The sequence below is a fragment of the Rhizobium sp. 01N424 genome, assembly GCF_056399485.1.
Window position 1 is genome coordinate 725,044 of record NZ_JBFTRK010000002.1, and the last position, 229,922, is coordinate 954,965.

Annotated in this window: 201 protein-coding genes, 1 tRNA gene and 4 pseudogenes (2 of these 206 only partly in view); 107 read left to right on the top strand and 99 right to left on the bottom strand. The window is 61.3% G+C overall.

What is annotated here, in order from left to right; all coding sequences use genetic code 11:
• The 4 genes in view from AC1DNK_RS09330 to AC1DNK_RS09345 are tightly spaced (each overlapping or abutting the next) and all read right to left on the bottom strand, a layout consistent with a single transcriptional unit that may run on beyond the window.
• Positions 1–398: the 5' portion of a chemotaxis protein CheW gene (locus tag AC1DNK_RS09330; RefSeq protein ID WP_112385490.1), read on the bottom strand. Its footprint begins 106 nt before the window's first position; 398 of the gene's 504 nt are visible here — the first part of the coding sequence; its start codon is at positions 396–398; its stop codon lies off the left edge, out of view.
• A complete protein-coding gene (locus AC1DNK_RS09335) occupies positions 395–2,452 on the bottom strand; it encodes a chemotaxis protein CheA (RefSeq protein ID WP_477940622.1) in 2,058 nt (685 codons plus the stop codon). Before AC1DNK_RS09335 ends, AC1DNK_RS09330 begins: the two co-directional genes overlap by 4 nt.
• The gene (locus AC1DNK_RS09340; protein ID WP_112385492.1) at positions 2,449–2,817 is read right to left on the bottom strand and encodes a response regulator; all 369 of its coding nucleotides are present in this window, start codon (positions 2,815–2,817) and stop codon (positions 2,449–2,451) included. Before AC1DNK_RS09340 ends, AC1DNK_RS09335 begins: the two co-directional genes overlap by 4 nt.
• Complete coding sequence (locus AC1DNK_RS09345; protein ID WP_442210093.1) at positions 2,814–3,143, bottom strand: STAS domain-containing protein; 330 nt, start codon at positions 3,141–3,143, stop codon at positions 2,814–2,816. Before AC1DNK_RS09345 ends, AC1DNK_RS09340 begins: the two co-directional genes overlap by 4 nt.
• A 342-nt stretch (positions 3,144–3,485) precedes the next feature.
• Here AC1DNK_RS09345 and AC1DNK_RS09350 point away from each other — a divergent pair, with 342 nt between their 5' ends.
• Positions 3,486–5,222, top strand: coding sequence for a chemotaxis protein (locus AC1DNK_RS09350; RefSeq protein WP_477940623.1), 1,737 nt, complete (start codon positions 3,486–3,488; stop codon positions 5,220–5,222).
• Positions 5,223–5,225: 3 nt separating this feature from the next.
• On the opposite strand, the gene AC1DNK_RS09355 is transcribed toward AC1DNK_RS09350, so the two are convergent.
• Together AC1DNK_RS09355 and AC1DNK_RS09360 are read right to left on the bottom strand one after the other, a co-directional pair.
• Positions 5,226–6,305 carry a tetratricopeptide repeat protein gene (locus AC1DNK_RS09355; RefSeq protein ID WP_477940624.1) on the bottom strand — a complete coding sequence of 360 codons (1,080 nt, stop codon included), beginning with the start codon at positions 6,303–6,305 and terminating at the stop codon, positions 5,226–5,228.
• Between the two features lie 10 nt (positions 6,306–6,315).
• Entirely contained in the window at positions 6,316–6,972 is a 657-nt protein-coding gene (locus AC1DNK_RS09360; RefSeq protein WP_477940625.1) for a thiamine phosphate synthase, read from the bottom strand.
• 107 nt (positions 6,973–7,079) lie between these two features.
• Between AC1DNK_RS09360 and AC1DNK_RS09365 the strand changes: the two genes are divergently transcribed.
• Positions 7,080–7,844, top strand: a complete 765-nt coding sequence (locus AC1DNK_RS09365; protein WP_310297598.1) for a sulfite exporter TauE/SafE family protein — start codon at positions 7,080–7,082, stop codon at positions 7,842–7,844.
• Here AC1DNK_RS09365 and AC1DNK_RS09370 read toward each other — a convergent pair.
• Positions 7,841–8,233 (bottom strand): GFA family protein, encoded by a 393-nt coding sequence (locus AC1DNK_RS09370; protein WP_477940626.1) that lies wholly within the window; start codon positions 8,231–8,233, stop codon positions 7,841–7,843. The genes AC1DNK_RS09365 and AC1DNK_RS09370 overlap by 4 nt on opposite strands.
• Positions 8,234–8,356: 123 nt before the next feature.
• Here AC1DNK_RS09370 and AC1DNK_RS09375 point away from each other — a divergent pair, with 123 nt between their 5' ends.
• Complete coding sequence (locus AC1DNK_RS09375; RefSeq protein ID WP_112385499.1) at positions 8,357–8,617, top strand: ArsR/SmtB family transcription factor; 261 nt, start codon at positions 8,357–8,359, stop codon at positions 8,615–8,617.
• A 159-nt stretch (positions 8,618–8,776) separates the two neighbouring features.
• Here the strand turns inward: AC1DNK_RS09375 and AC1DNK_RS09380 are convergent, their stop codons facing one another.
• Positions 8,777–8,950 carry a YdcH family protein gene (locus AC1DNK_RS09380; RefSeq protein WP_112385500.1) on the bottom strand — a complete coding sequence of 58 codons (174 nt, stop codon included), beginning with the start codon at positions 8,948–8,950 and terminating at the stop codon, positions 8,777–8,779.
• A 228-nt stretch (positions 8,951–9,178) separates the two neighbouring features.
• On the opposite strand from AC1DNK_RS09380, the gene AC1DNK_RS09385 reads away from it, so the two are divergent.
• The 7 genes from AC1DNK_RS09385 to ggt all read left to right on the top strand — a co-directional run bounded on the left by AC1DNK_RS09385 (position 9,179) and on the right by ggt (position 14,851).
• Complete coding sequence (locus tag AC1DNK_RS09385) at positions 9,179–9,382, top strand: YdcH family protein (protein ID WP_112385501.1); 204 nt, start codon at positions 9,179–9,181, stop codon at positions 9,380–9,382.
• A 19-nt stretch (positions 9,383–9,401) separates the two neighbouring features.
• On the top strand, positions 9,402–9,896 hold the full coding sequence (purE, locus tag AC1DNK_RS09390) for a 5-(carboxyamino)imidazole ribonucleotide mutase (protein WP_477940627.1): 495 nt from the start codon (positions 9,402–9,404) through the stop codon (positions 9,894–9,896).
• Positions 9,893–10,957, top strand: coding sequence for a 5-(carboxyamino)imidazole ribonucleotide synthase (locus tag AC1DNK_RS09395; RefSeq protein WP_477940628.1), 1,065 nt, complete (start codon positions 9,893–9,895; stop codon positions 10,955–10,957). Before purE ends, AC1DNK_RS09395 begins: the two co-directional genes overlap by 4 nt.
• Before the next feature lie 154 nt (positions 10,958–11,111).
• Complete coding sequence (ykgO, locus tag AC1DNK_RS09400) at positions 11,112–11,237, top strand: type B 50S ribosomal protein L36 (RefSeq protein WP_003566454.1); 126 nt, start codon at positions 11,112–11,114, stop codon at positions 11,235–11,237.
• 111 nt (positions 11,238–11,348) lie between these two features.
• Entirely contained in the window at positions 11,349–11,963 is a 615-nt protein-coding gene (locus AC1DNK_RS09405; protein ID WP_477940630.1) for a hypothetical protein, read from the top strand.
• Positions 11,964–12,028: 65 nt separating this feature from the next.
• Positions 12,029–13,042, top strand: a complete 1,014-nt coding sequence (locus tag AC1DNK_RS09410; RefSeq protein WP_477940632.1) for an alpha/beta fold hydrolase — start codon at positions 12,029–12,031, stop codon at positions 13,040–13,042.
• 66 nt (positions 13,043–13,108) lie between these two features.
• Complete coding sequence (ggt, locus tag AC1DNK_RS09415) at positions 13,109–14,851, top strand: gamma-glutamyltransferase (protein ID WP_477940633.1); 1,743 nt, start codon at positions 13,109–13,111, stop codon at positions 14,849–14,851.
• Here the strand turns inward: ggt and AC1DNK_RS09420 are convergent, their stop codons facing one another.
• On the bottom strand, positions 14,852–15,559 hold the full coding sequence (locus AC1DNK_RS09420; RefSeq protein WP_477940634.1) for a hypothetical protein: 708 nt from the start codon (positions 15,557–15,559) through the stop codon (positions 14,852–14,854).
• A 156-nt stretch (positions 15,560–15,715) separates the two neighbouring features.
• Between AC1DNK_RS09420 and AC1DNK_RS09425 the strand changes: the two genes are divergently transcribed.
• The 4 genes and pseudogenes from AC1DNK_RS09425 to AC1DNK_RS09440 all read left to right on the top strand — a co-directional run bounded on the left by AC1DNK_RS09425 (position 15,716) and on the right by AC1DNK_RS09440 (position 23,932).
• Entirely contained in the window at positions 15,716–16,777 is a 1,062-nt protein-coding gene (locus AC1DNK_RS09425) for a helix-turn-helix domain-containing protein (RefSeq protein ID WP_477940635.1), read from the top strand.
• Positions 16,778–16,849: 72 nt separating this feature from the next.
• Positions 16,850–17,824: a threonine ammonia-lyase gene (locus AC1DNK_RS09430; protein WP_477940637.1), complete on the top strand. Its 975-nt coding sequence runs from the start codon at positions 16,850–16,852 to the stop codon at positions 17,822–17,824.
• 45 nt (positions 17,825–17,869) lie between these two features.
• Positions 17,870–18,020, top strand: a pseudogene (locus AC1DNK_RS09435) (helix-turn-helix domain-containing protein); the annotation flags it as partial.
• A 449-nt stretch (positions 18,021–18,469) separates the two neighbouring features.
• Positions 18,470–23,932: a beta strand repeat-containing protein gene (locus tag AC1DNK_RS09440; protein WP_477940639.1), complete on the top strand. Its 5,463-nt coding sequence runs from the start codon at positions 18,470–18,472 to the stop codon at positions 23,930–23,932.
• 71 nt (positions 23,933–24,003) lie between these two features.
• Here the strand turns inward: AC1DNK_RS09440 and AC1DNK_RS09445 are convergent, their stop codons facing one another.
• Entirely contained in the window at positions 24,004–24,921 is a 918-nt protein-coding gene (locus AC1DNK_RS09445) for a LysR substrate-binding domain-containing protein (RefSeq protein WP_477940930.1), read from the bottom strand.
• A 104-nt stretch (positions 24,922–25,025) separates the two neighbouring features.
• On the opposite strand from AC1DNK_RS09445, the gene AC1DNK_RS09450 reads away from it, so the two are divergent.
• From AC1DNK_RS09450 to AC1DNK_RS09460, 3 genes are read left to right on the top strand one after another with little or no spacing between them, the layout of a single operon-like run.
• A complete protein-coding gene (locus AC1DNK_RS09450) occupies positions 25,026–25,445 on the top strand; it encodes a tautomerase family protein (protein ID WP_477940641.1) in 420 nt (139 codons plus the stop codon).
• Entirely contained in the window at positions 25,442–25,843 is a 402-nt protein-coding gene (locus AC1DNK_RS09455) for a cupin domain-containing protein (protein WP_477940642.1), read from the top strand. Before AC1DNK_RS09450 ends, AC1DNK_RS09455 begins: the two co-directional genes overlap by 4 nt.
• Entirely contained in the window at positions 25,840–26,394 is a 555-nt protein-coding gene (locus tag AC1DNK_RS09460) for a DUF4865 family protein (protein WP_477940644.1), read from the top strand. Before AC1DNK_RS09455 ends, AC1DNK_RS09460 begins: the two co-directional genes overlap by 4 nt.
• 70 nt (positions 26,395–26,464) lie before the next feature.
• Here the strand turns inward: AC1DNK_RS09460 and pyk are convergent, their stop codons facing one another.
• Positions 26,465–27,904, bottom strand: coding sequence for a pyruvate kinase (pyk, locus tag AC1DNK_RS09465; RefSeq protein ID WP_477940646.1), 1,440 nt, complete (start codon positions 27,902–27,904; stop codon positions 26,465–26,467).
• Positions 27,904–28,374, bottom strand: coding sequence for a DUF1036 domain-containing protein (locus tag AC1DNK_RS09470; RefSeq protein ID WP_112385515.1), 471 nt, complete (start codon positions 28,372–28,374; stop codon positions 27,904–27,906). The genes pyk and AC1DNK_RS09470 overlap by 1 nt, the downstream gene beginning before the upstream one ends.
• Positions 28,375–28,593: 219 nt before the next feature.
• Here AC1DNK_RS09470 and AC1DNK_RS09475 point away from each other — a divergent pair, with 219 nt between their 5' ends.
• From AC1DNK_RS09475 to AC1DNK_RS09485, 3 genes are all read left to right on the top strand, one after another.
• Positions 28,594–29,385: an N-formylglutamate amidohydrolase gene (locus AC1DNK_RS09475; RefSeq protein WP_477940932.1), complete on the top strand. Its 792-nt coding sequence runs from the start codon at positions 28,594–28,596 to the stop codon at positions 29,383–29,385.
• A gap of 10 nt (positions 29,386–29,395) precedes the next feature.
• Positions 29,396–29,701, top strand: a complete 306-nt coding sequence (locus tag AC1DNK_RS09480) for a DUF1244 domain-containing protein (RefSeq protein ID WP_477940648.1) — start codon at positions 29,396–29,398, stop codon at positions 29,699–29,701.
• Between the two features lie 91 nt (positions 29,702–29,792).
• Positions 29,793–30,056, top strand: coding sequence for a DUF2312 domain-containing protein (locus AC1DNK_RS09485; protein WP_007822869.1), 264 nt, complete (start codon positions 29,793–29,795; stop codon positions 30,054–30,056).
• A gap of 127 nt (positions 30,057–30,183) precedes the next feature.
• Here AC1DNK_RS09485 and AC1DNK_RS09490 read toward each other — a convergent pair whose 3' ends face one another.
• The 3 genes and pseudogenes from AC1DNK_RS09490 to AC1DNK_RS09500 all read right to left on the bottom strand — a co-directional run.
• Positions 30,184–32,037 carry a peptidoglycan L,D-endopeptidase MepK gene (locus AC1DNK_RS09490; protein ID WP_112385517.1) on the bottom strand — a complete coding sequence of 618 codons (1,854 nt, stop codon included), beginning with the start codon at positions 32,035–32,037 and terminating at the stop codon, positions 30,184–30,186.
• A 178-nt stretch (positions 32,038–32,215) separates the two neighbouring features.
• Positions 32,216–32,422: pseudogene (locus AC1DNK_RS09495) on the bottom strand (helix-turn-helix domain-containing protein); the annotation flags it as partial.
• Positions 32,423–32,505: 83 nt separating this feature from the next.
• A pseudogene (locus AC1DNK_RS09500) lies at positions 32,506–33,769 on the bottom strand (sigma-54-dependent transcriptional regulator); the annotation flags it as partial.
• 207 nt (positions 33,770–33,976) lie between these two features.
• Between AC1DNK_RS09500 and AC1DNK_RS09505 the strand changes: the two are divergent.
• The 3 genes from AC1DNK_RS09505 to AC1DNK_RS09515 all read left to right on the top strand — a co-directional run bounded on the left by AC1DNK_RS09505 (position 33,977) and on the right by AC1DNK_RS09515 (position 37,865).
• Complete coding sequence (locus tag AC1DNK_RS09505) at positions 33,977–35,830, top strand: M3 family oligoendopeptidase (protein WP_477940650.1); 1,854 nt, start codon at positions 33,977–33,979, stop codon at positions 35,828–35,830.
• 305 nt (positions 35,831–36,135) lie between these two features.
• On the top strand, positions 36,136–37,242 hold the full coding sequence (locus AC1DNK_RS09510) for an aminodeoxychorismate synthase component I (protein WP_477940933.1): 1,107 nt from the start codon (positions 36,136–36,138) through the stop codon (positions 37,240–37,242).
• A complete protein-coding gene (locus AC1DNK_RS09515) occupies positions 37,239–37,865 on the top strand; it encodes an aminotransferase class IV family protein (protein WP_477940651.1) in 627 nt (208 codons plus the stop codon). Before AC1DNK_RS09510 ends, AC1DNK_RS09515 begins: the two co-directional genes overlap by 4 nt.
• Here the strand turns inward: AC1DNK_RS09515 and AC1DNK_RS09520 are convergent.
• Positions 37,862–38,767 carry a GGDEF domain-containing protein gene (locus AC1DNK_RS09520; protein ID WP_477940653.1) on the bottom strand — a complete coding sequence of 302 codons (906 nt, stop codon included), beginning with the start codon at positions 38,765–38,767 and terminating at the stop codon, positions 37,862–37,864. The genes AC1DNK_RS09515 and AC1DNK_RS09520 overlap by 4 nt on opposite strands.
• A 130-nt stretch (positions 38,768–38,897) precedes the next feature.
• On the opposite strand from AC1DNK_RS09520, the gene AC1DNK_RS09525 reads away from it, so the two are divergent.
• Positions 38,898–39,182: a YciI family protein gene (locus tag AC1DNK_RS09525; RefSeq protein WP_477940654.1), complete on the top strand. Its 285-nt coding sequence runs from the start codon at positions 38,898–38,900 to the stop codon at positions 39,180–39,182.
• Here AC1DNK_RS09525 and AC1DNK_RS09530 read toward each other — a convergent pair whose 3' ends face one another.
• Together AC1DNK_RS09530 and AC1DNK_RS09535 are read right to left on the bottom strand one after the other, a co-directional pair.
• Positions 39,183–39,482: a type II toxin-antitoxin system RelE/ParE family toxin gene (locus AC1DNK_RS09530; RefSeq protein ID WP_477940655.1), complete on the bottom strand. Its 300-nt coding sequence runs from the start codon at positions 39,480–39,482 to the stop codon at positions 39,183–39,185. It abuts the gene before it with no gap.
• The gene (locus tag AC1DNK_RS09535) at positions 39,479–39,763 is read right to left on the bottom strand and encodes a CopG family ribbon-helix-helix protein (RefSeq protein ID WP_477940656.1); all 285 of its coding nucleotides are present in this window, start codon (positions 39,761–39,763) and stop codon (positions 39,479–39,481) included. The genes AC1DNK_RS09530 and AC1DNK_RS09535 overlap by 4 nt, the downstream gene beginning before the upstream one ends.
• Before the next feature lie 54 nt (positions 39,764–39,817).
• Between AC1DNK_RS09535 and AC1DNK_RS09540 the strand changes: the two genes are divergently transcribed.
• The 7 genes from AC1DNK_RS09540 to AC1DNK_RS09570 all read left to right on the top strand — a co-directional run bounded on the left by AC1DNK_RS09540 (position 39,818) and on the right by AC1DNK_RS09570 (position 47,667).
• Positions 39,818–40,723, top strand: coding sequence for a heme-dependent oxidative N-demethylase family protein (locus AC1DNK_RS09540; protein WP_477940658.1), 906 nt, complete (start codon positions 39,818–39,820; stop codon positions 40,721–40,723).
• A 136-nt stretch (positions 40,724–40,859) separates the two neighbouring features.
• Entirely contained in the window at positions 40,860–42,314 is a 1,455-nt protein-coding gene (locus AC1DNK_RS09545; RefSeq protein WP_477940659.1) for a homospermidine synthase, read from the top strand.
• Between the two features lie 167 nt (positions 42,315–42,481).
• Positions 42,482–42,850, top strand: a complete 369-nt coding sequence (gene omp10, locus AC1DNK_RS09550) for an outer membrane lipoprotein Omp10 (protein ID WP_112385525.1) — start codon at positions 42,482–42,484, stop codon at positions 42,848–42,850.
• A gap of 212 nt (positions 42,851–43,062) precedes the next feature.
• A complete protein-coding gene (locus AC1DNK_RS09555) occupies positions 43,063–44,934 on the top strand; it encodes a 5'-nucleotidase C-terminal domain-containing protein (RefSeq protein ID WP_477940660.1) in 1,872 nt (623 codons plus the stop codon).
• Between the two features lie 126 nt (positions 44,935–45,060).
• Entirely contained in the window at positions 45,061–46,095 is a 1,035-nt protein-coding gene (gene hemH, locus AC1DNK_RS09560; RefSeq protein WP_477940661.1) for a ferrochelatase, read from the top strand.
• Between the two features lie 102 nt (positions 46,096–46,197).
• Entirely contained in the window at positions 46,198–47,208 is a 1,011-nt protein-coding gene (locus AC1DNK_RS09565) for an SPFH domain-containing protein (RefSeq protein ID WP_477940663.1), read from the top strand.
• Between the two features lie 3 nt (positions 47,209–47,211).
• Entirely contained in the window at positions 47,212–47,667 is a 456-nt protein-coding gene (locus AC1DNK_RS09570) for an NfeD family protein (protein ID WP_112385529.1), read from the top strand.
• Here the strand turns inward: AC1DNK_RS09570 and AC1DNK_RS09575 are convergent, their stop codons facing one another.
• On the bottom strand, positions 47,668–48,663 hold the full coding sequence (locus tag AC1DNK_RS09575) for a KpsF/GutQ family sugar-phosphate isomerase (protein WP_112385530.1): 996 nt from the start codon (positions 48,661–48,663) through the stop codon (positions 47,668–47,670).
• A 145-nt stretch (positions 48,664–48,808) separates the two neighbouring features.
• On the opposite strand from AC1DNK_RS09575, the gene AC1DNK_RS09580 reads away from it, so the two are divergent.
• Positions 48,809–50,380 (top strand): outer membrane beta-barrel protein, encoded by a 1,572-nt coding sequence (locus AC1DNK_RS09580; protein ID WP_477940664.1) that lies wholly within the window; start codon positions 48,809–48,811, stop codon positions 50,378–50,380.
• Positions 50,381–50,383: 3 nt separating this feature from the next.
• Here AC1DNK_RS09580 and galU read toward each other — a convergent pair whose 3' ends face one another.
• Positions 50,384–51,271: a UTP--glucose-1-phosphate uridylyltransferase GalU gene (gene galU, locus AC1DNK_RS09585; protein ID WP_112385532.1), complete on the bottom strand. Its 888-nt coding sequence runs from the start codon at positions 51,269–51,271 to the stop codon at positions 50,384–50,386.
• Positions 51,272–51,471: 200 nt separating this feature from the next.
• Here galU and AC1DNK_RS09590 point away from each other — a divergent pair, with 200 nt between their 5' ends.
• Together AC1DNK_RS09590 and AC1DNK_RS09595 are read left to right on the top strand one after the other, a co-directional pair.
• Positions 51,472–52,695, top strand: coding sequence for a lytic murein transglycosylase (locus tag AC1DNK_RS09590; protein ID WP_112385533.1), 1,224 nt, complete (start codon positions 51,472–51,474; stop codon positions 52,693–52,695).
• Positions 52,696–52,776: 81 nt separating this feature from the next.
• Positions 52,777–53,979 (top strand): SGNH/GDSL hydrolase family protein, encoded by a 1,203-nt coding sequence (locus AC1DNK_RS09595; protein ID WP_477940665.1) that lies wholly within the window; start codon positions 52,777–52,779, stop codon positions 53,977–53,979.
• A 45-nt stretch (positions 53,980–54,024) separates the two neighbouring features.
• Here AC1DNK_RS09595 and AC1DNK_RS09600 read toward each other — a convergent pair whose 3' ends face one another.
• Positions 54,025–55,500 (bottom strand): glutamate synthase subunit beta, encoded by a 1,476-nt coding sequence (locus tag AC1DNK_RS09600; RefSeq protein WP_477940668.1) that lies wholly within the window; start codon positions 55,498–55,500, stop codon positions 54,025–54,027.
• Between the two features lie 199 nt (positions 55,501–55,699).
• Complete coding sequence (gene gltB, locus AC1DNK_RS09605; protein WP_310297118.1) at positions 55,700–60,424, bottom strand: glutamate synthase large subunit; 4,725 nt, start codon at positions 60,422–60,424, stop codon at positions 55,700–55,702.
• Positions 60,425–60,961: 537 nt separating this feature from the next.
• Here gltB and AC1DNK_RS09610 point away from each other — a divergent pair.
• Entirely contained in the window at positions 60,962–62,014 is a 1,053-nt protein-coding gene (locus AC1DNK_RS09610) for a threonine aldolase family protein (RefSeq protein WP_112518083.1), read from the top strand.
• 7 nt (positions 62,015–62,021) lie between these two features.
• Here the strand turns inward: AC1DNK_RS09610 and AC1DNK_RS09615 are convergent, their stop codons facing one another.
• Positions 62,022–62,150: a hypothetical protein gene (locus AC1DNK_RS09615; protein WP_310297113.1), complete on the bottom strand. Its 129-nt coding sequence runs from the start codon at positions 62,148–62,150 to the stop codon at positions 62,022–62,024.
• Positions 62,151–62,356: 206 nt separating this feature from the next.
• On the opposite strand from AC1DNK_RS09615, the gene AC1DNK_RS09620 reads away from it, so the two are divergent.
• On the top strand, positions 62,357–62,794 hold the full coding sequence (locus AC1DNK_RS09620; RefSeq protein WP_112385537.1) for a BA14K family protein: 438 nt from the start codon (positions 62,357–62,359) through the stop codon (positions 62,792–62,794).
• A gap of 41 nt (positions 62,795–62,835) precedes the next feature.
• Here AC1DNK_RS09620 and AC1DNK_RS09625 read toward each other — a convergent pair whose 3' ends face one another.
• Positions 62,836–63,693 (bottom strand): LysR family transcriptional regulator, encoded by an 858-nt coding sequence (locus AC1DNK_RS09625; protein ID WP_477940671.1) that lies wholly within the window; start codon positions 63,691–63,693, stop codon positions 62,836–62,838.
• Between the two features lie 92 nt (positions 63,694–63,785).
• On the opposite strand from AC1DNK_RS09625, the gene AC1DNK_RS09630 reads away from it, so the two are divergent.
• A complete protein-coding gene (locus tag AC1DNK_RS09630; protein WP_112385539.1) occupies positions 63,786–64,790 on the top strand; it encodes a bile acid:sodium symporter family protein in 1,005 nt (334 codons plus the stop codon).
• 82 nt (positions 64,791–64,872) lie between these two features.
• On the opposite strand, the gene AC1DNK_RS09635 is transcribed toward AC1DNK_RS09630, so the two are convergent.
• Positions 64,873–65,340, bottom strand: coding sequence for an Hsp20 family protein (locus AC1DNK_RS09635; protein ID WP_112385540.1), 468 nt, complete (start codon positions 65,338–65,340; stop codon positions 64,873–64,875).
• Positions 65,341–65,758: 418 nt separating this feature from the next.
• Between AC1DNK_RS09635 and AC1DNK_RS09640 the strand changes: the two genes are divergently transcribed.
• Positions 65,759–66,733, top strand: a complete 975-nt coding sequence (locus AC1DNK_RS09640; RefSeq protein ID WP_477940672.1) for an alpha/beta fold hydrolase — start codon at positions 65,759–65,761, stop codon at positions 66,731–66,733.
• A 3-nt stretch (positions 66,734–66,736) separates the two neighbouring features.
• Here AC1DNK_RS09640 and hisN read toward each other — a convergent pair whose 3' ends face one another.
• On the bottom strand, positions 66,737–67,510 hold the full coding sequence (gene hisN / locus AC1DNK_RS09645) for a histidinol-phosphatase (RefSeq protein WP_477940673.1): 774 nt from the start codon (positions 67,508–67,510) through the stop codon (positions 66,737–66,739).
• Between the two features lie 248 nt (positions 67,511–67,758).
• A complete protein-coding gene (locus tag AC1DNK_RS09650; RefSeq protein ID WP_112385543.1) occupies positions 67,759–68,640 on the bottom strand; it encodes an N-formylglutamate amidohydrolase in 882 nt (293 codons plus the stop codon).
• A 188-nt stretch (positions 68,641–68,828) separates the two neighbouring features.
• Between AC1DNK_RS09650 and cpdR1 the strand changes: the two genes are divergently transcribed.
• Complete coding sequence (gene cpdR1, locus AC1DNK_RS09655; RefSeq protein ID WP_003542883.1) at positions 68,829–69,191, top strand: response regulator CpdR1; 363 nt, start codon at positions 68,829–68,831, stop codon at positions 69,189–69,191.
• An 84-nt stretch (positions 69,192–69,275) separates the two neighbouring features.
• A tRNA-Val gene (locus tag AC1DNK_RS09660) sits at positions 69,276–69,350 on the top strand.
• A 590-nt stretch (positions 69,351–69,940) separates the two neighbouring features.
• On the opposite strand, the gene AC1DNK_RS09665 is transcribed toward AC1DNK_RS09660, so the two are convergent.
• The 3 genes from AC1DNK_RS09665 to AC1DNK_RS09675 form a co-directional block, all read right to left on the bottom strand.
• On the bottom strand, positions 69,941–76,228 hold the full coding sequence (locus AC1DNK_RS09665; RefSeq protein ID WP_477940675.1) for a beta strand repeat-containing protein: 6,288 nt from the start codon (positions 76,226–76,228) through the stop codon (positions 69,941–69,943).
• A 735-nt stretch (positions 76,229–76,963) separates the two neighbouring features.
• On the bottom strand, positions 76,964–77,101 hold the full coding sequence (locus AC1DNK_RS09670; RefSeq protein WP_199628999.1) for a hypothetical protein: 138 nt from the start codon (positions 77,099–77,101) through the stop codon (positions 76,964–76,966).
• A gap of 137 nt (positions 77,102–77,238) precedes the next feature.
• The gene (locus AC1DNK_RS09675; RefSeq protein WP_477940677.1) at positions 77,239–78,918 is read right to left on the bottom strand and encodes a sulfatase-like hydrolase/transferase; all 1,680 of its coding nucleotides are present in this window, start codon (positions 78,916–78,918) and stop codon (positions 77,239–77,241) included.
• A 264-nt stretch (positions 78,919–79,182) separates the two neighbouring features.
• On the opposite strand from AC1DNK_RS09675, the gene AC1DNK_RS09680 reads away from it, so the two are divergent.
• The gene (locus tag AC1DNK_RS09680) at positions 79,183–79,380 is read left to right on the top strand and encodes a CrpP-related protein (protein ID WP_112385546.1); all 198 of its coding nucleotides are present in this window, start codon (positions 79,183–79,185) and stop codon (positions 79,378–79,380) included.
• A gap of 178 nt (positions 79,381–79,558) precedes the next feature.
• The gene (locus AC1DNK_RS09685; RefSeq protein ID WP_112385547.1) at positions 79,559–80,086 is read left to right on the top strand and encodes a hypothetical protein; all 528 of its coding nucleotides are present in this window, start codon (positions 79,559–79,561) and stop codon (positions 80,084–80,086) included.
• 5 nt (positions 80,087–80,091) lie between these two features.
• Here the strand turns inward: AC1DNK_RS09685 and AC1DNK_RS09690 are convergent, their stop codons facing one another.
• The gene (locus AC1DNK_RS09690) at positions 80,092–80,781 is read right to left on the bottom strand and encodes a hypothetical protein (RefSeq protein ID WP_112516784.1); all 690 of its coding nucleotides are present in this window, start codon (positions 80,779–80,781) and stop codon (positions 80,092–80,094) included.
• Between the two features lie 167 nt (positions 80,782–80,948).
• Between AC1DNK_RS09690 and AC1DNK_RS09695 the strand changes: the two genes are divergently transcribed.
• Positions 80,949–81,506, top strand: a complete 558-nt coding sequence (locus AC1DNK_RS09695; RefSeq protein ID WP_112538027.1) for a fused DSP-PTPase phosphatase/NAD kinase-like protein — start codon at positions 80,949–80,951, stop codon at positions 81,504–81,506.
• Positions 81,507–81,566: 60 nt separating this feature from the next.
• Positions 81,567–82,073 carry an MgtC/SapB family protein gene (locus AC1DNK_RS09700; RefSeq protein WP_477940680.1) on the top strand — a complete coding sequence of 169 codons (507 nt, stop codon included), beginning with the start codon at positions 81,567–81,569 and terminating at the stop codon, positions 82,071–82,073.
• Positions 82,074–82,123: 50 nt separating this feature from the next.
• Here AC1DNK_RS09700 and AC1DNK_RS09705 read toward each other — a convergent pair whose 3' ends face one another.
• Positions 82,124–82,288, bottom strand: coding sequence for a hypothetical protein (locus tag AC1DNK_RS09705; protein ID WP_477940682.1), 165 nt, complete (start codon positions 82,286–82,288; stop codon positions 82,124–82,126).
• Between the two features lie 61 nt (positions 82,289–82,349).
• Positions 82,350–82,586 (bottom strand): hypothetical protein, encoded by a 237-nt coding sequence (locus tag AC1DNK_RS09710; RefSeq protein ID WP_310297013.1) that lies wholly within the window; start codon positions 82,584–82,586, stop codon positions 82,350–82,352.
• 399 nt (positions 82,587–82,985) lie between these two features.
• Between AC1DNK_RS09710 and AC1DNK_RS09715 the strand changes: the two genes are divergently transcribed.
• On the top strand, positions 82,986–84,083 hold the full coding sequence (locus AC1DNK_RS09715) for a DUF475 domain-containing protein (RefSeq protein WP_477940683.1): 1,098 nt from the start codon (positions 82,986–82,988) through the stop codon (positions 84,081–84,083).
• A gap of 101 nt (positions 84,084–84,184) precedes the next feature.
• On the opposite strand, the gene AC1DNK_RS09720 is transcribed toward AC1DNK_RS09715, so the two are convergent.
• The 6 genes from AC1DNK_RS09720 to AC1DNK_RS09745 form a co-directional block, all read right to left on the bottom strand.
• A complete protein-coding gene (locus AC1DNK_RS09720; RefSeq protein WP_310297006.1) occupies positions 84,185–84,352 on the bottom strand; it encodes a hypothetical protein in 168 nt (55 codons plus the stop codon).
• Between the two features lie 177 nt (positions 84,353–84,529).
• The gene (locus AC1DNK_RS09725; RefSeq protein ID WP_477940686.1) at positions 84,530–86,359 is read right to left on the bottom strand and encodes a methyl-accepting chemotaxis protein; all 1,830 of its coding nucleotides are present in this window, start codon (positions 86,357–86,359) and stop codon (positions 84,530–84,532) included.
• Positions 86,360–86,632: 273 nt separating this feature from the next.
• The gene (locus tag AC1DNK_RS09730) at positions 86,633–88,150 is read right to left on the bottom strand and encodes a tripartite tricarboxylate transporter permease (protein ID WP_477940688.1); all 1,518 of its coding nucleotides are present in this window, start codon (positions 88,148–88,150) and stop codon (positions 86,633–86,635) included.
• 12 nt (positions 88,151–88,162) lie between these two features.
• Entirely contained in the window at positions 88,163–88,654 is a 492-nt protein-coding gene (locus tag AC1DNK_RS09735) for a tripartite tricarboxylate transporter TctB family protein (RefSeq protein WP_112516788.1), read from the bottom strand.
• A complete protein-coding gene (locus tag AC1DNK_RS09740; RefSeq protein ID WP_477940690.1) occupies positions 88,651–89,595 on the bottom strand; it encodes a Bug family tripartite tricarboxylate transporter substrate binding protein in 945 nt (314 codons plus the stop codon). The genes AC1DNK_RS09735 and AC1DNK_RS09740 overlap by 4 nt, the downstream gene beginning before the upstream one ends.
• Positions 89,596–89,909: 314 nt before the next feature.
• Positions 89,910–91,838 carry a methyl-accepting chemotaxis protein gene (locus AC1DNK_RS09745; RefSeq protein WP_477940692.1) on the bottom strand — a complete coding sequence of 643 codons (1,929 nt, stop codon included), beginning with the start codon at positions 91,836–91,838 and terminating at the stop codon, positions 89,910–89,912.
• Between the two features lie 418 nt (positions 91,839–92,256).
• Between AC1DNK_RS09745 and AC1DNK_RS09750 the strand changes: the two genes are divergently transcribed.
• A complete protein-coding gene (locus AC1DNK_RS09750) occupies positions 92,257–93,288 on the top strand; it encodes an acetylxylan esterase (protein ID WP_477940694.1) in 1,032 nt (343 codons plus the stop codon).
• On the opposite strand, the gene AC1DNK_RS09755 is transcribed toward AC1DNK_RS09750, so the two are convergent.
• Positions 93,203–94,267 carry an ABC transporter substrate-binding protein gene (locus AC1DNK_RS09755; RefSeq protein WP_310296991.1) on the bottom strand — a complete coding sequence of 355 codons (1,065 nt, stop codon included), beginning with the start codon at positions 94,265–94,267 and terminating at the stop codon, positions 93,203–93,205. The two genes, AC1DNK_RS09750 and AC1DNK_RS09755, sit on opposite strands and share 86 nt — an antisense overlap.
• Before the next feature lie 134 nt (positions 94,268–94,401).
• Between AC1DNK_RS09755 and AC1DNK_RS09760 the strand changes: the two genes are divergently transcribed.
• From AC1DNK_RS09760 to AC1DNK_RS09825, 14 genes are all read left to right on the top strand, one after another.
• On the top strand, positions 94,402–96,267 hold the full coding sequence (locus AC1DNK_RS09760; protein WP_477940696.1) for an adenylate/guanylate cyclase domain-containing protein: 1,866 nt from the start codon (positions 94,402–94,404) through the stop codon (positions 96,265–96,267).
• A 70-nt stretch (positions 96,268–96,337) separates the two neighbouring features.
• On the top strand, positions 96,338–97,015 hold the full coding sequence (locus AC1DNK_RS09765) for a response regulator transcription factor (protein WP_112385560.1): 678 nt from the start codon (positions 96,338–96,340) through the stop codon (positions 97,013–97,015).
• Positions 97,012–98,394, top strand: a complete 1,383-nt coding sequence (locus AC1DNK_RS09770; RefSeq protein WP_477940698.1) for a sensor histidine kinase — start codon at positions 97,012–97,014, stop codon at positions 98,392–98,394. Before AC1DNK_RS09765 ends, AC1DNK_RS09770 begins: the two co-directional genes overlap by 4 nt.
• Positions 98,395–98,503: 109 nt before the next feature.
• Positions 98,504–101,827, top strand: a complete 3,324-nt coding sequence (locus AC1DNK_RS09775) for a transglutaminase family protein (RefSeq protein ID WP_477940700.1) — start codon at positions 98,504–98,506, stop codon at positions 101,825–101,827.
• 11 nt (positions 101,828–101,838) lie between these two features.
• A complete protein-coding gene (locus AC1DNK_RS09780) occupies positions 101,839–104,253 on the top strand; it encodes a circularly permuted type 2 ATP-grasp protein (RefSeq protein ID WP_477940702.1) in 2,415 nt (804 codons plus the stop codon).
• 4 nt (positions 104,254–104,257) lie between these two features.
• On the top strand, positions 104,258–105,139 hold the full coding sequence (locus AC1DNK_RS09785; RefSeq protein WP_310296978.1) for a transglutaminase family protein: 882 nt from the start codon (positions 104,258–104,260) through the stop codon (positions 105,137–105,139).
• 192 nt (positions 105,140–105,331) lie between these two features.
• On the top strand, positions 105,332–106,537 hold the full coding sequence (locus AC1DNK_RS09790) for a vWA domain-containing protein (RefSeq protein ID WP_477940704.1): 1,206 nt from the start codon (positions 105,332–105,334) through the stop codon (positions 106,535–106,537).
• Between the two features lie 274 nt (positions 106,538–106,811).
• Positions 106,812–109,274: a glycogen/starch/alpha-glucan phosphorylase gene (locus AC1DNK_RS09795; RefSeq protein ID WP_112385564.1), complete on the top strand. Its 2,463-nt coding sequence runs from the start codon at positions 106,812–106,814 to the stop codon at positions 109,272–109,274.
• A complete protein-coding gene (gene glgB / locus AC1DNK_RS09800; RefSeq protein ID WP_477940706.1) occupies positions 109,271–111,478 on the top strand; it encodes a 1,4-alpha-glucan branching protein GlgB in 2,208 nt (735 codons plus the stop codon). Before AC1DNK_RS09795 ends, glgB begins: the two co-directional genes overlap by 4 nt.
• A 22-nt stretch (positions 111,479–111,500) precedes the next feature.
• Positions 111,501–112,763 (top strand): glucose-1-phosphate adenylyltransferase, encoded by a 1,263-nt coding sequence (gene glgC, locus AC1DNK_RS09805; protein WP_112385566.1) that lies wholly within the window; start codon positions 111,501–111,503, stop codon positions 112,761–112,763.
• 4 nt (positions 112,764–112,767) lie between these two features.
• Positions 112,768–114,210, top strand: a complete 1,443-nt coding sequence (glgA, locus tag AC1DNK_RS09810) for a glycogen synthase GlgA (protein ID WP_477940708.1) — start codon at positions 112,768–112,770, stop codon at positions 114,208–114,210.
• A gap of 6 nt (positions 114,211–114,216) precedes the next feature.
• Positions 114,217–115,848 carry an alpha-D-glucose phosphate-specific phosphoglucomutase gene (locus tag AC1DNK_RS09815; protein ID WP_477940710.1) on the top strand — a complete coding sequence of 544 codons (1,632 nt, stop codon included), beginning with the start codon at positions 114,217–114,219 and terminating at the stop codon, positions 115,846–115,848.
• A 10-nt stretch (positions 115,849–115,858) separates the two neighbouring features.
• Positions 115,859–117,829, top strand: a complete 1,971-nt coding sequence (gene glgX, locus AC1DNK_RS09820) for a glycogen debranching protein GlgX (protein ID WP_477940712.1) — start codon at positions 115,859–115,861, stop codon at positions 117,827–117,829.
• 90 nt (positions 117,830–117,919) lie between these two features.
• A complete protein-coding gene (locus AC1DNK_RS09825; RefSeq protein WP_112385570.1) occupies positions 117,920–118,405 on the top strand; it encodes a MaoC family dehydratase in 486 nt (161 codons plus the stop codon).
• A gap of 14 nt (positions 118,406–118,419) precedes the next feature.
• On the opposite strand, the gene AC1DNK_RS09830 is transcribed toward AC1DNK_RS09825, so the two are convergent.
• From AC1DNK_RS09830 to AC1DNK_RS09855, 6 genes are read right to left on the bottom strand one after another with little or no spacing between them, the layout of a single operon-like run.
• The gene (locus AC1DNK_RS09830; RefSeq protein WP_477940714.1) at positions 118,420–118,818 is read right to left on the bottom strand and encodes a VOC family protein; all 399 of its coding nucleotides are present in this window, start codon (positions 118,816–118,818) and stop codon (positions 118,420–118,422) included.
• A 12-nt stretch (positions 118,819–118,830) separates the two neighbouring features.
• On the bottom strand, positions 118,831–119,379 hold the full coding sequence (locus AC1DNK_RS09835) for a sarcosine oxidase subunit gamma (protein ID WP_477940716.1): 549 nt from the start codon (positions 119,377–119,379) through the stop codon (positions 118,831–118,833).
• Complete coding sequence (locus AC1DNK_RS09840; RefSeq protein ID WP_477940718.1) at positions 119,372–122,365, bottom strand: sarcosine oxidase subunit alpha; 2,994 nt, start codon at positions 122,363–122,365, stop codon at positions 119,372–119,374. Before AC1DNK_RS09840 ends, AC1DNK_RS09835 begins: the two co-directional genes overlap by 8 nt.
• The gene (locus AC1DNK_RS09845; RefSeq protein WP_112385574.1) at positions 122,362–122,721 is read right to left on the bottom strand and encodes a sarcosine oxidase subunit delta; all 360 of its coding nucleotides are present in this window, start codon (positions 122,719–122,721) and stop codon (positions 122,362–122,364) included. The genes AC1DNK_RS09840 and AC1DNK_RS09845 overlap by 4 nt, the downstream gene beginning before the upstream one ends.
• A 12-nt stretch (positions 122,722–122,733) precedes the next feature.
• Entirely contained in the window at positions 122,734–123,135 is a 402-nt protein-coding gene (locus tag AC1DNK_RS09850; RefSeq protein ID WP_112385575.1) for a hypothetical protein, read from the bottom strand.
• On the bottom strand, positions 123,135–124,388 hold the full coding sequence (locus AC1DNK_RS09855) for a sarcosine oxidase subunit beta family protein (protein ID WP_477940720.1): 1,254 nt from the start codon (positions 124,386–124,388) through the stop codon (positions 123,135–123,137). Before AC1DNK_RS09855 ends, AC1DNK_RS09850 begins: the two co-directional genes overlap by 1 nt.
• Positions 124,389–124,632: 244 nt before the next feature.
• On the opposite strand from AC1DNK_RS09855, the gene AC1DNK_RS09860 reads away from it, so the two are divergent.
• Positions 124,633–125,718 (top strand): FecR family protein, encoded by a 1,086-nt coding sequence (locus AC1DNK_RS09860; RefSeq protein WP_477940722.1) that lies wholly within the window; start codon positions 124,633–124,635, stop codon positions 125,716–125,718.
• Here AC1DNK_RS09860 and AC1DNK_RS09865 read toward each other — a convergent pair.
• Positions 125,715–127,892, bottom strand: a complete 2,178-nt coding sequence (locus AC1DNK_RS09865; protein WP_477940934.1) for a CHASE2 domain-containing protein — start codon at positions 127,890–127,892, stop codon at positions 125,715–125,717. The genes AC1DNK_RS09860 and AC1DNK_RS09865 overlap by 4 nt on opposite strands.
• A gap of 278 nt (positions 127,893–128,170) precedes the next feature.
• Between AC1DNK_RS09865 and rpsU the strand changes: the two genes are divergently transcribed.
• The 5 genes from rpsU to AC1DNK_RS09890 all read left to right on the top strand — a co-directional run bounded on the left by rpsU (position 128,171) and on the right by AC1DNK_RS09890 (position 132,895).
• Positions 128,171–128,383, top strand: a complete 213-nt coding sequence (gene rpsU / locus AC1DNK_RS09870) for a 30S ribosomal protein S21 (RefSeq protein ID WP_003585885.1) — start codon at positions 128,171–128,173, stop codon at positions 128,381–128,383.
• 137 nt (positions 128,384–128,520) lie between these two features.
• Positions 128,521–129,393, top strand: a complete 873-nt coding sequence (locus AC1DNK_RS09875; RefSeq protein ID WP_112385578.1) for a tetratricopeptide repeat protein — start codon at positions 128,521–128,523, stop codon at positions 129,391–129,393.
• Positions 129,394–129,417: 24 nt separating this feature from the next.
• On the top strand, positions 129,418–130,482 hold the full coding sequence (locus AC1DNK_RS09880) for an NAD(P)/FAD-dependent oxidoreductase (RefSeq protein WP_477940724.1): 1,065 nt from the start codon (positions 129,418–129,420) through the stop codon (positions 130,480–130,482).
• A 209-nt stretch (positions 130,483–130,691) separates the two neighbouring features.
• The gene (locus AC1DNK_RS09885; RefSeq protein WP_477940726.1) at positions 130,692–132,350 is read left to right on the top strand and encodes a sensor histidine kinase; all 1,659 of its coding nucleotides are present in this window, start codon (positions 130,692–130,694) and stop codon (positions 132,348–132,350) included.
• A 62-nt stretch (positions 132,351–132,412) separates the two neighbouring features.
• Entirely contained in the window at positions 132,413–132,895 is a 483-nt protein-coding gene (locus AC1DNK_RS09890; protein ID WP_112516811.1) for a DUF992 domain-containing protein, read from the top strand.
• 117 nt (positions 132,896–133,012) lie between these two features.
• Here AC1DNK_RS09890 and AC1DNK_RS09895 read toward each other — a convergent pair whose 3' ends face one another.
• From AC1DNK_RS09895 to AC1DNK_RS09920, 6 genes are all read right to left on the bottom strand, one after another.
• On the bottom strand, positions 133,013–134,407 hold the full coding sequence (locus AC1DNK_RS09895) for an NAD(P)(+) transhydrogenase (Re/Si-specific) subunit beta (protein ID WP_477940728.1): 1,395 nt from the start codon (positions 134,405–134,407) through the stop codon (positions 133,013–133,015).
• Between the two features lie 10 nt (positions 134,408–134,417).
• On the bottom strand, positions 134,418–134,816 hold the full coding sequence (locus AC1DNK_RS09900; RefSeq protein ID WP_112385583.1) for a proton-translocating transhydrogenase family protein: 399 nt from the start codon (positions 134,814–134,816) through the stop codon (positions 134,418–134,420).
• On the bottom strand, positions 134,816–135,964 hold the full coding sequence (locus AC1DNK_RS09905; RefSeq protein ID WP_477940731.1) for a Re/Si-specific NAD(P)(+) transhydrogenase subunit alpha: 1,149 nt from the start codon (positions 135,962–135,964) through the stop codon (positions 134,816–134,818). The genes AC1DNK_RS09900 and AC1DNK_RS09905 overlap by 1 nt, the downstream gene beginning before the upstream one ends.
• A 96-nt stretch (positions 135,965–136,060) precedes the next feature.
• Positions 136,061–136,285, bottom strand: coding sequence for an aa3-type cytochrome c oxidase subunit IV (locus AC1DNK_RS09910; protein ID WP_112385585.1), 225 nt, complete (start codon positions 136,283–136,285; stop codon positions 136,061–136,063).
• Between the two features lie 178 nt (positions 136,286–136,463).
• The gene (locus AC1DNK_RS09915) at positions 136,464–137,216 is read right to left on the bottom strand and encodes an N-acyl amino acid synthase FeeM domain-containing protein (RefSeq protein ID WP_112385586.1); all 753 of its coding nucleotides are present in this window, start codon (positions 137,214–137,216) and stop codon (positions 136,464–136,466) included.
• Positions 137,217–137,359: 143 nt separating this feature from the next.
• Positions 137,360–139,657, bottom strand: a complete 2,298-nt coding sequence (locus AC1DNK_RS09920) for a putative bifunctional diguanylate cyclase/phosphodiesterase (RefSeq protein WP_477940733.1) — start codon at positions 139,655–139,657, stop codon at positions 137,360–137,362.
• Between the two features lie 321 nt (positions 139,658–139,978).
• On the opposite strand from AC1DNK_RS09920, the gene AC1DNK_RS09925 reads away from it, so the two are divergent.
• A complete protein-coding gene (locus tag AC1DNK_RS09925) occupies positions 139,979–140,518 on the top strand; it encodes a TRAP transporter small permease subunit (protein ID WP_477940734.1) in 540 nt (179 codons plus the stop codon).
• Between the two features lie 21 nt (positions 140,519–140,539).
• Positions 140,540–142,078, top strand: coding sequence for a TRAP transporter large permease (locus AC1DNK_RS09930; protein WP_477940736.1), 1,539 nt, complete (start codon positions 140,540–140,542; stop codon positions 142,076–142,078).
• 63 nt (positions 142,079–142,141) lie between these two features.
• On the opposite strand, the gene AC1DNK_RS09935 is transcribed toward AC1DNK_RS09930, so the two are convergent.
• Entirely contained in the window at positions 142,142–143,248 is a 1,107-nt protein-coding gene (locus AC1DNK_RS09935) for a TRAP transporter substrate-binding protein (RefSeq protein ID WP_477940738.1), read from the bottom strand.
• A 293-nt stretch (positions 143,249–143,541) separates the two neighbouring features.
• Here AC1DNK_RS09935 and AC1DNK_RS09940 point away from each other — a divergent pair, with 293 nt between their 5' ends.
• The gene (locus AC1DNK_RS09940; RefSeq protein WP_477940739.1) at positions 143,542–144,312 is read left to right on the top strand and encodes a gamma-glutamyl-gamma-aminobutyrate hydrolase family protein; all 771 of its coding nucleotides are present in this window, start codon (positions 143,542–143,544) and stop codon (positions 144,310–144,312) included.
• Here the strand turns inward: AC1DNK_RS09940 and AC1DNK_RS09945 are convergent.
• From AC1DNK_RS09945 to AC1DNK_RS09955, 3 genes are all read right to left on the bottom strand, one after another.
• Positions 144,309–145,271 (bottom strand): 2-hydroxyacid dehydrogenase, encoded by a 963-nt coding sequence (locus tag AC1DNK_RS09945; RefSeq protein ID WP_477940740.1) that lies wholly within the window; start codon positions 145,269–145,271, stop codon positions 144,309–144,311. The two genes, AC1DNK_RS09940 and AC1DNK_RS09945, sit on opposite strands and share 4 nt — an antisense overlap.
• 15 nt (positions 145,272–145,286) lie before the next feature.
• On the bottom strand, positions 145,287–146,309 hold the full coding sequence (locus AC1DNK_RS09950; RefSeq protein ID WP_112385593.1) for a LacI family DNA-binding transcriptional regulator: 1,023 nt from the start codon (positions 146,307–146,309) through the stop codon (positions 145,287–145,289).
• A 119-nt stretch (positions 146,310–146,428) separates the two neighbouring features.
• Positions 146,429–146,941, bottom strand: coding sequence for a MarR family winged helix-turn-helix transcriptional regulator (locus AC1DNK_RS09955; protein WP_310297528.1), 513 nt, complete (start codon positions 146,939–146,941; stop codon positions 146,429–146,431).
• A gap of 72 nt (positions 146,942–147,013) precedes the next feature.
• Here AC1DNK_RS09955 and AC1DNK_RS09960 point away from each other — a divergent pair, with 72 nt between their 5' ends.
• The 3 genes from AC1DNK_RS09960 to AC1DNK_RS09970 all read left to right on the top strand — a co-directional run bounded on the left by AC1DNK_RS09960 (position 147,014) and on the right by AC1DNK_RS09970 (position 150,037).
• A complete protein-coding gene (locus AC1DNK_RS09960) occupies positions 147,014–147,805 on the top strand; it encodes a creatininase family protein (RefSeq protein WP_477940741.1) in 792 nt (263 codons plus the stop codon).
• A gap of 127 nt (positions 147,806–147,932) precedes the next feature.
• A complete protein-coding gene (locus AC1DNK_RS09965) occupies positions 147,933–149,048 on the top strand; it encodes a CobW family GTP-binding protein (RefSeq protein WP_477940742.1) in 1,116 nt (371 codons plus the stop codon).
• Positions 149,048–150,037 (top strand): WD40 repeat domain-containing protein, encoded by a 990-nt coding sequence (locus AC1DNK_RS09970; protein ID WP_477940744.1) that lies wholly within the window; start codon positions 149,048–149,050, stop codon positions 150,035–150,037. The genes AC1DNK_RS09965 and AC1DNK_RS09970 overlap by 1 nt, the downstream gene beginning before the upstream one ends.
• Before the next feature lie 33 nt (positions 150,038–150,070).
• Here the strand turns inward: AC1DNK_RS09970 and AC1DNK_RS09975 are convergent.
• Positions 150,071–151,066, bottom strand: a pseudogene (locus tag AC1DNK_RS09975) (serine hydrolase domain-containing protein); the annotation flags it as partial.
• Positions 151,067–151,206: 140 nt separating this feature from the next.
• On the opposite strand from AC1DNK_RS09975, the gene AC1DNK_RS09980 reads away from it, so the two are divergent.
• Positions 151,207–152,163 (top strand): NAD-dependent epimerase/dehydratase family protein, encoded by a 957-nt coding sequence (locus AC1DNK_RS09980; protein WP_477940745.1) that lies wholly within the window; start codon positions 151,207–151,209, stop codon positions 152,161–152,163.
• 44 nt (positions 152,164–152,207) lie between these two features.
• Here the strand turns inward: AC1DNK_RS09980 and AC1DNK_RS09985 are convergent, their stop codons facing one another.
• Together AC1DNK_RS09985 and odc2 are read right to left on the bottom strand one after the other, a co-directional pair.
• Entirely contained in the window at positions 152,208–152,798 is a 591-nt protein-coding gene (locus AC1DNK_RS09985; protein ID WP_477940746.1) for a GNAT family N-acetyltransferase, read from the bottom strand.
• A gap of 88 nt (positions 152,799–152,886) precedes the next feature.
• Entirely contained in the window at positions 152,887–154,020 is a 1,134-nt protein-coding gene (odc2, locus tag AC1DNK_RS09990; RefSeq protein WP_112385599.1) for an ornithine/lysine decarboxylase, read from the bottom strand.
• A 552-nt stretch (positions 154,021–154,572) separates the two neighbouring features.
• On the opposite strand from odc2, the gene AC1DNK_RS09995 reads away from it, so the two are divergent.
• The 5 genes from AC1DNK_RS09995 (at position 154,573) to AC1DNK_RS10015 (ending at position 157,843) form a co-directional block, all read left to right on the top strand.
• Complete coding sequence (locus tag AC1DNK_RS09995) at positions 154,573–154,788, top strand: antitoxin MazE-like protein (protein ID WP_310296888.1); 216 nt, start codon at positions 154,573–154,575, stop codon at positions 154,786–154,788.
• On the top strand, positions 154,785–155,111 hold the full coding sequence (locus AC1DNK_RS10000; protein WP_477940748.1) for a type II toxin-antitoxin system PemK/MazF family toxin: 327 nt from the start codon (positions 154,785–154,787) through the stop codon (positions 155,109–155,111). Before AC1DNK_RS09995 ends, AC1DNK_RS10000 begins: the two co-directional genes overlap by 4 nt.
• A gap of 27 nt (positions 155,112–155,138) precedes the next feature.
• Positions 155,139–156,032: a LysR family transcriptional regulator gene (locus AC1DNK_RS10005; protein ID WP_112385600.1), complete on the top strand. Its 894-nt coding sequence runs from the start codon at positions 155,139–155,141 to the stop codon at positions 156,030–156,032.
• Positions 156,033–156,134: 102 nt separating this feature from the next.
• Positions 156,135–156,776, top strand: a complete 642-nt coding sequence (locus AC1DNK_RS10010; protein WP_477940750.1) for a DUF1007 family protein — start codon at positions 156,135–156,137, stop codon at positions 156,774–156,776.
• Positions 156,770–157,843, top strand: a complete 1,074-nt coding sequence (locus AC1DNK_RS10015) for a nickel/cobalt transporter (protein ID WP_477940752.1) — start codon at positions 156,770–156,772, stop codon at positions 157,841–157,843. Before AC1DNK_RS10010 ends, AC1DNK_RS10015 begins: the two co-directional genes overlap by 7 nt.
• A 3-nt stretch (positions 157,844–157,846) precedes the next feature.
• Here the strand turns inward: AC1DNK_RS10015 and AC1DNK_RS10020 are convergent, their stop codons facing one another.
• The 4 genes from AC1DNK_RS10020 to AC1DNK_RS10035 form a co-directional block, all read right to left on the bottom strand.
• A complete protein-coding gene (locus AC1DNK_RS10020; RefSeq protein WP_477940936.1) occupies positions 157,847–158,053 on the bottom strand; it encodes a hypothetical protein in 207 nt (68 codons plus the stop codon).
• A complete protein-coding gene (locus tag AC1DNK_RS10025) occupies positions 158,050–158,739 on the bottom strand; it encodes a GNAT family N-acetyltransferase (protein WP_477940754.1) in 690 nt (229 codons plus the stop codon). The genes AC1DNK_RS10020 and AC1DNK_RS10025 overlap by 4 nt, the downstream gene beginning before the upstream one ends.
• A 63-nt stretch (positions 158,740–158,802) precedes the next feature.
• Entirely contained in the window at positions 158,803–159,525 is a 723-nt protein-coding gene (locus AC1DNK_RS10030) for a tellurite resistance TerB family protein (protein ID WP_477940756.1), read from the bottom strand.
• Between the two features lie 104 nt (positions 159,526–159,629).
• On the bottom strand, positions 159,630–160,268 hold the full coding sequence (locus AC1DNK_RS10035; protein WP_477940758.1) for a 2-dehydro-3-deoxy-phosphogluconate aldolase: 639 nt from the start codon (positions 160,266–160,268) through the stop codon (positions 159,630–159,632).
• Between the two features lie 151 nt (positions 160,269–160,419).
• Here AC1DNK_RS10035 and AC1DNK_RS10040 point away from each other — a divergent pair, with 151 nt between their 5' ends.
• The 3 genes from AC1DNK_RS10040 to trhO all read left to right on the top strand — a co-directional run bounded on the left by AC1DNK_RS10040 (position 160,420) and on the right by trhO (position 162,786).
• Positions 160,420–160,908: a CYTH domain-containing protein gene (locus tag AC1DNK_RS10040; RefSeq protein ID WP_112385607.1), complete on the top strand. Its 489-nt coding sequence runs from the start codon at positions 160,420–160,422 to the stop codon at positions 160,906–160,908.
• The gene (locus AC1DNK_RS10045) at positions 160,886–161,794 is read left to right on the top strand and encodes a CHAD domain-containing protein (RefSeq protein ID WP_477940760.1); all 909 of its coding nucleotides are present in this window, start codon (positions 160,886–160,888) and stop codon (positions 161,792–161,794) included. Before AC1DNK_RS10040 ends, AC1DNK_RS10045 begins: the two co-directional genes overlap by 23 nt.
• 62 nt (positions 161,795–161,856) lie before the next feature.
• Entirely contained in the window at positions 161,857–162,786 is a 930-nt protein-coding gene (gene trhO, locus AC1DNK_RS10050) for an oxygen-dependent tRNA uridine(34) hydroxylase TrhO (RefSeq protein ID WP_477940762.1), read from the top strand.
• Here the strand turns inward: trhO and AC1DNK_RS10055 are convergent.
• From AC1DNK_RS10055 to AC1DNK_RS10065, 3 genes are all read right to left on the bottom strand, one after another.
• The gene (locus AC1DNK_RS10055; RefSeq protein WP_477940765.1) at positions 162,783–164,990 is read right to left on the bottom strand and encodes a bifunctional diguanylate cyclase/phosphodiesterase; all 2,208 of its coding nucleotides are present in this window, start codon (positions 164,988–164,990) and stop codon (positions 162,783–162,785) included. The two genes, trhO and AC1DNK_RS10055, sit on opposite strands and share 4 nt — an antisense overlap.
• 320 nt (positions 164,991–165,310) lie before the next feature.
• Positions 165,311–166,684 carry a GH1 family beta-glucosidase gene (locus tag AC1DNK_RS10060; RefSeq protein ID WP_477940767.1) on the bottom strand — a complete coding sequence of 458 codons (1,374 nt, stop codon included), beginning with the start codon at positions 166,682–166,684 and terminating at the stop codon, positions 165,311–165,313.
• A 164-nt stretch (positions 166,685–166,848) separates the two neighbouring features.
• Complete coding sequence (locus AC1DNK_RS10065) at positions 166,849–168,447, bottom strand: ABC-F family ATP-binding cassette domain-containing protein (protein ID WP_477940768.1); 1,599 nt, start codon at positions 168,445–168,447, stop codon at positions 166,849–166,851.
• Positions 168,448–168,686: 239 nt separating this feature from the next.
• Here AC1DNK_RS10065 and AC1DNK_RS10070 point away from each other — a divergent pair, with 239 nt between their 5' ends.
• A complete protein-coding gene (locus AC1DNK_RS10070) occupies positions 168,687–169,094 on the top strand; it encodes a DoxX family protein (RefSeq protein ID WP_477940770.1) in 408 nt (135 codons plus the stop codon).
• Between the two features lie 47 nt (positions 169,095–169,141).
• Here AC1DNK_RS10070 and AC1DNK_RS10075 read toward each other — a convergent pair whose 3' ends face one another.
• From AC1DNK_RS10075 to AC1DNK_RS10100, 6 genes are all read right to left on the bottom strand, one after another.
• Positions 169,142–169,507, bottom strand: a complete 366-nt coding sequence (locus tag AC1DNK_RS10075) for a hypothetical protein (protein ID WP_477940772.1) — start codon at positions 169,505–169,507, stop codon at positions 169,142–169,144.
• 113 nt (positions 169,508–169,620) lie between these two features.
• Positions 169,621–170,808 carry a Gfo/Idh/MocA family protein gene (locus AC1DNK_RS10080; protein WP_477940774.1) on the bottom strand — a complete coding sequence of 396 codons (1,188 nt, stop codon included), beginning with the start codon at positions 170,806–170,808 and terminating at the stop codon, positions 169,621–169,623.
• A 170-nt stretch (positions 170,809–170,978) separates the two neighbouring features.
• Positions 170,979–172,031 carry a sugar phosphate isomerase/epimerase family protein gene (locus AC1DNK_RS10085; protein WP_477940776.1) on the bottom strand — a complete coding sequence of 351 codons (1,053 nt, stop codon included), beginning with the start codon at positions 172,029–172,031 and terminating at the stop codon, positions 170,979–170,981.
• A gap of 250 nt (positions 172,032–172,281) precedes the next feature.
• Positions 172,282–173,229 (bottom strand): substrate-binding domain-containing protein, encoded by a 948-nt coding sequence (locus tag AC1DNK_RS10090; RefSeq protein ID WP_112385616.1) that lies wholly within the window; start codon positions 173,227–173,229, stop codon positions 172,282–172,284.
• An 86-nt stretch (positions 173,230–173,315) separates the two neighbouring features.
• On the bottom strand, positions 173,316–174,320 hold the full coding sequence (locus tag AC1DNK_RS10095; RefSeq protein WP_477940777.1) for an ABC transporter permease: 1,005 nt from the start codon (positions 174,318–174,320) through the stop codon (positions 173,316–173,318).
• 80 nt (positions 174,321–174,400) lie between these two features.
• Positions 174,401–175,924, bottom strand: coding sequence for a sugar ABC transporter ATP-binding protein (locus tag AC1DNK_RS10100; RefSeq protein WP_112516903.1), 1,524 nt, complete (start codon positions 175,922–175,924; stop codon positions 174,401–174,403).
• A 165-nt stretch (positions 175,925–176,089) separates the two neighbouring features.
• Between AC1DNK_RS10100 and AC1DNK_RS10105 the strand changes: the two genes are divergently transcribed.
• The 3 genes from AC1DNK_RS10105 to AC1DNK_RS10115 all read left to right on the top strand — a co-directional run bounded on the left by AC1DNK_RS10105 (position 176,090) and on the right by AC1DNK_RS10115 (position 179,837).
• Entirely contained in the window at positions 176,090–177,121 is a 1,032-nt protein-coding gene (locus AC1DNK_RS10105) for a LacI family DNA-binding transcriptional regulator (protein WP_112385619.1), read from the top strand.
• A 322-nt stretch (positions 177,122–177,443) separates the two neighbouring features.
• The gene (locus AC1DNK_RS10110; protein WP_112516835.1) at positions 177,444–179,450 is read left to right on the top strand and encodes a GAF domain-containing protein; all 2,007 of its coding nucleotides are present in this window, start codon (positions 177,444–177,446) and stop codon (positions 179,448–179,450) included.
• A 3-nt stretch (positions 179,451–179,453) separates the two neighbouring features.
• Positions 179,454–179,837 (top strand): response regulator, encoded by a 384-nt coding sequence (locus AC1DNK_RS10115; RefSeq protein WP_112516836.1) that lies wholly within the window; start codon positions 179,454–179,456, stop codon positions 179,835–179,837.
• Positions 179,838–179,912: 75 nt separating this feature from the next.
• Here the strand turns inward: AC1DNK_RS10115 and xylA are convergent, their stop codons facing one another.
• The 6 genes from xylA to AC1DNK_RS10145 form a co-directional block, all read right to left on the bottom strand.
• Positions 179,913–181,223 (bottom strand): xylose isomerase, encoded by a 1,311-nt coding sequence (xylA, locus tag AC1DNK_RS10120; protein WP_112516837.1) that lies wholly within the window; start codon positions 181,221–181,223, stop codon positions 179,913–179,915.
• 196 nt (positions 181,224–181,419) lie between these two features.
• The gene (xylB, locus tag AC1DNK_RS10125; protein ID WP_477940780.1) at positions 181,420–182,874 is read right to left on the bottom strand and encodes a xylulokinase; all 1,455 of its coding nucleotides are present in this window, start codon (positions 182,872–182,874) and stop codon (positions 181,420–181,422) included.
• 18 nt (positions 182,875–182,892) lie between these two features.
• Entirely contained in the window at positions 182,893–183,918 is a 1,026-nt protein-coding gene (locus AC1DNK_RS10130) for a LacI family DNA-binding transcriptional regulator (protein ID WP_477940781.1), read from the bottom strand.
• A gap of 100 nt (positions 183,919–184,018) precedes the next feature.
• On the bottom strand, positions 184,019–185,011 hold the full coding sequence (locus AC1DNK_RS10135; protein ID WP_477940783.1) for an alpha/beta fold hydrolase: 993 nt from the start codon (positions 185,009–185,011) through the stop codon (positions 184,019–184,021).
• Between the two features lie 91 nt (positions 185,012–185,102).
• Positions 185,103–186,692, bottom strand: coding sequence for a DHA2 family efflux MFS transporter permease subunit (locus AC1DNK_RS10140; protein WP_477940786.1), 1,590 nt, complete (start codon positions 186,690–186,692; stop codon positions 185,103–185,105).
• Positions 186,693–186,714: 22 nt separating this feature from the next.
• Positions 186,715–187,935 carry an HlyD family secretion protein gene (locus AC1DNK_RS10145; RefSeq protein WP_477940788.1) on the bottom strand — a complete coding sequence of 407 codons (1,221 nt, stop codon included), beginning with the start codon at positions 187,933–187,935 and terminating at the stop codon, positions 186,715–186,717.
• A 155-nt stretch (positions 187,936–188,090) separates the two neighbouring features.
• Between AC1DNK_RS10145 and AC1DNK_RS10150 the strand changes: the two genes are divergently transcribed.
• The gene (locus tag AC1DNK_RS10150) at positions 188,091–188,768 is read left to right on the top strand and encodes a TetR/AcrR family transcriptional regulator (protein WP_477940790.1); all 678 of its coding nucleotides are present in this window, start codon (positions 188,091–188,093) and stop codon (positions 188,766–188,768) included.
• Positions 188,769–188,926: 158 nt separating this feature from the next.
• Positions 188,927–189,676, top strand: a complete 750-nt coding sequence (locus AC1DNK_RS10155) for a TerC family protein (protein ID WP_112385628.1) — start codon at positions 188,927–188,929, stop codon at positions 189,674–189,676.
• 47 nt (positions 189,677–189,723) lie between these two features.
• Here AC1DNK_RS10155 and AC1DNK_RS10160 read toward each other — a convergent pair whose 3' ends face one another.
• Positions 189,724–190,647, bottom strand: coding sequence for a phytanoyl-CoA dioxygenase family protein (locus tag AC1DNK_RS10160; RefSeq protein ID WP_477940792.1), 924 nt, complete (start codon positions 190,645–190,647; stop codon positions 189,724–189,726).
• Positions 190,648–190,740: 93 nt separating this feature from the next.
• Here AC1DNK_RS10160 and AC1DNK_RS10165 point away from each other — a divergent pair, with 93 nt between their 5' ends.
• The gene (locus AC1DNK_RS10165) at positions 190,741–191,574 is read left to right on the top strand and encodes a helix-turn-helix domain-containing protein (RefSeq protein WP_477940794.1); all 834 of its coding nucleotides are present in this window, start codon (positions 190,741–190,743) and stop codon (positions 191,572–191,574) included.
• Here the strand turns inward: AC1DNK_RS10165 and AC1DNK_RS10170 are convergent, their stop codons facing one another.
• Positions 191,575–192,120 carry a glutathione peroxidase gene (locus tag AC1DNK_RS10170; protein WP_477940796.1) on the bottom strand — a complete coding sequence of 182 codons (546 nt, stop codon included), beginning with the start codon at positions 192,118–192,120 and terminating at the stop codon, positions 191,575–191,577. It abuts the gene before it with no gap.
• 134 nt (positions 192,121–192,254) lie between these two features.
• Between AC1DNK_RS10170 and AC1DNK_RS10175 the strand changes: the two genes are divergently transcribed.
• The 4 genes from AC1DNK_RS10175 to lysS all read left to right on the top strand — a co-directional run bounded on the left by AC1DNK_RS10175 (position 192,255) and on the right by lysS (position 198,036).
• Positions 192,255–193,010 (top strand): bestrophin-like domain, encoded by a 756-nt coding sequence (locus AC1DNK_RS10175; protein ID WP_162705920.1) that lies wholly within the window; start codon positions 192,255–192,257, stop codon positions 193,008–193,010.
• 91 nt (positions 193,011–193,101) lie between these two features.
• Entirely contained in the window at positions 193,102–194,871 is a 1,770-nt protein-coding gene (locus AC1DNK_RS10180) for an SLC13 family permease (protein ID WP_477940798.1), read from the top strand.
• 194 nt (positions 194,872–195,065) lie between these two features.
• Positions 195,066–196,523, top strand: coding sequence for a glutamate--tRNA ligase (gene gltX, locus AC1DNK_RS10185; RefSeq protein WP_112516845.1), 1,458 nt, complete (start codon positions 195,066–195,068; stop codon positions 196,521–196,523).
• A 16-nt stretch (positions 196,524–196,539) separates the two neighbouring features.
• Positions 196,540–198,036, top strand: coding sequence for a lysine--tRNA ligase (lysS, locus tag AC1DNK_RS10190; protein WP_112516846.1), 1,497 nt, complete (start codon positions 196,540–196,542; stop codon positions 198,034–198,036).
• 87 nt (positions 198,037–198,123) lie between these two features.
• Here lysS and AC1DNK_RS10195 read toward each other — a convergent pair whose 3' ends face one another.
• On the bottom strand, positions 198,124–198,873 hold the full coding sequence (locus AC1DNK_RS10195; protein ID WP_477940800.1) for a hypothetical protein: 750 nt from the start codon (positions 198,871–198,873) through the stop codon (positions 198,124–198,126).
• 179 nt (positions 198,874–199,052) lie between these two features.
• Between AC1DNK_RS10195 and AC1DNK_RS10200 the strand changes: the two genes are divergently transcribed.
• The 7 genes from AC1DNK_RS10200 (at position 199,053) to AC1DNK_RS10230 (ending at position 206,928) form a co-directional block, all read left to right on the top strand.
• The gene (locus AC1DNK_RS10200) at positions 199,053–199,964 is read left to right on the top strand and encodes a LysR family transcriptional regulator (RefSeq protein WP_112385636.1); all 912 of its coding nucleotides are present in this window, start codon (positions 199,053–199,055) and stop codon (positions 199,962–199,964) included.
• A gap of 121 nt (positions 199,965–200,085) precedes the next feature.
• On the top strand, positions 200,086–201,246 hold the full coding sequence (locus AC1DNK_RS10205; protein WP_112537075.1) for an ABC transporter substrate-binding protein: 1,161 nt from the start codon (positions 200,086–200,088) through the stop codon (positions 201,244–201,246).
• Between the two features lie 187 nt (positions 201,247–201,433).
• Complete coding sequence (locus AC1DNK_RS10210) at positions 201,434–202,417, top strand: ABC transporter ATP-binding protein (protein ID WP_477940802.1); 984 nt, start codon at positions 201,434–201,436, stop codon at positions 202,415–202,417.
• Positions 202,414–203,376, top strand: coding sequence for an ABC transporter permease (locus AC1DNK_RS10215; protein WP_112516850.1), 963 nt, complete (start codon positions 202,414–202,416; stop codon positions 203,374–203,376). Before AC1DNK_RS10210 ends, AC1DNK_RS10215 begins: the two co-directional genes overlap by 4 nt.
• Entirely contained in the window at positions 203,366–204,181 is an 816-nt protein-coding gene (locus AC1DNK_RS10220; protein ID WP_477940804.1) for an ABC transporter permease, read from the top strand. Before AC1DNK_RS10215 ends, AC1DNK_RS10220 begins: the two co-directional genes overlap by 11 nt.
• A gap of 48 nt (positions 204,182–204,229) precedes the next feature.
• Positions 204,230–205,657, top strand: coding sequence for a gamma-aminobutyraldehyde dehydrogenase (locus AC1DNK_RS10225; RefSeq protein WP_477940806.1), 1,428 nt, complete (start codon positions 204,230–204,232; stop codon positions 205,655–205,657).
• Between the two features lie 173 nt (positions 205,658–205,830).
• The gene (locus AC1DNK_RS10230; protein ID WP_477940807.1) at positions 205,831–206,928 is read left to right on the top strand and encodes a helix-turn-helix transcriptional regulator; all 1,098 of its coding nucleotides are present in this window, start codon (positions 205,831–205,833) and stop codon (positions 206,926–206,928) included.
• Here AC1DNK_RS10230 and AC1DNK_RS10235 read toward each other — a convergent pair.
• On the bottom strand, positions 206,925–207,557 hold the full coding sequence (locus AC1DNK_RS10235) for a YjbE family putative metal transport protein (RefSeq protein ID WP_310296816.1): 633 nt from the start codon (positions 207,555–207,557) through the stop codon (positions 206,925–206,927). The genes AC1DNK_RS10230 and AC1DNK_RS10235 overlap by 4 nt on opposite strands.
• A 275-nt stretch (positions 207,558–207,832) precedes the next feature.
• On the opposite strand from AC1DNK_RS10235, the gene AC1DNK_RS10240 reads away from it, so the two are divergent.
• Positions 207,833–208,006, top strand: coding sequence for a DUF1328 domain-containing protein (locus AC1DNK_RS10240; RefSeq protein ID WP_112385643.1), 174 nt, complete (start codon positions 207,833–207,835; stop codon positions 208,004–208,006).
• 18 nt (positions 208,007–208,024) lie between these two features.
• Here AC1DNK_RS10240 and AC1DNK_RS10245 read toward each other — a convergent pair whose 3' ends face one another.
• Positions 208,025–208,690: a DUF1345 domain-containing protein gene (locus AC1DNK_RS10245; protein WP_477940809.1), complete on the bottom strand. Its 666-nt coding sequence runs from the start codon at positions 208,688–208,690 to the stop codon at positions 208,025–208,027.
• Positions 208,691–208,783: 93 nt separating this feature from the next.
• Positions 208,784–209,749 carry a transaldolase gene (gene tal, locus AC1DNK_RS10250; protein ID WP_477940811.1) on the bottom strand — a complete coding sequence of 322 codons (966 nt, stop codon included), beginning with the start codon at positions 209,747–209,749 and terminating at the stop codon, positions 208,784–208,786.
• Between the two features lie 435 nt (positions 209,750–210,184).
• Here tal and AC1DNK_RS10255 point away from each other — a divergent pair, with 435 nt between their 5' ends.
• Positions 210,185–211,165, top strand: coding sequence for a sugar-binding transcriptional regulator (locus AC1DNK_RS10255; protein WP_477940812.1), 981 nt, complete (start codon positions 210,185–210,187; stop codon positions 211,163–211,165).
• Between the two features lie 10 nt (positions 211,166–211,175).
• On the opposite strand, the gene AC1DNK_RS10260 is transcribed toward AC1DNK_RS10255, so the two are convergent.
• Positions 211,176–212,048 carry a methylated-DNA--[protein]-cysteine S-methyltransferase gene (locus AC1DNK_RS10260; RefSeq protein ID WP_477940815.1) on the bottom strand — a complete coding sequence of 291 codons (873 nt, stop codon included), beginning with the start codon at positions 212,046–212,048 and terminating at the stop codon, positions 211,176–211,178.
• Positions 212,049–212,117: 69 nt separating this feature from the next.
• Positions 212,118–212,615 (bottom strand): DUF2244 domain-containing protein, encoded by a 498-nt coding sequence (locus AC1DNK_RS10265; RefSeq protein WP_112385729.1) that lies wholly within the window; start codon positions 212,613–212,615, stop codon positions 212,118–212,120.
• A 22-nt stretch (positions 212,616–212,637) separates the two neighbouring features.
• On the opposite strand from AC1DNK_RS10265, the gene nth reads away from it, so the two are divergent.
• Positions 212,638–213,417: an endonuclease III gene (gene nth, locus AC1DNK_RS10270; protein ID WP_477940816.1), complete on the top strand. Its 780-nt coding sequence runs from the start codon at positions 212,638–212,640 to the stop codon at positions 213,415–213,417.
• Here nth and AC1DNK_RS10275 read toward each other — a convergent pair.
• Entirely contained in the window at positions 213,382–213,954 is a 573-nt protein-coding gene (locus AC1DNK_RS10275) for a TetR/AcrR family transcriptional regulator (RefSeq protein ID WP_477940818.1), read from the bottom strand. The two genes, nth and AC1DNK_RS10275, sit on opposite strands and share 36 nt — an antisense overlap.
• Before the next feature lie 81 nt (positions 213,955–214,035).
• Here AC1DNK_RS10275 and AC1DNK_RS10280 point away from each other — a divergent pair, with 81 nt between their 5' ends.
• Complete coding sequence (locus AC1DNK_RS10280) at positions 214,036–214,461, top strand: VOC family protein (RefSeq protein ID WP_477940820.1); 426 nt, start codon at positions 214,036–214,038, stop codon at positions 214,459–214,461.
• Position 214,462: 1 nt separating this feature from the next.
• Here the strand turns inward: AC1DNK_RS10280 and AC1DNK_RS10285 are convergent, their stop codons facing one another.
• Positions 214,463–215,176 carry a sulfate transporter family protein gene (locus AC1DNK_RS10285; protein WP_310296801.1) on the bottom strand — a complete coding sequence of 238 codons (714 nt, stop codon included), beginning with the start codon at positions 215,174–215,176 and terminating at the stop codon, positions 214,463–214,465.
• A 235-nt stretch (positions 215,177–215,411) separates the two neighbouring features.
• Between AC1DNK_RS10285 and AC1DNK_RS10290 the strand changes: the two genes are divergently transcribed.
• On the top strand, positions 215,412–216,269 hold the full coding sequence (locus AC1DNK_RS10290; RefSeq protein ID WP_112385652.1) for a MurR/RpiR family transcriptional regulator: 858 nt from the start codon (positions 215,412–215,414) through the stop codon (positions 216,267–216,269).
• Here the strand turns inward: AC1DNK_RS10290 and AC1DNK_RS10295 are convergent.
• From AC1DNK_RS10295 to AC1DNK_RS10335, 9 genes are all read right to left on the bottom strand, one after another.
• The gene (locus AC1DNK_RS10295) at positions 216,266–217,852 is read right to left on the bottom strand and encodes an FGGY-family carbohydrate kinase (RefSeq protein WP_112516864.1); all 1,587 of its coding nucleotides are present in this window, start codon (positions 217,850–217,852) and stop codon (positions 216,266–216,268) included. The two genes, AC1DNK_RS10290 and AC1DNK_RS10295, sit on opposite strands and share 4 nt — an antisense overlap.
• The gene (locus AC1DNK_RS10300) at positions 217,852–218,541 is read right to left on the bottom strand and encodes an HAD family hydrolase (RefSeq protein WP_310296797.1); all 690 of its coding nucleotides are present in this window, start codon (positions 218,539–218,541) and stop codon (positions 217,852–217,854) included. The genes AC1DNK_RS10295 and AC1DNK_RS10300 overlap by 1 nt, the downstream gene beginning before the upstream one ends.
• Before the next feature lie 85 nt (positions 218,542–218,626).
• Positions 218,627–220,108 carry a mannitol dehydrogenase family protein gene (locus AC1DNK_RS10305; RefSeq protein WP_477940822.1) on the bottom strand — a complete coding sequence of 494 codons (1,482 nt, stop codon included), beginning with the start codon at positions 220,106–220,108 and terminating at the stop codon, positions 218,627–218,629.
• 102 nt (positions 220,109–220,210) lie between these two features.
• Entirely contained in the window at positions 220,211–221,209 is a 999-nt protein-coding gene (locus AC1DNK_RS10310) for an ABC transporter ATP-binding protein (protein ID WP_112516867.1), read from the bottom strand.
• Between the two features lie 18 nt (positions 221,210–221,227).
• Positions 221,228–222,058, bottom strand: coding sequence for a carbohydrate ABC transporter permease (locus AC1DNK_RS10315; RefSeq protein WP_112385657.1), 831 nt, complete (start codon positions 222,056–222,058; stop codon positions 221,228–221,230).
• A 1-nt stretch (position 222,059) separates the two neighbouring features.
• Positions 222,060–222,932 carry a carbohydrate ABC transporter permease gene (locus AC1DNK_RS10320; RefSeq protein WP_477940824.1) on the bottom strand — a complete coding sequence of 291 codons (873 nt, stop codon included), beginning with the start codon at positions 222,930–222,932 and terminating at the stop codon, positions 222,060–222,062.
• Positions 222,933–223,071: 139 nt separating this feature from the next.
• Positions 223,072–224,382: an ABC transporter substrate-binding protein gene (locus AC1DNK_RS10325; RefSeq protein WP_112385730.1), complete on the bottom strand. Its 1,311-nt coding sequence runs from the start codon at positions 224,380–224,382 to the stop codon at positions 223,072–223,074.
• A 145-nt stretch (positions 224,383–224,527) separates the two neighbouring features.
• Complete coding sequence (locus AC1DNK_RS10330) at positions 224,528–225,481, bottom strand: sugar-binding transcriptional regulator (protein WP_477940825.1); 954 nt, start codon at positions 225,479–225,481, stop codon at positions 224,528–224,530.
• Positions 225,482–225,623: 142 nt separating this feature from the next.
• Positions 225,624–226,283: an exopolysaccharide biosynthesis protein gene (locus AC1DNK_RS10335; RefSeq protein WP_477940827.1), complete on the bottom strand. Its 660-nt coding sequence runs from the start codon at positions 226,281–226,283 to the stop codon at positions 225,624–225,626.
• A 185-nt stretch (positions 226,284–226,468) separates the two neighbouring features.
• On the opposite strand from AC1DNK_RS10335, the gene AC1DNK_RS10340 reads away from it, so the two are divergent.
• The 3 genes from AC1DNK_RS10340 to AC1DNK_RS10350 are packed head-to-tail and all read left to right on the top strand — an operon-like array spanning position 226,469 to position 229,430.
• Positions 226,469–227,128, top strand: a complete 660-nt coding sequence (locus AC1DNK_RS10340) for a response regulator (protein WP_477940828.1) — start codon at positions 226,469–226,471, stop codon at positions 227,126–227,128.
• The gene (locus tag AC1DNK_RS10345) at positions 227,125–228,459 is read left to right on the top strand and encodes a sensor histidine kinase (RefSeq protein WP_477940830.1); all 1,335 of its coding nucleotides are present in this window, start codon (positions 227,125–227,127) and stop codon (positions 228,457–228,459) included. The genes AC1DNK_RS10340 and AC1DNK_RS10345 overlap by 4 nt, the downstream gene beginning before the upstream one ends.
• Before the next feature lie 59 nt (positions 228,460–228,518).
• Positions 228,519–229,430 (top strand): ROK family protein, encoded by a 912-nt coding sequence (locus AC1DNK_RS10350; RefSeq protein WP_477940832.1) that lies wholly within the window; start codon positions 228,519–228,521, stop codon positions 229,428–229,430.
• Between the two features lie 49 nt (positions 229,431–229,479).
• Here the strand turns inward: AC1DNK_RS10350 and AC1DNK_RS10355 are convergent, their stop codons facing one another.
• Positions 229,480–229,922, bottom strand: partial view of an efflux RND transporter permease subunit gene (locus AC1DNK_RS10355; RefSeq protein WP_477940834.1) — the final stretch only. The gene runs 2,701 nt beyond the window's last position; only the last 443 of its 3,144 coding nucleotides appear in the window; its start codon lies beyond the right edge, outside the window; it ends in the stop codon at positions 229,480–229,482.

Consider the following 229,922-nt stretch of genomic DNA (forward strand, 5'->3'; position numbering starts at 1 on the left):
GCGCGCCAGCGCATGCCGACACTCGGCGGTGGTTCGCTCGCCGTCTTTGCGAGCGTGGTGACTTCATTCACCTTGTCGGTCCTGAGGCCGACGAGCGTCTGCTCGCCGTGCAGGTCGATTTCAATAACGATGATGCGGCTGTCGATCGTCGCTTCGGTCGCTTCCATGCCGAAGGCGAGGCGCAGATCGGCAAGCGGGATGACCTTGCCGCGAAAATTGATGACGCTGGCCACGAAGGACTGAGCGCCGGGAACGGCGGTCTCGGGCAGCAGGTCGAGGATTTCCTGGACCATCACGGCTTCGAGCGCGAAGGTTTCGCCATTCATGTCGAATGTCAGAACTTCGACTTCGTCGGCATAGGACCAGAACTGATCCACTCTCTCGGCTACCGCACTCATCCTGCCACCCTCATCTGAGATTCCTGTTGCTGACCGGCGGCTACCAGATGGCCGACGTCGAGAATGAGGGCGACGCTGCCGTCGCCGAGAATGGTTGCGCCCGAGAAGGTCGCAACGTCGTCATGCAGCTTCGACATCGACTTGATGACCGTCTGGTGGTCGCCGATGATCTGATCGACAACGAGGCCGACACGCTCGGTGCCGGTCGAGATGACCACCACCTTCTGGTGAACGTCAGGCTTGGTGCCAGTGCGGAACAGATCGCGAAGCCGCAGGAACGGCACCAGGCTGTCGCGCAGCGAGATGAAGCTCCGCCCGCGCGAACGCAGGTCTTCTTCGAGCGAAAGCTCGAGGCATTCCTCGACCGCCGACAGCGGAATGACGTAGCGGCCGGAGCCGACACGAACGAGCAGACCGTCGATGATCGCCAGCGTCAGCGGAATGCGAAGTGACACATCCGAGCCTTCGCCCGGCTTGCTTTCGATATCGATGGCGCCGCGCAGCGCCTCGACCGTCTTCTTGACGACATCCATGCCGACGCCGCGGCCGGAAAGATTGGTGATCGCCGCGGCCGTCGAGAAGCCCGGCGCGAAGATCAGCTGCAGCAGTTCGGAATCCGACAGCGGCTGGCCCGGCGCAATCAGGCCTGACGACTCCGCCTTGGCACGGACCCGTTCCCGGTTAATGCCGCGGCCGTCGTCCTTGATGGAGATGATCACCTCGCCGCCGGACTGGCGGGCAGACAGTGTCACCGTGCCGGTTTCGCTCTTGCCGGCAGCAAGACGGTCGGCAGGCGTTTCCAGACCGTGATCGATGGAGTTGCGGACCAGATGCACCAGCGGATCGGCAAGGCGCTCGATGACGGTCTTGTCGACCTCGGTGCTCTCGCCTTCGGTGACCAGCTCGATCACCTTACCGGTTTCGCGGGCCAGATCGTGGACAAGGCGGCGGAAGCGCGAGAACAGCGTTGCGACCGGCACCATGCGCAGCACCATCATCGTGTCGCGCAACTCGCCCGACAGACGCTCGATTTCTTCCGAGACGGAGCGCAAGGCAATATCGGCACTGGAGCTGGCAAGCTGGCTGAGACGCGATTGGGCGATGACAAGCTCGCCAACGCGGTCCATCAGCTCGTCGAGACGTTCGGCCGGAACGCGGACGTTTTCCTGCGCCTTGGCCTGGCGGCTGTCGGCGGCAACAGCCGGCGCATCGCGCTTGGCCGGCACCGCTTCGACCGGCTTGAAGGCCGGAGCAGCAGCAGCCAGGGTCGCGGGTGCGGAAATGGCTGCAGGTGCAGGTTCGACGGCCTTCACGGGCTCGGCAGCAAGTGCCGGGGCGTCAACGATATCGACGACTTCGAGCTCCATGTCATCCATTACGAAGATGAAGACATCGTCGATCGACGAACGATCCTGCTCGCTCTTCAGCACCACTTCCCAAGAGACGTAGAGCTCGTTCGGGACCAGCTCGTTCAAGAGCGGGATAGCGGCGGTATTGGCGCGGACGGTGCACTCACCGAGTTCGCGCAGTTCGTCGAGCAGGCCGAGTGGATTGGTGCCGTTGGCCATCGCATTCGACGGCAGGCTGAAACGGATGCGCCAGTGATTAAGCTTCTTCTGCTGTGCTGGTGCGGCGGCGGCCGGAGCAGCGACGGCAGGCGCCGGCTCTTTCACAGCAGCAGAGCCGCCGACAGCTGCCTGCAGCAGGGCAAGCAGCTTCTGTCCGGTATCACCGTGATCGGCATCTGGCTGATCGACGAGGGCGCGCATGTGGTCCTGCGCTGCCAGTACCGCTGCCACCAGTTCGGCGGTCGCCGGTACTTCGCCCTTGCGGACCCGGTCGAAAGCCGTCTCGCAGTGATGCGTGAAGGCGGCGAGGGCCTCGAAGCCGAACATCGCGCCCGAACCCTTGAGCGTGTGCAGGCCGCGGAAGACGGCATCGACGAGACCCTTGTCGTCGAGCTGATGGGTGAGATCGAGAAGGCCCGCCTCGATTGCCTCCAGGCATTCGGCGGCTTCCATGCGGAAGACTGCGACCGGATCGAGCGTGCTCATCTGCCTAAGACCTTCTTGACGATCTTCACCAGGTTCTCAGGATCGAACGGCTTGGTCAGCCAGCCGGTCGCACCGGCGGCCTTGGCGCGCGCCTTCAGATCGGCGTCGGACTCGGTCGTCAGGAAGATGATCGGAACGCCAGCCTGGCTCGGCAGCTTCCGCAGCTCCTCGATCATCGTCAGGCCATCCATAACAGGCATGTTCAGATCGGTGACGATCAGATCGAACTGGGCGGTCTGCGCGGTGGCAAGACCCTCCGCACCGTTGACCGCCTCGGTCACGGCGTAGCCTGCATTGGTCAGCGTGACCTTGGTCGTCAGCCGGATGCTGGCGGAATCGTCGACTGTCAGGATGTTGGCGCTCATGCTGTAACCTCTTTATGCAACCAGAACTTCGCGTCCTCGGCGGTGAAGGCTTCGACGAAGCCGGCCCGTTCGAGAACCTTGAGAAGACGTTCGCCAACAGGCGAGGAGAGTGTCAGGGATTTGCCCAGCGCCTTTGCTTGCCGCCGTGCCGATTCAACCAGCTGCACGAAGCTCAGGTCGGCTTCGGCACCAGCCGGAATCTCAAATACAATCCGCTCATTACTATCGAGCGCCGAAATAATATTCGCACGCAGATCGGATACGTTTCTGATGCTCAGAACATCAGGAAATAATACAGAATCACGGAGTTGATTATCCATGTTCAAGTCAGCCCTCGCGGCATGAGAAATACTTGTATTCCTTTAAAGGACTCTCACGACAGGCTTAACGGGGAGTAAATTCTGGTTGTAACCGATCTGCAATTGGAGCGAGTCGGGACTCCCGAATTTTTACCTAAGATAAGTTGTAGTATGGCTTTCCCGCTCTTTAAAAAACAAAATGAAAACAGTCTGTTATTTTAATATTAGGGCTAAAGCGGACAAAGGGCGCTGGAATCTTTACGCAGCATTAATCACAACGTACGCGAGTCGGAACTGTTTACCCCTCATTTCCATCCTGCCCGTAAAGATAGCACCAGATTTCCAAAAGTTATAAGTAAAGGGAACAGGGTGAAACACGGGGCGGTATCGGCACAGCCGACAATCTTGACGGCGGGCACGGATGTAAGCCGGACGCTGGAAACGGCGCGCAGCCAGGTCGAAGAGCGCTTCCTCGAAGGCGGCACGGTGCTGCTTTCGGTGATGGATGTTCTCAACCGTTTGCTGAATTCCCTCGATAACATCACCAAGGCACTCGACAACAATGAGTCGAGCAATGCCGATGCCGATTTGCGCGCGACCGTCGAGAGCCTGACGGCCCTGCCGGTGACCGAACAGGCCCGCCAGAACGCCCTGACGGTCCTCGCCCAGACCGGCAGCGATCTGCACAAGCACATTGCGGAAATGCAGGAGACCATGCGCTACCTGCGGACCTTTGCGGTGACCGTGAAGATCACCGGTGCCGGCCTTCCCGAATTCGCCGGCTTCGCCCAGGAAATCCTCGAGCGCATCTATTCCGGTACCGAGGAAGTCAATCGCTTCGCCGGCCATCTCGACAGCCTGCAGAAGGAAGTCAAAGTGGCGCTGAGTTTTGGCGTCAATCTGTCGAAGAGCTATTCTGAAACCGTTCCTGCCGTGGCTTCGGCGCTCCGCCAGGATGCGCAGAAGATTGCCGGCCACCGCCAAAATCTTGGCGCCATCGCCCGCGACGTCGGCGCCATCGCACGCGGCGTCCAGTCCAAGGTCGCCTCGACGCTGTCGGCACTGCAGATCGGCGACATCACCCGTCAGCGCATCGAGCATGTGCAGAGCAGCTTTGCCCTGCTCGACGAGTTTCTGGAGGGCGACGGCAAATCGCTCGACGCCGACCAGCGCGAGCGTTTGCGCAACGTCATCAACCACCTGACCGCCGCACAGATGGCGGACATGTGCACCGACTTCCACCGCGACTCGCAGAATGTCGTGCAGACCATCAAGAGCTTCAGCCACGACACACACGAGATCATGAAGCTCCGCGACCAGATGGGCGGCGGCGGCGAAAACAACTTCATGCGCGCCCTGGAATCGAGCGTCTCGGCAGCGCACGAGATCGTCAAGCAGGTCGATGCGGCCACCCGACAGGCGGACCAGGTCAGCCAGTCGACGCTGGGCACTGCTGCCAAACTGTTGGAATCGATCGGCAACATCCGTTCGGTCAAGACCGATATCAATTACATGGCGCTGAACACCAACCTGCGCTGCAGCCGTCTCGGCGAAGAGGGCAAGTCGATCAACGTCGTCACCGCCGAGCTGCGCATCTTTGCCAGCAAGCTCGACGATTCAGCTGACTCCATCGTCAATGGCCTTCCGGCACTGGAAGCGGCCGCCGGCAACATGGCGCCCTCAACCGGCAATTCCGGCGGCCTCGCCGAGAACCTGACGGCCGCCGTCGGCAGCATCCGCTCTGCCGCCAACATGATGGAAGAAGAACTGAAGGTGCTGGCCGAGCACGGCCGCGAGGTCGCAAGCAAGATCACCCTGATGATCGGGAAGCTCGATTTCGAACACGATCTCGGCGACACGCTGGCTCGCTGCGCCACGGTTCTGGAAGATGCCGCCGGTCAGGAAATCGCCTCCATCGACGACATCGCCGAGGCTGTCGCGCCGCTCGATCGCAAGATCTTCAAGCTCTACACCATGGTCCAGGAGCGGCACGTCCACCGCCACATCATCCCGCAAATGGAAGACGAAGCCGCGCCCGCGCTGGTGGCAGCAGCGCCCGTAAGCGCGGGTGGTGACGAAGATCTCTTCGCCGATGCGCTGTTCTAGGAACTACGGCAGCCGGCGGAACTTGTTCGCCCGGTCGATCCCCGCCTTCTGCTGATCGTCCTCGATCCCGAGAAAGAAGTCCTCAAGCTCCGGGTCGGGCAATCCGGCCCGGCGCGACAACACGTACCATTTGGCAGCCTCGATCGGATCGGGCTTGGTGCCGAGCGCATAGATGTAGAGATGCGCCAGCTTGTTCTGCGCCACGACATTGCCGCGGTTGGCGGCAAGCTGCATCCATTCGAAGCCACGCACGAAATCGCGCGGACCGTTCTGGCCATTCACGAGCCAGACAGCCAGATCGACCTGGGCGGTATCGAAACCGGCACGCGCCGCGCGCGCCATCCATTCACGCGTCCGCCGGCGTTTTTCTTCCGGCAGGTCAGGCAAGGTCGAATAGAGTTCGGCAACGGCATATTGCGCGTCGGCGATCCCCTGCTCGGCTGACTTTTCATAGTAAGGCAGCGCCAGCTTCAGCCCCTCCTGTCCGGGATGATCGGATGTCAGGATCTGCGCCCAGTTGAATTGCGCCGAAGAATTGCCGGAATCAGCCGCCTTCTTCATGTAGTCGTCGGCTTTCACCTTGTCGCGCTGCACGATCTCGCCGGCCATCAGCATCAGCGCATATTTGAACATCGCTGCCGCATCGCCGCCCTCGGCCGCCTTGCTGTACCAGAAAGCCGAACTCTTCAGATCGCGGCGCACGCCAAGCCCGGCATATTGCATCTCAGCAACCAGCGTCTGTGCCGAGGGATCGCCAAGCTGCGCCCGCGGCAGCGCAAGCTGCATCGCCGTCAGATAATAGCCGCGCTGATAGGCGCCGTAGGCGTCATCGACGGGTCCGTGGTAATTCTTCTCAGGCGGCAGATCGGGCAGCTTCGCACCCATGCGATCCAGCACACCGAGCCCGGACGAGGGCCGAGTACCCTCTGCGGGGCGGCCCTTCTTCAGCGGCTCGGCATCGCCGCCGACTGGCCGTGTCACCACATTGTCGATCGTCTGCGCGGCAGCAACGTGGGGCAGCGCCACGGCGAGCGTGGCGGCAGCAAGGAAGAATCGGCGCATCTGAACGGCAAGGATCGGCATAAGCGCGACTTCAATCCTCAAACCGTGGCGCTTTTTCGTCAAGAAGTGCGTTGACCTGCGCAACGATCGCAGGCGCCTGAGCCGGATCGGCAAAGACCGCCAGACGGAGGGCGACGAATTCGGCGCCGGATTCGGCAACGACGAGCGCCGAGGCCGGATCCGTTCCGCCCATCACCATGCACGGGATCTCGATCATCGATGCCCACCATTCGCCGAGCGCAACGTTCTTCGGATGCGCCTCCGGCTTGATGTCGCCGTCGAGCTTGCCGAAGAAAATGTAGTCCGGGCGGGCCTCGCCGATCTCCAGCGCCGTATGTCTATCGGTCGCGTTGCCGCCGCCGACGATCAGCTTGTCGGCATATTTGTCGATCGCCTCGGCCAGTGCTGCAGCCGGCTCAGCCATATGCAGCCCGTCAGCCCTCGCCCGTCCGACGATACGGCTGTCGCCCGATATCAGCGCTGCAGCGCCGGCATCCTGGATAACCGGCACAAGTTTCTCGGCATGTTTCTGAAAGGCGCCGTCATCGAGACCGTATTGCGGAACGATCACCGAGGCGACATCGCCGCCCTTCAGCGCGTCGCCGACGATCTTCGTCCTCTCATCGGCATCGGCGATGTCGGGGGCGATCAGAACTAGGCGGCAGCGGTTTTCCGGGTCGGTGGTCATGACGTCTTTCCATTTTCCGCGGATTCCGCCAGCAGGCGGCAACTCCGCACTCGTTTTGTGTGAGTAATTCCGATAGACGGGGCTGGCAAGGGGAGGACTTGAAAAGCATGCTGCCGGAACTGTCATTCTTTTACGCGGCGGTGCCCGCGGTATTGCTCGTCGGGTTTGCGAAGGGCGGCATGGGAGATGCCCTCTCGCTGATCGGCGTGCCTTTTCTGGCACTGGTCGTTTCTCCGGTGGAGGCCGCCGCCATTCTGCTTCCGATCCTCGTTTTCATGGACATCATTTCGCTGATCATCTGGCGCCAGCATGGCGACTGGACGACGCTGAAGATCATGCTGCCTGGCGGCTTGCTGGGTATCGCGTTCGGCTGGGCAACATCGGCGCTCGTTCCTGCAGACGCACTGCGCATCCTTATCGGCCTCGTTATGGTGCTCTTTTGCCTGCGATACTTCTGGAACAATTTCGGCCCCGGTGCAGGCAAAGTCGTCCCGCCGCGCGGCCAGCGCCCGATCCTCGCCAGTGCCTGGGCCACGCTATCCGGATATGGCAGCTTCGTTGCTCATGCCGGCGGTGCGCCCTTCCAGATCTACGCCTTGCCGCTGAAATTGCCGCCGCGCGAATTCACCGGCACCAGCGTTCGTTTCTTCGCAATCCTCAACGCCGTGAAGCTGATCCCCTATTTCGCTCTTGGCCAGCTCGACACCAAGAACCTCGTCACCTCGATGACGCTGCTGCCCTTCGCGCCGCTGGCAACGATCGCCGGCGCCTGGTGCGTGCGCCGCATGAAGCCGGAAATCTTCTATCCGTTCATGTATGCGATGGCGCTGATCGCTGCCTTCCTGATCATCCGTGAGGGTCTCGGCTATTAATCTTCCGAGCGGCTTGCATTGTCGCGGTCGCGCTCGTAGCTGCGAACCCAGGGGAATTTCGGCAGCCATGCCTCGCGGCGGATCGTCCAGAGCTCATAGGCCGGCTTGAACTGGCTGGGTTCATCGAGCGAGCCGAGGTTCAGCTCGATCTCATCGCCGCTGCGGCCGAACACCGGCGAGCCGCAACGCGGGCAGAAGAAGCGCCCGGCATAACTCCCCGTCTCGCCTTGGACCTCGACCGCATCGGCAGGATAGATCGCCGAGGCATGAAACAGGGCGCCGTGATGCTTGCGGCAATCGAGACAGTGGCAAATGCCGACCCGGTATGGGGCACCCGTTGCGACAAAGCGGACGCTGCCGCAAAGGCAGCCGCCGGTGATGCGGTCCATCCTGATCCTCCTCAAAATGAAGCTGAGCAGATATCTAGGGCGGCAGACGGCAAAGGTGCAATTGCGCTTGCTGCACCGCACAATTCCCTTGCCGGAATGCGCCCTTTGCCGTAGCGTTCCGGCATGTCGAGCGCTGACCCTTTCGCCGCGATATCAGATCCGAACCGGCGGTTCCTGCTGGAAGAGCTGAGGCGCGCGCCGAAAACGGTCAACGAACTCGCAGAAGGCCTGCCGATCAGCCGTCCGGCGGTCTCGCAGCACCTCAAGGCGCTCTTGGACTCCAACCTCGTTTCCGTGACATCCGAAGGCACACGCCGTATCTACGCGGTCAACAACCGCGGCTTCGACAAGCTCAATCTCTGGCTGGATCAATTCTGGGCCTAGCGCCCGCCTTACATAAAAAATGCGCCAGTCCAACTCCGCACTGAATGGACTGGCGCATGATGTCTTGGGATCGGCTCTGTCTTGCTAAACCTTTTGAAAGATTATGTTTATGTCCTTATGGACCGCAATTGACCGAGCAATGATCTCTCAATTATTCGATTAGTGAACGGAAGATTTCAGACGTTGGATCTCGTCTTTGATACGCAGTTTCCTGCGCTTGCACTCCGCAATGTCTGCGTCTCTTTTGGAGGGAGCTGTCATCAGCGAATGTAACTCTTCCTCCAGAGCTACATGCTTCTTCTGTAGTGACTCAAGATGAGCTTGAACAGTCATTAGACCCTTCCTTCCTCTTGCCTTCCCCAGCCATCCATCGCTGGAGTTCTAGGCGTCAACCTTTCGACTGTGACATATTTTTGAAGGCTTGTCGAAGGCGAAAACATGGTGTGTCGATGGCAAATTCATGATCAACACTAACTTCCCGTTACCGCTATTTGGTGATAGGAGCTTGCGGAAATCATCGGCAGACCGGACAACGTCCGAAGACGATAATGGGGAATGTAAATGGCCGATCAGGAACAGGCGGAAGTCAGGCTCATCGCGGCTCGCCTGCGTCAGGAACACGAAGATTATGATGCCGCGATCAATGCCATGATTGCCACCGGCTGCGATGCTCTGCGCGTTCAGCGCATGAAGAAGAAGAAGCTTGTGATCAAGGACAAGCTGTCGAAGCTCGAGGATCAGATCATCCCGGATATCATCGCCTGAAGAGGACGTGCCGTTGACGATGACAGACAGACCACCCGTTGCCATCATCATGGGTAGCCAATCCGACTGGGAAACCATGAAGAACGCTGCCGACACGCTCGAGGCGCTCGAGATCCCCTACGAGGCGCGCATCATCTCCGCCCACCGCACGCCAGACCGGATGGTCAGTTTCGCCAAGGGTGCTCGCGACGAAGGTTTCAAGATCATCATCGCCGGCGCTGGCGGTGCGGCCCATCTTCCGGGCATGACGGCCGCCTTCACCCCGCTTCCGGTCTTCGGTGTACCGGTGCAATCCAAGACGATGTCCGGCCAGGACAGCCTGCTTTCGATCGTGCAGATGCCGGGCGGCATCCCGGTCGGCACGCTGGCGATCGGCAAAGCCGGCGCGATCAACGCCGCCCTGCTGGCCGCTGCCGTTCTTGCCCTTTCTGACGAAGACATTGCCGATCGCCTCGATGAATGGCGCGCACGCCAGAGCGGTGCGATCGCTGAATACCCCATGGACGACAGATGAACGCAAAGACAATCGGCATCATCGGTGGCGGCCAGCTGGGTCGCATGCTGGCAATGGCTGCCGCCCGCCTGAATTTCCGCACGGTCATTCTGGAGCCGCAGGCCGATTCCCCGGCAGCCCAGGTCGCCAACCACCAGATCACCGCCGCCTATGACGATCCGGCAGCGCTTGCCGAGCTCGCCAGCCTCTGCGACGTCGTCACCTATGAATTCGAGAATGTGCCCGTCGCCGCCGCCGAGACGCTGGCCGCAAGCGTCCCGGTCTATCCGCCGCCGAAGGCATTGGAAACCGCCCAGGATCGTCTGGTCGAAAAGCGCTTCATCAATGACTGCGGCATTCCGACGGCCAAGTTTCACGCGATCGACAGTCAGGCCGACCTTGAGGCGGCGCTGAAGGATTTCGGTGGCCAGGGGGTCCTGAAGACCCGGCGCCTCGGCTACGACGGCAAGGGCCAGAAAGTGTTCCGTTCGGCAGCCGACAGCGCCGAAGGCGCCTTTGCAGCGCTCGGTGGCGTGCCGCTGATTCTGGAAAGCTTCGTCGCCTTCGAGCGCGAAGTGTCGATCATCGCCGCCCGCGCGACTGATGGCACGGTCGTCGCCTTCGATCCGGCAGAGAATATCCACAGAAACGGCATTCTCCACACCTCGACGATCCCGGCCTCGATTTCCGATGCCACGGCAAAGGCTGCCCGCCAGGCCGCGGATGCAATCCTGACCTCTCTCGGCTATGTCGGCGTCATCGGTATCGAGTTCTTCGTGCTCGCCGACGGCAGCCTGATCGCCAACGAGATGGCGCCGCGCGTCCATAATTCCGGCCATTGGACAGAGGCCGCCTGCGTGGTTTCCCAGTTCGAGCAGCATATCCGGGCCGTCGGCGGGCTGCCGCTCGGCGATGCCGGCAGGCATTCGGATTGCGTGATGCAGAACCTCATCGGCGATGATATATTGACCGTTCCGGACTGGCTGAGGCGCAAGGATGCACTCGTCCATCTCTACGGCAAGACCGAGTCCCGCCCTGGCCGCAAGATGGGCCATGTGACGGTGCTGACGGCGAAAACCTAGGATTTTGCCGGATAAAAGGCCTTCATGTGGTTGACACAGGAATGCCATCGGGTTATCTGCCTGCCCAACCTAAAGGCGCGCCACGAGCGCGCTTTTGAATGTTTGAAGATACGGGCGAATGTGAAATTCCCCCCAGAGATCGCGGATCAGAAAAATGAAGATCAAGAATTCGCTCAAGTCGCTCAAGGCTCGTCACCGTGACAACCGTCTGGTTCGCCGCAAGGGCCGCATCTACATCATCAACAAGCTGAACCCGCGCTTCAAGGCTCGTCAGGGCTGATTGCGCGTTCCGGAAGCGATTGACGGCGTAGCCGCTTGATCGCTCATTTCCGGTGGGTCGCTTTGGTGATCACGTCAAATTTTCTTTGATCTTGTGTGATGGCGGGCTACATTGTCCGCCATGCGCTTTTTTGCTTTGCTCTTGGCGGCCGCGCCGCTCGCCACCGGTTTCCTTGCTCCTGCCTTCCCCGCCGAAAGCGCCGAGAAGGACGTCATCGTCGAGCAGCCGGATACCAACGCCTCCCCGAAGCAGAGGCTCGACAATCTCTACGCCCAGCTGAAACGCGAACGTGACCCCGAAAAGGCCAACGGCATCGCGCAGGAAATTCGCACGGAATGGAACGATTCCGGCAGCGCCACCGTAAACCTTCTGATGCAGTGGGCCGACAAGGCGATCGAGGACAAGCGCAGCGCCGCCGCCCTCGACTTTCTCGACCAGGCGATTGCCCTGAAGCCGACCTATGCCGAGAGCTGGAACCGTCGCGCCACGCTCAACTACGCCTCGGGCAACTATCGCAAGTCGATGTCGGACATCGAGCATGTGCTGGATCTCGATCCCCGTCACTTCGGCGCGCTATCAGGCATGGCAGCAATTCTGAACGACACCGGTAACGACCAGCTGACGCTGAAGGCATGGGAACGCTTCCTGGATGTCTTCCCGGCAAACCGCACGGCGCAGGAGCAGGTGAACACGCTCTCCGAAAAACTGGCGGGCAGCCGCACCTGATCTTGACGCCGGCCGCAACAGCCCAATTTTAGGAAACAGTCACAGAGTTCACCACCGGTCCGTCCATGCTTGCCGACGTTTCCGCCCTTCTTGCCCCTCTCGCCGCCGCGATCGGCTACAGCTCCTTCAAGGCCCGGCAGTTCGAGCAGGCTTTCCCCAATATCGGCGAGCTGACCGATATCGGCGGCTATCGCATGAACGCCCTGCATATCCCGCGTCCAGACACCGCCGACCTGCCGGCGATCGTCTTCATTCATGGCGCCAGCGGCAATCTGCTGGATCAGACCGGTGCCTTTCTGCGGCCTCTGCAGGGCCGCGCCGAAATGCTCTTCGTCGATCGCCCCGGACACGGCTACTCCGAGCGCGGTGGCCCCGAAAATGCCGTGCCGTCCGGCCAAGCGGCGGCCATCGCCCGGCTGATGGAAAAGCGCGGCATCGAGAAGGCGATCATCGTCGGCCATTCCTTCGGCGGCGCCATCGCCGCCGCCTTCGGCGTCCATCATCCGGAGAAGACGGCGGGGCTGCTCTTCCTTGCGCCGGCGACCCACCCGTGGCCGGGCGGCGTGGACTGGTACTATCACGCTGCAACCGCCCCGCTGTTCGGCTGGCTCTTCAATCACGCGCTCGTTGTGCCAATGGGATTGCGGCGGCTGGAACAGGGCACGATGAACGTCTTCCGGCCAAACGTCCGCCCGGCTGACTATATCGCCAGTACCGGCCCGTCACTGGTCCTGCGGCCCGGCACCTTCCACAACAACGCCACGGATTTCACCCGCCTGTTCGGCTATCTCAAGGCCGAGTCCCATCGCTACAGGGAGATCACCGCGCCGACCGTCATCATGACCGGTGACAGCGACGACATCGTCTGGGAACACCTGCACTCCCAAGGCCTCGCCCGCGATATCGCCGGCTCGGAACTGGTGACCATCCGGGGCGTCGGTCACAAGCCGGATTATCTGGCGACGGATGTGGCCATCGCCGCGTTGGAAAAGATTGCAGGCATGCCGCGCGATCTGCAGGCAGCCGCCCGTATCGCCGAAGAGCGGCTGACCGGCGATATCGTTGCGACCGCCAACTGAAAGCCTTGCACCCGGCGCAGGCCGAACCATATCACACCCCATAGTTTATTCTTTGGAGGGGATATCATGGATCGGCTGCAAGCCCGGACCGTCTCGCTTTTCACCGCTTTCGCCTTCGCGCTCGGCCCGGTCACCGTGCATGCCGCTTCGCCTGCCCCGGTAGAGGGCGAGCATGGCATGGTCGTCACGGCCCAGCATCTGGCGACCGATGTCGGCGTCGAGGTTCTGAAGAGCGGCGGTAATGCCGTGGATGCAGCTGTGGCCGTCGGTTATGCGCTCGCTGTCGTCTATCCCACCGCCGGCAATATCGGCGGCGGCGGCTTCATGACGATCCGCATGAAGGACGGCAAAAGCACCTTCCTGGACTTCCGCGAACGCGCACCGCTCGCCGCCACCAAAACCATGTATCTCGATGCCAAGGGCGATGTCGTTCCCCGCGCCAGCCTCGACGGCTATCTCGCGGTCGGCGTACCGGGATCGGTGATGGGCTTCGAGACCGCGCGCGAAAAATACGGCACCAAATCCCGTGCCGACCTGCTCGCTCCGGCGATCGCTTTCGCCAAGGACGGCTTCACCTTTGAGCAGGGAGATGCAGCCTCGCTTGCCGGCAGCGCAAAGCGCCTCGCCAAAGACGAGGCGGCTGCCAAGATCTTCCTGAAGCCCGATGGCAAGCCTTATGCAGAAGGCGATAAGTTGGTGCAGCCGGAACTCGGCGCCGTACTCCAGGCGATCTCCGAGAAAGGCCCCGACGCCTTCTACAAGGGCACCCCGGCAGACGCGATCGTCAAGGCCAGCCAGTCAAAGGGCGGCATCCTCGCCAAAGAAGATTTCGAGCAATATTCGGTCCGCGAACTGAAGCCGATCGAATGCAATTACCGCGGCTACGACATCATCTCCTCGCCCCCGCCCTCCTCCGGCGGCGTCATCATCTGCGAGATCCTCAACGTTCTCGAAGACTACCCGCTCTCCTATCTCGGCTACGGCTCGGCCGAGACGGTGCATGCGATGGTCGAGGCGATGCGCTACGCCTATGTCGATCGCAACGCTGCACTTGGCGATCCTGACTTCATCGACAATCCGGTTTCCAAGCTTCTCGACAAGGCTTATGCCACCGAGATCCGGGAGAAGATCGATCCCTACAAGGCCGGAAAATCAGCCGATCTGAAACCGCTCGGCGGCAAGGAAAGCACCGAGACGACCCACTATTCGATCATCGACGACGAAGGCAACGCCGTTGCGGTGACGTACACGCTGAACGGCTCCTTCGGCGCCGGTGTAGTGGCGCCGGGCACCGGCATCCTCTTGAACAACGAGATGGACGACTTCACCTCCAAGCCCGGTGTGGCGAACCTCTACGGCCTCGTCCAGGGCGAAGCCAACGCCATCGCCCCGAAGAAGACGCCGCTCTCCTCGATGAGCCCGACGATCATTACCAAGGACGGGAAGCCCTTCATGGTGATCGGCAGCCCGGGCGGCTCGCGGATCATCACCATCACGCTCGAAGCGATCCTCAATGTCATCGATTTCGGCATGGACATCAGCCAGGCGGTGAATGCCCCGCGCATCCATCACCAATGGCAGCCGGACAAGGTCTATCTCGAGCCCTATGCACTGTCGCCGGACACCGAAAAAGCGCTCGCCGCCATGGGCTACAGCTTCGACGGCGGCAACGACGCACCGCTCTGGGGCCAGGCCGCCGGCATCCTCGTCGGCGGCAAGAGCCTCGCCGATATCGAGAAAGGCGGCGGCTCGCGCTACTATGGCGCCATGGACAGCCGCGCTGCGGAAGGTTCGGCCAAGGGCTATTGATCAGCGGATCCGGGCGCGGACATAGTCGCCCCGGATCGTCACCTGCGGCTTTGCCCCCGGCACGCTCGGCGTCAGGGTATCGACCAACGACGCCTTGGCCATCACCGTGTAATCGACTGGTACATGCTCCCCAAAGCCAATATAGGCATCGAGCGACTGCGCCTCGATACCTATCGTTTCGTCCCGGGTGATCGAGGCATAGGTAAGGTTCGCCCGTACCGCGGTTCCTGCGATGTCGATCTCCGATGCGTGACCGTTGAGTGTGATATCCGCAGCCTTGCCCGATGTCCGAAACGCGGAAAAGTTTCCATCAAGCCTTGCCATGAAGGCATGCTGATCAATCGACACGGCCGCACCCGCAGGCACGTTGGCGGAAACTTCAGGCGTGCAATCGGCAATGTCGCTCCACGCCGAGACGCCGACATCGATCGTCATCGCCGTGCCGTCGATCCGCACCCGGCTTTCATCCTTGCAGGCATTGAAGAACCAGCTCGAGTACCAGGATGAGAACCAGCCGCTGCGGCGGCCGGATGTGACGGCTTCATAGGGCTTCCCGGCATCGGTGGTGATCCTGATCGAGCTGGAATCGCCCTGGATGACGATAGAGCGGACCTTGGTGATGTCGAAGATTTCGCCCGGCGTGTTCGAGCCACCCAATGCGGAAACGAGGCTCATGAAGAAAAGCGGTATGGAAAGGATGATGGTCATCGGTTGCTCCCTGTTTGACACCGGTCGATCCGGCGCAAGCAAAGGTGAGGTCCGACACGCTTTCTTGAGACCTTGATCGTGTTCCGGGTCGCCCGCAATTGCGATCAAGGCCAATCTCATGCTCATATTGACGAGATAAATGTCCGGACACTGCCGATGATTTTCGTGCCTCTGCCTTTCGTGGTCGCCCTGCTCCTCTCTATCCTCCTCATCCGGATGCTGAGGATGGAGGAATGGAGCGCGCCCGGACGGCGGCTGTTTCTGGCGCTGATCGCCGCCTATGCGGTGCAATCCGTCTTCATCGGCCTGCGCTGGGGCTACGACATGCTGGCGATCATGCCGCTGCAGGCCGTGCTCGCCGCCATCGTCGCACCGCTCTCCTTTGCAAGCTTCGCGGACCTGACGCTCGGCACGCCACGGCCGCTGAGCCGGCAATGGCCGCATCTTCTGCCGGCAGTCGGCGTTGCTCTGGCATTCGCCTTCTGGCGGGATGTCGTCGGCTTGAGCCTGATCCTGCTCTTCATCGGCTATGGTGTCGCGCTGCTCTGGATTTCGCGAAGCGGCGCCGATGCGCTTGTCGCCTCCCGCCTCGACGGGGCGTTCCTTTCCTATCGCTCGCTGGTCATTACGGCTGTCGCGCTGATCGGCTCCGGCCTGAGCGACGTCGTCATCAGCCTCGATCTCTACCGCACCGGCGGCGCCAACGCCGGGGCCATCGTTGCGCTCGGAAACGTCATCGTCCTCCTGATCCTCGGCGCCGCGGCCTCGATCGCCGGCGGCACGCAGCCGGAACAGGGGATCGACAGCGCGCCTCCATCGCCCGCTCTTCCAACGGAAGAGGACGGCGCCGTCGCCAGTCGTCTCGACAGCCTCATGGAGACCAAGCAGGTCTATCGCGATCCCGAGCTCAATCTGAACCGCATCGCCCGCAAGCTCGGCCTCCCCGCCCGCCGCGTCTCGGTGGCGGTCAACCGCATCCACGGCATGAGCGTCTCGCAATATGTCAACGAATTCCGCATCCGCTTCGCCTGCGATCAACTGGCGCATAACGATATGCCGGTCACCAGCGTGATGTTCGAGGCGGGCTTCATCAGCAAGTCGAACTTCAATCGCGAGTTCCTGCGCGTCACCAGCACCAGCCCCACGGAATACCGGCGCCGTGAGCGCGCGCCGCAACCCGCCAGGGAGACCGCACTACAGGCTTTCGTGTCACGGTGACAAGAACCGGCGTTCACAAGCGCAAAGCCGTCTTCTATTCATGGCGCAGCACATCAGCCGAAAGAGCATCCCATGGCATCCATTGAAATGATCGTCGCCGCCCGCGCCCGTCTGCGCGGACATATCAGGCGCACGCCTCTGCTCTCGTCACCCTTTCTCGACGAGATGGCCGGTCGCCGTGTCTTCGTGAAGGCCGAATGTCTGCAGCACACGGGCTCCTTCAAGTTCCGTGGCGGCTGGTCGGCGGTATCGGGACTGGAACCCGATATCCGCAAGCGCGGCGTCATCGCCTTCTCGTCCGGCAACCACGCGCAGGGCGTGGCGCTGGCCGCCAAGCTCCACGGCGTCCCCTCGGTCATCATCATGCCCGCGGACGCGCCGAAGCTGAAGATCGACAACACCCGCGCCTTCGGCGCCGAGGTGGTGCTCTACGATCGCGCCAAGGAAGACCGTGACGCCATCGGCGCCCGGCTCTCTGCCGATCGGCGCCTGACATTGATCAAGCCTTTCGACGAACCGCTCGTGATCGCCGGCCAGGGGACGACGGGTCTTGAGATCGCCGAACAAGCGGAAGAAGAAGGCATCAAGGAAGCCGAAGTTCTGGTGCCCTGCGGCGGCGGCGGACTGAGCTCCGGCATCGCGCTGGCGCTGGAAGCAAGCGCCCCGAGCTTTACCGTCCGCACCTGCGAGCCCGAAAACTTCGACGACTTCGCGCGCTCGCTGGCATCAGGTGAGATCAAGCGCAATGCGGCGCTGGCCGGCTCGATCTGCGATGCGATCATCACGCCTGAACCCGGCAAGATCACCTTCCCGATTTTGCAGCGGCTTGCCGGCGCAGGTATCGCGGTGACGGACGACGAGGCGCTGCGCGCCATGGCGCTCGCCTTCAAGCGGCTGAAGATCATCGTCGAGCCCGGCGGCGCGGTGGCACTTGCCGCGGCACTGTTCCACGGCAAGGCGCTGGAGAGCGATACCGTCATCACCGTCACTTCGGGCGGCAATGTCGATACCGACGTTTTCGCAATGGCGCTGGAGCGCTTCGGCTGACGCCGGGGCCTCAGACCTTATAGCGGGTGGCTGGTTTCGAGCAGAAACCTGCGGCTGGAAGCGGCAAGACTGTTGATGTGACAGGCACGCCACCCGATCGGTGCGTTCGCCCGCGAGACCGGCTTTTGCCGATGGCGAGCGGATACGCCGTGCCTTCCTGCGCGCATTCAGCCAGCCACCGCAGAACATCCGCCGGACGCACAGAGCGAACAGGTCCTCTAGACCTGCATTCATTACCGCACGCGCAAGCTGTCTATTTCGCGGCGTCGTTGATCGGGCGTTGTCTCTCCATCCTCACGCAAGCTTAGCACGACACATATCCTGACAAGACGGCGGCAGGTAGGGCTGTAATCGTTGGTTGTGGGGTAAGTCATTTTTCGGCCGACAACGGCTTCGGTTGTTTTAGGCCTGACGATTTGCGGCAGCAATGCCGCATGTCGTGTTGGGCAGGCGGCCGCTTTACGCGCGCCGCATCAATAATGCTTGTCCCGGCCATCGGCTCGCTTCCAGCGATGCCTGTCGAACCATTTGTTTCTGCGTCTTGTTCCGTTGCGTTTGTTGCAAACCGCCCGAAGGCGGTGCGTGCGAACCTTTGGACATCAGACGTGAGACGGTTACCGGCAACGCCAGTGCAAGGGCAACTAGATGACCTCGATCGCTTCCTTTACGACCGCCCAGATCAGAGCTCTCTCGACGAAGACGATCAAGGAGCTTTCGGCCGAGGATATCGGCTCGCTCTCTCCTGATCAGGTGAGGGTTCTCAGCAAGACGCAGATTTCTGCGCTCGAAGCGGAAGATATCAGACAGCTCGACTCAGCTCAGCTTGGTGCCATATCGACCGGTGCGATTGCCGGTCTGGGACCGGAGCTACTCGCAGCGATCGACGCCGCGAAACTTGCCGCGCTTGGCGGGGCTCAGATCGCCGCCTTGAGCACGACCCAGCTTGCTGTCCTCAACCCCGAGCAGATCGAGGATCTGACGCCCGATCAGATCAAGGGCCTGAGCGCATCCCAGATTGCTTCGCTCGGGGCGGAGGATATCGCCAGGTTTTCGGCAGAAGACGTCGGGGCGATCAGCCCCAAGGCCATCGGCGGCTTGCAGACCGAAGCAGTTTCCGCTCTCAGTGGCGAGCAGATCGCCGCGTTGAGCACCGATCAGATCAAGGCGCTGACGGCAAAGCAGATCGCCGGCTTGACGCCAGGCCAGATCGCGTCGTTCTCCGATAGCCAGATCGGCGCACTGTCGGCAGCCCAAGTCGGCACGCTGTCCAACACACAAATCGTCGGACTGACTGCCACACAGATCGCAAGCCTCAGCAACACGGCCATCACAGGTCTGAAGGCAACACAGATCGCCGCGATGAGCGATATCCAGCTTGAAGGCCTCAGTGTGGCCCAGGCAGCCGCACTGACCGCAACCCAGGTTGGCGCGCTGGGCGCCGATGACATCGCCAAATTCTCGCCCGACGAAATCGGAGCAATCAGCGCCAAGGCGTTTGCCGCGCTGAAGCCCGAAGCGATCGCGGCTCTCAGCGGCGAGCAGATTTCCAAATTGAGCGCCGATCAGATCAGAATGCTGACGGTAAAGCAGGTTGCCAGCATAACGCCGGACCATCTCGGTGCATTCTCCGACCTGCAGATCAAGGCACTGTCGGCCACCCAGACCGGCGCACTGACCAATGACCAGATCGGCGGCCTGACGGCAGCGCAGATCGGCCAGCTTAGCACTGGGGGCATCAGCGGTCTGAAGGCGGCGCAGATTGCCGTGATGCGGGCGGATCAGGTGGCCGGTTTGACGGCTGCGCAAGCAGGACTTCTCACAGCTTCCCAGGTTGCCGGCTTTAGCGCCACCAATGTCACCGGGCTGAGCGGAGACGCCATCGCAGCCATCAAATGGCCCAGTGGCCTTAGCAATGCGGCAATTGCGGCACTTGGTAACGATCAGATTGCCAAACTGAGCGCCAATCAGATCAAGTCGCTGACGGCGAAGCAGATCGCCAGCTTCACGCCGGATCAGATCGCCACTTTCTCAGGCGTGCAGATCAATGCATTGTCCGCAGCACAGGTTGGTGCGCTGACCAACGCGCAGATTGCCGGCCTTTCCGGCACACAGATCGGCCAGCTCAACACTGCGGCCACCCCGGGTCTGAAGCCGACACAGATCGCGGCCATGAGCGCGGATCAAGTGGCCGGCATGACTGCAGCGCAGATGGCGGCGATGAGCACCCTGCAGGTTGCCGGCTTCGGCGTCGAAAACATTTCGAAGATGAGCGCGGAGGCCTTTGCGGCGATCAATCCAAAGGCCATCGGCGGCTTGAAGAACGAGATCATCGCAGCACTGGGAAATGACCAGGTCGCCTCATTGAGCACGCTGCAGATCAGAGCGCTGACGGCAAAGCAGTTCGCCAGCCTGACACCTGCTCAGTTCGGCACCTTTTCCGACGTACAGATCAAGGCTCTGTCGATAACCCAGGCTGGTGCGCTGACCAACGATCAGATCAGCGGCCTTTCCGGTGCCCAGATCGGCCAGCTCAGCAACACGGCGCTGAGCGTTCTCAAGGCGAGCCAGATCGCTGCGATGACGGCCGAGCAGCTTGAGGGTCTAAGCGTTGCACAGGTTGCTGCCCTGACGGCAACGCAGGTCGGCGCATTGACGCCGGAGGATATCGCCACATTCTCGGACGACGAGATCGCGGCCATCAGCCCCAAGGCCATTGGCGCATTGCCGGCCAATACCATCGCTGCACTCACCGACACGCAGATCAGCATGCTGAGTGCGGATCAGATGAAAGCATTGACCGCCAAACAGATTGCAAGCTTCAGCCCTGCCCAGCTCGGAACGTTTTCCGAAACACAGATGAAAGCTTTGTCGGCAACGCAGACCGGTGCGCTGACCAACGCCCAGATCGGCGGATTTTCCGATATCCAGATCGGCCAGCTTAGCAATGCGGCCATATCCGGCCTCAAGGCAACGCAGATCGGCGCGATGACGGCTGACCAGCTTGCCGGTCTCACGGCAGCCCAGGCCGGGGCGCTGACGGCAGCGCAGACTGCCGGTCTTACGGCAACCAACGTCACCAAGCTGAGCGACGAAGCCATTGCCGCCCTCAACACCAAGGCAATCGGCGGCCTGAAGAGCGAGGCGATTGCAGCGCTCAGCAACGACCAGATCACGATGTTGAGCGCTACGCAGATCAAGGCGTTTACGGCATCTCAAATAGCCAGCTTCACCCCTGATCAGCTCAGAGGTTTCAGCGACGAGCAGATCAACGCGCTGTCTGGAGCTCAAGCCGCATCGCTTGGTACGGCCCAGATTGCTGCACTGACGCCTGCTCAGATCGGTGAACTCAGCAACGCGGCCATTGCCGGTTTGAAGGCGGCGCAGATCGCGGCGATGAGCGCCGACCAACTGTCCGGACTGACAGCAGCGCAGGCCGCTGTTCTTGCCGCTGCGCAGGTTGCCGGGGTGAACCCGGGCAATTCCACGAAACTGCCCGTCGATGTTGTCGCCGCCATCCCCCCTAAGGCGATTACGGGCATGAAGAACGAAACGATCGCTGCTCTGACCGACACCCAGATCGGCGAACTCAGCGCCGACCAGATCAAGGCATTCACCGTAGCGCAGATGGGTGGCTTCACTGCCGCTCAGCTCGGCAAGTTCACCGACGAGCAGGTTGGCGCGCTCTCAGCGGCTCAGGTCGGCGCGCTGACCAAGGAGCAGATCGCAGGTCTGTCCGCGGCGCAGATCGGCCAGCTCAGCAGCGCGGCCGTTGCAGGCCTTAAACCCACGCAGATTGCCGATATGACGGAAGCGCAGCGCGAAGGCCTGAGTGTCGCCCAAGCCGGCGCGCTGACGGCAGCTCAGATTGGTGCGCTCACCGCGGCCGACATAGCCAAGTTCTCCGACGAAGAGATTGCCGCGATCAATCCCAAGTCCATTTCCGGTCTGACCAACGCAGTGATCGCCGCTCTCACCCCAAGCCAGATCGGCAAGTTGAGTGCTGAACAGATCGCAGGCTTGCTGCCCAGCCAAGTTGCCAGCTTGACGGCAACGCAGCTCGGTAAGTTCACTGAAGAACAGATCGGCGCGATAACGGCGGCGCAGGCCGGTTCGCTGACCAATGACCAGATATCAGGTCTGTCCGGTGCGCAGATAGGACAGCTGAGCACTGCGGTTTTTGCCGGTTTGAAGGCCTCTCAGATTGCCGCAATGACGGCTGACCAGATTGCCGGGCTTACGGCCGCGCAGGCCGGTGCCTTGACCGCGGCACAAACGGCTGGCCTGACGGCAGCAAATATCGTCAAGCTTGGCGACGAGGCATTTGCCGCGATCAATCCCAAAGCCATCGCCGGCCTGACCAACGAGGCGATTGCCGCCTTGAGCGACAGCCAGATCGGAAAACTGAGCGCGGAACAGATCGCGTCGGTCACTGCACAGCAAACCCCGGGCTTCACCGCAGCACAGCTCGGCAAACTTACCGAGCAGCAGATAGGCGCACTATCCGCGGTTCAGGTCGGCGCACTGACCGGCACACAGATCAGCAGCCTTACTGCCGCTCAGATCGGTCAAATCAGCAATACCGCCTTTGCCGGCCTGACCGCTACGCAGATCGCGGCGATGACGCCAGATCAGGTAGCCACGATCACTGCGGACAAGAGCGCTTTGCTGACTGCGGCACAGGTCGCCGGCTTCAGCGCGCTCGCTGTCAGCAAGCTGAGCGACGATGCCTTCGCGGCCATCGGCGCCACCGCGATTGGCGGCCTCAAGCCGGAGGCCATCAGCGTCCTCAGCGACAGCCAGATCGCCAAGCTCGGCGCTGACAAGCTCAAGGCTTTGACCGCATCGCAGATGCCCGGTTTCACGCCGGCCCAGCTCAGCAAGTTCACGGACGAGCAGATGGGCGCGCTGTCGGCGGTGCAAACCGGGGCGTTGACCAACGATCAGATTGCGGCTCTCTCCGCTACCCAGATCGGCCAGCTGAACAACGCTGCGGTTGCCGGCCTGACGCCGGCGCAGATCGCCGCCATGTCGGATACGCAGCTTGAAGCGCTCAGCGTTGCCCAGGTCGGCGCAATGACGGCCGCTCAGGTGGCCGCCCTGAGCCCGCAAGACATTGCGAAATTCACTGCCGACGAAGTGGCGGCTATCAGCCCAGCGGCGATAGCCGGCCTGAAGAATGACGCGATCGCGGCCCTGAGTACCGAACAGATCGGCAAGCTCAGCAAGGAGCAGATCGCCGGCCTCCTTCCGGCGCAGATCCCGGGCCTCACGCCTGCACAGCTTGGCGGGCTCACCGACGACCAGGTCGGCGCCCTGTCGGCAACACAGGCTGGCGCACTGACCAACGGCCAGATCGCGGCGCTTTCTCCCGCGCAGATTGGCAAGATCAGCGCGACCGCCACCGTCGGCCTTAAGGCAAGCCAGATTACGGCCATGACGCCCGATCAGGTGGCAGGGTTGACCCCGGCTCAGATTGGCGTCCTCACCGCCCTGCAGGTGGCCGGATTGACTGTCGCAAACGCCTCCAAGCTGACGACCGACGCAATCGGCGCCATCAATGCCAGGGCGATGATCGGCCTGCGGAGCGACGTCATCGCTGCCCTCAGCGATAGCCAGCTCGGCAAGCTCGGCCCCGATCAGCTGAAGGGGCTGACGCCGCAGCAGATTCCGAGCTTCAGCCCGGCTCAGCTTGCCAAGTTCACAGACGCTCAGCTCGGCGCTCTGACTGCCGCCCAGCTAGGCGGGATGAGTGCCGTGCAGATCGGCAGTCTGACCGCCGCACAGATCGGCAAATTCAGCGACACGGCTGTCGTCGGTTTCACGCCAGCCCAGATCGCCGCGATGACGGCTGACCAGATTGAAGACTTCACACCGGCGCAGACGGCAAAGCTGAGTGCCGCACAGCTCGCCGCAATGGCGCCCGAGGATGTGGCGAAGTTCTCCGTCGAAGACATCGCCGCCATCGACACCGGGGCGATTTCCGGACTTTCCGTCGAGGACCTCAGGGGTCTCGACAAGAACCACGCCAACGCCTTCACAAGCCCTCAGGTCCTGGCCATGAACGACCAACAGGTTGCAGCCGTTGTGGCGGCCTATAGCGACTTCTAGAGCGGTCTCCGGTTCCTGGCCGCTCCCCATCAAGGATCGGGAGCGGCTATCAATTCAGCTGTGGCAGAAGCCTAACCGCCAGCAAGCCCCTTCACCGGTATCGCGTTGACCAACGCCTCGCGGACGGATTGCAGGACGAGGGAGGCAAGGCGCGCGGTTGCTGCATCCGCATCCGCTTCCGCGCGGTGCAGCACGAGCCCGAGCGATGGCAGCGACGGCAGTCCGGCGGCGCCGGGCGCAAGCGCTCCGACTTTTGACGGCAGACCGATCGGCGTGCGGATGGTGATCCCGAGGCCTGCCGCGGTCGCTGCCCACAGCCCGCCGAGGCTGGGACTGACGAAGGAAAGGCGCCAGGGGATGTTGGCGCGGTCGAGAGCATTGGTGGCCGCGGTCCGCAGCAGGCACGGAGCTTCAAGCGAGGCCAGCGGCAGCGGCTCCCCGCTTTCGGCGCTCCACGGTGATGGCCCCGAGGCCGGGCCGATCCACTGCATGGGAACTTCGCCGATCGTCTCGCAAGGCGCCGTCACCGTGCCGTTGCTCCAGGCGAGCGCCAGATCGAGCTTGCCAGTTGTCACCCGCTCGATCAGTTCGATATTGCGGACGACACGCGCTTCGATCCGGACCCTTGGGTGCGCCCGGGCAAAACGCCCGAGCACATCGGGCAGCACGGTCTCGCCGAAATCCTCCTGCAGCCCGAGCCGCACCCAGCCCTCCAGCTCGACGCTCTGGATTGCCGCGACCGCCTCATCGTTCAGTTCAAGCAGACGGCGGGCATAGGCAAGCATCGTCTCGCCCGCCTCTGTCAGCGCCAGACCACGCCCGGCCTTGCGGAAGATCGGTGTTCCCGCCTGCTCTTCGAGCTTCTTCAATTGCGCGCTGACGGCGGATGTCGAACGTCCCAGACGTTCGGAAGCCTTCGCGAAATTGCCGAGCTCCATGCCGGTCGCGAAGGTTCGAAGAACATCCAGATCGAAATTCGTCTTGCGCATCATCAATCCTATTTTTCAGGATCATATGTTCAGTATATTCTGATTTTATGGATCAATCTGTCGTGCGATGCTCCTCCTGTCAAGATTTCAAACAGGAGGCTCCCATGCCCTTCGTTCGCATCTCCCTTCTCAAAGGCAAATCGCCGGAATACCTGCGCGCCCTTTCGGACGGCATCCATCGCGCGCTCGTCGAGGCGTTCGACGTGCCACCTGCCGACCGTTTCCACGAAATCCAGCAGCATGAGCCGGGCGAACTGATCTTCGACCGCAACTATCTCGCCGGTCCACGCTCCGACGACTTCGTGCTCTTCGCAATCCGCGCCGGCCGGCCGCGGACGACGGAGATGCGCAAGGCCTTCTTCAAGCGCGCCGCCGAATTGCTGAGCGAGGCGCCGGGGCTTCGGAAGGAAGACATCATGATCACCATCGTCAGCTCTCAGCCCGACGAATGGTCCTTCGGCGACGGCTTGGCGCAGATGGCGGATGAAGGCTGGCGCGCCCGCGCCATGGGAGAGCCGTCATGAGCGGCAATCCTCTCACGATGACCATCCGCCGACCGGGAAACGTCACGCGCTCGCCCGATGGCGTGGCATCGGCACCCTTCTGGGTCGAGATGCTGCTCGAAGGCGAATCTCGCGGCGAGAACACGGCCATGCGGGCAACACTCGATCCCGGCACCGTCACCAACTGGCACACGCATCCGCGCGGTCAGCTGCTCTATGTCCTCTCCGGCATCGGCCGCGCCCAGCGCGACGGCGGCCCGGTGGAGGAACTCAGAACCGGCGACGCCGTCTGGTTCGCCCCACATGAGAAGCATTGGCATGGCGCGGCCGTCGGCAGCCCTTTCAGCTACATCAGCATCCAGGCGACCGACGGTGAACGCATCGTCGACTGGCTGGAGCCCGTGGAGGTATCCCGATGATCGCCATGCAATACAGCTTCACGCTACCCGCCGATTACGACATGGGCATCATCGACCGCCGCATCCGCGACCGTGGGCCGGGAACGGATGGCTTGCCGCATCTGGGTTTCAAAGCCTATCTCAGCGCCAGAAAGGGCGAGTTCGGCAGTGCGGAAAATCTCTATGCGCCCTTCTATCTCTGGAACGGACCCGAAGGCGCCAGCAATTTCATCACTGGGCCGGGCTTTGAGGCACTGACCCAGTCCTTCGGCCGCCCGAGTATCCGGCAGTGGATGGTCTGGCACGCAGCCACTGCGCCCGATCTCGGCAAGGCGCAGTTTGCTTCAAGCGAGGTGTTGCCTATCGAGCCGCACGCGGATCTTGCCGGATTGAAAGTGCAGGAAACGGAGCGTGCGTCGCGAGCAGGCAGCAGGCGCGATGTGCTGGCCGCAATCTCGGCCTTCGAAGCGACGACGTGGTCGCTCGTCCGCTTCACGCTTTATCGCGGCGCGCCGCTGATATCAGGTGATGGCCAGATCTACCGGGTCGGTCATATGTCCCTGCCCGCCTAAGCCGATCTGCCCAAAAGAAAAAACCCGCCGTGTTCGCGGCGGGTTTTGTATTCCTGGCAATCTTTGAGGATCAGATGCCGCTGCGGCCGTCTGAGCCGATATAGGCGATGCGGATCATGTTGGTCGCACCAGGCGTGCCGAGCGGAACGCCGGCCGAGATGATGATGCGGTCACCCGGCTTGCCGAAGCCTTCGTCGGCAACGATACGGCAGGCGCGGTTGACCATGTCGTCGAGGTCGGTCGCATCGTGGGTAACGACGCAGTGCAGGCCCCAGACGATCGCCAGACGGCGGGCCGTCTTGATGATCGGCGACAGCGCCAGGATCGGCACCTGCGGGCGCTCGCGCGAGGCGCGCAGACCCGTCGTGCCCGACGAGGTGTAACAGACGATCGCCGAGAGCTTCAGCGTTTCGGCAATCTGGCGGCCGGCGAGCGAGATCGCGTCGGCACCGGTTGCCTCGGGCTGAGCGCGCTGCGCGTAGATGATACCGGGGTAATGCGGCTCGCGCTCGATGGCGGTGGCGATCGAAGCCATGGTGGCTACGGCTTCGACCGGATAGTCACCCGATGCCGATTCAGCGGAGAGCATGACGGCGTCGGCGCCTTCGAATACGGCAGTCGCGACGTCGGAGACTTCAGCGCGGGTCGGGACCGGCGCGGTGATCATCGATTCCAGCATCTGGGTCGCGACGACGACGGGCTTGCCCGAACGGCGGCAGGCGCGGATCAGCTGCTTCTGGATACCGGGAACGGCTTCAAGTGGCATTTCGACGCCGAGGTCGCCACGGGCAACCATCAGCGCATCGGACAACTCGATGATTTCTTCGATGCGCTCGATCGCCTGCGGCTTCTCGATCTTCGACATGATGCCGACACGGCCCTTGGCAATCTTGCGTACTTCGGCGAGATCTTCCGGGCGCTGCACGAAGGAGAGCGCAACCCAGTCGACGTCATCGGTGGCGAGAACAGCATCCAGATCGACGCGGTCCTTGTCCGTCAGGACGCCGACGGTGAGCAACGTATCGGGAAGGCTGACGCCCTTGCGGTCGGAAATCTTGGTGCCCGAGACAACCGTGGTGACGATGCTCTTGCCGTCGCACTTTTCAGCGCGCAGCGCCAGCTTGCCGTCGTCGATCAGCAGGCGGTGGCCCGGCTGTACCGATTCCAGGATTTCCGGGTGCGGCAGGAACACGCGGGTGGCATCACCGGGCGCTTCGTTGTTGTCGAGCGTGAAGGTCTGGCCGGGCTTCAGATCGACCTTGGTATCGGCGAACTTGCCAACGCGAAGCTTCGGGCCCTGCAGGTCGGCGAGAATGCCGATCGGGCGGCCGGAGCGGGCTTCGACCGAGCGGATGCGCTGGATCAGCGAGCGCATCACGTCATGGCTCGCATGGCTCATGTTGATACGGAAGACATCGGCACCAGCCTGGTGCAGCTTTTCGATCATCGCTTCGTCGCTGGAGGCGGGGCCGAGCGTGGCGAGGATTTTTACTTTGCGGTTACGCTTCATCAATTCGGGCTTTCTTGCGTTCCGGGCGTATCGGAAAGTTGGACCATCCAGCTACCCTGGCGGCCCGTATCATATTCCTTGAACCCCATCTTCTGGTAGCCACGGGCATAGCAATCATTGACGCCCGTGATCTTGAACTCGTTCTCCGCTACGCACATCTGCACATCGCCCGTCCAACGGCCTCCCCGGGCGGCATCTTCGGCGTAGAGGTAGTAATATCGCGACTGCAGCTCTCCTTCGATCAGCGTCGCGCAGGTCGTTGCCGGGACCTGCCACCAGCCTTCGGTGATCCAGCCATCCTTGGCACGATAGCCGATGGCGACGCCGACCAGATTTTGGGTGCCATTGCAGACGCGGAAATCCGCGCGTGCCGCGTTTGCGGCGAAGAATGGCATCATGGCTGCGAATGCGAACAAAGCGAGGCGGGCAAGCGGCCCGGACCGGGTGAGGAAACTTGGTGCGGCTTGCATCAACACGGCTTCCGATTTGCTCCCACGGTTATTCGTTTTCCCGTGCCTTCTTGCGCCGCCATCCCGCGAATGTCAACGCGATGCTAATCGATTATATTCCTTTCATAACCTGCTTGTGACCGGCGAGTCACGGCTGTTGCCGTCTCATCCCGCTTGAACCTCCGGCACGTGCATGCGATCAGTGGCGCCTTGCCCGAAATGACGAATGGCCCTTCGCTGATGGAAGACTTCAAACCCTTCGAAATCCTACCCGGCAATCATGACAGCGGCATGGTGATCCTTGGCGATCACGCCATGAACCGACTGCCGGAAAGCTACGGCATGCTTGGCCTGCCGGAGACGGCCTTTGCCCGGCATATTGCTTACGACATCGGCATCGAGGGCCTGGTGCGCAGCCTCTCCGCCAGGCTCGGCGTTCCCGCCGTCCTCGGCGGTTTCTCGCGGCTGCTGATCGATCCGAACCGCGGTGAGGACGACCCGACGCTGATCATGAAGATCTCGGATGGCGCCATCATTCCGGGCAACCACCCGATCTCCTCCGCCGAATGGCAGAACCGTATCGAGCGCTTCCACCGACCCTATCACGATGCCTTGGCAGCAGAGATCGCCAAGGTGGCAAACGCCACCGGCAAGGCGCCGCTGGTCCTGTCGCTGCATTCCTATACGCCAGCCTGGAAGGGCGTTCCCCGCCCGTGGCACGCAGCCGTCCTCTGGGACAGCGACCATCGCGCCGTCGGCCCGCTGCTTGACATGCTGCGCGCCGATCCCGATCTCATTGTCGGCGACAACGAACCCTATGACGGCGCGTTGAAGGGCGACACCATGTACCGGCACTGCATGGTATCGGGCATTCCGCACGCCCTGCTCGAAGTCCGTCAGGACCTGATCGGCGACGAGGCCGGCATCGCCGATTGGGCGGCGCGGCTGGCACCGGTCTTCGAGGCGATGAATGCCGATCCGGCGCTGCACGAATACCAGGTGCACCCGTCGCGCACCGGCCCCTATGCATGAAGGAAGCGATATGACCGACCTGACGAAAGAACAGCAGACAGAGTTCGAGGCCGCCGCCTTCCGCAGGCTGGTGGCGCATCTACGCGATCGCACCGAGGTCCAGAACATCGACCTGATGAACCTTGCAGGCTTCTGCCGCAACTGCCTGTCGAACTGGTACCGGGAAGCGGCCGAGGAAAACGGCGTAGCCGTCACCAAGGATCAATCACGCGAGATCGTCTACGGCATGCCGTACGAGCAGTGGAAAACCCTTCACCAGAACGAGGCTTCGGAAGCACAGAAAGCCGCTTTCGACACGAACAACCCGCACAAATAAGCCGATGATGGCCGAAGGGGCTTGACCGCGGCGCCGCTTCACGGCAGTCAACGCCCACGAATTTCAATCCGCAAAAATCAGGAGAACACGGATGTCTGATGCTCACGGCGTCGCCCGCGATCAGCTTCGCGCTTTTGTCGAGCGTATCGAACGCCTGGAAGAAGAGAAGAAGACCATCGCCGACGACATCAAGGACGTCTACGGCGAAGCCAAGGGCATGGGCTTCGACACCAAGATCCTCAAGAAGGTCGTTGCGCTGCGCAAGAAGGACGAGCAGGAGCGCATGGAAGAAGATGCGATCCTCGACACCTACCTGCATGCGCTCGGCATGATCGAGTCGCCGCCGGAAGGTTGAGCCGCGACGGCATAGTTCAAAAGCCGCCAGGCCCCGCGCCTCGGCGGCTTTTTCTATGGCCTGGCGGGTCCACAAACAAAAAAGCCGCCGGATCGCTCCAGCGGCCTTTGTCAAACGATTGGACGTCTCAGTTCGTGTTGAACTTCTTCACTTCCATGAAGTTGACGGCCGTGCCGCTGAAACGGCCGGGATCGATGGAAGCGGTCTTGACGTTGAAGCCTTCTGCATAGACGGCGGTCGGCTGTGCGCGGAGCGTCTGGCTAACGAAGCGCGGCGCCTTGACCGGCTTGGTGACCATTTCGAGACGCGCATTGGTGAGCGCCCACTGCGAGATCATCTTTTGCGTCAGCTTGGGCTCGGTGCGAACCGAAGCGCGGCCTGCATCGGCGGCGGCAGCAACGGCCTTGGTCGGACGTCCACCCTTGGACGGCGTGACAGGCACGGCATCATCAACGCTGACCTGCTGCTGAGGCAGATCGAAGTTATCGCCGAAGCTTGCCGACTTTGTCGGTGCAAGTGCTGCAAGCTGCACCGGCGTCTTGGCGGCGACAGGCTTCGATCCGGGCATAGCGGCATTGATCGCCTGCTCGACCGTCGCCGGCGCGAGAGCAGCGACCTGCGGACCGGAAGCAGCGCTATCCTTGTCGAGCTGCTGTGCAACGGCAGGAGAAAGCTGTTCGGCTTCCGCTTCGTCGCCCGCAGCATCCGGATCAGCATCAGCAGCTGCAGCCAGAAGGTTTTCGGCAGCAACAGGACGATCAACAGGCGTCGGAACAGGAATGGACGGATCGACGGAAGCCACTTCCGCATCACCCGGCTCGCGGCGCTGACCAAGCAGTTCCGGAACAGGAACATGATAGGTGCTGAGATCGGCAAACTGCTGCGGCTGATCTTCCTGCGCGGTCGCGGCAGCAAGAGCCTGCTGAGCTGCATTGCCCGAATTGGCCGGAAGCATCGCATTGGCGACTTCGCCACCGCCCAGCTGACCGGCGAATGCCGGACGAACCTGCGGAACCGGCGCATTGACAGCGGCAACCTGAACTTCTTCCTGCACCGGCTCGGCCGCGGCAGCCGGAGCCTCAGGCTTGGTCGGCGTTGCCTTGGCAACAGCGACCGGAGCCGAATCGTCCGAGCTGTCCTCTTCTTCGTCCGCACCGCCACCGAACAACGCTGCAAACAGCGTCTTCGGCTTCTTCGTTTCAGAGAGACTGTCACCGCCGACCGCAGCAACCAGCGTGTCGGAATTCACGCGGCGCTTATAGTCAGCCAGAGCCTGCTGGTAGCCGGGAAGCGGCGTGCCGTCGGCAGGGATATGAAGCGTGTTGCCCTTCGGGAAGAGGCGGACGAGCTCATCGCGGCTCATGCGCGGCCAGGCACGAACGCCGCCCACATCCATATGCACGAAGGGCGAACCAGACTTGGGATAGAAGCCGACACCGCCGACCTGCATCTTCATGCCGATCGCACGCAGCGTCGCTAGCTTCACGTCAGGAATGAAGAAGTCCATCGCCTTGCCGAGCATATGCTGGCTCTTCTCGGCGACACCGGAATTGCGCGAACGCGACTTCAGCATCGCATTGGTGCCCGGCGAGCGGAAACCGCAGACGACGTTGATGTAATCTTTCGAGCCACTCTGGCGGTAGACTTCCCAGATCAGGTCGAACAGATGCGGATCCATCTTCGTCGGCTGGTTCTTGCGCCAGTCGCGAAGGAATCGATTCAGCTGCTCAAGACCCTTCGGGTCGAACTTGCCGTTGCGCTTGTAGGTGATGACGGCCTTTTCACCCGTATGGATGAAATAGAGCTTCAGGCTGCGTGTTTCGCCGGCCGCTTCGGAAGGCGTGCCGACGAATACAGGTGAGGATACCGCAAGCGCGAGGAGGGCGGCCATTGCCGTCCGGACCACCTTTCCGCCAACGTTGGCGCACAGCGTACGCCAGCTCAAGCGCGAAGGCTTGGTATGCTCATTCAGATCCGGCAAACTCAATCCCCGTCAGACTGCCAAATGTCCGGCTGTCCCAATGACTGTCAAATGCGGTGACACGATGGCAAAAATGCCACACACGATCAACCTTTTCTTTACATAGTCAACGATCGACTAACAAGTGGTTTATGAACAGTAACCGAACATGCTTGCGGGAATATTAACGGATTGTGGACTAAGCGGCGTCCTTCTGGGGATTATCGGGGTCGATGCCGTAGTCCTTCAGCTTTCGATACAGCGTCGAACGGCCGATCCCCAGTTTCCTCGCCACTTGACTCATCTGGCCCCGGTAGAATTTAAGGGCGAATCGGATCAACTCCTCTTCGACATCAGCAAGTTTCCTTACCTCGCCGGCCGGATTGACGCTCGCGATCGCGTTTTCGGCGCTATCCGCGTGACGATGCGCAGCATCGAGAGCCGAGGGCGGCGGAACGCTGTAGTCGGATGCCGCGAACTCCGCATCGTGATCGCGATGCGTGTTGTCGGCGACCAGCGCCAGGTGATCGATCACATCATATTCCGGCAGCTGCGCCGCAATCTGCGGGAAGTCCGACTCCGTCAGCTCAGAGCCTTCCGCCAGAACGACAGCACGGAAGATGGCGTTTTCCAGCTGCCGGATGTTGCCCGGCCAGTCGTAAGCCGTCAGCAGTGCCAGCGCACCGGAATTGACGGTCATGCGATGGCCGTTCTTCTGCTCCGATGAGAACCGGTCGGTGAAGACGCGTACCAGATGCGGAATGTCTTCCTTGCGCTTGCGCAGCGCCGGAATCGTGATCGGGAAGACGTTGAGGCGGTAATAGAGATCCTCGCGGAAGTGGCCGTTCTTGACCTCCTCGATCAGATCCTTGTTGGTCGCCGAAATCAGCCGGACATTGACCTTATGTGCGGTGCGGGCACCGACAGTCTCGATCTCGCCCTGCTGGACGGCGCGCAACAGCTTGACCTGAACCTCAAGCGGCAGATCGCCGATCTCATCGAGGAAGATCGTGCCGCCATCGGCCTCCATGAACTTGCCGGTATGGCGCTCGGTCGCACCGGTAAAGGCACCCTTCTCATGGCCGAACAGAATGCTCTCGACCAGATTATGCGGGATAGCACCACAGTTGACGGTCACGAACGGCTTGCCGGAACGGTCGCCGGCAGACTGGATCGCCCGGGCAACAAGCTCCTTGCCGACGCCGGACTCACCTTCGAGAACAACCGGGATATTCGACTGAGCGGCGCGCTGCGCCAGATCAATGACACGAAGCATTGCCGGGCTTGCCGAAACGATATCATCGAAACCAACGACGCCGGAGCGTGAACGGCGGCCGGAGCGGGCCTTCACTTCGCGCTGGTCGAGCTTCATCGCATTGGCGATCGAGGTGGCGATCCGCTCGGGCGAGACAGGCTTGACGACGAAATCGAAGGCGCCGGCGCGCATCGCCTGGACAACCGTTTCGATGCCGCCCTGCCCGGTCTGCACGATCACCGGGATCTGTGTGCCGAATTCGTGCACCGCTTCCAGGAATTCGAGACCGGTCATCTCCGGCATCATCAGATCGAGCACGATCACATTGAAGAGGCCAGCATCGCGCTTGACCATCTCCAGGCCAATGCGGCCGTTTTCTGCCTGATGGACGACGTGCCCGTGGCGCTCGATTGCGTTCTTCAACAGACGGCGCTGTACCGGGTCATCCTCGACCACGAGTATCTGCCCTGCCCCTTTGAGCTCATTGTAACCGGTCATTGTCGCCTCACTTCATGCGAAACCTAGGTTGCACTCTGCCTGAAAGGCTTGAACATCCAGTTTTGAGAAATAATTGCATTTTAACGATTGTGACGATGGCGAATCCGTATCGAACCGGGGCCTTTAACGCGCCAAAAGCCCCTTGATGCGGGACCTTCCGGCGCTTAGGTAGTCAGACCTGTTTGAATGAGGAAGAGGAGCTTCGCCATGAATCTTGCGCTCAACGCTGCCGGTCTTAATTTCTCGGCAACATCTGCCGGTGGCGCGGCCGACGCTGCCCTCGGCGACCTTCCGGTCTGGAAACTGCAGGACCTCTACCCTTCGGCAACCTCGACGGCCTTTACCAGTGACATGGAAAAGGCAGGCAAGAACGCGGTCGCCTTCGAGGAGAAATGGAAAGGCAAGCTTGCCGAAGCCGCCACCAAGACCGGCGCCGATGGCATCGGCCAGGCGCTGAAGGAATATGAAGCGCTCGACGACATCATTGGCCGTCTCGGCTCCTTTGCCGGCCTCACCTATTTCTCCGACACGACGAGCGCCGTTAACGGCAAGCTCTACGGCGACGTGCAGGCGCGCATCACCGAATTCTCAGGCCACCTCTTGTTTTTCGCACTGGAACTGAACCGCATCGACGACGCCGTCATGGATGCCTGCATGGAAAACGACCCGGCCGCCGGGCACTACCGCCCCTGGCTGGTCGACCTGCGCAAGGACAAGCCCTATCAGCTGGATGACAAGCTGGAGCAACTCTTCCTCGAGAAGTCGATGACATCGGCCGCCGCCTTCAACCGCCTGTTCGACGAGACGATGGCCGAGCTTCGCTATGAGATCGACGGTGAGAAGGTGTCGCTCGAAGTCGCGCTCAACATGCTGCAGGACCCCGACCCGGAAGCCCGCCACAAGGCGGCGATGGCGCTGGCCGAAACCTTCAAGGCCAACATCCGCGTCTTCACGCTGATCACCAATACGCTCGCCAAGGATAAGGATATCGCCGACCGCTGGCGCGGTTTCGAGGATATCGCCGACTCCAGGCACCTTGCCAACCGCGTCGAGCGCGAAGTGGTCGATGCTTTGGCCGCCGCCGTCAAGCAGGCCTATCCGCGGCTGTCGCACCGCTATTACAAGATGAAGGCGAAATGGCTCGGAATGGACCAGATGAATTTCTGGGACCGCAACGCGCCACTGCCGGAAACCTCGAACGCCGTCATTTCCTGGAACGAGGCGAAGGATACCGTTCTCTCCGCCTATGGCAATTTCGCCCCCGAGATGGCCGACATCGCCAGGCGCTTCTTCGACGAACAGTGGATCGACGCGCCGGTTCGCCCCGGCAAGGCGCCCGGCGCCTTCGCGCATCCGACGGTGCCGTCGGCCCATCCCTATGTGCTCGTCAACTATATGGGCAAGCCGCGCGACGTGATGACGCTCGCCCATGAGCTTGGCCATGGCGTGCATCAGGTTCTTGCCGGCGGACAGGGCGCGCTGATGTGCCAGACGCCGCTGACGCTGGCCGAGACCGCCTCCGTCTTCGGCGAGATGCTGACCTTCCGCGCCCTGCTCGACAAGACGGCGGACAAGCGCGAGCGCAAGGCGATGCTTGCCCAGAAGGTCGAGGACATGATCAACACGGTCGTGCGCCAGATCGCGTTCTACGAATTCGAGCGCAAGCTGCACACCGCCCGCAAGGCCGGCGAGCTGACCTCCGACGATATCGGCGAGCTCTGGCTGTCGGTCCAGTCCGAGAGCCTCGGACCGGCGATCAAGATTTCCGAGGGTTACGAGACCTACTGGACCTATATCCCGCACTTCATCCACTCGCCCTTCTACGTCTATGCCTACGCCTTCGGCGACTGCCTGGTGAATTCGCTCTATGCCGTCTACCAGAAGGCCGACAAGGGTTTTCAGGACAAGTATTTCGAGCTGCTGAAAGCCGGCGGCACCAAGCACCATTCCGAACTCCTGAAGCCCTTCGGCCTGGATGCCACCGATCCGTCGTTCTGGAGCAAGGGACTGTCGATGATCGAGGGGCTGATCGACGAACTGGAAGCTTTGGATAAGGGCTGAAGCGATAGGCCTCCTTCTCGCGGGGAGAAGGTCGACGAAGGGCGATCAGCGAGACGGCTTTCCGCATGTCAGGCGGGTTACGCCGTCCTTGCTGCCGTCCAAGAGAGAACGAATGACGCCAACCCACCCACTCCCTCATTCCTGTGCTCGTCACAGGAATCCAGCCACGGCTCGTCTGCGCCGTGAAGTGGCTCTTCCGCGCCCAAGGACTTGGGCGCACTGGATTCCTGTGACAAGCACAGGAATGAGGGAGGCGTAAATTGAGCCCATTCATCCTCTTCCGCGACGACACAACCGATCAGACGATGCTCTTCGCCGAGCCGTCCGAAACCATCATCGCGAACGACCGAGCCGAATTCTTCTCCGCCCTGCAGCGAATGCAGGACGCCAAGGCCGCCGGCAAATGGCTGGCGGGCTACATCTCCTATGAGGCCGGCTACCTCTTCGAAGACAAGCTCGCCCCCAAACTCCCCGCCAATCGCCAATCCCCTCTCCTCTGCTTCGGCGTCTTCGACGGCCCTGCGCCGGATGGCCACCCCCTGTCGCAACCAGTCCGCCGCCGCGACAACGAGGAATTCCTGACCGCCCCGAAAGCCGGGTGGAATTTCGAGACCTACAAGACCCGCTTCGACCGCCTCCACTGGCATCTGCGCCAGGGCGATTGCTACCAGGCAAATCTCACCATGCCGGTCGAGGCACGCTGGAGCGGCGATCCGCTCGCCGCCTTCTGGTCGCTGATCGAGCGCCAGCCGGTCAAATACGGCGCCTATGCCGATCTCGGCGGCCCGATCGTCCTGTCGCGCTCGCCGGAACTCTTCTTCCGCACCGACGAAAGCGGCTGGATCGAGACGCATCCGATGAAGGGCACCGCCCGGCGCGGGGCCGATGCGGCCGAGGATGAAGCCATCAAGGCCGCGATGCTGGCCGATGTGAAGACCCAGGCCGAGAACCGGATGATCGTCGATCTCCTGCGCAACGATATCTCGCGCATCACCGAAGTCGGAACGCTCGACGTACCAAAACTCTTCGACATCGAGAGCTACCCCACGGTGCACCAGATGGTGAGCCATGTGCAGGCGAAGCTCCTTCCCGATCTGGCGATCCGCGATATCTTCGCCGCCCTCTTCCCCTGCGGCTCGATCACCGGCGCCCCAAAACTCAGCGCCATGCAGATCCTCAACGATCTCGAAGACCAGCCGCGCGATGTCTATTGCGGCGCAATCGGCATGATTGCCCCTTCGGGTGCCATGCGCTTCTCCGTCGCCATCCGCACCGTCAGCCTCTTCGACGATGGCCGCGCCGTCTTCAATGTCGGCGGCGGGATTGTCTTCGATTCCACCGCCGAGGCCGAGTACGACGAGTGCCTGTTGAAGGCGCGCTTTGCGATCGGCGATCAGGAGATTTCCCGATGAGCGATTTCTCGCTGATCGAGACGATGCGCTGGGATTCGGAAGTGGGCTTCACCCGGCTGCGGCTGCATCTCGCCCGCCTCGAACGATCCGCCCGCCGCATCGGTTTTGCGGCGCCAAAGCATGCAATCGAGGAGCTCGAGCGGGCGGTTGCCAAGGCACAAGGACCGCTTCGGGTCCGTCTGACCCTAGATGGGGACGGCAGGATCGAGGTCACGAGCGCGCCCTTCGCGCCGCTTGCTTCAGGCACCATCTGGAAAGTGAAACTCGCCGCCCGGCGTCTCGATAGCAGCGACAAGCTGCTGCGCATCAAGACGACCCGCCGCGAGGTCTATGAGACGGCGCGGGCGGAATATGCAGCTGCTGATGCCGACGAAGTGCTGATGCTCAATGAGAAGGATGAGGTCTGCGAGGGTACCATTACCTCGGTCTTCCTCGATGACGGCTCCGGCATTCTGCGCACGCCGCCGATCTCCTGCGGATTGCTGGCAGGCGTCTTGCGCACCGAGCTGATCTGCCAGCGCAAGGCGCGCGTAGGCCGCATCGGTCTTGCCGATGTCGCCGCCGGCAAGCTCTACATGGGCAACTCGCTGCGCGGATTGATCCCCGCCATGCTCCTGCCTTAGGCGACGATCTTCAGCCGGTCGCGGCCGCTCTGCTTGGCAACATAGAGTGCCTCGTCCGCCCGCGCATAGATCTGCTGCACCGTATCGCCGATCCTGAGCTCTGCCAGCCCGGCCGAGCAGGTATAGGAAAATGCCGGCGAAGCCAGCAGCGGCCGCGCAACGCGGACACGGTCGAGCACCCGGTCGATGATCTTCTCGCCCTGTTCCAACGTCGTATCCGGCAGAACCAGCATGAACTCCTCGCCGCCGATCCGCCCGAAACTGTCGCGGCGGCGGACCATCGGCTGGACGCGGCGGGCGAAATCGATCAGCACCAGATCCCCCACCTGATGGCCGAAGCTGTCGTTGATCCGCTTGAAGAAATCGAGATCGATGATGCACATGCAGCCGCTGATCGACATGGCCGAACCCTGCCGCAGGATCATGTTCTCAAGCGCCGCCATCATGAAACGCCGGTTGGAAATGCCCGTCAGCTCGTCGGTCTGCGATACTTTCAGTGCGAAGTCGCGATCCTGCCGGAGATCGCGCTGGCTGGTCTTCATATGCGTGATGTCGCTGGCGATGCAGAGCATCCAGCCGTCGCGCTGAACCGTCTCCGTCATCCAGAACCATCGGCCATCGACGACATCGGTCTCGAAGGCGCGGAACGGCAGCTTGCCACGGCGCGATTGCGCCGAAATCAGCCAGGCCTCGAAATCGGCTGTCCGGATGATCGTACCGCGTCCGGCCTTGGTGTTGCGGCGCATGAGTTCGGCCCATGTGGGCGTTTCGTCCGGCTCAATGGCGAAGATGGAGCGAAAGGCGGCGTTCGCATATTGCAAACGGTCATCCTGATCGTAGAGACCGATCAGCACGGCACTTTCTTCCTGCAACTCCGCAAGCCGCTCCGATATCTGGGTCATCCGATGGTCCCGGGCGTGCTGTGGCGATGTGTGGCACATTGCGGCGAAAGTCTAAAAAGAAGATGGATGGACCAGTCCCATTTCGGTTATCAACAGCCTCATAACGGCACACAGCTTTCAGGATCGGAACATGTTCATTCTCTCCCTCACCTACGTGAAACCCAACGAGGAGGCCGACAAGCACATGGAGACGCACATGGCCTGGGTGAAGGAAGGCTATGCAAAAGGCTGGTTCCTCGCCTCCGGCCGCAAGGTCCCGCGCACCGGCGGCGTGATTTTCGCCACTGGCGACCGGTCCGAGATCGAAGCCTATGTCGCGGCCGATCCTTTCACGGCGCACGGTGTTGCGGAGTATGAGGTGACGGAAGTGGCATTGACGACGGTCAATGAGGGATTGGAAGCCTTGAAGGGATAGCTAGTCGCCCGGCTTCAGATCGGTACGCGGGGCCTGCCGTCTACCATCAAAAACTTCGATGATCTCGATGTCTTGGTCGGAAATCCGATAGATGATCGAATAGACCGACCCGGCAACAAGCAACCGCCGGACATCGTTCCTATGGGTGGCCAAGCCGAGTTCAGGCTGTTCACACAACAAGTTTGCCGACCGCAGAATCTTGTCCGCTACAGCTTTGGCAGCACCCGGATGATGCTCAGCAATGTAGTGGCGGATGGCCAGCAAATCGGCTCGTGCGAGCGCCGCCCATAGAAGCTTCATCGCCGGGCTTTGATAACGTCAATTTTGGGCGGCGATTTCTCTTCCGCACCACCCCACGATTCCAGCCATTCCGACATGGCGTCATGAGAAACAAACTGACCGTCATCTGCAGACCGAAGGGCTTCGTCGATCGCCGCAGCCTGCTCGTCTTGCCGCTGGAGGTAGTCGGCAAGTGCTTCGCGCGCGAGCGTCGACGCATCGCGTTTCGTCATGCGCGAAAGTTGATCGAGCTGACGCTTCATCGGGTCGGGCATATCAAAGGAGACAGTATTGCTTGCCAAGAAGCTTTCCTTTCACTCTTGCATCAAGCCTAGCAAACCGGCAGTTTCCTGACAATGAAACTTCCCGCTTACACACCCTATGATGGATCATCCAGGCCGTTCACCATCGGCCTGATGCCGCTCGATATCGCCAGGTGGATCGAGCCGGATGCGGATCTGGCACGCTATCTCCGGGAGAAGCGCAGCCTCATCGGCGCTCATCGCGAGGACGTGTTTGTCGCCGAAGACGCTACGCTGGCGGCACAGGAAGAATGTCTGGCGCTGCTTGCGGACTATCTCTGCTCTGCCCATCCCGATCTGTATGCCCGCCACGGCAGCGTCATCGAAACGGCGAGCACCAGAATTGATCTCGCCGACAGCACACTGCCGCCGCTGGTGAAAGCCGGCCTCCTTGTTGCCGATGATCTCGTCATCATGCGCCGCAAGGATGATGGCTGGCATTTGGTCGCAGGCCACGTCTCCTTCCCGTCTTCCTGGTCGCTGCAGGAAAAGTTCGGCCGTCCGATGCAGGCGATCCATGCGGATGTGCCCGGTTTCAGCGAAGGCACGCGCAACGCCGCGCTGATCACCCGCATCTTCGACAATCTGCAGGTCACCCAGCCAGTCGAGCGGATGAATTGGTCGGTCAACACGACTGGCGATCTCTTCCTGCCGCTCTCCAAGCACCGCCGCCCGCCTTCTGCCGACGATTTCACGCTGGCCGAGCGCTTCGCCCGCGTCGAGCGGCAGACGCTGCGCAAGCTTCCCGTCTCAGGCGATATCGTCTTCACCATCCGCGTCTATGTCGATCCGATTGCAGCGATCGAACATCACCCGCGGGCCGCGGAACTCGCCTCAAGCTTCGCGTCACAACTCGACGCGCTGGACGAACATCAGGCCGCCTACAAGGGATTGACGCTGCAGAAAGCTGACCTCGTGCAGAAGCTGCACAGCCTTGCACAGCAGCTGGCGCCCGCCTGATATTTGCTTTCCCGGACCAAACGCTCTTTATTGTGACGCCATTTTATGGTTAGAGCCGGTCACTTCGCTTATTTTCAGCGCATTTTGAAGAATTCTTGAGGCTGATTGCCTTCGCCGCCTTCCACAGGAGAAAAGAATGACGGAACAGACCCACCCGGTATATGCCGAAATTACCGGCCCGATCGTGATGATCGGCTTTGGCTCCATCGGCCGCGGCACGCTGCCGCTGATCGAGCGCCACTTCAAGTTCGACAAGAACCGGTTGGTTGTCATCGACCCGCGCGAAGAGCCGGGCGACATGGAAATCCTCAAGAAGCACGGCGTCCGTCACATCAAGGAATATGTGACGAAGGACAACTACAAGGACCTCCTGAAGCCGCTCTTGACCGAAGGCGAAGGCCAGGGCTTCTGCGTCAACCTCTCGGTTGACACCGGCTCGCTCGACCTGATGAAGCTCTGCCGCAAGCTTGACGTTCTCTACATCGACACCGTGGTCGAGCCGTGGCTCGGCTTCTATTTCGACAAGAGCATGAAGAACGCCGACCGCACCAACTACGCGCTGCGCGAAACCGTGCGCAAGGAAAAGGAAAAGAACCCGGGCGGCGCAACGGCCGTTTCCACCTGCGGTGCAAATCCGGGCATGGTTTCCTGGTTCGTCAAGCAGGCGCTGGTCAACCTCGCCAACGACACCGGCCTGAAGTTCGAAGAGCCGGATCAGCATGACCGCGAAGGCTGGGCCAAGCTGATGAAGAAGCTTGGCGTCAAGGGCGTCCACATTGCCGAGCGCGACACGCAGCTCACCAAGACCCCGAAGCCGCTCAACGTCTTCTGGAATACCTGGTCGGTCGAAGGCTTCATCTCCGAAGGCCTGCAGCCGGCGGAACTCGGCTGGGGCACCCACGAAAACTGGATGCCGAAGAACGCCAAGAAGCACAAGAAGGGCAACAAGGCAGCGATCTACCTGGAACAGCCGGGCGCCAACACCCGCGTTCGTTCCTGGTGCCCGACGCCTGGCCCGCAGTACGGCTTCCTCGTCACACACAACGAATCCATCTCGATCGCCGACTATTTCACGGTTCGCGACAAGGACGGCGAAGTGACCTTCCGCCCGACCTGCCACTACGCCTATCATCCGGCCAACGACGCCGTTCTCTCGCTGCATGAGATGTTCGGCAATGGCGGCACCGCGCAGCCTGTGCACCACGTCCTCGACGAGGACGAGCTGGTCGAAGGCATCGACGAGCTCGGCGTGCTGCTCTACGGCCACGAGAAGAACGCCTACTGGTTCGGCTCGCGCCTGTCGCTCGAAGAAACCCGTCGCATCGCGCCTTACCAGAACGCCACCGGCCTGCAGGTCACCTCGGCCGTTCTCGCGGGCATGGTCTATGCCCTCGAAAACCCGAAGGCCGGCATCGTCGAAGCCGACGAGATCGACTACAAGCGCTGCCTCGAAGTGCAGCTGCCTTACCTCGGCCCGGTCGAAGGACACTACACCGACTGGACCCCGCTCGATGGCCGCCCGGGCCTCTTCCCCGAGGACATCGACACCAAGGATCCGTGGCAGTTCAAGAACATCCTGGTTCGCTCGTAATCGCGAACCGGTGAAAACAGGATGCCCGCCGAAAGGCGGGCATTTTTGTAACGCCTGCTGTGTAATTTCGCTTGCAGCTTGCAGAAGGCTTGCCTTGGCGGCCGCCTCGCGCCATGTTTTTCCAGAACTTGCGGATATCGTCCGCCGCCAATCGCCGGAGAAGCTTTATGAAGTTGAGAAATATTGCCGCGCTCGCGGCTGCAGCAGCAGCGCTCGCAGCTTGTGTTTCCTCTGATCCCCGTCCCATGCCGGTTTCCACCCGTGCCGCGCCAACGGGCGTTGAAGGCGCATGGCGCGATCCGAACGGCATCGTCTCGACCTTCCAGGCTGGCACCTTCACTACCCGCACGACCGACAGCAACCAGCTGCTGGCATCCGGCACCTATGTGAACACCGGACCGTCTCTGGTGGAGATCAACATGACCTCGCTGGTGCGCAAGACCCAGTCCAAGGTCAACTGCGCACTGGTCAATCAGGGCCAGTTGAACTGCACCTCGGATGCCGGTGCGCAATTCACGCTGACGCGCAGCCTGTAACCACACTGCACCGATTACCGAGAATGAAAAGCTCCCCTTCGCGGGAGCTTTTTTGCTTACCGCCACTTGGAAAGCGCGGGCATTGGCCCAGCTTTTCGCTTGCGGTTGCGCAGGTGAGATGAAAACATCCGGCGCGCCGGGTAAAAACGGCTAAGAGGGATCGGCGGAACAGCCAGGGGTAAGCGCTGCCGCCGGAAAATCAGGAGAACAGGATGACGAAATCCTTTAGTTTCGGTCTGCTGACTGCGTCCATGCTGGCGCTCAGCACGGGCGCGGCTTTCGCCGACTATCAGCTCAATATTCTTCACATCAACGATTTCCATTCCCGCATTGAATCGATCAACAAGTTCGATTCCACCTGCTCTGCCGAGGAAGAAGGCAAGAAGGAATGCTTCGGCGGCGCCGCCCGCCTGAAGACCGCGATCGACCAGCGCCGCCAGGCCCTCTCCGGCCAAAACGTGCTGCTGCTCAACGCCGGCGACAATTTCCAGGGCTCCCTGTTCTACACCACCTACAAGGGTGCGGCTGAAGCCGAAGTGCTGAACGCCATGAAGTTCGATGTCATGACCGTCGGCAACCATGAATTCGACGACAGCGAAGACGGCCTGGCCACCTTCCTCGACAAGGTGCAGTTCCCGGTCATTTCGGCCAACGTCCTTGCCGGTGACGGCTCGAAGCTCGGCGACCGCATCAAGCCGTCGCTGGTTCTCGATGTCGGCGGCCAGAAGATCGGCATCGTCGGGGCTGTCACCAACGATACGGAAGAGCTGTCTTCACCCGGCCCGAAGGTGCTGATCGCCGACGACGTCGCCTCGATCACCGCAGCCGTTCAGGACCTGAAGGCGCAGGGCATCAACAAGATCATTGCGCTGACCCATGTCGGCTATCCGCGCGATCTCGCCTTCATCGCCAAGATCCCCGACGTCGACGTCGTTGTCGGCGGCCACTCGCACAGCCTGCTGTCGAACACCGATCCGAAGGCCGAAGGCCCCTATCCGACGCTGGTCGACAACCCGGGCGGCTACAAGGTTCCGGTCGTTCAGGCCGCCTCCTACAGCAAATATCTCGGCGATCTCGTCGTCGACTTCGATGACAGCGGCGTGGTCAAGAGTGCCAAGGGCGATCCGATCCTGATCGATTCCTCCTTTACGCCGGATCCGGCACTGACCGCCCGTATCGCCGAGCTCGCAAAGCCGATCGAAGACCTGCGCAAGAAGGTTATCGGCGCGTCGGAAGGTCCGATCGAGGGTGATCGCACCATCTGCCGCGTCCAGGAATGCTCGATGGGCAATCTCGTCGCCGATGCCATGCTCGACCGCACCAAGAGCCAGGGCGTCCAGATCGCCATCCAGAACGGCGGCGGTCTGCGTGCCTCGATCGATGGCGGCGAAGTCACCCAAGGCGAAGTCATCACCGTCCTGCCGTTCCAGAATACACTGGCAACCTTCCAGCTGACCGGTGCCGACGTCGTCAAGGCGCTCGAAAACGGTGTCAGCCAGATCGATCAGGGTGCCGGCCGCTTCGCGCAGGTTGCCGGTCTGAAATACAGCTTCGACGTTTCCAAGCCTGTCGGCAGCCGCGTCAGCGATGTGCAGGTCAAGGACGGCGATAATTTCGTCGCCATCGATCCTGCCAAGACCTACGGCGTTGCCACCAACAACTTCATGCGCGCTGGCGGCGACGGCTATTCGATCTTCGAGGCCGCTGGCAAGAATGCTTACGATTTCGGCCCCGATCTCGCCGATGTCACTGTCGGATACCTGACGGCGCACAACCCGTACAAGCCCTATACCGATGGGCGTGTAACGGCGATCGCCGCCGCTGGTGCCGCCGCACCGGCAGCGCCTGCTGCGGCCCCAGCGGCAGCAGCACCGGCCGCCGCTCCCGCTGCCGCACCGGCTGCGGCTGCTCCGGCAGCGGCAACGCCTGCCAGCCACGTCATTGCCGCTGGCGACACCCTCTGGGATCTCGCCAAGCAGTTCTACGGCAATGGCGAGCTCTGGAAGAATATCTCCGAAGCCAACGGCAGCCCGAACCCGCGCCGTCTTGTTGTCGGCGAGGAGCTGAAGCTTCCCGCGAAGTAAGACGATTTGTCCCGATCTCGAAAGCCGGTCCGGGGTTTCCCGGGCCGGCTTTTCTACTTATAGGGTTGAACCGATCGCATCCGGCTGCGTATGAGCCGGCGAAGACATGAGAGCGTTGGGGCCAGAATGACCGTTGAACTTTCGAACCGCCCGGCGGAACACCCGCCTGTGACCTTCGGCAAGGTGGGCGTGCTGCTCGTCAATCTCGGCACGCCGGATGGCACCGACTATTCCTCGATGCGCCGCTACCTTAAGGAATTCCTGACCGACAAGCGCGTTATCGAATGGTCGCCGTGGAAATGGTACCCGATCCTGTTCGGCATCGTGCTGAACACCCGCCCCGGCAAGGTCGGCAAGGCCTATGAGCTGATCTGGAACAAGGACAAGGACGAGAGCTATCTGCGCACCTACACGCGCAGCCAGTCCGACCTGATGGCTGAGCGCCTGAAGGACCTCCCCAATGTCGTCGTCGATTGGGCGATGCGCTACGGAAACCCGTCGATCGCCTCAAAGATCGACAGCCTGAAGGCCGCCGGATGCGACCGTATCGTGCTCTTCCCGCTCTATCCGCAATATGCCGCAGCAACCACGGCAACGGTCAACGACAAGGCGTTCCAGAAGCTGCTCACCATGCGCTGGCAACCGGCCCTGCGTACCATCCCTGATTATCACGACGACGAGACCTATATCGAGGCGCTCGCCAACTCGGTGACCAACCATCTGGCGACTCTAGACTGGGAGCCGGAGATGATCCTCGCCTCCTTCCACGGCATCCCGATGTCCTACTTCAAGCAGGGCGATCCCTATTACTGCCAATGCCAAAAGACAGGCCGGCTGCTCCGCGAGCGTCTCGGACTTTCGAAAGACAAGTTCATGGTCACCTTCCAGTCCCGCTTCGGGCCCGAGGAATGGCTGCAGCCCTATACCGACAAGACGGTCGAGAAGCTGGCGCAGGACGGCGTGAAGAAGATCGCGGTCCTCAACCCCGGCTTCGTGTCCGACTGTCTCGAAACGCTGGAAGAGATTGCCGAGCAGGCAGCCCACTCCTTCCATGAGAATGGTGGCGAGAAATTTGCGCATATTCCCTGCCTGAACGACAGCGAAGATGGCATGCGCGTGCTCGAAAAGATGGTACGGCGTGAGCTTCTCGGCTGGGTCTGACCCAGCCAGCGGCTTTTTGTTGCGGATCATTGCAAATAACGGGATAAGTCTCCACGTTTGATGTGTGCCGGATTTTCCGGCAACAACCGGTGGAGGAATTTCATGGTCCTGGGCGGCTTCGACATCGTCGTCATCGCACTCGTCATCTTCGTCATTCTGGTGCTCTTTGCGGGTATCAAGACGGTGCCGCAGGGCTATCGCTATACGATCGAGCGCTTCGGCCGCTATACGCGGACACTGGAGCCCGGCCTCAACCTGATCACCCCCTTCATCGAGCGCGTCGGCGCCAAGATGAATGTCATGGAACAGGTCCTGAACGTGCCGACCCAGGAGGTCATCACCAAGGACAATGCCTCGGTCTCCGCCGATGCCGTCTCCTTCTATCAGGTGCTGAACGCCGCGCAGGCCGCCTATCAGGTCTCCAACCTCGAAAACGCCATCCTCAACCTGACGATGACCAACATCCGTTCGGTGATGGGCTCGATGGATCTCGACGAGCTGCTTTCCAACCGCGACGCGATCAACGACCGCCTGCTGCGCGTCGTCGATGAGGCCGTGCACCCCTGGGGCATCAAGGTCACCCGTGTCGAGATCAAGGACATCCAGCCGCCCCGTGACCTTGTCGATGCCATGGCCCGCCAGATGAAGGCCGAGCGCGAGAAGCGCGCCCAGGTTCTTGAAGCCGAGGGCTCGCGAAACGCCCAGATCCTGCGCGCCGAAGGCGCCAAGCAGTCGGCGATCCTGCAGGCCGAGGGACAGCGTGAAGCCGCCTTCCGCAACGCCGAGGCGCGCGAACGCCTGGCCGAAGCCGAAGCCAAGGCAACCAAGATGGTGTCCGAAGCGATCGCCGCCGGCGACGTCCAGGCGATCAACTACTTCGTGGCGCAGAAATACACCGAAGCCCTGACGTCGATCGGCTCGGCCCCCAATTCCAAGGTGGTGCTGATGCCCATCGAGGCGTCCTCCATTCTCGGCTCGCTGAGCGGCATCGGCGCTATCGCCAAGGAAGTCTTCGGCGACGGCAGCACCCCGCCCGCGCCCCAGCCTCCCCGCCAGGTCACGCAGCGCAGCACGCCACCCGTAAACCCGTTCAACCAGAACCCGGAGCGCTGACGCATGCTGGCACGCATCGTTGCAGAGCTTGGCCCGTGGAGTTGGTGGGTGATCGGGCTGATCCTGCTGGCCGCCGAAATGATCGTGCCCGGCTTCTTCCTCGTTTGGATCGGCCTTGCGGCGCTCGCCGTCGGCGTCCTTTCGCTTCTCCTATGGGACGCAGGCTTCTGGGTCTGGGAAGTGCAACTGATCCTTTTCGCGGCCTTTGCCGTGGCGACAACTTTCGTTGGCCGCAAGCTGACGCTGCGGCACGACGCGACGGACGAGCCCTTCCTCAATCAGCGCGGCGCGAGCCTCGTCGGCCGCACGGCAACGCTGGCCGAGCCGATCCGCGAGGGACGCGGCCGCATTCGTCTCGACGATACTATATGGCAGGTCATGGGGCCCGACCTTCCGGTCGGCACCCGCGTCAAGGTCGTTGCCAGCAATGGCCGCGACCTGACGGTCGAGGCCGCCTGATCAGGCGACGCCGATCCGCAAGAGATCGTGGAAATGGATGAGCCCGACCGGGCGGTTGTCGTCATCGACGACGATCAGCGCGCCGATATGGTGCTTGTTGAGCAGCGCCAAGGCAGCAGTTGCCAGTACACTCGGCTTCACCACCTTCGGCGTCCGCGTCATGATGTCGTCGACAACAAGTTCCGCGAGGTTGCGCGTCAGATTGCGCGCCATGTCGCCTTCGGTCACGATGCCGCAAAGCCGGCCGTCCTGATCGAGAACGCCGACGCACCCAAAATGCTTGCGCGACAGAACCTGGATCGCATCCGGCACCGGCGTGCCCTGCGGCACCAGCGGCACGCGCTCGCCGGTATGCATGATGTCACCCACATGCGCCAGGCTGGCACCCAGTTTCCCGCCGGGATGAAACACATGGAAATCGCGCGCCGTGAACCCGCGCGCCTCAAGCAGCGCTACCGCCACTGCATCGCCGACTGCCAGCTGCATCAGTGTAGAGGTCGTCGGCGCGAGACCGTTCGGGCAGGCTTCCTCCTCGTTCGGAACGAGAAGCACCACATCCGAGGCCTTGGCGAGTGACGATTCCGCGCCGCAGGTGATCGAGATCAGCGGGATCGAAAACCGGCGAGTATAGGAAATGATGCTGCGAAGCTCGGCACTCTCGCCGCCCTTGGAGATCGCCAGAACCAGATCGTCCCTGGCAATCATGCCGAGATCGCCGTGATTGGCTTCGGCGGCGTGTACGAAGAAGGCAGGCGTCCCTGTCGAGGCAAATGTCGCGGCGAGCTTGGCGCCGATATGGCCGCTCTTGCCGACGCCCGTCACGATCACCCGGCCGCTGATGCCGCCGATCGTTTCGACCGCTTGGGAGAATGGGCCGGAAAGCCCGTTGTCGAGCGCGCGCTCGAGCGCCTCGAGACCGCGCCGTTCCGTCGTGATGGTCCGCTTCGCGGATTCCAGCACACTGTTCTCGGCCAGATTGACAGCTTTCCTCATCATGAGCCTGCGTTAGCGCTTTTCACTGTGGCTGTCCATTGCTGTCTCGGTCGAAACGACGGCCCGAAGGCACCAGTCTAAACGAATGATTAACTATGACGTTTTACTTTCAGGTAACGAGTTGAAGCATGCCACACGCGGATTCTGAATGGGCAAGGAACGTGATACGAGCAGTTTGACGCCGCTCCGTGCGACGCGCTTTGCCGTGTCTGCCGTTCTCCTGGCCGCCGCACTCCCGCAGACCGCGTTCGCCCAATCGGCGCAGAGCTACGGCAGCGGCACATCTGCCTACCCATCCTCCCAATATTCTTCCGCCGGCAACACCGGCGATCAGCAGACACAGGCGGCCGACCTGGATGGCGACGGTGTTCCGGATCCGGGCCAGCCCGGCGTGCCCTCCCCCGATGGCACCGGCACCCAGACCGGTGCCGCCCAGCAGAACGGCGCGTCATCCACCACGGCATCAGGCGATCAGCAGCCGAGCGACGAGACGACAGGCTCGATCCTCGACGAGGACATGCGCCGCCTCAATACCCGCGAACCGGCGATCGATGAACGCCGTCTGCCGCGCAAGGCCGACGATGCGTTGACCGAGAAGGATACCGACGGCATCCACGTCGGCACCTTCATCCTGCGCCCGTCGATTACGCAGTCGATCAATACCGAGACGACCAAGGAAAATGGCACCAAGGAAAGCCGCGGCTTCCTGCAAACCGATGGCAACGCGACACTCACCTCCGACTGGGCGCTGCATCAGCTGACCGTCACCAGCCAGGGCAGCTGGCAACAGAATATCAGTGGCGAAGGCGAAGAGCAGCCCTCCTTCCAGATCGACGGCGATCTGCGCCTCGATCTGCCGGAGGATACGGTCGCGCATCTGAAGGGCGGCTACCGCTTCTACCGTGAAGACACCGACGATCCGAACGCCATCTCCGATGCCAGCAAGCAGTCGAATGTTCAGGAATTCAGCACCGGTGCTTCAATCGAGCGCGACTTCGGCGTGCTGCGCGGCACCACCGAACTCGATGTCGTCAGGACCATCTATTCCGACGTGACGCTCGCCAACGGCACGGACGTTTCTCTCAGCGACCGCGACCAGACCGCTGGCACCTTCCGCGCCCGCATCGGCTACGAGCTCTCCCCGGCACTCATCCCCTTCATTGAGGGCACTGTCGGCAAGACCGCTTACGACGAGACCCGCGACAGCTCAGGCTACGCCCGCTCCGGCAACAGCTACGGCGCCAAGGCCGGCGTGCAGGTCGATCTCGGCGAGAAGCTCAGGGGCGAAGTCAGCGCCGGATACGAAACCGCAAGTTTCGACGACGACCGCCTGGCCTCGATCGATACGGCGACTGTCGACGCCAATATCCTCTGGTCGCCGCTGCGCGGTACCAATGTCAATTTCGACCTGCAGACCAGCATCCAGCCCTCCACGACGCCGGGGCTCAGCGGCTATGTCTCGCACGCCTTGACGACGACGATCACGCATCAGCTGCGCGATAACCTGCAGGCGACGGTTCTGGGTGGGGTGACGCTGCGCGACTATCCGTCGGGCGCAACCAGCGACGAGACCGTCTACACGACGAGCGCCGGCCTCATCTGGAATATCAACCGCTATCTCGATCTGACGAGCACTCTCGGCTACGAGCTGACGACGCGGGATGAAGGCACCGACTCGCAGCAATGGCGAGCCGGTGTCGGTTTGCGGCTGAAGAGATAAGTCTCAGAGACCCTTCAGCAGAGCCTTGAAGCCGTCCTCGACGGTCGGGCGGATATCCGCACGGTCGAGCGCGAAGGCGACGTTGGCGAGGATGAAGCCATCCTTGGCGCCGCAGTCATAGGTCGTTCCCTTGAAGTGATAGCCTGCGAAATCCTGCGACGTCAGAAGCTTCAGCATGCCGTCGGTCAGCTGGATTTCGTTGCCCGCGCCACGCTCCTGGGTTTCGAGAATCTTGAAGACCTCCGGCTGCAGGATGTAGCGGCCGTTGATGAAGAAGTTCGACGGTGCCGTGCCCTTGGCAGGCTTTTCGACCATGCCGGTGATGCGGAAGCCTTCACCGATCGCCTCACCGACACCGACGATGCCGTATTTGTGCGTCTGATCCGGCTCGCATTCTTCGACGGCGATGATGTTGCCGCCGCTCTGGGCATAGAGATCGATCATCCCCTTCATGCAGCCCTTGCCCTCGGCCTTCATGATCATGTCAGGGAGCAGCAGCGCGAACGGTTCGTCGCCAACGATCTCGCGGGCGCACCAGACGGCGTGGCCGAGGCCGAGCGGCTCCTGCTGGCGGGTGAAGCTGACGGTACCAGCCTTCGGCAGCTGGCCGGCCAGCAGCGTCATCTCGGCCTTCTTGCTGCGCTCGCGCAGCGTCTGCTCCAGCTCGAAATGGATATCGAAATAGTCTTCGATGATGTGCTTGTTGCGGCCGGTGACGAACACGAAATGCTCGATACCCGCTTCCAGCGCCTCGTCGACCACATACTGAATGATCGGTTTATCGACGACGGTCAGCATTTCCTTCGGAACGGCTTTGGTTGCTGGAAGGAACCGCGTTCCAAGACCTGCGACCGGGAATACCGCCTTACGAACCTTTTTCTGCTGCGTCACGTAGAACCTCCTGGGGGGCTTATCGCTTTGAACTCAAGCTATTTGGGGTGAATTAAGCTAAATTCGCTACTGTTTTACAAATGATGACGGGAAGACGTTGTCATGGTAAAGAATTTGTTGACTTCGTTCCGGTAGTCTCGGGTCCGGACGGAATGCCCCTCCGCCGCACTTGTAACAGAGATGACGGATACGGACTGCCGATGACCAAAAATCACAAATACTCCCTTCGTGGTCTTGCTCTCGCCCTCGTTGTGACCGCTTCCGCCGGATTGGCTCCGCATAACGCAGCCGCCGACCAGCGGTTCCAAAAGTGGATCGCGGACTTTTATCAAACTGCCGCGCAAAATGGCATCAGCAAGGCAACGTACCGCAAAGCCTTCGCGGGTGTGAGCGAACCTGACCCTACAGTCCTTGAAAAGGCGGCTTTTCAGCCGGAATTCACCACCAAGATTTGGGACTATGTGGATTCCCGGGTTAACCCCTACACAGTCGAGATCGGCCGCAAAATGGCCGCAAAGCACGCCTCGACCCTGAACGCCATCGAGCGCCATTTCGGCGTCGACAAGACGATCATTCTCGCCATCTGGTCGATGGAATCGAATTACGGCGCCGTGCTCGCCAAGGACGACCGCCTGCATTACGTGCCGCGCGCACTGGCAACGCTTGCCTATGCCGACGAGCGCCGGGCGAAATTTGCCCAGAAGCAGCTCATTGCCGCACTCAAGATCCTGCAGAACGGCGATATCTCCGCCGACGGCATGACCGGCTCCTGGGCCGGTGCCATGGGCCACACGCAGTTCATCCCGACCAGCTATCTGCTCTACGCCGTCGATGCCGATGGCAATGGCCATCGTGACATCTGGAACTCGGTTCCGGACGCATTGGCGACGTCGGCAAACCTGCTGGCCAAGAACGGCTGGGATACCGGCAAGACCTGGGGCTACGAAGTCCAGGTTCCCGCAAGTGCTGCCAAGCAGGCAGGCAAGACGCACACGCTGGCGCAATGGGCCGCAATGGGCCTGACCCGTCCGAACGGCAAGAGCTTCAAGGATGCTTCGACCAAGGCGCAGCTGAAAATGCCGGGCGGCCCAGGTGGCCCGGGTTTCCTGATGACCTCGAATTTCTTCACCATCAAGAAATACAATGCTTCCGACAGCTATGCTCTCGCCGTCGGTCTGCTTGCCGATGAGATTGCCGGCTATGGCGGCATGAAGCAGCGCTGGCCGCGGCCAGATGGTACGCTTGATGTGAAGGAAAAGTTCGAGCTCCAGACCCGTCTGAAGACCCTCGGCTATTACGACGGCGAAGTCGATGGCAATTTCGGCTCCGGCTCGAAAGCCGCCATTTCGGCAGTCCAACAGCGTCTCGGCATGCAGACGGATGGCGAGCCTTCGCTTCCTCTTCTGAACGCGCTGCGGCGCTAACAGGAAGAATCCGCGGCACAAATCGCGTTGTGAGTGGACGATTGCGCCCACTCCATGCGAAAATGGCGCGAGATGCGGGGCATGACCATGCGGAAGTCTGATCACAAGCGGAAACTCGGCGGACGAACGCTGCTGACGGCTGCGTTGGTGCTGTCGTTCGGTGTGACTGCGCCTGTCCATTTTGCCGACGCCCAGGAACGCTATCAGCGCCGCTCGATCCTCGATTTCTTCCTCGGCCGCCGCGCCGTCGAAGAGGAATATCCGCCAGCGCCCGATGTCCAGCGGCCCCGACCGCAGAAGAAGCGCACCGCGCCGCCCAAGGCGGCGGCTGCGCCGAAGGCCGTGGCGCCCGTGCCCGATGAGGACGTCGTTCAGAAGCAGGAAAATGCCCAGAAGATCCTGATCGTCGGCGACTTCCTGGCAAGCGGCCTCGGCGACGGCATGACTGAAGCCTTCAAGACCTCTCCCGGCGTCGTCATCGATGCCCGCGGCAATGTTTCGTCAGGCCTTGTCCGCGACGACTACTACGATTGGCCCGAACAGCTGCTGAAGATGATGGACGAGGTGAAACCCGCCATCGTCGTCGTGATGATCGGCGCCAACGACCGCCAGCAGATGGCGATCAACGGCACCAAGGAAAAATTCCGGACAGACGCATGGTATGCCGAATACCAGAAGCGTGTGCTGAATTTCGGCAAGGAAGTGACAAGCCGTAAGATCCCGCTACTTTGGGTCGGTCTCCCGGCCTTCGATTCGGATTCGATGACGGCGGATGCCGTGCAGATGAACCAGCTGTTCCGCAAGCAGATCGAAAGTGCCGGCGGCGAGTTCGTCGACATCTGGGACGGCTTCGTCAACGAGGGTGGCGAGTTCATCGTCACCGGTTCGGATATCAACGGCCAGCAGGTCCGCCTGCGCACCTCCGATGGCATCAACCTGACGCAGGCCGGACGCCGCAAGGTTGCCTTCTATGTCGAGAAGCCGGCCCGCCGCATTCTCGGCACCCAGGCAAGCCCGGACCTGGTGCGTCTCGATACCAGCAACCTGCCGAGCCTCGGCCTGCCGGAACCCAACGCGCCGCACACGCAGCCGATCAGCCTCTCCGATCCCAATCTCGACGGCGGATCCGAACTGCTCGGCGCCAAGGCACCGCCGGTATCGCTGACGAAATCGCCACGCGACATTCTGGTGCAGGACGGCATGGTCGAACAGGCGCCCGCCGGCCGGGTCGATGACTACAGGCTTCCCACTGCCAAAGAACCGAAGCAGGTTTCCGCAAAATAAAAAGGGCCGCAAAAGCGGCCCTGGTCTTTCAGATCAGTCTTCCAATCAGCGCGGCAGAACCGTCGAGCCCATCAGCGCTTCGTCGATCGCGCGCGCGGCCTGACGGCCCTCGCGGATCGCCCAGACAACCAGGGACTGACCGCGGCGAACGTCGCCAGCGGTCCAGAACTTGTCGACCGAGGTCTTGTAGTCCTTGTCGTTGGCAACGACATTGGTCGAGCCGCGGCGGTCGGTGTTCAGCGTCAGCTTGCCGTCGAGTTCCTTGAGCACGCTGTCGGTGAACGGGCCGCGGAAGCCGATGGCGATGAAGGCCAGATCGGCCTTGATCACAAACTCCGTGCCGGGAACCGGCTTGCGGCGCTCATCGACTTCGCAGCACTTCACACCAGTCAGCACGCCGTCTTCGCCGACGAATTCTAGCGTTGCGACCTGGAATTCGCGGACAGCGCCTTCAGCCTGCGACGACGAGGTCCGCATCTTCGTGGCCCAGAACGGCCAGACGGCGAGCTTGTCTTCCTTTTCCGGCGGCTGCGGGCGAATGTCGAGCTGGGTCACCTTGACGGCACCCTGGCGGAACGCCGTGCCGACGCAGTCCGACGCAGTATCGCCACCACCGACGACGACGACATGCTTGGCACCGGCAAGGATCGGATCCGCCTGCCAGCCGACGCTATCGATATTCTCGCGGCCGACGCGCTTGTTCTGCTGGACGAGATAAGGCATGGCGTCATGAACGCCTGCGAAATCCGTGCCCGGAATACCAGCCTCGCGAGGGGTTTCCGAACCGCCACAATAAAGCACGGCGTCATGATCGGCGAGCAGCTGCTCGACCGTCACATCCACGCCGACATTGACGCCGCAATGGAAGGTCACGCCCTCGCCCTTCATCTGCTCGACGCGGCGGTCGATGAAGTTCTTCTCCATCTTGAAATCAGGGATGCCGTAGCGCAGCAGGCCGCCAGCCTTGCTCTCGCGCTCGTAGAGATGAACTTCATGACCGGCGCGCCCAAGCTGCTGCGCAGCCGCCATGCCGGCCGGACCCGAACCGATGATCGCAACCTTCTTGCCGGTGTGAACGGTCGCAGGCTGCGGGCGGATGAAACCGAGCTCATAAGCCTTGTCGGCAATCGCCTGCTCGACCGTCTTGATCGCAACAGGTGCGTCCTCAAGGTTCAGCGTGCAGGCCTCCTCGCAGGGCGCGGGGCAGACGCGGCCGGTGAACTCCGGGAAGTTGTTGGTGGAATGCAGGTTCTGGATCGCTGCTTCCCAGTTGTTGTTGTAGACGAGGTCGTTCCAGTCCGGGATCTGGTTGTGAACCGGGCAGCCGGTCGGGCCATGACAATAGGGGATGCCACAGTCCATGCAGCGGGCTGCCTGCTTCTGCACTTCCGGGTCAGACATCGGGATGGTGAATTCGCGGAAATGCCGGATACGATCCGACGCCGGCTGATACTTCGCAACCTGCCGGTCGATTTCCAGAAAGCCTGTAACCTTACCCATATTTTCGTCCCTTACCCTCATGACCGCCTCGCCTGCGGCCAGTTGTCCATCATCAGCCTCAGCTCTGGAGGCAGGTTGCTTCTTTCGACCGTCATCAGCACATATCCCCTGAGATCCATCCGCACGGACCAGCAGCAGCATGCTGCACCAATCGGCACGAGTCATTTGAAGATAGTCCGGTCATCCGCCACGCAATCGGCGCGGCGGACTTCTTTGCAAATTATTCCGCAGCGATACCCATCCGGGCGCGCTCCATTTCCTCAAGCGCACGGCGGTACTCGACCGGCATGACCTTGCGGAATTTCGGGCGGTAGTCGGCCCAGCCGTCCAAGATCTGCTTCGCGCGGGTGGAGCCCGTGTAGTGCAGATGGTTGGAGATCAGCTGATAGAGGCGCTCCTCGTCGTGACGCGTCATGTCGCCGGAGACGTCGACACGTCCCTTGTGTGCCAGATCGCCGCCGTGATGATGCAGCTTCTCCATCATGTCGTCCTCTTCCGGAACCGGCTCGAGTTCGACCATCGCCATATTGCAGCGCTTGGCGAAATCGCCGATCTCGTCGAGAACGTAAGCCACGCCACCGGACATGCCGGCCGCGAAGTTGCGGCCCGTTGCGCCGAGCACGACGACAACGCCGCCGGTCATGTATTCGCAGCCGTGGTCGCCCACGCCTTCGACGATGGCGATCGCACCCGAGTTACGGACAGCAAAGCGCTCGCCCGCGACACCGCGGAAGTAGCATTCACCCTCGGTCGCGCCGTAGAGAACGGTGTTGCCGACGATGATCGAATCTTCCGCGACGATCTTCGAATTTTCCGGCGGACGAACGATGATCTTGCCGCCCGACAGGCCCTTGCCGACATAGTCGTTGCCGTCGCCGATCAGGTTGAAGGTGATGCCGCGGGCCAAGAACGCGCCGAACGACTGTCCGGCCGTGCCGCGAAGCGTCACGTTGATCGTGTCTTCCTTCAGGCCGCGATGGTTATAGCGCTTCGCGACTTCGCCAGACAGCATCGCGCCTGCCGAACGGTCGACGTTCTTGATATCGACTTCGAAGGCAACCGGGGTCTTTGAGGAGAGAGCCGGCTCCGCCTGCTCGATCAGCTTGCGGTCTAGGATATCGTCGATCGGATGCTTCTGGCGGGTGGTCCAGTAAGTCTCTTCCTTGGCGGCCTCGACCTTGTGGAAGATGCGGCTGAAATCGAGACCCTTGGCCTTCCAGTGCGCCAGCATCTCGTCCTTCTCCAGCAGCTCCGAAGCGCCGACGATATCGTCGAGCTTGGTGAAGCCGAGCGAGGCCAGGATTTCGCGCACTTCGTTGGCGACGAAGAAGAAGTAGTTGATGACGTGCTCCGGCGTGCCCTTGAAGCGCTTGCGCAGAACCGGGTCCTGCGTCGCAACGCCAACCGGACAGGTGTTCAAATGGCACTTGCGCATCATGATGCAGCCGGCGGCGATCAGCGGCGCGGTCGCAAAGCCGAACTCGTCGGCACCGAGAAGCGCACCGATGATGACGTCGCGGCCGGTCTTCAGACCGCCATCGACCTGCAGGGCGATACGCGAGCGCAGACCGTTCAGCACCAGCGTCTGCTGGGTTTCGGCAAGGCCGATTTCCCAGGGGGAACCCGCATGCTTCAGCGAGGTCAGCGGCGATGCGCCAGTGCCGCCATCAAAGCCCGACACCGTGATGTGGTCGGCACGCGCCTTGGCAACACCGGCAGCAACCGTGCCGACGCCGACTTCCGAGACCAGCTTGACCGAGACATCCGACGTCGGGTTGACGTTCTTCAGGTCGTAGATCAGCTGTGCCAGATCTTCGATCGAATAGATGTCATGATGCGGCGGCGGCGAAATCAGGCCGACGCCCGGGGTCGAGTGACGGGTCTTGGCGACGGTCGCATCGACCTTGTGGCCGGGCAGCTGACCGCCTTCGCCGGGCTTGGCGCCCTGCGCGACCTTGATCTGCAGCATGTCGGCATTGACGAGATATTCGGTGGTCACACCGAAGCGTCCCGAGGCGATCTGCTTGATGGCCGAGCGTTCCGGGTTCGACGAACCGTCGGGCAGCGGCATGTAGCGGTCGCTCTCTTCGCCGCCCTCGCCGGTGTTCGACTTGCCGCCGATCTTGTTCATGGCGATCGCCAGCGTTGTATGCGCCTCGCGGCTGATCGAGCCGAAGGACATGGCGCCCGTCGAGAAGCGCTTGACGATATCGATCGCAGGCTCGACCTCATCAACGGAAACCGGCGTGCGGCCCAGCTGTTCGGCGCTCTTGATGTTGAAGAGGCCCCGGATCGTGTTCATGCGCAGCGCAGACGTGTTCACCATTTCGGCGAATTCGCGGTAGCGATCCTCGGCATTGCCGCGAACGGCATGCTGAAGCGTGGCAACGGCATCCGGCGTCCAGGCATGGCTTTCGCCACGCATGCGGTAGGCATATTCGCCGCCGATATCCAGCGTCGTCGCCAGCAGCGGATCCTTGCCGAAAGCCGAAGTATGACGGGCAACGGTCTCTTCGGCGATGGCCGAGAGATCGACACCTTCGATCATCGTTGCCGTGCCGAAGAAATACTTATCGACCAGTTCCTGCTGCAGACCGATCGCATCGAAGATCTGGCCGCCGCAATAGGACTGATAGGTCGAGATGCCCATCTTCGACATGACCTTCAGGATGCCCTTACCGACAGCCTTGATATAGCGATAGACGACTTCCGAGGCATCGACTTCCTTTGGGAACTCGCCCTTGGCATGCATGTCGAGCAGCGTATCGAAAGCGAGATACGGATTGATCGCTTCGGCACCGTAGCCGGCGAGCAGGCAGAAATGGTGCACTTCGCGCGGCTCGCCGGTCTCGACGACAATGCCGACAGAGGTGCGCAGGCCCTTGCGGATCAGGTGATGGTGAACGGCAGCGGTCGCCAGCAGCGCCGGGATGGCGATGCGGTCGGGGCCGAGCTGACGGTCCGACAGCACGATGATGTTGTAACCGCCCTTGACGGCCGCTTCGGCACGCTCGCAGAGGCGGTCGAGCATCTCCGGCATGCCTTCGGCGCCACGCTCGACATCATAGGTGAAGTCGAGCGTCTTGGTGTCGAAGCGGTCTTCCGTGTGGCCGATCGAGCGGATCTTCTCGAGATCGCCGTTGGTCAGGATAGGCTGGCGCACTTCCAGACGCTTGGCATTCGCCATGCCCGTATGGTCGAGCAGGTTCGGACGCGGGCCGATGAACGACACGAGGCTCATGACCAGCTCTTCGCGGATCGGATCGATCGGCGGGTTGGTGACCTGCGCGAAGTTCTGCTTGAAATAGGTGTAGAGCAGCTTCGACTTTTCCGACATCGCCGAGATCGGCGTATCGGTGCCCATCGATCCCACGGCTTCCTGGCCCGTCGTCGCCATCGGCGACATCAGGATCTTGGTGTCTTCGGTCGTGTAGCCGAAGGCCTGCTGGCGGTTCAGCAGCGAGACGTCGCGGCGCAGCGCACGCGGCTCCACCGGCTTCAGATCTTCGAGGATGAGCTGCGTACGGTCGAGCCAGCTGCGATAGGGATGCTTGGTGGCGAGCTCGGACTTCACTTCCTCGTCGGAAACGATCCGGCCCTTTTCCATGTCGATCAGCAGCATCTTGCCGGGCTGCAGACGCCACTTCTGAACGATGTCCTCTTCCGGAACCGGCAGCGTGCCGGCTTCCGAAGCGAGGATGATACGGTCGTCGTTGGTGACGAGATAGCGCGCCGGACGCAAGCCGTTGCGGTCGAGCGTCGCGCCGATCTGCTTGCCATCGGTAAAGGCAACGGCAGCCGGGCCATCCCATGGCTCCATCAGTGCGGCATGGTATTCGTAGAATGCCTTGCGTTCGGCAGCCATCGACTGGTTTCCAGCCCAGGCTTCCGGGATCAGCATCATCACGGCATGCGCCATGGAATAACCGCCGCGCACCAGGAACTCGAGCGCGTTATCAAAACAGGCCGTATCCGACTGCCCCTCGTAAGAGATAGGCCAAAGCTTGGAGATATCGTCGCCGAACAGCGGCGAGGACACCGAGGCCTGACGCGCCGCCATCCAGTTGACGTTGGAACGCAGCGTGTTGATTTCGCCGTTATGGGCAACCATGCGGTACGGATGCGCCAGCTTCCAGGACGGGAAGGTGTTGGTCGAGAAGCGCTGATGCACGAGGGCGACGGCGCTTTCAAAGCGCGGGTCCGCCAGATCCTTGTAGTAGGCACCGACCTGATAAGCCAGGAACATGCCCTTGTAGACAATCGTCGCCGACGACAGCGAGACGGGATAGAAATTGCTCTCCTCGCCATCGAACTCGTCATAGATGCGGTTGGAGATCACCTTGCGGAGCGTGAATAGGCGGCGCTCGAACTCGTCGTTCGTCGCGGCATCTTCACCGGCGCCGATGAAGATCTGAACGTGGTGCGGCTCGGTGGCGGCGATCTCGGGCGCCTTGGACAGCGACGAGTTATCAACGGGCACGTCACGGAAGCCGATCAGGACCTGGCCTTCCTCGGTGATGACATCCTTGATCACCTTCTTGAAATGCTCGATCTGCGCTTCGTCGCGCGGCATGAAGATGTGACCGACGCCGTATTCGCCAGCCTTCGGCAGGGTGATGCCCTGCTTCGCCATCTCCTCACGGAAGAAGCGATCAGGAATCTGCACGAGAATGCCCGCGCCATCACCCATCAGCGGATCGGCGCCGACAGCACCGCGGTGCGTCAGGTTTTCGAGAATGAAGAGACCGTCCTTGACGATCTGATGCGACTTCTGACCCTTCATATGCGCAACGAAGCCGACGCCACAGGCGTCATGCTCGTTGCGGGGATCGTAGAGGCCCTGCTTTTTCGGCAGCCCGGAGGCGAATTTGCGCGTTTTGGCCGTCGCGCGCGCATTGGCCGCAGCACTCTGGTCAAAACTCGTGGATGGCGTCTTCTTCGTCATCGTCTTCGCTCCTGTCAAAGCCCGCGGGGGTCGGCGGGCGGCTTTTCGTCATGCACCGTTCCCGATCTTAGGTCCGGCGCGTGACAGCGCTGTTGCATTGTGAAGATCGGCCGCATGCGTCCGCCAGAAGCGATCCGCCGCGCTCCGCGCCTGTCAGCCGCCTCCGCGCAACCTCAAAGGTCTTGCGCTGGTGCGGACTATAACGTGAAAGCCTGCAAAGGTCAGGACTTTCGGCACCTCTCCGGCCATGAAGGCCAAAATAGGACAACAACCCTGTCCTAATTCACAAGTTCTATGCCAGAATGACGGAGCTCCCGCAAGAGTGATAAATTAAAAAAACATCAAGTTTCGACCAAAAATTACCCGAAACAACAATTTTGCGACATAAAATTACGCTCTTTTGCATTATTTTGTATATTGATTGCGGAAATCAGATTTCGTGATGTGTCTGATGGCTGCCGCTTGATCGGCCGCGGCAATGGCGTAATGTCCCTGCCGAACTTTACCCCTCCCCAAACTACCAAGTGCGGTCACATCATGTTTTTTGCTTCCGACAACTGGGCCGGTGCCCACGAGGCCATTGCCAAACGTCTTCTTTCAGCCTCCACCGGCTTTGCCGCCGCCTATGGCAACAGCGATCTCGACAAGAAGGTCGCAGCCCGCTTCTCCGAGGTCTTCGAGCGCGACGTCGCCGTCTTCTTCGTGGCAACAGGCACCGCCGCCAACTCGCTCTCGCTTGCCAGCGTGCAACGGCCGGGCGGCGTGACCTTCTGCCACTCCGAGGCCCACGTGATCGAAGACGAATGCGGCGCACCGGAATTCTTCGCCGATTCTGCCCGCCTGATCCCCGTCAGCGGCGAGGCTGGAAAGATCGACCCGGCCAAACTCTCGGCGAAGATCGCCAGCTTCCCGGAAGATGCCGTGCATCACGGCCGCGCCTCCGCCATTACCATCACTCAGGCGACAGAGATCGGCACCGTCTACTCGCTGCCTGAAATTGGCGAGATCTCGTCGATCGCCAGGAAGCGCGGCCTCCCGCTTCATATGGATGGCGCCCGTTTTGCCAATGCGCTTGTCGCGCTCGGTGCAACACCGGCCGAAATGACCTGGAAGCGCGGCGTCGATATTCTCTCGTTCGGCGGCACCAAGAACGGCTGCTGGTGTGCGGAAGCGATCGTCTTCTTCAATCCGGAGCAGGCCAAGGATATTCCCTTCATCCGCAAGCGCGCCGCGCAGCTCTTCTCCAAATCGCGTTTCATCGCCGCACAGTTCGACGCCTATTTCGAGGAAGAGCTCTGGCTTGGCCTTGCACGCCATTCGAACGGCATGGCCGACCAGCTGCGCTCCGGCATCGGCGCCAGCAATTCCGCCCGCCTTGCCTGGCCGACGGCATCCAACGAAGTCTTTGCCGTGATCACCAAGGCCGCAGCAAAGACCGCCGAAAGCCGCGGCGCAAAATTCTATGAGTGGCCCATTCCGGTCGCCACCCCGGAACTCGTTGGCGACAATGAAACGCTGATCCGTCTGGTGACCAGCTTTGCGACGACGGAAGCCGATGTCGACGGCTTCCTGAAATGCCTGGCGGCATAAGGCGGCATCAATTCTGATGTCCGAAGACGGCGGATTGGGGTGCACCCTGATCCGCCTTTTCTGCTTCGTGGCCGATCACCACGATCATCATCACGCAGGCAACCAGCCCGGATACGAATATTGCTCCATAAACCATCGGTCCGTTCTCCCTTGCCCCGAACGACGACCTTTAAGGATTGCTAAACTATCGGCCGAAATCTGACCAAACGCCTAAGCGACACGGTTGAGAGCGGCTTAAAGCGGCAAGCAGCCCGTTAACGTTTGCGTGAAAGCCTGCACAAATGTGTGGTCTCGCGGAACTTTCGGGCCGCCTTTCGATTTTACAGGCGAAAGGTGAAAATCATGAAAAAACTCGCAATCCTAGTCATTTCTCTCGCCACCGCCTTCACCGGCATTGCGCCAGCGCAGGCCTTCCCCGTGGTCAACATCGAGAAGCCGCAGCTGGCATCCGATATCCAGCAGGTGCGCAGCCCCAGAATTGTCCGCCACCGCAACTGGAACAACCACCATTGGAACAATGGCCGCTACCACTCGAACTATAACCGCCGCTACTATCGCGATGGCTACTACCATCGCCATAACAACAATGCCGGCGCGATTATCGGCGGACTTGCAGCCGGTGCGATCATCGGCGGCGCATTGAGCGCTGCGTCGCAGCCGCGCTACTATGGCGGCAACTCGCATACCCGCTGGTGCGCCGACCGCTACCGTTCGTACCGGGCTTCGGACAACACGTTCCAGCCCTATAATGGCCCCCGCCAGCAGTGCGTAGGCCCATAACCGGAACAACAGAAACCCCGCCAATCCGGCGGGGTTTCTCTTTAGCTGCTTGACCGCAAGCTGCGCACCTTGCCGAGGATGTCTTCGGAAAGCGCCGAGACCAGAGCCCGATCGGCGCCCTTGCGTGGAACGAGCACGAATTCCACATCCTCGAGCACCGGCAGCCGACCAGGCGAAATTTCCTTCAATCCTGACGGTGCCATGCTGCGCGGTTGCACCAGCACCCCCATTCCGGCACGCGCCGCCGCCGTAAGGCCGCTGAGGCTCCCGCAGGTGCAGACGATCCGCCACGCCACCTGCGTTCGCCCCAATGCTTCCAGCGCGATGCTGCGGGTGACGCTTGGCGCCGGAAAGGCGATCAGCGGCAGCGGGTTCTGCGCCATGATATGCTCGGGATCACGCGCCAGCCACACCAGAGGCTCGCGGTAAACCAGCTTGCCGCGCGCATCCCCCAGCCGGCGCTTCGCAAGCACGAGGTCGATCTCGCCATTGTCCTGCATCTCATAGAGCGCACCAGAAAGAGCAACAGTGAGCTCCAGATCGACCGACGGATGCGAGCGGACGAAATCTTCCAGCACCCCCGGGAGCTGACTGGTGACGAAATCCTCCGAAACGCCGAGCCGCAACTTGCCGCGCAGACTGTTGCCGCGAAACAGAGACTGCACTTGCCCCTCGATCGAAAGCATGGCCCGGGCATGCGACAGCAGCGCCTCACCGTCTCCAGTCAGCACCACCTTATGCGTATCCCGCGCCAGCAATTTCCGGCCGACCGACGTTTCAAGCCGCTGAATATGCTGGCTGACCGTCGATTGCCCAAGCCCCAGACGCTCGGCAGCCAGAGTGAAACTGCCCATCTGTTCGACGGCGACGAAACTGCGCAACTGGGTAAGATCGAGCATTCTAATCTCAATTCATGATAACTGTTATTCCTTGCATCCTGAATCATAATGGATGACAAAACAATGAACTTAGAATTGCCCGGGACCAGATCATGCGCCGCTTCCTGCCAGATACTTTCACGATCCTCCTCGTCTGCACCGTTATCCTCGCGTCGCTGTTTCCGGCGGACGGAGCGTTTGCCGGTTACTTCAGCATTGCCACGGATTTGGCGATCGCCCTGCTGTTCTTCCTGCACGGCGCGCGTCTTTCCCGCGACGTGGTGATCGCCGGCGTGCTGCACTGGCGTCTGCATCTGGCGATTCTGCTGACCACCTTCGCGCTGTTCCCGCTGCTTGGCGTAGCCATCGGCTTCATCCCCGATACGATCCTGCCGCAGCCGCTCTATCTCGGCATTCTCTTCCTCTGCGTGCTGCCTTCGACGGTTCAGTCCTCAATCGCCTTCACCTCGATGGCCGGCGGCAATGTTCCGGCAGCGATCTGCTCGGCATCGGCATCGAACATCTTCGGTATGTTCCTGACGCCGCTGCTCGTCGGCTTGCTGTTCTCTGTCGGCGGCCATGGCGGCTTTTCTTGGGATGCGCTCGAGCAGATCATGCTGCAGCTGCTGCTGCCCTTCGTGCTTGGCCAGGTATTGCAGCCGTGGATTGGTGACTGGATCCGCTCGAAAAAGAAGATCCTGATGCCTGTCGATCGCGGATCGATCCTGATGGTCGTCTACGTGGCCTTCAGCAAGGCCGTCGTCGAGGGTCTCTGGCATACATTCTCGATCGGCGATATCGCCGTGGTCATCGTCCTCGACATGCTACTGCTGGCGCTGGTGCTTGCCATCACCATGTACGGAAGCCGGGCGCTTGGCTTCAACAAGGCCGACGAGATCACCATCACCTTCTGTGGTTCGAAGAAGAGCTTGGCGAGCGGCGTGCCGATGGCCAACGTCATCTTCGCCGGCCAGTCGATCGGCGCCATCGTGCTGCCGCTGATGCTGTTCCACCAGATCCAGCTGATGGCTTGCGCCGTCATCGCCCAGAAATACGCGGCTGCCGCCGCAAAGCGGGCCAGCGCCAAGGAGCTTGAGGAAGCGGCAAGTCCGGCTTGACCGGTGAGCCCGGCACGCAATCAACAAAAAAGCGGCGCCCCACCGGAGCGCCGCTTTTCTTTTCAGTCCTGGGAGGGATTGATCAGTTGGTGACCTGAGCCTCGATGGCCTTGGGCGCGTTGACCGCCTCGGCGGCAATCGCAATCTTCCGGGGCTTCATGGCTTCAGGAATGCTGCGCAGAAGGTCGATGTGCAGCAGGCCGTTCTTCAGCGAAGCGGCAGTGACCTCGACGTGATCGGCAAGCTGGAAGCGGCGCTCGAAAGTGCGCTTGGCGATGCCGCGATAGAGGAATTCGCTGCCGTCGGCAGCATCTTCGCTCTTTTCGCCCTTGACGGTCAGGGCGTGCGCCTGAGCCTCGATCGAGATTTCGGTTTCATCGAAACCGGCAACCGCCATCGTGATGCGGTAGGTGTTCTCACCGGTGCGCTCGATATTGTAGGGCGGATACGTCTGGCCCTGATCGGGCTGAGCAAGGCTGTCGAGCATCGTGAAAAGACGATCGAAACCGACGGTGGAACGGTAGAGGGGAGAGAAATCGACGTGACGCATGGTGTCCTCCTTGGGAAGCGACGAGTTGCGAAAAACATGTCCCCGAAACCCCGTATTCGGCAGCTTCGGAGCGGTTGGGCAGGCCCTTCCGGCGCCTGCAGAATTCAGATGGTGATCGATTTTCCGGAGTTCAAGTGCCGCCGATCAGACCGGTGAACCACGCATGAACGCCCGGTTCGGTATCGGTTCAGCCGCCCTGTCCTAGAAATCAAACCGTCGGGTAATCAAACTGGCCCGATGGCTGAAGTGCATCGTCCCTTCTTCTTCAGTCCGACTATGGACCGGCGCCGGGCATCCCTCTCGCCCCGCCGGTCTCTTTTTCCTGCAGGGTTGGCTGCCGGACGATCTTTAAGAGTTGATTTCAGCCTCGCGTGCATTATCCCCTACAATGGACGTTCATCGAGCAGCGGCAAATCCCATGGACCAGGTTCTCATCTCGACCCCAGACAATCCGGCCCCAGAGAACCGGACCGAGGGCTATTTCGAAACCTTTGACGGGCAGCAGCTGCGTTATGCGGTGTTTCGCTCCAACGCCTCCGTCGCCAAGGGCACGGTCGTGCTGCTGCAGGGCCGCAACGAATATATCGAGAAATATTTCGAGACGATCCGCGATCTGACTGCGAAGGGCCTCTGGGTGGCGACCTTCGACCTGCGCGGCCAGGGCGGCTCGCCGCGCCTCGTCAAGAAGCGCCAGCACGGCCATGTCCGGCGGTTTTCGGATTACGAGCGCGATCTGGACATCTTCCTCGAGAAGATCGTGCTGCCGGACACCCGCCTGCCCTTCTACATTCTGGCGCATTCCACGGGAGCGCTGATCGCGCTTTCCGCCGCACCGTATCTGTCGACGCGCATCGAGCGTATGGTTCTGTCGGCACCGTTCATCGGTCTGATCGGCCAGGCTGCATCGGCCTCGACTATCCGTAGGCTGGCTTCCGCTGCCTGCAGCGTCGGCTTGGGCACCATGGCGCTGAGCGCCAAACTGCGCGAGCCCGAGTTCCGCGACAATCCGCTGACCTCAGACGAGGTTCGCTTCGAGCGCAACGCCGCAATGATGCGAAATCACCCCGAACTGACGCTCGGCCCGCCGACTGCCCGCTGGCTGGTCGAATCCTTCAAGACGATCGACAAGGTGATGACGCCGAACCACCTGTTCTCCATCACCATTCCGACCGTCGTCATCGCCCCCACGCGTGACGGCGTCGTGCCCTATATCGCCCAGGAGCGCCTGTCGCGCTATTTCCGCGCCGGTCAGCTGGTGCCGGTCAACGGCGCCCGTCACGAGATCTTCCAGGAGCGCGATGTCTATCGCGCAGCCGCCCTTGCCGCCTTCCACGCCTTCATCCCCGGCAGCGATGCCGAGGCGATACAGGAAGTCGAAGCGATCGGCACCTGACGCCTAGCGCTGCAGGATGGCGATCGCCTGTTGGTAGACAGCCCGGCTGCCGGCGGCGATAATCGAGCCGCCGTTTTCCGGCCGCCCGCCGTCCCAGGTCGTCATGATACCGCCCGCCTTCTCGACGACGGGAATGATGCCGCCGACGTCGTAGGGCTTCAGGCTGTTTTCGATCACGAGATCGATATGCCCGGCCGCAAGCAGCGCATAGGCGTAGCAATCGCAGCCATAGCGGAACAACCGCACCTGGCTTTCGATCTCCCGGTACTTGTCCATATCGCTGCCGGTGAAGAGATGCGGCGAGGTGGTAAACAGGATGGCGTTGGAAAGCGCATCGCAATCGCGCACCTTGAGCTGCCGGTCGCCTTCCGGCCCGGTGTAGAACGAACCGCTCTGGTCGGCGAAATAGCGCTCTCCGGTGAACGGCTGCTCGATCATGCCCATGATGGCTTGGCCATTTTGCTGCAGGCCGATCAGCGTGCCCCAGACGGGTACGCCCGATATGAAGGCCCGCGTGCCATCGATCGGATCGATGACCCAGACATATTCCCGGTCGAGACCGACGCTGCCGTGCTCCTCGCCCAGGATGCCGTGTTCGGGATAATGCGCCTCGATCAGCTTGCGGATCGCAGCTTCCGCCGCCTGGTCGCCCTCGGTGACCGGGTCGAACCCGCTGGCGAGTTTGTTGGTGACATCAAGGCCGGAGCGGAAGCGCGGAAGCGTTTCGGCCTTGGCCGCTTCGGCCAGACGATTGAAGAACGAGCGGTCGGGGAGCATTGGCGGATCCGTTTCTGGCCTCGGGATTGGCGCTTTTCATAGCGAAACTGCGTTAAAATGCAAACACTTCAGGCAATCGATCTTTATCTGCCTAATTATTTTGCACTGCAATATTTTGCTTGACGATTGTGCAGCGCAATAGTAGCTTCTTCTTACAGTCTTCTGACTGTAAATACCCTCCTTGGGTGTTTCCTCCCTAGACTTAGCCGCGCTGCAGAGCGCGGTTTTTTTTGAGTATTGCCAGGGAGTTATTCAGCCGCTAGCGCCGTATCGTCAGCAAAACGCTGCACGTAATCCGCCATCTGCCGCATGAAGCTCGTCACTGCATTGGCGATCACAGGGAAATCAGCCCGCTTTTCCAGCGTGACCTCATCGACGTAGATCGAGCGGTTGACCTCGATCTGCAGCGCATGCAAACCCCTCGACGGGCGCCCATAATGCTCAGTGATGAAGCCGCCGGCATAGGGCTTGTTGCGAATGGCCGTGAAGCCCATCTCTTCGAAGATGCTGATTGCGGTTCGCGATAGTTCGGCGGAGGCCGACGTTCCGTAGCGGTCGCCGATGATGAAATCCGGCCGTTGGTTGCTGCCTGCAACCCGCACATTTCCAGGCATCGAGTGGCAATCGATCAACACCCCGAAGCCGAACTGCACATGGGTACGGGCAATCAGCCGCCGCAGTGCGGCGTGATAGGGCTTGTAGACGCTCTCGACGCGATCAAGCCCTTCCTGGACCGGAATCCGCCGCGCATAGATTTCCATATTCTCGGCGACGATGCGCGGGATGGTTCCGAGACCGCCTGCGACGCGCAGCGAATTGATGTTCGCATAGGACGGCAGAAGCCCGTCGAACATTCGCGGATCGAGTTCATAGGGTTCACGGTTAACGTCGAGATAGGCCCGCGGGAAGTTTGCGAGCAGCAGCGGCGCACCGAGCAGGCTCGCCGCCGAGAACAGTTCATCGACGTAGTGATCCTCCGAGCGGCGGATCGAAATGCCCTGAAGACGCGACTGGGCGATAAATTCCGGTGGATAAATGCGGCCGCTATGGGGGGAATTGTAAACGAAGGGAATGGTCTGCGACACGGGCTCACGTATCTCAAAAAGCTCGTATTCGCGGATTTCAGGCACCTTCTACCCTCTTAACCATGTCGTTCGAGGCTTGCTTGCCCCATGTTGCCAGTTGCCCGGCCGCAAGTCCATACTATGTACAGGGGATGACAGCCACGGGTGGTCACTTCACCGGTTGTTTACCGGGGAAGGACTAGTGTATTGGCTGGAGCCTCCCATAAAAATTCATCTCACCAGCGGTCTGGATAATGACTCAGAAGATACTGCTTGCAGAAGACGACAACGACATGCGCCGCTTCCTCGTGAAGGCGCTCGAAAAGGCAGGCTACAAGGTTCTGTCCTACGACAACGGCGCAAGCGCCTATGACCGGCTCCGCGAAGAGCCCTTTTCGCTTCTGCTGACCGACATCGTCATGCCTGAAATGGACGGCATCGAACTCGCGCGCCGCGCGACCGAACTCGATCCGGACCTCAAGGTCATGTTCATCACCGGTTTTGCTGCCGTGGCACTGAACCCTGATTCGAAGGCACCGAAGGATGCAAAGGTCCTTTCCAAGCCTTTCCACCTCCGCGATCTCGTCGACGAAGTGAACAAAATGCTTGCCGCATAAGGCTTGCAGGCGTCAGGTCACAAAACTTCAAAAAAGCCTATTGACGGCCCCAAAGGTTTTGTGATCTATGCGCCGCCATCGGATGGGCGTGTAGCTCAGCGGGAGAGCACTACGTTGACATCGTAGGGGTCACAGGTTCAATCCCTGTCACGCCCACCATCCGATCCTCTTGATTTATTAGAGGATTTTCACCAAGCCGCTGATTGGTGATTTTAGCCTCCCTCAAAGCCGGCTAAGTTTTCTCACAAAATCTCCCACGCCGCTGCTTTCTGCAGGACTGCCATTTCCCGCGTCTGCCGCGAGCGACCGCAGGGGAAACTGCGGTATGGTTCTCAGTCGAATTAAGAAGCATGCCCTGAAATACGCCATGGCGATCGCTGCTATTTGCTCGACCCAATCTTTGACGCAAGCGAAAGCCTCTAGAGAACCTTCACGACGCGCTCGCTGATGCAGCCAGGGCGCAACAGCACAAGACTGTTATCTCTCGCCCAAGGCCTTCTCTGGGCATTTTATGGCCGTTGAAAAATCGGAATGACCGGGCCCAGCCGGCGGCACACTTCCTGCACATAAAACAGCCGACGCGAATCGGACGGCAATGATGATTCGCGGCATGGTCTCGGAGCGAACTGGCGGCAGCTTGTTGCCCTGCGCGAGGTTGGAGGCCGGAAAATGAAAAGGGCCCGCAAAGCTGCGGGCCCGATTGCGTTAAGCCGGTGAAGCGTGGCCGTCAGGCCACTCTCCCTTGCGTCTTAGGCTGCGTTGTAGGCGGCCACGACGGCTGCCAGCTGATCGTCGTTCATTGCCTGGATCTGCGGAGTGGTGAAGGCGTTGGCGTGATCCTTGTCCAAAGCCGTGATGTCGTCCGCAGACAGTCCCTTGATCGCGCTGACGTCGATTGCGGCGATCTCGTCGACCGAGAACTTCGCGACCCCTTCCGGCGCCATGGCACCGATCTGTGCAGCGTTCAGCTTGGCGGTCTGCGACAGCGTGATCCCTTCGATCTGAGCGGTGCTCATCGAGGTGATCTGCGTCGCCTTGAGACCGGTGATCGCCGTGTCGCTGAGCTTGCCGATCTGAGCCGCGGAGAGACCCGCGATCTGATCGTTGCTCAGTGCGCCGACCTGGGCAGCGGAGAGTGCACCGAGCTGGTCGTCGGTGAACTTGCCGAGCTGAGCAGCCTTGAAGCCGGCGATCTGCTGTGTCGTGATCGACTTGATCTGATCAGCGCTCAGCTTGCCGATCTGGCTGTCGCTGAGAACACCGATCGCGTCGGTCTTCAGACCACCGATCGACTTGGTGCCGATCGCGGCAACCGCGTCGTCCGTCAGTTTGGTGACGTTCGTGGCGCTGAAGCCAGCGACCTGCAGAGCAGTCAGGAGACCTGCCTGGCCTGTAGTGATGCCGGCAACCTGATCGGCGCTCATCGCCGTGATCTGGCTTGCCTTCAGACCCGCTACAGCCGCGTTGCTGAGCTTGCCGATCTGACCGGCAGAGAGACCGCCAATCTGGTCGTTGGTCAGAGCACCAACCTGAGCGGCGGAAAGTGCGCCGATCTGGTCGTCACTGAACTTGCCGAGCTGAGCAGCCGTGAAGCTGGCAACCTGCGTCGACAGCAGACCGGAGATCTGGTCCGCGCTGAGCTTGCCGATCTGGCTATCGCTGAGAGCGGCAATGGCATCGGCCTTCAGACCGTTGATCGACTTCGCCGTGATCGCCCCGATGTCGTCATCGGAGAACTTCTTGATGTCGTCAGCGCTCAGGGCACCGACCTGGGCTGCAGTCAGCACAGCGGCCTGGGACGTGCTGACGCCTTCGAGCTGTACGTCGGTCATGCCGCTGATCTGGGTTGCCTTCAGACCACCCACTGCAGCGTTGCTGAGCTTGCCGATCTGGGCAGCCGAGAGACCGGCGATCTGCGTGTCGGAGAGTGCGCCGACCTGAGCAGCCGTCAGAGCACCCATCTGATCGTCGGTGAACTTGCCGAGCTGGCCAGCCGTGAAGCCGGCGATCTGCTGCGTTGTCACAGCCTTGATCTGATCGGCGCTGAGCTTGCCGATCTGGCTGTCGCTGAGAACAGCGATCGCTTCGTTCTTCAGGCCAGGGATCGCCTTGGCGGTCAGGCCGGCCACTGCGTTGTCGGTCAGCTTCGTCACGTTCGTGGCGCTGAAGCCACCAACCTGCGCAGCTGTCAGCAGAGCACTCTGGTCAGCGGTGATGCCGGCAACCTGATCGGCGCTCATCGCCGTGATCTGCGTGGCCTTGAGACCGGTGACTGCCGTGTTGCTGATCTTGCCGATCTGACCGGCCGAGAGGCCACCGATCTGCGTATCGGTCAGCGCGCCGACCTGAGTTGCGGAGAGCGCACTGATCTGGTCGTCGGTGAACTTGCCGAGCTGGGTGGCAGTGAAGCCGCTGACCTGCTTCGGCGTCATCGCCTTGAGCTGGTCGGTGCTGAGCTTGCCGACCTGGCTTTCGCTGAGGACAGCGATCGCGTCGTTCGTCAGGCTCGGGATTGCCTTGGCGGTCAGGCCCGCAACCGCATCATCGGTCAGCTTCGTAACGTTCGTGGCAGTGAAGCCAGCAACCTGCGCACCGGTCAGAAGAGCGCTCTGGCCTGCGGTGATGCCGGCAACCTGATCTGCCGTCATCGCCGTGATCTGGCTTGCCTTGAGGCCGGTGACGGCCGTGTTGCTGAGCTTGCCGATCTGACCGGCGGAAAGACCGCCGATTTGGTCGTTGGTCAGTGCACCAACCTGAGCGGCGGAGAGTGCGCCGATCTGGTCGTCGGTGAACTTGCCAAGCTGAGCAGCCGTGAAGCTCGCAACCTGCGTCGACAGCAGACCGGAGATCTGGCCGGTCGTCAGCTTGCCGATCTGGCTTTCGGTAAGGGCAGCGATTGCCTCGTTCTTCAGGCCGTTGATCGACTTTACGCCAATCGCTCCGATTTCGTCGTCGGAGAACTTCTTGATGTCATCGGCACTCAGAGCGCCGACCTGGGCTGCCGTCAGTGCGCCAGCCTGAGCAACGCTCAGACCTTCAAGCTGCGTGTCAGACATACCGCTGATCTGCGTTGCCTTCAGACCGCCCACTGCAGCGTTGCTGAGCTTGCCAATCTGAGCGGCCGAGAGACCGACGATCTGCGTGTCGGAGAGAGAGCCGACCTGGGCTGCCGTCAGAGCACCCATCTGATCGTCGGTGAACTTGCCAAGCTGGCCAGCCGTGAAGGCGGTAACCTGCTTCGGCGTCATCACCTTGATCTGGTCGGCGCTGAGCTTGCCGATCTGGCTGTCGCTGAGGACTGCGATCGCTTCGTTGGTAAGACCACCAATCGCCTTGGCGGATATCCCGGCAACCGCGTCGTCGGTCAGCTTCGTCACGTTCGTGGCGCTGAAGCCTGCGACCTGGGCAGTGTTCAGCAGAGCGCTCTGACCTGCGGTGATACCGGCAACCTGATCTGCCGTCATCGCCGTGATCTGGCTTGCCTTCAGACCAGCGACAGCAGCGTTGCTGAGCTTGCCGATCTGACCGGCAGTCAGGCCACCGATCTGGTCGTTGGTGAGCGAGCCGACCTGGGCTGCCGACAATGCACCGATCTGATCATCGGTGAATTTGGCAAGCTGGCCAGACGTGAAGGCAGTGATCTGCTTGGTCGTGACCTGCTTGAGCTGGTCCGTGCTGAGCTTGCCGACCTGGCTTTCGCTGAGGACGGCGATGGCTTCATTCTTCAGGCCAGGGACCGCCTTGGCGGTCAGGCCAGCAACCGCGTCGTCGGTCAGCTTGGTGATGTTCGTGGCGCTGAAGCCTGCAACCTGTGCAGCCGTCAGCAGAGCGCTCTGGCCTGCGGTGATGCCGGCAACCTGATCGGCAGTCATCGCCGTGATCTGCGTAGCCTTGAGGCCAGCAACAGCAGCATTGCTGAGCTTGCCGATCTGACCGGCAGTCAGGCCACCGATCTGGTCGTTGGTGAGTGCGCCGACCTGGGCAGCCGACAATGCGCCGATCTGATCATCGGTGAACTTTGCAAGCTGGCCAGATGTGAAGGCGGTGATCTGCTTGGTCGTGACCTGCTTGAGCTGGTCGGCGCTGAGCTTGCCGACCTGACTTTCGCTGAGGACAGCGATCGCTTCGTTCTTCAGGCCAGGAACCGCCTTGGTGCTGAGACCCGCAACTGCATCGTCCGTCAGCTTGGTGATGTTCGTGGCGCTGAAGCCCGCGGCCTGCACAACTGTCAACAGAGCGCTCTGGCCTGCAGTGATGCCGGCAACCTGATCGGCGGTCATCGCCGTGATCTGGCTTGCCTTCAGACCAGCGACAGCAGCATTGCTGAGCTTGCCGATCTGACCGGCGGTCAGGCCACCGATCTGGTCGTTGGTGAGCGAGCCGACCTGGGCAGCCGACAATGCGCCAATCTGATCATCGGTGAATTTGGCAAGCTGGCCAGACGCGAAGGCAGTGATCTGCTTGGTGGTGACCTGCTTGAGCTGGTCCGTGCTGAGCTTGCCAACCTGGCTTTCGGTGAGAGCGGCAATTGCCTCATTGCTCAGACCGGGGATCGCCTTCGGGCTGAGGGCAGCGATTTCGTCGTCGGAGAACTTCTTGATGTCATCGGCACTCAGAGCACCGACCTGGGCCGCCGTCAGTGCGCCAGCCTGAGCAACGCTCAGACCTTCGAGCTGCATGTCGCTCATGCCGCTGATCTGCGATGCCTTCAGACCACCGACAGCAGCGTTGCTGAGCTTGCCGATCTGAGCAGCCGAGAGACCGACAATCTGCGTGTCGGAGAGAGAGCCGACCTGGGCTGCCGTCAGAGCACCCATCTGATCGTCGGTGAACTTGCCAAGCTGGCCAGCCGTGAAGGCGGTAACCTGCTTCGGCGTCATTACCTTGATCTGGTCGGCGCTGAGCTTGCCGATCTGGCTTTCGCTGAGAACAGCGATCGCTTCGTTCTTCAGGCTCGGGAGAGCCTTCGTTGTCAGGCCAGCAACCGCGTCGTCGGTCAGCTTGGTGATGTTCGTGGCGCTGAAGCCAGCAACCTGCGCAGCCGTCAGCAGAGCGCTCTGGCCTGCGGTGATGCCGGCAACCTGATCTGCAGTCATCGCCGTGATCTGCGTAGCCTTGAGGCCAGCGACAGCAGCATTGCTGAGCTTGCCGATCTGACCGGCAGTCAGGCCGCCGATCTGGTCGTTGGTGAGTGCGCCGACCTGGGCAGCCGACAATGCGCCGATCTGATCATCGGTGAACTTTGCAAGCTGGCCAGACGTGAAGGCAGTGATCTGCTTGGTGGTAACCTGCTTGAGCTGGTCGGTGCTGAGCTTGCCGACCTGGCTTTCGGTGAGAGCCGCAATTGCTTCGTTCTTCAGGCCAGGGATTGCCTTGGGGCTGAGGGCAGCAATTTCGTCGTCGGAGAACTTCTTAATGTCATCGGCACTGAGAGCACCGACCTGGGCCGCCGTCAGTGCGCCAGCCTGAGCAACGCTCAGACCTTCGAGCTGCGTGTCAGACATGCCGCTGATCTGCGTTGCCTTCAGACCGCCGACAGCAGCATTGCTGAGCTTGCCGATCTGAGCAGCCGAAAGACCGGTGATCTGCGCGTCAGAGAGAGAGCCGACCTGGGCTGCCGTCAGCGCACCCATCTGATCGTCGGTGAACTTGCCGAGCTGGCCAGACGTGAAGGCAGTAACCTGCTTCGGCGTCATCACCTTGATCTGGTCGACGCTGAGCTTGCCGATCTGGCTGTCGCTGAGAACAGCGATCGCTTCGTTCTTCAGGCTCGGGAGAGCCTTCGTGGTCAGGCCAGCAACCGCATCGTCGGTCAGCTTGGTGATGTTCGTGGCGCTGAAGCCTGCAACCTGCGCAGCCGTCAGCAGAGCGCTCTGGCCTGCGGTGATACCGGCAACCTGGTCTGCAGTCATCGCCGTGATCTGCGTGGCCTTGAGGCCAGCGACAGCAGCATTGCTGAGCTTGCCGATCTGACCGGCAGTCAGACCACCGATCTGGTCGTTGGTGAGCGCGCCGACCTGGGCAGCCGACAATGCGCCGATCTGATCATCGGTGAACTTGGCAAGCTGGCCAGACGTGAAGGCAGTGATCTGCTTAGTGGTGACCTGCTTGAGCTGGTCGGTGCTGAGCTTGCCGACCTGGCTTTCGCTGAGGACGGCGATGGCTTCATTCTTCAGGCCAGGGACCGCCTTGGCGGCCAAACCAGCAACTGCATCGTCGGTCAGCTTGGTGATGTTCGTGGCGCTGAAGCCCGCAACCTGCGCGGCGCTCAGCAGAGCGCTCTGGCCTGCCGTGATGCCGGCAACCTGATCGGCGGTCATCGCCGTGATCTGCGTAGCCTTGAGACCGGCGACAGCAGCGTTGCTGAGCTTGCCAATCTGACCGGCAGTCAGGCCACCGATCTGGTCGTTGGAGAGTGCGCCGACTTGGGCTGCCGACAATGCGCCGATCTGATCATCGGTGAATTTGGCAAGCTGGCCAGACGTGAAGGCGGTGATCTGCTTGGTCGTGACCTGCTTGAGCTGGTCGGCGCTGAGCTTGCCGATCTGGTCATCGCTGAGCACGGCGATGGCTTCGTTCTTCAGGCCGCCGATTGCCTTTGCGCCGATGGCGCCGACTTCGTCAGCCGAAAACTTTTTGATGTCGTCAGCGCTGATCGAGCCGATCTGCGTCGCGTTCAGGCCCTTGATCTGGTCGGCTGTAAGGCCTTCGATCTGATCCGGGGTAAGAGCAGCAATCTGCGTGGCGCTGAACGCCGCGATCTGGGCGTTTCCGAGAGCACCGATCTTCGTGGCATCGAGTGCAGCAAGCAGTTCCGGCTTCAGGCCTGCGATAGCGGTCGTCGAAATCGCGCCGAGCTGTGTGGAATCGAGCGCTTCGATATCTTCGGCCTCAAGGGCAGATATCTGGTCTTTGTTGAAAATCTTGAGCTGATCTGCGGAAAGCGTTGCGACATCCTCAGCCGAGAACGCCTTGATGGTCTTTGCAGACAGAGCTTTGATCTGGGTATTAGAAAGAGAGGAAACGATCGAGGTCATGAAATTGCCCTTGCACTGGCGTTAGCGGTGACGGTGTCTTTCGTCTCGCATCCCGGTAGCAAAAGCTGGCGCGCTCCAAGCCATAGCCGGAGGGTTCGCGCCGTGCACACTGCATGGCCGAGACGCATAGACAAAATATTTCGGAAGACATCGCTCGAGGGAGCTAATGTTTAGGACAAGGCATCATGCGCACGGCGCTTAAAGCAACCGTTTCCTAAACCTCGACATTCGACAGGACCAAACCCGAACATCGTTGAGCCTAGACGAAGGGATTCGTCATTGACCGAGGGAAGAATTATGCTGGAAGCACTAATTATAAGTTAATGTACCATTATTGCCGTTAAGTTATGTGTCGTTTCGAGATACAAGAAAGCGGAAAATCACCCTTTATTCACGGCGCGGTCCCAGAACAGACAGATCGCTGCCGGCAGCAGCTACGAATCAAACCCAGGCAAGACCTTATTCTGCGTGGATTGCTGATGATCTCGGAGAAAAACGCACCGCGCTTACCCGCGAAGCAGCAAATGACTTGAATAACAGCCATTTCAACTATCCGCGGAAGTCTATCGCGCTGTTTGTGAAGGCGCGCCCAAGACGCGTTTGCAGTGCCGCCAGCGACACTGAAAAATTGTGCCCGATGCCAGCACAATAAAAACCCACCCCGCAGGGCAGCGTATCATTTACGCCACCACCCTGCATAAAGGCTTGCCCCCAAGCCTGCCCTTTACGCCCAACTCACTTCGTAAGCGATGCGTCTTCGGTTATCGTCGTTGCTGCGGTTTGCAGGTACGGGGTCTCAGGAATGGATGCGATGAAGAACATCGTAAACGCATAGACTGAGAACAGCGTCAGAGCCGCGGTCAATCGAATCATGCACTATCTCCTTATTCACAAGGAGGAGTGTGCGCCACTCTGTGCTTTTCCCAAACAGTTTTCTGAACGGCAGATGAACAAAAACTTGTTATGGGCAATTTTAACGATATTTTTACAACATTAGAGATGAAGAAAACTCACCGCAAAACCAGCATTCCGGCATTCGCCCGCATGCTGAGATGGGCATCGACAAGGCTTCTTTCCGGGCAGGTGTGATACCGCCCGCCACACGTCTTACGCAGCGATTGCAGGTCCCGGATCAATGGTGACGACGGCAATTGCGCTGCTTCTGCAAGCGCTGATGACAAAAAGCCGATATCGAGCGGCCGCGCGAACGGCGTCATGTCGACAGGCGTGCCGAAGCCATGAATGCTGACGAAGGTGCGGTAGGCGATCGAGCGGAAGTCGGAGAGCATGGGCTCACCCGCAAGTGATTCTTCGACGAACGGGCGGGTCGCTTCGGATTGGTGATCGCCATATTCCATCACCACAGTGCCGCGGCTGCCCGGGGAGACGCGCAGGCTATCGATGAACGATGCGACTTCCTTGCGGGCGGCAATGACGCGCCGAACATATTCGTTCGCCTTGGCATCGTCGGAATACTTCGCCTCGGCGACCAGGGAAGACGGCACGATCGGCTTGTCGTAGGGACCATGCGTCATCATCGTCTGAATCGCGATCAGCAGCGGCCGGTCGTCCTTCGCGCGCTCCTCGGCGATGATCTTCCGGGCAAAATCGAAATACGGCCGGTCATCCTCCGCTTCGGCTTTGGTGCCGATCGCCTTCATGTCATAAATATCCTGGAAGCCGATCGACGTCAGGAAGGGTCCTTCGTTGACGAAGTTGTATTCCATCGGCATGACGGTCACGGTGCGGTAGCCGCATTTGGCGAGCGTCTCCGGAAAGCTGCCCTTGATCTTGCCGGCCATCAGCTGCGTCACATAGGATGACTGCCAGCCGAAATCCGTCGCCGACAGCCCGGTCATCACAGCAAAGTTGGTAACCCAGGTGCCGCCGCCATAGGTCTCGACATAAAGCGGACGAACAACGCCGTCCTGCGAGCGAAACGACGCCAGCGTTTCTGCCGGGGCGTTGATTTGCGGAAAGTTCGCGAGGTCCGTCTGGCTTTCGCTGAGCACCAGAACGACGTCGGGGCGCTTCGTGCCGCAATCCACAGAGGCATCCATCGCCCGCGTCTCAGCTGCTTCCACGTGATTGGAAAGCTCAATCCTGCCGAATGGATAGCGGATGTCAGCGAGCGAGATGAAGAAGGACGATGCGTTGTAGCCGGAAATATAGGGCAGGTAGGCCGGCTGATCGGCAACGGCAGGCGGGAAGGTCAGATAGGTCAAGGGCAGAACCCCCGCCAGACCAGCCGCGCGCCACCTGACGTTCAGCCGCAGAGGACTGTCGAAAGCAAAGATCAGGACAAGGCATACGATGACCGCGAGAAGGATGCAGATCGCCGAGATCAGAATGCCGGTGTAGTTTGACGCGAGGAAACTCACCGCGGATTTGTCGGCGCCGGTGAAGATCAGATCATAGTAGTGAAGCGCAAAACCTTTGAGGTCGTATTTGACCAGCGAAGCCAGCGCGATCAGCACAACCACCGAACCCGCCGCATAGAGCGAGAATGCATATCGCCGCGAGACCAGAAACAGCGCCGCAGCAATGACGAGCGTGATCGAGAACGTGTAAGGCATGAAGCGCCAGCGCGTGTCGAGATAGCGGACCAATGCGAAGAAGAGCGCCGCCGCAATCAGCAGGCAAACCGGGTGCAGGATAAACCGGATGGCTTTCGCAAATGTACCGCGCATCGAAACCCCTCATATAAGCACCGTCGGATTTATAATTGCGGTACGCGCGTGTATCCATTCGATTGTCGCGTTAGGGTTAAATTCGGGAATGAAATAGCTGCCAGAAGTAGCACTGATCCGCTCGCGCGTGCGCATTTCGCGTCAAGAGACCGTCCTGATTAATCCTGTGAATAATGGGGATGACGCTGGCATTTCTGGACATTAGCAAATGGAAATGTTTCCTTAACCCTGTCGGCTGAGGGGCCGGCGGTTGAGGGCGCGCATATGGAAATCGAAGAGCTGCTGAACATGCAGGAGCGTGGCATTCGTGACCGCATCCTGGGCTACAGGCTGAGCGACAACCCTATGTCACACCCGGAATTCATGCCCATTTGGGACGCTGCGGCCCTTGAAGTCTGGTATGCGCGTTATGAGGCGTGGCGTTTCGGCTGGTCGATGGAAGACGCCAACCGGCGGCACTGAGAAGATAAAGAGGGCGGCTGCCGCCAAGGCGCCCCCGCTTCCTGGAACGGGCCGCGATCCCCTGTAGCGGCCCGTTTCACTTTTTTGCGGCGCTTCAGGGTTGCGCACGGCAAAATTCCGACACACAACCATGCCAGTCACAAAGTCTGACCAGCAGCATGACAGGACCCCTGAACTCATGAGACGACTGATTATTGCCGCAGCAGCACTGTCTGCAGCGACCCTTTCTTCTTCAGCCTATGCCCAAACCCAGAATTTCCCGAGCGCCGGTGTGACGACCCTTGCCGGACGATGCTCCAAGCTCGTCGTCGGCAAGCTCGATGTGTCCAAACCCTGCAAGAACGAGCTGGCCGCGGTGGCGCTGCCAAATGGCGATGTCACCTTCATCTTCACGGCGCAGGGCAAGATGCTGGGCTTCCAGGGCGACGGCAAGGCGATCAAGCCGGCCTCCAACGGAAATGCGCGGATCCCCTTGACCATGGTGACAACGGGCGTCGGCCAGAAGATGACGGGTGAGGTCAAGGTTGCAGGCAGCTGCACATTCGGCAATCCCTACGGCGGCAAGCCGGTTGCCATCGAATGCACGGCCGAGAGCAAGGACAGCACCTTCGCTGCAACCTTCCAGACCAATGGCAAGACGCCCGTGCAGCCGGCACCTGCCGCGGCACCCGCAACGCCGCAGCCGAAGCCCGCCAAGCAGAAGTGATCAGATCAGGCGCACCAGGCGCCGTTTGCGCCTGGCTTGCGCGCCAGCCCCTCGGTGGTCAGCTGGGCGCCGAAGGAACGTCCGTCCCGTGAGATGACCCTTGGAGCGCCGCCATTGGCGCCCTTGCCGGCCGCGTTCATGGCGAACGGCCCAGCGTTCAAAAGCTTGAAAAGCCGCGATTTGGCAGCAAAGCCGAGGCGCCGCTCGTTTTCGCAGCGCGCCGCCGAAACATCCGGAAGAACGGCATCGGCAACGACGATCTTCTCGCCCTTGTACCAGAAGACGCCGCCGTCGCCGACGCAATTGACGTGTTCGCCCTGCCCGCAATAGCCGAAGGTGGCGCTGCCGCTCAGCACGTCTGCGGGCGATGCCTTGACCGGCTGGGCCGCCGGCACGGGAATGGCCGCCGGTGGCAAGGGACGCTGCGGCTGCACCGTCGTCATCGCCATCTGTTTCGGCTCCGGCTTCGCGGCAGGCGCCTTCGGCGCATCCGGGCGGATCGCCGCCGTGATCATCGAAGCGTCAGGAGCCTTTGCCAGCATCGGCTTGACGCTCTTCCAATTGTCGTACGTGGCAATACCGCCGACGGCGAGAAGACCGATCACCGCCCATGGCATGATGCCGCCGCCGCGGCTCGCGCCCCTGCCCCGTCCCGAAGGTTTGCGGCTGCGGCCGCGCGTCGCTGTCTTCGCCATAGATCCGAATCCCGTGAGGCCCGGATTATTGGACGGCAATCCTTTCCGAAAGGTTGGCGCCGGGAGCCCGTGGCTTCCACTGCACATTTTTTCCGGATAGGGTGGCGCCCGTCACATCGAGCCCCCATTTGGGTGGTTGGACGGACGCCAGATCGATCGGTGTAAGTATGCGTTATTTTCGTTTTATCGCTTGGCCAGCTTCTGTGGCACTCGGATTGGCAGCCCTGATCGGCGCCCATGCGGCGCTCGGACAGGCAACCGGCAATTTTCACGAGGTCATTGCAGGTGAGCTTTACCGGTCGGCACAGCCAAGCGGCGAAGACATCCAGGCATACGCGTCGCGCTATCACATCCGTACGATCCTCAATCTTCGCAACGAAAAGCGCACCGGCTGGTACCGCGATGAATCGGCAGCCGCCGCAGACCGCGGCATCACGCTGATCGATTTTCCGATGTCGTCATCCAAAGAACTACCGATCGAGGAGGCGCAAAAGCTCGCCAAGATCATGGCAGATGCGCCCAAGCCGCTTCTCATTCACTGCGAACACGGCGCCAACCGCACAGGCCTTGCCTCAGCGATCTATGTCGGCGCGGTCAAGAAGATGAGCGAATCTGCCGCTGAGTTCCAGCTCAGCCCCTACTACGGAAACTTCGCCATCAAGGGCCTCAGCCGCTACGCGATGTACAGCTCCTGGGACAAATACGAAGAAACGATCGGCTTCTGACGCGAACAAAGCGGCGGCGGTTGCGTTAGTCAGCGAATTCACCGCTGGAGAACCGCTTCCATGGACCTCGTCCTCGCCGATATGTTTCCGGAATCCCGCATCCACTACCCCGTCATCTTCGCCCGCCTTTTCGGTGCTTTCATCCTCGGCGGCCTGATCGGCTTCGAACGCGAAGCCCGCGATCATCCGGCAGGCTTTCGCACGCATATTCTCGTCAGCCTTGCGGCCGCGCTCTTCGCGATCATCTCGATCGAGGCTGTGCACATGCCTGGCTTTACCGATGATCCGCAGGTTCGCATCGACCCGTTGCGCGTCATCGAGGCGGTCACGGCAGGTGTTGCCTTCCTGGCTGCCGGGATGATCGTCTTCTCCCGGGGCCGGGTCAAAGGCCTGACGACGGGTGCCGGCATGTGGCTTTCGGGCGGAATCGGCCTTGCGACGGGTTTCGGCTATTGGCCGATCGCGGTCTTTGCGACGGTTGCCGCCGTCTGCGTGCTCTACGCCTTCGGGAAGATCGAAAAGAAACTTGGAAGTGATCAGGGTTCAAAGAGCAACGGCGAGCAATAAGAAACGCAAAAACGCCCGGCAATACCGGGCGTCTGATCGTCTTCTATGAATTATCGCGCGTTTACGGATTCGGAACGCGAGGGTTTCGACCCTGCAAATGCTGCGTTCCAGCTCTTGGATTCACGCTTGCCGTCCTTCTCCGAGGCTGTCCGGACTGCCTGCCATTCTTCTTCGTGCTTGAGCGAAATGTCCTGCGGCACAAGATTTGTCTTCATTCGTGTCTCACCTGTCGTTCTTGAAAACTGTTCGCGAAGTCGCAAATTCCGGTAGCCCGGCCTATTTGTCTTTCGCCTTTGCGGCGTCGGCTGCGATCTCAGGACCGCCGCGCGACAGATCGCTGCCGCTCATATGGGCGGGCACATGAACGTCGTGCCTCGGGGACTGCGGCAGCGTCAGATCGACCTGATGCGGCGGCAGCACCTGCGCCTTTTGCATCCGGTTGGGCTTCGCCCGCTTCATGCGGTCGGCAGCCTCGGTTCGCTTGTCGGGGGAGTGGGTCGAAGTCTGCATCATCGGCCTCCTTTTTGATCGCGCCCGCGATCATCCTGATCGCTCAACCTCATCCAAACGGGCGAGCCTGGGGATGGTTCCAAAGAAAGTCAGGCTGCAATCATCCGGCCCCTCTTGACTGCCTGCACAAGTTGATTACCTAAGCGTTTGTCCGTCGTCGCAGAGATGTGCGTGGTTGCCCCCCATGCGGAAACATCGGCGACGGATAAACACTGGTGCCGGGCCCCTCTGGCGAGAGTTTTTACGGCGCTCTCGTGATGTCGGTACCGCCTGCAAAGAGCCGGCGGATTTTCAATCGATGAAAAAGCTCCCCATGCCTTTCGCGCATGCCCGTTCTGGCATGCCGCGTTCTTCCACCACACCCACGTTCAAAAACGATGTCCGCGCCAAAGAGGTGCGGCCATGAACCAGTCTCCCAGTCAAACTTCGACCCTCGGATATTTCCGCTGGTCCTTCATCGTCACTGCCATCGGCCTGGCACTCGGCGCCATTCTCGGCTGGCAATCGACGGGCACGATCGGCGGTATGGCGACCGTCTTCTTCATCTGCGCGGTGCTTGCCGTGCTGGAGATTTCGCTTTCTTTCGACAACGCCATCGTCAATGCCAACAAGCTGAAAGAGATGACGCCGGTCTGGCAGCACCGCTTCCTGACCTGGGGCATCATCATCGCCGTCTTCGGCATGCGCATCGTCTTCCCGCTGGCAATCGTCGTCATCGCAGCCGGTATCGGCCCGATCGACGCGATCATCCTCGCGGCTCGCGAACCGGCCGAATATGCCCGCATCATGAATGACGCCCACCTGCCGATCGCAGCCTTCGGCGGCACCTTCCTGATGATGGTCGGCCTCTCCTACTTCTTCAACAATGAGAAGGACGTGCACTGGCTCGGCTCACTGGAGCGGATGATGTCGCGCGGCGCGGCGATCAAGGGCATCGAGATCGCCGTCGTTCTCCTGCTCATCCTGCTCTTCTCGTCGCTTCTGGAAGGCGAGGAAGCCACCACCTTCGTCTATAGCGCCATCTACGGCCTCGTGACGTTCCTGGCTGTCGAAGTCATCGGCGGCCTGCTGGATGCCTCGCAGCGGGCGATGAGCGAGGCGGCACGCGGCGGCCTCGGCGCCTTCATCTATCTGGAAGTGCTGGATGCAAGCTTCTCGTTCGACGGCGTCATCGGCGCTTTCGCGTTGACGCAGAACCTTTTCATTATCGCGATCGGCCTCGGCATCGGCGCCATGTATGTGCGCTCGATGACGATCATGCTCGTCGAAAAGGGAACGCTAACGGAATACCGCTATCTGGAACACGGCGCGTTCTACGCGATCCTGATCCTGGCGGTGATCATGTACGTGCAGACGCTATATCACATCCCTGAGGTCATTACCGGCCTTGGCGGCGCCACGCTGATCGGCATCTCGCTCTGGTCCTCGATCCGCCATAACCGGCGCGAGGCCTTGGAGGCACCGGCCCACAGCCATGGCGCGGAACGCGTCGAGGCCTAGTAAACAGGACTGCGGCGGGGCAAGCCGCAGTCATCAAGACAAAAATAAAGCCCGCGACCAACCGGTTGCGGGCTATTTTCATGCGTTGGTTTCAGCGGCTGTTAGCGGCGGATGTGATCGAACACATCGGCATCGATACCGAGCACCTTCAGGTGGCGGCCCTGCGGACGGCGGCCTGCATCGACTGCGGCGCTGACTGCATTTGCGGCACCGATAACGGCGAAGGCACGGCCGAGGAAACCTTCACGAATGGACTTCACGTAAGACATTGTCTTTCTCGCTTTAGCTTCATTATTGACTGCTTACATATGATGCAGCGCAGCATCTACCACAAGTCGCGGAAATTCAGCGCTGCCATGCAAAAATGCCTGAACAGAGGGCAAAACGCAAAAGCCCGGCCTTGTGAGGCCGGGCTCGCTTCATCTTTAAGCTGTCTTATGAGCGCGTCAGGCGGCGCGGGCGCGCCCAGGCATATAGCCTTGCTGGACGCCTGATTGCCCAAGCTTGAAGCGGGCGATCAGATCGCGAAGGCGGCCGCTTTCATGCGCCAGCGTGGCACCGGCCGCACTCGTTTCCTCGACCATCGCTGCATTCTGCTGCGTGACCTGATCCATCTGGTTGACCGCGGTATTCACTTCCGTGAGGCCGAGCGACTGCTCGCGGGTCGATGTCGCGATCGCTTCCATGTGCTGGTTAATGGTGACGACATAGTCACCGATCGCCGTCAGCGCATTGCCCGTTTCGCGAACCAGACGTACACCTGCTTCGACTTCGCCGGTCGACGCGCTGATCAGCGCCTTGATCTCGCGCGCGGCCTGCGCCGAGCGCTGCGCCAGTTCACGCACTTCCTGCGCGACAACCGCAAAGCCCTTGCCGGCCTCGCCTGCACGCGCCGCTTCGACACCAGCGTTCAGGGCCAGAAGGTTGGTCTGGAAGGCGATATCGTCGATGACGCCGATGATGTTGGAGATCTGGCTCGAAGACTGTTCGATCCGCTCCATCGCATGGACCGCATCCGACACAACGGCGCCGGACTTGGACGCGCTCTGATTTGCCTGAACCGCAACCGCCCTCGCCTCATCCACACGCTTGGACGAATTGGCAACGTTGGTGGTGATCTCGTCGAGAGCCGCCGCCGTCTCTTCGAGCGACGAAGCCTGACGCTCCGTGCGCTGAGACAGGTCATTGGCGCTCTGACTGATCTCGCGGCTGCCGCTGTCGATCGACGAGGCGCTGGAGGATACGGAACGCAGCACATCGGCAAGCTGCGTGATCGAGGTGTTGAAGTCCTGACGAAGAGCTTCGAAATCCGGAGCGAAGGGCTGGTCCAGCTGGAACGACAGATCGCCCGCCGCCAGATGCTTCAGACCATTTCCGAGGCCGGAGGTCGCCTGGCGCATCTGCTCGGCCTTCACGCGATCGCTTTCGGCCGCGCGAAGACGCTGCTCTTCCGTCAGGTGGCGCTGTTGCTCGCCTTCGCGTTCGAGGCGCTTGTTGGCAAGCGCGTTCGTGCGGAACACTTCGACGGCCGACGCCATGTCGCCGATTTCGTCCGAACGTCCCGAGAAGGGGATGGCCGCCTCATCGTTGCCACCCGCGAGAACCTTCATCGACGTCGTGATGGCTTCGATCGGCCGGGCAATGCCGGTAATCGCAAAGATGACGGCCGCAATCAGAATGGCAGCGCATCCAGCGATCAGCGCGAAGGTCATGAACAGTGTCGACTGGAAGAGGCTGGCGCCTTCCAGGTGGATTTTTTCCGAGCTCGCGGTATTGAAGTCGAGCAGGTCGTTCAGGTATTCGGCGGCCTTGGCCATCCTGGCCTGCATATCGCCCGAAAGCAGTGCCTTCGCTTCGCCATCCTTGCCGGCTGCCGAAAGCGCCACCATCTGCTGCGCGGCCTGCTTGTAGTCGGCAATGCCGCCTTCGATCGCCTTGATCAGTTCCGCGCCCTTGGCGGTGGTGATCAGCGGCCGGTATTTGTCGATTTGCTTGGCTAGCGCGTCGTTACGGTCGGCGATCAGCGCCTCGGCTGCCTTCATCTCCTCAGGCGTGCCTGCAAGAATATGTGTCGAATAGGCATTGTCGAGACGGTAGAAAGCGCTCTCGATGCTCTTGCCGGTCGCGATTTTCGGGATCCAGTTGGAAGCGATCACCTCGGTCTGGCCATTCAGCGTGCTCATGCCGCTGATCGACATCCAGGCAAGCAATCCGAACATGAGGGCGATAACAGCGAAGATCGCTGACAATAGCATTTTGATGCGGGGGCGTTTCATCTCGGTATCCTGAAAATTTAAAGTCGCAAGTATTCGATTTGAGCAATATGGGAAGACGAAGCCGTGCCGCGTCAAATCCAATACAATTGTCTCTAGATACGCACCGACGGATTAAAGCTGCATTAACCCAACAAAACACTTTTCATCTATTAATTGTAGAAACAACGAGCGCGGGAATTTCTTCAACGCTCCGCATTTCTGTCTCATCAAACGGAAAAACCGGCCCGTTTGCACGGGCCGGCTCATAGGTAGGGGTTGGATGCCGTCTTTTTGTTAGTCTTCGTTTGCGGCGAGCTGGGAAAGGACCTGCCCCCGTCCGCGCAAGCGAAGGATCAGCGGAATGATGAATGCCGCGGCAGCGACAAGCAGCAGGCCGGCTGCGATCGGCGACATGACGAGGGTCGTCAGATCGCCCTGGCTGATCGCCAAGGCCCGGCGCAACTGCTGCTCGGCAAGCGGCCCGAGGATCAGGCCGACGACGACAGGCGCGATCGGATAGCCGAACAGGCGCATGACGTAGCCGAGAATGCCGAAGGCCAACAGCATGCCGAGCTCGAATACCGACGGATTCGCACCGATCGTTCCGAGCGTGGCAAACAGCAGGATGCCCGCATAGAGCCACGGCTTGGGGATCGTCAGCAGACGCACCCAGAGACCGATTAGCGGCAGGTTGAGAACCAGCAGCATGGCATTGGCGAGCAACAGGCTGGCGATCAGGCCCCAGACGAGCTGCGGGTTGGTGGCAAACAGCAGCGGACCCGGCTGCAGACCATACTGCTGGAAACCGGCGAGCATGATCGCGGCGGTCGCAGACGTCGGCAGACCGAGCGTCAGCAGTGGCACGAGGGTACCGGCAGCCGAAGCATTGTTGGCGGCCTCAGGACCGGCAACGCCCTCAATGGCACCCCTTCCGAACTCTTCCGGGTTCTTGGAAAGGCGCTTTTCGGTCGCGTAGGACAGGAAGGTACCGATTTCAGCACCACCGGCCGGCATCGCGCCGATCGGAAAGCCGATCACGGTTCCGCGTAGCCAGGCCTTCCAGGAACGGCTCCAATCTTCAGCCGTCATCCAGAGCGAGCCCTTCACGGCCTCGACCTTGTCGGCCACCTTGTCACCCTGAGCGGCGATATAGAGCGTTTCGCCGATGGCAAACATGGCGACAGCAAGCGTCGTCACTTCGATGCCGTCGAGAAGATCCGGGATGCCGAAGGAGAGACGCGCCTGGCCGGTCTGCTGGTCGATGCCGACCATGGCGAGCGCAAAGCCGATGAACAGCGACGTCAGACCGCGCAACGCCGAGTCTCCGAAGGCGGACGAGACGGTGACGAAGGCGAGTATCATCAGCGCAAAATATTCGCGCGGACCGAAGACCAGCGCCAGCTTGACGATGTAGGGCGCGATGAAGGCGAGGCCGAGAGTGGCGATCAGGCCGGCGACGAAGGAGCCGATGGCAGCTGTGGCAAGTGCCGGACCGCCGCGTCCGGCGCGGGCCATCTTGTTGCCCTCGAGCGCGGTGACGATCGACGAGCTTTCGCCTGGCGTGTTAAGAAGGATCGAGGTCGTCGAGCCGCCATACATGCCGCCGTAATAGATGCCGGCAAACATGATCAGCGAGCCGCCCGGATCGAGCTTGTAGGTGGCCGGAAGCAGCAGCGCGACGGTCAGCGCCGGGCCGATGCCCGGGAGAACGCCGACAGCGGTGCCGAGCATGACGCCGATGAAGGCGAAGAGCAGGTTCATCGGCTGAAATGCGACAGCCAGACCCTGCAGAAGGAATTCGAAAGTGCTCATGGGGGCTGCACCTTAGAAGAACAGATGTTCAAGCCAGCCGGCAGGCAGCGTCAGCTGCAGCAGCTTGGCGAAGATCACCCATACGATGAAACTCAGGACGATGCCGACCGGGATCGAGATCCACAGCTGGCGCTTGCCGAAACCGCGCGCGGTCAGGGCGAAGAGCAGGCCCGTCGCGATCGAGAACCCTGCGATACGCAGGAAGATCATCTGACAGGCAAGACCGGCAATCACCCAGAGAACGGGTGGTACTTCCTGCTTTTCGCGCTCGGGAAATTCACCACGCCAGGCTTCGGCAACGGTCCAGAGACCGAGAGCCGCCAGGCCGAAGGCGACGAATTCCGGCACGGTCGATGGGCCGATACGGTCATACTGTGCGATGGCGCTGAGATGAGAGGCATCCCAGAACATGATGCCAGCAATGGCGAAAAGAAAGACGGCAATAGCCAGCGCCGCCCAATCAGGGCGGCGCTTCGTTGCCGAGGGGGTGTTGCCCTCAATCATTTTACCAGTCCGATATCTTTGAGGATGCTTTCGGTCGAAGCGACGTCCTTGTCGAGCTGAGCCTTGAAGTCATCGCCCGAGAGGTAGGTGTCTGCCCAACCCTTGGTCTTCAGCACTTCCTGCCAGGCAGCAGACGTATGCAGCTTTTCGACGTCAGCCGAAATCGCCTTGACTTCTTCGTCCGTCAGACCGGGAGCCGCGGCAACCATGCGCCAGTTCTGAATGGTCACATCGGTACCGGCTTCCTTCAGCGTCGGTGCATCGATGCCGTCGAGGCGGGCATCGCTCGAAACGGCGAGCAGGCGCAGCGTGCCAGCCTTAACCTGCGATTCGAATTCGCTGTAGCTGGAAATACCGGCGGTGACCTGGCCACCGAGGATAGCAGCAAGCGCTTCGCCGCCACCCGAGAAGGCAACGTAGTTGACCTTGGTCGGATCGACGCCCGATGCCTTGGCGATCAGGCCAGCCGTGATGTGGTCGGTACCACCGGCAGAACCACCGCCCCAGGACACAGCGCCGGGATCAGCCTTCAGCTTGGTGACGAGATCAGCAAGTGTCTTGATGTCAGACGAGGCAGGAACGACGACGGCTTCGTATTCGCCGGTCAGACGGGCGATCGGCGTAACGTCCTTGAGGGTCACGGCCGACTTGTTGGTCAGTAGCGCGCCGACCATGACATAGCCGCCGACGATCAGGGCGTTCGGGTTCCCGGCGCTCTGGTTGGCAAACTGCGCGAGGCCGATGGCGCCGCCAGCGCCCGGAACGTTCTGTACCTGGACGTTGCCGGAAATGCCTTCCTGCTGCAGCACGGTCTGCAGCGAACGGGCCGTCTGGTCCCAGCCGCCGCCCGGTGCTGCCGGAGCGATGATGGTGTAATCGGCCGCAGCGGCCGGCAGCGCGATGGCTGCTGCGAAGAGAGTGGCAATAAATGTATGTTTCAAGACGTGTCCTCCTTGAGCGCGGATAGATGCCGCGTCATTGCTGTCAGGGATCGGGGAACACGCCACTGGCGAACGAGCGATCGATCGCGCGTGAACGGCAAGTCCTCCCGAAACTTCCTCCGCCTCCACGGAGAAGAAGTGTCCGAACGCACCACAAGAAGCTGTCATTTAGCTGACACCGGCCACACATCCAGAGGCTGATGACACTTTTTTGCCGCAATTTCGCTCGGCATCGCCGGAAACGAAAGCGGCCGGTCCGCATTTCCGCGGACCGGCCGTAAGGTCATCCTGTGCTGAAAATCTGCCTTTGCGGCTTAGAATTCAGACCATTCCTGTTGCACGGCAGCGTTGCCGTGGCTGCGATAGACCGGCGCCGGTGCCCGCGGAGCACTACGAGCCATCGCAGACGCGGTGCGGCGCAGGGCTTCCACGTCCGAAGACGAGGCATGATGGCTTTCGCCCGACAGCTTGAAATTGGCGATCAGGTCGCGAAGGCGGACGGCTTCGGTGGCGAGTGTCGCGCTGGCCGCATTGGTTTCCTCGACCATCGCGGCGTTCTGCTGGGTCACCTGGTCCATCTGGTTGACGGCGCTGTTGACTTCGCTCAGTCCGGTGGACTGCTCACGCGAGGACGTCGCGATCGCATCCATGTGCTGGTTGATCGAGACGATCAGGTTCTCAATCGTCTTCAACGCATCGCCGGTTTCGCGAACCAGCTGAACGCCGCCCTGCACTTCGACCGAAGAATTGCGGATCAGGTCCTTGATCTGCTTGGCAGCTTCCGCCGAGCGCTGGGCGAGCTCGCGGACTTCCTGTGCAACGACCGCAAAGCCCTTGCCGGCTTCACCGGCACGCGCCGCCTCGACGCCGGCATTCAGAGCCAGAAGGTTAGTCTGGAAGGCAATCTCGTCGATGACGCCGATAATGCTGGAGATCTGGTTTGAAGACTGCTCGATCTTCTGCATGGCGTTGACGGCGTTGGAAACCACCTGGCCGGATCGTGCCGCACTCTCATTCGCCTGGATAGCAACCTGGCGGGCCTCGTCAGCGCGCTTGGAGGAGTTCGAGACATTGACCGTGATCTCGTCGAGTGCCGCAGCGGTTTCTTCGAGCGAGGCGGCCTGCTGTTCGGTGCGCTTCGACAGATCGTCGGCGCCGCTGCCGATTTCGCGGGTGCCCGTGTCGATCGCACCGGCCGACGAAGCGATGGACTTCATTGTGTTGCCGAGCTGCATGACGGCATCGTTCAGATCCTGACGCAGCGGCTCGAAATCAGGCGCGAAGGCGTCGTTGAGCTGGAAGCTCAGATCGCCTGCCGCCAGGCGCTTGAGGCCGGAAGCGAGACCGGCAGTTGCCTCGACCAGGCGTGTCTGTGCGGCCGCTTCGGCTTCGCGGGTCAGGCGGGCTCTGTCAGCCTCGGCCTGCACGCGGCTTGCTTCCGCATCGCTCTGCAGCTTGATGTTCTCGATCGCCGCCTGACGGAAAATCTCGACGGCCTTTGCCATCTCGCCGATCTCATCGCCGCGATGGGCGTCCGCTATCGTCAGATGCGTGTCGCCATTGGCAAGCGAACGCATCGCGCCGGTGATACGGCCGATGGCGTTGGCGATACCGGCAATGCCGAAATAGGCTGCACCGCAGACGAGCAGCGCGCTGACGCCGAGAATGACGCTGAGCAGCAGAAGCGTGCGGCTGAACTCCAAACGGTTTTCGGCAGCGGCGCTGGCAGCCAGGGCTTGGTTGGACTTCACCACCTTGTCGACGCTTGCCGCCAGTTCGTCGGCGATCGGACCGAGATCCTTGTCGAAGGCATCGATTGCCTTCTGCTTTTCGCCGGCCTTAACGAGAGCGATCAGATTGTCGCCAGCCGCAACATATTTCGAGGACGTATCGTCGATCGAGGTGAAGGCCTCACGCTCGGCGTCGGTATTAACCTGATCCTTGAAGTCGGCGACCGCTTTCAGGAGAGCCGCCTGCTTGGTCTTGATCTTCTTCACGAAGCCATCGGCACCACCTTCCGTACGGCCCATGACGTAATCGCCGTATGAACCACGCAGCGAGTAACGCGCGAGCTGGATGTCGTTTGCCTTGGACACGCCGGGCAGATAGCTGGTCGCAAAATCGTCGGCGTTCTCGTTGAACGTGCTCAGGCTGCGCAGCGAAATATAGCCCGTCAGGGCAAATAGGATGGCGATCAGCGAGAATATGCCGATCATCGATGCTTTGACGTTGGGACGCTTCATGAAAAGAACCTCTGAAAAGGGGAACCGGGCATCCGCGATGCATAGCTCCTGGCAGTGTGGTGAGAATTGGCTTGCAGCATCATGCCGCCCGCACGGCCGTTCGGGACGACGCCGCGCCTGTCGTTTCATAGTGAGAATAACCACCGGTTTTCGATTAATTTTCGCTAAATGCCGACTAGAAAATTTGACAATGAAAACAACGAAATTTGTAAAAAGAGATGTAAAGAACAGCATTTTCGGATGATTTCAGACGAACTAAGTTTTTCTTACTTAATGAGTAAAATTTTCTTCTGCAGAAACAGCACCAACATTTCATATTTCGAATATTCTCAAGTAGTATCGAGGCAGCGGAAAGAAGCCTCGCTGCCACAACGAAACCATGCTTGCGCAACCGCCGCTTTCGGGAAAAGAATGGCCTATGACCATCCCGCGCGCGCACCCGTTTCATTTCGACCCAACCTATGGCGCCACTTTGCCGGCGCTGGAATCGATCCGTCCGCCGGCAGCGCCGGATGGTTTCGATGCGTTCTGGAATGCGCGATACGCAAAGGCGATCAACGCCGATCCCAAACCCTCGCTCTCTCGAAGCGAGCTGCAGCATGCGGACTGGAATGTCCTCGATATATCCTATGCATCGACGGACGGAGTCGCGATCGGCGGCTGGCTGCTGCTGCCGAAGCGAAGTGCAATCAAGCGCGGCTTGGTGGTTGGCCATGGCTACGGCGGACGCGATCAGCCGGAATTCGACGTGCCTGTGGAAGAGACCGCCGTCCTGTTCTTCTGCGCCCGCGGCATGTCGCGAAGCGCTCACCCGCCGATCCCTTCAGAGGCCAGCGGCCATGTGCTTCATGGCATCGAGAGCCGCGACAGCTATGTGATCGGCGGCTGCGTCGAGGATATCTGGCTGGCCGTCTCGACCTTGATCGAACTCTATCCTTGGCTGGAAGGCCGCATCGGCTATTCGGGTGTCAGTTTCGGCGGCGGGCTGGGTGCCCTGGCGATCCCGTTCGACACCAGGATCGATCGCGGCTTTCTCGCCGTTCCGACATTCGGAAACCGTCCGCTCTGGCTGCGGTTGCCGACCGTGGGCAGCGCTGATTCCGTGCAGCAGTATCAGCGCAAGCACGGCAGTGTGCTTGAAACGCTGCGCTTCTTCGATGCGGCAACGGCTGCAACCCGCATCAAGGTGCCGATGCTTGTCGCCGCAGCGCGTTTCGATCCCGCCGTCGCGCCACCCTGCCAGTTTTCGGTCGCTAACGCCTTGGCGGGATCCAAGGAGATCTTCGTTCTCGATGCCGGTCACTTCGACTATGACGGTGCCGCCGAACAGAACGAAGAGCTGCGCGCCAAACTCGCCCTATTCTTCACTGCCGGCGCAGAACCTCATTCCAATGCGCAATCAGCCGCGCCCGCTTCACCTGATCGAGATAGACCATCAGTCCCGGACTGACAGGAACCGGCTTCAGCTGGGCTCCAAGCAGTTCCTGCATCGTATTGGCGGTATTGTCTCCGGCAACTTCTGGGCTGACGGCCGGGATTTGCAGTTCGCGCGCCATGATCGTCTGCCCCTGCTTCGACATGAAGAAGGACAGATATTGCCGTCCGAGTTCCGGATCGGCAGCGGCCTGCGGCACAAGCCCGATACGCGACATGACGACCGTATAGTCCTTCGGCAAAACAATGCCGACATCGGGGTGCCTTGCCGCCCAATCGGCGGCGTAGGAGCCGAGGATATTGTAGCCGAGCACGAAGCGGCCGTCAGCGACGCGCTCCAGGATCGCCGAGCTTGTGGAATAGAGCTTGACGCCCGCCGCCCCCATCGCCCCGATCACCGACCATATATCGCCGAACTGCTCCTGATCGCGCGCCATGAACAGGAAGCCGACGCCGGAGCGTTCGATGTCATAGGTGCCGATCCGGCCATAGACGCTGTTTCCCTTGCGCTTCAGGTAATCGACGAACTCGGCCCGCGAGGATGGCACCGGCTCATGCACGAAACTCGGCTTGTGATAGACGAAGACGGCGGGCTCGAAGGTCAGCGCATAGGCGGTGTTGCGCCAGTTCGCCCATTTCGGCCACTGCCCGCTCATCGGCAGGTTGCTTACTTGCGCATAGCCATCGTTCGACAGCTTTACCTGCAGATCCATGGCGGACGAGAAGGCAAAGTCGGCGGTCTTCTTGCCGGCATCGGTCTCCCGCACAATGCGATCGTAGATTTCCCCGGTCAGCATATCCTCATAGCGGATCGCCACATCGGGATTGGCATCCTGGAAGCCTGTGATCATCGGCTTGGCCAAAGGCTCGTCGAGTGACGAATAGACAGTCAGCACCCGCGCATCCGCCTTTCCGGATTTCGACGGGTAGAAGGTCTGGTTGCCATAGGCAAAGCCCGGACAGAGCATCAGTAAAAGTATGAAAAGTCTCCTCATCCGCAAAGGATTGCATGCGTCGAAAGGAGGAGCAAGCGTGAGCCTCGCTGCAGCTCAAGCAAAATTGCGGGCCTACCGCGACAAAAACTATAAAAGAAGTTAAGCTAAATTAGACCGTTTTCATGGAGGGGATATTGGAACGACGGCTGAGCGCAATTCTCGCTGCCGACGTCGTGGGCTACAGCCGTCTGATGGGGGTCGATGAATCCGGAACTCTTCAGGCGCTCAATCGTCACCGCTGTGAACTGATCGATGTCAGGATCTCCGACTACAAGGGCCGGACTTTCAAGCTGACAGGCGACGGAATGCTTGTCGAGTTCCAGAGCGTTGTGAATGCCGTTGCCTGCGCCGTCGAGATCCAGCGAAACATGGCGGCCCGCAATGAGGGCGTGCCGAAGGAACAGCGCATCGAGTTCCGCATCGGCATCAATCTTGGCGACGTCGTTCTCCAGGACGGTGATGTCTTCGGCGATGGTGTCAACGTCGCGGCCAGGCTGGAAAAGCTTGCGCAGCCAGGTGGCATCTGCGTGTCGAGCTCCGTCCGCGACCAGGTCGGCACGCGCCTTAATGTCGGCTTCGACCTGCAGGGCGAGCATGCACTGAAGAACATCAAGCAGCCGGTGCAGGTCTACACCATCGACATCAACAAGGGTGCCGGCAGCAGCCGTGCGGCAACCCAGCGCCGCAACACCTGCTTCATCGCCGTTCTGCCCTTCACCAACATGAGCGGCGATGCCGATCAGGACTATTTCTCCGACGGCATTACCGAGGACATCATCACCGACCTCTCGAAGGTATCGAGCCTGCATGTCGTGTCGCGCCACACCGTCTTCACCTACAAGGGGACGTCGGTCCGCATCAAGCAGCTCGCTCAGGAGCTTGGCGTCCGCTATGTGCTGGAGGGAAGCGTGCGGATGGCAGGCAACCGCGTGCGCATCTCCAGCCACCTTATCGACACCAGCAACGGCGACCACCTCTGGGCCGACCGTTATGATCGCAATCTGACGGATATCTTCGCCATCCAGGACGAGATCGCCAATTCGATCGTCGGCCAGCTGAAGATCCGGCTGCTGCCCGAAGAGAAGAAGGCAATCGCCGAAGAGCCGACCGCCAATGTCGAGGCCTATACCTATTACCTGCGTGGCCGGCAGCTCTCCCACACCTGGACGAAATCATATCTGCTGCTTGCCCGCCGCATGTTCGAAAAGGCCGTCGAACTCGACCCCGATTATGGCCGCGCCTATGCCGGCATCGCCGATTGCGATGCGGCGATCCGCGATTGGGATCCGGGGCAGGTCTCGGTGCAGCAGATCCTGACGGCGAGCGCCCGGGCACTCGAGCTCAACCCTGACCTTGCCGAAGCCCATGCCTCGCGCGGCCTTGCGCTGCACCAGAACGGTCAGCGGGAACAGGCAATCGAAGCTTTCGAGCGGGCCCTGAGCCTTGATCCGAACCTCTATGAGGCGAACTTCCACTATGCCCGCTTCTTCTTCATGCATGGCGACTATGCCAATGCCGCGCATTATTTCACCCGCGCCGCTCATATCCGGACCGACGATTACGTCTCGCCGATCCACCTGATGAGCGTCTACCGGTCGATGGGGCGTCCGGCCGATACCGAGAACTGGGCGAAGCTCGGCATTCTCCGGGCCGAGCGCGCCGTCAGCCTCAATCCGGAAAATTCCGGCCCGTCGCATCGCGGCGCGCTCGCGCTCGCCCATCTCGGCGACAGGGCACGCGCACGCAACTGGGCAGCGCGCGCAATAGCCATCGATCCGAACGACATCGTCGCGCAATACAATCTCGCCTGCGTCTATTCCGTCCTTGGTGATACCGACGAGGCGCTTGCCCTGCTGGAAAAGCTGCTGCCACGCAGTTCGGTCTATCACATCATGTGGTTCGAGAACGATTCCGACCTCGACAACATCCGCTCGGACCCGCGATTCCACCGGTTGCTGGATGCCGCCCGCAAAGAGCAGGAGGCTGCACGTACAGCGTGAGAATGAGCACGGCCGATGATGACAGCGGCGCACCCGCCCTGTAATCTCGTTTGCCAACAAGGAAACATCCGTGCGCATCCTGCTGACCGAAGACAATGTCGCGCTTGCCGATGGCCTGTCTGCGATCTTGCGCGGGACGGGCCATGCGGTCGATGTCGTTCATGACGGCGCCTCGGCAAACGCGGTGATCGCCGCCGAGAATTTCGATCTCGTCATCCTCGATCTGAACCTGCCTGAAATGGATGGCCTTGAGGTGCTGCGCAACATGCGCGCCCGTCAGAGCAAGGCTGCGGTGCTGATCCTGACGGCCCGCGGCACGCCGGAAGAGCGGGTCCGCGGACTCGATCTCGGCGCTGACGACTACCTCATCAAGCCCTTCGACATCGCCGAATTCGAGGCCCGCGTCCGCGTCCTCCTGCGCCGTCAAGCAGGGCTGCATTCGGCAACCGTCATGTACGGTCCTGTTTCCTTCGATCTCAATTCCCGCACGTTTTCCGCAGCCGGCATCCAGATCGATATCCCCGCCCGCGAACTCGGCCTGCTCGAAATCCTCTTCATGCGCGCCGGCAAGGTGGTTGCCAAGGAAGCGATCATCCAGTCGCTGACCGCCTTCGACGACGACATCTCGGCCAATGCCATCGAGCAATATGTCAGCCGTCTGCGCAAGCGGCTCGCGCCTTACAGTCTGACGGTGAAGACCGCCCGCGGTATCGGCTACTATCTCGACAAACTGACCGAGGCTGCATGAGGGCCGCCTATTCGCTGCGCCGCAGGCTGCTCTTCTGGTTGCTGATCTCCACCGCCATCATCGGCACGCTGGCGCTGGCCGATACCTATCGGGAAGCAATCCAGACCTCGAATATCGTCTCGGATCGCGTGCTGGCCGGCTCCGCACTGGCGATCGCAGAACGCGTCGTCGTCGCTGAAGACGGCACGCTTGAGGTCGATATCCCCTATGTGGCCCTGGAAATGCTGACCTCGGCCGCCCAGGACCGCGTCTTCTACCGCGTCGATGGACCACCCGGAGAATTCATCACCGGCTATCAAGCATTGCCTGCACTCGCCGATACGCAAGGCGAGGTCGCGGGCTTTGCCGACGATACGTTCCGCGGCGAGCCGATCCGCGTCGCCACCTTGAGGCGGTCGGCCTCCACCGGTATCCGCTCCGTTCCCTTCTCGGTGACGGTTGCCGAGACCACCATCGCCCGCCGCCAGCTTGCCCGCGCCATCCTGTTCCGCTCGGCGCTGCGCCTTCTCTTCATGATCGCTGGCGCCGCCGTCATCGTCTGGATTTCGGTCACCGTCGCGCTTCGCCCGCTCTACAAGCTCCGCGATGCGATCGGCGAGCGCAGCCCCGACGACCTGCACCCGATCGAGCAACTGGTACCGAGCGAAGTCGAACCGCTGGTCGATACCGTCAACAGCTTCATGGTCCGCTTGCAATCGGCGCTCGAAGCCCTGCGCAATTTCACCGGCAATGCCAGTCACCAGCTGCGCACGCCGCTGGCGATCATCCGCACCCAGCTTGCGCTCTCGGTGCGCGCCGCAACGCTTGACGAGGCGCATCGCTCCGCCCTCAAGGGTGATCAGGCCGTCGCTCACGCCGAACGCATTCTTGCCCAGCTGTTGCTGATGGCCAAGATCGATGCGGCAGCCGCCAAGGAAGCGCTGACCGCGACCGCCCTCGATCTCACCGCACTCGCTCAGGAAATCACCGGCGAGCTGATCCCGACCGCCGCCGAAGCCGGTATCGACCTTGGCTTCGAAGGTGACGGCGCAGCGGTGATCCGGGCAGAGCCGCTGCTGATCGGCGAACTCTTGCGCAACCTCGCCGGCAATGCCATCGCCTATTCCGGCAAGGGCGCTGAAGTCACCGTCCGCGTTTCCCGGGGCGGCGAGACCGTCACGCTCGAAGTCGAGGACAACGGCCCCGGCATTCCGGCAGAGAAGCTGGACGCCGTGCGCCAGCGCTTTTCGCGCGGCAACGAATCGGGCGCACCGGGCGCTGGCCTCGGCCTGCCGATCGTCGAGGAGATCGCCAATCTCTTCAACGCCAGCCTGACGCTCGCCAACGGCCCTGATGGAAAGGGCCTCAAGGCTTCGGTCGCTTTCGCAAAACTGTCGTAAAGCCTTTCAGCCGTTAACCTTTGTGCCTTGCATTCTTTCGCTGCATTGCACACTATCCCCTCGGGAACAGCAAAGCCGTGCAACGACGCGGCGCCGGATAAGGCGAAATATGTCGATCAAGGCCAGCATCTATCATTTGACGCACTATAAATATGACAAGCCGGTCCGCCTGGGGCCGCAGGTCATCCGCCTCAAACCGGCCTCGCATTCGAAGACCCGCGTCCTCAGTCATTCGCTGAAGGTCACGCCGTCGAACCATTTCGTGAACCTGCAGCAGGACCCCTACGGCAACTATCTCGCCCGCTACGTCTTTCCGGACCCGGTCACCGAATTCAAGATCGAAGTCGATCTTGTCGCCGACATGACAGTCTACAATCCCTTCGACTTCTTCGTTGAAGAGGAAGCGACGAAATGGCCCTTCGACTATCCCGAAACGCTACGCGAAGATCTCTCCATCTACATGAAACCGGAAGAGCCCGGGCAGCGGCTGAAGGCCTTTCTGGAGACTCTCGACTATACGCCCGGCCAGCCGACGGTCGATATGGTCGTCGGCCTCAATGCCCGCCTGCAGCAGCAGATCGGCTATGTCATTCGCATGGAAACCGGGGTGCAGACGCCGGAGGAAACGCTGGGAAGCGCGCTTGGCTCCTGCCGCGACACCAGCTGGCTGCTCGTCCAGATCCTGCGCCATCTCGGCCTCGCAGCCCGCTTCGTCTCCGGCTACCTGATCCAGCTGGCGCCTGATCTGAAGGCGCTGGACGGCCCGTCTGGAACCGAAGTCGATTTCACCGATCTTCATGCCTGGGCGGAGGTCTATCTTCCGGGCGCCGGCTGGGTGGGCCTCGACCCGACCTCGGGATTGCTGACCGGCGAGAGCCATATCCCCCTGGCTGCAACGCCGCATTTCCGCAATGCCGCGCCGATCTCCGGCGGCTATTTCGGCGAAGCCAACACCGAATTCGGCTTCGACATGAAAGTCTCCCGCGTTGCCGAGCACCCGCGCATCACCAAGCCTTTCTCCGATGAAAGCTGGGACGAGCTGAACGCGCTCGGCGAGACAATCGACCGCGTCCTTCAGGCGCAGGACGTTCGCCTGACCATGGGCGGCGAGCCGACCTTCGTCTCCATCGACGATTTCGAATCCGAAGAATGGAACACCGACGCCGTCGGCCCGACCAAGCGCGAAAAGGCCGATGTGCTGATCCGCAAGCTCCGCGAGCGCTTCGCCCCCGGCGGCTTCCTGCACTATGGCCAGGGCAAGTGGTATCCGGGCGAAAGCCTGCCGCGCTGGACCTTCTCGCTCTACTGGCGCAAGGACGGTCTGCCGATCTGGCAAAATCCCGATCTCATCGCAACCGAAGGCACGGATGCCGGCGTCACCGCCGACGACGCCGGAAAGCTTCTGACGGCGATCGCCCGGGAACTGGCGATCGAGCCGGAGATGGTTCTGCCCGCTTACGAGGACCCGGCCGAATGGATCGTCAAGGAGGGCAACCTCCCCGAAAATGTCGATCCGTCCAATTCCAAGCTCAAGGACCCCGAAGAACGCAACCGCATCGCCCGCGTCTTCGAGCGCGGCCTGACGGTCGCGACCGGCTATATCCTCCCGGTTCAGGCCTGGAACTCCAAGGCATCGGGCCAGCGCTGGGTCAGCGAAAAATGGCGCACACGCCGCGGCAAGATCTTCCTCGTTCCGGGTGACAGCCCGGTCGGCTACCGCCTGCCGCTCGGCACCCTGCCCTACGTTCCGCCGTCACGCTATCCCTATATCCACACCGCCGACCCCTCGATTCCACGCCAGCCGTTGGCAGATGTCGTGGTGCCCGCCGGCCGGGCAATGCCGGAAGCCTCGCGCCAGACGGATGACAGCAGCCAGGCACGCGTCGAGCAGACGATCGGCGAGATCGGCGGCGCAGTGCGCACCGCCATGTCGGTCGAACCGCGCGACGGCAGACTTTGCGTCTTCATGCCTCCGGTCGAGCGCATCGAGGATTATCTCGAATTGATCGCCGCGGCGGAAAATGCCGCCCGCGACCTGAACCTGCCTGTTCATATCGAGGGTTACTCGCCGCCACAGGACGAACGGATCAACGTCATCCGCGTCGCTCCTGACCCCGGTGTCATCGAGGTCAACATTCATCCGGCCGCGAACTGGCAGGATTGCGTCGACATCACCACCGCCGTCTACGAGGAAGCGCGCACCACAAGACTTGGCGCCGACAAGTTCATGATCGACGGCCGCCACACCGGCACCGGCGGCGGCAACCATGTCGTGGTCGGCGGCGCGAACCCCGGCGACAGCCCGTTCCTTCGCCGTCCCGACCTGCTGAAAAGCCTGGTCCTGCACTGGCAGCGGCATCCCTCGCTGTCCTACCTCTTCTCCGGCATGTTCATCGGCCCGACCAGCCAGGCACCGCGCATCGACGAGGCCCGCCACGACAGCCTCTACGAGCTGGAAATCGCCATGGCGCAGGTGCCGATGCCGGGCCACGGCGTCACGCCGCTCCCATGGCTGATCGATCGCCTCTTCCGCAACCTGCTGATCGACGTCACCGGCAATACCCATCGCGCCGAAATCTGCATCGACAAGATGTTTTCGCCTGACGGCCCGACGGGGCGGCTCGGCCTCGTGGAGTTCCGCGGCTTCGAGATGCCGCCGAACGCCCGCATGTCGCTTGCCCAGCAGCTGTTGGTCCGCGCCCTGATCGCTCGCTTCTGGAAGAACCCGGCCGATGGCAGCTTCGTGCGCTGGGGCACCTCGCTGCATGACCGTTTCATGCTGCCGCATTTCGTTTGGGCCGACTTTATGGATGTGCTGGCGGATCTCAAAGAAAACGGCTTCGATCTCAGCCCGGAATGGTTCAAGGCGCAGCTCGAGTTCCGCTTCCCGTTCTGCGGCGAGGTGGAATACGAAGGCTCGAAGCTCGAAGTTCGCCAGGCGCTGGAGCCTTGGCATGTGATGGGTGAAGAAGGCGCGATCGGCGGCACGGTCCGTTATGTCGATAGCTCGGTCGAGCGTCTGCAGGTTCGTCTCGAAACCAGCAACAGCGCGCGCTACACCGTGACCTGCAACGGCCGCACCCTGCCGCTGACGCCAACCGGCACGTCGGGTGTTTCCGTCGCCGGCGTCCGCTATAAGGCCTGGCAGCCGTCGTCGGGCCTGCATCCGGTATTGCCGGTCAACACCCCGCTGACCTTCGACATTTATGATACATGGTCGAAGCGTTCGATCGGCGGCTGTATCTACCATGTTGCCCATCCGGGCGGCCGCAACTATGACACCTTCCCAGTCAACGGCAACGAAGCGGAAGCACGGCGGCTTGCCCGGTTCGAGCCGTGGGGACATACCGCAGGCGGCTTCATTCCGCGTGCCGAAACGGGTTCGCAAGAATTCCCTCTGACGCTGGATCTCCGGCGTCCGGCAGGGCTTTAGGCTAGGTTTTAATGGGCAAGAAGCCGGCAACGGAACGCAAGGCAATCGATACCCGCAGCGCCAACGATGCGGCTCTCGACTATGCGCCCTTGCCCGGCGTTGCCGACGAGATGGTCGACAACACAGGTGCGATCCGCCCGGTCTGGCAGCGCTTCCTCTCCGCCTTCGGCCGCGTGCCCAAGCCCGAGCTTGCCGAACGCTTCGCCCGCGCCGACCGCTATCTGCGCGATGCCGGCGTCTTCTACCGCGCCTATGGAAGCAAGGGCACCGGCGAACGCTCCTGGCCGCTGTCGCATATTCCAGTTCTGATCGACGAGCGCGAGTGGCAGCAATTGTCCGCCGGCCTCGTCCAGCGCGCCGATCTGCTGGAAGCGATCGTCGCGGATATCTACGGCAAGAACACGCTGGTGCAGGAAGGTTTCCTGCCGCCCGGCCTGATCGCCTCGAACCCGGAATTCCAGCGGCCGCTGGCAGGCGTAAAGCCCGCGACCGGCCACTACCTGCATTTCTGCGCCTTCGAGATCGGCCGCGGCCCGGATGGAAACTGGTGGGTGCTGGCCGACCGCACGCAGGCGCCATCAGGTGCCGGTTTCGCGCTGGAGAACCGTGTTGCGACGACCCGCGCCTTCTCCGACGTCTATGCCGAAACGCCGGTGCACCGCCTCGCCTCGTTCTTCGGCGCCTTCCGCGACACGCTGCAGACGATGAAACATTCCGGCGACGACCGCATCGCGGTCCTGACGCCTGGCCCGGCAAACGAGACCTACTACGAGCACGCCTATATCGCCCGCTATCTCGGCTTCATGCTACTCGAAGGCGAGGACCTGACCGTCGTCAACGGCCGCATCATGGTGCGCACCGTCGCTGGCCTGAAGCCGATCGGCGTGCTCTGGCGCCGCCTCGACAGCGCCTATGCCGACCCGCTCGAACTGAACCAGAATTCGCATATCGGTACGCCCGGTCTGCTCGATGCCCTGCGCGCCGAAACGGTGACGATCGTCAACGGCCTCGGCACAGGCATTCTCGAAACCCGCGCACTGCTGGCCTTCATGCCCACCATCTGTCGCCGGATCCTTGGCGAAGACCTGCAGCTGCCGTCGATTGCCACCTGGTGGTGCGGGCAGAAGAGCGAGCAGGAGCATGTCGCCAAGCATCTCGAAAAGATGGTCATCGGCCCGGCCTTCTCGCGCGCACCCTTCTTCGACGACGACGGCGAATCCGTGCTGGGATCGTCCCTGCGCGCAACGGCGAAGGATTCGATCTCCGACTGGCTGAGCACCGATGGCCCGAAGCTCGTCGGCCAGGAAGTCGTCACGCTCTCCACTACACCGGCGTGGGTCGGCGGCAAGCTGACGCCGCGGCCGATGTCGCTGCGCGTCTTTGCGGCACGCACCGCAAATGGCTGGCAGATCATGCCCGGCGGCTTCGCCCGCATCGGCGCCAGCGACGATGTCGCGGCGATCGCCATGCAATCCGGCGGTGCCGCCGCCGACGTCTGGATCGTCAGCGACAAGCCGGTGGAGCGCCACACGCTTCTGCCCGCCGAGGGCAGCTTCACCCGCAACATGCCGGGCAGCCTGCCGAGCCGCGCGGCCGACAATCTCTTCTGGCTCGGACGCTATATCGAGCGCGCCGAAGGGGCGCTGCGCATCCTGCGTGCCTGGCACGCCCGCTACGCCGAGGCCGCCGACCCGAACCAACCGCTGCTGGCCGACGTCTCCGAATATCTGGCGGCGCTGGACATCGACACCGAGGAACCGGTGCCGGAAACGCTGCTGCGCAACATCGACAGCGCCGTCTATTCCGCCAGCAACATCCGCGACCGTTTCTCGCCGGACGGCTGGCTGGCGCTGAACGACCTCGCCAAGACCGCCCGCCGCTTCCGCATGACCGTTGCCGCCGGCGACGACGCCAGCCACGCCATGACCATCCTGCTGCGCAAGCTCGCGGGCTTTGCCGGTCTGGTGCACGAAAACATGTACCGTTTCACCGGCTGGCGCTTCCTGTCGCTCGGCCGCTACATCGAGCGCGGCCTGCATCTGACCCGGCTGCTCGGCCACATGTCCGGCCCCGAAGCACCTGACGGCGCCCTCGACATGCTGCTTGAGATTGGCGACAGCGTCATGACCCACCGCCGCCGCTACAACGTCAACACCGCGCGTCTGACCGTGACCGACCTTCTGGCCCTCGATCCGCTCAACCCACGCTCGATCCTCTTCCAGGTGAACGAGATCCACCGCGAAGTGGAGCAGCTGCCGAATGCCTTCATCAACGGCCAGATGTCGCCTTTCTACCGCGAAGCGATGCGCCTCCATTCCGGCCTTGCCGTGATGACGCCGGAGACGATGAGCGGCGACGTCTACAAGAAGCTCGAGCGCGAGCTCGAAGCGCTCTCCGATCTTCTCGCACAAACCTATCTGGGGTGACGCCGTGCTTTACGACCTCACGCTTCACATGGGTTACAGCTACGACAGCCCGGCCTCCGGCGCCCGCCACATCATGCGCCTGATGCCCCTGTCGCTGCCCGACCGGCAGCGCCTGATCGCCGGCTCGATCACCATCTCACCTTCGCCGGACGAGCAATCGCATTTCACCGATTTCTTCCGCCATCCGTCGACCTCCTTCCTGCTGCGCTCACCGCATGAGACGCTGGATATCCGCATGCAGGCCCGCGTGCAGGTGGAAAGCCATTCGATCTCTGCCGATTTCTCCCCGACGCTGTCAGGCCTGCCGGAAGAAGTTGCCGGCATCTGGTCCCTCGAACCGGAATCCCCCCATCATTTCCTAGGCGACAGCCCGCGTCTGACTGCAACCCGCGCGATCTCCGACTATGCCCGCGAGAGTGCAGCTCCAGAGCGCACCGTGCTGCAGATCGCCACCGCGCTCTGCGCCCGCATCAACAAGGATTTCACCTACGACACCGAAGCCACCACGGTGGACTCGACGCCGCTCGACGCCTTCAAGCTGAAACGCGGTGTCTGCCAGGATTTTTCCCATGTGATGATCCTGGCGCTCCGCAGCCTCGGCATCCCCGCAGGCTACGTCTCCGGCTTCCTGCGCACCATCCCTCCCGCAGGCAAGGAACGGCTGGAGGGCGCAGACGCCATGCATGCCTGGGTGCGCGTCTGGTGCGGCGAAACGCTCGGCTGGGTCGAACTCGACCCCACCAACAACATCCCCGCCAGCACCGACCACATCGTCGTCGCGTATGGCCGCGATTACAGCGACGTGGCCCCCGTGATCGGTGTGCTGAAGAGCTATGGCGGGCAGCGGGCGGTGCAGGCGGTCGATGTGGTGCCGCTGAAGCAATGAGATGCGCCGACCGCCATAGATATTAATGGGCGGAAGTCACGAAAGCCTTGTGTCCAATATCGACAATGCATTGAAGCGCGCAAATTCTGTGCCGAAATCGTGAGTTGCATAAAATTTTACAATTTCACTTAAGGAGTACGGTAACAATCGGGCTGTAAACCTTCATGTTAACGCAACCCCTTTGCAGGTGACATGATGTCTCCCAAATCTCATTTTTTGAGCCACGTGACGCGCCTGCTGCACGACCGCTCGGGCAATTTTGGCATATTCACGGCAATCCTCGTTCCGATCCTCATCGGATCGGCGGGTGTCGCCATCGACGTTTCAAACATGGTCGCTTCACAGCGGCAGCTTCAGGAAGCTTCGGATTCTGCCGCACTCGCGGCCGCAAGCGCGCTTGCAGACGGAAAGGTCGCGGATGCCGCCGCCGCCCAGCAGCTCGCTAAGGACTTCGTTGCAGGCCAGATGGCGAACTACCTCAGCGCAAGCGATGCGGCCTATTTGAAAAACAACGTCACCGTGAACGTCGTGACGACGACGACGGCCACCGGCAAAAGCTACAAGGTCAATGTCAGCGCGGCTTATAACATGGGCCTTACACCGCTGATGAGCGTCTTCGGAAAGAAGAGCGTTTCTCTTGCTAGCAACAGCGCGACGACAAGCGGCACCAACGACACAAAGACCGCGTTGTCGATGGAACTGGTTCTCGATCAGTCCGGATCGATGGGCTACGACACGACGACATGCGCGAAATACAAAAGCGACAACAAGACTTGCAAGACCTATGTGATCAAGATTGACGCGCTGAAGGCCGCCGCCGGCAAGCTCTTCGATGCCTTGGATAAGGCCGATCCGCAGCATGCGCTGGTTCGCACTGGCGTCGTTTCCTACAACAACGGCATCCTGCGCGACTCGTCCAACAAGATCATTGGCGTCAGCCCAATGAATTGGGGAACATCCGTTGGACGCACCTATGTTTCGACCCTGCAGGCGACAGGCGGAACTGACGCAACGGAGCCAGTGCAGGTCTCAACCGCTGCGATCCAGAAGAGCACCGACGGCTCGGACGCGGAAAGCAAGGAACACGTCAAGAAAGGCAACACCACGGTCGATCGCTACATCGTGCTTATGACCGACGGAGAAATGACCGGCAACAGCAGCACATGGAACAGCACCAAAGACAAGAATGTCCGCGATGCTTGCGATGCTTCCAAGAAGGCAGGCGTTCAGATCTTCACCGTCGCCTTCATGGCGCCGGACAAGGGCAAGAGCCTGCTGCAATACTGCGCATCATCGAGCAACACTTACTTCGAAGCCGAGACGATGGAAGACCTCGTCGATGACTTCGATAGCATTGCTCAGACAGCGACGAGAGCCCTGACGCTGCTCACCAACTAACCAGCCAATTGCCCCAAAACAAAAGCCGCTCCGGAACAAACCGGGGCGGCTTTTCGTTGTGTGCTAATCCCCTGTATCAAATCGGGAAAATCGATTGAAATCAAGTCCCGGGGTGAGGGCGAAGGTGAAGGTTCCGCAAATTTTTGCTTTGGTTAAATCCTTTGTTGCAAGTGCTTGGTAACGGTGCATAAACTGACAGTATTCGTGTGTGCGACAAAGCGATTACCTCAGGCATAACATACTGAAATCAAATCAAAATTGGCGAGACCTGACGATGACAACAGCTTCCAAGCCGACCATCCCCTCCCCCGCTCCTCGCAGCTCCCGGCCTGAAATTCTTGCGGAAGAAATTATTGAGCGCCTCACCTACCGCATCGGCAAGGATGCCAAAGTTGCCAAGCCGCACGACTGGCTGACCGCCACGATCCTCGTCGTCCGTGACCGGATCATCGACAAGTGGATGGAATCCACGCGCAAGGTCTATTCCACCGGCGACAAGCGCGTTTACTACCTATCCCTGGAATTCCTGATCGGTCGCCTGATGCGCGATGCCATTTCCAACATGGGATTGATGGAGGAAGTCAGCGACGCGCTGACCTCGCTCGGCGTCGATGTCAACGTCATTGCAGGACTGGAACCGGATGCCGCACTCGGCAACGGCGGCCTCGGCCGTCTCGCCGCATGTTTCATGGAAAGCATGGCAACGGTCGATGTCCCTGCTTACGGCTACGGTATTCGCTATGTCCACGGCCTGTTCCGCCAGCAGCTTGCAGACGGCTGGCAGGTCGAGCTTCCGGAAAGCTGGCTCGCCCACGGCAATCCGTGGGAATTCGAGCGCCGCGAAAGCGCTTACGAAATCGGCTTCGGCGGCACCGTTGACGTCGTCGGCGATCATGACGGCGAGCCGCGTTATGTCTGGAAGCCGGCAGAGCGTGTCATCGCCGCCGCCTTCGACACCCCGGTCGTCGGCTGGCGCGGCAAGCGCGTCAACACGCTGCGCCTCTGGTCGGCCCAGCCGATCGACCCGATCCTGCTCGATGCCTTCAATGCCGGCGATCACATCGGCGCGCTCCGCGAAAGCAACAAGGCTGAAAGCCTGACCCGTGTTCTCTACCCGGCCGATGGCACGCCGGCAGGGCAGGAGCTGCGCCTGCGCCAGGAGTTCTTCTTCTCCTCCGCTTCGCTGCAGGACATCCTGCGCCGCCATCTTCAGCAGTATGACGATTTCACATCGCTGCCGGACAAGGTGGCGATCCAGCTGAACGACACGCACCCTGCCGTCTCGGTTGCGGAGCTGACGCGTCTGCTTTGCGATGTGCATGGCCTCGATTTCGAACAGGCTTTCGAGATCGTCCGCGGCACGATTTCCTACACCAACCACACGCTGCTGCCAGAAGCGCTGGAAACCTGGCCGATCCCGCTCTTCGAGCGCCTTCTGCCGCGCCACATGCAGCTGATCTACGCGATCAATGCCAAGGTTCTTCGCGAGGCCCGCCGCGAGAAGAACTTCTCCGACACGGAAATCCGCTCGATCTCGCTGATCGACGAAAGCGGCGACCGCCGGGTGCGCATGGGCAACCTCGCCTTCGTGGGCTCGCACTCGATCAATGGCGTATCGGCCCTGCATACCGACCTGATGAAGGTCACGGTCTTTGCAGATCTGCACAAGCTCTATCCTGACCGCATCAACAACAAGACAAACGGCATAACGCCGCGCCGCTGGCTGCAGCAGTGCAATCCGGGTCTGACAGGCCTGATCCGCGAAGCGATCGGCGACGAGTTCCTGGATGATGCGGAAAAGCTGAAACCGCTCGAGAAGTTTGCCAGCGATCCGGCATTCCAACAGAAGTTCGCAGCCGTCAAACGCGCCAACAAGGTGGCTCTGTCCAACCTCGTCGCCAGCCGGATGGGCGTGAAGCTCGATCCGTCTGCGATGTTCGACATCCAGATCAAGCGCATCCACGAATATAAGCGCCAGCTGCTCAACGTCATCGAAGCCGTGGCACTCTACGACCAGATCCGCTCGCATCCCGAGATGGACTGGACCCCGCGCGTCAAGCTCTTCGCCGGCAAGGCGGCGCCGAGCTATCACAACGCCAAACTGATCATCAAGCTGATCAACGACGTCGCCCGCACGATCAACAATGACCCTGCCGTTCGCGGCCTGCTGAAGGTCGTGTTCGTGCCGAACTACAACGTCTCGCTGGCCGAAGTCATGGTTCCCGCAGCCGACCTGTCCGAGCAGATCTCCACCGCCGGCATGGAAGCCTCTGGCACCGGCAACATGAAGTTCGGCCTCAACGGCGCGCTGACGATCGGCACGCTTGACGGCGCCAATGTCGAAATGCGCGACAATGTCGGCGAAGACAACATCGTGATCTTCGGCCTGCAGGCCGATGAAGTTGCGAAGGTGCGCAGCGACGGCCACAATCCGCGTGCGATCATCGAAAGCTCGCGCGAGCTGTCGCAGGCGCTTGCCTCGATTGCTGGCGGCGTGTTCTCGCCGGACGACCGGAACCGATATGCCCAGTTGATCGACGGTATCTATTCGCACGACTGGTTCATGGTCGCTGCCGATTTTGATGCCTATGCCGCCGCTCAGCGCGAGGTGGACCAGATCTGGAACAACAAGTCCTCCTGGTACACCAAGACGATCAACAATACGGCGCGGATGGGTTGGTTCTCGTCTGACCGTACGATTCGGCAATATGCCGAGGAAATCTGGAGAGCTGGATGAAAACGCCGAAAACTGCCCCCGAGGTAAAGCGTCCCTGGGAAATTTCGGCAGACGAAATCGCGGCGATCCTCGCTGGTTCGCACGCAAATCCATTCGCCGCGCTCGGCGTCCATCAGGCCGGCGTTGGTTTCGCGGCCCGTTGCTTCATTCCCGGTGCGGAAGAAGTGACGGCGATGACGCTCGACGGCACCGCCGTCGGCGATCTCAAGCAGCTTCATCCGGACGGCTTCTTCGCCGGACCGGTGAAACTCACCAAGCAGCAACCGGTCCGCTATCGCGCCCGCCGCGGCGATGCCGAATGGGCGGTGACCGATCCTTACAGCTTCGGTCCCGTGCTCGGGCCGATGGACGATTATTATGTCCGCGAAGGCTCACATCTGAGACTTTTCGACAAGATGGGCGCGCATTGGATCAAGCATGAAGGCGCGCAGGGCATCCACTTCGCCGTCTGGGCACCGAATGCTCAGCGCGTCTCCGTCGTCGGCGATTTCAACAACTGGGACGGCCGGCGCCACGTCATGCGCTTCCGCTCAGGCGCCGGCATCTGGGAAATCTTTGCGCCCGACGTACCGACAGGCGTTCCCTACAAGTTCGAAATCCGCGGCAACGACGGCGTATTGCTGCCGCTGAAAGCTGACCCCTTCGCACGCCGCAGCGAGCTGCGCCCGAAGACCGCCTCCGTCACCGCCCCTGAGCTGCTCCAGGATTGGGACGACGAAGCCCATCTCAAGCATTGGCGCGAAACCGACAAGCGCCGCCAGCCGATCTCCATTTACGAGGTTCATGCCGGTTCATGGCAGCTTCGCCAGGACGGCACGTTCCTGTCCTGGGACGAGCTTGCCAACACGCTGATCCCCTATGTCGTCGATATGGGCTTCACCCATATCGAATTCCTGCCGATCACCGAACATCCATATGATCCCTCCTGGGGCTACCAGACGACCGGCCTCTATGCGCCCAGCGCCCGCTTCGGCGAGCCTGAAGGCTTTGCCCGTTTCGTCAACGGCTGCCACAAGGTCGGCATCGGCGTCATCCTGGATTGGGTGCCGGCCCATTTCCCAACGGATGAACACGGCCTCGGCTGGTTCGACGGCACGGCACTCTACGAGCATGAGGATCCGCGCAAGGGCTTCCATCCGGACTGGAACACGGCGATCTACAATTTCGGCCGCACCGAAGTCCTGTCTTATCTCGTCAACAATGCACTGTATTGGGCCGAGAAGTTCCATCTCGACGGCCTGCGCGTCGATGCGGTCGCGTCGATGCTCTACCTCGACTATTCGCGCAAGCACGGCGAATGGATTCCCAACGAATATGGCGGCAACGAAAACCTCGAGGCGGTTCGCTTCCTCCAGGATATGAACACCCGCATCTATGCCGAACATCCCGGCGTCATGACCATCGCCGAGGAATCCACCTCCTGGCCGAAGGTCTCCCAGCCCGTTCATGAAGGCGGCCTCGGCTTCGGCTTCAAGTGGAACATGGGCTTCATGCACGACACGCTGAGCTACATGAAGCGCGAGCCGGTTCACCGCCAGTTCCACCACAACGAGCTGACCTTCGGCCTGCTCTATGCCTATTCCGAAAACTTCGTCCTGCCGCTGTCGCATGACGAAGTGGTGCACGGCAAAGGCTCGCTGATCGCCAAGATGCCGGGCGACGACTGGCAGAAATTTGCGAACCTGCGCGCCTACTACGCTTTCATGTGGGGATATCCCGGCAAGAAGCTGTTGTTCATGGGCCAGGAATTCGCGCAGTGGAGCGAATGGAGCGAGGCGACGTCGCTCGACTGGAACCTCCTTCAATACCGCATGCACGAAGGCATGCGCCGCCTCGTCCGCGATCTCAACTTCACCTACCGCTCCAAGCCGGCGCTGCATGCCCGCGATTGCGAGGGCGAAGGTTTCGAGTGGCTGATCGCCGACGACCAGGAAAATTCGGTCTTCGCCTGGCTGCGAAAGGCGCCGGGACAGAAGCCTGTTGCTGTGATCACCAACTTCACACCCGTTTATCGCGAGAACTACGCTATCCGCCTGCCGCTCGAGGGGCGCTGGCGGGAAGTTCTGAACACCGATGCCGACATCTACGGCGGCAGCGGCAAGGGCAATGGCGGGCGCGTACAAGCCGTCAATGCGGGCGGCACCATCGCCGCCACGATCACCTTGCCGCCGCTGGCGACGATCATGCTTGAACCTGAGACTTGAAGACTGGTGGGAGGAGTAGACTATGGTAGAGAAGCGCATTCAGCCACTTGCCCGCGATGCAATGGCTTACGTTCTGGCGGGCGGTAGAGGAAGCCGTCTGAAGGAACTCACCGACCGCCGCGCCAAGCCCGCGGTGTATTTCGGCGGCAAGGCCCGTATTATCGACTTCGCGCTGTCCAATGCGCTGAATTCAGGTATCCGCCGCATCGGCGTCGCGACGCAGTACAAGGCGCACTCCCTGATCCGCCACATGCAGCGCGGCTGGAACTTCTTCCGCCCGGAACGCAACGAGAGCTTCGACATCCTGCCGGCCTCCCAGCGCGTTTCAGAAACGCAATGGTATGAAGGCACGGCCGACGCCGTCTACCAGAACATCGACATCATCCAGGATTACGGCGTTGAGTATATGGTCATCCTCGCCGGCGACCATATCTACAAGATGGACTACGAATACATGCTGCAGCAGCATGTCGACAGCGGCGCTGACGTGACTATCGGCTGCCTCGAAGTGCCGCGCATGGAAGCCACGGGCTTTGGCGTCGTGCATGTCGACGAGACCGACCGGATTATCGACTTCGTCGAAAAGCCGGCCGATCCGCCAGCCATTCCCGGCAAGCCGGACAGCTCGTTTGCCTCGATGGGCATCTATGTCTTCCACACGAAGTTCCTGATCGATGCTCTCAAGCGCGATGCGGCCGATCCGAATTCCAGCAAGGATTTCGGCAAGGACATCATCCCCTACATCGTCAAAAACGGTAAGGCCGTCGCCCATCGCTTCGCCAATTCCTGCGTCCGCTCAGACTTCGAGAACGAGCCTTACTGGCGTGATGTCGGAACGATCGAAGCCTACTGGCAGGCCAATATCGACCTGACGGCGATCGTTCCGGATCTCGATATCTACGACAAGTCCTGGCCGATCTGGACCTATGCGGAAATCACCCCGCCGGCGAAGTTCGTCCATGACGACGAAAACCGCCGCGGCTCGGCAACCTCCTCGGTGGTTGCCGGCGACTGCATCATCTCCGGTGCCAGCCTCAACAAGAGCCTTCTCTTCACAGGCGTGCGCGCTAACTCCTATTCGAAACTCGAAGGTGCCGTCGTTCTGCCGAGCGTCAAGATCGGCCGCCGCGCGCAGCTGAAGAATGTCGTGATCGACCATGGCGTCGTCATTCCGGAAGGCCTCATCGTCGGTGAGGATCCGATCCTGGATGCCAAGCGCTTCCGGCGCACCGAAAGCGGCATTTGCCTGATTACGCAGCCTATGATCGATAAGTTGGATCTTTAAACATATGAAAGTCCTTTCGGTTTCGTCCGAAGTCTTCCCTTTGATCAAGACAGGGGGGCTCGCCGATGTGGCGGGCGCCCTGCCCATCGCTCTCAAGCGGTACGGCGTCGAAACGAAAACCCTCATGCCCGGCTACCCCGCCGTCATGAAGGCCATTCGCGATCCCGTCGTCCGCCTGCAGTTCGATGATCTCCTGGGAGAGCCCGCGACGGTTCTGGAAGTGCAGCACGAGGGTCTCGATATCCTCGTGCTCGATGCCCCGGCTTATTACGATCGCCCGGGTGGCCCTTATCTGGACCAGACCGGCAAAGACTACACCGACAACTGGCGGCGCTTCGCCGCCCTGTCTCTGGCCGGCGCCGAGATCGCCGCCGGCCTGATGCCGGACTGGCGTCCCGATCTCGTACACGCCCATGACTGGCAGGCGGCGCTGACGCCCGTCTACATGCGCTACTATCCGACGCCCGAACTGCCGAGTGTCCTGACCGTTCACAATATCGCCTTCCAGGGCCAGTTCGGCGCAGAAGTCTTCCCCGGCCTCCGCCTGCCGCCGCATGCGTTCTCGACCGAGAGCATCGAGTATTACGGTCATCTCGGCTACCTGAAGGGCGGGCTGCAGACCGCCTGGGCGATCACCACGGTGAGCCCGTCCTATGCCGACGAAATCCTCACGCCGGAATTCGGCATGGGGCTCGAGGGCGTCATCGCCATCCGCCGCGATGCGCTGCACGGTATCGTCAACGGCATCGACGCCGACATCTGGAACCCCGCCACCGATCCCGTCGTCCACACCCACTATGGCCCGACGACGCTGAAGAACCGCGACGAGAACCGCAAGTCGATCGCCGAATTCTTCCGGCTGCATGACGACGGCGCGCCGATCTTCTGCATCATCAGCCGCCTCACCTGGCAAAAGGGCATGGATCTCATCGCCGCAACGGCAGACGAAATCGTCGCACTCGGCGGCAAGCTCGCGATTCTCGGTTCCGGCGATCCGGCGCTCGAAGGCTCGCTTCTGGCCGCCGCCGCCCGCCATCCCGGCCGCATCGGCATCTCGATCGGCTATAATGAGCCAATGTCGCATCTCATGCAGGCCGGTTGCGACGCCATCATCATTCCGTCGCGATTCGAGCCCTGCGGCCTGACGCAGCTCTACGGCCTGCGCTACGGCTGTGTGCCGATCGTTGCGCGCACAGGCGGCCTCAACGACACGGTAATCGATGCTAACCATGCCGCGCTTGCGGCTAAAGCTGCGACAGGAATACAGTTTTCTCCCGTCACGGCTGAGGGTATGCTACAGGCCATCCGCCGCGCGATGACACTCTATGCGGATCAAAAAGTCTGGACCCAACTGCAAAAGCAGGGCATGAAATCGGATGTCTCGTGGGAGAAGAGCGCCGAACGCTACGCTGCCCTGTATTCAAGCCTCGCCCCGAAAGGCAAGTGACAGAAAATGAACAAGTCCGTATCCACCACGCCCTTCCAGGATCAGAAACCCGGCACATCGGGTCTCCGCAAGAAGGTCCCGGTCTTCCAGCAGCCGAACTATGCTGAGAACTTCATCCAGTCGATCTTCGATTCGCTGGAGGGATACCAGGGCAAGAGCCTCGTCATCGGTGGTGACGGACGTTACTACAATCGCGAAGTCATCCAGAAGGCGATCAAGCTCGCTGCTGCCAATGGCTTCGGCAAAGTGATCGTTGGCAAGGGCGGCATTCTCTCGACACCTGCGGCGTCCCACATCATCCGCAAATACAAGGCTTTCGGCGGCATCATTCTCTCCGCCAGCCACAATCCCGGCGGTCCGACCGAAGACTTCGGCATCAAATACAACGTCAACAATGGTGGCCCGGCGCCCGAAAAGATCACTGACGCGATCTATGCCCGCACCAAGGTGATCGACAGCTACAAGATCGCCGACTTCGGCGACGTCAATATCGACCGCATCGGCAAGGAAGAGCTTCCGGGTGGCATGATTCTCTCGGTCATCGATTCGGTCGAAGACTATGCCGCGATGATGGAAGAGCTGTTCGATTTCGGCGCCATCCGCAATCTGATCAGCCTCGGTTTCCGGATCGCCTTCGATGCGATGAGCGCCGTCACCGGCCCCTACGCTAAGGAAATCTTCGAAAACCGTCTCGGCGCGCCGCTGGGCTCGGTCCGCAATTTCATGCCGCTGCCTGATTTCGGCGGCCACCATCCGGACCCGAACCCGGTTCACTGCAAGGAACTCTACGACGAGATGATGGGCGATGATGCGCCCGATTTCGGCGCAGCATCCGACGGCGACGGCGACCGCAACCTCATTGTCGGCCGCGGTATCTTCGTGACGCCATCAGACAGCCTGGCGATCCTCGCTGCCAACGCGCATCTGGCGCCCGGTTACTCCGGCGGCCTCGCCGGTATCGCCCGCTCGATGCCGACGTCGGGCGCGGCAGACCGCGTTGCCGAAAAGCGCGGCATCGGCATGTATGAAACGCCGACCGGCTGGAAGTTCTTCGGCAATCTTCTCGACGCAGGCATGGCGACGATCTGCGGCGAAGAGAGCGCCGGTACCGGTTCCAACCATGTTCGCGAAAAGGACGGCCTCTGGGCCGTGCTGCTCTGGCTGAACATACTCGCTGTGCGTGGTGAAAGCGTTCAGGACGTCGTCACCCAGCATTGGCAGACATACGGCCGCAACTACTATTCGCGCCACGACTATGAAGCCGTCGATACCGATGCCGCAAATGGCCTGATCGACAATCTGCGCATCCAACTTCCCACCTTGCCCGGCAAGGTCTTCGGCAGTCTGACGGCCGAAAAGGCCGACGATTTTGCTTATCACGATCCGGTCGATAAGTCGGTCAGCGAGCATCAGGGCATCCGTATCCTGTTCAAGGGCGGCTCCCGCGTCGTGTTCCGTCTCTCCGGCACTGGTACGTCTGGCGCAACCCTGCGCGTCTATATCGAGCGTTACGAGCCGGATTCGAGCCGGCACAACATCGAAACGCAGGAGGCGCTGGCCGACCTGATCGCCGCCGCGGAAGCCATCGCAGACATCCGCAAGCGCACGGGCCGGGACGCACCTTCCGTCATTACCTGACCGGGGGCACATGCGGGCGGACAACAGGGCAAAAGGTGGCGCCGTTCTTTTCGAGACCGGCGTCGAGTTCACAGTCTGGTCGCAACATGCCGCAGAGATCCAGCTCTGCCTCTTCGACAAGAGCGGCAATAAGCAGGTCGCGCGCCTGCCGATGGCGCGTGAGGATGGCTACATCCACCGCCTCTTCGTAGATAATCTGAAGGAAGGCGCACGCTACGGGCTGCGCGCTGATGGCATCTACGCGCCTGACAACGGCCTGTGGTTCGACCCGTCGAAGCTGCTCGTCGATCCCTACGCCAAGGAGCTCGACCGTCCGTTCCGACATGATCCGCGCCTCGGCACCTTTGGTGAAGAGACCCAGGACTTGATGCCCAAGGCGATCGTCACCCGCGATCAGAAGGCAAAGCTTGGAAAACCGCTTTTCCGTCCCGGCGGCTTCATCTATGAAGTCGCGGTCAAGCCCTTCACCATGCTTCATCCGGATGTGCCTGAGAAACAACGCGGCACCGTTGCCGCCCTCGCTCACCCGTCCATTATTGCGCATCTCAAGCGGATCGGCGTCGATGCGGTCGAGCTGATGCCGATCACCGCCTGGATCGACGAACGCCACCTGCCGCCGCTCGGACTGACCAACGGCTGGGGCTACAATCCCGTTGCCTTCATGGCGCTTGATCCCCGCCTCTGCCCCGGCGGCATGGCCGAGCTGCGCGATACTGTCGCCAAGCTGCATGCCGAAGGCATCGCCGTCATCCTCGATCTCGTTTTCAATCACACCGGCGAAAGCGACCGCTACGGCACGACGCTGTCGATGCGCGGGCTCGACAACCTCTCCTTCTACCGCCACCTGCCGGGCCGCCCGGGCGAGCTCGTCAACGATACTGGAACCGGCAACACAGTCGCCTGCGATCACCCCTATATCCGCCAGCTGATCATCGACAGCCTCAGGCATTTCGTTCTCGGCGCTGCCATCGATGGCTTCCGCTTCGATCTCGCTCCCGTGCTCGGCCGCACTGCCTCCGGCTTCGAAGGTCACGGTGAGACACTGTCGGCGATCCTAGCCGACGACGTGCTCGCTGATCGCGTCATGATCGCCGAGCCCTGGGATATCGGTCCCGGCGGCTATCAGCTCGGCAATTTCCCCGGCGCCTTCCTTGAGTGGAACGACCACGTCCGCGACGATATCCGTTGCTACTGGCGTGGCGACGACTGGAAGACCGGGCCACTGGCAACCGCACTTGCAGGCTCCTCCGACATCTTCGGCCGCGACGGCCGTCAGACGACCCGCAGCGTCAATTTCCTCGCCGCCCATGACGGCTTCACGCTGAAAGACCTCGTCTCGTATAACGGCAAGCACAACGAGGCAAACGGCGAGGACAATCGCGACGGCCACAATGAGAACCATTCCTGGAACAACGGCGTCGAAGGCGAGACGAAATATCCAGACATTATCGCAAGGCGCCGTGCCGACCTGATGGCGCTGATTGCAACGCTGTTCGCCAGCCGCGGCAGCATCATGCTGACGGCCGGCGACGAGGGCGGCCGCAGCCAGCGCGGCAACAACAACGCCTACTGCCAGGACAACGAGATCACCTGGGTGGATTGGAAAACGCTCGATGACGAGTTGATCGCCCACACTGCCTTTGTCTCCGCGATCAGGAAGCGTTTCCCGGTCTTTTCCGAAAACGGCTTCTTCACCGGCAATGGTGACGTCGCCTGGTTGTCTCCTTCAGGCCAGCCGATGACCACAGGGGAATGGGAGACACCCAACCTCTCTTCTTTCGGCATGATGGTTGCGACCCGAGACGGCACCGCGCGAAAGACCACCCGGCTTTCCGTGCTGTTCAACCGTGCAAGCGCACCCGTATCGTTCACACTTCCGGCTGGGGCCGCATGGCGCGAACTGACGCGTTCCGGCAGCAAAAAAGTCGATCAGACGGTATCGCTTCCGGCTCGTAGCGCTATGTTCTATCTGGAAAATTGAGCTGGCCGGTCATCAGGCGCGAATCCTTGTCGCAACCGTCACAAAGGCGCGATAAGGCTTGATGCTCGCGGCTGTTTTGACGAGGATTGTATGGGTAAGGAAATTGCGCTCGCCGACGTGAAAGGTCTCGTCGGCACCAAGACCGGGATCTCCGATTGGATCACGGTCGATCAGACGATGATCGATGCCTTTGCCGGCGCCACCAACGACCACCAGTTCATCCACACCGATCCCGAACGCGCGGCCGCCGAAAGCCCTTACGGCGGAACGATCGCCCATGGCTTCCTGACACTGTCGCTGCTCTCGGCGATGAACTTCGACGCTCTGCCGAAGATCCGCGAACAGACGATGGGCATCAACTACGGCTTCGACAAGATCCGCTTCATGTCACCGGTGAAGACCGGCGCGCGCATCCGCGGCCATTTCACCCTCGCCGACGCCCGCCTGCGTGGCGCAGCGATGATGATGACGACCTATGAAGTATCGGTCGAAATCGAAAACGAGAAGAAACCGGCGCTGACGGCCAACTGGATTACCATTGCTCAGTTCGACCCGAAGGACCGGCCGGCGGCATGAGACTGACGCGGTTCTTAATCCGCTGAATTCAATACGGCTTCCAAATGATGGCCATCAGGGTCGACGATAAAGGCTGCATAGTAATGCTCGCCATAGTCGGGTCTGAGGCCAGGGCGTCCATTGTCGCTGCCTCCGTTAGCCAAGGCCGCCGCGTGAAATAGCGCGACGGCGTTGCGATCGGGTGCTGCAACCGCCAGGTGGAAGCCCGGACCGGGAGGACGCTGCCGTTCAGAGACATGCTTCAGCGCCAGCTTGTCGCCACCACCCGGCACACCGTAGCCAACTGCCTGCCCGGCCTCCCCCGGCCGGAAATCTTCCCAAACCCGAACGTAGCCGAGCGGCTGAAGAACAGCATCATAAAATGCCGCCGAACGTTCGACGTCCGAAACGCCGAGGGAGATATGATGCAGCATCGGCAATCCGCCCTAGTGCCCGGCGTCCTCGGCACCTTCGCTGAGAAGACCGAAGACAAAGGTCGCGAAGGAGCGCCAGCATTCGACGCGGAACGTATCGTCTTCCGTGCGGAAGAGGATGATTTCGGCCTTGCCGAAGATCGTGCGCGAGCAGGCTCCAACAGGGAAGGTTGCGAGTGACAGGTCCTGAGGGCAGCCGGAGGCGAGAGCCAGTTCCGCACCCGGACCCGAGACGATGATACCGACATTGCGGTGCGAGACGTCGGTTGCCGAATGCATCTCAGAGACACCGGACAGAGCGGCCATCAGGTCGGCACCGCTTTCGTCGATGACCAGCCATTCGTCCGGGCCGATCCACAGCACCGAGCGTCCACCGGAACGGCCGGATGTCTTCGGCACGTTCGGGATGGTCACGCCAAGAGCTGCCGACAGCGCCTGAAGCGAAGCCTGCGGTGCCCGCAGCGCCACCCGCGTTGCGGGTGCCGCCGAGGTCAACCGGACGGCCGAGGAGCCGCCATGACGGCCAGCGAGAACGGATCTACGAATTGCGGTCTCAGCCATTGATCCGGCCTCCTTCCTTGTCAAAGAACACCATATCCGTCACCTCGACGGCAATGGTCTTGTCGGGCATCGGTATGTAGAGCGTCTCGCCCATCCGCGCCCTGCCGCCGGCAACGAGCGCGAAGGCGATCGAGCGGCCGCAATTTTCAGACCAGTAGGACGAGGTGACATGCCCGAGCATCGTCATCGGCTTCGGCTCGTTCGGATTGGCAACGACCTGCGCACCTTCCTCGAGAACCACGTTCGGATCCTTTGTCACGAGACCGACCAGCTGCTTGCGGCCTTCCTTCGTCAGGTCGATGCGCTTCAGGCCGCGGATGCCGACGAAATCGGTCTTCTTCTTGGAAACCGCCCAGGAAAGACCGGCATCGTCAGGTGTGACAGTGCCGTCGGTGTCCTGGCCGACGATGATGTAGCCCTTCTCGGCGCGCAGCACGTGCATGGTTTCCGTACCGTAGGCGCAGGCGCCGAACGGCTCTGCATTGGCCCAGACGGCTTCGAGCACGGCCTGACCGTAATCGGCAGGAACGTTGATTTCGAAACCAGCCTCACCGGTGAACGAAACGCGGAACAGACGTGCCGGAACGCCCATGACCTTGCACTCGGCAACGCTCATATGCGGGAAGGCTTCGTTGGAGATATCGACGCCCTCGACGAGCGGAGTGATGATCTCGCGTGCCTTCGGGCCCTGAACCGCAATGACCGCCCACTGTTCGGTGACCGAGGTCAGCCAGACGTTCAGATGCGGGAATTCCGTCTGCAGGTAGTCTTCCATATGGTTGAGAACGCGCGGCGCACCACCCGTCGTCGTCGTCACATGGAAGCGATCCTCGCTCAGGCGGCCGACGACGCCGTCGTCGTAAACGAAACCGTCTTCGCGGGTCATGATGCCATAGCGGCACTTGCCGGGCTTCAGCGTATCCCAGGCGTTGGTATACATCAGATTCATAAACTGGGCGGCATCGGGGCCGACAACCTCAATCTTGCCGAGGGTCGAAGCGTCGAATACGCCCGCGACTTCACGCGCCGTCCTGCACTCACGCGAAACGGCCTGATGCATGGTCTCGCCCGCACGCGGATAGAACCAGGCGCGCTTCCAGTTGCCGACATCCTCGAACACCGCACCCTGCGCCTCTTCCCACTGGTGCAGCGGCGTCTTGCGCGTCGGGTCGAACAGCTCGCCGCGCGAATGCGCGATCAGCGTACCGTAGGTGACCGGCGTATAGGGCGCGCGGAAGGTGGTGAGGCCGACCTGCGGGATATCCTTGCCCAGCATTTCGGCGGCGATCGCCAGGCCGTGCATGTTGGACAGCTTGCCCTGGTCGGATGCCATGCCATTCGTCGTGAAGCGCTTGATGTGCTCGATCGAATGCATGCCTTCGCGAACGGCAAGGCGGATGTCCTTGGCGCAGACGTCGTGCTGGAAATCGATGAAGGCCTTGGCACTGGTATCGGGGCCGGCACCTTCAGCGGCGCCGATCATGCCGCCGGTCCACTGGAAAGCCTGCTCAGCAGCGATGCTGATCTTGCCGCTGCCCTGCTTGCCGGATGCCTGCGCCATCAGTTCACCGGCGGCAAGCGATTCTTCGATCGTCTGCTGCAGATCGTCGGTGCCGTTGCAGGCGCCGACTGAGAGGCATTCCTGCGCATAGGTCCCCGGCAGGAACCGCTCGGTCTCCACGTCGAACTTCACCTTGCCGCGAGACTGCGAGAACAGATGCACCGAGGGCGTCCAGCCGGCGGACACCAGCAGCGCGTCGATGGCGATCTTGCGCGGCGAGCTGCCGCCATTGCGGGCAACGGTCATTGAGGAGACGCGCAGCTTGCCGGCGGTATCGAGCACCGCATGGCCTGCCAGAACCTCGATGCCGAGCGAACGGGCTTCGGCCAGAACCGCGGCACCCGGCTGCGGGCGGCAATCGACGATCGCCGCGATCGCGACACCGGCGCGCTTCAGATCGAAGGCAGCCTCATAGGCCGAGTCATGCGCGGTATAGACGCCGACCTTCGCACCGATGGCCACGCCGTACTGGTTGAGGTACATGCGCGCGGCAGATGCCAGCATGATGCCCGGGCGGTCGTTGTTCGGGAACACCATGTGGCGCTCGATCGCACCATTGGCGAGGATAACCCGCTTGGCACGCACCTGCCAGAGGCGCTCGCGCGGCAATTCGCGGCCGGGGTTGGAAACGTGGTCGGTAACGCGCTCGGCAAGCGCCACGAAATTGTGGTTGTAGTAGCCGAAGGCCGTCGTACGGGTCAGCACCTGGACATTGTCCATCGCCCGGAGCTTGGCAGCCGTCTGCTGCGCCCAGGTATAGCCATCGACGCCATCGATCTTGACGCCGCTGTCATAACGCAGCGCGCCGCCGACATCCGCCTGCTCGTCGCAGAGGATGACGTTTGCGCCAGCTTCGGCCGCAGCGAGAGCTGCCGAAAGACCGGCAACGCCGGCACCGGCAACCAGCACGTCGCAATGCGCGTAGCGGCTGGCATAGTGATCGGGATCGGCTTCGGCCGGCGCGACGCCTAGACCCGCGGCCCGGCGGATCATCGGCTCGTAGACATGTTTCCAGGCAGCCTTCGGCCACATGAAGGTCTTGTAGTAGAAGCCGGCCGCGAAGAACGGCGACATCAAATTGTTGACGCCGCCGATATCGAAGGCGAGCGACGGGAAACGGTTCTGCGACTTGACGATCATACCGTCGAAGACTTCCTGAACCGTTGCGCGGACGTTCGGCTGCTTGCGGGCACTGTCACGCGCAACGTCGATCAGCGCATTCGGCTCTTCCGCACCGGCAGACAGGATGCCGCGCGGACGGTGGTACTTGAAGGAACGGCCGACCAGATGCACGCCATTGGCAATCAGCGCCGAAGCGACGGTGTCGCCCTCAAGCGCCGTGTAGCTCTTGCCGTCGAAGGTGAAGCGGGCGGTCTTGGCAGGCGTCAGACGCCCCTTGCCTGCAATACGGTTCGCGCCGCTCATTTCGCGTCTCCCTCTCGGTTGTCTTCGACAACCACGGCTTCATAGGTTTCGACGGGGGCGTGCGGAACGGCGGCAGCGCCGATCTCAGGCTTCGGCTCGCCTGCCTTGTACGTCTTGATGAATTTGTCGCTGATCGTGTCGCGCGCCGCATTGAAGAAGCGGCCACAGCCGTTCATGTGCCGCCAGCGCTCGAAGATCAGCCCCTTCGGATTGTTGCGCAGGAAGAAATACTCTTCGAACGCCTCGTCGGAGATCGACGCGATATCGGTTGGGCGGGCGATATGCGCATCGCCGGCGCCGCGGAATTCGAGCTCGGAGCGCTCTTCCTGACAGTAAGGGCAGTAGATCAGTAGCATGTGATACCTGTCTTAGAGTTCCGATCCGGAAACGATGGTTCCGGGAGGTTGATTGCAAAGCCGCCTGCCAAGCGCGACATAGGGGCCGATCCGTTTGAGCAGCTGCTCGAAATTCTCATAGGGCTTCAACACATCCGTTATGCCGATATTCGCGAAAGCCATTCCGTATAAGTCCGTATCGATCACGTAGGCCCTGTCTTTCGAGCCGCCCTCCGACGGCAGGAAATAGACGGCCGGCTGGTGGAAAACGAAGGCGCAGGCCAGCATTCCGCTATCCGCCACAAAGGGCCAGTCCTTTTCGCCCCCTGCCCGCTCGATCTTCTGAAGCCGGAAATCCCCGGTTTCCGGCACGACATTGCCAGCAGGCACCGCCCCCATGACAAGTCCCGCCGAAAGAAGGACTTCCGCAATCATCAGTGCGCCACGGCGGCAGCCGCTGCCTCGTCAATGAGGCGGCCGGTCCGGAAGCGGTCAAGCGTCAGCCCGGCATTGAACTTGTGCGCCTCGTCGCGAGCAATAAGATGCGCAAAGAGGTTCGCCGAACCCGGCGTCGCCTTGAAGCCGCCCGTACCCCAGCCGCAGTTGACGTAGAGCCCCGGTACCGGCGTCTTCGACTGGATCGCCGAACGATCCGGCGTGTTGTCGACGATACCGCCCCACTGCCGCATCATCTTGACGCGGCGGAACATCGGGAAGAGTTCGCATATGGCGTCCAGTGTATGGGTGATGATCTGCAGGCCGCCGGTTTGCGAGTAGGAATTGTACTGGTCCGTACCGGCACCAATGACCAGCTCACCCTTGTCCGACTGCGAAATATAGGCATGCACGGTGTTCGACATGACGACGCAGGGGAAGATCGGCTTCAACGGCTCGGAAACCAACGCCTGAAGCGGGCTGGACTGCAGGGGAACGCGGACATCCGCCATGTTCATGACGACGGTCGAGTGACCGGCAGCGGAAACGCCGATCTTCTTCGCGCCGATATAGCCCTTGGTGGTCTCGACACCGGCGACACGGCCATCCGGGCCGCGGCGGATGCCGGTGACTTCGCAATTCTGGATGATGTGGACGCCGCGATCGGAAGCGGCGCGTGCGTAACCCCAGGCAACCGCATCGTGACGCGCAGTACCGCCGCGGCGCTGCAGGGCGGCGCCGTTGATCGGGTAGCGGGCGCTCGCCGAAATATCGAGCGGCGGGCAATAGGCCTTCGCCTGCTCCGGCGTCAGCCATTCATTATCGATGCCGTAGAGGCGGTTCGCATGGATGTGCCGCTTGAAGGACTGCTGGTCGTGAACATTGTGCGAGAGCATCATCACGCCGCGCGGCGAATACATCACATTGTAGTTGAGGTCCTGGGAGAGGTTCTCCCAGAGCTTCATCGAATGCTCGTAGATATGCATGCTCTCTTCATAGAGATAGTTCGAGCGGATGATGGTCGTGTTGCGGCCGGTATTGCCGCCGCCGAGCCAGCCCTTCTCGAGCACCGCGACATTGGTAATGCCGTGCTCCTTGGCAAGGTAATAGGCGGCACCAAGACCATGACCGCCACCGCCGACGATGATGACGTCGTATTCCGCGCGCGGTTCAGGCGAAGTCCACTGCTTCTCCCAACCCTTGTGGGCTCGGAGGGCTTCTCTCGCAACGGCAAAGACCGAGTATTTCCGCATCCGCCATCATCTCCTTAGGGACAGGCATTCTTCTTCGTGGCCATACAAATCGCAAATCCAAAAGCGGCACAACGTTTCTTTTGCGACGCGGAACGGCTTTTGTTTGACATGCGCAAGATCGTGCCGCGTGCCTGACACCATCCGGTTCCGCGTAAATGCAGTCCCTGCCTGGGGTTAACCCAAGAGGGCAGGCAGACCGCGCGGTGAAGCACATGCTAATATCCATATATGTGAGGGATATTTCATGTGGTTTTTGCGATGTGCCGCAATTGCGGCACTCGGTTTTACGTCATTGATCCCGGTAACGGCCGCGGCGGCGGAAGCCGTGGGCGAAGCTGTGGAGATCAAGACCGCAGTGACCGGCGAACAGGGGCCACTCGAAGTCAACTCCGCCGTCTATCGCGACGATCGCATCCGCACCTCGCAATCGGGCCTGGGGCAGTTCGTCTTCCGCGACGGAACGAAACTTGCTGTCGGCTGGGGCTCATCCGTCGTCATCGACCGCTATGTCTTCGACGACAGCGATTCCGTGAAGCGTCTTAGTATCAAGGCTGCAAAGGGCACGTTCCGCTGGATCAGCGGCAGCTCCAAGTCCTCGGCCTACCAGATCCTAACCCCTGCCGGAACAATCGGCGTCAGGGGCACCGCCTTCGATTTCTTCGTCGGTCCGGATGGCACGACGGCCGTCGTGCTTCTGAACGGCGCGGCGCAATTCTGCGGACCTGGCGGCTGCCGGCAGCTGACGCGGCGCTGCGACTGCGTGATCGCCGACCGCAGCGGCGGCATGACCGACGTTAAGCATGTCGATCGCAGCGTGCTGCAGACGCTCGGCACCAATCGCGCCCTTCCGTTTCTGTCCGGCAGTCAGCGTCTCTCGGGCATGCTCGGCACCAGCTGCGGCATGAGCGCCGCATTGCAGGACCGGCGCGACCCGGTGGCCCCCGCTCCCCGCCTGGCCCCGCCGCCACCGCCTCCGCCGGTTCCACCGGAGAAACCGTCAAAACCGGATAAGCCTCACAAGCCCCATAAGCCGGACAAGCCGGACAAGCCGGATAGGCCCCACAAACCGGACAAGCCTGACAAACCGCACCGGCCGGACAGACCCGACAGACCGGATCGGCCAGATCGGCCAGACAGACCTGATAGACCTGATAGACCTGATAGACCGGATCGACCGGATCGACCGGATAGCCCGGGTGGTCACGATCACGGCGGCGATGATCACGGCCATGGCCGCGGACACGGTACCCGCGACCACGATGGCGATCGCGGTGACAGGGGCGGCAATCGGGACGGAAGGGATCGCGGCAACTGGAGCCGCGGCCGTTAGGATTGGATGATCTGCCGTTTATGCGGCGCCGGTGGCGCATCACGGAAATGATCGGCACGGCGGGCGAGCTTGCGGTAGAAATCCGGCAGATGCGGCGACACGGCCCTGGCTTTCAACCTGATCGCGCCGGCGATCCGCCGGAGCGCTGGCGAGCGGCTCCGCAACGCCGAGAGCAGTTCCGCATGCAGCAGACGCAATTCGGTGAAGTCGGCCGACCCGGCTAGCGTCGGGCCGCCGACGACGGCGAAGAGTTCGGTCCGCGTGCTTTTCCCCTTCAGCCCCACCGCGCCAGCCTCCAGCAGCGCCATCTCGCGCTGACGCTTGGCGGTTTCCTCCGAAATCAGAATGTCGAAACCGACCTCCTTGCAGGAGGATTCGATACGCGCCGCGACATTGACCGCGTCGCCGACGGCCGAATAGTTGAAACGCGTTTCCGCCCCCATGTTGCCGACGCAGGCGACACCGGTGTGGATGCCGATGCCGATGCCAACTTTCTGATCCGGGCCGAAACCGAAGGCATCGTCGGCGTTCAGCCGGGCGAGCGTCTCGCGCATCGCCAGCGCTGCACGCACCGCCTTCGCCTCGTGATCGGCCACATCGACGGGCGCATTCCAGAAGGCCATGATCGAATCGCCAATGAACTTGTCGAGCGTGCCTTCGTTTGCGATCACGTGGTGGCTCAAGGCATCGAGCAGCGTATTCAGAAAGTGGACAACAGCGGTTGGTGGAAGCCGCTCGCTGATCTCGGTGAAGTCGCGGACATCCACGAACATCACGGTCAACTCCCGGTCGTCGCCACCGAGGCGCAGCGCATCACGCGTGTGCTCTATTCTATAAAGCAGCGACGGCGAGAGATAATGACCGAAGGCGCGTCGCACCTCCCGCCTCTCCCGGTCGATGACGAGAATACGGAACGATGTCGCCGCGAAATGCGTGATCGAGCCGCCGAGGATTGGCGCCAGCGGATCAAGCAGCAGGCCGAGCGCCGAGAAGCAGAACCAGGACGCGACCAGCGCCAGCGCCGTGATCGCCAGCCCGCAGGCGAGCGCAACGGCCGGGCTGACGAAGGTGGTTATGAATACCAGCAGCGTCCCGAGTACGGCGATCGCCAGGATCTCCAACCCATCGGCCCAATCCGGCCGCGACAGGAAGTGACCAGAGAGGATCTGCTCCACCGTCTGCGCATGCAGCGATACGCCGGGCACATTTTCGCCGAGTGCCGTGGTGCGGATATCCTGCAGGCCGGCAGCAGATGTGCCGATGAAGAGAATGCTGCCGTTGATCGCCTCGGCGACGGCGGCTGGCGGCCCGGTGCCATCGAGAATCAGCCGCGCAGAGATATAGCGTTCCGCCCGGTCGGGCGTGACGTAAAGCCAGAGTTCGCCTGCGGCCGTCACCGGTACGACGAAATCACCGATCTTCGCCGAGGTCATCACCCCGGCAACCCCGGGAGCGCCGGCCAGCACATAGGTCGATGCGCCCTGAGCCACCCGCAACGCTTCCATGGCGAGATTGGGATAGAACTGGCTACCATCACTGAGGAACAGCGGGACGGCCCTTACCACCGGCGAAGGATTGCCGGGATTGAGGCTGATGTGCCCGATCCCGGCGGCATTCTTCTCCAGCCCCGGCCGAAGCGGCGTTGCCGCCGCAAGATGCGGAAGTGCCGCCGCCGGATCTTCACCGGTAAAGGCAAAACCAGCCTTTACCGGCGGACGGTAGTCACCTTCGTTGGAAAGACCGAAGCCGAGCACGACAGGCCTGGAAGCGATCGAATCGGCGAAGATCTGGTCGTTGTCGGGCAGTTTCGCGATCACGGCCGGGTCAATACCTTCGGCGTCCGCGGCGATCGCCCGCGGTGAAAGCCGGTCCGGCTCGGCAAACAGCATGTCGAAAGCGATCGCTGCGGCACCCATTTCGGAAAGACGCTCGACCAGATGCGCGAGCCGGTCGCGCGGCCAGGGCCATTGCCCGAACTCCTTGAGCGACGCCTCGTCGATATCGATCACGTGCACAGGCACCGGCTTGAATGGCCGCGGCGCGATCCGCTGATACTCATCGAAAGTGACATCCCGCGCCTGCCGCAGCAGCGAAGGGTCGCCCGCCCGAAGGGCCGTCAGCGCCGCGACGATCAACAGACCGATGAGAACGCCGATTTGCTGCGTACGCGTCATGAACATGCAGCGCTCTTGAGATGGAGCCACGCGGCGGCAGCGAATTTACGACGCTTTCGCATCAATGGCCACTCGCCCTTATGGATGGGTAGGCGGCGCACCTGGCGGCTCTATCCGCCATTTTTTCCACACCAGTCCACATCCCGGCTGGACTTCCAGAAAGCGATCTGATATCCCGCATCACCAATCGCAAGGCTCTCGCCGCGCGAACGTTATGTTTTTGCCTCTGGCGCTGCGTCGCCTCATGGCGCAACCAAAACCAAAGGAACGTGATTCTCGTGCAGGTACTCGTCCGCGATAACAATGTTGACCAGGCTCTCCGCGCTCTCAAGAAGAAGATGCAGCGCGAAGGTATTTTCCGCGAAATGAAGATGCGCGATTACTACGAAAAGCCGTCGCAGAAGCGCGCTCGCGAAAAGGCTGAAGCCGTTCGCCGCGTTCGCAAGCTGGCTCGCAAGCGGGCACAGCGCGAAGGTCTGGTTGCACGCTAAGGCGTGTCCGTCGTTATTTCGACGTTTTCAGATGCATGTTGGCGGGGGCGATTGGTGTCGCCGCCGCCTTTTTAATTTGCCGCTGAAGATCGCATGTCCGTTCGCCCTCGGACATGACGCATGGGGAAAGCGCACGAATGGCTGATTTCTTGTTCTCTTCGTCCCGGTCCTTGCGCGCGCCCAAGGCGCCGCTTCTGCCGATGTTGGCGGTTCTTGCCGCGGTCGGCCTTGCCGGCTGCCAGACCGAAAACACCTCCGATGCCGTTATCCGCATCGACAAGGCCCAGGGCTCGGAAGGGAACATCGCCTCGTTGACTTCGGTCATCAACGCCAATCCACGCGATCCGGAAGGCTACAACGTCCGTGGTTCGGCCTATGGCCGCGCCGGCCAGTTCAAGGCTGCGCTGAACGACTTCAACACGGCCCTGCAGATCAACCCGCGCTTCTTCCAGGCCTATGCCAACCGCGCGCTTGTTTATCGCAACATGGGCCAGCAGCAGCAGGCGATCGGCGACTACAATGCCGCCCTGCAGATCAACCCGAATTACGACGTCGCCTATATCGGCCGCGGCAATGTCTACCGCCAGGCAGGCCAGGACGACCCGGCTTTCAACGACTTCTCGAAGGCGATCCAGCTCGGCACCACCGACGGGCGTGCTTATCACAATCGCGGCCTGATCTTCCAGAAGCGCAATCAGCAGGACAAGGCAATCGACGACTTCTCGAAGGCGATCTCGCTTTCTCCGAATTCGCCCGAGCCGTATAACGGCCGCGGTATCTCGTATATCGCGCTGAACGACGACGATAACGCTTTCGCCGATTTCAACCACGCGATCGAACTCAACGGCAACGTTGCCGAATCCTGGGCCAACCAGGCGCTGGTCTACGAACGCCGCGGCGACAAGGACAAGGCGATGCGCAGCTATCGCCACGCCGTCGGCCTCGACCCGAAATACCAGCCGGCGCGAGACGGCATGGCCCGGCTCGGCGCTCCCAGCAGCAACGGCTGATCCTGAAGCATTGGAGACGGCACCATGGCGGCGAAACAGCATGTGATCGTCGCCGGTGCCGGCATCATCGGCGCCTCCATCGCCTGGCACCTCACCCGCGACGGCGCCGACGTCACCGTGATCGCCGAAGACACCGGCGGTGTTGCAACACCCAATTCCTTCGCCTGGATCAATGCCAGCTGGGGCAATCCCGAATTCTATTTCCGCTTCCGCCGCCGCTCGATGACAGAGTGGAAGCGTCTGGCCACCGAACTACCCGGCCTGCCGCTCTCCTGGTGTGGCGGCATATGCTGGGATCTGCCTGAAGACGAGCTGCTCGCCTATGAGACCCAGCATGCGCAGTGGGGCTATGGCATCGAGCGAATCGGCAAAGCCGGGATCGCCGCGCGCGAACCCTTCCTGACACAGCTGCCCGAGACCGCGCTCAGCATCGCCGAAGAAGGCGCCGTCGAGCCGGTCGCGGCCGCCCGCCTGATGCTGGCTGATGCCGGGGCGCGCGGCGCAAAATTCGTCACCGCCGCCGTGCGCGGCCTCCTGCGGCGCGGTGAAGGCATTGCCGGCGTCGTCACGTCGACAGGCATCGTTGAGGCCGACCACGTGGTTTTGGCCGCCGGAGCAGGCGCTGTCCCGATTGCAGCTTCGGCGGGGATCACGCTGCCGATCGATGCACCTGCAGGATTGATCGTTCATTCCCGGCCATTCGAAAAGCGCCTGACCGGCTTGGTCATCGCGCCCGAGCTCCACATGCGCCAGACCGCCGAGGGCCGCATTATCGCCGGCAGCGACTTCGGCGGCAGCGAGCCCGGCGCGGATCACAAATCGACCGCCGCCACATTGTTCGCCAAGGTGAAGGCCAATCTCGCAAGCAGCGAGAACCTGACCATGGAACTCTTCACCGTCGGCTACCGCCCGACGCCAAAGGATGGTTTTCCGATCATCGGCAACGGCGGCTGCCCGGGGCTCTACGTGGCCGTGATGCATTCGGGCGTAACCTTGGCACCGCTTGCCGGGCTGCTGGCAGCAAGCGAAATTCTCACAGGCGAGACCGAAAGCGACCTTGAACCGTTCCGCCTGGCGCGTTTTGCGTGAGCGTTGGTACGAAATGCGACAAAGCCGTCACCTTCATTTAGGAGGTTGCAACCCCATCCCCCACCCCCTAACATGACCCTGCATCGATAGCAGGCTATCGGGAATCAGAACGCGTTCAGGGCGATGGCGGCAATGCAGTTTTCTGCTTTCCTATCTGTTGGAAAAAGTTCCGGATTCCGTGTGTGCCGGCTAGGTGGAAGAGCCTGCCGATGAGCCTGCGTTCCCGCATGTTTCCAAAGGCCACGATCGGCACCTACCTGGTTGCGATGGCCGTCGCCATCGCCGTGCCGATCTTCGCCTTCGTGACGCTTCTGCTGCTGCAGCTGGAGGACAACCAGCGCGACACGCTGCGCCGCGAGACGGCGCAGGATGCGCTCGCCCTCTCCCGCTCCGTCGACCGGCAATTGCAGGATATGGCCACCACGCTCCGCCTGCTCGCCACCTCGCCGGAGCTTGAGCACAATGACTACGCATCCTTCCACCAGCGCACCGAAACGGCGCTGCGCGGCGATACGCTTTATGTCATCGCCACCGACAAGGACGGCCAGCAGCTGCTGAATACCCGCCGCGATTTTGGCACGCAGCTCGGCAAGATGAGCAATCTCACGGCGCTCAAATACGCCATGGATAGCGGCCGGATCGAGGCCTCCAACGTTTTCCAGGGCAGCACCAGCGGCGAGTGGGTCTACAACGTCACCATGCCGGTCCAAACCGGCAACGCAGCGGCGCTGATCATCACCCAGAACGCCAAGGACCTGGCGAAGATGCTGCAGCCGGAAGGCCTTGCGGCCGGATGGTCGGCAGCCGTCATCGACCAGTCCGGGCACGTCGTCGCCTCGGGCGGGCCCTTCGCCATCGAACCAGGCACCGCCTTTGACCCGCGTATCCTGCCTTCGCTCATCGCGTCCCGCGGCGTCTTCGAGGACCGCAAGATCCTGCCCGACCAGTTGCTCGGCTACGCGCAGATCCCCGGCTGGTCATGGAAGACGGTAATCTGGGGGCCGATTTCCACAGCGCAGGCATCCATCCTGACGACCTGGCGCTTTCTGATCATCGGCGGCATTGCCCTCCTCGCCGTCGCCGTTTTCGCCGCCTATGCCGTGGCCCGTCAGGTGCGCACGACAATCCGCGATATCGCCGAGATGGCAAACCGCATGGGCGAGGGCCACATCGTCGCGCCGATCGATACCAGCGTCGTCGAGGCCAACCAGGTGGCCGTCGCGCTGTCCAACGCCTCCTTCGATCGCAGCCAGACCGAGGACCGGCTGCATTTCGTCATGAACGAACTGGTTCATCGCACCAAGAACCTGCTGACGCTGGCCCAGGCGATGATGCGCCAGCTTGCGAAGCAGGCCGACAGCGTCGAGGGTTTCCAGGCAGCAGTTGCCGAGCGGTTGGATGGCTTGGTGCGGTCGATCGAGCTCCTGACCAGCGAACAATGGGCCGGCGCCTCGCTGCGGCGGGTGGTGGATATCCATCTCGACGCCTTCCCGCAGGCCGTCGAGCAAATCGAAATCGTTGGCAAGGACTTCATGCTGAAGCCCGAGGCAGTCCAGAATCTCGGCCTGACGCTGCATGAGCTGGCGACCAACTCCGTGAAATACGGCGCCCTGTCGATCCCCGAGGGACGCGTGACCTTCTCCTGGGAGGAGGTCGAAGTGGAAAACCAGACGGAACCGATGCTGCGGTTCATCTGGCGGGAACTGAGCGGACCGGCGGTGAAAGTGCCGGAGCGCTCCGGATTCGGCACGACGGTCATCAAGATGCATGCCGCAGCGGCCTTCCGCGGCACCGTTCAGGTCGATTACCTGGCGGAAGGCCTGCTCTGGGTGCTGACGGCGACCCGCAGCACGCTGGCCCGCGATTAGAGCCGGCGGGAACAATCAAAAGCGCCGCCCGTTTCGAACAGGTCATCCAAAGGAGAAGGACCATGTTCAAGCAAACGATGATCGCAGCCGCCGCGCTGACCGCTGCAGCCTGCGCCACACCGGCGGCAGCTGCAGACTATGTCAGCCTCGGGCGCCTCGTCTGCGGTTCGGACGGTGGTCAGGGTCTCATCATCAAGTCCGAGAAGAACCTTATCTGCACCTACACGCCGGCAGGCGGCGGTGCGAAGGCCGTCTACGCAGGCAAGATCGAAAAATACGGCATCGATATAGGCCAGACCGGCAAGAGCGTGATGATCTGGCAGGTGCTGGCCAAGACAGGCACTGACTTCCCGCAATTCGCGCTTGCCGGCGAATATTACGGCGTCGGCGCCGATGCCAGCTTCGGCGCTGGGGCCGGCGCCAAGGTGATTGCCGGCGGCACAAACCAATCCTTCATGCTGCAGCCGTTGAACATTCAGGCCCAAGAGGGGCTCAATCTCGCTGTCGGTGTGGAGAAAATGACGCTGGCGCCCGCTGCGACCTGATCAAGGGTTCAGCGGCGAGGAAAAGGCCTGCCGCGGCAGGCCTTTTCTGTGCCTAGGCCACAAAAGCAAAGAGCCCGGCGAAACCGGGCTCTTTCCGCACAGTAGCGTTCAAACCAATCAATGACCGATCGACTTGTTGATCTCTTCGGTGACCTTCTTAGCATCGCCGAGCAGCATCATGGTGCCATCCTTGTAGAACAGCGTGTTGTCGATGCCGGCATAGCCGGAGCCGAGCGAGCGCTTGACGAAGATGCAGGTCTTAGCCTTGTCGACGTCGAGGATCGGCATGCCGTAGATCGGCGAGGTCTTGTCGTCGCGCGCAGCCGGGTTGGTAACGTCGTTGGCGCCGATGACATAGGCAACGTCTGCCTGCGCGAATTCCGAATTGATGTCCTCGAGTTCGAAGACCTCGTCATAGGGAACATTGGCCTCGGCCAGCAGCACGTTCATATGGCCGGGCATGCGGCCCGCCACCGGATGGATCGCGTACTTCACCTCGACACCGGCCTTCTTGAGATTGTCGGCAAGCTCGCGCAGCGCATGCTGGGCCTGTGCCACCGCCATGCCGTAGCCCGGCACGATGATCACCTTCGAGGCATTGGCCATCAGATAGGCGGCATCCTCGGCTGAGCCGAGCTTGACCGTCTTGTCGGAATTGTCCGCCGCGCCGCCCGATGTCTCGCCGCCGAAGCCGCCGAGAATGACCGAGACGAAGGAGCGGTTCATGCCCTTGCACATGATGTAGGAGAGGATCGCACCCGACGAGCCGACCAGCGCGCCGGTGATGATCAGCGCCAGATTGCCGAGCGTGAAGCCGATGCCGGCTGCCGCCCAGCCCGAATAGGAATTGAGCATCGAGACGACGACGGGCATGTCGGCGCCGCCGATCGGCACGATCAGCAGCACGCCGAGCGCCAGCGCCAGCACGATGATCGCCCAGAAGTCGAAATGGCTTTCGGTGACGGCAAGGCCGATGATGAAGAAGACGATCAGCACCAGCAGAGCGGCGTTGATGACGTGGCGGAACGGCAGCATGATCGGCTTGCCGGACATCCGCCCGTCGAGCTTCAGGAAGGCGATGATCGAGCCGGTGAAGGTCAGCGCGCCAATGGCCGCACCGATCGCCATCTCGACACGCGCTTCGGTATGGATCGAGCCGATATCGCCGATGCCGAATGAGAGCGGCGTATAGAGCGCCGATGCTGCAACGAGCACGGCGGCAAGGCCGACCAGCGAGTGGAAGCCGGCAACCAGCTGCGGCATCGAGGTCATCGGAATGACGCGGGCGATATAGGCGCCGGCACCGCCGCCGATCGCCAGGCCGAGCACGATCAGCACGAAGCCGATGAAGGACGGCGTTGCCAGCACCAGCGTCGTGAGGATGGCGATCCCCATGCCGATCATTCCGTAGAGATTGCCCTTGCGGCTGGTGGCGGGATGGGACAGACCGCGGAGCGCCAGGATGAACAGCACGCCGGAGACGAGGTAGAGGAAAGCTGCGATATTGGTCATGCGTCCGGCCTCACTTGTCCTTCTTGCGGTACATCGCCAGCATGCGCTGCGTGACGAGGAAGCCGCCGAAGATATTGACCGAGACGAGAACCAGCGCGACGAAGCCGAAGCCGGTTGCCAGACCGCTGGCCGAGATGCCGACCGCGAGCAGTGCGCCGACGACGATGACCGAGGAGATGGCATTGGTCACTGCCATCAGCGGCGTATGCAGCGCCGGCGTCACCGACCAGACGACGTAGTAGCCGACGAAGATCGCCAGCACGAAGATCGCCAGCTGGAAGACGAAAGGATCGATCGCCCCGCCTGTCGCCGCACTGGCGACTTCAGGCGCGTGCGCCGCAGCCGTTGCCACCGCCGTGACGGCCTGGTCGAGCTGCTCGAGGGCCTTGTCCATTGCTTCACTGGCCATCAGTTATCCCCCTTCTTGGCGCCGCCGAATGCCGGATGCACGACATCGCCGGCATAAGTCAGCATCGTCGCCTTGATCAGCTCGTCGTCGAGATTGATGACCACCGTCTTCGTGTCCTTGTTGACCATGGTCTCCAGGAACGTCAGGAGGTTCTTGGCATAGAGCGCCGAAGCGCTGGCCGCGACACGGCCTGCCATGTTGGCATAGCCGATGACCTTGACGCCTTCGACCTCGGCCACCTGATCGGCCACCGCACCCTCGATATTGCCGCCACGTTCGACCGCGAGATCGACGGCGATGGCGCCGGGCTTCATCGCCTTCAGCATCTCGCGCGTCACGAGGCGCGGCGCCGGGCGGCCGGGGATCAGCGCCGTGGTGATGACGATGTCCTGCTTGGTGATATGCTCGGCAACCAGTGCCGCCTGCTTCGCCTGATAGGCTTTCGACATTTCCTTGGCATAGCCACCAGCCGTTTCGGCGGCCTTGAACTCGTCGTCCTCGACGGCGATGAACTTGGCGCCGAGCGAGGCGACCTGCTCCTTGGCGGCCGGGCGAACGTCGGTGGCCGAAACCGCGGCACCCAGACGGCGCGCAGTGGCGATCGCCTGCAGGCCGGCAACACCGGCGCCCATGACGAAGACCTTGGCGGCCGGCACCGTGCCTGCCGCCGTCATCATCATCGGCATCGCCCGGTCATAGACCGCCGCTGCCTCGATGACCGCCTGATAACCGGCGAGATTGGCCTGAGAGGAGAGCACGTCCATCGACTGGGCGCGGGTGATGCGCGGCATCAGTTCCATGGCGAAGGCGGAAAGACCGGCACTTGCCATGCCGGCAATCGCCTCGTCATGGCCGTAGGGATCCATGATGGCGATGACGACAGCACCGCTCTTGTATCCGGCAATCTCCGCCGCAGCCGGGCGGCGCACCTTCAGGACAACGTCGGCCGAAGCGGCATCGGCAGCCGTGCCGATTCTGGCACCGGCAGCCTCGAATTCCCCGTCCGGGATACGCGACAGGCCACCCGCCCCCGCCTCGACGATCACGTCGAAGCCGAGGCCCTTCATCTTCTTGACGGTCTCGGGTGACGCAGATACGCGCGTCTCCAAGTCCGCCGCTTCACGCGCGACGAATACGATAGTGCCCAACTGCCCCCTCCTCCGGGTCAGCCAGACCGCCGCGGGTCTCCCCGCTTATGGCCAAGCGTCAGAAAATCTTTGGAAAATCGCCCCTCCCTGCCGCGATCAACGCAGCAGGACCAGACCGGCGACGAGAATGATAAGGAAAACCAGGATGCCGCCGAGTAGGCCGCCGCCGGTGAAGAAACCAGCCGTCATACCGAGCAGCAGGGCGACGAGGAACATCGTGCCGTACTTTGCGGCAGCGATGAACGTATTGTACGTGGCCTCATGTTCCTTGTAGTCCATCGGCGCGCCAACTTCGACGGGTCCGGTGTGATGTTCGGCCATGAATATCGTCTCCCTCAAATGCCCGGTCCGCACAGTGCGGCAGACCGCCTGAATGCCATGATCAGCAGCGCTTGCAACGGATCAATCCCTGTTCAGGGCTTACACAAAGCTTCGGGAAAGCGCAATGCATGACAATGCCACATGCAGTACGCGGAAACGGCTTTCTTGCGCCATAGCCTCAGAGCGGCAGATCGGTGCCAAGCTCGCCCTCGGGCACGAAGCGCGCCGTTGGGATGATGGTCAGTGCCGGCGGTCCCTGATCCGCGACCCGGCCGAACATCATGCGCTGCTCGCTGGCGCTCGACATGAAGAACGGATAGCGCGTCAGCAGCTTGCGTCCGACTTCGAGCACATTGGTTGCCATCAGCGTCAGGTCGAAGCCGTAGATATCGGCCATCCGCGACGCGACGACGGTATCGGCGTAGAAAACCCGCTTGTAGAAGGCAGCATGGGCCGGGCGCACATGCTGCAATACGCGGTCGGCGCGGAAATGCGCAGCCGCAACGATGTTCGGGCGCAGTGTCAGATAAGGCAGCCAGGGAAGCTCAGCGGCCGCTTCGGGGTCGGCCGCAAACCGGGCCGGATCGATCAGCGTCATTCCGGCATCGAGAAAGGCATCCATTTCGCCGGGAAAGATGCCGCCCGACTGCGAAACGCGATGATCGGGCGTCACGTGATGGATGCGGATCGTGCTGACCAGTTCTTCATAATAGTACAGCCCGAAGACATAGGCCTGACGGTCGAAATCGACGTCATCGATCAGCGTGGTGGCCGCGACCGGCAGCACTTCGCGCGCCTTATAGGCCCGGAAGCGCAAGCGCTCCACATCTTCCATATCCTCGGTGCTTTCAATGCGCCGGTACTCGACGTGGTCGAGTATTTCCATCAGCTTCCTGCTGAAATCGCTGGTCGTCGAAAAACCGTCTGCCATCGTGCTCACCGCTTGTTAACGGATCATTAAGCATACCGCCCGTTCTCGCGCAATGATTGCAGACAATGTTAATCACATTTGAATCGTTAAGGTTAACGGCCGCCGCGGTTATGGTCGCTATACCCCTGAATTCTGAGGGGAAATCAGGCGGCGCCGGTCTTGCGGCGCGCTGCTGGACGCAGATTCGCGGAAAGAATGCCGATGTTCTGCGATGGAACAGGCTGCGAGAAGACGTAGCCCTGGATCAGATCGGCGCTGCGCTGCTTGTTGAGGATGGCAAGCTGATCTGCCGTCTCGACACCCTCGACAACGATCTTCAAACCAAGCTCGCGCGCCAGATTGACCGTGCCACGCAGCAGCTTCAGCCTGCGGGTATCCTGCACGATGTTGCGCACGAAGGAACGGTCGATCTTGACGATATCGAGCGGCAGCGTGTCGAGATAGCTGAGGCTGGAGAACCCGGTGCCGAAATCGTCGATGGCGATGGTGATGCCGCGCGAGCGCAGTTCCGCAAGGATGGCGCGCACCGCCGCCGGCTCGTCGATCAGGCAGCTTTCGGTCACTTCCAGATGCAGGCGCGCGGGTGGCAGACCGGTTCGCGACAGCGCCTCGGAGACCAGCGAGAGAATATCGTTGTCACGCAGGTCACGCGCCGAAAGGTTGACGGAGACGGCGATATGCTCCGGCCAGGTCATGCAGTCGGCGCAGGCGCGCAGCAGGATGAAGCGGGTGATATCGGAGATGATGCCCATCTCCTCGGCAAGCCGGATGAACACATCGGGCGGGATCGAACCCCGTTCGGGATGCACCCAGCGCGCCAGCGCCTCGGCGCATTCGATCCGCGTTCCGTCGGTCTTGTACATCGGCTGGTAGACGGCGTTCAACGCGCCCGCCACGACGGCATCGCGAAGATCGGCCTTCAGCTTCTGCTGCTCGACATAGCGGCCATCCATCTCGTGTTCGAAACCTGCGATACCGCCGCGTCCACGCGACTTGCTCTCGAACAGCGCCAGATCGGCCTTGATGCTCCATTCGTCCATTGCGAACGCATTGCCTTCCAGCACCGCATAACCGGCGCTGAGCGAGATGAGGAAAGTCACCTCGTCGGCCTCGTAGTGCCCCTGGATCGCGGCATGCATGCCCCGCATTTCGCCTTCGAGCGCGTCCCGGCTCTTGGCATGCGGGAAGAAGATCACGAACTGGTCGCCCATCAGGCGCCCGACGATCGCGCTCCCGGCCTTCTCCTTCACCCGTTCGGCGATGGCACAGAGCAGCTTGTCGCCAGTGATGTGGCCGCGCATGTCGTTGACATGCTTGAACTCGTCGATATCGATGACCATGAAGCCAAGCGGGCCTTTGCGGCGCGGATGGCGGCCAAGATAATCCTGGACGAGTTGGCCGAAATATTCGCGGTTCGGCAGGCCACTCAACGCATCGAAGCGGACCATGTGCAGGATCTTCTGCTCCGCCTTCACTCTGCTCGACACATCCTCGAAGATCAGCACCGCGCCGCCATCGACCCGGCGCTTGGCAGAGAACTCCAGCGACAGGTCCTCGGGCAAGTGGATCAGCACCCGCGACATGCTGCCTTCCGCCACCTGCGACAGCTGGCGCAGAATGAGATCGGGCTGCGAGGAATCCATGAAACTGTAGCGGGCGCCATAGCGCAGCACCGCACCGAGATCCCGATCCTTCAGTCTGTCAGGGTCGCCGATCTTCAGGAGCTCACAGGCCTTGCGGTTGATCACCTGGATCCGGTTGCCGGGATCGACCATCACAAGGCCATGCGGCATGTTATTGAGCGCCGTATCGAACCGGTCGGCAATCAGCGAGATCTGCCGGTGGGCGATGACATTTTCGTAGAGAAACTCGCGCACACCGTTTGCCATCGCCCGCGTCGTCAGGCCGAAAGGAATGAGGAAGGCCGAGAGGATAGCGCGGTAGAAATCCAGCGCCATCAGGCTGCAGACGATCATCGGCAGGCAACAGGCAAGCGTTTGCAGGTCGATCGCCCGCTGAGAACCATAGTTGCGCCCGACCACCGATACCATCGACGCCATCGTCACGGCGATACACGCGAGTTCGGCGAAAGGCTCCTTGAGGATGAAAATGGCGTAGCCGCTGCCGATGCCGAGAATGGCGGCAGTCGAGGTCGCTCCGGCGACGTAGATCGTCTCCCAGCGCTCGATATCGGCACGGGTCAGCGATTGCTTGTCCAGCTTGTCGAACTGGCGGAAGCTGAACATGCGTCCGGCGAAAATGATGAGAAATGCGAGCGCCAGCAGATAATAGAGCGGGGCATCGGCTTTTGCCGCCACTGCGGCGAAAGCGACAGCATGAACCACGACACCGGCCACAAGCGTCATGCGGTTCCCGAAGAGGGAACTCACGAACGACAGGTACACATCCTTCGGGACCCGGTTCGGGTTATGTGGCTTCATCCATATTTTCCCTGTGCGCGGGCACGATACTCAGAACCCTTTAAAATTTGATTGCATGAACCCTATGTATTTGGCTGGTTTTTCTAAAACTCCGGGGCGTATTTCAAAAACGGAGTGCGAATACACATCCGGGAGATGCATTATTCTTGACTTATATTAGGGTCGGCATCGGCCGCATACCGGCGAGCCCTCAGTGGCCACAACCATGGCGCCTACGACTAAACTCCTACACGGGCCATTTCATCTTTCATTTTAGGGAACCCTCGTTTACACAAATTACAACGAGGAGAACTTGCCGCAAAGGCAATACGGGGAGAAGAGATGGCGGCTCTGTTGAGTGTCAGCCGGCTGATCGATCGATTCAGCCAAGTCATTGGCAAGATTGCAGACTACATGGTGCTCTTCTGCTGCCTGATCAGCGCAGGCAATGCCATCGTCCGCTACACGTTCAATTACAGCTCGAATGGCTGGCTGGAGATCCAATGGTATCTCTTCGGCTATGTCGTCGTGCTCGGCGCCGCCCACACGCTGCGGAACAATGAGCATGTGCGCGTCGACCTGATCTACGGCTCGGTCTCGGATCGCGCGCGGCTCTGGATCGATATCATCGGCCTCATCGTCTTCCTGATCCCGGCCTGCATCTTCCTCGCCATTCTCTGCTGGCCCTATTTCATGCATTCCTTCCAACAGGGCGAAGTCTCCGCCAACGCGGGCGGCCTGATCCGCTGGCCGGTGAAGTTCATGCTGTTTGCCGGTTTCACGCTTCTCAGCCTTCAGGGCATTTCGGAGCTGATCAAGAGGATCGCGGCACTCGCCGGCAGTATCCAGATCGACACGAAATACGAGAAGCCGCTGCAGTAAGACATCCGGGGGAGAAAGCACGTGTTCGATTACGGTATCATTCCGCCCGCCATGTTCGTCGGCATGATCATTTTCATGCTTTATGGCTTTCCGGTCGCCTTCTCGCTGGCCGCTGTCGGCCTGTTTTTCGGCATCATCGGCATTATTACCGGCCATTTCAGCGAAGTGTTCCTGCAGGCTTTGCCGTTGCGCTTCTTCGGCATCGTCTCCAATGACCTGCTGCTTGCCATCCCGTTCTTCACGCTGATGGGCGCCGTGCTCGAGCGATGCGGGCTGGCGGAAGACCTGCTTGAAGGTACCGGCAAGCTGTTCGGCGCCATCCCGGGCGGTCTTGCCTATGCCGTCATTCTGGTCGGCGCCGTGCTTGGCGCCATCACCGGCACGGTCGCGGCTTCCGTCATCACCATGGGCGTCATCTCGCTGCCGATCATGCTGCGCTACGGCTACAACCCGCGGCTTGCGACCGGCGTCATCGCCGCATCGGGAACGATCACCCAGGTCATTCCGCCTTCACTGGTTCTCGTCGTCCTCGCCGACCAGCTCGGCCGCTCCGTCGGCGACATGTATCTCGGCGCCATTGGCCCCTCGATCCTGCAGGTGGCGATCTTCGTCGGCTACATTCTGATCCTGTCGATCATCAATCCGAAATCGATGCCGCCGCTGCCGAAGGAAGTGCGCGGCGACTTTGACTGGAAGCTGCTGGCCACCGTTCTCTGGGGCATGATCCCGTCGATCGTGCTGATCTTCCTGGTGCTCGGCACCATCTTCATGGGCCTCGCGACACCGACCGAAGCAGGCGCTCTCGGCGTCGTCGGCGCCATCGCGCTTGCCGCCCTGCACCGCCGCCTCACCTGGCCGCTGATCCGCGAAGCCATGACCTCGACCATGCACATCACCTCGATGGTGGTGATGATCCTGATCGGCTCGACATGCTTCAGCCTCGTCTTTCAGGGCATGGACGGCTCGCGCTGGATCGAGCACATGCTTTCGGGCATCCCGGGCGGTCCTGTCGGCTTCCTTATCTTCGTCAACATCTTCATCTTCATCCTCGCCTTCTTCCTCGATTTCTTCGAGATCGCCTTCATCGTCATCCCGATGCTGGCGCCGGTGGCCCACAGCCTCGGGATCGACCTGATCTGGTTCGGCGTCTTGATCTGCGTCAACATGCAGACGAGCTTCATGCACCCGCCGTTCGGCTTCGCGCTGTTCTATCTGCGCTCGATCGCCAGCAGGGACGTGAAGACCAAGGACATCTACATGGGCGCGATCCCTTGGGTCGGCATGCAGCTGATCCTGGTGGCGATCATCATCTTTTGGCCGCAGTCCGTCACCTACTGGCTGGACAAGGGTCCGCAGGTCGATCCGAACACCATCAAGATCGAAGTGCCCGGCTTCGGCGGCCAGCTCGGCCTGCCGCCGATGGGCGCTCCCGGTGGCGCATCGCCGCAGATCCCGGGCCTCACCCTGCCACCGCTCGGCACGCCCGGCCAACCACCAGCGGCTCCTGCCCCGGCAGGACCGGCGCAGCCCGACCTCAGCCAGCCGCCGGTCATCAAGTAAGCAAACAAAAAGCCCCGGACTTGCATCCGGGGCTTACTTTACTCGACGTCGAGGCCTGAAAGCTCAGAGCTTACCGGCCCGCTGCTGGATCATCATGAACGTGTCGAAGGTGTATTCCGAGAGCTGCATCCACAGATAGGCATCACGCTTGAACGCGGCCTGATCCTCATAGATCTTCTTGAAATACTGGTTCTTCGACGACAGGTCCTTGTAGAGGTCCATCGACGCCTGGAAGCAGGCTTCCATGATTTCCTGGCTGAACGGACGCAGCGTCGCGCCTTCGGCGACGAGCTGTTTCAGCGAGCCCGGGTTCTTCATGTCGTACTTCGCCATCATGTTGGTGTTGGCGTAAGCGCAGGCATCGGTCAGCGCTGCCTGATAGTGCTTCGGCAGGCTGTTCCACTTTTCGAGGTTGAAGAAGGCGTGGACCGTCGGGCCACCTTCCCACCAACCCGGATAGTAGTAGTATTTCGCCACCTTGTGCAGGCCGAGCTTCAGATCGTCATAGGGGCCGACGAATTCAGCCGCATCGATCGTGCCCTTTTCCAGGGCCGGATAGATGTCGCCGCCGCCGATCTGCTGCGGGATGACGCCAACCTTCGACATCACCTGACCGGCAATGCCGGCGATACGCATCTTGATACCCTTGAGGTCATCGAGCGTGTTGATTTCCTTGCGGAACCAGCCGCCCATCTGGGCGCCGGTATTGCCGGCGGGCAGCGCGTAGATGCCCTGCGTCGCGTAGAACTCGTTCATCAGCGTGTTGCCGTTGCCTTCGTAATACCAGGCATTGGTCAGGCGGCCGTTGAGACCGAAGGGGATCGCCGTGCCGATGGCGTAGGTCGGATCCTTGCCGACGAAATAATAGGAGCAAGTGTGCGCCGCTTCGACCGTTCCGGAGCTGACGGCATCAGCCGCTTCGAGCGCCGGGACGATTTCGGCCGCGGCAAAAGTCTGGATCTGGAAGTTGCCATCCGTCGCAGCGGCAACATGCTCGGCGACATCATCGGCGCCGCCGAAGATCGTATCCAGGCTCTTCGGAAACGAAGACGTCATGCGCCAGGAGATTTTCGGATTTTCCTGCGCGATCGCCGGTGCTGCCAATGCGCCAGCCGCGACGGCGCCTGCCCCGGTAGCACCCGCCTTCTTGATAAATGAACGACGATCCATCAAAAACCTCCCGTATAGATGGCAATGCGCGGCTAAACTCTTCCCTACCCGTCGCAATGGCGCCGAGCTAAGCATGCAGCCGTTCGCGTTTCAAGCTTTAGTCTATGAGACTTTGGCATCACGGCAGCAATGCGGCGCGACCGGCCTTTCCATCAAAATCAGCAGTTTAACCTGTTCTTCGCGGCCGATATCGGCCACTGCCCCAATTTGGCCAGCCATTGCGCCAAGAAGTTGACTTTGAAGCCGATCTCGGCTCTCAAATAGGCATCACCAAGAGATTTTCCGGACAGACCATGACCAAGCCGATCGTTGCCGTTCCCGCCGACATCCGAACTCTCGATGGCGCCGTCTGGCACGCCGCCCAGCATCAATATGTCCGAGCAGCACTCAATGCGGCCGGCGTCATGTCGCTGATCGTTCCGGCCTTCGAGAAGGGCTATGATATCGACGCAGTGCTCGACCGTGTCGATGGTGTGCTGGTTTCCGGCTCGGCGAGCAACGTTCACCCCTCCCTCTATGGCGCCGAGGCGAAAGACAGCGATGGTCCGTTCGACCCGGCGCGCGATGCCACCAGCCTGCCGCTGATCCGCCGCGCCATCGACCGCGGCATCCCGCTGCTGGCCATCTGCCGCGGCATCCAGGAACTGAACGTCGCGCTCGGCGGCTCTCTCGCCAGCGAGATCCAGGAACAGCCAGGCATCTGGGATCACCGCAAGCCAGACGGCGTTGATCGCGACGGCATGTATGCGATCCGCCAGAGCGTCTTCGTCAAGGAGGGTTCCTGCATTGCAGGGATCATCGGTTCCGGCGAGGTTCAGGTGAACTCGCTGCACCGCCAGGCGATCGCCAAGACGGCGCCGCGGCTGCAGGTCGAGGCATTGGCCGAAGATGGCACGGTCGAAGCCGTCTCCGTCATCGATGCCAAGGCCTTTGCCGTCGGCGTTCAGTGGCATCCGGAATATTGGGCCGAAACCGACAAGCCCTCGAACCAGATCTTCGAGGCTTTCGGTGATGCGGTGCGCAGCTATGTCGCCGCGCGGACCGCCTCGAAGGCGATCGCCTAGGATTTGACGGGCGTTTCCGGCACCGGCGTCAGCGGTTTGCCCTGCTGGAACCAACTGATCAGATTATCGGCCACCAAATCGGCCATGGCGTTGCGCGTCGGCACCGAGCCGGAGGCCAGATGCGGCAGCAGCACGGTGTTCGGCAGCGCGATCAGTCCGGCGGGCACATTCGGCTCGTCATAGAAGACGTCGAGACCGGCTGCGCCGATCGTGCCGCTCTTCAGCGCCGAAATCAGCGCGTCCTCATCCACACTCCAGCCGCGGCCGACATTGATGAAGATCCCGTCCGGCCCAAGCGCTGAAAGGATGTCGGCATCAATGATCTTGTGCGTCGAAGGCGTTTTCGGAACGATGGCGATCAGCGTATCGACGGCAACCGCCAGCTCCCTCAGCGACGGGTAATAATCATAGGCGACGTCGGGGTTGCGCGTGCGTGTATGGTAGCTGATCTTGACCTTGAACGGCTCCAGCCGCGCGGCAATCTCCTGGCCAATGCGGCCAAGGCCGAACATCCCGACATGCCGGCCTTTCAGCGAAAAGCGCGATAGCGGATAGTTCACGCCGGGCTTCCAGTTGCCGTCCCGCAGCCAGTTTTCGGCGCGCGGAAATTCACGGGCGGTGTTGAGAAGCAGCGCCAGCGCCGTATCGGCAACTTCGTCGTTCAGCACGTCGGGCGTGTTGGTCACGACGATATTCTTCGACGCCGCATGCTTCACATCGACGCCATCATAGCCGACGCCAAAGCTAGAGATCACCTCGACCGCAGGCAGCCGGTCGATATCTTCAGCCTTGATCAAACCCGATACCGCCACGCCGCGAATGCGCGCCGCCGTCTCCGCATCGATCGCGAGCGTGCCATGCGCATCGCGTTCAGCGGTGATCAGCTCGAAATGCTCCTGCAGCCTGGCAGGAACGCGTTCGTGTATCTTCCCGGGAACGAGAATGGCGATGCGGGACATGGCTTTTCCTCTTGATTACGTGCGGGGTCTGTAGGGGCTGGTCGACTGGCGAATCCGCATCTCCGGCTTGATGAGATGGATGCCATCGGGTTCGTGACTACCGGCAAGACGGTCAAGCAGCGCGCGCGCCGCAAGCCGGCCGACTTCGGCCTGGCCGTTCCAGACGGTGGTCAGCGCCGGTGTTGCAATCGATGCTTCCTCGAGGTCGTCATAGCCGGTCACCGAAATGTCGCCGCCGGGGACGAGGCCGGCGCGGGCGATGCCGTTCATCAGGCCGATGGCGACGAGGTCGTTCCAGCAGACGGCCGCTGTCGGCTTCTGAGGCAGCGACAGGAAGTGGACGGCGGCTTCGAAGCCACCCTGCTTCGAACGCGGGCCCGGAATGCGCAGGTTCGGATCGACCTCGATGCCTGCCTTGCGCAGCGCATTGACATAGCCCTGGTAGCGGTCCCGGCCGGTCGAGGTCTGGTCAGTGCCGCCGATCATCGCGATCGAGCGATGGCCGAGGCCGATCAGATGGTTGGTGGCAAGCGAGATGCCGTAGCTGTCGTCGCCGCGATAGGTCGGCAGATCCATCACGTCCATCGAGCGGGCGACGAGGATCGCCGGCATGCCGTTATCTTCGGTCAGTTGCAGGTCTTCGGGCGGCGTGCCGATCGCCGGCGACATGATGACGCCATCGCCGCCGAGCTGCAGCAGCGTCTCAATGAAGGTGCGCTGCTTCTCGACCGAGTCATAGTGATTGGAAAGAATGAAGGTGTGGCGGCTGCGGTCGAGCTCGCTCTCGATCGCCTTCAGGATTTCCCCGTAGAACGGGTTCATGATGTCGTGGACGACGACGCCGATGATGCCCGATCGCGAGGTGCGAAGGCTGGCGGCGCGGCGGTTGTAGATATAGCCGAGCGCTCGCGCCTGTTCCTTGATCTTGTCCCGGGTACTGCCCGCAACGAGCGGGCTGTCGCGTAAGGCGAGAGAGACGGTTGCCGTTGAAATACCGAGTGTTTCGGCAATCGTCGAAAGCTTGATCTTCTGAGCCACGCATCCTCCCCAGGCAACGCGCTAGATATGGAGCGCTTGTGCGAACGGGTAAGCGCGCTCCTTAAAATATTTAATTAAAAGATTAAACGCGGGGAGGCAAACCTAAATTTCAATGGATCTCAGTTTTCGTCCGGCTCTTCGAAATGCGCGGCTTCGGCCTGCAGATTGTTGTCGATCGCCTTCAGCAGCCGTACGAGATTGCGGATCTCCTTGTCGGAAAAGGCCTGTGTCGCCATCCCATCGCAACGCGATGCGGCGGTCTCGATCGACTGGACGCTGCCGCGGCCGAGCTCCGTCAGATAGACCTTGGTCAGACGCGCGTCCTCCGCATCCGGCTTGCGCTCGACGAAACCCTGCGCCTCCATGCGTCCGATCGTCCGCGTCATCGTCGGCGCCTTGACGCCGAGGCGCTGGGCGAGCCCGCCGGCGGTCATGCCATCCGTTTCCGAAAGCGAAAGAATGACGCCGTCCTGCCCGGCATAGAGACCGCTCTCCAGCAGATTGCGGGACAGCACGGTGCGCATCGAACGCGCCGCCTGTGTCAGGGCGGGCGAGAGATCGGCAAGCGTATATTCGGTCTGGTCCTTCTTCTTGGACTTGTTTTTCTTACCGTCTTTGTGCTTCTTGCCCATCGCCATCCCTTTGATCTTCTGCATTATGACATTGCGCAGCTTCACGTCATAAACAAGGGGCATTGAAACCGCATGACAGTCCCCTCTCTAAACTTCGCGGAAAACGATCCGTCGCTCACGCCTGACGAAAGAAAGGGCTGGATTGCCGTGTTGCCGCTCGGCGCCCATGAGCAGCACGGCCCGCATCTGCCTTTCGACACTGATACCTTGATCGCCGAAGGCATTGTCGAGCGCCTGAAAGCGGCGCTGCCGGCGGGCTTGCCCGTGACCTTTCTTCCGGCTGAGCCGATCGGCTATTCGATCGAGCATATGGATGTCGAGGGCACGAAGACGCTGACCTATGGCGAGGCTATCCATCGCTGGCTGGGCATATCGGGGATGCTGCATGATCTCGGCATCCGCAAGCTGGTTCTGCTGAATGCTCATGGCGGCAACTCGCCGCTGACGGCAATCGTTTCGACTGAGGCCCGCATCCATTTCAACATGCTCGCGGTGGCAACCAGCTGGACACGCTTCGGCGTGCCCGAGGGCGTGATTGCGCCGGAGGCGAAGGCGATCGACATTCATGGCGGCGATATCGAGACATCGGTGATGCTGGCTCTGCACCCAGGCAAGGTGAAGATGCAGAAAGCGGCGGATTTCCCGTCGCGGCAAAGCGAATTCGCAGAACGCTTCAAGCATCTGCGCGCCTATGGTCCGCACGCTTTCGGCTGGAAGATGTCCGATCTCAGCGCGAAAGGCGTGGCGGGCAATGCTTCTGCCGCGACGGCAGAAAAAGGCGATGCACTGGTCGCCCACGCCGTTAAAGGCCTGATCGAGCTGCTGCAGGATATCGATGCCTTCGACGCATCCGAACTTGGCTGAGGCGCAGCAGCGGCAGAATGTGATCTTATAACATTATAAAATCCTTTGAACTGCCGCTCCCAACTCCTTATATGAAACCGACCGTTTTTAGCCCCTGCGGCCGCACGCCCATTTCTTCGAGGTTCTCATGACCGACGCAATCTCCACCCAGCAGAAGCCCATTCCCGTTACCGTGCTCACCGGTTATCTTGGTGCCGGCAAGACGACACTGCTGAACCGCATCCTGTCCGAAAATCACGGCAAGAAATATGCTGTCATCGTCAACGAATTCGGCGAGATCGGTATCGACAATGACCTGATCGTCGAATCCGACGAAGAGATCTACGAGATGAACAACGGCTGTGTCTGCTGCACGGTGCGCGGTGACCTGATCCGCGTCGTCGAAGGCCTGATGCGCCGTCCCGGCCGCTTCGACGGCATCATCGTCGAAACGACGGGCCTTGCTGATCCGGTTCCCGTCGCCCAGACCTTCTTCATGGATGACGACGTCCGCGCCAAGACCGAGCTCGATGCCGTGGTCGCCCTCGTCGATGCCAAGCATCTGCCGCTGCGCCTGAAGGACAGCCGCGAAGCAGAAGACCAGATTGCTTTCGCCGACGTCGTGCTCATCAACAAGACCGACCTCGTGACCGCCGAAGAACTGGCGCAGATCGAGGATATCGTTCGCGCCATCAACCCGTCGGCCCGCGTCTACAAGACCAACCGCTCCGGCGTCGATCTCGCCCGCGTGCTCAATCAGGGCGCCTTCAATCTCGAGCGTGCGCTGGAAAACGACCCGCATTTCCTCGAGCATGGCCATGACGACCACGTCTGCGGCCCGGACTGCGATCACGATCACCATCACCACGCGCATGGTCATGACCATGACCACGATCATCACCATCATGATCATGATCACGGGCACGACCATCATCACCATGGCGCCGTATCGCCGATCCATGATGTGACGGTGCAGTCGGTGTCGCTGCGCGGCGGCGAAATGATTGCCGAGCGCTTCTTCCCGTGGATCCAGAAGATCACGCAGACGCAGGGTCCGAATATCCTGCGCTTGAAGGGTATCATCGCCTTCAAGGACGATGCCGAGCGCTATGTCGTTCAGGGCGTCCATATGATCGTCGAAGGCGATCACCAGCGTCCGTGGAAGGACGGCGAGAAGCACGAGACCCGTCTCGTCTTCATCGGTCGCGAACTCGACCGCGAAAAGCTCGAAGCCTCCTTCAAGGCATGCGAGGCCGCGGCCTGATGCCAACAGTTGCTCCGCTTGATCTCGACGGCCACATCCTGGCCGTCGAATTTTTAGGTGACACCCCCTTCTTCGCCAATGCCAATGGCACGTTCCACCGGCTGGATGGCGCCGAGAAGGTTTCCGAAGCCCACCAGGGCATGCTCACCTGCATCCGCGACCCCTATAGCGAAAGCCTGATTTCAGGCGGCGAAGACGGCAAGGTACTGCGCATCGGCGCCGATGCTTCCGTGACCGAGATCGCCAGCGCGCCGCGCAAGTGGATCTCGCAGCTCGCCGCCGGCCCGCAGGGCGCCATCGCCTATTCCTATGGCAAGAGTGCCTTCGTGCGTCTCGCCAATGGCGAGACCAAGGAATTCACCGAAGAACGCACCGTCGAAGGCCTGGCCTTCGCGCCGAAAGGCCTGCGCATTGCCGCTGCCCGCTATAACGGCGTGTCGCTGCACTGGGTTTCGACGACAGCCAAGCCTGTCGATCTGGAATGGAAGGGCGCCCACACAGGCGTCACCTTCTCGCCCGATGGCAACTTCCTCGTCACCTCGATGCAGGAAAACGCCCTGCACGGCTGGAAGCTGGATATCAAGCCCGGCACCGAGGCCCGCCACATGCGCATGACCGGCTATCCGGCCAAGGTGAAGTCGCTATCCTGGTCCGCCAAGGGCAAGTGGCTTGCCTCGTCAGGTGCTCCCGCTGCCATCGTCTGGCCCTTCCAGGGCAAGGACGGCCCGATGGGGAAATCGCCGCTGGAGCTCGGCACGCGCGCCAACATCATGGCGACTGCGGTCAAGTTTCACCCGGCCGAGGATATCCTGGCGATCGGCTTCATCGACGGCATGATCTTGGCCGTTCGCCTCGCCGACAACAAGGAAGCCCTGATCCGCCGCCCCGGCAAGGGCGCGATCACCGCCATGAGCTGGAGCAAGAACGGCAAGCTGCTGGCCTTCGCATCCGAAGCCGGCGATTGCGGCGTGGTCGATATCTCGGCCTGAGTTAATGGCGGCGTCAGCCGCCTTCAACGACGTCTTCGCCGTCTCGATGATGTCCGCCAGCAGGTCATGCAGCGCGTCACGATAGCCGTTACGCGCTGAAGGGCCGCTTTCCGCCGAGGTCATGGCGACCGTCAGGTTTAGCGATGGAACGATGTAGAGCATCTGCCCGCCATAGCCCCAGGCAAAATGGACCGTCTCCCCACCGATCTGCCGCTCGAACCAGCCATAGCCGTAGCCATCCCCGGAGAAGCGCGAATTGGTGCGGTTCTGCCACGACTGGGCAATCCACTCCGCGGGTACGACCTGCACACCGCCGCCCGTCTTGCCGCCATTGCGGTACAGCTCGCCGAAGGCCAGCAGCGATCGGGCACTCATCGCCATCTGATTGCCGCCGAGATAGATGCCCTGCGGATCCCGCTCCCATGCGCCGATGCGGAAACCTTGAACAGGCTCCAGCCACTCACGCGCCAGGGCCAAAGTGGACTTGCCGCCGACTTTCGTGAGGATTGCCGAGAGCAGGTGCGTCGATGCCGTTGAATAGAGCATCTGGCCGCCCGGCTCGTCATCGAAAGGCTGGGCCAGCGCGAAGCGAACCCAGTTGCGGCTGGAGACCCAGCGCCCATAGTTCGGCCCCGACATCCGCCCAAGTCCTGCCTGCATCGAGAGCAGATTGCCGATGGTGATGTCATTGAGCCTGGGATCGGGGTTATCAGGGAGATCGGCGTTGAGGATCGGCGCGATCTTCTGATCCGGCCCTTCCAGCAGGCCCTTCGAGATGGCGATCCCGACCAGAGCCGAGATGATCGACTTCGAAGCCGATTTGATATTCGCGGATTCGGAGGTCGTGTGGCCACGATAGCCCTGCTCGGCAACGATCTCGCCATTTCTGGCAATCACGACCGTCTTCAACGGCACCAGTTCCTGCCTGTTACCGAGACTATCGAGCAACCCCGCCAGCGGCTTGTCTTCCGCGAAAGCGGCAAGCGGTATGGCGATGACAATGAGGGCGGCGGCGATAATTCTGAGCATGCCCTTCACCTAGGGCCATCAGCGTAGAAAATCACCACCAAGCCGAACCGCCTCACGCGGACGTGAAACGTTATCAAGCCTCTTGCCCCCAGTATGTCCCGCGCGACATAGTCCCGGCCGGATGGATGGAGGAGAAGTTCATGGCACGCGTCGTCGTTATCGGAGCAACGGGTCACGTCGGCACCTATCTGGTGCCGCGGCTAGTGGAGGCGGGCCACGAGGTCATCGCGGTCAGCCGCGGCACTTCAGAGCCCTATTTGCCCCACGCGGCCTGGAAGAGCGTCGAGACCAGGCAGATGGACCGCGCCGCACTTGAGCGCGACGGCAGCTTTGGCCGGGCAATCCGCGCCCTGAAGGCGGATATCGTCATCGACAAGATCTGTTTCACCCTTGATAGCGCCCGCGAACTCGGCGAAGCGCTGAATGGCCATATCGGCCACCTGCTGCACACCGGCACGATCTGGACGCATGGCCATTCGCTTGCCGTGCCGACACGCGAAGACGCGCCGAAAGCTCCCTTCGGCGAATACGGCATCCAGAAGAAGGCGATCGAAGACTATCTGTTGGAAGCCGCGAAGCTCCGCGGTCTACCGGTGACGCTCATCCATCCCGGCCATATCGTCGGCCGCGGCTGGGCGCCACTTAATCCGGCCGGGCATTTCAACCTCGCAGCCTTCCAGACCATCGCCCGCGGCGAGCAGCTGACGCTCGCCAATTTCGGCCTGGAAACGGTGCACCATGTTCACGCCGATGACATCGCGGCACTCTTCATGGCGGCGATCGGCAATTGGCGCGCTTCGACCGGCGAGGCTTTCCATGCCGTTTCCGAACAGGCGCTGACACTGCGCGGCTATGCCGAAGCGATGTATCGCTGGTTCGGCCATGAGCCGAACCTGGCCTACAAACCGTATGATGCGTGGAAGGCAGATGAGACGCCCGAGGATGCCAAGGCGACATGGGAACATATCGCCCGCAGCCCGAACTGCTCGATGGCAAAGGCCCGGCATACTCTGGATTTCCGGCCGCGCTACAGCTCGCTTGAAGCCGTCCAGGAGTCAGTCGGTTGGCTGATCGACAAGGGCAAGATCAAGGGCTGAAACAAAAGAAGCCCTCTCCTTTCGGGAGAGAGGCTTGTTACCGGTCAGGCCGCCTTCCGGACCGACGCGCTCGTCAGCATGCGCCCCGTGGGAACGATCATGCCGGCTGCGCCGTCAAGCCAGCCTTCGACGAGTTCAAGCGCCAGAAAGCGCGAACGTTCGAACGGGCCGGGCATGACGAGATGGCGGGCGCCCTCGGCAAAGAAGCCGAAGCGCTCGTAATAGGCCGCATCGCCGACCAGCAGGATCGCGCCGTGCTGACGGTTCTTGGCTTCGAGAATTGCAGCGCGCATCAGCGCCGCACCAATGCCCTTGCCTTCATAGGCGGCATCGACGGCGAGCGGGCCGAGCAGCAGCGCATTGATCGGCGTGCCTTCGCTGTTGACGCCGGCTTCGACATTCCAGAGACGGACAGTGCCGATGACATGGCCGTCGCCATCGCGGGCGACCAAAGCCAGACCTTCGGCCGGAATACGGCCGCGGCGGATCTTTTCCGACGACTTCTTGCGGCGGTTCGGACCCATGGCGCGGTCGAGCAAATTCTCGCGGGCTACGACATCCGAGGGATTTTCGGCGTCGATGGTGAAAACAGAGGGCGCAAAGAATGCGCGGACAGAATCAAGAACAGCGGCCATCGTGGCCTCCCGTACCCAATACCGTAGTTAGCGGCGATGAAAAGGAATTGTGAGTTTGCCGCCCCGGCTGGCTACGGGGCGAGCTAGATCAGATAATATAGGCTTTCAGCGGCTCGAAGCCGTTGAACGCGACCGCCGAGTAGGTCGTCGTGTAGGCGCCGGTGCCTTCGATCAGGATCTCGTCGCCGATCGAAAGAGTGAGCGGCAGCGGGTAGAGATTCTTTTCGTACAGCACGTCAGCGGAATCGCAGGTCGGGCCGGCGATCACGCAAGGCTCCATCTCGTCGCCGTCGCGCTCGGTGCGGATCGGGTAGCGAATGGCTTCGTCCATCGTTTCGGCCAGGCCGCCGAACTTGCCGATGTCGAGGAACACCCAGCGGGCAGCGTCGTTGTCCGACTTCTTCGAGATCAGCACGACTTCCGTCTTGATGACGCCGGCATTGCCGACCATGCCGCGGCCAGGCTCGATGATCGTCTTCGGCAGGTTGTTGCCGAAGTGGTCACGAAGGCTCTGGTAGATCGCACGGCCATAGGCTTCCGCCGTCGGAACGTCACGCAGGTACTTGGTCGGGAAGCCGCCGCCCATGTTGACCATCTGCAGGTGGATACCCTGCTTGGCCAGCTGAACGAAGACGCGCTTGGCATCGGCAAGAGCCGAATCCCAGGCATCGACCTTGGTCATCTGCGAGCCGACGTGGAACGAAACGCCATAGGATTCGAGACCGAGCTGGTGAGCGTAGACGAGAACGTCGACAGCCATCTGCGGAACGCAGCCGAACTTGCGCGACAGCGGCCATTCGGCGCCTTCGCCATCGGTCAGAACGCGGCAGAATACGCGGGCGCCAGGAGCGGCACGCGAGATCTTCTCGACTTCCTCGTGGCTGTCGACGGCGAAGAGGCTGACGCCGAGCGCATGCGCGCGGGCAACGTCGCGTTCCTTCTTGATCGTGTTGCCGTAGGAAATGCGGGCAGCGGTCGCACCGGCATTCAGCGCCATTTCGATTTCGGCGACGGACGCGCAATCGAAGTTGGAGCCCATGTCGGCGAGCAGCTTAAGGACTTCAGGAGCCGGGTTTGCCTTGACGGCGTAGTAGATGGCGCTGTCCGGCATGGCGTGGCGGAAAGCGGAGAAGTTGTCACGCACGACATCGAGGTCGACCACGAGGCAGGGACCGTCGGGACGTCGGGTTGCGAGAAAGTCGCGGATGCGCTGAGTGGTCATGTCAATCCCTTTTCAATTCCAGAGCTCCGGTAAAAACCGGAGGACAAAGGGCATACGGGAACTCGCATTGGAACCAGCCGGTGGAGACCCCGGAACCATAGCAAGCGCTCGATGCGCAAATGATGAATCGACGCCGCATGCGCGACATGGATTCGGCTTTGTCTGCCATGGATTGGAGGGGGTTCCCTACCGCACTTCCGGCAATGAAGGTGTGCCTCTTCAGTAACCCCCGCTGATGGAAAGCAGGGAGAGAACAAAAAGGCCCGCACCGTCGTTGCTTCAGGCGTCCTCGCATTTTCCGGTTGGCCGGAATAGCGACTGGAGGGGTTAATTCCAGGTACCTTACCGATTTCCTCACCAATTCGAGGGTTCGGCGGACACCCATGGGCACGTGCGACTTTGGGCTGAGGACGAGATAAGAATATTCGTCGTCATAATCAAGAATTTTTTTGACCCCTGCCGCAAAAAATCAAAGCCGCGAAAAATGCGCCGAATTGCGTGCCGAGGCGTCACGCGTTACACTTATCCTTGGAAAAATCGGAGGAAGTGCCAATGTCGGCCGCCGCAGAGCGCATGAAGGCGATGAGAGAGCGGCGGAAGGCCAACCACCTTCGCGAAGTGCGCATCGTTGCGCTCGATGCCCGCTCTCCCGAAGTGAGAAGGCGTATTGCAAAGCAGGTCGCCGCTCTTAACAAGGATGATGAGCGGGAAGTTCTGGAGTGGATTGAGGCAGCTGCCGACCTCCGTGGTTGGACATGGCCGGAATGAAACGTGGCGACATCGTCACGATCGCGATATCCGGCGATTATGGAAAGCCTAGGCCCGCGGTCGTTGTGCAAACCAACGCCATTTCCCAGGAACATGCCTCTGTCGTCGTCTGTCCGATCAGTTCAACAATCGTGGAATCTGATTTTCGGCCGATTCTGGATGCGGCCGAGGGAACGGGTTTGCGAATTCGTTCTCAGATCATGACCGACAAGATTATCGGCGTGCCGCGAGAGAAAGTCGGAAAGATCGTCGGACACATGACCGAAACCGAGCTGCGCCAGCTTGATGCCGCGCTTGCATTCCTTCTCGGTCTCGTAGATTGACCTTATAGAACTTGGATAAAAAGACACATGGACACGCTCACCCGCATACGTGCCTTCATCGATGTCGTCGAAGCCGAAGGCTTTTCCGCCGCCGCGCGCCGGACTGGCCGCTCCAAGGCGCTGCTTTCCAAATATGTCCGGGAACTGGAAGACGAGCTCGGCGCGCTGCTGCTAAACCGCACCACCCGCCAGTTCTCGATGACCGAGGCCGGCCATACCTACTACCGGACAGCGTCCGACATCCTGAAGGAGATCGACAATCTCGCCGATCTCGTCCGCGAGAACAATGCACAGCTGAAGGGCCGCCTGAAAATCTCGGTTCCACGCACTTTCGTCGATGCCGATGTCGGCCAGTGCCTCATCGATTTCGCCAAGGAAAATCCGGATCTGCAGCTGGAGATCGCCGCCGACGACCGCTTCGTCGATCTGATCGAGGAGGGCTTCGATCTGGCGATCCGCGTCACCAAGCTCGAAGACTCCGGCATGATCGCCCGCAAGATTTCGGATTTCCGCGTCCATATCTGCGCGACGCCGGAATTTCTGGAGCGCTATCCTGATATCGAGCATCCGTCCGATCTCGCCAATGTACCCTTCATCGTCGATCGGAATTCACGCACGCAGGCGAGCATCCACTTCTACAATCCGGACAGCACGACATTTACCGTCGCCGTCTCCGGACCAATGGAGGTGAACAGCCCGCATGCGACATTACGCGCAGCGCTGTCAGGCCTCGGCATCGCGCTGATCCCTGATTTCATCGCCCGCAAGCCGATCGAGGACGGTCGTCTGGTGACGCTGTTCAACGACTATATCCCCACCGATCGCGGCATTTACGCCGTCTATCCGCACCGGCGCTATCTCCCGGCCAAGGTCCGCATCTTCGTCGATTACCTGCACGGCTGGTTCAAGAAGCATAGCTGAACGGCGGCTGATTCACTTTGCCACCTTGAGACCGGTCCCAATTCCGTCCCATTGTCAGGCAAGAAAACTGCAACCGATTTGGGCAGAGCGATAAGCCGACGCATGAAAAAATCCACGCTTCCGATCGCCGGCCTGCTGGCACTCGCGCCCGTCGCAGCCATGGCGCATCCGCACATCTTCGTGGAGGCCCGGCTCGAGGTGGTCGCAGCACCGGATGGCACGATCCAGGAGCTGAGAAACATCTGGCGCTTCGACGAGGTCTTCTCATCGTCCGTCGTCATGGATTTCGACAAGAACACCGACCTGAAGCTTGAGCCGAACGAGCTTGCCGAAGTCGGCAAGACGGTGCGGGAGTCGCTGGCCGACTACGACTACTACATGAACATGACCGTCGATGGGAAAAACGTCACGGTCGAGAAGCCCGACATCATCCATGTCGATTACAAGGAGGGCCAGCTGCTGATGTTCTTTGCAGTCAAGCCTTCGCAGCCGATGCCGCTGAAAAGCAAGTTGACCTTCGGCGTCTACGATCCAACGCTCTACACTTCGATCGACTTTCCGTCCGACAACGAACTCGTACTGGTCGGCGATGGCTTCAAGGGGTGCAAGCACGATGTTCTGCGCCCCGACCCCGACCAGGTCATTTCAGAAAACAAGCAATCCCTGACCGACGCCTTCTTCAACGATCCGACCGGCACAAACATGTCGAAACTCTTTGCCACCAGGCTTGAGATCTCATGCTGAAACGATCCATCCCGTTCCTGCTGCCTGCGGCGGCCTTGATGATGGCCGTGGCCGTCAGCGCCGCGCACGCGCAGTCTCCACTCGGGATTGGAACCGCAGAGCCGAGCTTCCAGCCTATCGGCGGCCCGCTTGCACCTCTTCTTGCCTATGTAAACTATGAACAGCAGGCCTTCTACCGAGCACTGACCGGCGCCCTGAAGGCGATGCGTCAGGATCCCTGGCAGTTGACATCGCTGATCGGCCTGTCCTTTTCCTATGGCGTCTTTCACGCCGCCGGCCCCGGTCACGGCAAAGCGGTCATCTCGTCATACATGATCGCCAATGAGGTCGAGCTTCGCCGCGGCGTCGTGATCTCCTTCATCTCGGCCTTCATCCAGGGCATCGTCGCCGTCGTGCTCGTCGGCGGAGCGTGGCTGGTGTTGCGCGGCAGCGGGATCACGCTGACTCAGGCAACGCATGCCATGGAGATCGCCAGCTTCGTCATGGTGATTGCCTTCGGCGGCTGGCTTCTCTTCCGCAAGCTACGCTCGATGATCTCAGGCATGCCGAAACGCGAAGTCGTGGCGACGCCGGAAGGGCCGGTCAGCATGATGCTCGACTGGAAAGATAACGAGACGGAAAAGAACGCCTACGCATTCGGCGAGACCCAGGCTCGCAGCGCCGGCCATAATTTCATATCGGGCATGGCCTGCGAAACCTGTGGCCAGTCGCATATGCCGGATCCGTCATTGCTTGGCTCCGATACGTTCAGTATCCGCGAAGCCTGGTCGGCGATCATCGCCGTCGGACTGCGTCCCTGCTCCGGCGCGTTGCTGGTCATGACTTTTTCGCTGCTGAACGGGCTTTATCTCGGCGGCGTGCTTTCCGTGCTCGCCATGTCCTTCGGCACGGCGATCACCGTCGCGATCCTCGCAACGCTTGCCGTGACAGCCAAGGGTGCTGCCGTTCGCATCGCGGGTCGGGGCTCGGTGACATCTGTCTGGATCGGCAATGCGATCGAGATTCTCGGTGCCATACTCGTCATCTGCTTCGGCGCCCTGCTTCTCGGCGCCTCCCTGCAGGGCTGACGCTCAGCGGCTCTTGTTTCGCTGATAGCGGGCGCGCAGCCAGAAGATCGCGAAGAAACCAAGCAGCAGGACCGCACCGACCGCAAAGGCGAGGGGCGGCGAATACTGGCCAATCCACAAAACCAGGGTCGGCAGGAAATAGATGACCAGCCCTGCAACCAGGAGAATGACGGCTGCGGCAATGGCCTGCGAACGGCTTTCCGGGCTCATGCCAGCCATTCCTTTTCCAGATCGGCGCGAATGTCCTGCAGCTTGCGCTTCTGGTCTCCGTTTCCATCGAAATTATCTGGCGACAGCCATGCCTTGAAGGCATCGTCGAGCAGCGGCCACTCGCTGTCGATCATCGAGAACCAGGCGGTATCTCGGTTGCGGCGCTTCGAGATCATGTGCTGACGGAAGACGCCTTCGAAGGTGAAGCCATAGCGGGCCGCGGTCGTCTTGCTCGGCTCGTTGTTGTTGTCGCACTTCCATTCGTAGCGGCGATAGCCGAGGTCCTCGAAAACATGCTTGGCCATCAGGTAATGCGCTTCGGTGGACAGCGGTGAACGCTTCATCCCCGCGCCATGAGCCACGCCGCCGATTTCGACAACGCCATTCGCGGGATCGGCGCGCATGTAATTCGCCATCCCGACGATCTCGCCCGTCGCGTTGTCACGGAAGATATGCGTCAGCCAGCCGCCCTTCTTGGCGTTGTCGAGCCACGTACCGAAATCCTCGATACCGCCGAAATCGTCCTGTGCGAAATAGAGAAGCAGCGGATTGATGCCCATGCCGCCAAGACCGTCCCACAAGGCCTGCAGATGCTGTTCGCGCACGAACGGCTCAACCGTCACGTAGCGGCCCTTCAGCGTCACATAGCCGGGGGCGGAAACCTTGTAGGTGGAAAGATCGCGCATGGTCACTCCTCTGGTGGAAGAGTGGATAGGCCAGCCGCCCCGGAAAGGCAACCGGCCCCTTTGTCACTGTGACAGCGTCACCTTCGCGGAAGACACAGTTGCCTCGATATGATCGACCAGCGCATCGGCAAGACCGAGACGGCCCGCCAGCAGATCGAGATAGCCGCGCTCGGCACGGGAATCCGGCTCGATCGTCAGGCGCGAGGCGGTATAGAGTTCCACCTTCTGCTCCTCGGTCCGGGCAGCGCCAACAAGCGCGTCGAGATCGGTTGGCGAGGCCAATTCCTTCTCAATGAAAGCGGCAGCTTCGCCGCTGACATCAGCGGCCTTCATCTTGCCCATGATCAGCGCACGTTCGCCATCGTCGATGTGGCCGTCGGCCTTGGCAGCGGCGATCATGGCACGGATCAGCACCAGCACGAACTCATTGCTGGCAGCAGGCGACTGCGGGCCAAAACCGGAATCGACAGGCGGAGCAAGAACAAGCGGCGTCGATGGTTGCTGTGAGGGCGCCGCAGGAGCGGCAGGCGTCTGCCCGGCCTGATAATTCTTGTAGGCCTGATAGCCGAGGCCGGCAATCGCGGCCAGACCGCCGATCGTCAGCGCATTGCCGGCAATGCTGCGGCCGGTCTTCGTGCCGAGAAGGGCTGTCGCCAGCGCTCCGGCCTTCCACGGATTGTCCTTGGCGAGCTGCACCGCACCGCCCGCGCGATCGCGAACACTGCCGCCAACACCCGGGATTTGCGATCCCAAAAACTGATCAAGAAGCTTCTTTGCGTCGAACATTCCCCGTCGTCTCCCTGTTTTAAGGCTGGGATGAAGATAGGAAGTGCAACTGTAAATACAAATGCAGGCGCAAGGCGCCTGCATCAATAGCGATCACTTAAATGTCAGGCCTGCAGCGCTGCAGCTTCGGCTGCAAGCTTGGTGATACCTGCCCAGTCGCCCGCGACAACCAGCTCCTTCGGCGCAACCCAGGAGCCGCCGACGCAGACAACGTTCGGCAGCGACAGGTAATCATTGGCGTTCTTCAGCGAAATGCCGCCGGTCGGGCAGAACAGCATGCCGGCGAGCGGCGAGGACAGAGCCTTGAGATAGGCAGCGCCGCCGGCCTGCTCGGCCGGGAAGAACTTGAGGACCTGATAGCCTTCTTCACGAAGCGCCATCACTTCGCTCACCGTTGCTGCGCCTGGCAGCAGCGGAACGGGAGACTGGGCGGCGGCATCGAGCAGTTCCTGCGTCGCGCCGGGGCTGACGATGAACTTCGAGCCGGCGGCAACGGCAGCTTCCCAATGGGCGGCATTAAGGATGGTGCCGGCACCAACTTCAGCGCCTTCCACTTCGTCGGCAACGGCGCGCACGGCTTCGAGCGCAACCGGGGTTCTCATTGTGATCTCGATGGCCTTCAGACCGCCGGCGACAAGCGCCCGCGCCAGAGAAACGCCGGACTTCACGTCGTCGATGATGAGCACCGGAACGACCGGCTGAAGCTTGAGGATGGAAAGGAGCTTCTGTGTCTTTTCGCCCATGGCCAAGATCCTTTGAAACGATTGAAATTCGGGCTCCGAGATACGCCCAAGGGTACACTTTGTCGAGACCAAACCGATCTTTGGCATAAATGGGTTTGAACCATTATTTTTTTGCGCTAGCTTAGCCCCTCGTCACGAAAGGTCACTGGCAATGGCGAAGGAAATCGAGCGGAAGTTTCTGGTACGCACCGATGGATGGCGCGCCAAGGCCGTATCGAAGGCAATTCTCAAGCAGGCTTACGTCGCCTCGATGGACGACCGTTCCGTCCGGGTGCGCATCCTCGATGACAGCAGCGCCCGGCTGACGATGAAGATCGGCCGCAGCACCCTGACGCGCGACGAATTCGAATATGATATCCCCGTCCCCGATGCCGAGGAACTGATGGAAAACGCCATCGGTATCGTCATCGAGAAGACCCGCTACCGCGTGCCCCACGAAGGCTTCATCTGGGAAGTCGATGTCTTTGGCGGCCCCCATCGCGGCCTCGTGATTGCAGAAGTCGAACTGAAGGCGGAAACCGACAGCCCCTCTCTGCCCTCATGGCTCGGCCGCGAGGTCACCGGCGATTTCCACTACTCGAACCAGGCGCTGGCGACCGAATACCAGTACGACCGCCATGCCCTTCCGCATTCGGCCTGACGCGGATTTTACCGATAGCTTCAAGGATGCTGCGACCGGCGAACTGCTGGAAGCGATCCGCATGCTCGAACAGCGTCCGGATGGCACACACGAGGCGATCCACGCCTTCCGAAAGAACCTGAAAAAGGTGCGCTCGCTCTACCGGCTGGTGGCCGGGGAGATGGGCGCAATCCGGAAACGCGAGAATATCCGGCTAAGGGATGCCGCCAGGGCGCTCTCCACCATTCGCGATGCCGAAGCGCTGATCGAAACCGTCCGCTATCTGCAATCTCATGCGCGCGATGACGACGAGCGCGCCTCACTCGAGCGGATAGCTATCATCTTAGAAACCCGACGGAACTGGATGACCGAGGCCGAGGCGGGCATCGAGCCGAAGCTTCTGGAAACCAGCGGCATTCTGAAAGAGGCGATCGCAGCGCTGGACGGTCTCTCTTTTCCGGGCAAACGCGACAAGACTGCGAAACTGATTGCCAAGGGATGGGAGCGGACGGCAGCGAAAGCGCTAGCCGCGCTTGACGCCTGCCATGGCGAGGCCTCCGACAGCGCCTTCCATGAACTGCGCAAGCGAACGCAGGATTACCGCGCCAATCATAAACTCCTGACCGTCCTCTGGCCTACTGCGATGAAAGCCAAGCGCGATGCGGCGAAGGCGCTGGTGGATCGTCTGGGACACGTCCACGATCTGTCCGTGCTCAGCGATCTCGTAGAGGCCGAGCCGCAGCTCTTCACCCGCAATGACGATCTTGCGCGCCTGCTCGATGCGATCATCCACCGCCAGCAGGACGACCGCCGCGAGGCGTTGGTCATGGCAGAGACCATCTTTGCCGACGATCCTGGTGAAGAGGCACGGCGCATCCCGCTCCTCTGGAACGCAGCGGCAAAGTGACTTGAGCGCCCGCGCCAACAGGCAATTGCACTGACGGGCCGAAAGCTGTATTTCCACCGCCCATGACCGACAGCATCAATAGCTCAAGCTCGTTCCTCGTGGCGGCGCTCTATCATTTCGTTTCCGTGCCGCGCTTCGAAAGCCTGCGTGAGCCGCTGCAGACGCTCTGTGAGGCAAACGGCGTGAAGGGAACGCTGCTGCTTGCCCATGAGGGCATCAACGGCACGATCGGCGGACCGGATGAAGGCGTCAGGACGGTACTGGCCTATCTGCGCGCCCAGCCGGAATTCGCGACACTGGAGCACAAGGAAAGCCGCGCATCAAAAATGCCGTTCCTGCGCATGAAGGTGAAGCTGAAGAAAGAGATCGTCACCATGGGCGTCGAGAACATCGACCCCAACAAGGTGGTTGGTACCTATGTCGCGGCAAAAGACTGGAACGAATTGATCTCCGATCCCGACACCATCGTGATCGACACCCGCAACGACTACGAGACGGCCATCGGCGTCTTCCGCGGCGCCGTCGATCCGCAGACCAAGACCTTCCGCGAGTTTCCGGATTGGGTGCGCAACAATCCCGGCCTGCACAACAAGCCGAAGATCGCCATGTACTGCACCGGCGGCATCCGCTGCGAAAAGGCGACGGCCTTCATGAAGGAACATGGCTTCGACGAGGTTTATCACCTCAAGGGCGGCATCCTGAAATACCTTGAGGAAGTGCCGCAGGAGGAAAGCCTCTGGGAAGGCGCCTGCTTCGTCTTCGACGAACGCGTGTCCGTGGAGCACGGTTTGAAGGAAGGCGAGCACAAGCTCTGCCACGCTTGCCGCAACCCGATCACCGCGGAAGAGATCACCTCACCACACTATGAGGAAGGCGTTTCCTGCAGCCATTGCTACGGCACGCGCAGTGAAGAAGATCGCCTGCGCTACCGTCAGCGCCAGCATCAGATCGCGCTTGCCCGGAAGCGCGGCCAGAAGCATATCGGAACCTAGGCTGCACTCGTCCGGCGCGGAGGCCGGCGCTGCTCGCGCCGCGCCTCCAGCATTTCGGTGATCTTGTCGGCCGTCACCGGCCGGCTAAAGTGATAGCCTTGCAGGCTGTCGCAACCGAAGAGACGGACGGCGACCGCCTGGGCTTCCGTCTCGATGCCCTCGGCCGTCACCGGAATATTGAGCGATCGTGCAAGGGCGACAGTTGCCTGCAGCATCTCGCGCTGGCTCTCGCTCTCGGTAACGCCATCGACCAGCGAACGGTCGATCTTGATGCGGTCAAAGCCGAACTGGCGCAGGTAACCGATCGACGAGAAACCAGAGCCGAAATCGTCGAGCGCAATCTTCACGCCGAGCGTCTTCAGCCGTTCGATCGACTGGCGCGTGCGCTGCGGATTCTGGATCATGTAGCCTTCGGTGATCTCGAGTGTCACCCGGCGCGCTTCGATTTCCGTTTGCTTCAGAACGTAGCGCACATAATCGGTAAATGCCGGATTGCGGAACTGGCCGGGTGAGACGTTGACCGAGATCCGCAGATCCGGCCACTGCTTGGCGGTCTCGCATGCCTTGCGCAAGACGAACAGGCCGAGCGCTTCGATCAGGCCGCTGGTCTCGGCAACCGGAATGAAGACATCGGGCGAAATAGGACCGAAGCCTGGACGGTTCCAGCGCACCAGCGCTTCCACGCCATTCATCTCATAGGTCTCCGCATCGATCAGCGGCTGATAGGCAAGCGTCAGATCGCCGCTCTCGATCGCAGCGCGCAGATCGATCTCCAGCGCGTTGCGCTCTTCGCGGTCTGCATCCATCTCCGGATCATAAAGCATCATCCGGGCACGGCCGGCTTCCTTGGCCTTGTACATCGCGAGGTCGGCGCGGCGCACCAGCTCTTCGCGGTCAGCAACGCCTTCGGGCGACATCGCGATGCCGATGCTGGCGCCGATGACGACGACACGGCGGCCGATTTCCAGCGGCTCGGCGAGGAAGTCGAGAATCTGTTCCGAGAGCTGCAGAGCTTCGGCATTGCCGCCTTCGGAATGGAAGGCAATGGCAAACTCGTCGCCACCGATACGGGCGAGAACGGCATGCGACGGGATCAGAACCTTCAACCCGGCCGCAACGGCACGGATCAGCTGATCGCCAGTGCCATGGCCGTAGCTGTCGTTGACTTCCTTGAAGCCATCGAGATCGAGGTAGAGAATGAGAATGTTCTTCTTGTTTTGCTGGGCTTCCTCGACCATCGCGTCGATGGCGATCCCCAGCCCCTCGCGGTTCCAGAGACCACTCAGCCGGTCGCGAAGCGCCTCCTCGCGGGCGGTGATTTCTTCCGCCTTGAGACGCCGTCCGGCCATCCAGCCGATCACCAGAAGTACGGCGAAGAACAAGCCCACCAAGCCCAAGGCTTTCACCACGGTCGGCCGCACCTGATCATAGCCGATGTCTCCCGGCGACCGCGACGTCCAGACGAGCTTGCCGAGCGTGATACCCGCAGCATCATCGATCCTGACGGAATATTTTGCGGCGTAGTCCGCGGGCACAAGCTTCATGCCATGGATCACATAGGTGTCGCCAAGACCGGTCACCTTGGCATCATCGAGATGCCGCGCGAAAATCAGGTAGCGGCGGCTGCCCGCTGGCTTGTCCAACGCGCCCGATTTATCGCGTACCAGCGCGATGCCCGCAGCGGCGATGCCCGACTTCGTCCCGACAAAACCGACAGCCTCCGGATCAGTTAGATCTGCCGCTCGAACCTTGTCGAACAGGGTCCAGAGCGATGGTGCGAAGAAGTCGTCGAGACGGCCCTCCATCGCCTTGCCATCACGAAAGGCCATCAGCGGTTTCTTGTTGTCATCAATGACGATGGCCATGTCGAACAGCGAACTGTTGACGGACATCTCGCCGTAATTGCTGATCGTCCACGCCATGCCGCCATCAGCATAGACATTGGCGGCGGCGTCGTCCCATGCGGCATAGTCGTTGAGGGTCGCGCCGAGCTGCTCTTCGAAGGTCTTCAGCGCTCCAGCGGTGGTCTCCCGCGAGCGCTCGTCGTCGAGCACGTTGGCATTGTCTGCGACGCGCGAAATTGCGGTCAGGATCATCACAGTGACGATCGCGACGATGACGGCGAAGGTCAGCAACACGCCCGTGACGGTCGTGTGCCGGCCTATCCCCAAGGCCTGATTTTTTTGCCCGAATAACTTAGGCATTTATTGCTCCCCGATGGCAGGGACTGTGCCAGTCAAGAGCTCAAGAAACTGTTAAAAATCACGGCAAAACGATTAATCAGCGGGTGTTTTACAGATAAATTTCGCTATCTATGCAAAAACCGCCCCCGGAGCATCGGAAGCGGCTGACTTTGCTGCATATTTTGCGGCCGCACCATGCTGCTTATTCAGCGCCGTGACACGGAAAAATCGGAACAGAAACCGATTTCCGGTCCCGATTCGGGTTGCCAAAATCACCCCCGAAACCCAGGGGTGATTTTCCGCAATTTTTGCTGAACTCCAGAGTAGAGGCGAAGCTCCGGTCAGGCAGTCTTGTGGTTGCCCTTGGGGAACTGGGCAGCGAGCTCGCGATACCACTTGCCGCTCTTCTTAACGGTGCGGACCTGGGTGTTGTAATCGACATGAACGAGGCCGAAGCGCATCTTGTAGCCTTCCGCCCATTCGAAATTGTCCATCAGGCTCCAGGCAAAATATCCGCGCATCGGATAACCGTCCTTGATCAGGTTGGCGACGACATCGAGGTGGTCGCTGACATAGTCGAGGCGCATCGTGTCATCGACTTCGCCATTGACGACATCGGTATTGTCGCAGGCACCGTTCTCGGTGATGTAGCATTCCGGCAGGTCGTAGCGGCGGTAGAGATCCTCGACCAGATGCTTGAGACCAGGCGCGTAGACTTCCCAGCCGATATCGGTCTTGATGTCACTCGCCGGTGCCGCCTCGACAGTCCAGGGGAAATCGCCCTTCTTCGAGGCATCGTCGTGGACGCGGTCCGGCTTGTAGTAGTTGAGGCCCCACCAATCGAGCTTCTGGTTGATAATCTTCAAGTCACCGTCTTCGATGACGGGCATACGATCGCCGAGCGCCTCGACGAATTGCTTCGGATATTCGCCCTTGAAAACCGGATCGAAGAAGGCGCCGTTGTGGAACTGATGCGCGCGCTCCGCGGCAGCGAGATCGGCCGGGCTGTCGGAACCCGGAATGATCGACGAGGCGTTGAGCACCAGACCGACAGGAACATTCGGCGCCTCGGAGCGGATCGCTTCGACACCGAGACCATGGGCGAGGTTCATGTAATGCATCGCATGCAGCGCTGCCTGCATGTTGCGCTCGCCCGGAGCATGGATGCCATAGAGGTGGCTCAGCCAAACGATGCACCACGGCTCGTTGAAGGTTGCGACCGTATCGAGGCGGTCGCCGAGGCGGGCCATAACCGTCTTGGCATAGCGCTGGAATGCATGGGCGGTCGAGCGCGCCGTCCAGCCGCCGTCGCCGGCGAGCAGCAGCGGCAGATCCCAATGGTAAAGCGTCGCGAAGGTCTTGATGTCGCGCGCCTTGCAGCCGTCGACGAGGCGGTCGTAAAAATCGAGACCAGCCTCGTTCACCGGGCCGGTACCGTCAGGGATGATGCGCGGCCAGGCGATCGAGAAGCGGTATGCCGAAACGCCCATCTCCTTGATCAGGTCGAGGTCTTCGTCGAGGCGGTTATAGTGATCGCAGGCGACATCGCCATTGTCCCGGTTATAGACGCGGCCCGGCATGTTGCAGAATGCATCCCAGATCGACGGCTTGCGGCCATCGGCCTTGGAGGCACCTTCGATCTGGAAGGCGGCTGTCGCCACGCCGAAGGTGAAATCACCCGGGAAGCGGGCTGCGAGAAGCTTCGGATCGATCATGATGTTTTCCGTCTTTAGTGCTGTTCAGGTCGGCCGGCGCGGCCATCGTTGGCGGCGGTTTAGCCAAGCCGGAATGTCTTGTACAGGCCTCGAATGTCAAAACTGTAACGTTGCAGATAGATTGCGGCTTCAGGACCGGCTTCCCGCTACGCTTCGTCCGGCCATTAGAGCATGGTTGCGCCCGACGGCATCAGAACCCGTCTCGTGATCCCGATATTGTCCAGAAACACTTCGTCATGGCTGACGACCAGAAGCGCGCCGTCATAGGCAGCAAGCCCCGCTTCGACAGCAGCGATCGAGTCGATGTCCAGATGGTTGGTCGGCTCGTCCAGGATGAGCAGCGGCGGCGGCTTCGGTCCGCCGAGCACGCAAGCGAGCCCGGCCCGCAACAGCTGCCCGCCGCTCAGCGTCGAGACCTGCTGCAGGGCAGCGTCGGCGCGGAACATGAACCGTGCCAGCGCCGCACGGCAGGCATTCTCATCCGCGCCCGGATTAAGGGCACGGAAATTCTCACGGACATTGAGTCCGGGATCGAGCAGGCTGACGCTCTGATCGAAGAACGCATGCCCGGCAGGAACCGAAACCGTACCGCCCCACGGGTCGAGCACACCGGTGATCAGCGCCAGAAGCGTCGTCTTGCCGGAGCCGTTCGGACCAGAGACCGCCACGCGCTCCGGCCCGGTGAGCATAAGCGACAGATTGCGGATGACAGACCGCCCCGGCTCATATCCGGCCGTGACGCCTTCGAGCCGCAGCACCACACGCGACGGCGGCAAGCCGGTCGGCTCCAGCCTGACGGCAAAAGGCTGCAGGACTTCGATCTTGCCGCGCGCCACCGAAGCCTCAGCAAGTGCGTGCTCCCGCCGCTTCTCGCCGAGCCGCACCCGCTCGCCGCGGGTATTCTCGGCCTTGCGTTTCAGCCCACCGGCGACAATCCGGGGCATGTCACCACGCGCCGCCTTGATCCGCCCGCCGCGATCACTTCGCGCCTGCCGCTCGGCCGCAAGCTGGGCGCTGCGATTGACCTCGTCGATCCGCTTCTCGGCGTCGGCGAGATCATGTTCGGCAGCGGCAAGCTCGATCGCCTTGCGCTCCTGAAAAGCGCTCCAGCCGCCGCCATAGCGCCTAGCACCCAGCGCCGTCAGTTCGACGATCGCATCCATCGTCTCCAGCAGCTCGCGGTCATGGCTGACAACAAGCGCGCCGCCGCGCCAATCGCGCAGCAACGCGATCACCGCCTCCCGGCCCTCGCGGTCCAGATTGTTTGTCGGCTCATCGAGAATGAGAAAATCCGGCTCGGCAAAGATCAGCGCCGCCAAACCCGCTCGGGTGCGTTGACCGCCGGAAAGCGACGAAAGCACTGTTTCTGGCAGAGCATCGAGGCCGACGCGTTCGAGGGCCGAAGCCACGCGGGACTCGAGCGTCCAGTCGGCATCGGCAAGCTCCTCGCCACTAGCATCGCCAAGCTCGGCCCTCACCAGGATGGCGAGCGCATCACGCACGTCGAAGAGATCGGCGATTGTCGCCCCGGCTTCGACCTGAACCGACTGGCGGAGAACGCCGAAGCGTCCGTCAAAGACGATGCTGCCGGACAGCGGCTGCAGCTCACCGGTCGCCAGCTTCAGCAGCGTCGTCTTGCCGACGCCGTTGCGGCCGACAAGCCCCGCGCGCTCGGCACCGAAGCTCAGATCGAGATCAGAAAGAAGCGGCCGCCCGTCAGGCGTCGACCACGAAAGATTGGAAAGAGTGATGGAGGCAGGCATGGATAGAGAACTCCCGGATGGCAAGGCGAGACGGCATTGCGATCTGGGTGAAATCCATGGTGGCACACATCCTGTTGGTATTGCGAGATGACGGCAATCTAGGCAGGCAAGGCGGTCAAATCAAGGCGCATGCGGATGGCGCGCTCGCAGCGTGATAACGCTGATGTCAGAAGTCGTGACTTGAGATCGCCGGTGTGCCGGGTGAGAGCGGAGTGGGAGATAACAACGAAAGGAACCCGATGCTCGCTTCCATCCACCTGCTGCAGCCGCATCTTCTCAGCCTGCTGCGCATCGTCTCGTCGCTCGTGCTTTTCAGCTACGGGACTCAGAAGATTCTGCATTTCCCTGCCTCGGCAAGCGTGCCGCCGGTTGGCTCCATGTCATGGATTGCCGGCATGCTGGAACTGGTACTCGGTTTCCTGGTGCTCGTCGGCTTCAAGACGCGGGCCGCCGCCTTCGTTCTCTCGGGCCTGATGGCCTTCGCCTATTTCATCGCCCATGCGCCGAAAAGCTTCTATCCGGCGCAAAACGGCGGCGTCGCCGCGATCCTGTTCTGCTTCGTCATGCTGTATTTCGTCGCCGCGGGCGCCGGCTCGTTCAGCATCGATGCGCTCTTAAAGCGCAAGCAGGCCGCTGTTGCAGCCTGAAGCAGATCGCAAGGCTGAAGCGGCTTTCCGCTTCAGCCTGATAGGGCTTACGGCTTGTCGGCCTGACCCTTGAGCTTGACGGCCATCGTAACGGTGCCACGCACCGTGATGAAACTGCCATTGCCGCGATTAAGATCGGCATTGTTGCTAAGATTGGTGATCTGGCAGCTCTCGCCCACCGTCTCCAGAACCAGCGAGCACTGCCGCCCGGCCATAGCATAGAAGGTCTTCTGCGCCAGTTCGATCTGTTCGGAAGGGTTCTGCGTCGCGTCAGCCGGAACCGACATCGACATCGTCGATTGAACATTGACGGTTCCGGGCACACGCTGCCCGCCAGGAATGAGCTGTTGCGCCGATGCCGGAACGGCTGCCAGCGCCAGAATGCACGTCATGATGCGGAAAGAGAATGTCATCGGGCCTCCCCATATGGTTGCGGCCTTCTTCTTTCACAATCCCCTTAAACGCGAATGAGCGCATTCCCTAAGATTGAAGGGAATGCGCTCATTTGAAACGAACCGACCTTAGATCAGACCTTGACCCAGCCGCCGTTCTTCTTGGAAGACGCAACGCAGGCTTCGACGAAGGCCACGCCCTTCACGCCGTCATCGACCGTTGGGTAGACCACGGCCTTGTCGACCGCCTTGCCCTTCTTGGCAGCGTTGATGGCATGGGCCGCTTCCGTGTAGATCGTCGCGAAGGCTTCGAGATAGCCTTCGGGGTGACCGGATGGAACGCGCGAGACGCGGGCAGCCGCAGCACCCGAACCGGCACCATTGCGGGTGATCAGCCGCTTTGGCTCGCCGAACGGCGTGAACCACAGATAGTTCGGATCGGCCTGGACCCACTCGATACCACCCTTGGTGCCATAGACGCGAACCTTCAGACCGTTCTCATGGCCCGGCGCCACCTGGCTGCACCAGAGCATGCCCTTGGCCGGCTTTTCCTTGCCCTTGGCCTTGTAGCGCAGCATCACATGCGCGTTGTCGTCGAGGCGGCGTCCCTCGACGAAGCTGTCGAGATCGGCGGCAAGGCTGTCGAGCTCCAGGCCGGAGACGAAGCAGCCGAGATTATATGCATGCGTACCGATATCGCCGGTCGAACCGCCAGCACCCGATTGGGCCGGATCGGTGCGCCAGACCGCCTGCTTGGCCCCCTGCTGCTCGACTGCTTCCGTCAGCCAGTCCTGCGGATACTCCGCCTGCACCAGGCGGATATCGCCGAGTTCGCCATTGGCGATCATCTCACGCGCCTGACGGACCATCGGATAGCCGGTGTAATTATGCGTCAGGATGAAGAGCGCACCGCTCTCGTCGGCGATCTTCTTCAGTTTCTTGGCATCGGCGAGGTTCGACGTCAGCGGCTTGTCGCAGATGACGTGGATGCCACGGCGAAGAAACTCCTTGGCGGCATCGTAATGCACATGGTTCGGCGTCACGATCGACACCGCTTCGATGCCGTTCTTCAGCTTCGCTTCGCGGATCGCCATCTCGCGATAGCTGGAATAGGTGCGCGACGGATCGAGACCGAGATCGCGGCCGGAGGCCTGCGCCTTTTCCGGCGTCGAGGACAGCGCCCCGGCGATCAGTTCATATTGGTCGTCCAGACGGGCCGCCATGCGGTGCACGGCGCCGATGAATGCGCCAGCCCCGCCGCCGACCATGCCGAGGCGAATGCGCGGTTCGCGCGTCTGTTCGTTTGATGCTTCGATTGCCATTGTGTCCTCCTCGAAATCAAATCTCGCGAAAGTCCCCTCTGCCCTGCCGGGCATCTCCCCCACAAGGGGGGAGAAAACTCGCCGCGCTGCCCCGCACCAATAATAGGTCGTAGCAACGCCGCGAGAAGCCCCTCCCCTTTGTGGGGAGGGGTTGGGGAGGGGTATTTTCGTTAAATCCCCAGCATCCGCCGGTTGGCTGCCTGATCGGTGCCGCCCGCGGCGAAGTCGTCGAACGCCTTCTCGGTGACGCGGATGATATGTGCCTTGACGAATTCGGCGCCTTCACGGGCACCGTCTTCCGGATGCTTGAGCGCGCATTCCCATTCGACCACGGCCCAGCCGTCGAAATTGTTGGCGGTCATCTTCGAGAAGACGGCGCCGAAATCGACCTGGCCATCACCCAGCGAACGGAAGCGGCCCGCACGCTCGACCCAGCCCTGATAGCCGCCATAGACGCCCTGCCGCCCGGTCGGGTTGAACTCGGCATCCTTGACGTGGAACATCTTGATCCGGTCTTTGTAGATGTCGATGTTCTCAAGATAGTCCAGGCACTGCAGGACGTAGTGCGACGGGTCATAGAGCATGTTGGCGCGTGGATGGTTCTTCACGCGCTCCAGGAACATCTCGAAGGTGACGCCATCATGCAGGTCTTCGCCCGGATGGATTTCGTAGCAGACATCGACGCCGCAGGAATCGGCGTGATCGAGGATCGGCGCCCATCGCTTGGCGAGCTCGTCGAAAGCGGTTTCGACCAGACCGGCCGGGCGCTGCGGCCACGGATAGATGAACGGCCAAGCCAGCGCGCCAGAGAAGGTCGCATGCGCCTTGATCCCGAGATGCTTCGACGCCGTCAGCGCCATCTTCACCTGCTCGACAGCCCATGCCTGACGCGCCTTCGGATTGCCGCGCACTTCAGGCGCCGCAAAGCCATCGAAAGCTTCGTCATAGGCCGGGTGAACAGCAACGAGCTGGCCCTGCAGATGCGTCGAAAGCTCGGTGATCTCGACGCCGTTCTGGCGCGCCACACCGGCAAACTCGTCGCAGTAATCCTTGGAGGATGCGGCCTTCTTGAGGTCGATGAGCTGGCTTGCCCAGGTCGGAACCTGCACGCCCTTATAGCCGGTATCGGCCGCCCATTTGGTGATCGCATCCCATGAGTTGAAAGGCGCTGTATCGCCTGCGAACTGGCCGAGGAACAGACCCGGCCCCTTGATCGTCTTCATGTCAGAAATCCTCCCTGATTAGCGACCGTAAACGTTTATGATAATCTGTCCCACGCATTTTGGCGGGAGCAAGGCGCCTCCACGCACTTGCGGCAAATGTGGCTGGATAGCCGGAAGTCAAATGGTGAGCGAACTAAACACGCCTCACCGGCAGCTGCAAGAGGTACGTGCCGCAAATTTGTCCGCATGCGAAATCGGGACATGAAAAATGCGCCCATCCTTGCGAATGGGCGCATCTGAAGGCGAATGATCAGAACGGAGAATCCGGGAAGTAGAAGTCCTTGGCGTTGTCCTTGGTGACGAGCGTCGCATCAAGAACGAAGGTGCCGCGAACCGGAACCTGATCGTAGAGACCAGCAGCCGTCAGTTCCATGGCCGTACCGACCATTGCCGGCGGATAGAGAACGTCGACCGGGATCATCTTGTCGCCGTCCATGACCTTCTTGATCATGTCCTTGGAGCCTGCACCGGCGACGACATACTTGATGTCGGTGCGCTTGGCCTGCTCGATGGCCTGGAGTACGCCGACAGCCATGTCGTCGTCCTGGCACCATACAACGTCGATCTTCTGGTACTTGGTCAGGTAGTCCTGCATGACCTTGAAGGCATCGTCGCGGTTCCAGTTGCCGTACTGGCGGTCGAGAACCTTGACGTTGGAGCCTGCAATGCCCTTGTCAAAGCCGTCCTGGCGCTGCTGATCGATCGGGATCGGCAGACCGCGGATAACGACAACCTGTGCGTCCGGCGTCTGAGCGGCAATGTACTTGCCGGCGACTTCGCCGAGCGCCGGGTTGTTACCGGCAACATAGAGGTCGCGGACGGAATCGTCGTTGGTCGAAGGAGCACGGTCGACGAGAGCGACATACTTGCCCTTGCCCTTGACTTCCTTGATGGCGTTGACCAGCGGATCCGGATCCGACGGCAGGATGACGAGGGCATCGATGCCCTGCGTATCAAGGTCCTGCACGGCGTTTGCCTGGCTGGCAGCGTCCGGCGAGGTCTTGACGATGACGTTCAGGCCAGGATGCTCTTCCATCAGCTTCTTGGCGACGCGTTCGGCATGGAACACCACACCAGAGGTCCAGCCGTGGTCGGCGGCCGGAATGGACACGCCGATGGTGAACTTCTTGTCCTGTGCGTATGCGGAACCCGCCACTGCGACGGCCGCAACCGCAAGACCCAACATGAGTTTGCGCATGCTATTCTCCTCCCAACATAACTTCAGGGACTTCCTACCCGTAAACCGGACGCCCTGTGAGCCCGGCCAATTGATGTGGCGGTCCGTTATCCCTTCCGGACCAGCGAGCGCTGCACCAGCATGGCGATAATGATGATCGCACCCTGGATCGCACCGATGAGATATTCGCTGATGAAATTCGACAGCAGCATGATGTTGCCGACGAGCTCGAGAATGAAGGCGCCGCAAATCGTCCCCCAGACGCGCCCTGCTCCACCCTTCAGCGCCGTACCGCCGACGACGACAGCCGTGATTGCCTGCAGCTCCCAGAGGATGCCAGTGGTGGCAGAGGTCGAACCGAGACGCGGCACGTAAAGAAGAACCGCGATCGCCACGCAAAGCCCCTGGATGACGAAGGCAATGGTGCGCACCTTGTTGACCGCGATACCCGAGTAGCGAGCGACATCGCTGTTCGAACCGACGGCGACGACATGGCGGCCATAGCGCGTGCGGTAAAGAATGAAGGCGGCAACGGCGGTGACCGCCAGAATGACGACGATCGGAACCGGCACGCCGAGGAAGCTGCCGAAATAGACCGGACGGTAGAGCGTCTGGATTTCAGGCGAGCGCAGCGTGATGGCGCCGCCCTGCGACAGCCACGTCGTCAGGCCGCGATAGATGCCCATCGTGCCGAGCGTCGCAATGAACGGCTCGATCTTGCCCATGGTGGTGATCAGGCCGTTTGCCAGACCGCAGAGCGCCCCTGCAACGACAGCGAACACGACGGCGACGACAAGCATCATGGTCGGATCGGCAATGACGCCCGAGTTGAGCAAAAGGATCATCAGGCTGGCGACGAAGGCCACCATCGAGCCGACAGACAGATCGAGGTCACCAGCGGAAATGACGAAGGTGGCACCGACAGCGATGATGGCGATGAACGCACAGCGCGTCGCGACATTGGCGAGATTGGTGATGCCGATGAAATTCGGATTGACCAGGGCGCCGACGATCAAAAGCAGGAACAGCGCGGCGAACGGTGCCACGGCGCGCAGATCGACGTCCCGCCAGGAGCGGCGCCGGATCTCTCTGGTCTCCTCGTTGATGCTCATTGTCAAAACCAACCTCCCGACCCAAACCCTGTGGGTATCTTATCGTTGAAACGCGTGCCGAAGCGGCGCCTGCAGGATTGTCAGGCGGCCTTCCTCTTCAGGCCCGCGGCATAGCGCATAATTTCCTGTTCGGAGATTTCGTCGCCCTCCAGCACGCCGACGATACGCCCCTCGCGCATCACACAGACCCGGGTGCAGAGACCGATAACCTCCGGCATTTCCGACGACACGACGATGATCGACCGGCCATCGCGGGCCAGCGCCGAAATGAAATGATAGATCTGCTGCTTGGTGCCGACATCGATGCCGCGCGTCGGCTCGTCGATGATGATGATGTCGGGCTCGGTCTCCATCACCTTGGCGAGCAGCAGCTTCTGCTGGTTGCCGCCCGACATGCGGCCAGCAACGATATTGGCATCGCGGACGCGGATATCGAAACGGCGCTTTGCCTTGGCCAGCGCCGCAGCCTCGCTGTTGGGGCTGAGATAGCCGTGAGCCACATGCTGGCCAAGCGACTGCAGCGTCAGGTTCGTCACCATGTTGGAACGCAGAAGCAGACCCTTCGACTTGCGGTCTTTGGTCATATAGGCGAGACCGGCGCGATTGGCGGCATGCACGTCGCCGGACGCAACCTCTTGCCCCTTGATCACGACATCGCCGGAGAGGCGCGAACGCAGTCCGGCGATCGCTTCCATCAACTCGGTACGGCCGGAGCCGATCAGGCCTGAGAAGCCGATGACTTCACCCTTGCGAACCTCGAAGCTGGCATCCTGCACGTAGCCGGTAGAAACACCGCTGACGCTCAGCACCACTTCTTCATCGACATTGGGCTCGACCTTGGTCGGGTAGAGACTGGAAAGCTCGCGGCCGACCATCAGCTGCGCGATCGATTCGCCGTCGAGAATGGCGGTCGGCGCCGTCTTGACCCACTGCCCGTCACGCAGAACCGTAACCCGGTCGGTCAATTCCATGACTTCGTCGAGCTTGTGCGAGACGAATACGAAGCTTGTCCCCTTGTCGCGCAGCTTGCGGACCTGCTCGAAGAGAATGTTGGTTTCTTCGCGCGACAGAACCGCAGTCGGCTCGTCCATGAAGACCACGCGCGCATCGCGGCTGATCGCCTTGGCGATCTCGACCATCTGCTTGTCGGCGATCGACAGCGTGCTGATCAGCGCATCTTCATCGACATGCGAACCGAGCATATCCAGCACCCGGCGCGTTTCCTTGCGCATATAGCGCCGGTCAAGGACACCAAAATGCGTCACTTCACGGCCGAGAAACAGGCTTTCGGTGACCGTCAGATGGTCGGCAAGATTGAATTCCTGGTGGATGATGACAATGCCGAGCGCTTCGGCGCCGCCATTGGGCGGCAGAACGATCGGCTGACCGTCGAGAAGGATCTCGCCTGATGTCGGCTGTTCGAAACCGGACAGGACTTTGACGAGGGTGGACTTGCCCGCGCCGTTCTCGCCCATCAGCGCATGGACTTCGCCAGCGCGCAGATCGAAATTGACGCTGAAGAGAACCTGTACCCCATTGAAGGATTTGCAAATTCGCTTCGCGGACAGCACCAAAGGCGCAGCCTCTGCAGGCTCCACAACCATCATTTCCTCCCTGCGGCTCCCCACCGCTTGAGAATGATGTAAACCTTTACATATGGGATGTAAAGGTTTACATCATTGATTTACACAGATCTGTGACTGGCTGCCTTTGACCTGTCGGCAAGTCTGTGTAGTGTCGCGGCGAAGACAGCCTATGGCGAGCCCCCAGTGTCGAATTCCACGCCCGCAACGATCGAAGACGTCGCCCGGATTGCCGAGGTTTCCATCGCGACCGTATCGCGCGCGATCCATATGCCTGAGAAGGTTGCGAACTCGACGCGATTGAAGGTCAATCAGGCGATCGCCATCACCGGCTACACGACGAATGCCATGGCGCGCAGCCTGCGCCTCGGCCGGTCGAACATGATTCTGGTGGTGGCACCCGATATTGGCGACCCGAATTTCTCCAACATTCTCGTCGGCCTGGAAAACGAGGCGCGCGCCCATGGCTATGGGGTGCTGATCGGCCATACGCAGAACGACGCCCAGCGCGGCCTCGAATATCTGAAATTCTTCAATTCGAACCAGGCGGCCGGCCTGATCCTGTTCACCGGCATCCTGCCCTTCGGCCACCAGACGATGACTGCCCGGCTGCCGCCGAGCGTCGGCGTCTTCGAACCTGTCTTTAATGGCGGCATTCCCTATGTCGGCGTCGATGACACCGAAGGCGCGCGCAAGGCCGTCGATCTGCTGCTGGCCGAGGGTCACCGCAAGATCGCCTTCATCGGCGATTCCCGCACCCGCCTTGCCTATACCCGCCGCCGCGAAGGGTACGAGGCAGGACTTGACGCCGCAGGTGTGCCGAAGGAAACCCGTATCGTTCTCGAAGGCGATGGCACGATCGAAAGCGGCCGGCATGCCGTCGAACAGCTTTTCATGCGCGACACGCTGCCGACGGCCTTCATGTGCGTTAACGACCAGACAGCGATCGGCGTGATGATCGGCCTCAATGCGCGCGGCTACGATATCCCGCGCGACTTCTCGGTCACCGGTTTCGACGACGTGCCACAGGCCGTGTTCATGAGCCCGTCGCTGACCACCATCCGCCAGCCGCGAACGGCGATCGGCAAGCAGGCGATGGCGCTGCTGCTAGAACTCCTCGGCGACGGCCAGCCCTCCGAGACGGAAATCCTGCTGCGCCCGGATCTCGTCGTGCGCAATTCCGTGTCATCACCGCCAAAAAACTGGCAGAGGCGATAATCGCGCAGCATTGCTGCCGAAATCCGGAAATCGGCGAAAGCCGCGGGAACAATTGCGAGTTTCAGCCGTTTGCTGACCCGGACGCTGGCTGCATCAGTCGATATTGTGGTTTGCACCCAGCGGCTGGCGTCCAATCAAAATGCGAAAGCCGGTCAGGCATTCGTTACCCTCAATGCCGGGCGCTCGTTCCGGCTCACTTCCATTGAATAGCAATCTGTCGAGGCCGAATATCTTTTTTGGACTCTCTCATGTTTTCGCTAGAAAATTCCGCCACCCGCCTACATTCAAGAATTGAAACAGCCACATAGGACCTGGGAATTCTGTGCCGCCGATACCCGATCGACACCATGCCGAAAATCAGAAGCGACTTGATGCGCTTGAAGCCTTCGACATTCTCGACACGGCTCCGGAACCGGAATTCGACGACATCGTCTTCATTGCCTCTTCGGTTTGCCATACGCCCGTAGCGCTGATCAGCCTGGTCGAGGTCGATCGGCAATGGTTCAAGGCCGCAGTCGGACTTGAGAGCTGCGAGACGCCGATCGACCAGTCCGTCTGCGCTCATGCGCTATCGAGTCCCCAGCCGCTCATTATCCCCGATCTGACGAAAGACGAGCGAACCAGAGACAACGTGCTGGTGACAGCACCGCCCGGTATTCGTTTCTACGCCGGAGCGCCGCTGGTGACCGCTGACGGTACGATCATCGGCACGCTCTGCGTCATCGACACGGTTGCACGCCCTGAAGGCCTGGCCCCGGATCAGCTGAAGATCCTGCAGGCACTCTCCCGGCAGGTGGTGGCGCTGCTGGAGGCGCGGCGCATTTCGAGCCGCAAGGACGAGCTCTTCCGCCGCCAGAAAAGCATCAGTTCGGCGATGCGCTCGTCCGTGAACAAGAACATGGCGGCGCAGGAAGCCGGCCGTATCGGAACGTTCGATCTCGATATCGCCACCAGCCAGATGCGCGTATCACCCGAATTCTGCAGGATCTTCGACGTGCCGATCGCCGAAACCTATCCGGCATCGACATTCGAAGAGATGGTGATTCCCGACGACCAGTCCGTCAAGACGAGTGCCTCGACGCGGATGGACGGCACGGCGCTGCTGGATGTGGAATACCGTATCAGCACCAAGCATCGAAGCGTGCGCTGGATATCCCGGCATGCCGCCTTCACGACCGACGCTGACGGCAAACCGATTGCTCTTCGCGGAACTGTCCAGGACGTTACCGCCGAGAAGCGCGCCAGCGCCCGCGCGCAGGCCCTGCTCGATCTCGGCGACCGGCTGAGAAATCTTGACGATATCGAATCAATGGCAATCGCCGCGGCTGATCTTATGGCCAAGGCGCTGGATGCCACGCGAGCAGGCTTCGGTCTGGTCGATGCCGGTAATGAGACAGTGTCGGTGCAGCCGGAATGGCAGGCACCCGGCATTGCCTCGCTTGCAGGCATCCATAGTTTCCGCGACTACGGAAATTTCATCGACGATCTGAAACTTGGCGACACCGTGATCATCGAGGATGTCAGCTCGGATCCCCGAACCAGCGATCATGCCAGAGCGCTCCTGGATCTGGACATCCGGGTATTGGTCAATGTGCCGATCTTCGACCACGGACATTTCAGCCTGGTGGTTTTCGTCCATCACAACCACCCCTACGACTGGTCGAACGAGGAGCTCGCCTTCGTGCGCAGCTTCGGCGATCGTATTCAGCTCGCCATTGCCCGCGTCAGGGCCGATGCCGAACAGGATATCCTCAATCGTGAGATCAATCACCGGCTGAAGAACACCTTCGCGATGATCCAGGCCATCGCCACACAGACCCTCAAGCCAGTGGCCGAGCGGGAGCATGTCGAGAATTTCGAGCGCCGCCTGCATGCGCTGAGCCGCGCCCACGATATCCTGCTGCAGGACAACTGGCTGAGCGCCAACGTTCATGACCTCGTCGTCAAGGCGATCGAATCGCTGGGCGTCATCGATCGTGTCACGATCGCCGGGCCGAAAACCTCTGTTGGCCCCAAGGGCTCGCTATCGATTTCCCTGCTTCTGCACGAGCTCGCCACCAACGCTGTCAAATACGGCTCTCTTTCGGCCGAAAGCGGCGCAGCTTATGTGCACTGGACCATTGAAGGTCGAGGTGAACAGGCTACATTCCACCTATCGTGGCGTGAAGAAGGCGGCCCGACCGCCTTCGAACCAACCAAAAAGGGCTTCGGTTCCAAGCTTATAAAAATGGGCCTCATAGGGTCCGGCGGGACGGAAACCAGTTACAGCCCGGATGGCTACTCGGTCAAAATGTCCGCGTCGCTCTCGCAAATGCAAAGGAGCGACTGAGTTATGGGCGATGATCACACAGGCACGAGACTACACGTTCTCGTTGTCGAAGACGAGCCGCTGCAGCGGATGATGGCCATCGACCTTGTTGAAGACGCCGGTTTCGAGGCGATCGGCGCCGCCGATGCAGAGGAAGCGGTGCGCATTCTGGAAGCACGCAGCGATATCCGCATCGTTTTCACCGATATCGACATGCCGGGAAGCATCGATGGAATGATGCTGGCCGCCGCGATCCGCGATCGCTGGCCGCCGATCGAAATCATCATCACCTCTGGCCATATCCGCGAAGAGGAAGTGGTCCTTCCGGTACGGGGCGTGTTTTTCCCGAAGCCCTACGATACCCGCCGGGTCACGCAGAAACTGGTCGAGTTCGGCGCACCGCACTGATCGGTCCATTGTTGTCTCATGAAAAAAGCCGGGAAGCTTTCGCTTCCCGGCTTTCTGTTTAGACGATCGACGCAATCAAACGTAACGGTTGACGACGTTCTCGAGCAGTTCCTGCTTGCCGGAACGCGGCTGCGGGTTGATGTCCTTGCTCTCGACCCAGCCGGTGATCTCTTCCAGCGAATATTCGCCGCGGAAAAGTTTCTGTCCTTCGGCCGAATCCCAGCCGGCATAGCGGTCCGCGAGCGGCTTGGAGAGAGCCTTTTCCTCAACCATCTTGGCAGCAGCCTTGAGGCCACGGGCGCAGCAATCCATGCCGCCGATATGACCGATCAGCAGGTCTGCCGGATCGAGCGACTGGCGGCGCAGCTTGGCGTCGAAATTTGTGCCGCCGGTGGTGAAGCCGCCTGCCTGCAGAACCTGGTAGTAGGCGAGCGCCATTTCCGGAACGTTGTTCGGGAACTGGTCGGTATCCCAGCCGGACTGGTAGTCGTTGCGGTTCATGTCGATCGAGCCGAAGATGCCGAGCGCGTTGGCCAGCGCGAGCTCGTGCTCGAAGGAATGGCCGGCGAGGATCGCGTGGCCCTGCTCGATGTTGAGCTTCACTTCGTTTTCCAGGCCGTGCTTCTTCAGGAAGCCGTAAACCGTCGCGACGTCGTAGTCGTACTGGTGCTTGGTCGGCTCCTGCGGCTTCGGCTCGATCAGGATCGTGCCCTTGAAGCCGATCTTGTGCTTGTACTCGACCACGAGGTTGAGGAAGCGGCCCATCTGGTCGAGTTCGCGCTTCAGGTCGGTGTTGAGCAGCGTCTCGTAACCTTCGCGGCCGCCCCAGAGAACGTAGTTCTCGCCGCCGAGCTTCTGCGTCGCGTCGAGGCAGGTCTTCACCGTCGCAGCGGCAAAGCCGAAGACTTCGGGATCCGGGTTGGTGGCGGCACCCGACATATAGCGGCGGTTCGAGAACAGGTTCGCCGTGCCCCAGAGCAGCTTGGTGCCGGTGGCAGCCTGCTTTTCGGCGAAGTAATCGACGATTTCGTTCAGGTTCTTGGTGTTCTCGGCAAAATTATTGCCTTCCGGGCGCACGTCGGCGTCATGGAAGCAGTAGTAGGGTGCGCCGAGCAGCTGGAAGAATTCGAAGGCAACATCAGCCTTCAGCTTCGCAGCCTTCATCGTGTCCTCGAACCACGGGCGCAGGAAGGTCTGACCACCGAAGGGGTCGCCGCCCGGCCAGGTGAACGTATGCCAATAGGCAACGGCAAAGCGCAGATGGTCTTCCATCCGCTTGCCGAGAACGATTTCGTCCGGCTGGTAGTAACGGAAAGCCAGCGGATTGGTGCTGTCTGGGCCTTCGTATTTGATCTTCTGGATGTCGCCGAAAAATCCGGTGCTCATGGTTGTTTCCTCCTATGGAACGATCGCGAGTGTCAAAAGTCCCCTTCTGCCTGCCGGCGTCTCCCCCACAAGGGGGGAGAAAGCTGGTGGCACTGCCTTGCCCAATCGGCAAAGCAGGAACTCGGGGCAAAGCCCCTCCCCCTTGCGGGGAGGGGTTGGGGAGGGGTCTTTCAACGCACCTCCCGTCGAATGGAGTTCAATGCGCCAGCGACTTGATGGCCGGATAAAGCGCGCGGTAGCGCTTGTAGGCGTCCTCGTAGGCGCCCGTCAGCGCCGTCTCGGGCTCAATCGTGCCATCCGTCTCCGGCGGCGTGCAGACGGCAACCGGGTCTGCCCCTGTCGCTGCGATCAGGCCGAGACGCGCAGCACCGAAGGCCGCGCCGAAATCACCATCGGCCGGCAGATCGACCGGAACACCGAGCGCCGTCGCGATCGAGGCCAGCCAATAACGCGAACGCGAGCCGCCGCCGATCGCGGTGACGCGGGAGATCCCCGTGCCGGCCGAACGCAGCGCTTCGAGATTATCGCGGATCGCGAAGGAGACACCTTCTAGCACCGCCTGGGTGAGAACGGCACGGCTGCTCTCATGCTCGAGGCCGATAAAGGCACCACGGATGACCGCATCGTTATGCGGCGTACGCTCTCCGGAGAGATAGGGAAGGAAGGTGACACCCGACGGTGCCTTCAGCGCGTCGCCAAGCTCGCCCGTCAAATCGGCAGCGGACTTGCCCGTCACATGCGAATGCCAGTTGAGCGCATCCGTGGCCGACAGAATGACGCCCATCTGGTGCCATGTGTTCGGAAGCGCGTGGCAGAAGGCGTGAACGGCGCTTTCCGGCTTCGGCAGATAGGAGCCGTTGGCCGCGAAGAGCACACCCGACGTGCCGAGCGACACGAAGGCAGCACCATGGCTGACCGTACCCATGCCGCAGGCCGAGGCCGCATTGTCCCCTGCCCCGCCGGCGACGACGACGGTGCTCGCGATGCCCCACTTGGAGGCTAGCTCGCCGCGCAGCTTGCCGGCCTGCTCGGTGCCTTCGAACAGCGACGGCATCTGCTTTTCATCGAGGCCGGTTGCCGCGAGCAGTTCGGACGACCAGGCGCGCTTGCCGGTATCGAGCCAGGACGTGCCGGCAGAGTCCGACATTTCCGAAATATGTTCACCGGTCAGCCACAGGCGCAGATAGTCCTTCGGCAAGAGAACCTTGGCGACCTTGGCGAAAATCTCCGGCTCGTTCTTCGCCACCCAGACGAGCTTCGGCGCGGTAAAGCCGGGGAAAACGATGTTGCCGGTGAGCTTGCGGAAGCGCGGATCGGCATCGAGTGCGGCGGCTTCATGATAGCTGCGTGTGTCATTCCAGAGAATGCAGGGGCGCAGCACCTTGTCGTCAGCATCGAGCAAGGTCGCGCCGTGCATCTGGCCGGACAGGCCGATGCCCTTGACGGCGGCAAGCTCCTTCGGATGCTTGGCCTTCAAGCCGGCCACCGCCTCTTCGGTCGCGCGGATCCAGTGCGACGGCTCCTGCTCCGACCAGCCGGAATGCGGACGCGAGATATCGAGTGCGCCATTGGCCGAACCGATGATCTTCTGATCACCGTCGATCAGCATCGCCTTGACGCCGGAGGTTCCGAGATCGAGACCCAGATACATGTCATTCTCCCTTTGCCGTTACGGCAGATTGTCTTTCAAGAATATGTCGAGGCGGATGCGTTCCTGCGCATCGATCAGCGAAAGCCCGTCCGCCTTTGCCTTCAGAACACGGATGGCGCTGCGCACCTCATGTCCGGCATCCTGGTTCAAGATTGCGTCAATCGTTCCGTCGAGAAGGGCGGCGCGCGTATTCGGCGTCAGCTCATGCGCCACGACAGTCACCTGCCGCCCCGCGCCCTTGGCCTTCAAAGCCTTGATCAGGCCGCGGTTACCGGCGCCGAGGCTGTAGATGCCGACGATGCGATCGTTCTTCGAAAGCGCATCCGAGACCAGCATATGCGCCATCTCCGGATCGTCGCGCCCTTCGATGACGGGCAGGATGGAAAGACCCGGGAATTCCTGCGCCATCAGCGCCGCAAAGCCTTCCAGCCGCTCGCGATGGTCGCGGACCAGCATGGAACCGGCAAGTACCGCGATCTCGCCCTTGGCGCCGCCAAGGAAGCGCCCGAGCAAGCGCGCCGCCGTGCGCCCGGCAGCGATATTGTCGACACCCGCATAATGGTGACGCAAGGAGCCCGTCAGATCGGAAACGAGGGTGACGACAGGAATGCCATCGCGCACCAGCGCATCGACGGCAGCAACGACTTCGGGCGCATCAGTCGCCACCAGCGCAATGCCCGCCGGACGCTCGGCGCCGAGCGCTTGCAGCGCCTTGACCAGCGCATCGGGATCGAACGCCGGAACCTCGACCGTGCGGATTTGCGTGCGCTCCACCGGCGAACGGGCAACCGCGTCGCGGATCTCCGCCGTCAGTCCATGCATGAAGGAATTGTCGGAGGCAGGAAGGATGAAGACGAAGGAATAGGTTCGGCCCTTGGCGAGATTGGCGGCCGCGACATCCCTGACATAGCCGATCTCGCGAATGGCGTTTTCCACCTTCTCGCGGGTCACGTGGCGCACGCCCGGACGCTGGTTCAGCACGCGATCGACAGTCGCAAGGCTGACCCCCGCATGGGCGGCGATATCGTGGACAGTAGGCTTCATCACTCCTCCTGACGAAACCCTTTAGCGCCAATTCTGATGTACGTAAATCAGAAAATCTCATCGACGCCGAAGCATCGATACCAGCCTTTGAAAAGATTGACTATTTCTTGCCGTCCCCGGCGATACGCGCCTCGATCGCCAAGGTGATCTTCCCTAGATTCCGACGCTTTCCGCCAAGCGTTTCGATCGCGGCAACGGCAAGGTCGCGGGCGACATAATCCGACTTGTGCCCGAGATTATGCACGACGATCAGCCGCGCGCCCCTGATATCCCTGGCCAGATGGGTGGAGTGGATAGTTGGCGAGACGACGCTATCGGTATCGCCGGTGATGATAATCGTCGGCGCCTTGATCTGCCGGTAGCGCAGCGAGGCCTTTTTGGTCCACTCCAGCAGGTTCGCGACATCCGTGGCATTGTTGTAGAATTCGGCTGGACGCAGCGCCAGAAGCGTTCGCGCCTTGGAAATATAGCCGGGCGGCCGCTTGTTCGGCGCAAACACGCCATTCGTTGCGCCATTGACCATCGCAAGCCCAATCGGCGGCACGACCAGCGCGCTGAACAGCGGCCCGGTCACCGGCGCCGTCGCGGCGTCGTAATACCAGGCGATCCCACCTGGCCATGGATAAACAGCAGGCGACAGGAACACGAGACCGGCAACCATATCGGGATGATCAAGCGCGAAAGCTGCCGCAACGGCGCCGCCGAAGGAATGGCTGACGATGATCGCACGGCCGATCCCGCGCTTCTTCATCAACGCCGCAATCGCATCCGCCTGCCCATCCGGGAAGGCATTCTGCGGCCCGCCCCGATCGGAGTGGCCATGCCCCGGGCGATCGACAAACAGCAGGTCCGCCTTGCCCTCCAGCTTTTCGCGGAAGGAAAACATCGGGTCATAGAGATTGGCGCTGGCACCATGGATGAAAACGATGGGTGGAAGCGACGGCTTGCCGGATGCCGGAATGAAGACGCTGTTCAGCTTGTAGCCGCCGACATCTATTCTCTCTTCCTTGACGGCCGCCTTGGCAGGTGCAGATGCGAACAGGGGCAGGACGATGCAGAGCCAGGCCATTGCCCTGGCGGAAGACTGAAACATAAGGCGGCATCCGCTGGAGAGATATGCAGCCCTATACGCAAAACGGCCGGCTTTGGTTTCCCAAGCCGGCCGTTATTTTGAAACTCAGACGTCAGTGGCCTCCGCCACCGCCTCCGCCGCCTTGCGGTGCGGGCTTGGCAATCATCGCAACGCCGAGAACCATCGCCAGGAACAGCACGGTCAGCATCAGGAAGATATCGCCGAACGACAGGATCACCGCCTGCTTCGTCGCCAGCCCGACCATCTGCTTGATCGCCACCGACGCGCCATCCATCCCGTAGGAATTGAAGTTGGCGGTCAGATTGTTCAGCTGGTCGATCGCGGCCGGATGACCCCAGTCCATGTTCTCGCGAAGACGCTCGTAGTGGACGTCCTGGCGGTTGGTGAGCACGGTGTTGATGATCGCGAGACCCACGGCGCCGCCGAGGTTACGCGTCAGGTTGAAGAGACCGGAGGCACCGCGCATGCGGGCCGGCGGCATCGTGCCGAGCGCGATATTATTGATCGGCACCATGCACATCATCAGCCCGAAACCACGGAACAGCTGCGGCACGAGAAGCTCGTAGAAGTCCCAGTCGTCGGTCAGGCCGGTCATTATATAGGTACCGGCCGCAAAGCTGACGAAGCCGATGACCATCATCAGACGCAAGTCCATCTTCGTCGACAGCTTGCCGGCGATCGGCGCGGTGAAGAACATCGCCAGGCCCGAGACGAACATCGTCTCACCGATCATCAGCGAGTCATAACCGCGGATGCGCCCGAGATAGACCGGGTAGATATAGGTCAGGCCGTAGAGACCGATGCCCATGACGAAGGAGAAGACCGAGCCGAAGGCAAAGTTTCGGTTGGCGAAGGCCCTGAGATCGACCACCGGAAAATCGACAGTGAACGCGCGGTAGAAGAAGACGACACAGGCGATCGCCGAGGCGATGGCGCCGATGACGATATAATTGTCGTTGAACCAGTCGTTCGAATTGCCCTCTTCGAGAACATATTCCAGCGCGCCGAGGAACACACCCATCGAGATCAGTCCCCACCAGTCGAACTTCTTGAACAGCGAAAGCTCAGGCTTGTCGAAGTCGATGAAGTTCCAGGTCACGGTAGCAACGATGATGCCGGGAATGACGTTGACGAGGAACAGCCAATGCCAGGAGAAGGCGTGGCTGAGATAACCGCCGACCGTCGGGCCGATGGTCGGCGCCAGCGTGGCGATCAGGCCGATGATCGGCGAGACGACGCTGCGCTTCGAAGGCGGAAAGATCGTGAAGGCTGCGGCAAACACCGACGGGATCATGCCGCCGCCGATGAAGCCCTGGATCGCACGGTAGACGATCATCTGGTCGATATTCGTCGCCGTAGCACAGAGCACGCTCGACAGCGTGAAACCCGCCGCCGAAACGGCGAAGAGATAGCGCGTCGAGACGATACGGGCGAGCGTGCCCGACAGCGGAATCATGATGACTTCCGCGATCAGATACGAGGTCTGCACCCAGCCGATCTCATCCGAGCCGGCGGAAAGGCCGGCCTGGATTTCGGCCAGCGAAGCCGAGACGATCTGAATGTCTAGGATCGACATGAACATGCCGAGCACCATCGCAAAGAATGCGATGAGCTTGCGCGGGTCCATCCGTTCCTCGGCGCCGACGCCGGGAACGGTTCCTGCAGTGGTAGCTGCGGCCATTGGCCTTACTCCGGCTGGCTGATTACTTTGCCTGCTGTGCGTCCGGCGCCGTGCGCGTGTCGACATCGACAACGACGCTCAGGCCTGCACGCAGACGGCCGGTATCAAGCGCATCCTGCGGGAGCGCGATGCGAACCGGCACACGCTGGATGATCTTGGTGAAGTTGCCCGTCGCATTTTCAGGCGGCAGCAGCGAGAAGACTGAGCCGGAGGCCGGCGAGATCGACTCGACGGTGCCGACGATCGCATGATCGTCATAAGCGTCGACATGGACGTTGACCTTCGAACCCGGAACCAGATGCTGGATCTGCGTTTCCTTGAAGTTCGCGTCGATATAGAGCTGGCGGGTCGGGACGAGTGCCATCAGGCGCTGACCGGGCGAAACCAGATCGCCTTCCTGAACCGAGCGATTGCCGACAACGCCGTCATAGGGCGCCTTCAGAACCGTGAAGGACAGGTCGCGGGCGGCCTTGTCGCGCTGCAGTTCCAGCGTCCGGACAGAGCCTTCGGCTTCCTTGCGCTGCGCTTCCAGGATGGTGATGTTGGCTTCGGCCGACTTGATGTTGGCGTCGCCGCCAACGAGATTTGCCTTGGCCTGATCGAGCGCGATGTTGGCGGTATCGAGATCGGCAGCGGTGCCGACCGACTTCGCCTGCAGGTCGCTCTGGCGCTTCTGGGTGATCTCGGCGCCGCGAACGGCTGCATCGAGAGACACCTTCTGTGCCTGGGCCTGAGCAAGAGCCGCCTTGGCACCGTCAACCTGTGCATCGATACGGCTCAGCGACAGCTTTTCCGTGGCGATCTGCGCTTCGGCCTGATCGAGAGCATTCTGATAGTCGCCATTGTCGAGCGTCGCCAGAACGTCGCCGGCTTTCACCAGCTGGTTGGCAACGACATTGACCTTGGCAACATAGCCGGTGACCTTCGGCGAGATCGTCGCGATATCGCCTTCGATATAGGCGTCATCGGTCGAGACCATGAAGCGGCCGTTGGTCCACCATTCGTAGCCATACCAGCCGCCACCTGCGAGGAGCGCGAGCGCAACGATCGGCAGCACGAGGCTGCGCTTCTTCTTGACCGGCGGCTGCTCGGCAGCCTTCACTTCCGGTGCAGGCGCCTGCTGAGGAGCACTGCGAGCCTCCGCGGTGGGGGTGTCCGCGGAGGCTGCAGTTTCCGGCTTAGCCGCTTCGGCTTCGGCGGAATCGCTAACAATGCGTGCGACATTGGTTTTCTGAGTGGACATAGACGGACACCGGATAATGGAGTAGATTTAATCGAACTGAACGGTTCGGTTCAGTTGACATAGGCTCTTTTTACATCCATATCAAGTCATATCGAACCGAGCGGTTCGATTTTAGTAAAGAATCTTCGCAAGTGCGAAAAATGGTTAAGGAGAAGATGACAGAAGTGTCCAAGGTTTCAGCCGCCGAAACATCAGCAGCCACTGGCCGCTGGGCAGCCGGAGAAGATCCGGCCAAGCGCACGCAAATCCTAGAGGGCGCCAAGAGCGTCTTCATGAAGATGGGCTTCGACGCGGCGAGCATGAACGACGTGACCCGCGAAGCCGGCGTTTCGAAAGGCACTCTCTATGTCTACTTCGCCAATAAGGAAGAGCTCTTCACCGCAATGATCGAGACTGAGCGTGCCGCCTTCGTGGCCGCGCTGCGCGTCGCTCTCGAGCATCATGATAACATCGAGGAAGGCCTCTACGATTTCGGCCTGAGCTTCATTGCTCACGTGACCAGCGAGAAGGTGATTAGCGCCATGCGCACGGTTCTCGGCGTTCGAGATCGGATGCCGGTGCTCTGTCAGCGCTTCTTCAACGGCCCGGAAAATCTGCGCACGGTCTTGCACGACTATCTCACGCGATATGTGAAGGCGGGTGAGCTCAATATCGATGACGTCGATCTTGCCGCCGGACAATTCCTCGATCTCGCCAGCGGTAGTTTCTTCAAGTTCCGCCTGTTCGGCAGCATGCCCGAGCCGCCATCCGAGGCCGAGCGGAAGCGCGTTATCGACGGTGCTATCCGCGTCTTCATGGCCGCTTATGGCGCCAAGCAGAGCGAGCCCGCCTGACGAAGCGTGCCTCGCGGCATCGGAACTGCGTCATTCTTCATATTCCTCACGGAATAAGTACCGTCCTGCTTTCGTATACCCCTTGCGGCGCTTGCATCTCTGCGCCTTCACTCTAGATTTCGGCGTCAGCTGTCTGTGGCGCAAGGGAAAGACAATTCATGCAAGATATCATGATCCTGGTTCAGGATCCGGCCGCCTGGGTGGCGCTGGTGACCCTGGTCGTCATGGAAGTCGTTCTGGGTATCGACAACCTTATCTTCATCTCCATCCTCACCAACAAGCTGCCGCCCGAACACCGTGAAAAGGCCCGCAAGGTCGGTATCGGTCTGGCGCTGATCATGCGTCTGGCGCTGCTCGGCACCGTAGCGTGGATCGTCAAGCTCACCACGCCGGTCTTCGAAGTCTTCGGCCACGGCTTCTCGTGGAAGGACCTGATCCTGATCGCCGGTGGTCTATTCCTGCTCTGGAAGGCGACGAAGGAAATTCACCACAGCGTCGATCCCGCCGATCACAACGAGGATTTCATCGCGAACTCTGCGACGACGACCTTCAGCTCGGCAATCGTGCAGATCCTGATCCTCGACCTCGTCTTCTCGGTCGACAGCATCATCACCGCCGTCGGCATGACGCCGCATCTGCCGATCATGGTCATCGCCGTGCTGGCCGCCGTCACCGTTATGCTTGTTGCCGCAACGCCGCTGGCGAACTTCATCGAGAAGAACCCGACCATCGTCATGCTGGCGCTTGCCTTCCTGATGATGATCGGCACGACGCTGATCGCCGAGGGCATGGGCTTCCATGTTCCGAAGGGCTACGTCTACGCCGCCATGGCCTTCTCGGCGCTGGTCGAGGTGCTGAACATGTTTGCGAGAAACGCCCGAAAACGAAAGAAGGGCGAGAGCCACTAGCTAGCTCGGCAACGGGCGCGGCTCCGGCCGCGCCTTAGGACCCGGTCCTAGAGCATGTCTCCCAGGCTCCAGTGATTGCCCCAGCGCGCATCGATCTCGTCGTCGACATTCTGGTAGCGGATATCGGTCGACAGACGGATCAGCCGCCCGGGGCTTTCATTCGCCGTCGAGGCATGGATCATGTAGGGGCTGTGCAGCATCACATCGCCGGCCTCGTAGTCGGCGATCAGCCAGCGCGTATCGAAGCGCTCGGCCATATCGGGCAGGTCTTTCGATACCCAGCCGCCCTCGGTCATGTTACGATTGTACGCGCTGATCCGCTCTTCGGCCGAAAGCCCGGCGCTCCCGGCGGCAAACTCCTTCTCCATCTGCCTGCCGATCGCATGCGATCCCTCGAGATAGACGAGCCCGCCCATATTGACGGGAACATCGCCGAGCGGAATCCAGGCGGTGACGATGCGGCTTGTCCCGCCGCGCAGATAAACGAGATCGTAATGCGCCGGCGTCGTAGTAGAACTGCCAGGCAGCGTGTGACGCATGATCTTGCGCTTATGCAGATAGGAAATGCCTGACAGGAATTCGTCCATGAAAGCCGCAAGCCGCGGCTGGGCGCAAAAACCTTCATAGGCAACGGAGCGGACGAGCGACATGAGGATGCGGTTGGCCTGCTGCGGATCGCTCTCCGCAGCGGCCGCCAGACCAAGACGCGGATCTGATCCCGGCTCGATCAACCCCGCCCCTGCCAGATGCCCGAACACCCAGCCGCGAAACGCATTGACGGCATCAGGATCGAGAAACCGCTTCAGCCAGACATAACCATGCTCTTCGTAGCGCTCGCGGATCGCTGCGATGCCGATCGCCGGATCGGTCGGAACGAGATAGCCAAGCCTGTTACCGGCCGTCGAGAGCACCTTGCCACCGGCCCTCAGCACCGGCATCTCAGACATGGTCTTCATGGCCAAACTTGACATTTCGATCGTCCTCCTCTCCGAATTCAGGCCACAATGCTGCAGCGATGAAAGGCAGATGGCCATGGACAGAATTCACAGCTGGACTTTTCGCTCATGAAATCCGCGCCGCTCGCGCTCTACCGCTCGCCGCCATCGATCAACCCGCCCGCCTTGTCGGTGACGGGCTTCGGGCGCCAGCGGATTGCCGTGCACGTCCGGGATCGACGCCTGCCTTGCCATGCTGTGGTGCTTGTCGAGTCGGGGCACGGCACGCTGGAAACCGAACGGGCAGGCAGGCTCGCAATCGAAGCGCCGGCGCTCTTCTGGCTGACGCCGGGCAGCCGGCATTCCTATGGCCCGGCTGAGGATGAAAGCTGGGAGGAGCAATGGGCGCTGTTCGAAGGCCCTTTCGCTTCGAGCCTGATCCGCCAGCGTCTGATCTCCGAGACGGCACCGCATGTGGCACTCAACAATCTGCACGAGATGCAGCAGCTCTTTGCCGCGCTCCGCGCGGATTTCACCGATGGCAGCACACTGGCGCTGAGCTCGGCCGCCGCCACACTTCACCGCATCGTCATCCAGGCCGCAAGGCAGGTGGATTCAGCCACAAACGACACTGTGAATGGCGCCAGGATCGAGGCAGCCGTTTCCGCCCTTGCCGGGCGCGCCTTCGAAGATCTCGACATGCAGAAATTCGCCGCCGAATTCGCGATGTCACCGGCAACGTTCCGCCGCCGCTTCATAGCGGCAACAGGACTTTCGCCAAAAGCATTCCAGCTCCGGCTGCGGATCGACCATGCCAAGCAATTGCTGACCACGTCCGATCTGCCGATCGAAGCCATCGCCCGGGAGATCGGCATCGGTGATGCCTTCTATTTCTCGCGGCTCTTCCAGAACCGCGAGGGCATGGCGCCGACCGTTTTCCGCAGCCGCTTTCGCAGGCAGTGATCAGGCCTTGGACAACTCCTTGTCGATCGCCGTCACCAGCCGCTGATCATCGGCGGTCACATCGGGCGCAAAACGCGCAACGATCTTGCCATCGCGGCCGATCAGGAATTTCTCGAAGTTCCAGAGGATTTCCTTGCCGTCATCATCGGCAAGACCGCGATCGCGCAGCCGCTCGCGCATCGGCCCTTCGCCGGTGGTTGGCAGAGGTGCGGCGGTCAGCTGACGGTAGAGTGGATGCTTGTCGTCGCCCTTGACGGAGATCTTCGAATAGATCGGGAATTTCACGTCATAGGTCAGCTGGCAGAACTCGACGATCTCGGCATCGGTTCCCGGCTCCTGACCCTTGAAATTGTTGGCCGGGAAGGCCGCAATGACGAAGCCGCGCTCACGCTTGTCCTCGTAGAGCTTTTCCAGACCTTCATACTGCGCCGTCAGCCCGCATTTCGAGGCAACATTGACGACGAGCATAACCTTGCCGCGATGTTCATTAAGGCTTGTCTCGCGGCCGTCTGCGAGTTTTACGGCGATGTCGAGGATCTCGGTCATATCAGTCTCCATTCACGTCGGGCGGTGAATCTATACCCGTGCCGCGCTTTGTCCAGCCTTCAAAACCGCCCTGATGCCAAAATCTTCCGCATGCGCTAACGTGCCCCACGGAGAGAAGAGAGGGGAAATCTCGGGTGCGTGAGATCATTGTTGCGGGATCAGTGTTCGTCTGCCTGACTATCGCCTCGATCGGCACCATGGTCGCCTATCCGCGGCTGCCGGCGCGCCACCGCGAAGAAGAAACCAATACCGTTGTCCGCCTCGTCGCCAACATCTTCGTCGTCATGACCTCGCTGGTCTTCGGTCTGATGATCAACTCCTCGAAGAACACGTTTGCCGGCATCGACGACAGCGTCCATTCCTTCGCCACCGAAATCATCCTGCTAGACCGCACCTTGCGAACCTATGGCCTGGAAGCCGACGACACCCGCGCCAGCTTGATCCACTATGTCGAGCAAGCGCTGGCCAGCCCAATGCGCCTCGTGGATCCGGTACTCCAGAGCGATCGCAAATCGGAAATGGCGCTGAACGCCATCGGCAACAACATTGCCGTCATGAACCCGACCGATCCCAATCACATGGCGCTCTGGACCGACGCCCGGCAACAATACAAGACCATCGTCGAGCGGCGATGGGTGATCGTCGAGCAGTCGGAAGGCGTCATTCCGATGCCGCTGGTCTTCATGCTGATGGCATGGCTGACGTTGATCTTCGCGAGTTTCGGGTTCCGGGCGCCCAAGAATATCATCGTGCTGTCGATGTTCCTGATTGCTGCCTTTCTGATTTCCGCGTCGATCTACCTCGTGCTCGATATGGATATCCCCTTTGCCGGCATGATCCAGATTTCCGACGCGCCGCTTCGCCGGGCGCTCGCCGAATTGCAGCAATGACGCACGGGCGGGATTGATAAGCGCAGGCGGCGTTACAGTTACTCCTGTCGCGGAGCTTCTTCGCGTTCGGAATTCCAGCCTCTGGAGCAGCATGACCACCCCGCAGATTCTCGCCTTCGGCGTCATTGGCCTGATGATGGCCGTCTTCATCTGGGACCGCTTCCGCTATGATCTTGTCGCCTGCTGCGCGCTGGTGCTGGCGATGTGCGTCGGCATCGTCCCGTTCGACAAGGCCTTCTCGGGGTTCAGCGATGACATCGTCATCATCGTCGGCAGCGCCCTGGTGGTGAGCGCCGGCGTCGCCCGCTCCGGCATCGTCGACAGCGCCATCAAGCGCCTCTTCCCGAACCTCAATTCGCTGCATACGCAGCTGGCGCTGCTGCTGATCGTCGTCGCCGTGCTCTCCGCTTTCATCAAGAATATCGGCGCATTGGCGATCATGATCCCGGTCGCCTTCCAGTTCTCGAAGAAGACAGGGAAATCGCCCTCGCTCTATCTGATGCCGATGAGCTTTGCAGCCCTGCTCGGCGGCCTGATGACGCAGATCGGCACCTCGCCTAATATCGTCGTCTCCCGGCTGCGGGAGGAAATCACCGGCACCCCCTTCACCATGTTCGATTTCACGCCCGTCGGCGCGACACTTGCCGTCGTCGGCGTGCTCTTCCTGATCTTCTTTCACTGGCTGGTCCCGGAGCGGGAAAACGAGAACCCGTCGCTGGAAGAAGCACTGGGTTTGAAGACCTATTTCTCGGAAGCCACCGTCGTCGATGACTCCGGCTTCGATGGCAAGAAGCTCCGCGATATCCTCCAGCTCGGCGATGGCGAGGTGGTGGCGACGGCCATCCTTCGCGGGCATTCCCGCCTGTCGCCCTTTCCCGATGTGACGCTGAAATTGGGCGACACGATCCTGCTCGAAGGCGGCCCGGAGGCACTCGACCGGGTAGTTTCCAATGCCAAGCTCAAACTGTCAGGAAAGCAGATACCGGCAGCGAAGGAAGAAGGCGACGTCACCTCGATCGAAGCCGTCGTGTCGTCGGAATCGACGCTCATCGGCTGGTCGGCGCGCCAGCTTTCGCTTTTCAATCGCCGGCGCATCAATCTGCTAGCCGTCAGCCGCCAGGGTCATCGGCTCACCGAGCGGCTGAGCGAGGTCACGCTGAAATCGGGCGACGTCCTCGTCCTCCAGGGCAGCCGCAAGAGCCTTCCGGCCTTCCTTCAGGAGTTCGCCTGCCTGCCGCTTGCCCAGCGCGATATCCTGCTCGGCACCCAGCGCCGCGCCTATGTGCCGCTGCTGATCCTGGCTGCCGCTATGGGCGCCACAGCCGCAGGCCTGGCACCGGTTGCGGCCGCCTTCTTCTGCGCCGCATTGGCCATGGTGGTCTTCCGTGTCATCCCGCTGCCCGACGTCTACAAGGCATTCGACGGACCGATCCTGATCATGCTGGCCGCCCTGATCCCAGTCTCGGACTCGCTGCGCACCACCGGCGGCAGCGAGCTGATTGCCGGCTGGCTCGGCCACTTCGCGGCCCAGATGCCGCCATTCGGCGCGCTGGCGCTCATCCTGATCACCGCGATGGCGGTAACGCCGTTCCTCAACAATGCCGCCACCGTGCTGGTCATGGCGCCGATTGCGGCCAGCTTCGCTCAGACGCTCGGCTACAAGCCGGAGGCCTTTCTGATGGCAGTGGCGATCGGCGCCGGCTGTGATTTCCTCACCCCGATCGGCCACCAGTGCAACACGCTGGTCTTTGGCCCGGGCGGTTATCGCTTCAGCGATTACCCCCGTCTCGGCCTGCCGCTTTCCTTCATCATCATCCTCGTCAGCGTTCCCATGCTGCTCTATGTCTGGCCGCTGCAATGAGCCGAAGCGCCCATTTTTCTTGACGTCAGCGGTCGAATATGGCCTTAAGGCCAGCCAAACGGACAATCGCCGGGCGAAGTGCGCAACTTGCCCTTATCCGGTCGGTTTCCTGATCCAGTTATCTGCATTCTTCCTGCCGCACGCCGCTTTTCACAGCAAAAGCCGTCGGCATTCATTTGACGGGCACAAAACAAATGACAGCTTCCGGCGTCCGCGTCCGCATTGCTCCCTCGCCGACCGGCGAGCCGCATGTCGGCACCGCATATATTGCACTCTTCAACTATCTCTTCGCCAAGAAGAACGGTGGCGAGTTCATCCTGCGCATCGAAGACACCGATGCCACCCGCTCGACCCCGGAATTCGAGCAGAAGGTGCTGGACGCGCTGAAGTGGTGCGGTCTCGAATGGTCGGAAGGCCCTGACGTCGGCGGCCCCTACGGCCCCTATCGCCAGTCCGACCGCAAGGACATGTACACGCCCTACGGCCAGGAACTGCTCGACAAGGGCCATGCCTTCCGCTGTTTCTGCACGCCCGAGCGCCTGGAACAGATGCGCGAAGCCCAGCGCGCCGCCGGCAAGGCGCCGAAATATGATGGTCTCTGCCTGAAATACTCAGCCGAAGAAGTCAGCGCCAAGATGGCTGCAGGCGAAAGCTCGGTCATCCGCATGAAGATCCCGGCTGAGGGCTCCTGCGACTTCAACGACGGCGTCTACGGCGACGTGTCGATCCCGTGGGACAGCGTCGATATGCAGGTGCTCATCAAGGGCGACGGCATGCCGACCTATCACATGGCAAACGTCATCGACGACCATCTGATGAAGATCACCCACGTCGCCCGCGGCGAAGAGTGGCTGGCCTCGGTGCCGAAGCACATCCTGCTCTACCGCTATTTCGGCTGGGAAGCGCCCGTCTTCATGCACCTGTCGCTGATGCGCAATGCCGACAAGTCGAAGCTGTCGAAGCGCAAGAACCCGACCTCGATCTCCTATTACTCCGCTCTCGGCTATATCCCGGAAGCGCTGATGAACTTCCTCGGCCTGTTCTTCGTGCAGATCGCCGAAGGCGAGGAGCTGCTCGATATCGAGGAGCTCGCTGCCAAGTTCGACCCGGAGAACCTTTCCAAGGCCGGCGCCATTTTTGACATTCAGAAGCTCGACTGGCTGAACGGCCGCTGGATCCGCGAGAAGATGTCGGAAGAGGAATTCCAGGCCCGCGTCCTGACCTGGGCCATGGAGAACGATCGCCTGAAGGCCGGTCTTCGCCTGTCGCAGTCGCGCATTTCCAAGCTCGGCGAACTGCCGGAGCTCGCCGGCTTCCTGCTGAAGTCCGATCTCGGCCTCGATCCCTCGGCCTTCGCCAAGATCAAGTCGCCGCCGGAAGAGATCCTCGAGATCCTCAACACCGTTCAGCCGGATCTGGAAAAGATCCTCGAATGGAATGTCGAGACGATCGAAGCCGAACTGCGCGCCATCGCCGACCGCATGGGCAAGAAGCTGAAGGTCGTGGTAGCCCCGCTCTTCGTTGCCGTCTCCGGCTCGTCGCGCTCGCTGCCTCTCTTCGATTCCATGGCGATCCTCGGCCGCTCGGTCGTGCGCCAGCGTCTCAAGCTCGCCTCGCAGGCAGTCGCCTCTCTCGTCGGCCCGAAGAACTGAACCGGACATTTGCACCATGACCGAAAAGACCGAAACAGCGACCCTTTCCTCCGACGCCACTGAAGTGCGCGCCCAGAAGCTCAAGCTGCTGCGCGAGCAGATCGGCGACGTCTATCCGGCGCATTTCCACCGGACGATGACCAACGCCGAGCTGTCGGAAAAGTACAAGGATCTGGAATCCGACGTCGAGACGCAGGATGTCGTCACCGTTGCCGGCCGTGTCTATTCCTCGCGCAACTCGGGCATGTTCATGGATATCCATGACGCCGGCGGAAAGATCCAGATCTTCAGCCACAAGGATGTGACGCCGGAAGAAGCCCGCAACATGCTGGCGATGATCGATATGGGCGACATCATCGGTGTCACCGGCACCGTGCGCCGCACCAAGCGCGGCGAACTGTCGATCAATGCCCGTGAAATCACCATGCTGACCAAGTCGCTTCTCCCCATGCCGGAGAAGTGGCACGGCATTTCCGACATCGAGATCCGCTATCGCAAGCGCCATCTCGACATCATGACCAACGAAGAGTCCAAGCTCCGCTTCCAGCAGCGCTCGAAGATCGTTTCGGGCGTGCGCCGCTTCATGGAAAATGACGGCTTCATGGAAATCGAGACGCCGATGCTGCATTCGGTCTATGGCGGCGCCACCGCCGAGCCGTTCAAGACGCATCACAACACGCTAAAGCTCGACATGTACCTGCGCATTGCGCCGGAACTGTTTTTGAAGCGCACGCTGGTTTCGGGCCTGACCGACAAGGTCTTCGAGATCAACCGCAACTTCCGCAACGAAGGCGTTTCCACCCGGCACAATCCTGAATTCACGATGATGGAATGCTACTGGGCCTATGCCGACTACGAGGACATCATGGACCTCGTCGAGCGGCTGTTCGAAACGCTCGCACTGCAGATCCACGGCTCGACTGAATTCCCGTTCGGCGACAAGACGCTGTCCTTCAAGGGTCCGTTCAAGCGCGTACCGATGCCTGACGCCGTCAAGGAAGTGACCGGCATCGATTTCCTGGCGATGAAGACCGACGAAGAAGCACGCGCTGCCGCCAAGGCTGCCGGTTTCGAAGTCGAGAAGGATTGGACCTGGGGCGAATGCCTGGCCTTCATCTTCGAAGAGAAGGTCGAGGCCACTCTGATCCAGCCGAGCCACGTCACCCATTTCCCGAAGGACATCTCGCCCTTCGCCAAGGAAGTGCCGGGCGAGCCGCGCCTAGTCGAACGCTTCGAGACCTATTGCAATGCCTGGGAACTGGGCAATGCCTTCTCGGAGCTCAACGACCCCGAAGAACAGCGCCGCCGCATGGTCGAGCAGCTGGAGCAGGCGCACGCCCGCGGCGAAAAGGACAAGCAGCTCGACGACGAGTTCCTCGACGCCATCGATCAGGGCATGCCGCCCGCAGGTGGCCTCGGCATCGGCATCGACCGCCTGATCATGCTGCTCACCAACGCACCATCGATCCGCGACGTCATTCTCTTCCCGGCCCGCCGCGCCAAGGCAGACTGAGAACAGCCATCCTAAACGACAAAGGCGGAGCGCCCGAAAGGACGCTCCGCTTTTTCTTTGCCGTCACCGGCTAAACTGTTGAAAACCTCAGTGCCCGCTTTTGGCAGGCGCGGCCTCGCCGCCTTCGCCGCCACCTTCGGCTGCTGGCGCTTCGCCTTCCTTGCCCTCGGCCGCAGGTGCTTCGCCCTCGCCCTCGCCGCCCTTGGCCTTCTGGCCCTTGCCGCCCTTCTTACCGCCACCCTCTCCACCTTCGGTGGAGGCGACAGCGGTCGGGTCGATGCAATCGGAATGCTCGTTGAACGAGGCGTTCAGCGCCTGGATTTCGGTTTCGGGAAGATCGACGCGCTCGCCGAAGAACAGCCCGTTGGCACTTGCCTGGCCGTCGTAGTAGCGCGCCGTGAACGGCTTGTCGTCGATACCCTCGATCATCTTTTCCGGATGCGGAATATAGACGACATCGGCGCCGATCGCCCGGCCTCGGATATCCGAACGCACCGTCGGGCCGTTCTGATCCAGCACCACGACCTGCACCAGATCGGGCTTGCTGTCGTTATAGAGTGCCTGCGCCACGCGAAGCGCGGTGCGGACACGCGTCACGCCATCGGTCGGTTCTGTCTTGATGTATTTGCGGAGCCAGACATGGTCCTGTTTCTTGATCGTCACCAGCGTGACATCGGTACAGGAAACGCCGTTGACCTCCTCCGCCGGAGGTCCGAGAATCTCGTCCTTGCCAATATAAAGCGCTGCGCCGCCGGAAGCGCCCGCGAAAAGCGCCATGCCGCCGATAACGATTGCCAGCTTCCGGGAAGGCCGGAATATGCGCAGTAAGGCCTTCACGCCAACTGCTCCGCCATCGACAAGACTCCAACTCGATACATGTTCGGAAAGCTAGTGAAACGACGTTTCGGAATGCTTAAGTGGCATCAGTAAAAACGCATCGGTGAGAATAAAACACCAAAAAAGGTCCGGATATTCACAGACTTGTCAGGCTGTATTTCGGCATGCTCTAAAGCCGCATGGCCTTCACGCTTCGTCAGCTCCAATATTTTGTCGCCGTTGCCGAACAGGGTTCGGTGACGCGCGCCGCGCAGAACCTTTCGATCTCGCAATCGTCGGTCACCGAAGCCCTGAAAGAGCTGGAAACGGATCTCGGCGTCACGCTGTTCGATCGCCACCCGCGCGGACTGACCATCACGCATAATGGCCACCAGTTTCTCCGCCATGCGACGAAAATCCTGGCAACGGTTTCGGATGCCCGCACCAGCTTTTCCGGACAGCAAAGTGCGCTCTCGGGAACGCTGAATATCGGCGTCACATCGCTTGTCGCCGGCTATGTGCTCTCCGATCTCCTGGCCCGTTATCGCCGCGCCTGCCCGGGCGTCGATGTCAGCGCCATCGAGGACAACGGCGGGTATCTCGAACATCTTCTCGTCGGCGGCGAGCTCGATGTGGCCGTTATGGTGATCTCCAACCTGCGCGACCGCATGGCGCTTCAGGCGGAAATTCTTGAGACCTCGCCCTACCGCCTCTGGCTGCCGATGGGCCATCCGCTCGTCTCCGCCGACATCATCTCCGTCGCCGATATCGCCCGCGAACCACTCATCATGCTGACGGTCGATGAAATCGAAGAGAATACCGGCAAGCTGCTCTCGGCGCTCGGCGCCCGCCCGCACGTCGCCTTCCGTACACGCTCGGTCGAAGCGGTACGAAGCCTGGTTGCGACAGGCGCCGGTGTCGCGCTGCTGCCCGACCTCGTCTACCGCCCCTGGTCGCTGGAAGGCGACCGTATCGAGAGCCGCGATGTCTCGGGTTCTCTGCCGGTGGTGCAGGTCGGCATGGTCTGGCGCAAGGGATCGAGCCTGCCGCAGGCGGCGCGGGATTTCGTCGGCATCGCCGAAAGCATGCGCTCCGGCCGTATCCGCTCCTGATCTATCGGAATTTCCGATATCACCTTTCTGATAAATGAATTTGCGAAAGCGGATTTTTCATCGCAACTTTTCAACCGGGAACAAAATGCCGCAACAAGCGGCTCAAACCGGGAGACAGACGATGACGAATCTCTTGAAATCCTGCACGGCCGCACTCGCGTGCCTGAGTTTCGCAACGCAGGTGATTGCCGCAGAACCGCTGAAGACGTTGGGCAAGGGTGAAGGTGCTGTCAGCATCGTCGCCTGGGCTGGTTATATCGAGCGCGGCGAAACCGACAAGAATTACGACTGGGTCACCGGCTTCGAAAAGGACACCGGCTGCAAGGTCACCGTAAAGACCGCCGCGACGTCGGACGAAATGGTCTCGCTGATGAACGAAGGCGGCTTCGACCTCGTCACCGCCTCCGGCGACGCTTCGCTTCGCCTCATCGCCGGCAAGCGCGTCCAGCCGATCAACACCGATCTGATCCCGAGCTTCAAGAATGTCGATCCGCGCCTGCAGCAGGGTCCGTGGTACACGGTCGGCGGCGTGCATTACGGCGTTCCCTACCTCTGGGGACCGAACGTGCTGATGTACAACACCGACGCCTTCAAGGATAAGGCGCCGACCAGCTGGAAGGTGGTCTTCGAGGAAGAAACCCTGCCGGACGGCAAGTCGAACAAGGGCCGCGTCCAGGCCTATGACGGCGCGATCTATATCGCCGATGCCGCCATGTATCTCATGGCCCACAAGCCGGAGCTCGGCATCAAGGATCCCTACGAACTGAACGAAGATCAGTACAAGGCAGCGCTCGACCTGCTGCGCGGCCAGCGCAAGCTCGTCTCCCGTTACTGGCACGATGCGATGATCCAGATCGACGACTTCAAGAACGAAGGCGTCGTCGCTTCCGGCTCCTGGCCGTTCCAGGTCAACCTGATGCAGGCAGACAAGCAGAAGATTGCCTCGACCTTCCCCGAGGAAGGCGTCACCGGCTGGGCCGATACGACGATGCTGCATGCCGACGCCGAGCATCCGAACTGCGCCTATATGTGGATGGAACACTCGCTGTCCGCCAAGGTTCAGGGCGACGCCGCCGCCTGGTTCGGCGCCGTTCCCTCGGTTCCGGCAGCCTGCAAGGGCAACGAGCTGATGACCGACACCGGTTGCGCCACCAACGGCTTCGACCACTTCGACAAGATCAAGTTCTGGAAGACCCCGGTTGCCAAGTGCACGACGCAGAGCGAATGCGTGCCGTACCATCGCTGGGTCTCCGACTATGTCGGCGTGATCGGCGGGCGGTAAGTCCCCTCCCCAACCCCTCCCCACAAGGGGGAGGGGCTACTCGATGCACCGCTCCGCTCCAATCTCAACGTCTGAGTTCGCCAAGAGGGAATGGCGGGGTTAAGCCCCTCCCCCTTGTGGGGAGGGGTTTGGGGCGGGGTATTTTGCCAAGATTGAAGCATCACTTAGACACGCCCGGAGCCCCCACATGACACCCGCCGTCCGTTTCCAGAAGGTCTCGCGTCACTTCGGCCAGGTTCGCGCCGTCGATGGCGTCGATCTCGAGATCGCGCCGGGCGAGTTCTTCGCCATGCTCGGCCCGTCCGGCTCCGGGAAGACCACCTGCCTCCGGCTGATCGCCGGCTTCGAGCAGCCGACCACCGGGCATATCCAGATTTTCGGCGAAACGGCCGAAGGCGTTCCGCCCTACCGGCGCAACGTCAACACCGTCTTCCAGGACTACGCGCTCTTCCCGCACCTCAACATTCTCGACAACGTCGCCTACGGGCTGATGGTCAAGGGCGTCGGCAAGGTCGAGCGCCTGCGGGAAGCTGAAAAGGCGCTGGAACTGGTCAAACTTCCCGGCTACGGCGCCCGCCGCCCCGGCCAGCTCTCGGGCGGCCAGCGGCAGCGTGTGGCGCTGGCGCGCGCCCTCGTCAACAAACCGAAGGTGCTGCTCCTCGACGAGCCGCTCGGCGCGCTCGATCTCAAACTCCGCGAGCAAATGCAGGAGGAACTGAAGAGCCTGCAGCGCGCCCTCGGCATCACCTTCGTCTTCGTCACCCACGATCAGGGCGAGGCGCTGTCCATGGCCGACCGTGTTGCCGTCTTCAACGATGGCGGCATCGTCCAGGAAGGCACGCCGCACGATATCTACCGCCGCCCGAAAACCCGGTTCGTCGCCGATTTCGTCGGCTCGTCGAACGTCATCGCCCCGGAATTCATGGCCTCTCTCGGCGGCGAAAAGCGCTGGGCAAGCCTTCGCCCCGAAGCAATCCGCCTCGGCGATGGCGCAAAGGCAAGGGTCGAGAATGCCAGCTTCCTCGGCGCTGCAACCCGGTTGACCGTTGATATCCGCGGCACCCGCCTGCATGTGATGCTGCCCGCCGGCGCCGATGTGCCAGACGTTGGCTCCAGCGTCCGCCTCGGCTGGCAGCCGGGCGACGTCCACTACATGGATGACGCGGCATGAGCGCCATTGCGATGACAGGCAAGGACACGTCGATCCTGCCCGGCCGCGGCGGCTTCTTCGGCAGCCTCTCCGACGCCTTCTGGCGGCACCCGAAACTGCTTCTGTTCCTGATGCTGACACCGCCGCTGCTCTGGCTTGGCATCATCTATATCGGCTCGCTGATCGCTCTTTTGCTGCAAAGCTTCTTCTCGATCGACGATTTCTCGGGGATGATCAGCTATGAGTTCACGCTGTCCACCTATGCGCAGCTGCTGAACCCGACCAATTTCGACATCATCGTCCGCACGGTGGTCATGGCGGCTCTTGTCACCATCGCCTCCGCCTTCATCGCCTTCCCGATCGCCTATTATGCGGCGCGCTATGCGCAGGGAAAATGGAAGGCGCTCTTCTATCTCGGCATCATGCTCCCGCTCTGGTCGAGCTATCTGGTGAAGATCTACGCCTGGAAACTCATCCTCGCCAAGGAAGGCATCCTCACCTGGTTCTTCGACAAGCTCTATCTCTCCTGGCTGCTCGACGGTATTCTGAACCTGCCCGTTATCGGCGGTAATTCGCTCTCCGTCAGCTACCTCGGCACCTTCATCGTCTTCGTCTATATCTGGCTGCCCTACATGATCCTGCCGACGCAGGCCGCCCTCGAGCGCGTGCCGGGTAACCTGATCGAGGCCTCGTCGGATCTCGGCGCCACCCCGCGACAAACGTTCCGCACAGTGCTCTTCCCGCTCGCGCTACCGGGCATCGTCGCCGGTTCGATCTTCACCTTCTCGTTGACGCTCGGCGACTACATCATCCCGCAGATCATCGGCTCCTCGCGTCTTTTCATCGGCCAGGCGGTCTATACGCAGCAGGGCACGGCCGGAAACGTCCCGCTCGCCGCCGCCTTCTCCGTCGTGCCGATCGTCATCATGGCCATCTATCTCTGGCTTGCCAAAAAACAGGGAGCTTTCGATGCGCTCTGATCGCGGACAACGATCCCCGCTTATCCTGAAGATCGCCGCCGCAGGCGGGCTGCTCTTCCTGCATCTGCCGATCCTGCTGATCTTCGTCTATGCCCTCACGACGGAAGAGAAGAGCTACCAGTGGCCGCCGCCCGGCCTGACGCTGCAGTGGTTCGGCATTGCCTGGAACCGCCCGGACGTCTGGTCGGCATTGGGGCTGTCCGTTCAGGTCGCCTGCATCGCCACCGCCATCGCGCTGGTGCTGGGCACGCTCTGCGCCGCCGCCGTCAGCCAGACGAAATTCTTCGGCCGGGAAGCGATCTCGCTGCTCGTCATCCTGCCGATTGCCCTGCCCGGCATCATCACCGGCATCGCGCTGCGCTCGGCCTTCAGCCTGTTCGACATCCCGTTCTCGGTCTGGACGATCGTTCTCGGCCACGCCACCTTCTGCGTCGTCGTCGTCTATAACAACGCCGTCGCCCGTTTCCGGCGGACGTCGGGGTCGCTGATCGAGGCCTCGATGGATCTCGGCGCCGATGGCTTCCAGACCTTCCGCCATGTCGTGCTGCCGAATATCGGCACGGCGCTCTTGGCCGGCGGCATGCTCGCCTTTGCACTGTCCTTCGACGAAGTCATCGTCACCACCTTCACCGGCGGCCAGCAATCGACGCTGCCGATCTGGATGCTGGAGGAGCTGATCCGCCCGCGCCAGCGCCCTGTCACCAACGTGGTCGCCATGGTCGTCGTGCTGGTCACCTTCCTGCCGATCCTCGCAGCCTATTACCTCACCCGTGACGGCGACCAGATTGCCGGCGCCGGAAAATAACCAGAGTGGGATGCCCCCATCCGCTCGCTGAACAAAAGGGAGAACATCATGGACACCCAAATGCTGATCGGCTCGCGCTTCGAAGCCGGCACGGAAACGGAAGAACACGTCCTGAACCCGAAGACGGGCGAAAAAGTGCTGGATCTGCCGGAAGCGTCGCTCGGCCAGGTCGACGCCGCGGTCGATTCCGCCGAAAAGGCCTTCAAGAGCTGGTCGCAGACGACGCCCGGCGAGCGCTCCTCCTATCTCCTGAAGATCGCCGACGCGATCGAGCGGGATGCGCAGGGTTTCGCGGCGCTGGAAGCGCTGAACTGCGGAAAGCCGATCAACGCCGTGCTCAACGATGAAATCCCGGCGATCGTCGATTGCTACCGCTTTTTTGCGGGCGCCGTGCGCAATCTGCACACGCCCGCCGCCGGCGAATACCTGCCTGGTCACACCTCGATGATCCGCCGCGATCCGATCGGCATCATCGGCTCGATCGCGCCCTGGAACTATCCGCTGATGATGATGGCCTGGAAGCTGGCACCGGCGATCGCCGGCGGCAACACCGTTGTCTTCAAGCCCTCTGAACAGACGCCGCTAACGGCGCTGAAGATGGCCAAGCTGCTCTCCGAAATCCTGCCCGAAGGCGTCGTCAACGTCATCCTCGGCCGCGGCGAGAGCGTCGGCAACGCGCTGATCAACCATCCGAAGATCGGGATGGTGTCGATCACGGGCGATGTCGCCACCGGCAAGAAGGTGCTGCAGGCCGCCGCCAAGACCGTCAAGCGCACCCATCTGGAGCTCGGCGGCAAGGCCCCTGTCATCGTCTTCGACGATGCCGATATCGACGCCGTCGTCGCCGGCATCCGCACCTTCGGCTATTACAATGCCGGTCAGGACTGCACCGCCGCCTGCCGCATCTATGCCGACGCCAAGGTCTACGACAAATTCGTCGCCGACCTCTCCTCCGCCGTCTCCTCGATCAAATTCAATCAGGCCGACGACACCGAAAACGAGATCGGTCCGCTGATCTCCAAGCGGCAGCGCGACCGCGTCGAAAGCTTCGTTGCCCGGGCGTCCGAGCACAAGCACATGGAAGTCACCACCGGTGGCAAGGCCTCCGGCGACAAAGGCTTCTTCTTCACCCCGACGGTCATTGCCGGCGCGACACAGGACGATGAGATCGTCCGCCGCGAAGTCTTCGGTCCCGTTGTCTCGGTTACCCGCTTCAGCGATGTCGAGGACGCCGTCACCTGGGCCAACGACAGTGACTACGGCCTGGCCTCTTCCGTCTGGACCAAGGATATCGGCCGCGGCATGAAGACGGCAGCCCGCCTGCAATATGGCTGCACCTGGATCAATACGCATTTCATGCTGGTCAACGAGATGCCGCATGGTGGCGTCAAGCAATCCGGCTACGGCAAGGACATGTCAGTCTATGCTCTGGAAGATTACACGGCGGTCCGCCACGTAATGATCAACCACGGATGAAATAACCCGAAGGGGTTATTGCAATAACATATTTGTGATACGAGGCCGCCGTGAACAACTACGGCGGTCTTTTTGTTGATATATTTCAATATTGCGTTGAACGAACATCTGCTCCATATTTGAGCAAAGCCTTGGCAATGGCCGCGGGGGGCTACGAAGGCTGATAAGTTTCAATGGCATCGGTAATTAATATTGCAGAACTCGAGCGCGCACTTGCCGGCTTGATGGATTCCGCATTGATGCCGGAGACATGGGCCGGCACGCTGGAGGCGATCAGCCGCGCGACCGGTTCGGCCGGCGCGCACATCATGCCAGTGCGCGGAAAGTTCGAAGCTGGCGTGCTGACCACCCCGAATTTTCTTGAGGCATTCGACGTCTATTTCGCCGAAGGCTGGTACAAGCGCGACTTTCGCGAGCGCGGCCTGCCGATCGGCCTCAGCAAGGGCGTGGTGATCGAGCACGACATCGCAAACAGCGCCGATTTCGAGCGCCAGGCCTTTTATACCGACTTCCTGGCGCGCTTCGGCCTGCGCTATTCCGCAATGGTCCTCTTCGAAATCAGGGGCAGCACCCTCAGCATCAATCTGCAGCGGGGCATGAACGACACGCCCTTCGACCGCTCTGACGAACCGCTGCTGCTCGCCATGCAATCCCGGCTCTCGGCCGCCGCAGAGATCGTCCGAACCCTCGATGCGGCAAAGGTCGGCGGCATGGGAGACGCCTTCGACCTCACTGCCGCCGCTGCAATCTTCTTCGACCGCAAAGGACGGATCACCTATCTGAACAGCCGCGCCGAAAAGCTGCTCGATGACGAAGTCCGCGTCGCAGGCGGCGAGCTCTTCTCGGCAAAGCAGAGCGAGGCGGCGCAGCTGCAACGACAGGTCCTGTCGGCGGCCGATGGCGCGCTGTTCATCGATCTTCCGTCTGTCCGCATATCCCGAACCGGAAAGCCGCCGCTGGTCGCCCGCGTCCAGAAGCTTCAGGGCCTCGCCGCAGACCTCTTTGCCCATTCCAGCGTTGTCGTTCTAATCACCGACCTTGCAGAACGCGAAGGACCGAGCATCGAGTTGCTGCGCAGCACCTTTGCACTCACACCGCAGGAAGCCACGGTGGCAAAACTGCTGCTTGACGGCTCCTCGCCGCGGGAGATCGCCACCATTTGCGGACTGCAATATGAAACGGCGCGCGGCTACGTCAAACGCGTACTCGCCAAGACGGGCACTCAACGGCAGGCGCAGCTGATCGCCCTGCTTTCAGGCCTGAAGTCTTAGGTGACCACCTGGGCACCATAGAGCGCCCATAGCTCCCAGCCGCCTTCCCAGATCATGTCGAGCGCCACATAGACGATGATCGCCAGACCGATCCAGCCGATCCAGCGGAAGCGGCTGAGCAGCTTGGCGACGAAATTCGAGGCGACGCCCATGAGAACGACCGAGAGAATGAGGCCGAAAACCAGCGCCGTCATGTTCGATTTCGCGGCACCCGCCACCGCCAAAACGTTATCGAGCGACATCGAAAGATCGGCGAAGATGATCTGCCCGATCGCCTGACGCAGAAGCTTCGGCTTATGCGCATGATGCCCGGCCGCGTCATCGCCACCCTCTTCTTCGCCCGCTTCGCGAAGCTCCTTGAACATCGTCCAGCAGATCCAGAGCAGCAGGAAGCCGCCGATCAGGTTGATCCCCTTGATGACAAGCAGTTCGGCAGCGATGATCGCAAAGACGATGCGGATCACCGCAGCAGCAGCAATGCCCGCCACGATCGCCTTGCCGCGCAGCTCCGGCGCCAGACCGGCCGCCGCCATGCCGATGACGATCACATTATCCCCGGAGAGGATGATGTTGATCATGATGACTTCGAGATAGATGGAAATGACGGCGGGATCAAAGAAGGAGGACATCAAGGCACTTTCGTCGATGGGGCAAATCGATGAGAAAATCCCCACGCCTTCAGCGCGCCTGCAGCGCAGATACGCGACAGATCGTGACCCTTAGGAATTGGGGGCTCTTCCTGGAAAAAGTTTGAAACAGATCAAGGCCCGGTTGAAAAGCCCTGCGACCTGCCGATGAAGGCAGATTGGAAAATCGCCTGTTATTTCAATCGATTTTATTATGCGACGGGAACAAATTGCCGTCTTCCGCGTCTTCTTCTGCGTCCAACACAGAGGAAACCTCCATGCTTAAGTGGGCTCTCATATTTTTCGTCATTTCGCTGATCGCCGGCTTCTTCGGCTTCTCGGGCATATCCGCTGCGACCGCGACGATCGCGCGCGTCCTCTTCGGCATCGCGCTGGTGATCTTCCTGATCTTCCTCGTGCTCGCACTGATGGCGGGACAGGCGATTCTATAGCGACAAAAGCGGCGAGCCTCAGAGCAGGCTCGCCCCGACATTGATCGCCAGCGCCAGGATTGTCGTGTTGAAGAGAAACGACAGCACGGCATGCAGCAGCGCGATCTTGCGCATCGTGCGCGACGACAGGCCGATATCGGCCGTCTGTGCGGCGACACCGATGGTGAAGGAGAAATAGAGGAAGTCCCAATAGATGGGCTCCTCTATCTTGTCTGGAAAAACCAGACCTTCAGCCTTGTCCCGCCCGCCATAAAAACGGTGGGCATAGTGGATCGTGAAGAGCGTGTGCAGGAAAACCCAGGAAATCAGGATGGTGACGATCGCCGCCATGGCCCGTCCCAGCGCCACATCGGCCGGCGCGTCCTTGACTGAATGCAGCTCGAGACCGATACCGGCAATGCTCGCAACGGCGGCGGCGATCGACAGGAACAGTACGAACGTATCGGAAAAATCGAGGTCTTCGGAGCGGCGGCGAATATCGGAAACGGTCGCCCGCAGCATCTTGCGCCAGCTTATCACGATGAAGACGATCGCTGTCACATTCCAGCCAACCAGCACGTTCTTGGCATTCACATCGCGCGACGTCAGCAGCAGGAAGACGGCAAACCCGGCAGCGAAGGCGATGATGAAACTGCCATGCCTGATTGCGTAAGTCATAAACCCGGAGCGCTTCCCGCCTGCCATTCCGCTTCTCCCGTCTCAGCTGCTGATATGAAACATGAAAAAGGCCCGGACACCATCGGCGTCCGGGCCTTTTCAAGGACTTGTGTAAAGGCCTTAGGCAGCAGCGAGCTGCAGTTCCTTCTGCACCATGCCGCGCAGCGTGCCGAGATCCTTGGCGAACGCGCGGATGCCTTCAGCGAGCTTTTCGGTCGCCATCGCATCTTCGTTCATCATCCAGCGGAACGTCTTTTCATCGACGCTGATCTTCGCAGCCGGCTTCACCGTCTCCGGCGACAGCTTGCGCTCAAGCTTGCCCTGGTCGTTCGACAGTTCGTCGAGCAGGTTCGGCGCAATCGTCAGGCGGTCGCAACCAGCCAGCGCTTCGATTTCACCGGCGCTGCGGAACGAGGCACCCATGACGATCGTCTTGATGTCGTTGACCTTGTAGTAGTTGTAGATATCGCGAACGGAAACCACGCCCGGATCTTCCTCAGGCGTGTAATCCTTGCCCGTCGACTTCTTGTACCAGTCGAGGATACGGCCGACGAAGGGCGAGATCAGGAACACCTTGGCGTCGGCGCAGGCGACAGCCTGTGCCTTCGAGAAGAGCAGCGTCAGGTTGCAGTCGATGCCTTCCTTCTGTAGCACTTCGGCAGCGCGGATGCCTTCCCAGGTGGATGCGAGCTTGATCAGGATACGGTCCTTCTCGATGCCACGTTCCTTATAGCCGGCGATGATGCTGTGAGCCTTGTCGATCGAAGCCTTGGTGTCGAAGGAGAGGTCGGCATCGACTTCCGTCGAGACACGGCCAGGCACCAGCTTCGAGAGCGCGGCACCAACGGAGATCGCCAGGCGATCGGCAACGGCGGCCGAAACAGCCTCGGCATTGCCGCCCTGCTTCTTGCCCCAGGCAACGCCTTCCTTGATCGCGTCGGCAAACATCGGCGTGCCGAGTGCCTTCAGAACGATGCTCGGGTTCGTGGTGCAATCGACGGGCTTCAGGCGCGCCACGGCCTCGATGTCGCCGGTATCGGCAACCACCGTGGTTATCTCGCGGAGTTGGTCAAGCTTGGATGTCATGGTCAAAATCCTTTGTGACTGAGCTGCGAACCGGCGCGACCTTCGCCCGGAAAAGAGGTGATCTACGGAATGCTGACGTTCGTGTTGCAGGCGAAGAAGCGCGGCTCCATCACGGCTGTTGAGCTAACGGGAGTTGCACCGGCAATGTTCCGGGCCGGAGCCGAAAGAATGGCGCGATAATTCGGCGCAGGCAATGCCTGCGGCACCAAGGCCGGTCCTGACTTTCCGTATGCCCGCACACTGTCCTCCTCGGACGGACAAGAACGACGTCTGTCGCGGATAATATCGCAATTCCGTTCATCGAAAGTCAAGGACATTTGTGCATTTCAATTGACATAAGTGTCACACCCGTCATTATCGGCGGGAACAATGCGATGCCCCGAGCGCCTTTCGCTTGCTGCAGGCAATTAGGGTGAAATTCTCGCAGGAGAAGATGTGGTCAAGCTGAAGCGCGGCACGCACACCGCTTATTCCGAAGCTTCCTCGCTGAGGCTCAGGGCGGCGTGGCTCTACTACAATCAGGGCCTCACGCAGAAGGATGTTGCCGAGCAGCTTGGCATCAGCCGCACCACCGTCATCCGCCTCCTCGACGAAGCGATGAAGCGCAGCGAAGTGCAGATCTGGATCAACGATTCGATCGGCGACTGCGTCGAACTTTCGGTCAAGCTCGAGCGTGCGTATGGCCTGGATGAGGCCATCGTCGTACCCTCCCCGGCAAACAGCGACGTCAACGCACTGGCGAAAAGCGTCGGCCTGGCGCTCGGCCAGTTTCTCTCCGAAGCGATCCCCGACAATTACACGATCGGCGTCGGCTGGGGGCGGACGATGACCGCCTCGCTATCGAGCTTCCGCTCGCCACGGCGCGACAATTGCAAGGTCGTCTCGCTGCTCGGTGGCGTCGTTGCCGTGCACCAGACCAATCCAATCGACTACACCTGGCGGCTGGCGAGTCAGCTCGGCGCCGAGTGCTACATGTTCCTGGCGCCGCTGCTGGTCGATTCCATCGAGACCAAACGCAACCTGATCGATAGATGCGGCCTGGACTCGATCTACCGGCTCGCAGAGAACCTCGACCTGGCGATCGTTTCCTGCGGCGATATCGGCCCGCATTCGACCTCGCTTTCCGAGGGATGGATTTCGAAGGCCGAGCTGCAGGAGCTTATCGACGCCGGCTGCGTCTGCGACACGATGTTCAACTTCCTCGACAAGGACGGAAACACCGTCGATCACTCGATCAACAGCCGCGTCATGTCGGTCGATCTCGACACGTTGAAAAAGGCAAAGCACATCGTGCTCTCCTCCGGCGGCGCACACCGCGCCACCGCCATCCGCGCCACAATCAAGCGGATCGGCTGCAATACGCTGATCACCGACGAGAGCGCCGCCAAGGCACTGCTGGAATTGGCTGAGGCCTGAACGCACCCGGTCAGGCGTGCGCCGACTCCCAGCCAAGCATGGCGCGCTTGCGCGTCAGACCCCAGTGATATCCCGTCAGCGCTCCGCTCTTGCCGAGCGCGCGGTGACACGGCACGACGAAGGAGATCGGGTTGGCGCCGACAGCCGCACCGACAGCACGCATGGCTTTCGGATTGCCGATGTCGTTGGCGATGTCGCTATAGGTCACGGCCTTTCCGAAGGGAATCTTCAGCAGGCTTTCCCAGACCCGCACCTGAAAATCGGTACCTATCAGCACGACGCGAAGCGGCTGCTCGGATGACCATTTGCCCGGCTGGAAGATCCGCTCGGCATAAGGCGCCGTCGCCTGCCGGTCTTCGACATATTCGGCATTCGGCCAACGGCAGGTCATGTCCTCCAGGCAGGCCGCCTCGTCGCCGAGATCGCTGAAGGCGAGCCCGGCCAGCCCGCGATCGGTGGCCATTACAAGAGCGACACCGAAGGGCGAAGTGTGGAAACCGTAGCGAATGGTCAGCCCGCCGCCCCTTGCCTTCCACTCGCCCGGAGACATGGCCTCATGGGTGACGAACAGATCGTGCAGACGGCTGGGGCCGGAGAGACCGACCTCGAAAGACGTCTCCAGCAAAGGCAGCTCTTCCTGGCGCAACAGGCGCTTGGCGTGATCGAGCGTCACCGCCTGCAGGAAGGCCTTGGGCGAAAGCCCGGCCCAGCGCGTGAAGGTCTTCTGCAATTGCGTCGGCGATTGGTTGAGGCGCGCGGCGATGTCTTCCAGCGAAGGCTGGTCGCGATAATCCTCGGTGATCAATTCGATGACCCGCCGAACGGTCTCGTAATCGGGACCATCAGGCGTGATGTCTCTGTTCAGATTTGCGATCATGTTCATCGTATTTCTCCTTGTATCAAGGAGATAATCAAGCGGGATCTGCGAAACCACCCGTTTCTTGCGCGGCTTTCAGATCCGCCGCTTCACCGTCGCCAGCGCGCCCTTGAAGGCCTTGGCGAAACTTTCGCGATCATCGGGATTGAGGAATGAGCCGATATCCGTGCGCCGCCCCTCACCCGCAACATGCATGGAGAGAATGCCGATCTCCTCATGCCGCCGCACCAGGAAGCGCGTCCAGAACGGATTAAAATGGTGCTCGATCATCTTGCCCGACGGCGCAAACTTGCGGATCGCCACGTCGCTTCGCGAAACGGTGACCTCTTCCCGCGCACGTCCGGAGCGGTAGTTCAGCCAGAAGGCACCGTAGAGAAGCGCGAAATCGAGACCGAAGAAAAAGCCGATCGGCCAGGCACCCGTCACGACGAAGAACATTCCGTACATCAGGCAGACGGCACCGGAAAGCGCGAGCAGCACACGAAACCCCTTGCGGCCGAGCGACCGGTAGGGGAAGAGTTCGGCGGCGAAAACAGGCTGTTCGACCGCGCTGTCGGCGTTGCTTTCCGTCATGGCTGATGAGTATAGATTGTCGATGGCCGAACCGAAACTCAAATCCGCTTCCCGCATTTCGCAAAACTCAAAAGTGATCGCCCGCCGCAAGACGGCGGCGGTCCGAAGCGCCTATTCCGAAGCCGAGCGGGAGGAGATTTTCCGCCGCTTCTCGATCCAGCGGCCAGAACCGAAGGGCGAGCTGGAACACAGCAACCCCTTCACCTTGGTGGTTGCCGTGGCGCTCTCGGCGCAGGCGACCGACGCCGGCGTCAACAAGGCGACACGCGCGCTGTTCAAGGCGGCCGATACGCCGGAAAAGATGCTTACCCTCGGCGAGGAAAAGGTCCGCGATTACATCAAGACGATCGGCCTCTATCGTAACAAGGCGAAGAACGTCATCGCCTTGTCGCAGATGCTGGTCGATGAGTTCGGCGGTGTCGTGCCGCAGACGCGTGACGAGCTGATCCGGCTGCCGGGCGTCGGCCGAAAGACTGCGAATGTCGTGCTGTCCATGGCATTCGGCCAGGCGACGATGGCCGTCGATACCCACATCTTCCGCATCGCCAACCGCATCAGGCTCGCGCCGGGCAAGACGCCCGATGAGGTCGAAGAGCGGATGATTAAGGTGGTACCGAAGCAGTATCTCTACCACGCGCACCACTGGCTGATCCTGCATGGCCGCTACACCTGCAAGGCAAGACGCCCCGAATGCGAGCGCTGCGTCATCGCCGATATCTGCAAGTCTGCCGAGAAGACGTGGGACATCCCCGCGCCGCTCGTCGAGCTACCGCCGCAGATGATCGGTGAGGCCATCGACTAGGCTGGCAATCGCCTGCTCGTAGTCCTCCCGCACCCCACCCTGCTCGATCTCGATAGCAGCGCGGTCAAAGGCGGCCGACAACAATGCCGTCAGCGGTCCAAGCTGCGCCGCCGCCGCGGGCATCGCCGCCAAGCCCCGGCGCAGGCTTTCCTCCGCATTCTCCCGGTCGATCGCCGAAGCCTCCGCGCCGAGAACCGCTGGCGCCTCCAGCAGCAGCAGCCGTGTACGTCCCTCGGCCGCCATGGCGTCGAAATAGGCCGATGCACCCGTGAGCAGTGCATCCCTTGGAGATTGCGCATCCGCCGAGCGGCTCTCGATCTCCTCTGCCACCTTTCCCGCCTCCAGCTCGATGACCGCCCGGAACAGCGCTCGCTTGTCTTCGAAATGGTGATAGAGCGCCCCGCGCGTCACGCCCGCCGCCGAGACGATGTCCGGCGTCGCGGTCTCGGCATAGCCTTTGTCGACAAAGAGGCGGCGCGCAGCCGCGATCAGTGCCTGCTGCGTCTGTTCGGTTCGTTCGCGATTGGTCCTGGTCATATCGCCTATTTACATACACACCGCATGTATGTTAAACGAAAAAACATACAAACTGTATGCAAATTGAAAAGGAGCAATGAAATGAAATCGACGAGCTATTATCCGGTCATCATGACCGGCGACGTGGCGGTAACGGCGGCTTTCTACATAACGCATTTCCGCTTTCAGGCGCTTTTCGAAAGTGATTGGTATGTCCACCTGCAATCCGCCGAAGACGAGCGGATCAACCTCGCGATCCTGGACGGCAGCCACGAGACCATCCCCGAGCAGGCGCGCGGCAAGGTCTCCGGCCTGCTTCTGAATTTCGAGGTCGAGGATGTCGATACCATCTACCTGGCCTGCAAGGCCGCGGGATTGCCGATCATGCGCGATTTGCGTGACGAGGATTTCGGCCAGCGGCACTTCATCACCGCCGACCCCAACGGCGTGCTGATCGACATCATCAAGCCGATCCCGCCGAGCGCCGAATTCGCCGCCATGTATGACGCCTCGGCCCTGCCCGCCTGACCTAACCTCTGAAGGCCGGATCCTTCTGCGACACCAGCTTGTGCAGGTGCACCATCATGCCGGCGGCAAAGAGTGGCGTGAGGAGATTGAGGAACGGCACCGCGAGAAAAGCCGCGATGACAAGGCCGCCCAGGAAGACCGTCGATCCGTGCTTTGCCCGGAAGGCGCGGGCCTCCTCGGGCGGCCGGAAGCGCATTGCCGCAAACTCGAAGAATTCCCGCCCGAGCAGGTAACCGTTCACCACAAAGAAGGCGATCAGATTGACGCCGGGGATGAAGAGCAGAAACAGCGCGATGATATTGCCGAGGATCACCACGCCGAGGAACTTGATCGAACTCGTCAACGCCGGTCCAAGCGGCATTGCCGTGCCCGGCCGGTCGTTCGGATAATCGCGTTTCTCCACAACCTCGGCAACGTCATCCAGAAACAGGCCGGCAATCAGCGCCGTCACCGGAGACAGAAGAAGGGCAAGGCCGAGCGCCAGCCCAAGACCGGCGAGAATTGCTAAGACGAAGCTTAGCCACCCCGCCCATTCCGGCATCTGTGGAAAGAAACCAGCAATCCAGGGAAAGAGCAGCGTCGCAAACAGGCTGCGCAGCACGAACCACAGCCCCACCAGCACCAGAAGCGTCAAACCCAGCACCTTCCAGAACACTGAGCGTGTCTCGGGAGCAAGCAGGTTGCGGAAGGACAGGCGGGCGGCGTCAAGGATCATGCGTGGCGTCTCCGTGGTTTGACCCAGGATGTAGGAATCCCCGCGCAGAACGGCAAGCCGAAATAAAAGTACATGCAGCAATGGAAAACTTGTCTGCAATTGAACACTAATATATACTGGAAATTATTCGATCTAAACTTGAGCCTGAGACGCAGCTTCCGGAAATAGTTGCAAACGGCAAGTCTCGCCCGCGCGCATCCGCAAGACGCGTTTTCGCCAGTGAGGGGCCCGTTGCGTGGAAGACTTCGTCCAGAAGCTCAGGCATTACGTGAAGTCCGGCACGCCAGCGGAGCGCCGGATCGCGAAGTATTTCACCGAGCATCTGAACGACCTGCCCTTCGAAACCGCGGCCTCCGTGGCCGACCGGCTGGATCTCAGCCCAATGACGGTCGGGCGCTTCCTGCGAGCGCTCGGCTATCAGGGCCTCGACAGCGTCAAGATCCATATCCGCGAAACGGCGGTCACATCGCCGGTCCAGTTGCAGACCTCGCTCAACGAGCTGCAGACCGACGCATCGAGCGGCAAGCCGTTGGCGCTGCTGGTTACCGAACAGATCCAGGCGATGCACCATATCTACCACCTGACCGCGCAGCCCCAATGGGCTGAGGCGGCGTCGATGATCTCAAGCGCCCGTGAAGTCTTCATCGCCACCCATGTACGCTTGACCGGCTTCGCTTCGCATTTTGCCCAGCGCCTTACCCACGCCCGCGATGGCGTTCGCGCGCTCGATGGATCGGGGAGCCGCTTTGCCGAACTCTTCGCCCGACAGACCGGCGAAGGCGCACTGCTCGTCATCATCGATTGCCGGCGCTTTGCCCGCGCCAGGCTACTTGCCAGAACAGCAAGGCGCTACGGCTACCGGGTGGTGCTGATCACTGCGGAAAACAATGACTGGATGCCGGAGCAGTCGAACATCATGCTGACACTGCCTCCGTCACGCGTGCCGGACGAAGACAACCTGCCGCCGCTGATGGCACTGCTCGATTGCCTGTCGGAAACGGTGATTGCTGCGGCCGGCGACGAGGCCTTCCAGCGCGAACGCCGCATGGCGGAATTCGGCGCCATCCTCGGCGAAGGCCGCGGCGGCGGCTAATCCATCGCTTCCAGTTCGGCGCGATGCCGGTACATGGCCAGCAGCCGCCGGTATTCGCGGTCGTACATCGCCCGCTTGGCCGCGTTCGGGCTGCGTTCGTCGCCGCCGGGATACATCGCGGTCCCGGCCGCCGCCAGATCCTTGTGTAATCCGCAGGCGGCGGAAGCCGCGATCGCCGTACCGAGCAGGACGGCTTCGTTCATTTTCGGCACCACAACCTTACATCCCGTCGCGTCGGAATAAAGCTCCATCAGCACCGGGTTCTTCACATGGCCGCCGGCCACATGTAGCGTATCCGGAACGTAGCCGTACTCTTTCATCGTCTCGAGGATATGGCGGATACCAAGCGCAATCCCGACGGCGGTCCGCCAATAGAGCGCACACAGCCCGTCGAACGACGTATCGAGCGTCAGCCCGCTGACGACGCCGACAGCGTGGGGATCGGCGAGCGGCGAGCGGTTGCCATGAAAATCCGGTAGCACGAAGATCCTGGCCCCAAGCGCATCGTCGCCTTCTTCAGCACGGAGCTGAGCGACACGGGCTGCGATCTTCTGATGCAACGCCGCCGTCGGCTCGCCGCCGGCCGCATGCATGCGCACGATATGATCAAGCAGGGCGCCGGTCGCCGACTGGCCGCCTTCGACAAGCCAGGACTGGGGAAACACCGCTTCGTAATATGGCCCCCACATGCCGTGGCTCGGCCGCCGTTCGCGCGAAAACGAAACGATGCAGCTCGACGTGCCGGCAATCAGCGCCAGCTGGCGTTCAAGCTCGCGCGGATCGGCCGCATAGCCGCCGAGAGTGCCGAGCGCACCCGCATAGGCATCGACCATCCCGGCCGCAACATGGCAGGCGGTCGTCAGCCCCAGCGCCGAGGCAGCCTCCTGCGTCAACGTCCCGACGCTGGAGCCGACCGGCACCGTTTCGTCAGGCAGGTGCCCCCGCTCCAGCAGATCGTCGAGACCGATCTGCGCCAGGAAGTCCTTCCGCCAGCCGTCTTTCTCATGGGAAAGATAGTTCCATTTCGCCGTCAGCGTGCAGCGTGAGCGCGCCAGCGATCCGGTCGCCTTCCAGGTCATGAAGTCGGCAAGATCGAAGAAGTAGCCGGCGTTCATCCAGGTGCCCGGCAGCTTCGTCTTCAGCCACATCAGCTTCGGCATCTCCATCTCGGGAGACATGAAATGCCCGGAATGTTCGAGAACGGCATGCTGCGTCGCCGTGCAGAAATCCGCTTCCTGCAGCGCCCGGTGATCCAGCCAGACGATGGTGTCAAAGCGCTTCTCGCCGCCGGTCGAAACAGAAATCTGCCTGCCCTCGACATCGCGCACGACGAGCGAGCACGTCCCGTCAAAGCCGATCGCACCGATTGAAGCAGGCGCCACGCCCGATTGCTCAACGGCCTTGCGCACCGAGATGCAGACGGCGGACCAGATATTTTCGGAATCGTGCTCGGCGTGGTTTTCCCGCGGCCTGTTCATGATGATTGGATGCTCGGCCTTGCCCAGCAACCGGCCGCCGGCATCGAAGACGCCGGCGCGCGCACTGCCGGTGCCAACATCCACCGCAACCACGTGATCATGCATCAGGGGTGCATCCCATCCAGCTTTTGTTTCTGGATAAGGTGGAGCAATTCAGGCATTACGTCAAACACGGCTTCGGGCGAAAGCCGGTCAAGTTCAGCACGATAGCCCTCGAAATTGGCGTGGGAACCGCCTGTAAAGGCAAAGACGCGCATACCGGCGGCCTTTGCCGCCTCGATGCCCGCCGGGCTGTCTTCGATCACCACGCAATTCTTCGGCTCGACCTGCATTTCACGCGCTGCATGCAGAAAAAGGTCCGGTGCCGGCTTGCCGTTTTTCACCATGCTGGCGCTAAAGATATTCGGCAGCTTGCCGATCAGCCCGGTGACGGACAGTGAAAGCTTGATACGCTCGACCTGGCTCGATGAAGCGACACAGCAGGGAATATCGAGCGCGTCGATCGTCTCGCCGATGCCTTCGATCGGCTTCAGCTCCTTGCGGAACCGGCCGTAGAGATCGACCCGCATCCGCTCGAGAAACTCCTCGCCGGCATGGACGTGATAGTCGCTCTTCATCGTTTCAATGACAGTCGCAAGGCTCTTGCCGAGAAAGCGGCCATAGACCTCGTCTTCAGTGATCGGCACCCCGAGATCGTTCATCGCCTTGACGAGAACGTTGACGGAAATCGGCTCGCTATCGACGAGCACGCCGTCGCAATCGAATATGACCAGCCGTGTCTCAGCATCAGTCATGGAAGACCAACCATCGTTCTAGGACGCATGACCGTCCTGCATCCCGCCAGGCGGCAACGGCGGCATGTGCCGCCGTCATATCTGCTTACACTGCAAGCTTGCCGTCGAGATAGAGCTGCAGCGTCTCGCGAGTGCCCTTTTCCCACAGCGTTTTCAGGGCATGGGCGAAGCGCTTGCGGAAGAGCTCCGATTTCGCGACTTCGCCGAAGATATCGTCAAAGGCGAGGAAGGCCGCCGGATCGTCCTTGGCCTTGACCGCAGCCGCGTGCAGACGGTCGGCGCTGGCATCGTTGAAGACGATCTCCTTGCCGCTATCTGTCTTGCCGGCGAAGTAGCGGCACCAGAGCGCCGAAACCAGCGAAAGACCGACAACATCCCTGCCCTGGCTGAGATTGTCGAGCGTCGAGGGCAGGATGAATTTCGGCTGCCGGTTGGAACCGTCCTGCGCCAGGCGCGGGATGGTGTCGGCAATCTTCGGGTTCAGCAGGCGGCGCTCGATCAGCTCGAAATAGTCCTGCAGCGAGGTATTCGGTACCGGCGGCACGATCGGGATGATCTCGTCCTTCTCGAGCTTCGCCAGGAAAGCGCGGATCAGCGGATCTTCCATCGAGTCGTGAACGAAGTGGATGTCCATCAGCGCCGCGGGATAGGCAATCGCCGCGTGGCCGCCGTTCAGGATGCGGATCTTCATGTGCTCGTAGGGCGTCACATCGGACACGAAGGTGACGCCGACCTTTTCGAGCGCCGGACGGCCTGCGGTGAACTTGTCTTCCAGCACCCACTGCTTGAATTCTTCGCAGTAGACGGGCCAGTTGTCCTCTATGCCAAACTGATCCTTCAGCAGGTCGATCTCGCGCTGGCCGGTTGCTGGCGTGATGCGGTCGACCATGGCATTCGGGAAGGCGACATTGGCCTTGATCCAATCGGCGAAGGCCGGATCCGACAGCTTCGCTGTACCGACGACGGCGTTGGTGGTGACCACGCCGTTATGCGGAATGTTGTCACAGGACATCACCGTGAAGGGAACAAGGCCCTTGTCCTTGCGCGCCTTCAGACCGGCGACGATCAGGCCGAACACGGTCTTCGGCTCGGACGGGTTCTTGCCGTCGGCGGCGATCGCCGGATGCTCCGGATTGAACTTGCCCGATGCGTCGATGAAATAGCCGCCCTCGGTAATCGTCATCGAGACGATCTTGATCACGGGATCCGCAAGCTTGGCGATGATCGCCTTGGAATCGCCGACCGGCAGGATGTCGATCATCGGTCCGGTAACCCGGGCCGCCGTCTTGTTGTTGTCCTGCTCGACCACCGTCGTCAGGAAATCCTGCGCCGCGAGCTTTTCGCGCATCGACGCATCCGACGGCAGCATGCCGGCGCCGACAAGCGCCCAGTCGTGATCCTGCCCCTCGTTGAAGAGATCGTCGAGATAGATTGCCTGATGGGCGCGATGAAAATTGCCGACGCCGAAGTGCACGATGCCGGCTGAGAGCGACGCCCGGTCATAGGCCGGAACAGTGGCCGTCTTGGCCGCCTCGGTAAGCGTTGCCAGCGATAGTTTGCACGTCATGATACAGTCCTCTTGAGGTCTTCCGGAGCGGCCTCCCGCTCCAGGTCTCGGCGGACCGGGCACCGCGCCCGCTCCGCATTGCCACCCCGGCCCGGTCCCGCCTTAGATGGCGAGGCCGCCCTCGTTGAATTTGTGGATACGCGCCTTGTCGGGCGTCACATAAACGGTGTCGCCCGCCTTGGCCGCAAAGTCGCCGCCGGCACGCGCCGTCACCGCACCGATGCCCTCGACATCGATATGCAGGAACGTGTCGGAGCCGAGATGCTCGGCGACCGTGACCCGGCCCTTCCAGTCGCCGCTTTCCAGCGACAGCAGCACATGCTCGGGGCGAACGCCGATCGTATGCGCGCCGAGCTGAGCGGCGAGCTGGCCCTTGACGAAATTCATCTTCGGCGAACCGATGAAGCCGGCGACGAACAGGTTGCGCGGGTTCTTGTAGAGCTCCAGCGGAGAACCGACCTGCTCGATATTGCCGCGGTTGAGAACGACGATCTTGTCGGCCATCGTCATGGCTTCCACCTGGTCGTGGGTGACGTAGATCATCGTCGTCTTCAACTGCTGGTGCAGTTCGCTGATTTCGAGGCGCATGTTAACGCGCAGCGCCGCATCGAGGTTCGACAACGGCTCGTCGAACAGGAAGGCCGACGGCTGGCGAACGATGGCGCGGCCGATGGCGACACGCTGGCGCTGACCGCCCGAAAGCTGGCGCGGCTTGCGCTCCAGATAGTCGGTGAGGTTCAGCACGCGCGCGGCGTCGCCGACCTTGCGGTCGATCTCAGCCTTGTCCATCCCCGCCATCTTCAGCGGAAAGGCGATGTTGTTGCGCACGCTCATATGCGGATATAGCGCATAGGACTGGAACACCATTGCCAGCCGGCGTTCGGACGGCGCCTGTTCGGTCGCATCCTTGCCATCGATGACGATCTTGCCGCCGCTGACATCCTCGAGCCCGGCGATCAGCCGCAGCAGCGTGGACTTGCCACAGCCCGATGGTCCTACGAAGACGACGAATTCGCCGTCCTTGATTTCGAGATCGATCGAAGGGATGACCTTGGCTTCGCCGAAGACCTTCGAGACTTTCTGAAGGGTAATGCTGCCCATGTTTCTCTCCCTGTCGTCTTATTTCACCGCGCCGAAGGTCAGGCCGCGGACGAGTTGTTTCTGCGAGAACCAGCCGAGGATCAGGATCGGGGCGATCGCCATGGTCGATGCTGCCGAGAGCTTGGCGTAGAACAGGCCCTCGGGGCTGGAATAGGAAGCGATGAAGGCCGTCAGCGGCGCTGCCTTGGAGGCAGAGAGGTTGAGGGTCCAGAAGGCTTCGTTCCAGGCCAGGATGATGTTGAGCAGCAGCGTCGAGGCAATTCCGGGAATGGCCATCGGCGTCAGCACATAGATGATTTCCTTGGCGAGCGAGGCACCGTCCATGCGGGCGGCCTCGAGGATCTCGCCGGGGATTTCCTTGAAGTAGGTGTAGAGCATCCAGACGATGATCGGCAGGTTTATGAGCGTCAGCACGATCACCAGGCCCATGCGGCTGTCCAGCAGTCCGGTGTTGCGGAACATCAGGTAGATCGGGATGAGGGCGCCAACCGGCGGCATCATCTTCGTCGACAGCATCCACATCAGAACGTCCTTGGTCCGCTTGGTCGGCGAAAACGCCATGGCCCAGGCGGCCGGAATGGCGATGATCAGGCCGAGCAACGTCGAGCCGAAGGAGATGATCACCGAGTTCATGAAGTGGCCGAGATAGTTCGACCGGCTCTGGACTTCCGCATAGTTCTCCGTCGTCCAGTGGAAGAACAGGAACTGCGGCGGCGAGGCGATCGCATCGGCTTCCGACTTGAAGCTGGTCAGGAACGTCCAGAGGATCGGGAAGAAGATCAGGATCCCGAGCGTCCAGGCGATCGCGGTCATGATGACCTTGCGTTGTGTGGTGACTTTGCGGGCCATCTTACGCCTCCAGGTTCTTGCCGACGAGGCGGACAAGGAAGATCGCGACGATATTGGCGAGGATGACAGCGACGATACCGCCTGCCGAAGCACCGCCGATATCGAACTGCAGGAGCGCCTGAACATAAACCAGATAGGTCAGGTTGGTGCTCTGCGTGCCCGGGCCGCCATTGGTGGTGACCAGGATTTCGGCGAAGACCGAAAGCAGGAAGATCGTCTGGATCAGGATGACCACGGTGATGGCGCGGGCCATGTGCGGCAGGACGATGTAGATGAATTTCGAGATAACGCCGGCGCCATCCATTTCGGCGGCTTCCTGCTGTTCCTCATCGAGCGACTGCAGCGCCGTCAGCATGATCAACGTGGCAAACGGCAGCCACTGCCAGGCGACGATCAGGATGATCGAGAACAGCGGCGCGTTGGCCAGCCAGTCGTAAGGCTGCAATCCGAGTGCCTTGGCGAGATGCGCGAAGAGCCCGTTGACCGGGTTCATGAACATGTTCTTCCAGACAAGCGCTGCCACCGTCGGCATGACGAAGAAGGGCGCGATGACCAGGATGCGAACGATGCCCTGCCCGTAGATGTCCTGGTTCAGCAGGATCGCGAAGGCGATACCGCCGACGACCGTGATCAACAGGACGCCGAGCACCAGCAGCAGCGTATTTGCCAGAGCGGAGAAGAAGGCTGGATCCGTCAGGAAGTACTGATAGTTCAGGAAGCCGACAAAGCTTTCCATGCCCGGGCTGAGCAGATTGTAGTTCAGCAGCGAGAAGTAGATCGTCATCGCCAGCGGGATGAGCGACCACAGCAGCAGAAGAATGACCGAAGGCGCCATCATCATGCGCGCGGCTGAGCGGGTGTGTAACGTTGCCATGGCAATTACCGATCATGTCTGGAGTGGCGAACGGCTGCAGGGCAGCAAAGAAAAAAAGGGGGCCGCCGATGCAGTTCGGGCAATTCGGCGGCCCAGTTGAGTGGAATGTCAAGCATTCCAACCCGTTCTCAGGAGGTTATTACTTGATGTAACCAGCCTTCGTCATTTCGCGCGTGGTCAGCTGCTGTGCGCTCTGGAGAGCCTGGTCGACCGAAAGCTGGCCGGCAAGCGCTGCGGAGAACTGCTGTCCAACGGCCGTACCGATACCCTGGAATTCCGGGATCGCCACGAACTGGACACCGACATAGGGGACCGGCTTGACGGTCGGCTTGGTCGGGTCAGCCGAGTTGATGCTATCAAGCGTCATCTTCGCGAAAGGTGCTGCCTTCTGGTAGTCGGCATTCGCATAGAGCGAAGAACGAGTACCGGGAGGTGCATTCAGCCAGCCTTCCTTTGCAGCGACCAGCTCGGTGTAATGCTTGCTGGTAGCCCAGGCGACGAACTTTTCAGCCGCTTCGACCTTCTGCGAGCCTGCCGGGATGGCGAGGTTCCAGGCCCAGAGCCAGTTGCCGCGCTTGCCGAGGCCCTTGTCCGGAGCCAGAGCGAAACCGACCTTGTCGGCAACCTGCGATTCCTTCGGGTTGCTGACGAAGGATGCTGCCACGGTGGCATCGATCCACATGCCGCACTTGCCGGTCTGGAAGAGCGCCAGGTTTTCGTTGAAGCCGTTGGAAGAGGCACCCGGAGGGCCGGCTTCCTTCATCAGGTTGACGTAGAAGTTCAGCGTGTCCTTCCACTCGGGCTGATCGAACTGCGGCTTCCACTGCTCATCGAACCAGCGTGCGCCGAAGGAATTCGACATGGCCGTCAGGAACGCCATGTTTTCGCCCCAGCCGGCCTTGCCGCGAAGGCAGATGCCGTAGACTTCCTTGTCCTTGTTGGTGATCTTCTTCGCAGCATCTGCGATGAAGTCCCAGGTCGGAGCGTCGGGCATCTTCAGACCGGCAGCTTCGAACAGGTCCTTGCGGTACATGACCATCGAGCTTTCGCCGTAGAACGGCGCTGCATAGAGCTTGCCGTCTGCAGTCAGACCGCTGCGGATTGCCGGCAGGAGGTCGTCGGCATCGTAGTCGGCGCCGAGATTGTCGAGCGGCAGAAGCCAGCCCTGCTTTGCCCAGATCGGAACTTCGTAAGTGCCGATCGTCAGAACGTCATACTGACCGCCCTTGGTGGCGATGTCAGTGGTGACCTTCTGGCGGAGCACGTTCTCTTCGAGCGTGACCCATTCCAGGTCGATGTCAGGATTGGATTTTTTGAAGTCATCCGTCAGCTTCTGCATACGGATCATATCGCCGTTGTTCACGGTCGCGATTGTGAGCGTTTCAGCCGAAGCCATGCCCGCAAACGCCAGTGCCGAGCAGGCGCCCAGCAGAAGAGTTCTCAATGTCATATCTTCCTCCCAGAAGATGAGTGTGAGCATTCGCTTTGCTCATGGGCAATTACTCACAGGAGGTTACAGAATGTCAATCCGCATTCGTTGCTGCGGTAGCGAAAGGGACACTTATGGCATTGATTTAAAACAAAATAATTTTTGCTCAGGCGGTGAGCAAAAACTCGGCAGTTGCCTCATCGGTGATCAAAGCGTTGATCTGGCGGCCGACGATGGCGGCTCGTATCGCCTTGAATTTGCGCTTTCCCTTGGCGATTCCGATGACGGTGGATGAGTCGCGCGGCGGGATCGGCGCCGAGGCAACGCGCTCGTTGATCGGGTTGTCGAGAAGCTTGCCGTCACCGTCGAAAATCCAGCCACAGATCTCGCCGACGGCGCCATTGCGCATCAGCTCCATCATCTCGTCCTTCTCGAGGAAACCGTCGACGCAGAGCGGCCCGTCGATGCCCAGTTCCCCGATACCGACGAAGGTGACATCCGACTGCGAGCTGATCTCCAGCGTCGAGCGCACCAGCTGCTGGCTGTGCAGCATTTCACGCTCTTCTGCCGACGTGACGAGAACCGGTAGCGGCATCGGGAAATGCCGCGCCTTGACCGCATCGGCCATGCTGAAAATGACGTTGTAATAGGCCGCCGACCCATCGGGCGTGATGTTGCCGGTCAGAGAGACGATGCGGTGTTCGGGACATTCGAGCTGCGGCAGCTGATCGACAGCCGCTTTCAACGTACGGCCGGTACCGACGGCAAGCACGATCGGTTCGGGCCGCTTCAGCCAACGCTCGATCTCCGCAGCCGCCGCCTCGGCAATGCCGATCGTCGTTGAGGAAGAGCCGGGATCGCTGGGAACGATTTCCACGGAACGCAGATCGAATTTCTTGCGCAGCTGATTGCCGAGTTCGAGACAGGCGGCGATCGGATGATCGAGCCGCACCTTGATCAGTTTCTCGGCAACGGCAAGCGAAACGAGGCGCTGCGCCGACTGGCGCGAGATGCCCATCGTCGAAGCAATCTCATCCTGCGTCCGGCCCGCGACATAATAGAGCCACCCTGCTCGCGCCGCGTCATCCAGCCGTCCCGGAGTATCGGTTCTTTTTGCCATCTAGCTTCTTACCGCGCGAAATAGGCCGGCGTTTTACCGGGTGAATATGACCATGAATCTCTAATGCGCCAGATCAAAACAAAAATGGGCAAATGTCGAGTGTGTTGAAGAATTGCGTGACAGATTTCGTCTTGGCGGCCTGTCAGGCAAACCAGTTGGCGATGACGAAGGCCGCCGCCTTGATGATCCCGTAGACCATGCCGCCGACGACGGTCGCCGATAGTCCGGCAGCGATCACGCCGAGGATGACGAACAAGCCATCGCGGCCGAGAATACCGAAGGAGAACAGGCAGATCGCCAGCGCCGGCAGCATATTCCCAAGCGGGATCGGCAGCGTCAGTATGACGGCCATGACGAGACAAAGGAAGCCGGCAAGATATTCCGCCGGCGGCTCGACAAGCACCGAAAGCCGCGGCTTCAGCATCCGCTCGGCGAAAGCAAGCTTCCGATGGATACGCGAAATGATCGCCTCGAAATCCTCCCGCCGCATCGAGCGGTCGGCAATCATCTTCGGCAGCCAAGGTTTGAGACCGAAGGTCAGCTGTGCCGCGAGAAAGAGCAGCGGCGCCCCGAGGATCGCCGAGGTCCCGGGCGGCGTCGGCACGAGGTTCGGCAGCGCGAAAACCAGCATCAGAGCGCCAATCGCCCGGTCGCCCATCGTTTCGAAAATATCCCGGATGGAGATGCGCTCGCGCGAGCGGTCACTGGCCATCTGCCTGAGAATTGCCGACAGGCGGCGCGCCCTCGGCCGTGGATTACGCGGCAGGCGCCCCCGCGCCATACCCATGCTTTCGATCGTCATAAAACCCCGGAAACTCGATTTCGTGTGCTTGATACCATCCAAATATGAACCTTCTCTGCTGAATGTGCCGCCATCATGACGGCGCCGGTTCCCGATCGCGGCCATTGCAAGGCCATTTTTCGCCGTCACGCCATGCTTGACCCCCGCCAGCGCCAGGCGCTACTCATTCCCCAGGGAGAAATTGCGTGCGAATTCTGTTGGTTGAAGACGATGGAATGATTGGCGAAGCGGTGCGCGACCATGTGGCCGCCGCTGGCCACGCCATCGACTGGATGCGCACGATCGGCGATGCGAAGGCGGCGGAAAAATCGGTCGATTACGGGCTGATCCTGCTCGACCTGCAGCTGCCGGATGGTACAGGCATCGAGTTTCTCAAGGCGCTGAGGGGACGCGGCAAGACCGTGCCGGTCATCATCCTGACGGCGCGCGACCAGATATCCGACCGCATTGAGGGGCTGAATGCCGGTGCCGACGATTATCTCGTCAAGCCGTTCAATCTCGGCGAACTCGAAGCCCGCATCATGGCGGTCGCACGCCGCTACGGCGCCAATCCGCACCCGATCATCAAGATCGCCGATATCGAGATCGACCGCCCCCAGCACAAGCTTGCGGTCGCAGGTGAACCGATCGTGCTGACGAGCCGCGAATGGGCCGTCCTCGACCTGTTGGTCGCCCGGCCCGGCGCGATCGTGCCCAAGGACCGCATCGAAGAGGCGCTCTACGCTTTCGGATCGGAAATCGAGAGCAACACCGTCGAGGTCTATGTCAGCCGGCTGCGCAAGAAGATCGGCAAGGACCGCATCCGCACCGCCCGCGGTATCGGCTACACATTGGGCGAAGCATGAGACGCGAACCGAGCATTACCCGGCCGCTGATCCTGGCGCTGACCAGTATCGTCGTGCTCTTCTGGCTGATCGCCATCGGCCTCAGCATCCGCGTCATGCAGCACGAGTTCTCGGAGATCTTCGACAGCGCTCAGGAAGAAACGACGCAGCGGCTGCTGGCACTGATCGTCGACGACCTCGACCAACGCACGGTCACCGATCCGCGCAGCGTGGCGATGCTGAATACGGCCGCCAGCCGCGAATATCTGACCTATCAGCTGCGCGACAAGACCGGAAAGGTCGTGCTGCGTTCCAATGATGCGCCGGCCGAGCCGTTTGGCGCACCGCTCGTCCACGGATTTCACGACACACAAACGCACCGGATCTATACCGAGGCGACAGCCGATGGCGCCCTGTTCATGCAGGTGGCCGACCGCTTTGGCAATCGCCGCGAAGCCGTGCGCGAAAGTGCCGCCACCCTGCTCTGGCCGCTCATCGTCCTCATCCCGGCCAGCATCTTCGCCGTCTGGTTCGTGGTCGGCCGTGCGCTGAAACCGATCGAAACACTGCGCCAGGACATCGCCACCAAGGACGGTGGCAACATGGCGCCGATCGAGAGCGGCCGCCTGCCCCGCGAGATCAAGCCGATCGGCCGCTCGGTCAATCTGCTACTGGCCCGGCTGCGTTCGGCGCTCGAAGCAGAGCGCGAATTCACTGCCAATAGCGCCCACGAACTCCGCACCCCGATTGCCGGCGCCCTGGCACAAACGCAGCGGCTCGCCGAAGAGCTTCCGCCCGGCCCGGTGCGGCAGCGGGCCAAGCAAGTTGAGACTTCATTGGTCAATCTCAGCCGGCTGGCGGAGAAGCTGCTTCAACTCTCCCGCGCCGAAGCCGGCATCGGCAAAAGCGACGTAGCCTCCGACCTGAAGCCGGTGCTCGACATGCTGATGACCGATTATGCCCGCGACAGCCGCACCGAGGGCCGCATCGCCTATGAGGCCGGAAACGGCGCAACGCTTGTGCGCAATGCCGATGTCGATGCCTTCGGCATCGTCATCCGCAATCTGGTCGAAAACGCCCTCTCTCATGGAGACTCCGGGCAGGAGGTTTCGGTCTCACTGGATGGGGAAGGCACCATTCGCGTGGTCAACGACAGTCCGGTGATTTCTGCGGCAGACCTCGGCAATCTCAAGCGGCGCTTCCGCCGGGGTGCGACCAACGCGCCGGGATCGGGTCTCGGCCTCGCGATCGCCGATCGCATCACCGCCCAGATGGGCGGGACGCTGGAACTGCTGTCACCGGCAAGCGGCAGGCAATCCGGCTTCGAAGCGCGGGTCACGCTCCCCGCATAGGGCTTGCAAATCCAAGCAAACGATGCGAGCAGACGCCGGTAATCGCGAGGCGGCAATACATGATCATTTCCTTCGACATCGGCGGCTCGGCCATCAAGGGCGGCATCGCCCGCTCCGAAGCGGACATCACTCCCATGGGCCGCAAGCCGACCCCCAAAGATGACTTTGCGGCCTTCGTCGAAACCATCCGCAGTTTCATCACGGAAAGCGGCGAACAGCCGTCGCGCGTTGCGCTTTCGATTGCCGGCGTTGTCGATCCGGATACCCAGCGGCTCACCTGCGCCAACATTCCCTGCATCCACGGCCGCGATCTCGCAGCCGAGCTGGAGGCGGAACTCGGCCTGCCGGTGCTGATCGCCAACGATGCAGATTGTTTCGCCATGGCCGAGGCCGAACTCGGCGCCGGACGCGGCCACCGCATCGTACTTGGTGCCATTCTCGGCACCGGCGTCGGTGGCGGCCTTGTCTCCGACGGGCGATTGATCAACGCCTCGGGCGGCTTTGCCGGTGAATGGGGCCACGGCCCGATCATCGCCTCGGAAGCCGGAAACCCGCCCGCCAAAATCCCGGCCTATCCCTGCGGCTGCGGCCAGAAGGGCTGCGTCGACACCGTCGGCGGCGCCCGCGGCCTAGAGCGCCTGCACAAGACGCTGCATGACCTCGATTTCTCCAGCGAAGAGATCATCGCGCAATGGCAGCAGGGTGATGAGAAGGCTACGCGAACAATCGACGTCTATACCGATCTCGTGGCCTCGCCACTCGCCCTGACCATCAACATCACAGGCGCAACGATCGTCCCTGTCGGCGGCGGCTTGTCGAATGTCGAACAGCTGCTTGCCGAACTCGACAAGGCGGTCCGCCAGCGGATCCTGCGCAAGTTCGACCGGCCGCTGGTTGTTCGCAGCGAATGCCGCGTCGAACCCGGCCTGATCGGCGCAGCCATCCTCGGCCTCAAGGCCGAGGCGGCCTGAACGCACCTGATCTGAAAGCGAAAACGGCGCGGCCGGAACCGCGCCATCTTCACTCTGCGGCCATCGCCGGCGGATGATGCTCATCCGCGTCTTCCTGGTCGGCGCTGGCCTGCCCGCCCGTCGCATCCTTCGGCTCACGGCCGAAGAACAGCGCATAGCCGGCGGGCAGAACGAAGATCGTCAGCAGGGTGGCAACCAGAATGCCGCCCATCATGGCGTAAGCAAGCGGACCCCAGAAAACGCCGCGCGAGATCGGGATCAGCGCCAGAACGGCCGTCAGCGCCGTCAGCATGATCGGCCTGAAGCGGCGGACAGCAGCACCGACGATCGCCTCCTGCCGATGCATCCCCGCCTTGATATCCTGGTCGATCTGGTCGACGAGGATGATCGAGTTGCGGATGATGATCCCAAGCAGCGCGATGACGCCAAGGATCGCCACGAAGCCGAACGGCGCACCGCTGATCAGCAAGGCGCTAGCCGCGCCGATGATGC

Bases quoted from the DNA above. Each gene is read 5' to 3' on its own strand.
- AC1DNK_RS10225 (WP_477940806.1), top strand. From the start codon at position 204,230: ATGGACACCCAAATGCTGATCGGCTCGCGCTTCGAAGCCGGCACGGAA.
- AC1DNK_RS10325 (WP_112385730.1), bottom strand. From the start codon at position 224,382: ATGACATTGAGAACTCTTCTGCTGGGCGCCTGCTCGGCACTGGCGTTT.
- hemH (WP_477940661.1), top strand. From the start codon at position 45,061: ATGACCGTTGAACTTTCGAACCGCCCGGCGGAACACCCGCCTGTGACC.
- AC1DNK_RS09380 (WP_112385500.1), bottom strand. From the start codon at position 8,950: ATGACTGTTCAAGCTCATCTTGAGTCACTACAGAAGAAGCATGTAGCT.
- AC1DNK_RS09935 (WP_477940738.1), bottom strand. From the start codon at position 143,248: ATGGATCGTCGTTCATTTATCAAGAAGGCGGGTGCTACCGGGGCAGGC.
- AC1DNK_RS10280 (WP_477940820.1), top strand. From the start codon at position 214,036: ATGAAATCGACGAGCTATTATCCGGTCATCATGACCGGCGACGTGGCG.
- AC1DNK_RS09335 (WP_477940622.1), bottom strand. From the start codon at position 2,452: ATGAGCACGCTCGATCCGGTCGCAGTCTTCCGCATGGAAGCCGCCGAA.
- AC1DNK_RS09895 (WP_477940728.1), bottom strand. From the start codon at position 134,407: ATGACCAATATCGCAGCTTTCCTCTACCTCGTCTCCGGCGTGCTGTTC.
- AC1DNK_RS09540 (WP_477940658.1), top strand. From the start codon at position 39,818: ATGAAACTTCCCGCTTACACACCCTATGATGGATCATCCAGGCCGTTC.
- AC1DNK_RS10265 (WP_112385729.1), bottom strand. From the start codon at position 212,615: ATGACGGAAAGCAACGCCGACAGCGCGGTCGAACAGCCTGTTTTCGCC.
- AC1DNK_RS10330 (WP_477940825.1), bottom strand. From the start codon at position 225,481: ATGGCAAAAAGAACCGATACTCCGGGACGGCTGGATGACGCGGCGCGA.
- AC1DNK_RS09640 (WP_477940672.1), top strand. From the start codon at position 65,759: ATGGACCAGGTTCTCATCTCGACCCCAGACAATCCGGCCCCAGAGAAC.
- AC1DNK_RS09420 (WP_477940634.1), bottom strand. From the start codon at position 15,559: ATGACCATCATCCTTTCCATACCGCTTTTCTTCATGAGCCTCGTTTCC.
- AC1DNK_RS09595 (WP_477940665.1), top strand. From the start codon at position 52,777: ATGACCATGCGGAAGTCTGATCACAAGCGGAAACTCGGCGGACGAACG.
- AC1DNK_RS10275 (WP_477940818.1), bottom strand. From the start codon at position 213,954: ATGACCAGGACCAATCGCGAACGAACCGAACAGACGCAGCAGGCACTG.
- AC1DNK_RS10345 (WP_477940830.1), top strand. From the start codon at position 227,125: ATGAGACGCGAACCGAGCATTACCCGGCCGCTGATCCTGGCGCTGACC.
- AC1DNK_RS09530 (WP_477940655.1), bottom strand. From the start codon at position 39,482: ATGAAGCTTCTATGGGCGGCGCTCGCACGAGCCGATTTGCTGGCCATC.
- AC1DNK_RS10315 (WP_112385657.1), bottom strand. From the start codon at position 222,058: ATGGCCCGCAAAGTCACCACACAACGCAAGGTCATCATGACCGCGATC.
- AC1DNK_RS10180 (WP_477940798.1), top strand. From the start codon at position 193,102: ATGACCACCCCGCAGATTCTCGCCTTCGGCGTCATTGGCCTGATGATG.
- AC1DNK_RS09825 (WP_112385570.1), top strand. From the start codon at position 117,920: ATGGGTAAGGAAATTGCGCTCGCCGACGTGAAAGGTCTCGTCGGCACC.
- AC1DNK_RS09830 (WP_477940714.1), bottom strand. From the start codon at position 118,818: ATGCTGCATCATATCTCCCTCGGCGTTTCGGACGTCGAACGTTCGGCG.
- AC1DNK_RS10205 (WP_112537075.1), top strand. From the start codon at position 200,086: ATGACGAATCTCTTGAAATCCTGCACGGCCGCACTCGCGTGCCTGAGT.
- AC1DNK_RS09860 (WP_477940722.1), top strand. From the start codon at position 124,633: ATGTGGTTTTTGCGATGTGCCGCAATTGCGGCACTCGGTTTTACGTCA.
- AC1DNK_RS09460 (WP_477940644.1), top strand. From the start codon at position 25,840: ATGATCGCCATGCAATACAGCTTCACGCTACCCGCCGATTACGACATG.
- xylA (WP_112516837.1), bottom strand. From the start codon at position 181,223: ATGAGCACCGGATTTTTCGGCGACATCCAGAAGATCAAATACGAAGGC.
- AC1DNK_RS09795 (WP_112385564.1), top strand. From the start codon at position 106,812: ATGACAACAGCTTCCAAGCCGACCATCCCCTCCCCCGCTCCTCGCAGC.
- AC1DNK_RS09425 (WP_477940635.1), top strand. From the start codon at position 15,716: ATGATTTTCGTGCCTCTGCCTTTCGTGGTCGCCCTGCTCCTCTCTATC.
- AC1DNK_RS09680 (WP_112385546.1), top strand. From the start codon at position 79,183: ATGGAAATCGAAGAGCTGCTGAACATGCAGGAGCGTGGCATTCGTGAC.
- AC1DNK_RS09445 (WP_477940930.1), bottom strand. From the start codon at position 24,921: ATGCGCAAGACGAATTTCGATCTGGATGTTCTTCGAACCTTCGCGACC.
- AC1DNK_RS10040 (WP_112385607.1), top strand. From the start codon at position 160,420: ATGGCGAAGGAAATCGAGCGGAAGTTTCTGGTACGCACCGATGGATGG.
- AC1DNK_RS09545 (WP_477940659.1), top strand. From the start codon at position 40,860: ATGACGGAACAGACCCACCCGGTATATGCCGAAATTACCGGCCCGATC.
- AC1DNK_RS09755 (WP_310296991.1), bottom strand. From the start codon at position 94,267: ATGAGGAGACTTTTCATACTTTTACTGATGCTCTGTCCGGGCTTTGCC.
- AC1DNK_RS09940 (WP_477940739.1), top strand. From the start codon at position 143,542: ATGACCAAGCCGATCGTTGCCGTTCCCGCCGACATCCGAACTCTCGAT.
- AC1DNK_RS10025 (WP_477940754.1), bottom strand. From the start codon at position 158,739: ATGCGCGATCTTTCCACCTACAAGGTTTCCGCCCCCGGCTATGTGACG.
- AC1DNK_RS10100 (WP_112516903.1), bottom strand. From the start codon at position 175,924: ATGGTTGTGGAGCCTGCAGAGGCTGCGCCTTTGGTGCTGTCCGCGAAG.
- tal (WP_477940811.1), bottom strand. From the start codon at position 209,749: ATGACATCCAAGCTTGACCAACTCCGCGAGATAACCACGGTGGTTGCC.
- AC1DNK_RS09790 (WP_477940704.1), top strand. From the start codon at position 105,332: ATGATGTCTCCCAAATCTCATTTTTTGAGCCACGTGACGCGCCTGCTG.
- AC1DNK_RS09970 (WP_477940744.1), top strand. From the start codon at position 149,048: ATGCCAACAGTTGCTCCGCTTGATCTCGACGGCCACATCCTGGCCGTC.
- AC1DNK_RS10015 (WP_477940752.1), top strand. From the start codon at position 156,770: ATGCTGAAACGATCCATCCCGTTCCTGCTGCCTGCGGCGGCCTTGATG.
- AC1DNK_RS10080 (WP_477940774.1), bottom strand. From the start codon at position 170,808: ATGGCAATCGAAGCATCAAACGAACAGACGCGCGAACCGCGCATTCGC.
- AC1DNK_RS10005 (WP_112385600.1), top strand. From the start codon at position 155,139: ATGGACACGCTCACCCGCATACGTGCCTTCATCGATGTCGTCGAAGCC.
- AC1DNK_RS09875 (WP_112385578.1), top strand. From the start codon at position 128,521: ATGGCTGATTTCTTGTTCTCTTCGTCCCGGTCCTTGCGCGCGCCCAAG.
- trhO (WP_477940762.1), top strand. From the start codon at position 161,857: ATGACCGACAGCATCAATAGCTCAAGCTCGTTCCTCGTGGCGGCGCTC.
- AC1DNK_RS09440 (WP_477940639.1), top strand. From the start codon at position 18,470: ATGACCTCGATCGCTTCCTTTACGACCGCCCAGATCAGAGCTCTCTCG.
- AC1DNK_RS10115 (WP_112516836.1), top strand. From the start codon at position 179,454: ATGGGCGATGATCACACAGGCACGAGACTACACGTTCTCGTTGTCGAA.
- AC1DNK_RS10160 (WP_477940792.1), bottom strand. From the start codon at position 190,647: ATGTCAAGTTTGGCCATGAAGACCATGTCTGAGATGCCGGTGCTGAGG.
- AC1DNK_RS09590 (WP_112385533.1), top strand. From the start codon at position 51,472: ATGACCAAAAATCACAAATACTCCCTTCGTGGTCTTGCTCTCGCCCTC.
- AC1DNK_RS10335 (WP_477940827.1), bottom strand. From the start codon at position 226,283: ATGACGATCGAAAGCATGGGTATGGCGCGGGGGCGCCTGCCGCGTAAT.
- lysS (WP_112516846.1), top strand. From the start codon at position 196,540: ATGACCGAAAAGACCGAAACAGCGACCCTTTCCTCCGACGCCACTGAA.
- AC1DNK_RS10090 (WP_112385616.1), bottom strand. From the start codon at position 173,229: ATGCGCAAACTCATGTTGGGTCTTGCGGTTGCGGCCGTCGCAGTGGCG.
- AC1DNK_RS09700 (WP_477940680.1), top strand. From the start codon at position 81,567: ATGGACCTCGTCCTCGCCGATATGTTTCCGGAATCCCGCATCCACTAC.
- AC1DNK_RS09510 (WP_477940933.1), top strand. From the start codon at position 36,136: ATGCTCTTCGCCGAGCCGTCCGAAACCATCATCGCGAACGACCGAGCC.
- gltX (WP_112516845.1), top strand. From the start codon at position 195,066: ATGACAGCTTCCGGCGTCCGCGTCCGCATTGCTCCCTCGCCGACCGGC.
- ykgO (WP_003566454.1), top strand. From the start codon at position 11,112: ATGAAGATCAAGAATTCGCTCAAGTCGCTCAAGGCTCGTCACCGTGAC.
- AC1DNK_RS09690 (WP_112516784.1), bottom strand. From the start codon at position 80,781: ATGGCGAAGACAGCGACGCGCGGCCGCAGCCGCAAACCTTCGGGACGG.
- AC1DNK_RS10135 (WP_477940783.1), bottom strand. From the start codon at position 185,011: ATGTTTCAGTCTTCCGCCAGGGCAATGGCCTGGCTCTGCATCGTCCTG.
- AC1DNK_RS10055 (WP_477940765.1), bottom strand. From the start codon at position 164,990: ATGCCTAAGTTATTCGGGCAAAAAAATCAGGCCTTGGGGATAGGCCGG.
- AC1DNK_RS10170 (WP_477940796.1), bottom strand. From the start codon at position 192,120: ATGACCGAGATCCTCGACATCGCCGTAAAACTCGCAGACGGCCGCGAG.
- AC1DNK_RS09980 (WP_477940745.1), top strand. From the start codon at position 151,207: ATGGCACGCGTCGTCGTTATCGGAGCAACGGGTCACGTCGGCACCTAT.
- AC1DNK_RS09395 (WP_477940628.1), top strand. From the start codon at position 9,893: ATGAACGCAAAGACAATCGGCATCATCGGTGGCGGCCAGCTGGGTCGC.
- AC1DNK_RS10075 (WP_477940772.1), bottom strand. From the start codon at position 169,507: ATGACATTCTCTTTCCGCATCATGACGTGCATTCTGGCGCTGGCAGCC.
- AC1DNK_RS09570 (WP_112385529.1), top strand. From the start codon at position 47,212: ATGCTGGCACGCATCGTTGCAGAGCTTGGCCCGTGGAGTTGGTGGGTG.
- AC1DNK_RS09715 (WP_477940683.1), top strand. From the start codon at position 82,986: ATGAACCAGTCTCCCAGTCAAACTTCGACCCTCGGATATTTCCGCTGG.
- AC1DNK_RS09670 (WP_199628999.1), bottom strand. From the start codon at position 77,101: ATGATTCGATTGACCGCGGCTCTGACGCTGTTCTCAGTCTATGCGTTT.
- AC1DNK_RS09665 (WP_477940675.1), bottom strand. From the start codon at position 76,228: ATGACCTCGATCGTTTCCTCTCTTTCTAATACCCAGATCAAAGCTCTG.
- AC1DNK_RS09375 (WP_112385499.1), top strand. From the start codon at position 8,357: ATGTCGAGCGCTGACCCTTTCGCCGCGATATCAGATCCGAACCGGCGG.
- AC1DNK_RS09750 (WP_477940694.1), top strand. From the start codon at position 92,257: ATGACCATCCCGCGCGCGCACCCGTTTCATTTCGACCCAACCTATGGC.
- AC1DNK_RS10220 (WP_477940804.1), top strand. From the start codon at position 203,366: ATGCGCTCTGATCGCGGACAACGATCCCCGCTTATCCTGAAGATCGCC.
- AC1DNK_RS10285 (WP_310296801.1), bottom strand. From the start codon at position 215,176: ATGATCCTTGACGCCGCCCGCCTGTCCTTCCGCAACCTGCTTGCTCCC.
- AC1DNK_RS10150 (WP_477940790.1), top strand. From the start codon at position 188,091: ATGACAGAAGTGTCCAAGGTTTCAGCCGCCGAAACATCAGCAGCCACT.
- AC1DNK_RS09840 (WP_477940718.1), bottom strand. From the start codon at position 122,365: ATGAGCGGCGCGAACCGTATTGCAGGCAAGGGGCGTCTGACGCCTGCC.
- AC1DNK_RS10035 (WP_477940758.1), bottom strand. From the start codon at position 160,268: ATGGGCGAAAAGACACAGAAGCTCCTTTCCATCCTCAAGCTTCAGCCG.
- AC1DNK_RS09520 (WP_477940653.1), bottom strand. From the start codon at position 38,767: ATGACCCAGATATCGGAGCGGCTTGCGGAGTTGCAGGAAGAAAGTGCC.
- AC1DNK_RS09705 (WP_477940682.1), bottom strand. From the start codon at position 82,288: ATGAAGACAAATCTTGTGCCGCAGGACATTTCGCTCAAGCACGAAGAA.
- AC1DNK_RS10130 (WP_477940781.1), bottom strand. From the start codon at position 183,918: ATGAAGCCTACTGTCCACGATATCGCCGCCCATGCGGGGGTCAGCCTT.
- AC1DNK_RS09615 (WP_310297113.1), bottom strand. From the start codon at position 62,150: ATGGTTTATGGAGCAATATTCGTATCCGGGCTGGTTGCCTGCGTGATG.
- AC1DNK_RS10200 (WP_112385636.1), top strand. From the start codon at position 199,053: ATGGCCTTCACGCTTCGTCAGCTCCAATATTTTGTCGCCGTTGCCGAA.
- AC1DNK_RS09355 (WP_477940624.1), bottom strand. From the start codon at position 6,305: ATGCCGATCCTTGCCGTTCAGATGCGCCGATTCTTCCTTGCTGCCGCC.
- AC1DNK_RS09945 (WP_477940740.1), bottom strand. From the start codon at position 145,271: ATGTCCCGCATCGCCATTCTCGTTCCCGGGAAGATACACGAACGCGTT.
- AC1DNK_RS10165 (WP_477940794.1), top strand. From the start codon at position 190,741: ATGAAATCCGCGCCGCTCGCGCTCTACCGCTCGCCGCCATCGATCAAC.
- AC1DNK_RS09880 (WP_477940724.1), top strand. From the start codon at position 129,418: ATGGCGGCGAAACAGCATGTGATCGTCGCCGGTGCCGGCATCATCGGC.
- AC1DNK_RS10305 (WP_477940822.1), bottom strand. From the start codon at position 220,108: ATGACGTGCAAACTATCGCTGGCAACGCTTACCGAGGCGGCCAAGACG.
- AC1DNK_RS09835 (WP_477940716.1), bottom strand. From the start codon at position 119,379: ATGGCTGAGACCGCAATTCGTAGATCCGTTCTCGCTGGCCGTCATGGC.
- AC1DNK_RS09455 (WP_477940642.1), top strand. From the start codon at position 25,442: ATGAGCGGCAATCCTCTCACGATGACCATCCGCCGACCGGGAAACGTC.
- AC1DNK_RS10310 (WP_112516867.1), bottom strand. From the start codon at position 221,209: ATGGGCAGCATTACCCTTCAGAAAGTCTCGAAGGTCTTCGGCGAAGCC.
- AC1DNK_RS10300 (WP_310296797.1), bottom strand. From the start codon at position 218,541: ATGACTGATGCTGAGACACGGCTGGTCATATTCGATTGCGACGGCGTG.
- ggt (WP_477940633.1), top strand. From the start codon at position 13,109: ATGGATCGGCTGCAAGCCCGGACCGTCTCGCTTTTCACCGCTTTCGCC.
- AC1DNK_RS09630 (WP_112385539.1), top strand. From the start codon at position 63,786: ATGCGCCGCTTCCTGCCAGATACTTTCACGATCCTCCTCGTCTGCACC.
- omp10 (WP_112385525.1), top strand. From the start codon at position 42,482: ATGAAGTTGAGAAATATTGCCGCGCTCGCGGCTGCAGCAGCAGCGCTC.
- AC1DNK_RS09450 (WP_477940641.1), top strand. From the start codon at position 25,026: ATGCCCTTCGTTCGCATCTCCCTTCTCAAAGGCAAATCGCCGGAATAC.
- AC1DNK_RS09910 (WP_112385585.1), bottom strand. From the start codon at position 136,285: ATGGCCGAACATCACACCGGACCCGTCGAAGTTGGCGCGCCGATGGAC.
- AC1DNK_RS09770 (WP_477940698.1), top strand. From the start codon at position 97,012: ATGAGGGCCGCCTATTCGCTGCGCCGCAGGCTGCTCTTCTGGTTGCTG.
- AC1DNK_RS09360 (WP_477940625.1), bottom strand. From the start codon at position 6,972: ATGACCACCGACCCGGAAAACCGCTGCCGCCTAGTTCTGATCGCCCCC.
- AC1DNK_RS09845 (WP_112385574.1), bottom strand. From the start codon at position 122,721: ATGCTACTGATCTACTGCCCTTACTGTCAGGAAGAGCGCTCCGAGCTC.
- AC1DNK_RS09480 (WP_477940648.1), top strand. From the start codon at position 29,396: ATGACCGACCTGACGAAAGAACAGCAGACAGAGTTCGAGGCCGCCGCC.
- AC1DNK_RS09745 (WP_477940692.1), bottom strand. From the start codon at position 91,838: ATGAAGCGTCCCAACGTCAAAGCATCGATGATCGGCATATTCTCGCTG.
- AC1DNK_RS10070 (WP_477940770.1), top strand. From the start codon at position 168,687: ATGCTCGCTTCCATCCACCTGCTGCAGCCGCATCTTCTCAGCCTGCTG.
- AC1DNK_RS09675 (WP_477940677.1), bottom strand. From the start codon at position 78,918: ATGCGCGGTACATTTGCGAAAGCCATCCGGTTTATCCTGCACCCGGTT.
- AC1DNK_RS09915 (WP_112385586.1), bottom strand. From the start codon at position 137,216: ATGGCAGACGGTTTTTCGACGACCAGCGATTTCAGCAGGAAGCTGATG.
- AC1DNK_RS10230 (WP_477940807.1), top strand. From the start codon at position 205,831: ATGGCATCGGTAATTAATATTGCAGAACTCGAGCGCGCACTTGCCGGC.
- AC1DNK_RS09410 (WP_477940632.1), top strand. From the start codon at position 12,029: ATGCTTGCCGACGTTTCCGCCCTTCTTGCCCCTCTCGCCGCCGCGATC.
- AC1DNK_RS09885 (WP_477940726.1), top strand. From the start codon at position 130,692: ATGAGCCTGCGTTCCCGCATGTTTCCAAAGGCCACGATCGGCACCTAC.
- AC1DNK_RS09625 (WP_477940671.1), bottom strand. From the start codon at position 63,693: ATGCTCGATCTTACCCAGTTGCGCAGTTTCGTCGCCGTCGAACAGATG.
- AC1DNK_RS10000 (WP_477940748.1), top strand. From the start codon at position 154,785: ATGAAACGTGGCGACATCGTCACGATCGCGATATCCGGCGATTATGGA.
- AC1DNK_RS10215 (WP_112516850.1), top strand. From the start codon at position 202,414: ATGAGCGCCATTGCGATGACAGGCAAGGACACGTCGATCCTGCCCGGC.
- AC1DNK_RS09555 (WP_477940660.1), top strand. From the start codon at position 43,063: ATGACGAAATCCTTTAGTTTCGGTCTGCTGACTGCGTCCATGCTGGCG.
- AC1DNK_RS09430 (WP_477940637.1), top strand. From the start codon at position 16,850: ATGGCATCCATTGAAATGATCGTCGCCGCCCGCGCCCGTCTGCGCGGA.
- AC1DNK_RS09955 (WP_310297528.1), bottom strand. From the start codon at position 146,941: ATGGGCAAGAAGCACAAAGACGGTAAGAAAAACAAGTCCAAGAAGAAG.
- AC1DNK_RS09710 (WP_310297013.1), bottom strand. From the start codon at position 82,586: ATGATGCAGACTTCGACCCACTCCCCCGACAAGCGAACCGAGGCTGCC.
- AC1DNK_RS10235 (WP_310296816.1), bottom strand. From the start codon at position 207,557: ATGTCCTCCTTCTTTGATCCCGCCGTCATTTCCATCTATCTCGAAGTC.
- AC1DNK_RS10210 (WP_477940802.1), top strand. From the start codon at position 201,434: ATGACACCCGCCGTCCGTTTCCAGAAGGTCTCGCGTCACTTCGGCCAG.
- AC1DNK_RS10140 (WP_477940786.1), bottom strand. From the start codon at position 186,692: ATGGCCGCAGCTACCACTGCAGGAACCGTTCCCGGCGTCGGCGCCGAG.
- AC1DNK_RS09695 (WP_112538027.1), top strand. From the start codon at position 80,949: ATGCGTTATTTTCGTTTTATCGCTTGGCCAGCTTCTGTGGCACTCGGA.
- AC1DNK_RS10095 (WP_477940777.1), bottom strand. From the start codon at position 174,320: ATGAGCATCAACGAGGAGACCAGAGAGATCCGGCGCCGCTCCTGGCGG.
- AC1DNK_RS09685 (WP_112385547.1), top strand. From the start codon at position 79,559: ATGAGACGACTGATTATTGCCGCAGCAGCACTGTCTGCAGCGACCCTT.
- AC1DNK_RS09855 (WP_477940720.1), bottom strand. From the start codon at position 124,388: ATGCGGAAATACTCGGTCTTTGCCGTTGCGAGAGAAGCCCTCCGAGCC.
- AC1DNK_RS10045 (WP_477940760.1), top strand. From the start codon at position 160,886: ATGCCCTTCCGCATTCGGCCTGACGCGGATTTTACCGATAGCTTCAAG.
- gltB (WP_310297118.1), bottom strand. From the start codon at position 60,424: ATGACGAAGAAGACGCCATCCACGAGTTTTGACCAGAGTGCTGCGGCC.
- AC1DNK_RS10010 (WP_477940750.1), top strand. From the start codon at position 156,135: ATGAAAAAATCCACGCTTCCGATCGCCGGCCTGCTGGCACTCGCGCCC.
- AC1DNK_RS09620 (WP_112385537.1), top strand. From the start codon at position 62,357: ATGAAAAAACTCGCAATCCTAGTCATTTCTCTCGCCACCGCCTTCACC.
- AC1DNK_RS10155 (WP_112385628.1), top strand. From the start codon at position 188,927: ATGCAAGATATCATGATCCTGGTTCAGGATCCGGCCGCCTGGGTGGCG.
- AC1DNK_RS09725 (WP_477940686.1), bottom strand. From the start codon at position 86,359: ATGAAACGCCCCCGCATCAAAATGCTATTGTCAGCGATCTTCGCTGTT.
- glgB (WP_477940706.1), top strand. From the start codon at position 109,271: ATGAAAACGCCGAAAACTGCCCCCGAGGTAAAGCGTCCCTGGGAAATT.
- AC1DNK_RS09370 (WP_477940626.1), bottom strand. From the start codon at position 8,233: ATGGACCGCATCACCGGCGGCTGCCTTTGCGGCAGCGTCCGCTTTGTC.
- AC1DNK_RS09995 (WP_310296888.1), top strand. From the start codon at position 154,573: ATGTCGGCCGCCGCAGAGCGCATGAAGGCGATGAGAGAGCGGCGGAAG.
- xylB (WP_477940780.1), bottom strand. From the start codon at position 182,874: ATGTATCTGGGTCTCGATCTCGGAACCTCCGGCGTCAAGGCGATGCTG.
- AC1DNK_RS09475 (WP_477940932.1), top strand. From the start codon at position 28,594: ATGGAAGACTTCAAACCCTTCGAAATCCTACCCGGCAATCATGACAGC.
- AC1DNK_RS09900 (WP_112385583.1), bottom strand. From the start codon at position 134,816: ATGGCCAGTGAAGCAATGGACAAGGCCCTCGAGCAGCTCGACCAGGCC.
- AC1DNK_RS10145 (WP_477940788.1), bottom strand. From the start codon at position 187,935: ATGTCCACTCAGAAAACCAATGTCGCACGCATTGTTAGCGATTCCGCC.
- AC1DNK_RS10240 (WP_112385643.1), top strand. From the start codon at position 207,833: ATGCTTAAGTGGGCTCTCATATTTTTCGTCATTTCGCTGATCGCCGGC.
- AC1DNK_RS09735 (WP_112516788.1), bottom strand. From the start codon at position 88,654: ATGATTGAGGGCAACACCCCCTCGGCAACGAAGCGCCGCCCTGATTGG.
- AC1DNK_RS09890 (WP_112516811.1), top strand. From the start codon at position 132,413: ATGTTCAAGCAAACGATGATCGCAGCCGCCGCGCTGACCGCTGCAGCC.
- glgA (WP_477940708.1), top strand. From the start codon at position 112,768: ATGAAAGTCCTTTCGGTTTCGTCCGAAGTCTTCCCTTTGATCAAGACA.
- AC1DNK_RS09515 (WP_477940651.1), top strand. From the start codon at position 37,239: ATGAGCGATTTCTCGCTGATCGAGACGATGCGCTGGGATTCGGAAGTG.
- AC1DNK_RS10030 (WP_477940756.1), bottom strand. From the start codon at position 159,525: ATGTTCGACGCAAAGAAGCTTCTTGATCAGTTTTTGGGATCGCAAATC.
- AC1DNK_RS09610 (WP_112518083.1), top strand. From the start codon at position 60,962: ATGTTTTTTGCTTCCGACAACTGGGCCGGTGCCCACGAGGCCATTGCC.
- AC1DNK_RS09960 (WP_477940741.1), top strand. From the start codon at position 147,014: ATGACAGTCCCCTCTCTAAACTTCGCGGAAAACGATCCGTCGCTCACG.
- AC1DNK_RS09925 (WP_477940734.1), top strand. From the start codon at position 139,979: ATGGCGGCTCTGTTGAGTGTCAGCCGGCTGATCGATCGATTCAGCCAA.
- AC1DNK_RS10085 (WP_477940776.1), bottom strand. From the start codon at position 172,031: ATGAAGACGATCAAGGGGCCGGGTCTGTTCCTCGGCCAGTTCGCAGGC.
- odc2 (WP_112385599.1), bottom strand. From the start codon at position 154,020: ATGACCACTCAGCGCATCCGCGACTTTCTCGCAACCCGACGTCCCGAC.
- AC1DNK_RS09965 (WP_477940742.1), top strand. From the start codon at position 147,933: ATGACCGACGCAATCTCCACCCAGCAGAAGCCCATTCCCGTTACCGTG.
- pyk (WP_477940646.1), bottom strand. From the start codon at position 27,904: ATGAAGCGTAACCGCAAAGTAAAAATCCTCGCCACGCTCGGCCCCGCC.
- AC1DNK_RS10060 (WP_477940767.1), bottom strand. From the start codon at position 166,684: ATGATCGATCCGAAGCTTCTCGCAGCCCGCTTCCCGGGTGATTTCACC.
- AC1DNK_RS09920 (WP_477940733.1), bottom strand. From the start codon at position 139,657: ATGAAGCCACATAACCCGAACCGGGTCCCGAAGGATGTGTACCTGTCG.
- AC1DNK_RS09720 (WP_310297006.1), bottom strand. From the start codon at position 84,352: ATGTCTTACGTGAAGTCCATTCGTGAAGGTTTCCTCGGCCGTGCCTTC.
- AC1DNK_RS09730 (WP_477940688.1), bottom strand. From the start codon at position 88,150: ATGAGCACTTTCGAATTCCTTCTGCAGGGTCTGGCTGTCGCATTTCAG.
- purE (WP_477940627.1), top strand. From the start codon at position 9,402: ATGACAGACAGACCACCCGTTGCCATCATCATGGGTAGCCAATCCGAC.
- AC1DNK_RS09850 (WP_112385575.1), bottom strand. From the start codon at position 123,135: ATGATTGCGGAAGTCCTTCTTTCGGCGGGACTTGTCATGGGGGCGGTG.
- nth (WP_477940816.1), top strand. From the start codon at position 212,638: ATGGCCGAACCGAAACTCAAATCCGCTTCCCGCATTTCGCAAAACTCA.
- AC1DNK_RS09505 (WP_477940650.1), top strand. From the start codon at position 33,977: ATGAATCTTGCGCTCAACGCTGCCGGTCTTAATTTCTCGGCAACATCT.
- AC1DNK_RS09340 (WP_112385492.1), bottom strand. From the start codon at position 2,817: ATGAGCGCCAACATCCTGACAGTCGACGATTCCGCCAGCATCCGGCTG.
- AC1DNK_RS09815 (WP_477940710.1), top strand. From the start codon at position 114,217: ATGAACAAGTCCGTATCCACCACGCCCTTCCAGGATCAGAAACCCGGC.
- AC1DNK_RS10295 (WP_112516864.1), bottom strand. From the start codon at position 217,852: ATGCATGATCACGTGGTTGCGGTGGATGTTGGCACCGGCAGTGCGCGC.
- AC1DNK_RS09565 (WP_477940663.1), top strand. From the start codon at position 46,198: ATGGTCCTGGGCGGCTTCGACATCGTCGTCATCGCACTCGTCATCTTC.
- glgX (WP_477940712.1), top strand. From the start codon at position 115,859: ATGCGGGCGGACAACAGGGCAAAAGGTGGCGCCGTTCTTTTCGAGACC.
- glgC (WP_112385566.1), top strand. From the start codon at position 111,501: ATGGTAGAGAAGCGCATTCAGCCACTTGCCCGCGATGCAATGGCTTAC.
- AC1DNK_RS09385 (WP_112385501.1), top strand. From the start codon at position 9,179: ATGGCCGATCAGGAACAGGCGGAAGTCAGGCTCATCGCGGCTCGCCTG.
- AC1DNK_RS10260 (WP_477940815.1), bottom strand. From the start codon at position 212,048: ATGAACATGATCGCAAATCTGAACAGAGACATCACGCCTGATGGTCCC.
- AC1DNK_RS09635 (WP_112385540.1), bottom strand. From the start codon at position 65,340: ATGCGTCACGTCGATTTCTCTCCCCTCTACCGTTCCACCGTCGGTTTC.
- AC1DNK_RS09485 (WP_007822869.1), top strand. From the start codon at position 29,793: ATGTCTGATGCTCACGGCGTCGCCCGCGATCAGCTTCGCGCTTTTGTC.
- AC1DNK_RS09600 (WP_477940668.1), bottom strand. From the start codon at position 55,500: ATGAGGGTAAGGGACGAAAATATGGGTAAGGTTACAGGCTTTCTGGAA.
- AC1DNK_RS09575 (WP_112385530.1), bottom strand. From the start codon at position 48,663: ATGATGAGGAAAGCTGTCAATCTGGCCGAGAACAGTGTGCTGGAATCC.
- AC1DNK_RS10320 (WP_477940824.1), bottom strand. From the start codon at position 222,932: ATGGCAACGTTACACACCCGCTCAGCCGCGCGCATGATGATGGCGCCT.
- AC1DNK_RS09470 (WP_112385515.1), bottom strand. From the start codon at position 28,374: ATGCAAGCCGCACCAAGTTTCCTCACCCGGTCCGGGCCGCTTGCCCGC.
- AC1DNK_RS09780 (WP_477940702.1), top strand. From the start codon at position 101,839: ATGGGCAAGAAGCCGGCAACGGAACGCAAGGCAATCGATACCCGCAGC.
- AC1DNK_RS09365 (WP_310297598.1), top strand. From the start codon at position 7,080: ATGCTGCCGGAACTGTCATTCTTTTACGCGGCGGTGCCCGCGGTATTG.
- AC1DNK_RS09985 (WP_477940746.1), bottom strand. From the start codon at position 152,798: ATGGCCGCTGTTCTTGATTCTGTCCGCGCATTCTTTGCGCCCTCTGTT.
- AC1DNK_RS10245 (WP_477940809.1), bottom strand. From the start codon at position 208,690: ATGGCAGGCGGGAAGCGCTCCGGGTTTATGACTTACGCAATCAGGCAT.
- AC1DNK_RS09580 (WP_477940664.1), top strand. From the start codon at position 48,809: ATGGGCAAGGAACGTGATACGAGCAGTTTGACGCCGCTCCGTGCGACG.
- AC1DNK_RS10065 (WP_477940768.1), bottom strand. From the start codon at position 168,447: ATGCCTGCCTCCATCACTCTTTCCAATCTTTCGTGGTCGACGCCTGAC.
- cpdR1 (WP_003542883.1), top strand. From the start codon at position 68,829: ATGACTCAGAAGATACTGCTTGCAGAAGACGACAACGACATGCGCCGC.
- AC1DNK_RS09865 (WP_477940934.1), bottom strand. From the start codon at position 127,892: ATGACGCGTACGCAGCAAATCGGCGTTCTCATCGGTCTGTTGATCGTC.
- AC1DNK_RS10020 (WP_477940936.1), bottom strand. From the start codon at position 158,053: ATGAGCCCGGAAAGCCGTTCGCAGGCCATTGCCGCAGCCGTCATTCTC.
- AC1DNK_RS09525 (WP_477940654.1), top strand. From the start codon at position 38,898: ATGTTCATTCTCTCCCTCACCTACGTGAAACCCAACGAGGAGGCCGAC.
- hisN (WP_477940673.1), bottom strand. From the start codon at position 67,510: ATGCTCCCCGACCGCTCGTTCTTCAATCGTCTGGCCGAAGCGGCCAAG.
- AC1DNK_RS09775 (WP_477940700.1), top strand. From the start codon at position 98,504: ATGTCGATCAAGGCCAGCATCTATCATTTGACGCACTATAAATATGAC.
- AC1DNK_RS10350 (WP_477940832.1), top strand. From the start codon at position 228,519: ATGATCATTTCCTTCGACATCGGCGGCTCGGCCATCAAGGGCGGCATC.